Raw genomic sequence first — 230686 nt, forward strand, 5'->3', positions numbered from 1 at the left:
TCGATGCGTGGCAGCCCACCACGGGGACGACGAGCACGACCTACCGCTTCAGCTACGACCTCGACGAGGACGCACCGAACACCGTGCAGTCCTCCGAGTCGGGCACCACCTTCGTGTGGGAAGCGCAGACCGACTGACCTCGTCCACCCGACCGACCCGACCGAACCGAGGAGCAGCCGATGTCCACCGCCACCCACCGACACGTCCGGTGCACCGGCGACGTGCCACGGCTGCTCCTCGCGGTCGCGTCCCGCACGGTCCTGTGGTCCGTGCTGCTGCTCGCCGTCTGGGCCGCACTGCCGGCGAGCCTCGGCTGGCACGTCACGACGGTGGTCTCGGATTCGATGGCCCCGGGCATCCGGACCGGTGACGTCGTCGCCGCCATGCCCGCCGGTCCCGATGCCGTCGATCCCGGTCGCGTGCTGCTCGTCGACGACCCCGATCACGCCGAGCGGCTCCGGCTCCACCGGCTGGAGCGCATCGAGCAGGACGGCCGCCTGCGGCTCCGGGGTGACGCGAACCCGACCGCGGACCGGACGGCGGTCATGCCCGAGGCCGTCCTCGGCGTCGGCGTGCTGCGCTTCCCCGGCATGGGGCTCCCGACCGTGTGGTCACGGCAGCAGTCCTGGGTGCCGATCGGCATCGCCGTCGTGGCGGCGCTCGCGCTCGTGCGGGCGGCACGGGCCGATCGCGACATCACCGCTGGCCGACCCTGTCGACGGTGTGGGACGCCGCGTTGGGACCTCGGCACGGCAGCCCTGACGCCCGGCACCGGAGCGCGGGGCACCGGCGCTCCGGACGTCGCGGCGGGCCTGTCGCTGTCCGTCGTCGCCGCGGTCACCGTCCTGACCATCGCACTCGCCGCCGGCTCGGCAGGGGCGGGGTTCAGCGGCAGCACGGCGACCGCCACGACCCTCGGCACCGGCACGTTCCCGTGCTTCCACGAGCCCGCTCCCGCCGGGAGTCTGCTGGCGTGGGACTTCGCCGAGAAACAGGGCGACATCGTGCAGGACAGCAGCGGACACGGCGCGGACGGACGGTTCGTCGGCGACGCGTCACGTGTCGACGGAAGCTGCGCGGCGAACCCGTGGAGCACCTACCCGGGCGCGGGCACCGACGACTACGCCGTCACCGACCGGCCCACCACCGGACCGCAGGTCTTCTCACTCGAGGTGTGGTTCCGGTCCGCCGATCCCGCGGGCGGCCGCGTGTTCGGCTTCACGTCCGACACCGCCCCCGCATCGACCTACCGCGACCGGCACCTGTACATCGACTCCGGCGGCGGCCTGCGCTTCGGCGTGCAGGGCGCCGGCAACCTCTTCAACTTCACGGTCGGCGGCGGTGACGTCGCGGACGGCGAGTGGCACCACGCCGTGGCGACGTTCGAGTCACGATCGATGACCCTCTACGTCGACGGCCAGCGCAAGGAGCGACGAACCGATGCCGTCGCCGCTCGGCAGTACGACGGACACTGGCGCACCGGCCGCGGAACCCTGGTCGGCTGGCCGGACTCGGGGAACTTCGGGTTCACGGGCGACATCGACTCGGCAACCGTCTACGACCGTGTCCTCGACGCCGAGACCGTCGCAGCCCGGTTCGCCGCCGGCCGCTGACACCGTTCAGTGCGTGGCCTGGGTCAGTGCGTGGCCTGCTCCACCCGGATGCGCGCGAGGATCTCGCTGCGCAGCTGGTCGGGAGCGGTCTCCTTGCAGGCACGGCGGACGGTCTCCATGAGCACGACGCCGACGCGGTGCTCGGTCTGGCAGTCCTCGCAGCCGTCCATGTGCTCGCGGATGTCCGCGGCGTCCTCATGGCGGAGCTCGTCGTGCAGGAACTCCTCGAGCTCGGCCTTCGCCTTCGAGCAGTCGCAGCCGCTCATCGTGCGTCCTTCCGTCCGGTGCGGCCCGTGGCCGCGGTTGCCTTCGTCGTCTGTGCCGCGCCTCGTCCCCGTCCACGCATCGTCGCCGTCGACGCTGCGTCCGGGACGATGCCGGTCTCACGGGCGTGGTCCGCCAGGAGCCCACGGAGGAGCCGGCGGCCACGGTGGAGGCGGCTCATGACCGTCCCCACGGGGGTCTTCATGATGTCGGCGATCTCCTGGTACGAGAAGCCTTCGACATCGGCGAAGTACACGGCCATCCGGAAGTCCTCCGGGATGGCCTGCAGAGCGTCCTTCACGGCGGAGGACGGCAGGTGGTCGATCGCGTCGGCCTCGGCGGACCGGGCGGAGATCGACTGGGTGACGCTCTCCGCGCCGCCGAGCTGCCAGTCCTCGAGCTCGTCGATGGTGCCCTGGTACGGGTTCCGCTGGTTCTTGCGGTACGTGTTGATGAACGTGTTCGTGAGGATCCGGTACAGCCAGGCCTTCAGGTTCGTGCCCTGCTTGAACTGGCGGAACGCGGCGAAGGCCTTGACGAACGTCTCCTGCACCAGGTCCGACGCGTCGGCCGGGTTGCGGGTCATCCGCATCGCCGCACCGTAGAGCTGGTCCATGAAGGGCAGCGCCTGGTCCTCGAACAGGGACCGCAGCTCACCCTCGGAGACGGTCTTCGCGTCCACCGGCTCGTCTGCGGCGTCGTCGAGGGCTTCGTGCTCCTCTTCGACGGCGTCGAGCTGCACCTCGGTCTCGTCGACCAGGTGGTGCGGAGCTGCCTGCGGTTCGTCGGTCGTCATCGCCGCCAAGTCTAGGCCGAGCGTGCCGAGCGTCGTCGGCACCGCGGTCAGCACGGTTGCCGTGCCGGTCCGCTCTCGTTCGAGTGTTGCTGTCGCCACTGATCCTCCCGGTGCGTTCAGTACCCTGGTGAACCGATGGCAGACACGACGCATTCCCACAGCGGGGCCCAGCCCGCCGACCCCTGGATCGCCCCGGTCGCAGGGGGTCCGCTGCGCGGCGACGTCGCGCTGCCCGGGTCGAAGTCGCTGACGAACCGGGGGCTCGTGCTCGCGGCCCTCGCGGACGGCCCCTCGACGATCCGGCTCCCGCTGCACTCCCGTGACTCGGCGCTGATGATCGCGGGCCTCCGTGCGCTCGGCGTCGGCATCGAGGAGCTCGAGCCGGCGGCCGGCACCGCCCCGAACCCCTACGGCCCGGACCTCCGGATCACGCCCGCCCCGATGCACGGCGACGTCCGCCTGGACTGCGGGCTGGCCGGCACCGTGATGCGCTTCCTGCCGCCGCTCGCCGCCCTGGCCGTCGGGCCCGTCATGGTCGACGGCGACCCCTACGCCCGTAAGCGGCCGATGCACGCCATCGTGCAGGGACTCGTGGACCTCGGTGTCGACGTCACGGACGACGGCGGCGGGTCGATGCCGTTCTCGTTCACCGGCACCGGCTCGGTCCGCGGTGGGGCCCTGACGATCGACGCGTCGGCGTCCTCGCAGTTCGTCTCCGGGCTGCTGCTGTCGGCGCCCCGCTTCGACGAGGGCCTGCACCTCACCCACGTGGGCGAACGCCTGCCGAGCATGCCGCACATTGAGATGACCGTCGCGGCGCTCCGAGCCCGCGGCGTCCGCGTCGACGAGCCGTCGGTCGGCGAGTGGGTCGTGCACCCGGGCCCGATCGGCGCGCGTGACGTCACGATCGAGCCCGACCTGTCGAACGCGGCGCCGTTCGCCGTCGCCGCGCTCGTCGCCGGCGGCATGGTCCGCATCCGCACCTGGCCCACCGAGACGACGCAGGTCGGTGCCGACCTCGAGACGCTCCTGCCCCTGTGGGGGGCGCGCGTGGCCCGTGACGGTGACGACCTGGTCGTCGACGGCGGCGTCGGGATCCGGGGTGGGGCCTCCTTGCCGGGTCTCGAACTCGACCTGAGCCGCGGCGGCGAACTCGCCCCGGCGCTCGTCGCGCTGGCCGCGCTGGCGGACGGCCCGAGCGAGATCACCGGCATCGGTCACCTGCGGGGGCACGAGACGGACCGCCTGGCCGCGCTGGCGGCGGACCTCAACCGGTCTGGAGGCGCGGTGCACGAACTCGACGACGGCCTGCGGATCGAGCCGGCGCCGCTCCACGGCAGCGCCTGGGGCGCGTACGACGACCACCGGATGGCGACCGCGGGGGCGATCGTGGGCCTCGTCGTCGACGGCGTCGCCGTCGACGACATCGGGTCGACCGCGAAGACGCTGCCGCAGTTCCCGGAGCTGTGGGCCGCGCTCGTGGCGTCCTCGGTGGCCGCTGCACCGGTGAGTGGGGACTGACGCATGAGCTGGTGGGACGACGCCGACGGTGACGACTCCGACGCGGACGAGCCGTACGGGCAGTACGACGAGTCGAGCGTCCGGGTGCGTCCGAACCCGAAGGGCAACCGACCGCGCACGAAGACCCGGCCGACGTACGACGACGCCCCCGTCGGCTGGGTGACGAACGTCGACCGCGGACGGTTCGGCGTGCTGATCGACGACCACGTCATCACCGCGACGAAGGCCCGCGAGCTCGGCAAGAAGTCCGTCGTCACGGGCGACCACGTGTCGCTCGTCGGGGACGTCTCCGGTGATCCCGGCTCGCTGGCACGCATCGTGAAGGTCGCCGAGCGCACCACCCTGCTGCGACGGAGTGCCGACGACTCGGACGAGGTCGAGCGTGTCATCGTGGCGAACGCCGACCAGATGCTCATCGTGGTGGCCGCCGCCGACCCCGAGCCACGCACCCGCCTGATCGACCGGTACCTGGTGGCCGCGTTCGACGCCGGCCTCGACCCGATCCTCTGCATCACGAAGACCGACCTCGCCGACCCGGCTGCGTTCCTGGCGCACTTCGCGTGCCTGGATCTTCGGATCGTGACGAGCCGATCGGACGACGTCCCGTTCGAGGCGCTGCACGAGCTGCTCGACGACAAGGTGACCGTGACCGTCGGGCACTCCGGCGTCGGCAAGTCGACGCTGGTGAACGCCCTGACCGGCTCGACGCGGGCGATCGGGGTCGTGAACTCCGTGACCGGTCGGGGGCGGCACACGTCGTCGTCGTCGATCGCGCTGCAGGTCCGTGACGGCGGGTGGATCATCGACACGCCGGGTGTGCGGTCGTTCGGCCTGGGGCACGTCGACCCCGCGAACGTGTTCCGGGCGTTCGCGTCGCACGCCGTGCCGGTGCGGCCCGCGCGGGACGGCATCCCGCTGGCGCAGGCGCACGACTGGGAGATCGTCGACCGGGTGCAGGACGGGGAGCTCGGGCCGACCGGCGTCGAGCGGCTCGACTCGTTCCGGGCGCTGCTGACCGGCATGGGCGCGTCCGACCCCGGTTCCGAGTAACGCGCCGGGGTGGTGCCGGTCGGCGGCTCGGCGGTCGGCGGCTGGTCACAACACCCCGCGGTGTGTGCGCCGAGCGGTCACGAACTGTCGACTGGCGACGCGGCATCCGACAGTTCGTGACCACTCGAGCGCCGGCGCGCGGTGAGTCGTGACCGCTCCGGTTCCCGCGCCCCCTCGCACCGTGCAGACCTCGCACGGTGCGAGGGGCGCACGAACGGTGCGAGGTCGTGCACTCCGTGCGGGCTCGCGGGCCTCGCACGGAGTGGGCAACCTCGCACGGGACGATGCCTCGGCACCGGGCCGGCGTCGACAAGCGCGCATCGGGGTTGTACAGTTGCGGTCGTGTCTGAAGTTGCAAAGTACAACTTTGCGCCGACCCCCGCTGTCGACGCCCCGTCCCCGAGCACGACGACGACGTCGCACGCGCACCACTCCCCCACCCACAAGTCCCCACGAGCCCCGAAGCCGCAGCGGTCCGACAGCGTCCTGCGCCCCGCCGGCCTCGGTCGCGTGCTGCGGACGTTCGCCTCGCACATCCTCGTGCCGCTGTTCCTGGCCGCCGGCATGGGCCTGGCGTACCTCGGCGCCTTCCACGCCCCGGCACCGCAGGAACTGCCCGTCGGCATCGTCGGCCAGGGTGCGGCCACCCAGGTGTTCGCCCAGACCGTGACCGACCAGTCCGACGGGGCCCTCGTGGCCCGCGTGGTCGCCTCGACGAAGGCGGCCGAGCAGCAGGTCCGCGACCGCGACCTCGCCGCCGTGTACGCGCCGACGGCGACGGGTGCCACGCTCTACGTCTCGACCGCCGCGTCGGAGACGACCGCGAGCGCCGCGCAGAAGGTGTTCCTGCCGATCGCCTACGACCAGCACGTGCCGTTCCGGGTCGTCGACGTCGTGCCCACGGGCGACCAGGACACCACCGGCCAGGGGCTGTTCTTCCTGCTCGTGGCCCTGAGCGTCGGCGGGTACGCGTCAGCGATCGCCGTGGCCTCGGTCGCGACGAAGCTCCGCGCTGTGTGGACCGCGGTCATCGGGCTCGCCACCGCGGGGGTCGTCGCCGGCATCGGTGTGATCGTCGCCGGACCGATCTACGGCGTCATCACCACCCACCACTGGCAGGTGTTCCTGTTCGCCTGGCTCTACGACGCGATCATCGTCGCGCTCGGCGTCGGGCTGCACCCCGTGCTCGGACGGTGGACCACCCCGATCCTCACGATGCTCTTCGTGATGCTGAACTTCACGTCGTCCGGCGGGATCTTCCAGCCGGCGTTCCAGCCCGGGTTCTTCGCCGCCCTGCACACCTTCTGGAGCGGTGCCGCGTGGCTGCAGGCCGCTCAGGACCTGCAGTACTTCCCGGACGCGTCGCTCGGCCGGTCGTCGCTGGTGCTCGCCCTCTGGCTGGCCGCCGCGCTCCTGCTCTGCGGCGTCGTGCACGGGCTCGTCGCCCGCCGGACCCGCATCGCCCGGGAGCGCGAGGTCACCCGGCTCGAGGAAGAGGAGGTCGTCGCCGCGTAGCGACGGTAGGTTGGGCGACGTGGACCTCAGCGCCGACCTGGACTTCGCCCGCTCCCTCGCCGACACCGCCGACGCGATCAGCCTCGAGCGCTTCCGTGCCGCCGACCTGCACGTGACGAAGAAGGCCGACAGTACGCACGTCACCGACGCCGACCAGGCCGTCGAACGCGCCCTGCGCGAGCGACTCGCCGCCGAGCGACCGGACGACGCGTTCCTCGGTGAGGAGACGACGGCGGACACCGGGGCCGAGGCCGTCAGCGAAGGACACCGCCAGTGGGTGGTCGACCCGATCGACGGCACCGCCAACTACCTGCGCGGCGTGCCGGTGTGGGCGACCCTCATCGCGCTCGCGGTCGACGGCCGCCCGGTGCTCGGCGTCGTGAGCGCTCCCGCCCTCGGCAAGCGCTGGTGGGCGGCCGAGGGCTCCGGCGCGTTCTCGCTGGACGGACCGCTCCGGGTCTCCGGGGTGTCCGAGCTCGCCGACGTGAGCCTGAGCTACAACAGCATCCAGCAGTGGGACGACGACGACCGCCTCGAGCCGCTCGTCGACCTGTCGCGCCGGGTCTGGCGGACCCGGGCCTACGGCGACATGTGGTCGTACATGATGGTGGCCGAGGGTGTCCTCGACGTCGCCGGCGAACCGGACCTGAAGCCGTGGGACATCGCGGCCCTCGTCCCGATCGTCGAAGAGGCTGGCGGCCGCTTCACCTCGCTCGACGGCGATCCCGGGCCGTGGCACGGCAGCGCGCTCGCCTCGAACGGCCTGGTGCACGACGCCGTCGTCGAGGTCATCCGCCGCGACTCCTAGGCACGCTCGGCGGGCAGGTCAGCCCCGCTCGGTGGACCCCGGCGCCTCGGTCCGCTCGGCGGATCCGTTCGCCCCGGTGCGCTCGGACCCCGCGGCCGCGCCAGCGTGCTCGGAGTCCCCGTCCGACCGCCGCGCCGCCCGACGACGCGCCACCAGGTCCGCACCGGCCAGCACGAGCGCCAGCGCCATCAGCGACACCGTGAACGTCGTGCCGCTGCGGAACGCGTCGTGGTACGCGTCGAGACGAGCGCCGGAGCCACCGGAACCCGAGCCCGCCGCCTCGCTCCGCACGATCCCGTAGAAGATGCTCGTCGCGACCGCGGTGCCGATCGCGGTACCAACACGCTGCCCGAGCTGCTGCATCGACCCCGCCACCCCGGACTGCTCGACGGGGATCTCGGCCAGGGTCAGGGTCTGGTTCGGCGACACCACGAACCCGCCACCGAGTCCGCCCACCAGGAACGCGCCCGCCATCGCCCACGGGGTGACCTCCGGCGGGGTGGCGACGGCGGCGACCATGAGCAGCAGGAAGCCGACGACGACCATCCCGAGCCCGGCGACGACCAGCGCCCGCCCGACCCGGTCGACGATCCGTCCGCCGATGTACGAGCCGACGGCACTCGTCGCGGCGAAGGGGATGCTCACCATGCCCGCGAACAGGGGCGAGAGCCCGAGGCCCTCCTGCAGGTACAGCGTCACCATGAGGAACGACGCCGGCAGCGCCGCGAAGTAGACCGCCACGATCGACAGACCGTTGCGGTACGACGACAGCCGGAAGAGCTCGAAGTGCACCACGGGCGACTTGCCCTGCCGCTTGAACCGCTGCTCCCAGAGCACGAACAGCGCGAGGAACACCGCGAAGCCGACGAGCCAGAACCAGCGGGTGGCGGAACCACCGCCGCCGCTGGTCAGCACGAACGGCAGCATCAGGGTGATGATCGCCGCACCGAGCAGCAGGATGCCGACGACGTCCAGTTCACGGTCCTGCGCTTTCCCCTGGGCACCCTTCGGCAGCAGGCGGACGGCGAAGAGCAGTGCGGCGATCCCGAGGGGCACGTTCATCCAGAACAGCAGCCGCCAGCCGGACTCCTCGCCGCCGATCGCGATGAGGCCACCGCCGATGGTCGGCCCGAGGGCGGTGGAGATGCCGATCATCGCCCCGAACAGCCCGAACGCGCGACCCCGCTCCGGTCCGCGGAACAGCTGCTGCACCAGTCCGATGACCTGGGGCATCTGGATCCCGGCGGCGAAGCCCTGCAGGATCCGCGTGACGATCAGGACCTCGATGTTCGGTGCGACGGCGCACAGCAGGCTCGATCCGGTGAACGCACTGAGCCCCACGATGAACATGACGCGCCGGCTCTTCAGGTCCCCGAGCCGACCCGCGGGCACCAGGGCGAGGCCGAACGCCAGCGCGTACCCCGCCACGATGAGCTGGAGCGACGAGCTGGTGGCTCCGAGGGACTGCTCGATCGAGGGCAGCCCGACGTTCACCTTGGACAGGTCGAGGATCGTCAGGGCCGCCACCGCGACGCACACGGCGAAGGCGCGCCACCGGGTGCGGTCATCGAGGCGGGCGTCGGTCGGTTCAGCGTTGGACATCCCGTCCTGGCTACACCTGCGACGACGAACGAGGTCCGGACAGAGCTGTACCCCGGTTCCGTCAGACGGACCCGGATCGGGGTGCAGAGGGCGGGTGCCACACCCCCCTCGTGGCCCCCCGTACTGGGGGCACCGTTCTGGACATCTGCGAGCCGGAGTCCGCTCGGCGGGCCGGTACCTGAGTTATCGTGCTCCAGACGGCAGGTCACGTGACGCTCTCGGATTCCCTAGATCCGGACGGCGGAACAGACCGGTCGTGTTCGTCCGAAGACCCTAACCCGAGGGGTGATACAGACGATGACATCATCGTTCCCGAGCGGAACCGAGTGCACCCACACTCGTCGACCGCATCCAATCCACGACAGTTCCGGCGCGCGCTCAGTCGCCGCCGCTCGTCCGCACTCCGTCACGGTCACCCGCCGTGCAGCAGTCCGGTCCGCCTCCGTGCGCCCCGTCGCAGCGACCCCCGTGTTCGCCGACGCCCTCCTCGCAGCATCCGCCTCCGGACCCGGAGGCCGGTGAGTCATGGCACTCACCGGTCGACGTCTCGAGGTCGACCGGATCGCGACCCTCGCAGTGCTCCCACGGGAGTCCGCGATGGTCGTGGTCGGCGACCCTGGTTCCGGACGCAGCAGCGTCCTCGACGCGGTCTCGAACCGCGTTTCCCTCCCCGTCGTCCGGGTCGGTGTCAACGGGAGTGAATCCCGCTGGCCTCTGGCCGGGGTGACCTCCCTGTTCACCGCGCTCGACGACCCTCGAGCGACCGCACACATCGCCCACCTGCTGCAGGCCGGCGGGACCGCGGCCGCCGTGACGGCCGGGCTGGCGGCGGCGCACGACTTCCTCGACGCCGTGCACGCCCTGACCCTTCCGCCGACGCTCGTCCTCATCGACGACCTCGATCGGATGGACTCGGAGAGCCAGGAACTCATCGCGTTCCTCGCCGGACGACTCGCGGGCACCGCCCTGCGTGTCGTGGCGACGGTCCGCTCGGTGCCGTCGGACGGTCCGCTCGCGGCCCTGCCGACCCTGCGCATCGAACCACTGCCCTCGGACGAGGCCCTGGTCCTCGCCCGGGCCATGGCACCGGCCGAGGCGAACGACGGCGTCCTCGCCGTCCTCGCCGAGGAGACCGGTGGCAACCCCGGCGCGCTCCGCGAACAGCTCGCGGTGCTCACCCGGGAGCAGCTCACCGGCGCGGAGCCGATCGTGCTCCCGCTCCGACCCACTCCGACGACCGAGGCCATCGCGGCACTCGCACTCGGGCCCGCCGCGGGACGCGATCTGGACGTCCTCGCGAAGCTCGCCCTGGTGCCCGTCGCGAAGACCACGGCGTGGGACCGGGACGAGCTGGACGACCTGGTCGGGGCCGGTCTCGCGACCGTCCGCGGGCAGAGCGTCACCGTCCGGCACCCGCTCGTGCGTTCCGCGCTCTACTGGCGGATGCCCGCCCGTGACCGTCGCGCGGCACACGCCGAGCTGGCCACGGCGAGCGCGGAGAACGACCCGCGGTCGGCCGCGTGGCACCGGAGCTTCGTCGACGACGTCCCCGACGTGGTCGCGCTGCTCCGGGCCGCACGGTCGTACGTCGTGGACGGCAACGTGCACGCCGCGATCGCACTGACCGAACGTGCCCTGCACATCGGTGGCGGGACCGAGGACGAGCACGTCGCGCTCCTCGGGGTCGCGGAGGCCATGCTCGGCAAGCGCCTGCTCGGCTTCGCCGCGCGGTACCTCGCGGCGCTCCGTCCGTTCCGGACGACGCCGAACGAGGTCCGCCGGCTCCGGCTGCAGTACTCGGCCGAGTACCTCAGCGGTGACGCCGTGCACGCGGACGAGCTGCTCGTCCCCGTCGACGCGACCGACCCGGCCGAGGTGGACGCCGTCGCCGGGCTGATGGCCATGGTGGCCTGCTTCCGTGCCGAGGCGTGGGAGCTCGACCAGGCCAAGGACCTGCTGCACCGGATCGAACCGCTCGAGGGGTCGGCGTCCGCGCACACCCTCGAGATCGCGACGACCGCGCGGGAGCTCATCGCCGCCGTGGACGGCGTGCTGCCGCCCGACACCGAGCTGCACGACGGGCTCGCGACGTCGGAGCTCGTGGCGATGTCCGACCCGGCCCTGCTGCTCCTCGCCCACGCGCTGAGCATCGGCGAGCGCTACCGGAGCGCGCGACGGGTGTTCGCACTCGTGCTCGCCCGGGGGCAGGAGACCGCGGCGGTGTGGACCGAGGCGGCCCGCTACCTGACGTCCGAGAACGAGGTGCGCTCCGGCAACTTCCGGCAGGCGCTCCGCGCGATCGACGTGTGGGAGTCCGGTTCGTCCGTCGCCGAGCGGTTGCGTGAGCCCTCCCGGGCGATCGCCGTCGCGTGGCGGCACTTCGCCGAGGGCCGTTCCGCCGAGGCGCTCGACGTCGTGGACCGGTGCCTCGAGCACCGTTCGACGAGTCGGCTCTGGGGTGCGACGGCGAAGCTGCACGCGCTCCGCGGCAAGGTCCTGCTGCTCGACGGTCGACTCGACGAGGCAGCCACCGCGCTCGAGGCCGCCGACGCCATCGGTCGGTCGCTCCGGAACCCCGCGGTGCTCCGGCACCTCGGCGACCTGGTCGAGGCGTACGTGCGCCTCGGACGGATCGACGACGCGCGGACGATCACGGCCCGCCTGGCGGCGGACCACCACGCCCGTCCGGGGCGCTGGGGTGCCCTGGTGCTGGCGCGGAGCCTCGCGCTCGTCGCCGACGACACCACCCGCGAGCCGGCCCGGCGCCGTGCGCTGGAACTGTTCCAGCCGCACGACTCGCAGTACGAGCGGGCTCGCACGTTCGCGGCGCTGGCCGCGGTCGGCAACCCGGCGGAGCGTCCGCGCCTCGGTGCGGCGGCCGCAGCGGCGTACGAGGCGGCCGGCCTGCGTCGACCGCTGGTGACGCCGGCGCCGGCTGCGGCGATGCCGCAGTTCGGCACGGGCTCGTCGTCGGTCCGGTCTGCACCGGTGCTCTCGCCGGCGTTCCCCGGGACGCCGCGCAGCGCCCCCGACGCGTCGGCGGTGCTCACGTCACTGACCGCCGAGGAGCGTGCGGTGGTGCAGAAGGTCACCGAGGGCTACCGCAACCGCGAGATCGCCTCGTCGCTGTTCATGTCGCAGCGCACGGTGGAGCTGCGGCTCACGCAGATCTACCGCAAGGTCGGCGCGCGGTCGCGATCGCACCTGGTCGCGCTCCTCACGTAGGAGACGCACCACAGGACGGACGGGAGGCCCGGTACCAGCTGGTACCGGGCCTCCCGTCTGCGCGCGCTTGCGGGAGTCCGCACGCGACCGCAGCGCGGTGTGCCCCCGCACGCGGGGAACCGCAAGAGCGTCCGACGGGTGTTGCCGTGTGGTCGGCGGCGGGTGAGGCTTCTCCTGCACCGACCGCCGTGCCCCTCCCCCGGGGGCCAGCCCGCGGTACCTGAGTCCGGTACCCGAACCCCTCGGCCCAACGACACCGACGTCCGTCCTCGCCTGATCCGAGGACGGGCGTCGGTTCCCGGGCCGGGAGGCCCCGGACGCGCGGCAGACCCGACGGCGGTCGGTGCCGCACCAGTCCCACCTCCCCGTTCCACCCACCCTCGTTCCCCCGAAGGGACAGCCGATGTGCGGCATCATCGCGGCCCGCGTGTCTGACGACGCGACCCCCTACCTGCTCGACGGACTCGAACGACTCGAGTACCGCGGGTACGACTCCGCCGGCATCGCCGTCCGGACGGCCGTCGGCCGCACCGAGACGATCCGCTCGGTCTCCCGCGTCGGCGACCTGCGCACGCTCGTCGCTGCACGCTCCGGTGACGCGTTCACCGGTGTCGGCATCGGCCACACCCGCTGGGCCACGCACGGTGCCGTGCGCGAGGCGAACGCGCACCCGCACGCCGACTGCACCGGCCGGATCTCGATCGTGCACAACGGCATCGTCGAGAACGCGGACCGGCTGCGGCAGACGCTCGAGGCGCAGGGCCACCGCTTCCGGTCGGACGTCGACTCCGAGGTCATCGCGCACCTGGTCGAGCGGGCCCTGGCGGTCGACCCGGACCTGATGCTCGCGGTGCAGATCGCGACGGCGCAGCTCGAGGGCTCGTGGGCGATCGTGGTCCTGGACGCCCGGGACGGCCGGATGGTCGTGGCGGCCGACCGTTCGCCGCTCGTCGTCGCCCGCTCCGGCCGCGGTGACTTCGTGGCGAGCGACATCGGCGCGATCGCCGAGTGGTGCGAGACGTTCGTGGCGCTGCGCGACGGCGACGTCGTCGAGCTCGGTGAGGCCTGGACCTGGTCGTCCGACGGCATCACGGTGCCCGTGCCGTTCCCCACGCCGTCCCCGTTCGCCGCCGCCGCACTCGACCTCGGGGACCACACCGACCACATGGCGAAGGAGATCGACGAGCAGGCCGGCGTCGTCGCGACGATCCTGGACCGGGTGGCCCGCCGCACCGCCGACGGCAGCATGTGGGTGGGCCTCGGCCTGGCCGGCTTCCACCGGCTGGCGATCGTCGCCTGCGGCACGTCGCTGAACGCGGGTCAGGTGATCGCGACCGCACTGCGCGGCATCGGCGGGGTGCCGACCGACATCGTCGTCGCGAGCGAGGCCGACCAGGCCGTGCTCGGTCCGGGCACCCTGGTCGTCGCGATCAGCCAGTCCGGTGAGACGGCTGACGTGCTCCGGGCCCTGGACCGGTTCGAGGACCGTCACCCGGTGCTCGCGCTGACGAACAACATGCACTCCTCGCTCGCCCGACGGGCCGACGCCGTGCTCGACTGCCACGCCGGCCCGGAGATCGGGGTCGCCGCCACGAAGACGTTCACGGCGCAGGTCGTCGTCGGGGTCGCGGCGATGATCTCCGCGATGGTCGCCTCCGGCCGCATCGAACCGTCCCGCGCGCAGGTGCTCGTCGACGAACTGCTCGACCTGCCGGCACGGATCGAGCACGCCGCGCGGGTGTCCGCCGAGCGGATGCCGCTGCTGGTGTCGAGCGTCAAGGAGGCGACCGGCTTCCTGTTCCTCGGCCGCGGTGCCGGACTGCCGTACGCCGCCGAGGGCGCCCTGAAGCTCAAGGAGCTCAGCTACCGCTGGGCCGAGGCCTACCCCGCCGGCGAACTCAAGCACGGGCCGCTCGCGCTGGTGGACGACGGCACCCCGGTGGTCGTCATCGACCACGGTGAGCCGAAGATCCAGTCGGCGATCGCCGAGGTCCGCGCACGCGGTGGCTTCGTCATCACGATCGGCGGCGAGTCGGCGGACATCCCCGCGCTCGGCCGCCGTGGCACCGGCGACCTGGCCTGGGGCGCGATGACCGCGCCGTGGGGTCCGCTCGAGGCCGTCGTGCCGCTGCAGATGCTGGCCCGCGAACTCGCCCTGCAGCTCGGGTGCGACGTCGACAAACCCCGGAACCTGGCGAAGTCGGTGACGGTCGAATAGCCGGGCGCCGACGCGTGAACCGCCTGACGGTCTTCCTCGCCGTCCTCACCGCCCTGGCGATCGCCGGCACCGTGGTCCTGGTCACGGTGGTGCTGACGATGCCCGGGCTCTCCTGACGCCGATCCCGCAGGGTCTTCCTGGGCGGGGCTGCGATGCTGGTCACTTGACCACCGCAGCCCCGCCCCTCGTCTTCGTCGCGCTCCTCGTCGGCGCCGTCCTGCCGTTCGTGCCGTTCGTCGGCCGCGTGGCCCGCATCGCCGCGACCATCGCGCACGAGGTCGGGCACGCGATCGTCGTCGTGCCGTTCGGCGGGCGGATCCAGCGGATCGAGCTGCACCCGGACGGGTCCGGCGAGGCCTGGGTCCAGCTCGGCCGGGTGCCCGGAGGCATCCGGTGGCTCGTCCGGATCCTGAACCTGTACGCCGGGTACAGCGCACCCCTGTGGGCGGGCGTGCTCCTGGTGACGGGGGTGCTGCACGGCTCCCGCTGGCTGCCCGTGGTGGTGCTCGCGGTCATCGGGCTCGTCGCGCTGGCGTTCGTCCGGAACTGGTTCGGCCTGCTCGTCGTGCTCGGCTTCGACGCGCTCGCCCTGTGGGTGGCCGTCCGCCCGTCCGAGGCGACCGTCCTGGTGGTCGCCGCCGTCGGGGCGTTCTTCGTCGTCGACGGCCTGCGCTCGGTGGTGCAGGTCGGTCGCTGGATCGTCACCGGCGCCCGGGTGCAGACCGACTTCCACATCGCCGCGGCCGAGATGCGGGTGCCGGCGTCCCTGTGGTTCGTGCTGTTCGTCGCCGTGAACGCCGTCGCCGTGTGGCTGGCGCGCGAGCCGCTGCTCCAGGTCTGGGACACCGTCGTCGCCGGGGTCCGCGCGCTCGTCTGAGGCTGTGCGCGCGTAACCGGGGGCCGCAATCGCCTGTCCGCGCCGAGCGGCTGCGAGGCTACCGCCAGACGACCCCCGGAGGTGTCCCATGGCGACCGACGACCACGGCTTCGCGACCGAGCAGGTACACGGCGGCTTCGTGCCCGACGCCGGGCACGGCGCCCGGGTCCCCGCGATCCACATGTCCTCCGGGTTCCTGTTCGACGACTTCGACCAGGCCCGCGACCGCTTCGCCGACACCGACGACGGCTACACCTACACGCGCCTCGGCAACCCCACGAACGCCGACGTCGAGCGTCGCGTGGCGCTGCTCGAACGCGGTGTCCAGGCGATCCTGGTCGGCAGCGGTCAGGCGGCGGCGACCGTGGCGTTCCTCGGCCTGCTGCAGGCCGGCGACCACGTCGTCAGCGCCCGGAGCATCTACGAGGGCACGCGCGGGCTGCTGCTGCAGAACCTCGGCCGGCTCGGCATCGAGGTCGACTTCGTCACCGATGCCCGCGACCTCGACGCCTGGGCCGCCGCGGTCCGACCGAACACGAAGGCGTTCTTCGCCGAGACGATCCCGAACCCGAAGAACGACGTCCTCGACATCACCGGCGTCGCCGAGACCGCACACCGCGCCGGCGTCCCGCTGATCGTCGACAACACCCTCGCCACGCCGTACCTGGTGCGCCCGGTCGAGCACGGTGCGGACATCGTCGTGCACTCGGCGTCGAAGTTCCTCTCCGGGCACGGAGCCGGACTCGGCGGCGTGGTCGTCGACGGCGGCCGCTTCGACTGGTCCGCCGCCCCCGAGCGCTGGACCCACCTGACCAGCCCCGAGCGGTCCCTCGGCGGCGAGAGCTACGTCGACCGGTACGGCAACCGGGCCTTCGCCGTGTTCGCCCGCGACGTCGTCGCCGCACGCATCGGCCCGGCGCCGTCCCCGTTCAACGCGTTCCTGCTCCGCCAGGGCATCGAGACGCTGTCACTGCGGGTGGAACGCCACTGCGCGAACGCGCTGGCCGTCGCGTCCTGGCTGGACCAGCAGCCGGAGGTGACGAGCGTCGACCACGCGGGCCTGGCCTCCAGTCCGTTCCACGACCTCGCCCAGCGCTACCTGCCCCGCGGGGCCGGGTCCGTCTTCGCCTTCACGCTCGCCGGTGGCGAAGCCGCCGCGCGGGCGTTCATCGACGCCGTGCAGCTGTTCAGCCGGATGACCCACCTGGGCGACGTCCGCTCGCTGATCCTGCACCCGGCGACCACCACGCACGCCGGCCGCACGCCGGAGGAGCGAGCCGAGCAGGGCATCGACGACGGCCTGATCCGGCTGTCGGTCGGCATCGAGGACGTCGCGGACCTGCTCCGCGACCTGGAACGCGGGCTCGCGGCGGTCCGGTCCGCAGATGCCGCCGCCGGCCTGGAGGCACGTGGAGCGTCCGACGCGCAGCGCACGGCCGCCGGTGGGCCGTCCCTCGACCGGCAGGAGCACTGAATGGCCGAGCTGCAGCACTTCGGGTACTTCTTCTCACGCGGCTTCGGCCCGCAGGCGTGGGGACGGTCCGACTGGGACTGGGGCCACGACTGGACGAAGCCGGAGCTGTACCAGCAGTCCGTCCGGACGCTCGAGCAGGCCGGCATGGACCTGGTCATCGCCGAGGACGCCGTCTCGCTCGGCTCCCCCGCCACCCTCGACCTGCGCATCCGGCAGGCGTACGGCGGCCCGAAGCACGACCCGCTGCTGCTCGCCCCGTACCTGTTCGCCGCGACCTCGCACATCGGCATCGCGCCGACCGTCAACGCGGGCATCACCCCGCCGTACCTGGCGGCACGGCAGTTCGCGACCCTGGCGCACCTGTCCTCGGACCGTCTCGGCATCAACGTCGTCACCGACGTCGGCAGCGCACGCCACGCCGGCCTGCCGCCGCTGCCGCACGACCAGGCGTACGACCGCGCCGAGGAGTGGATCACGCTGCTCCGCCGGCTCTGGCACTCGTGGGGCGACGCGTACGTCGGCGCACCGGACTCGTGGCACTTCGCGGACGGCGACGCGCTCGACGCGTTCCACCACGAGGGCGCCCACTTCACCGCCGACGGTCCGCTCAACGCGCTGCCGCTGGCGTCGGACCCCGTGGTCGTCTCACCCGGTGGCTCGGGCCGAGGGCTCGCGTTCGCCGGCACCCACTCGGACGTGCAGCTCGCACTCGCGCCGCTGTCCGCCGTCGCGGTGACGGAGTACCGAGCCCGGGTGATCGCGGCAGCCGAGGCCGCAGGGCGGTCCACCGCGGACCTGCGGATCCTGTTCGTGCTGAAGCCCGTGATCGTGTCCTCACCGGAAGAGGCCGACCGCATCGTCGCGGCGTCCGAGCACCCCTCCGACGACGCGCTGCGTGCGGCGGCGATCGCGTGGTCGAGCGACTCCGAGACCGACCTGCTCGCGCTCGACCTGGATGCCCCGGTGCCCGACGGGACCTTCGGTGAGCACGTCTCGGCCGGCACGATCCGCGGGCTGCTCGGGGACACCCCGGACGCACCGCTGCGGGAGCTGCTCACCCGCAAGGCGCGGCAGGGGCGGATCGCGTCACGCTCGGGGTTCGTGGGGACCGCCGACGAGTTCGCGGACTTCATCGAGGAGCTCGGCAGCGACGCCGACAACGACGGGATCATCTTCTCGGGCGACCTGCACCCGGCGCAGATCCACCGGATGTTCGGCGACCTGGTGCCCGTGCTCCGGCGCCGTGGGCTCCTGCGACGGGAGTACGGCGCCGGAGGGATCCGGGCGAACCTGTTCGACTTCTAGCGGGAGCGGCTGCGAGCTACTTCTTCTTCTTGGACTTCTTCTTCGCGTCGTCGTCCTTCTTCGACTTCTTCTTGCCGTCGTCGTCCTTCTTCGACTTCTTCTTCGCGTCGTCGTCCTTCTTGGACTTCTTCTTCGCGTCGTCGTCCTTCTTCGACTTCTTCTTGCCGTCGTCGTCCTTCTTGGACTTCTTCTTGCCGTCGTCCTTCTTCGACTTCGCCTTGCTCGCACCCGTCGGCAGCGGCAGGACGGCCGACACGGCCTCCGGCTCCGCCTGCGAGGCGTCGGCGTCGTCGGACGCGGCCTCGGTCTCCGGCGACTCCACCCCGTCGATCGGCTCGACGACCACGGCCGAGCCGGTGTCCAGCTCGACGTCGACCGCGTGCTCCTCGAGCACCGGTGCCAGGGCGTCGGCGACCCGCTCCACCGTCAGGACCGCGTCCGCCTCGGCGAGTCGGAGCAGCGCCTGCGCGGTCCGGACCCGGGTGGTCGTCTTGCGCTCGAGGACGTCGGACCGTGCCCCCTCGAGGAACGTGCGCAGGGCGCGTTCCACGGCGGAGCGTCCGCGCGGGGCAGCGCGGTCGAGCCGATCGAGTTCCCCGGCGACCCCGGAGACGTCGTCGGCGACGTGCTCGTGCCGGACCGACTCGATGAGCGCGGCGATGGCTGCGGCGGCACGTTCGACCCCGGCGGAGCGCTGGTCGAGCACGACGAGCATCTCGACCACCGAGCCGTAGGTGACGGTCTCGAGGCGAACCGGCTCCGCGCCGCGGCCGCGAACGACCAGGCGGGTGTCGGGGTTCGGCAGCCATGCGGCGAGGGCGGCGACCGTGGCGACGGAGCCCACGATCCGCTCGTACTCGCTGAGCACCACTCGTTCCTGCTCCCGCAGACGGACACGGATCGCGATCTCCTGCACCACGTGCTGACCTCTCGTTCGGGTTCGACGCGAGCGTGTTCTGCGCGCCTGCTCCGGAGCGTAGTCCTCGGACGTGGCGGAACAGCGAACGCCCCGGCACTGTCCAGGGGACGGTGCCGGGGCGTTCGGGTGGCGCAGCGTGACAGCGGTCGTCGTTCGGCGAATGGTGGAGATGGGGGGAATCGAACCCCCGTCCATCGCTGCAATTCGACGTCTTCTACGGGCGTATCCGGATAGTTCGTTCTGCTCGGCCCCGTCCTTTGCTACCGGCTTCTAGGACGACGGGCCCAGTCTCAGTGCAAGTCCCGCACGGCCCTGAGGCGCAACCGTGCAGCAAGTCCTCTGGATGACGTCGGGATCAGGTTAGAAGACGGTCACCTGGCCGACGGACTTCATGTGCTGGGCTGCTTACGCAGCGAGAGCGAAGTCAGTGCGCTTGGAATTGGCACTTGTTGTTTTCCACGGATCGTTTACGAGATAACCGTGGGTCCTCGGCCCGCTTCCCGTCGGCACACAGGCAATGTCGAAACCGATCATCCCCATGCGGGCCGGACGTGCGAGCCGCTGTCACGCTGTTGAGTTGCCAATGCCCCTGTCGGAGCAGTCCCTCAGTCTAGCCGAGGAGGTGCGTCGGCGCTACTCTCCGACGCGGTTCCGGGTGCGCATGGCCCGCTCGGCCTCACGCTTGTCGGTCTTCTCGCGCAGGGCCTGGCGCTTGTCGAACTCGCGCTTGCCCTTCGCGACGGCGATCTCGATCTTGGCCCGACCGTCGTGGAAGTAGATCTGCAGCGGCACGAGGGTGTAGCCGCCCTGCGCCGTCTTGTGCGAGATCTTCACGATCTGCTGCTTGTGCAGGAGCAGCTTGCGCTTCCGCCGCGGCGAGTGGTTGTTCCAGGTGCCCTCGGTGTACTCCGGGATGTGCACGGCGTCGATCCACGCTTCGCCACCGTCGATGTAGGCGTACCCGTCGACCAGGGACGCGCGCCCCATCCGCAGGGACTTCACCTCGGTGCCGGACAGGACCATGCCCGCTTCGTACGTGTCCTCGATGAGGTAGTCGTGCCGGGCGCGACGGTTCGTCGCGACGATCTTCTCCCCGCGTTCCTTCGCCATGACGACTCCTCTCGATGGTGACCGGTGCAGTGCGCTGCTCGGGTGGCTCCGCGCAGCCCTACAGACTACTCAACACGAAGCGGGCGGCGCACCTTCCCGGCGCGCCGCCCGCTCGCGGATGCTGTGTACGTCAGACCTTCAGGTACCGGCGGATGGCGATCGACGCCGACGCCGCGGCGAGGAGCACCCCGATCACGATCACCGCGGGGACCACGATGGCAGCGTCCCCCATGCCGATGAACGCCGTGCCGGTGAAGCGCTCCGCCAGGAAGTTCCGGACAAAGAACCAGACCACGGCGGTGATCGCGCCACCGGCCAGGACGGCTCCGATGGCAGCGGCGATCACCCCCTCGAGCACGAACGGTGTCTGGATGAACCGGTTCGACGCACCGACGAGCCGCATGATGCCGAGCTCTCGCCGTCGACTGAACGCCGACAGACGGATCGTCGTCGCGATGAGCAGCACCGCCGCCACGAGCATGAGCGCCGCGATGCCGATCGCCGTGTACGACGAGGCGTTGAGCAGGTTGAAGATCGGCTGCAGGTACCCGCGTTGATCGACGACGCTCTGCACGCCGGCGACCTTCGACAGGCTCTCGACCAGGACGTCTGCCTGCGACGGGTTCTTCAGGTTCACCCAGAAGGTCTCGTTCAGGTACTCCGGCTTGACGAACTCCGTCGCGGCCGAGTCCTTGAACTGCTCCTTGAACCGGGTGAAGGCCTGGTCCTGGTTCTCGTAGTAGGTCTTCTCGATGTACGGCTTGAGCGTCGACGAGTCGAGCTGCGCCTGGACCTGCTCGCGCTGGTCCGCGGTGGCCTTCGCGCCGGTGCAGTTGCCCGTGGTGTCGGTGTCGGTGCACAGGTAGACGGCGACCTGCGCCCGGTCGTACCAGTACCCCTTCATCTGGTTGATCTGCATCTGGAGCAGGATCGCCGTGCCGACGAAGGTCAGGGAGATGAAGGTCACGAGGACGACGGAGACGACCATCGACGCATTGCGCCGCAGGCCCGAGCCGACCTCGGACATGACGAGCCCGAGCCTCATCGGATGAGCCCCGGGATCGTCTGGATGCCGGTGGTGTTGGACACGGTGCCTCGCTGGATCGGGACGGCCTGGGTCTGGTAGCCGCCGGACTGTTCGTCGCGCAGGACGGTGCCGTTCGAGAGCTCGATGACCCGACGCTGCATCTGGTTCACGATGCTGGCGTCGTGCGTCGCCATCAGCACGGTGGTGCCTCCCTGGTTGATGCGTTCGAGGAGCGCCATGATGCCGGCGGACGTCGTGGGGTCCAGGTTTCCGGTGGGCTCGTCGGCCAGCAGGATCGCCGGCTTGTTCACGACGGCGCGGGCGATGGCCACACGCTGCTGCTCACCACCGGAGAGTTCGTGCGGCATGCGAGTGGCCTTGCCGGCGAGCCCGACGAGCTTCAGCACGTCGGTCACGGCCTCGCTGATGAAGCCCTTGCTCTTGCCGATGACCTGCAGCGAGAACGCGACGTTGTCGAACACGTTCTTGTTCGGGAGCAGACGGAAGTCCTGGAAGACCACGCCGAGGTTGCGGCGGAAGTACGGGACCTTCCGCGATGCCAGGGACCCGAGGCGCTGCCCGAGCACGTGGATCTGCCCGCTGGTGGGCTTCTCCTCCTTGAGCACGAGGCGCAGGAAGCTGGACTTGCCGGAACCGGACGCGCCCACGAGGAACACGAACTCGCCCTTGAGGATCTCGAGGGTGAGGTTGTCGAGCGCCGGACTCGGGTTGCCCGAGTAGACCTTGGTGACCTGGTCGAATTTGATCATGACCGGATCAGGGTAGGTCGCCCCGCTTGGAAAGCAAGCGAGGCGCGCGGCTCAGGAACCCCTACTCGGCAGCGGATTGCTTGCGCCAGCGGATGCCCGCGTTGATGAAGCCGTCCAGATCGCCGTCGAAAACGGCTGAGGGGTTGTTCACCTCGTGCTCCGTCCGGAGGTCCTTGACCATCTGGTACGGCGCCAGGACGTAGGAGCGGATCTGGTCGCCCCAGCTCGCCGTGATGTTGCCGGCGAGTTCCTTCTTCTTCGCGTTCTCCTCTTCCTTCTTCAGGAGGAGCAGGCGCGACTGCAGCACGCGCATGGCGGCCGCACGGTTCTGGATCTGCGACTTCTCGTTCTGCATCGAGACGACGGTGCCGGTCGGGATGTGCGTCAGGCGCACCGCGGAGTCGGTCGTGTTGACGGACTGGCCGCCGGGGCCCGACGAGCGGAACACGTCGACGCGGATGTCGTTCTCGGGGATGTCGATGACGGCGGTCTCCGGCATGAGCGGGATGACCTCGACCGCGGCGAAGGAGGTCTGGCGCTTGCCGGCGGCACCGAACGGCGACATCCGCACCAGGCGGTGGGTGCCGGCCTCGACCGACAGTGTGCCGAACGCGTGCGGGGCGTCGATCTCGAACGTCGCGGACTTGATGCCCGCTTCTTCGGCGTACGAGGTGTCCATCACGGTGGTCTTGTAGTTGTGCTGCTCGGCGTACCGGAGGTACATGCGGAGGAGCATCTCGGCGAAGTCCGCCGCGTCGACGCCACCCGCACCGGCGCGGATCGTGATGACCGCCGGACGGTCGTCGTACTCGCCGTCGAGGAGCGTCTGCACCTCGAAGTCGCCGATCATCTTCTGGATCGCCTTGAGCTCGGCGAGGGCTTCGTCGGCGGACTCCTGGTCGTCGCCCTCGTTCGCCATCTCGACCAGCACCTCGAGGTCGTCGATGCGCTGCTCGGTGTCGGTGATCTTCTTCAGCTCCGACTGGCGGTGCGAGAGCGCGCTCGTCACCTGCTGCGCGTGGTCGACGTCGTCCCAGAGGTCCTGGGCCCCGGCCTGCTCGCTGAGGTCGGCGATCTCACGCTGCAGGCGGTCGACGTCGACCACCGAGCGGATGTTGCCGAAGGTCTCGCGAAGGGCGGAGAGCTGCTCGGTGAAGTCCAGTTCGACCATGGTCATCGATCCTACCGGCGCGAGTCCGACTCGGCCGACCGGGAGGCCCGGTGCGGGTCCGCCTCGCTGGTCGCGGCCGTCCTCCGAACGCCTCGCACCCCCGCCCCGGCCCCGTCATCCGGGCCTCCGGTGCGATCTGGCGATCGCGTACCGTCGCAGCCGCACGCCACCGCGGCGCTCGGTCGACAGCAGGACGGCGTCGTAGTGCTCCAGCACCCCGATGGAGCCGTCGTTGTCGTCATGGCAGACGGCGATCACCGGGTCGATCCCGACGCGCGACGCGTGCGCGAGCACCTGGCCCAGCGCCCAGGTCGCCACGCCTCGGCCCCTCGCCGACGGGCGGATCCCGTACCCGACGTGGCCGAACCGCTGCACGCCGGCCGCGTCTCCCGGCGCCCGGAGTGCGATCCCGCCCAGGACGCGGCCGTCCTCGACGATCCACCAGAGGGCCCCGGGTCTGGCGTGCAGTCGGCCGACCCAGGTGCGGAACCCGTCCTCGTCGCCGACGTCGTCGTGCGCGGTGATCCCGAAACCGTCCTCGTGCACACCCGGCCCCCACTCGGCATGCGCTTCGACCCACGCCTCGTACAACGCCGTCTGCGGTCTCACCAACTCGAGCATGTCCAAGTATCACAACGAAGCGGGTCGGTGGCGATCCCCTCCTGCGGATCCGACGCCAGTCGCTTCCGGGGTCGCGCGCGCGACCCGCACCGACCGTGACCCGTAGAGTCGAGAGACTCTCGACGTCAGGACCCGAACGATGACCAGCCCCGCAACCGACCCAGCCGGAGCCGAGCGTTGGGCAGCCGCCGCCCGGCTCGCCGACGGCCAGAGTGACGACGGGCTCCGCCGTCGCCGGACGCGCGTCTTCGTGTGGGCGGGGGCACTCGTCCTGGTGTCGTGGGCGGTCGGGGTGGTCCTGGCACTGGTGCTGGTGCCGGCCACCGGGAGCAACCACGCGAGTGGCCGCGATGGCGTGCAGCTGCTCGTCCAGCTCCTGCTGTTGCTGCTCGGGCTGGTCGTCGGCATCGTCGGTTTCGTGTGGGCCTTCCGCTCCGGTCACTACGTCACTCGCTGGCGATCGGTGAGCAGCCCGCTCTCCCGCGCGGAGCAGCGGTCGGTGCGGCGTCAGATCGCCGGCAAGGAGCCGATCGACGACGAGCACGCGGACATCGTCGTCGCGGTGGCCGTGCAGAACCGTCGAGCCACGCTCGGGATCCTGCCGATCGTCGGCGCCGTGATGCTGTTCGCCGCCTCGACGGCGGTGAGCACGGACAGTCTGCCCATCAAGCTGATCGAGCTCGTCGCGTCGTTCGCGGTGGTGCTCGGGCTCGTGCAACTGGCCGTGCAGTACCGACGAGCCGGGCGGTTCCTCTCGGAGCGCCCCGTCAGCTGACGTCGTCCGGCTGGCCGTCCGCACCGCTCGACCGTCGGCGGCGTCGGCTCCTCAGGACCAGCAGGAGACCGACCAAGGACGCGACGCTCCCGAGGAACACCCCCGCACCGACCCACGTCGTGACGGACGTGCCGTGCCCGAAGAGCGCGTTGATGAGCATGCCGAGTCCGACGGCCACGCCGGTGAGCAACACCGCGCAGGTCGGTTCGAGCCACGGAGGCGACAGGAGCGACCGTCGGTCGACCGGGAGGCCGCGGTCCAGCCGAGCACGCGCAGCTCGCTCGCGGTCCTGGATCGCGATCCCGATCATCGGCCCCCAGAACGCCACCGTGGCCTGGCTGCCGCCGGGATCGACCACGATCAGGATCGCCATCGTCGCAACCGCACCGCCGAGGTACCACCAGGGGAAGACCCGACGGATCGGGACGGCCCAGCGGCTTTCCCGCCGGGTGCCGTTCCGCGGGTGGTGCTCACCGCTGGTCGTGGCCATGGTCAGCGCTCCCGGCGCAGGTCGGCGCTGCCCTGCGGTTTCGGAGAGGTCACGAGCTCAGGCTACTGGCGGACGTCCGTCCACCTCGCCGCTCCCGGTGAGCACGTCCGAAGTACCGTCACCTGCTCGAGACCGCGCAACCGCCAGTGCCTGCTCAGCCGACGCGAGGAGCACCGGATCACTGGCCCGTCTGAGCGCGACGGCGAGTGTGAAGTCCTCGACGGCACGGTCGACGCTCCCGGCTGCGAGGAGCGCCTTGCCCCGGTGTTGCCGCATCGTGGCCTCGCGAGTCGTACCGATGCACTCGGCGACGAGGAGGTCGTACTCGCGCACAGCGGTGCGGGTGTCGCCGAGGTCACGGTGGCAGTCGGCCCGCAGTGCTCGGACACGCTGCGTCGAGGCGACCCGTTCGAGACGACGAAGCGCATCGCCCGCCTTGCCGGTCCACAGCAACTCGATCTCCTCACGGAGTGGGTCGTCGGCCGATCCTGCGCGGAACGCAGCGAGGTCGGTGATCACCGGACGGAGATCGGCGGACCGGATTCGCCAACCGGGGCCACCCTCGACGTCGATCGTGGTGGCCGTCCCCCGGGTGTGCGGCGTTCGAGGTTCCGGGATGCACGCCGTCACGGTCGTCCCTTGCGGAACGGAAACCGGAACGACCGTCGCCGAACCGCCACGGGCCGAAGCCCTTCTGCCAATCGCGTCAGCTCCACACGCAGGTCCGCATCAACGGTCGGCACCCCGACACCCGGGTGCCGAGGGAACGGGTTGCCCTCGATCCCGAGCACGGTCAGTGCGGCGTGGGCGTGCCCGGATGCCGATTCCGGGTCTCCGAGCCGGCTCGCGACGCGGGCGCGCGCAGTCAGGTACCGGACGACGCGGTCGCGGAAGAACGCCGTCCTCCGGATCGAGTCCTCGGCGCCGGCGAGCAGTGCGTCCGCCTCGGCGAGCGACGAGGGATCGCCGAGCTGCAGGAGCACCTCGGCCAGGAGGACCTCCGACATGCCGGTGGTGAACGAGTCGGAGCTGCACTCGGCGATGCGCCGGAGGACGCTCCAGTACTCGTCAGCGGCGTCACGCAGACGTCCCGACAACGCCAGCGACATCGCGAGCACCTCCCCGCCGTCGTTCACGCGCGCCTGCGACCCGCCGACGGCCTCGATCTCCGCCATGAACCGGACGAGCAGCCCCCGACCGACCTCGCGGACGCCCTCGTCTGCGGCGCCCTGCAGGGCGAGGGTCACCCCCTGGATGCGGATGTACTCGAGCCTGGACGATCTCGCACGTGCGAGCTTCGCTTCGAACGCCGCAGCGATCTCGTCGTCCCACTCGGTCGAGCGGTACAAGTTGTCGTCCCGCGGCGGTCGGACTCGCGCTGGACGGCGGACGTCCCCTGCGTCGTGTACGTCGTCCGGCCTCGGCACCACGAGCAGCAGTATGCCCTGGAAGGGGACCGGCGTCAGCGTCGCAGCCGAGATCGCCGGTGTCCCACCCAAGCACTGACCAGGACGACGACCGCGCAGATGAAGGTGACGAACCCGAAGGGCCGGGATCCCGGGTGGGTGAACAGCGCGACCGAGACCCCGAAGAACACGATGCCGAGCAGGGCGAAGACGACCCACTCGGCGGACGATCGAAGCATGCCCGGAGTCAACCACTACCGCCCGAGCAGCGGCTCCCGCGACGCCATCCCAGCTGCACCGGCCCGAGCGACCGCATCGGGCAGCGCCGTCAGGAACGCGTCGACGTCGGCATCGGTCGTCGTGTGGCCGAGCGTGATCCGGAGCGCACCACGGGCGTCCTGCTCCGACAGTCCCATCGCGAGCAGCACGTGCGACGCCTCGGGCACGCCGGCCTGGCACGCCGACCCGGTCGACACCGCGACCCCGGCGGCGTCGAGCAGGAACAGGAGCGAATCGCCCTCGCACCCGGGGAACGTGAAGTGGGCGTTGCCCGGCAGCCGGTCGACCGGGTCCCCCATCAGCACCGCAGACGGCACGGCCGCACGGACCCCGGCGACCAGGCGGTCCCGCAGGGCGACGAGCGACGGGTGCGGCATCGGCTCGGCGACGACCGCGCTGGCCGCGACGCCGAAGGCCGCAGCCGCCGGGGCGTCCTGCGTGCCGCTCCGCACCTGCCGCTGCTGCCCCCCGCCGTGGATGAGGGGTTCGACGGTGGCCTTCCGTCCGAGCACGAGTGCACCGATGCCGACGGGCCCGCCGATCTTGTGCGCGGAGACGCTGAGGGCGTCGAGGCCGGACCCGGCGAACGACACCGGCACCTGCCCGTAGGCGGCGACCGCGTCGCTGTGCACCGGCACGCCTGCGGCGTGCGCGAGCTCGACGATCCGTGACACGGGCTGGATGGTGCCCACCTCGTTGTTCGCCCACAGGAACGTGACCAGGGCGACGTCCGAGGCGTCGGCGAGCCGCGCCTCCAGTCCGGCGAGGTCGACGCGACCCTGCGCGTCCAACGGGACCACGTCGATGACGGCGCCCTCGTGCGTCTCCAGCCAGGTCAGGGTGTCGACGGTGGCGTGGTGCTCGCCGCCCGGGACGACGATGCGGGGCCGCTGGCGGTCGCGCTGGCGAGCCCAGAACAGGCCCTTCACGGCGAGGTTGATGCTCTCGGTGCCGCCGGAGGTGAACACGACCTCCACCGGGTCGGCGTCGAGCGAGCGGGCGACGGCGGCGCGGCCGTCCTCGAGCAGCATCTTGGCGCGCTGACCGGCGCTGTGGATGGACGACGGGTTGCCGACGGTGCCCAGGGCATCGGTGAAGGCGGCGAGCGCCTCCGGCAGGATCGGCGTCGTCGCGGCGTGGTCGAGGTAGACCGACAAATGCACCCCCTGGATCGAGCAGTGTCCAGGATACGCGCCGGTCCTCGTACCCTTGTCGCGTGCACGAGACAGCGATCGACCTGACGCCGGGGTTCTCCCTGGGCGGGACCGTCCCCCGGTTCACCCTGCGGTCCGCGACGGCGACGGACGTCGTCCTGGTCGTGGCGAGCGCGGGGAGCGCCGACGGAGCCGACCCCTCCGACGTGCGGCCGACGCGCTACCCGCTCGAGCGCGTGCCGGACACGGACGTGTGGACCGGCGAGGTCCCCGGGGTCGTGCCCGGCGACCGCTACCACCTGCTCGTGGACGGGCCGGTCGGGCCGCGGCACGAGTTCGACCCGACGCGTCCGCTGCTCGACCCGTACGCGCGGGGCATCCTGCCGACCGGCGACGACGAGGCGTCCGGCCCCCGCTGGACCAGCGTGGTCGTCGACGACGCGTTCGACTGGGGCGGCGTCGTGAAGCCGCAGGTCCCGCTCGACCGTGCCGTCGTCTACGAGGCGAACGTCCGCACCCTGACGGCCGCGAACCCGCACCTGCCGGAGCACCTGCGCGGCACGTACGCCGGGGTCGCCCACGAGAGCACGATCGCGCACCTGCACCGCATCGGCGTCACCACGCTCGAGCTGCTGCCCGTGCAGGCGTTCGACACCGAGCGGTGGCTCCGCGACGCCGGCCGGCAGAACGCCTGGGGCTACAACACACTCGGGTTCTTCGCCCCGCACGCCGCGCACGCCTCGGCACCGGCGCAGCAGGAGGGCGCCGACGCCGTCCTGCGCGAGTTCAAGGGCATGGTCCGGCTGCTGCACGAGGCCGGCATCCAGGTCGTCCTCGACGTCGTCTACAACCACACCGCGGAAGAGGGCCTGGGTGGTCCGACGACGAGCCTGCGTGGCATCGACGGTGCGAACCGCTACCGCTGGGCGCAGACCGACCCACCGCGTCGGGACACCTACTACGACACCACCGGGTGCGGGAACACGCTCGACACCTCGGTCGAGGCGACGGCGGACCTCATCGTCGACAGCCTGGTGTACTGGGCGCGCGAGGTGCAGGTCGACGGGTTCCGCTTCGACCTGATGGCCGCCCTGGCCCGCGACGGCGAGCACCGGTTCGACCCGTCGCACCCGCTGCTCGAGCGCATCCGGAACCACCCCGACCTGCAGGACACCCTGGTGATCGCCGAGCCGTGGGACGTCGGCCCGGACGGCTGGAAGACCGGGGAGTTCGGCGCGGCCGGGCACCGCACGAGCGAGTGGAACGACGGGTTCCGCAACACGGTCCGCCAGTTCTGGCTCACCGACATCGCCGAGGAGCGCCGCACCGGCCTGCCGCAGACCGGGATCGGTGCGCTCGCCGGAGCCCTGACCGGGTCGCGTCACGTCTTCGGCGCCGATCGCGGCCCGCTGGCGAGCGTCAACTTCGTCACCGCGCACGACGGCTTCACCCTGCTCGACCTGGTGTCGTACGACGGCAAGCACAACGAGGCCAACGGCGAGGACAACCGCGACGGCTCGAACGACAACCGCTCGTTCAACCACGGCATCGAGGGTGACACCGCCGACCGCGGGGTCCGCGCCGCGCGCGGCCGGTCGATGCGCAACCTGGTGGCGACCCTGATGCTCTCCGCCGGGGTGCCGATGCTCACCGCCGGCGACGAGCGAAGCCGCACGCAGCACGGCAACAACAACGCCTACGTGGTGTCCGACGACCTGACCCCGGTGGACTGGTCCGACGACGAGGACGCCGAGACGATGACCGAGGCCGTCGCCGCGCTGGCCCGGTTCCGGCAGGCGCACCCGTCGCTCCGCCCCACCCGCTTCGGCGTCGAGGGGCAGGAGACCCCCGGGGCCTCGCGGATGTCCTGGTACGGGCCGGACGGGCACCCGATGACGATCGAGGGCTGGGACCAGCCCGTGCACCGCGCCCTGCAGTACTTCGTCGAGTCGACGCCGGAGCACGAGCCCTTCGACCGCGTACTGGTGGTCGTGCACGGCAGCGGCCGCACCCGCGACCTGACCCTGCCGGTGCGCGAGGACGTCCTCGGGTACCGCCTGGCCTGGTCGAGCGAGAAGCACCGCGACCACGAGCGCCTCCGTCCCGCCGGGCAGGTCTTCACCGCCTACGGCCCCGGCATCCACCTGTTCGAGGTGGCGTAGCGCCGAGCAGGCGGGTGCGGCCCGGCGTCGTGACCGGGTGGCGGACGGGAGGCCCGTGGCGGCCCCGCCGCGGGCCTCCCGTCCGGTCCTCAACAGGCTCCACGGCGCGCCCGGCCCTCCACAGCGGGCCGATTCCGGGGAACGCGGAGCCGCTCGCCGGGTAGCGTCGCTTCCGTGGCCACCGCAGACCGACCCCGCCGCCCGAAGATCGGGCGCATCCCGATCACCGAGCTCGCCCCGAGGACGCCGAACGGCTTCCCCGGCAAGGCATTCGACGGCGAGGTGATCACGTTCGGTGCAACCGTCTTCCGAGAAGGACACGGCATCATCGGCGCCGACCTCGTCCTCGAACGCCCAGACGGTGGAACCCGCACCGTCCCCATGACCCTCGGTGCCCCCGGCACCGACCGCTACGAAGCCACCGTGCAGGTCGACCACGTCGGCGTCTGGACCTGGCACGTCGAGTCGTACTCCGACGACTGGGCGAGCTGGCTGCACGGCGCACGCCTGAAGATCGCGGCCGGCGTCGACACCGAGGCGACCCTGCTCGACGGTGCCGTGCTGCTCGACCGGCTGGCCGAGGAGACCGACTCCCCCGCCGCCACCCGTGCCGCCGCACGCGTCCGCGACACCGACCTCGACCCGGCCGAGCGCCTGGCCGCCGTCGACGACCCGCGGATCGTCGCCGAGGTCGAGGAAGCCCCGCTCACCTCGCTTCGGACCCACTCCGCCACCCAGCTGCTCGACGTCGAACGCACCCGCGCCGGCGTCGGCGCCTGGTACGAGTTCTTCCCCCGCTCCGAAGGCGCGAAGAAGAACCCGGACGGCTCCTGGAAGAGCGGCGACTTCCGCACCGCGGCCCGCCGGCTGCCCGCCGTCGCCCGGATGGGCTTCGACGTCATCTACCTGCCGCCGATCCACCCCATCGGCACCACCGCCCGCAAGGGGCCGAACAACACGCTCACGCCCGGGCCGAACGACCCCGGCAGCCCCTGGGCGATCGGCTCCCCCGAGGGCGGGCACGACGCGATCCACCCCGACCTCGGCACCGAGGACGACTTCCGCGACTTCGTCGAGACGGCGAAGAACACCGGCATGGAGGTCGCGCTCGACTTCGCGCTGCAGTGCTCCCCCGACCACCCCTGGGTCACCCAGCACCCGGAGTGGTTCACGCAGCGTGCCGATGGCTCCATCGCGACCGCCGAGAACCCGCCGAAGCGCTACCAGGACATCTACCCGATCCAGTTCGACACCGACCCCGAGGGCCTGGTCACCGAGGTCGAGCGTGTCCTGCGGCACTGGATCGCCTTCGGCATCCGCATCTTCCGCGTCGACAACCCGCACACGAAGCCGCTCTGGTTCTGGGAACGCGTCATCCGTGAGATCCGCGACGAGCACCCCGACACCGTGTTCCTCGCCGAGGCGTTCACGCGCCCGGCGATGATGCGCGCGCTCGCCGAGGCCGGGTTCCAGCAGTCGTACTCGTACTTCACCTGGCGCAACACGAAGGACGAGATCGAGGACTACTTCACGGAGCTCTCGCACGAGACGAGCGACTACCTGCGTCCGAACCTCTTCGTCAACACGCCCGACATCCTCACCGAGTACCTGCAGTTCGGCGGCCGTGCCGGCTACAAGGTGCGCGCGGCACTCGCCGCCACCGGTGCGCCGACGTGGGGCATGTACGCCGGGTACGAGCTGTTCGAGGACGTCGCCCGTCCGGGCTCGGAAGAGAACATCGACAACGAGAAGTACGAGTACAAGCCGCGCGACTTCGCCCTGGCCGAGGCCGAGGGTGCGTCGCTCGCGCCGTACGTGACGATGCTCAACCGCCTCCGGGCGGCGCACCCCGCGCTGCGACAGCTGCGGAACCTGCAGGTGCACGCCGCCGACGACCCGGCGATCGTCGTCTACTCGAAGCACCTGTCGGGCGACTACATCCGGTCAGGGCGCCCCGACACCGTGATCGTGGTCGCCAACGTCGACCCGCACTCCGCCCGTGAGACCACCGTGCACCTGGACCTCGCCGCACTCGGTCTGCCGACCGAGGGCCTGTTCGACGTCCGTGACGTCGTGACCGGTCAGCGCTGGACCTGGGGCGCGTCGAACTACGTCCGCCTGGACGCGTTCCAGGAGCCCGTGCACCTGCTCGTCGTGGAAGGACCCCACCGATGACCCCCGAACCGACCGACCCCACGAAGCGCGGACCGGCCGTCCCGCCGGTGCCGCCTCCGCCGCCGGCCGTGCCGCGGTACGAGCCGAAGGTGTCCGCGCCCGACGAGGACCTGCCCGGCGCTCCGCCGGCGCAGCGCGAGGCGCCCGACCGCGGCGTGGCGGAGTCCGCCACGCTCGCCGGGCACCCCGCCGACCCGACGCACCCGCGGCAGCCGTCCGTGGCTGCCGCGGCATCGTCGGACGCCCCGACGGCCCCGACCGGCGGCGCTGCGCCCGTGGTCCGCCCGGCCTCCGTCGACGCGCCCGTCGCCCCCAGCGCCGCTGCTCCGGCGCCGACTGCTGCCTCGGCTCCGGCCGCCACCGGTGCGGCCACGGATCCGCGGCCGGCTCCGATCGAGGACTGGCTGCGTCTGCAGGTGGCCGAGGGCCGCTGGTCCCAGCCGCACGACGTGCTCGGCCCGCACCCGGTCGACGGCGGCACCAGCGTCCGCGTCGTCCGGCACCTGGCCCGCGCGGTGCGCCTCGTGCGCCCCGACGGCGACGACATCGAACTCACGCACGAGGGCGACGGGCTCTGGGCCGGTGCCACTGCCGAGAACCTCGGTCGCTACCGCGTCGAGTCGGAGTACGACTACGACGAGTCCACGGACGAGGACGACGCCACCTGGACCACCGACGACGCATACCGGTTCGCCCCGACGCTCGGCGAGCTCGACCTGCACCTGTTCGGCGAGGGCCGTGACGAGCAGCTCTGGCACCACCTCGGCGCACACGCCCGCACGGTCGACGGTGTCGACGGTGTCGCGTTCGCCGTCTGGGCACCCCGGGCCACCGCCGTCCGCGTGATCGGCGACTTCGAGGGCTGGGAAGGCCGCACCACCGCGATGCGCCGTCTGAGCGACCTCGGCGTCTGGGAGCTGTTCTGGCCCGGCGCCGTCGTCGGGCAGCGCTACAAGTTCCAGATCCTCACCGACTCCGGCTGGGTGGAGCGGGCCGACCCGTTCGCCCGCGAGGCCGAGATCGCGCCCGCGACGGCCTCCGTCGTCACCGAGTCCACGTACACGTGGTCCGAGGGCGACGCCGCGTGGATGGAGCGCCGCGCACAGACCACCACGCACGACGCCCCGATGAGCGTCTACGAGGTGCACCTCGGCTCGTGGCGCCCCGGCCTGTCGTACCGCGAGGTCGCCGACCAGCTCATCGGGCACATGGAGTACACCGGCTTCACCCACGTGGAGTTCCTGCCGCTCGCCGAGCACCCGTTCGGCGGCTCGTGGGGCTACCAGGTCACCGGGTACTACGCGCCGACCGCACGCTTCGGTTCGCCGGACGACCTGCGCTACCTGATCGACCGCCTGCACTCCGCCGGCATCGGCGTGATCATGGACTGGGTCCCCGGGCACTTCCCGAAGGACGAGTGGGCCCTCGGCCGCTTCGACGGCTACGCGCTGTTCGAGCACCCGGACCCCCGCCGCGGCGAGCAGCTCGACTGGGGCACCTACGTGTTCGACTTCGGGCAGCCGCAGGTGCGCAACTTCCTGGTCGCGAACGCGCTGTACTGGTTCGAGGAGTTCCACATCGACGGCCTGCGGGTCGACGCGGTGGCTTCGATGCTGTACCTCGACTACTCCCGCACCGACTGGCTGCCGAACATCCACGGCGGCCGCGAGAACCTCGACGCGATCTCGTTCCTGCAGGAGACGAACGCGACGGCGTACAAGCGCTACCCCGGCATCGTGATGATCGCTGAGGAGAGCACCTCGTGGCCGGGCGTGACCCAGCCGACGAGCGCTGGCGGACTCGGCTTCGGGCAGAAGTGGAACATGGGGTGGATGCACGACTCGCTCGAGTACGTGCAGCGCGACCCCGCGTACCGCAGCTACCACCACGACGAGATCACGTTCTCGTTCGTCTACGCGTTCAGCGAGCAGTTCACCCTGCCGATCAGCCACGACGAGGTCGTGCACGGCAAGGGCTCCCTGTACGGCAAGATGCCCGGCGACGAGTGGCAGAAGCTCGCCAACGTGCGTGCGTACCTGGCGTTCATGTGGGCGCACCCCGGCAAGCAGCTGCTCTTCATGGGCCAGGAGTTCGCGCAGCCCGCCGAGTGGTCCGAGGCGAAGGGCCTCGACTGGTGGCTCCTCGACCAGCCCGGCCACCGCGGTGTGCAGGACCTCGTCGCGGAGCTCAACCGCGTGTACAAGGACTCCCCTGCGCTCTGGACGCACGACTCGACGGCCGACGGCTTCGAGTGGCTCGAGGGTGGCGACGCAGCGCACTCGACCCTCGGGTTCCTGCGGAAGGACGGCGACGACCGGGTCGCAGTGTTCGTGAACTTCTCCGGCGTGCCGGTGGAGCGTCGCTTCGGGCTGCCGACCGCCGGCGAGTGGCACGAGGTGCTCAACACCGATGCTGCCGAGTACGGCGGCTCCGGAGTCGGCAACCTCGGCGTCGTCACCGCAGAGGACACCCCGTGGGCGGGCCGCCCCGCCTCGGCGCACCTCGTGGTGCCGCCGCTCGGTGCCGTCTGGCTGAAGCTGGCCCAGTAGCCCGGCCAGCGTCCGCGACGCGACCGACAGACAGACGGGAGGCCCGGTGCCAGCTGGCACCGGGCCTCCCGTCTGTCTCGTCCCGGGCGAGCGGTTGTGCTCGGGACGCCGTCGTGTCCTCGAGACGCCCCCGAGACGCCGAGACGCCGCCGGATTCGGCGGCGTCTCGGTGTGACGACGGCGTCTTCTTCGCCGTCCGGACCCCGCGGGTCTAGTACAGCGCGTTCGCCAGGCGGCGACGCGCCGCGACGACGCGCGGGTCCTCGCTGCCGATGAGCTCGAAGTACTCGACGAGCCGGACGCGCAGGGCCTCACGGTCGTCGCCGAACACCGTCGGCACCAGGTCGAGCAGTCGCCCGAAGGCGTCGTCGACGTGCCCACCGGAGATGTCGAGGTCGGCGACCGCGAGCTGCGCCTGGACGTCCTGGGGGCCCGCTGCTGCTGCCGCACGGATCTCGTCGGCCGTCCGGCCGTTCAGCCGGTCGAGCAGCGACACCTGTGCGAGCCCGGCCACGGCCATCTGGTCGTGCGGGTCCTGCAGGATCGCGGTCTTGTACTCCTCGATCGCGGTGGCGTAGTCGCCCTGCTCGATCGCGTCGTACGCGGCCTGGTGGTGCGGCGGGAGCGGCTCCGGCTCCGGTTCGCCCTGCTCAGCGTCGACCTCGGTCGCAGCGCCGGCGACGGTCACGCGACCGGCCACGCCGTTCTGCTCGGCGGCCTGGAGCACCTGCTCGTAGACGTCGCGGACCTGCGCCTCGGGCAGTGCCCCGACGAAGAGCCCGAGCGGGCGTCCGCCGATGACGGCGGCCACGGTCGGGATCGACTGCGCCTGGAACGCCTGCACGAGCTGCGGGTTCGTGTCGGCGTCCACCTTGGCGAGCACCACGCGGCCGTCGTACTCCGCGGTGAGCTGCTCGAGGATCGGCGAGAGCTGCTTGCACGGCCCGCACCACTCGGCCCAGATGTCCACGATGACCGGGACGACGTTCGACAGCTCCAGGACGTCCTGGAAGGTCGCGTCGGTGACGTCGATCACGAGCGACGGGACGGTCAGGTCGGCACCGTTCACGGCGCCGACCTCGGCGCCGGGAACGGCTCCGCCGGTGGAACCCGCCGGGGCCGGAGCACCGGACGGCTGGGGCGGCCGCTGTGCACGGTCGACGAGGGACGACAGGTCCACGGCTCCGCGGAGCCCGGACGGGGTCGGGGGGATGTTGCTCATTGCACCTCACTCGCTGCGGTCAGGCCCTGTGTGAACCCGAGCAGGACCACTTTGCCATCCGAGGCGACCGGCGGCACGTAGAAGAGCAGCTGGACGCTGTAGGTCGCGCTGATGCCCTTCTTGCTCGTGTCCACGCCGGACAGTGCCTTGACGGCACCCTCGGTGTTCACCTCGGCACCCGAGGCGGTCGGGGTCACCTTCTCGATCTCGTCCAGGTCCGCGGAGACCAGGGCGCCGGCGTCGTCGGTCGCGATCGCGACGGCGGAGTCGGCGGGCACCTCGGACGAGTACTCGATCTTCGCCGTGTCCGGCAGGGCCTTGGCCTTCTTGTCCTTGTACGCCTTGCCGATGGTGGTGCGGAGCGCATCGCCCTCGGTCGCGAACAGGTCGGCGTACTCGCTGGCGGTGTCCTTCGACAGGATGTCGCCGTAGGCGGTCGCGACCTGGTCGGGCTGGATCGTCAGGAGCTTCGACTCCGGCGCGAGCAGTGCGGCACCGATCGTCGTCGGGGCGAGGCTCGGGATCTTCGCGTCGGCCTCGAGCGAGACGTCGTACGCCACCTTGTAGGGATCGCGGGCGGTGTCCTGCACCAGGGTCAGGGCCTGCGGCGCGGACTTGGCGTCACAGTCCTCGGCGACGATCGTGAAGACCGTTCGGGGCCAGGTGTCGGTCTGCTGCGGCAGCGCGACGCACACCTGCGCGGCCGAGATCGCCGGCGGTGCCTTGACGTCCGAGTCCTTGCCGCGGATCGAGTAGTTCGCCAGACGGAGGTCGAGCGCCGCTCCGGAGAACCGGGTCCGGACCAGGTCGCGGTCGCGCGCCCCGTCGGCCTGCTCGGCGACGGCGGCGGTGCGCTGCACGATGCGGGTGATCTGCTGCTTGGTCGCAGCCGTCGGCTCGGTCGTCTCCGCAGCCCCCGTGGCGGTGGCCGTCGGGGTCGGCGTGGCGAGCGACGGGTCGCCGCCCTGCGGCCAGTAGTCCGAGGAACAGCCGGCCAGGGTCAGGGCGCCGACGAGCAGCACCGGGACGCCGATGAGCGCGCGCGTGCCGCGACGACCGCGGCGCGGCACCTGCGCTCCGGCGGCGGCGGCTCGACGGGACGCACGCACCCGCGGCGGGCGGCTGCCACCATTGCGACGGCGGGGACCGCGGCCACGGCGCTGGTGCAGGAAGGCGAGGACGAGCAACACGAGACCTCCGAGGACGAACACGCCGCCGGCCACGAGCAGCGGACCGACCGCCGGCGTCGCGGTGTCCTGCGGCCAGGTGACGGACACGTCGCTCGGTGCTGCGGCCTTGCCGTCGCTCACGACGAGGACCGAGACGTCCTGCGGCAGGCGGACGGTGAACTGCCCGGCACCGTCGTACTCCTGGTACCAGAGGTCACTGCCCTTCGGCGAGGGGACGCTGGTCTCGCTGCCCGAGGTCGACCCGACCAGCGACCCCTTCTCGGCGTCGAAGCGGAGCGTGGTGTGCTCGGCGTCACCGATCCAGGCGTCGACGTCGGCGGTCTTGCCGTAGGCCGCGAAGACCTTGCCGGAGCCGGACACGTTGATGCGCTGGTAGCCGGGGTTGGCGTTGAGCGTCGTCCCCGGGATCACGGTCACCGGGGCGGAACTGGTCGTCGAGCTCTCGGCCACGAGCGAGGACGGCGGCGCGAACACGGTCCGCTGTCCCACCGCCAGCGCCACGAGCAGCAGACCGATGACGAAACTGACGATCGCCAGGACGAATCGCACGAACTCTCTCCCTACCGCGCCGGGGTGGGGATGTCGGCGCGCGAATCAGCGACTCAGGATAGCGAGCAACGCTGGACAGCGCATCAATCCGCGCTGTCGCCGGACTCAGACGACCCGCTCCGGCCGCCACTACAATCGACCGCGGGCCGATCCGGGCCCTCCGCCGAGCACCCAGGAGCGACACGTGGCGAACGACGAGGCCGAGTTCGGGACCGAGCTGCGGGGGTACCGCCGCGACGAGGTGGAGCGTTCGCTGAACGACCTGCGCCGCGAGCTCATCAAGTCGAACAACGACCGCGCCGACGCCGCGAAGGAGATCCGTCTCCTGCAGGCCCGGGTCTCCGAACTGCAGGGCGAGCTCGACGAAGCCGGCACCCCCACGTACAGCGGACTGGGCACCCGCCTCGAGTCCACCCTGCGTGTGGCCGAGGAGCAGTCGACCCGCCTCATCAGCCAGGCGGACATCGACGCCCAGCGCCTCCGTGCCTCGAGCCGTTCCGAAGCCGAGCGCACCGTCCGCGAGGCCCAGGAGGAAGCGCGCGACACCCTCGAGGACGCCCGCACCCGCGCCACCAACGAACTGACCCGCGCCCGCGCCGAGGCAGCCGACACCGTCGAACGTGCCCGGGCCGAGGCCGGTCTGCTCACGCAGGACGCCCGCAACGAAGCCGCCGCGATCCGCGGGGCAGCCGTGACCGAGGCCGCCGAGGTCCGTTCCGTCGCCATCCGCGAGACGAACGCACTGCGCGCTCAGGTCGAGCACGAGGTCGCCGAGCTGCGCGAGATCGCCCAGCGCGAGTCCGCCGACGCCCGCACCGCTGCCGCCGAGCTCGACCGCGAGACCGAGCACCGCCGTTCGGTCTTCGAGGCCGACCACGCCCGCCGCACCGAGGACCTCGACCGCGAGGAGACGACCCGGCGCGAGGCCCTCGAGCGCGAGGTCACCGAGGGCCGCGCCGCCTGGCACCGCGAGCGTGACGAGGAGCAGCAGGCACACGCGCTGGCACTCGAGACCGGTCGCGCCGAACTCGAGTCCGAGGTCACCCGCCGCCGCGCCGAGCTCGACACCGAGGTCGCCGACCGCCGCCGCGAACTCGACGAGGAACTCGCCGCCGCCCGCGCCCAGTGGGACCGCGAACTGGCAGCAGCCCGCACCGCACTCGAGCAGGAGATCGAGGCGGCCCAGGCGCAGCTCCGCGTCGACGAGGAGCAGACCCGCGTCGAGAACGCGCGCCTGGTGCAGGAGACCGCCGACCGGATCGCCCGTGAGCTCGAGGAGCACGACGCCCGGATCGCGCAGGAGCGCGCCGAGGCCGATGCGGCAGTCGAGCGCGCCGTCCGGGAGCACGAGAACGCCATCGCCGCCCGACGCGAGCGCGAGCACGCCGAGGTCGACACCGAGATCGCCGACCGCCGCACCGCCGAGCTCGGGGTGCTCGAGGCCGAGCGCACCGCCCTGCGGCAGGAGATCGACACCGCACGCGCCGCCCTGGTCAAGGAGCGCGACGAGGTCCGTGCCGAGATCGCCCGGGAGCGCGACGAGGCCCGCACGACGCTCGAGTCGGAACTCGCCTCCCGCCGCGACGACGCCGAGCAGGACTACCTGCGGAAGCACCACGAGACGGTCACCGAGACGCAGAAGTACCTGGACGAGGCCAACCTGCAGCTCGCCGAGGCCACGCGCCGCGCGACCGAGGCCCGCGAACGCGCGGAACGCCTGCAGCAGGAGGCCGACGACCTCGAGCGCACCAGCACGGCCGAGGCCCAGGAGCACGCCCGCACCATCGTCGCCGACGCGCAGGACCGGGTGCACCGGATGGTCGCCGACGCCGAGGAGCGCACCGCCGGCGTCATCGCCGAGGCCGAGGACCGCCTGGCGGCGATCCGCACCGAACGCGAAGCCGTCGCGGGCTACCTCGAGAACCTCCGCGGGGTCCTCACGAACGCCACGGGCCTGCTCGGCACGGCACCCGCCGCAGCGTCCGCTGCGGACGCTGACGACGACGTGGACGCGACCGACCGCTGACGGTCCACGGCCTGGAGGCGCGACCCGCGCCTCCAGGCCGTCCCACCTGGTGCAGGTGGCGGGCCGCAGGGCGTCGTACGGACGTGCTCAGACGGGCCAGTGGGTCGGCAGCGGGGCGCTGCCCGGCACGACGAGGTCGGCGATCGCGTCGAGGACGATCCGCACGTACCGCTCCCCCACCCACAGGTGCTTCGCACCGTCGACGGGCACGACCCGGACGTTCGGGGCGAGCGCGAACCGTGCCACCGCGGCCTCGGGCTGCAGGAAGTCGTCGTGCTCGGGGACGAGCGCCACGACCGGGACCCCGACGGCAGCCCAGCGGGCGAGCTCCTCGTCCGAGGTGCGGTGCAGCGGCGGTGACAGCAGGACGACTCCGGCGACCGTGCCGGCCTCGACGTGCTCGAGCGCGTGCTTGAGGATCACCTCGGTGCCGAAGGACCACCCCACCAGCCACGGGGTCGGCAGGCCGCGGTCGACGACCTCGGCGACGGCGGCACGCAGGTCGAAGCCCTCGGACACACCATCGCCGAAGACACCCTCGGACGTGCCGCGCGGAGACGTGACGGACCGGAAGTTGAACCGCAGCACCGCGATGTCGGCGAGGGCGGGCAACCGTGCCGCGGCCTTCTTGAGGACGTGCGAGTCCATGAACCCGTGCGCGGTCGGCAGGGGGTGGAGCGTGACGATGGTCCCGCGAGCCGGGGTGTCGGCCGGCTCGGCGAGTTCACCGACGAGCGTCAGGTGGTCGTCCGTGACGAGCTCGACATCGGTGCGACGGGCCGGCAGCACGGTGGCGGACCGGATCTCGGTGTCGTGCGGCACGTCGTGCTCGGTCATGCGATGCTCCAGCAGTGGTTGTGCCAGTGCCGGCGCGACGCCAGGTCGGCAGCATCGCCGAGCACGCCGTCCGCACGCCAGACCACCACGTGGGCCGTGCCGGGCAGGACGCTTCCGCCGCACCCCGGGCAGATGTACTCCTTCTGCGCCGACGCGGCCGAGATCGGCTGCACCTGGTACTCGCGACCGTGACGGACCTCGGTGCGCTTCCACGAGCTCATCAGCCGGTCGAGGGTGGTCTCCTCGTCAGGCTCGACGTCGCGACCACGGGGACGCCGCGGTCGGTTGCTGCGCGGCACCCGAGCAGCCGATCAGTACCAGTTGTTGGCCTGGCTGTGTCCCCAGGCACCGCAGGGGGTGCCGTAGACGCCGGCGATGTAGTTGAGACCCCAGGTGATCTGCGTCGCCGGGTTGGTCTGCCAGTCGGCGCCGGCCGTGGCCATCTTGCTGCCGGGAAGAGCCTGCGGGATGCCGTACGCACCGCTGGGGTTGTAGGCATTCACCCGCCAGCCGGACTCCTTGTTCCACAGCGAGACCAGGCAGTTGTACTGGTCGGTGCCCCAGCCACGAGCCGTGACCTGCTGCAGGGCGATCGCCTGCGCGCTGCCCGGGTCGGGCGTCGCGGCGGTGGCGGCGAGCGTGTTGGCGGCCGAGACCGGCTGGGTCTCGGTGGCCGCGGCGTCCGCGCTGTCGTCGGTGGTCTCGGCGTCGGCGTCGGCTTCGTCCTCTTCGACGACGGGCTTGACGACCTTCGGGGCCGGGACGGTGACGTCGTAGCCGTCACGGTCGGCAGCGGCCACGGCGTAGGTGCCGTGCGCGGTGTACTGCTGCGGCGCCGGCGGCGTCTTCACGAGCACGGGGGTGTCGACGGCGGCCTGTGCCACGTCGGCCTGCAGCGGGTTGAACAGCGAGCCGCCGACGAACAGGAACACGCCGACGAAGGACATCATCGGGGCGACCGCGCGCTTACGTGCGACGGCGTTCACCGACGACGCGGTGGGCTTGACGAGCTTCGGCGTCGCACGGCGCTGCACCGTCGCGGTGCGCTGCTTCGCGGGACGCTGGTCGGCGTCGACCAGAGCATCGTGGGCGAAGGACGCCACACGCTCGTCGGAGACGCGGTTCGCCGCCACCGACTTCGGCGTGGCGACCGGACCCGTCGCCGCGGGCGCTGCCTGCGGGCTCACCCCGAACGCCGACGTCTCCGTCGTGCGGGTTCGCTGCATTGCCGCGCGGCGCTCACCCGAAGCCTGGAGGCTGAGGTGCTCGCGGGTATCGCGGTCGGAGCTTGAGTCTGCCGTGTGCCTGCCCATGAGTAGGACCAGGGTAACGGAACGATCACGGAAAGCGAAGCACCTGGGGACAGCGCGTCGTCACCGGACAGCGAGCATCACTTCGACGACGGCGTCGAGCAGGGCGTCGACCTGCGCCTCGCGGTACCCGCCGTGCTTCGGGCGGAAGACGATCGAGCGGACCTCGGTGAGGCTGAGCGGCTTGCCCTCGCGGAAGTACCCGGCCAGTCGGGCGGCGAACGCGTCGACGTCCTTCGGGTGGTAGCCGGTGCCGAGCACGCTGACCCGGCTGAACCGCTGCCCGTCGGGCCGCTCGAGCCGCGCCACGACGTCGGAGGCCTTCGTCCGTGCCTCGGCGTACCAGGCCTTCTTGCCGACCTCGCTCATCTCCCGCTCACGCTCGCGGGCCGCGAAGGCGTCCTCGAGTCGCTCGAGTGCGGCGTCGACGTGCGACGTGGAGTAACCGCCCTTGCGCATCGAGAACGCCGTGGCGCGGATCTTCGCGGCCTCGATGCCGGGGGCGCTGTCGTCGGCGGAGTACGCGCGCCGGGCGTCCTCGAGGAAACGCTCGACTTCGTCGACGTCGTAACCGAGGGCGGAACGGGCTGCGGTCGGGAAGGTGGTGGCCACGGCGTCATTCTGCCAGTCCCCGACCGTGGCACAACCTGGACGCGCTGAGTGCGGCGTTCAGCCCGGCCCGACAGCGGTCAGTGGTTGACGATCAGGTACAGCACGTAGGCGACGGCGGCGGACGGCAGGATGCTGTCGATGCGGTCGAGCAGGCCGCCGTGTCCGGGCAGGAACGACGAGATGTCCTTGATGCCGAGGTCGCGCTTGATCATCGACTCGGTCAGGTCGCCGAGCGTGGCCGAACCGGAGATGAGCACACCGAGCAGGACACCGGTCCACCAGGGCAGCCCGAGCATGAACACGGCCACCAGGATGCCGACGACGATGCTCGCTGCCACGGACCCGGCGAAGCCCTCCCACGTCTTCTTGGGGCTGATGCGGGGAGCCATCGGGTGCTTGCCGAGGTTCAGCCCGGTGGCGTACGCACCGGTGTCGACCGCCACGACGACGAGGATGAACCCGATCACCCAGAGGTTGCCGTCCGGCTGGGCGGACAGCAGCACGACGCACGCGCCGAGCAGCGAGATGTAGGCCTGCACGAACAGCCCGTTCGTGAGGTCTCGGGCGACGTTGCCGGCCGGGGGCTTCTGCCGCGCGACGGCGACCTCGAGCAGTCGCCAGACACTGATCAGGACGATGCCGCCGAGCAGGGTGAACAGCGCCGCGACCTGGCCGAGCAGGAACGCCGCCGGCACGATCGCGATCGCGACGGCGACGCTCGGGATCCGCGGGACGTCGCGGCCGGCGAACCGCATCGCGCTCGTGAGTTCGTAGACGCCGACGCCCAGCAGGAACGCCGCGACGACCATGAAGGACGGCGGCCAGAGGAGCAGCGTGCCGAGCATCACGACCGCGAACGCGAGCGCGATGCCGATCGCCGCCGGCAGGTTGCGCCCGGTCCGCGCGGTCAGCGCTTCGTTGCGCGCGCCGAAGTCGGCCTTGCGCTGGCGGAGCTGCGCCTCGAAGTCGGTGCGCGCCGCTCGTGCGCGCGCATCGAAGTCCTGACGGAGCCCCTTCTTCACGGGCCCGCTCGACGCGGGCCCGTGCTCTGCTGTGGGGCGGTCATCGCCCTGGTCGGAGCGACGCATCAGACCTCGAGGAGTTCGGCTTCCTTCTTCTTCAGCGACTCGTCGATCTGGTCGACGTGCTTCTTCGTCAGGGCCTCGAGGTCCTTGTCGCCGCGCGAGATCTCGTCGTCGGAGATCTCACCCTTGAGTGCGTCGAGGTCGTCCTTGGCCTTGCGGCGGATGTTCCGGACGACGACCTTGTGGTCTTCGCCCTTCGTCCGGACGAGCTTGACGAACTCCTTGCGGCGGTCCTTCGTGAGCTCCGGGATCGTCACGCGGACGATGTCGCCGTCGTTCGTCGGGCTGGCGCCGAGGTTCGGGAACGTCGCGATCGCGCGCTCGATCTCCTTGAGCGCCGTCTTGTCGTACGGCGTCACGATGAGCGTGCGGGCCTCGGGCGTCTGCAGCGACGCAAGCTGCGCGAGCGGCGTCGGCGTGCCGTAGTACTCGACCGGGATCTTCTGGAAGAGTGCCGCGTTGATGCGGCCGGTGCGGACGGTCGAGAAGTCGTCCTTGGCGACCTCGACAGCCTTCGCCATCTTCTCGGTGGCTTCGGTCAGGACATCACTGATCACGGTGTTACTCCTTCGGTACTGGCGTCGAGTCTAGTCAGCGCCGGGGGTCAGTTGCTGACGACGGTGCCGATGCGCTCGCCACGGATCGCGGCCTGGACGTTGCCGTCGCCCTCCATGCCGAAGACGTGCATCGGCATGCCGTTGTCCATGCAGAGCGAGAACGCGGTGGCATCGACGACCTTGAGGCCCTTGAGCAGCGCGTCCTGGTAGGTCACGTGGTGCAGCTTCTCGGCGGTGGCGTCCTTCTTCGGGTCGGCGGTGTACACGCCGTCGACGCCGTTCTTGGCGACGAGGACCTCGTCCGCCTTGATCTCGAGCGCACGCTGCGCCGCCACCGTGTCGGTGGAGAAGTACGGCAGTCCGGCACCGGCGCCGAAGATGACGACCCGGCCCTTCTCGAGGTGCCGCTCGGCGCGCCGCGGGATGTACGGCTCCGCGACCTGGGTCATCGCGATCGCGGACTGCACGCGGGTCGCAGCGCCCGCCTGCTCGAGGAAGTCCTGCAGCGCGAGTGCGTTCATCACCGTGCCGAGCATGCCCATGTAGTCGGCGCGCCCGCGGTCCATGCCGCGCTGCGAGAGCTCGGCTCCGCGGAAGAAGTTGCCCCCGCCGACGACGATCGCGATCTCGACCTCGCGCGCGGCGACGGCGATCTCCTTGGCGATGGTGCCGATCACGTCGGGGTTCACCCCGAGGGAGCCAGCGCCGAACGCCTCTCCCGACAGCTTCAGCAGAACGCGGCGTCGTCCGGTCTTCTCGTCGGTCATCTGGTCCGCACCCTTCGTCGTGGTCTCGTGGAAATGTACTCGCGGATGTGTCGCGCGCGTGTCGTGCCGGCGCGCGCGAAAAACGGGGCCAGGAACCTGGTTGGTTCCTGACCCCGTCACGGGTTCGTTACGCGCCGACCTTGACGCGGGCGAAGCCCTGGATCGTGATGCCGGCGTTCTCGGCGGCCTTCGCGACGGAGATCTTGTTGTCCTTCGCGTAGTCCTGGTCGAGGAGCGACACCTGCTTGATGTAGGCGTTCACCCGGCCCTCGACGATCTTCGGGAGCGCAGCCTCGGGCTTGCCCTCTTCGCGCGTGATCGCCTCGACGGTCGCACGCTCCTTCTCGATGGCCTCGGCCGGGACCTCGTCGCGGGTCAGGTACGTCGGGTTCGCGAACGCGACGTGCTGGGCGATCGAACGTGCCTCGGCGGCGTTGTCACCCTCGTACGCGATGACGACGGCGATCTGCGGCGGCAGGTCCTGGCTGGTCTTGTGCAGGTAGATCTCGAAGGCCGAGCCCTCGACACGGCGGACCGTGCGGACCTCGAGCTTCTCGCCCAGCGCGGCAGCCGACTCGTTGACGACCTCGAGGACGGTCTTGCCGTCCAGCGGTGCGGCGTTGGCGGCAGCGACGTCGGCGGCACCGGCAGCGGCGACCGCGCCCAGCACCTTGTCGGCGAGGGTCGTGAACTTCTCGTTCTTCGCGACGAAGTCGGTCTCGCTCGCGAGCTCGACGACCGTGGCGGCGCCGTTCTCGGAGGTCGCGACGACGACACCCTCGGAGGTGGCACGGTCGTCGCGCTTGGCGACGGCCTTGGCACCCTTGATGCGGAGCAGCTCGACGGCCTTGTCGTAGTCGCCGTCGGCCTCGACGAGCGCGTTCTTCGCGTCCATCATGCCGGCGCCGAGGTCCTCGCGGAGCTTCTTCACGTCAGCAGCGGTGAAGTTTGCCATTGACTGGAGTCCTTTCTGGACTGTACGTGTGTGGAGAGTGGAGTGCAGTCGGGGCGCCGGACCCGGTGGGGTCCGGCGCCCCGGCGACTCACTCGGCGGGGGTGGTCTCCGCGGCTGCCTCGGCCTCGGCCGTCGGCTCCGCGTTCTTCGCCTCGTCGGCGATCGGCTCGCCGATCTCCTTCGCGGCGACCTGCGCGTCAGCGTCGTTCTCCTCGACGGGGGCGGCGGGCGCCTCGGTCGTGGCGGCGGTCTCGCCACCGAGGAGCTCCTGCTCCCACTCGGCGAGGGGCTCGCTGGCCTCGTCCTCGTCGCCACCGTTGTGGCGGGTCTTCAGGCCCTCGGCCGCGGCGTCGGCGACGATGCGGGTCAGGAGGCCGACGGAGCGGATCGCGTCGTCGTTGCCCGGGATCGGGTACGTGATCTCGTCGGGGTCGCAGTTGGTGTCGAGGATGCCGATGATCGGGATACCGAGCTTCTGCGCCTCGTCGACGGCGAGGTGCTCCTTCTTGGTGTCGACGATCCAGAGCGCGCTCGGGGTCCGCGTGAGGTTGCGGATACCACCGAGGGTCTTGTGGAGCTTGTCCAGCTCGCGCTTCTTGATGAGGAGCTCCTTCTTGGTGAAGCCCTTCGTCGTGTCGTCGAAGTCGATCTCCTCGAGCTCCTTCATGCGCGCGAGGCGCTTGGAAACCGTCTGGAAGTTCGTGAGCAGACCGCCGAGCCAACGCTGGTTGACGTACGGCTGGCCGACGCGGGTCGCCTGCTCGGCGATGGAGCCCTGCGCCTGCTTCTTGGTGCCCACGAAGAGGATCGTGCCACCGTGCGCGACCGTCTCCTTGACGAAGTCGTACGCGCGGTCGATGAAGGCCAGCGACTGCTGCAGGTCGATGATGTGGATGCCCGAGCGCTCGGCGAGGATGAAGCGCTTCACCTTCGGGTTCCACCGACGGGTCTGGTGTCCGAAGTGGACGCCGCTGTCGAGCAGCTGGCGGATGGTGACGACGGCCATGTGCCGTCCTCCTTCTGCGTTCTCGGCGCGCAGCCGTGCTCTCGCACGTCGCTGCGGACCTGTTGCGGTTGTGTCGATCACGACCGTCGGTCGTGGTCCCTGGTGTCCTGGCACGCGACCGCCCGCTCGTGAGAGCGGGACCGGTGGTCGGGTACCGAGCCCGTGAGGGCCTGGTGGACACGCGAAGTCAGCGCGCATCAGCACGCTGCTGGATAGATGCTAACAGAAGGGAGGCCCGGATCACGCGCGCCTCGCGGCTGACGTGATCCGGGCCTCCTGTCCGGCGATCCGTGCGGAACGGACGCGGTACGCGACCGGCCGATCAGGCCTTGGCGTCCACCGTGTCGCCGTCGGCGGAGATGCCCATCTCCTCGAGCGAGCGGCCCTTGGTCTCCGGGATCTTGGCGATGACGAAGAACAGCGACAGCAGCGCGAACAGCGCGTAGATGCCGTAGGTGACCGTCAGGTTGAAGCCGGACAGCACCGGGAACGAGATCGTCACGATGAAGTTCGCGATCCAGTTGGCGGCCGAGCCGATGCCGAGCGCCGTGGCACGGATGCGGTTCGGGAACATCTCGCCGAGCAGGACCCACATGAGCGGACCCCACGTGGCGCCGAAGGACACCACGAAGAGGTTCGCGAAGATCAGCGCGATGACGCCCCACGAGCCGGGGAGGCTCGGGCTGCCGTCGACGATCGTCGCCTGCGAGAACGCGATGGCGACCATGGTGAGCGAGACGAACATGCCCGCGGAACCGGCGACGAGCAGCGGCTTGCGGCCGACCTTGTCGACCAGGAAGATCGCCACGAAGGTGACGGCGACGTTGACCACCGAGGTGATCGTGGAGATGAGGAACGAGTCCTCCTCCTTGAAGCCGACGGCCTGCCAGAGCGTCGTCGAGTAGTAGAAGATCACGTTGATGCCGACGAACTGCTGCAGCACGGCCAGGATGATGCCCACCCAGACGATCGGCTGGAGCCCGAAGCGGTTGCCCCGGATGGAGCCCTTCTTCTCGTTGGCTTCCTTCTTGATGCCGTCCTGGATCTCCTCCAGGCTCGTGTTCACGGTGTCGCGCGGGACGATCTTGCCCATCACGACGCGCGCATCGTCAGCACGGCCCTTGGTGAGCAGGTAGCGCGGGGACTCCGGCAGCGTGATCGCCAGGACGCCGTAGACGACCGAGGGGATCACCCCGACCAGGAACATCCAGCGCCAGGCGGCCAGGCCCCAGACCTCGGCCGAGGCGCTGCCCGCGGTGACGGCGAAGAGCTGATCGGACAGGAGCGCGGCGAAGATACCGAGCGTGATCGCCAGCTGCTGGAACGAGGCCAGCCGCCCGCGGATCGCCTTCGGGGAGACCTCGGAGATGTACGCCGGTGCGATGACCGAGGCGGTACCGATGCCGAGACCGCCGACGAGACGCCAGATCACGAGGTCCCACGTCGCGAACGCGAACGCCGAACCGATCGACGAGACGAAGAACAGCACGGCGGCCCAGAACATGATCCGGGTGCGGCCGTAACGGTCGGCGAGGCGGCCGGCGAAGTAGGCGCCGAACGCGCAACCGATCAGGGCCGATGCGACCGCGAAGCCGCTGGCCGCGTCGGAGAGGTTGAACTCGCCCTTGATCGCGTCGACGGCGCCGTTGATGACGGACGAGTCGAAGCCGAACAGGAAGCCACCGACCGCCGCCGCGATGGCGAACAGGGTGACCTTCCCCTTGAACGCACGGTCTTCGCCGTGCCCGGTGGTCGTGGTGGACACGATGCTCCTGGGTTCTGCCGCCGTGCAGTTGTGCAGCACGGTGCCCCGGCGGTCGGCTGGTTCGCCGTCCGAGCGGCGTTGCGTGTTCCGGAGCGGCCCCGACTGTACTCCTCGCTCGGGATCTGGTCATAACCGGGGCGTGATCGGGACGGCGCGGGGCTTGCGCGCCGACGCGGAACGACACTGTCGCCGTCGTACGACGTCGGTTCTGTCGTTTCCGTCCTCGGCACGTTCCTCCCCAAGCCTGGAGGCGCGACTCCCCCTCCACGGATCGCCCACGCCCGCCCCGGGGCCGGATTCCACCGCCCAGGCTGGGGACATGCGATCGAACGCACGTCCCGTCCTGCTGTCCGTGGTGTGCGCGGCGGTGCTGAGCGTGACCGTGCTGAGCGGGACGGTGCTGGGCGGGACGGCGGTGTTCGGTGCCGTGCCGTCGACGGGAGCCGGGGCGTCGGTGCGCACTGCGATCGACTCGGGCCGGGTCGAGGCTCGCTGGGTCTGGCCCACCGGATCGCGGGTGGTCGAGCGCGCGTGGGAAGCACCGTCCTCGGACTACGCCTCCGGCCACCGGGGCCTCGACGTCTCGGCAGCCCTCGGCAGCACTGCCTCGGCGGTGGACGACGGCACCGTGGCGTTCGCCGGCCCGGTCGGCGGCCGCACCGTCGTGACGATCGACCACGGCGACGGGCTGGTCAGCACGCTCGACTCGGTGACACCCCTGGTCGCCGCCGGGGACGAGGTCGTGCAGGGCGCGCCGGTCGGGCGCGTCTCGGTCGGGCACTGTCCGGCGTCGGCACCGTGCCTGCACCTCGGTGCTCGCGTCGACGGTCGCTACGTCGACCCGATGGCGTACCTGCCACCAGCCGAGTGGCCGGTCCTCCTGCCCGAGTCGGCCTGGCCCGGATGAGCGAAGCCCCCCCCCCCCGGAGGCCGACCGAAACTGACCGGAAACTGACCGGGCACCGACCGGGACGCACGTCGGCCAGCCGTCAGGCGCGCGGGTGCGCCGTCCGGTAGACCTCGCGCAGCCGGGCCGACGACACGTGCGTGTAGATCTGCGTCGTGCCGAGGCTGGCGTGACCGAGGAGCTCCTGCACCGCGCGCAGGTCCGCTCCCCCGTCGAGCAGGTGCGTCGCCGCGGTGTGCCGGAAGGTGTGCGGCCCGCTCGGGCCCTCGCCCGGCAGGTCACCGAGCAACCGCGCCACCACGCGGTAGGCACTGCGGACGCCGAGTCGGGCGCCACGGTCGCCGAGGAACAGCGCCGTGCCTGCCGGTCCCTCCGCCCGTGCTGCGAGGGCGGGCCGTCCGCGCTCGAGCCACGCCTCGAGTGCGTCCCGTGCCGGCACCCCGAACGGCACCACGCGTTCCTTTCCGCCCTTGCCGAGCACCCGCACGGTCAGGCGTCCGCGATCGACGTCGGTCACGTCGATCCCGACGAGTTCGCTGACCCGGATGGCCGCGGCGTACAGGAGCTCGACCAGGGCCAGGTCCCGCAGCGCCGCCGGGTCGTCCGTCGCCGCTCGGGCACCGAGCCCGTCGAGCAGGGCGCGCACCTGGTCGGCCGACACGACGCGGGGAAGGTGCGCCCCGCCCTTCGGTGCACGGAGCCGGACCCCGGCGTCGGTCGTCGTCACCCCGGTCTCGCTCGCCCAACGCGTGAACGCCCGCACGGACGAGGACCGCCGAGCGATCGTCGACCGGGCGAGCCCCCGGTGGTCGGCGTCCCACAGCCAGTCACGGAGGAGCTCGAGCTCGACGTCGGCGACGCGGTCGACCCCTCGGGTGTCCGCGAAGGCCACGAGCTGCTCGAGGTCGTTGGCGTACGCGCGCAGGGTCTGCTCGCTGAGGCCCCGCGCGTGCCGGGCATGCCCGAGGAAGGCGTCCACCGCCATCACCAGTCGACCGTCCGTCCGCGCAACCACGACGTCAGCGTACGGCTGTCGACCGTCATGCCCGCCCCCACCCGCCGCCGCTCGCGACGACGAGTCCCTGCAGCTGCGCCAGGGCGAGCGCGTCGGCGACGTCGGCCGTCGACATGCCTGCCCGACGGGCGATCTCGGCTTCGGGCAGAGCGCGACGACCGAGCGCGTCGAGCACCCGGAGCACCTCGGGGTCCTGCCGACCGGACAGGAGCGGTTCGTCCGGCACCGCTCCCCCGCTCGTCCCGGTCGCCGGTCTCGCCGCCGCGACCGGATCGCCGGGGTGCACGACGATCTGCGCCCGCCCCTGCGCGATGAGCCGGTGGCACCCGACCGATGCCGAGGACGCGAACGCTCCCGGGACCGCGAACACCGGCCGGCCGAGCTGCGCTGCGTGGTGGGCCGTGTTGAGCGCCCCGGACCGGGCACCCGCTTCGACCACGACCGTGACGTCGGCCAGCGCGGCGATCAGCCGGTTCCGGGCGAGGAAACGCCACCGCGTCGGTCGCGTCCCCGGTGCCGACTCAGCGAGCAGCGCCCCCTGCCGCGCCACGTTGTGGAGCAGCTGCGCGTTGCCCACCGGGTAGAGCTGGTCGATGCCACCCGCCAGGACGGCGACCGTGGGCGTCCCGGCGGCGACGGCGACACGGTGCGCCACCGCGTCGATGCCGTAGGCACCCCCGCTCACGATGAGGAATCCCGCGTCCGCAGACGTCGAGGTGATCTCCGCCGCGGCCTCGGCACCGGCCACCGTGTTCGCCCGGGACCCCACGACGCCCAGCGCCGGCGTCCCGTCGCCGAGGCGCGCACCCGTGCTGCGCGTCCAGAGGACCACCGGGGCGTGCGGCCCGAGGTCGTCCATCGCGGGCGGCCACCCGTCGCTCTCGGGGACCAGCAGTCCGGCTCCGACCGCACCGGCCGCCGCGAGCACGTCGCCCACCTCGACAGCGGCCAATCGGGGCCGCCAGCGTTCCACCGCGGTCTGCAGCACGCCGAGCAGCACCGCTGGGTCCTCCGCACCCGGCACCTCGGCGTCGACGCAACATCCCAGCAGCGAATCGAAGTCTCCGTCCGCGGCGAGCAGCACCGCACCGAGCGCACGTTCCGGTCCGAGGCCGGTGAGGAGCTCTCCGGCGACGGAGTCCCCCGGTTCGACGATGGCCGACCAGGCGACCCGTGCCGCGGCCTGCACCGGATCCACCGCGGCACCGCTCCGTCCCAGCAGGCGCGCCACCGTGTCGAGGAGCTCCGTGCCCGCCAGCATCACAGCGCGCTCCGCAGGGCCAAGGCGCCGCGGACGTGCGCACCCGTGGGCCGCTCCACCGCGTCGAGGTCGGCGAGCGTCCACGCCAGTCGCATCACACGGTCCCACCCGCGCATCGTCAGGGTCCCGAGGTCGAGTGCGCGGTCGAGGTCCGCCGTCGACCCGGGTTCGATTCGCCCCTCGGCTCGGAGCCACGTCCCGGTGACCTCGGCGTTGCGCGTCCATCCTGTGCCGTGCAGTCGCTCCGCCATCCGGGCTCGTGCTGCCGCGACCGCCGCACGCGCCAGCGCCGTCGTCGGGGTGCTGCCGTCCGCCTCCCGCATCCGACCCGTCGTCACCCGGGGCACCAGCACCCGGATGTCCATCCGGTCGAGCAGCGGCCCGGACATGCGGCCGAGGTACCGGCGGACGGTGCTCGGTGAGCACTCGCACGGCTGCCCGTGCGCACCACCGGCGTTGCCGCACGGGCAGGGGTTCGCCGCCAGGACGACCTGGCAGCGTGCGGGGAACTCGGCCGCTCCCGCCGCACGGTGGATCGTGATCCGCCCGGACTCGAGCGGTTGCCGGAGCGCGTCGAGCACGGCCCGCGGGAACTCCGGCGCCTCGTCGAGGAACAGGATGCCCCCGGTGGCGCGCGACACCGCTCCGGGGCGCAGGACCCCGGACCCACCGCCGATGAGCGACACCGCCGACGCGGAGTGGTGCGGGGCTTCCCACGGTGGCTTCGTGCTCCACGACGCGGGGCCCAGCCCAGCGACGGACCGGACTGCGGCGACCTCGAGCGCGGTCTCGTCGTCGAGGTCGGGCAGCAACCCGGGCAGCCGTTCGGCGAGCATGGTCTTGCCGGCGCCCGGCGGCCCGAGCAGCAGGGCATGGTGTCCACCGGCCGCCGCGGCGATGAGTGCTCGGACGCCGACCGGGTTCCCCACGACGTCCGACAGCTCGGCTACGGGACGCGGCACAGCCGTGACCGGGACCGGCAGCACCGGGTCGACCTCGACCGTCGGTAGGAGCGCCCCGGCGTCGATCGCCGCCGCCCGCAACGAGTCCACGCCCCGGATCCGGACCCCGCCGACCACACGGGCCTCGGTCAGGTTGCCGACGGGCAGCACGACGCGGTCCACACCGGCGTCGCGCGCGGCGATCAACATCGGGATCACGCCGGGGACCGGACGCACCCGCCCGTCGAGGCCGAGCTCGCCGATGTAGACGATGCGCTCCGAGACGTCCGGCGCGAGACCGGCACCGGCGAGCACGGCCATCGCGATGGCGAGGTCGAACCCCGAACCGCGTTTCGGGATCGCCGCCGGGGTCAGGTTCACGGTGATCCGGCGGGCGGGCAGCGGGCACCCCGCGTTCTCCGCCGCGGATCGCACACGTTCCCGTGCCTCACCCAACGAGGTGTCGGGCAGACCGATGATGCTGAACGCCGGGAGCTGACTGGTCAGGTGCGCTTCGACCTCGATCCGCCGACCGGTGACCCCGAGCAGCGCGACCGCGGCAGCGCGCCCGATGCCCGTCACAGGACACCAGCCAGGTGCTCGACGACCGTGCGGGGCCCGTCGACGTGGACCGCGACGACGTCCACCCGGACCGCGCGCGCCGAGACCCCGGGATGCGCGTCGAACCACTCGGGCACGAGTCGCCGCATCCGGGTGAGCTTCGCCGCCGTGATCGCCTCGAACGGGTGACCGGTGGCGGCACCGGAACGGGTCTTCACCTCGATGAAGGCGAGCGTGCAGGAATCCCACGCGACGATGTCGATCTCACCGCGCGCACATCGCCAGTTCCGCTCGAGCACGCGGAATCCCCGGGCTTCGAGCCAGGCCACCGCTCGCTCTTCACCGAATCGTCCGAGTCGGCCGTTCCGGAGCGACCGCCCCGGTGCTCGTTGCACGTCTTGTTCCATGTCGTTGCCTCCACGACAACGATCTCCGGAACGCACACACCGTTCGGCGAACTCGGAGAGTCTGTGGAATCAGTGCGGACGAATTGCCCCTGTGGAGGAAAGAAGAAGGACCCGGGCGATCGAGATCACCCGGGTCCCGCTGCGACGAGCGTCAGTGCGCTGCTGCGTAGGCTTCCTGCACCTGCGTCGAGATGCGCCCGCGGGAGGAGACCTCGTACCCGTTCTCCTTGGCCCACTCGCGGATCTTGCCGAGTTCTTCGGAGTTGCCGCGCTTCGGGGCGGACTTCGGCGCGGACCCGCCGCCGGTGCGACGACCGGAGACCTTGCGCGCTGCGGCGATGTAGTCGGAGATCGCCTCGCGGAACTTGTCGACGTTGTCGTTCGACAGGTCGATCTCGTACGACGAGCCGTCGAACGCGAATTCGACCGTCCGGCCTTCACCGGTGGTGATGGGGGAATCGTCGAGGTCGTCGACGAGCTGGACGGTGACCTTCTGTGCCATGGGGTGCTCCTGTTCGTGGGGCGGTTATTTCCCCATCAGAATAGCGCGCACATTTCCCTGGCGGTCCGGATCAGCGGCGATTCACCGAGAAAGAAGCAGGAGAAAGGAAATTGACGATCACTCGTCGAGTGCGAGTTCCTTCGGCAGTTCGAGTTCCCGCGTCGTGAGTTCCTCGACATTCACGTCCTTGAACGTGAGTACCCGGACACCCTTGACGAACCGGTCGGAACGGTAGACGTCCCAGACCCAGACGTCGTTCATCGTCAGTTCGAAGTAGAAGTCGTGCTCCGTGTCACGGCGCACGAGTTCGACCTCGTTCGCCAGGTAGAAACGGCGCTCCGTCTCGACCACGTAACGGAACTGCGACACCACGTCGCGGTACTCGCGGTACAGGGCCAGCTCGACCTCGCGGTCGTAGTCGTCGAATTCGTCCTCATCCATTGCGCCCACAGTCTACGGCGACGGAGGCCCGTGCGGACGACGGGCTCAACCGGCGAGGGCGTCGAGTTCGTCGAACCCGTCCAGCGCGACGCTCGAGGCCTGGTGCAGCCACGACTTCCGGTGCAGCGCGTGCGCCCCGATCGCCCGGATCGCGTCGTAGTGCGCCGTCGACCCGTAGCCCTTGTTCGACACCCACCCGTAGTGCGGAGCCTCGTCGTGCGCGGAGATCATGAGCGCGTCACGAGCGACCTTGGCCACCACGGACGCCGCGGCCACCGAGGCGCAGTCGCGGTCGGCCTTGACCCGGACGACGACCTCGAGCGGGTCGGCGGCCGGACGGAGCGACGCGGGCAGCGCACGGCTCAACCAGTCGAACGAGCCGTCGAGCACCACCACCGCGCCGTCGAGGGACACCCCGTCGGCGACCAGGGAGCCGAGCGCCTGCGCACCGGCTGCACCGAGAGCGGGCACGATGCCCTGCTGGTCGACGAAGTCCGCCGAGGCCATGCCGACCGCCGTGCGCGCCCAGCGCTGCACGACGGGCACGAGGTCGGTCCGGCGCGCCTCCGACAGCAGCTTCGAGTCCGCGAGCCCCTGGGGCACACGACCGATGTCGAGCGTCACCGCGGCCACACCGACGCCGACCGGACCGGCGATGGCGCCACGGCCGACCTCGTCCATGCCGATGACCGTCACGCGGCCCTCGGCGAGCAGACGTTTCTCGAGCCGGAGCGACGGACGGACGGCGGTCACTCGTCGCGCTCCTCCACGCCGGCGAACACCTCGGGGTGGTCGTCGAGCCACGTCCAGCGGCTCGCCGGCCACGAGATGACGAACGCGCGACCCGTGACGTCGGACATCGGGACGAAGCCCTTCGACGGGGTGTCGCCGTTGTACCGGGAGTCCTTCGAGTCGTTCCGGTTGTCGCCCATCACCCAGATGGTGCCCTTCGGCACGGTGACCGAGAAGTCGGTCGCCGAGGCCGGGGCGCCGGCGGGGAGCTTCAGGTACGGCTCCTTGATCGGCACACCGTTCACCGACATCTGCCCGAGGTCGTTGCAGCAGGACACCTTGTCACCGGGCAGACCGATGACGCGCTTGATCAGGTGGTCGTCGCTGTCACCGGTGCCGAGACCGACCTGGGTCAGTGCCCAGTCGATGGCCTTCGCGGGCTGGGTGTCCGGCGTGACGCTCGGCACCTCGGACCCGGTGAGCCAACCGCCCGGGTCCTTGAAGACGACGACGTCTCCCCGCTTCAGTGCCACGGCGCCGGGGACGAGCTCGTTCACGATGACGCGGTCGTTGATCTGGAGCGTGTTCTCCATCGACGCCGACGGGATGTAGAACGACCGGATCAGGAACGTCTTCACCAGGAACGACACGAGCAGTGCCGCGATGAAGATGATGACGAGGTCGCGGAGGAATGTGAGGACACCGTTCCGTTGCTTCTCGGCACGTGGCCTGCGCCCGGAATCCTCTGTCGTGTCCGTCATTTCCGCTCTCGTTCGAACCACTGACTCCCCGCAAATGGGGAGAGCCCCCCGTCGATGCACAACCGTACATGGACGAGGGGCTCGCAGCGGCGTCCGGCTCGCGGACGTTCACTGTGAAGGCGATCAGGCGTCGCGCTTCTCCTTGATCTTGCGGCGGGCCGCCTTGCCGCGGAGCTCGCGCAGGTAGTAGAGCTTCGCACGACGGACGTCACCCTTGGTGACGATCTCGATGTGGTCGATGATCGGCGAGTGCACCGGGAACCAGCGCTCGACGCCGACCTGGAAGCTCACCTTGCGGACCTTGAAGGTCTCGCCGATGCCGTGGCCCTGACGGCCGATGACGACTCCCTGGAAGACCTGGATACGCGAGCGCGTGCCTTCGATGATGTTGACGTGCACCTTGATGGTGTCGCCGGGACGGAAGTCCGGGACGTCGGTACGCAGCGATGCTGCGTCGACGTTGTCGAGGAGCTGGCTCATGGTGGGTTTCACTCTCTGCGGACGCGCACGGGTCGCCGCGGATCGAAGGTTCGGAAAGTGGTGGTGCGTGCCCGGTGTCGGCGACTCCCCCGTGGCAGAGTCCAGCCAGGGCACAGCGTTCAATACTGCCACAGAGAGCGCTGGAGACAAAACGACGAGGATGGACCCATGATCGAACTCCGCACCCCCGCCGAGCTGGACGGACTGCGCGTCGCCGGCCGGTTCGTGGCCGACGTCCTGGACGAGCTGCTCGAGACCGTCGACGTCGGCGTCAACCTGCTCGACCTCGACCGCGTCGCGGCCCGGATGATCGCCGAACGCGGGGCGGAGAGCTGCTACGTCGACTACCACCCGTCGTTCGGCATGTCGCCGTTCGGCAAGAACCTCTGCACCTCGGTCAACGACGCCGCCCTGCACGGCCTGCCGCACGACCGTACCCTGCAGGACGGCGACCTGGTGAGCCTGGACTTCGCCGCGAGCGTGGACGGCTGGGTCGCGGACTCCGCCGTCAGCGTCCAGGTCGGCACCCCGCGCGACGAGGACCAGGCACTGATCGCCACGGTCGAACGGGCACTGGCCGCCGGCATCGCCCAGGCGGCTCCCGGCAACAAGCTCGGCGACGTCTCGCACGCCATCGGTCACGTGGCGCACCAGGCCGGTCACGACGTGAACCTGCAGTTCGGCGGGCACGGCGTCGGTCGCACGATGCACGGGGACCCGCACGTGCCGAACGACGGCCGTCCGGGTCGCGGCCTGAAGCTCCGGCCGGGTCTGGTCGTCGCGATCGAGCCGTGGCTCATGCAGACCACCGACGAGCTCTACCAGGACGACGACGGCTGGACGCTGCGCAGTGTCGACGGATCGCGTGCCGCGCACGTCGAGCACACGGTCGCGGTCACCGAGGCCGGCCCCGAGGTCCTGACCCTGCGTCGCGCCCAGCGCGACCAGTAGCGAGCCTGGAGGCGCGGCACCAGCTGGCACCGCACCTCCAGTCCGTCACGCGTCGCCCCCACCCCACGGAAGCGTCAGATCTCGCGGCCCGCGGACCGTCACAACAGCGAAAGCGACAGATCTCCGCGGATGTTCCGCGGAGATCTGTCGCTTTCGCGAGACGGGTGACTCTACGCGTCGGGCAGCAGGTCCGGACGGACGCGCCGCGTCCGCTCCAGCTGCTGCTCGTGCCGCCAGGCACCGACGCGGGCGTGGTGCCCGCTGAGCAGGACGTCGGGGACGTCGAGGCCGCGCCACGACGCGGGCTTGGTGTACGAGGGGTACTCGAGCAGGCCGTCCTCGTGGGACTCCTCGACCAGCGACTCGGGGTTGCCGACGACGCCGGGGACGAGTCGACCGACGGCCTCGATCATCGCCATCGCGGCGACCTCGCCGCCGTTCAGCACGTAGTCGCCGAGCGAGAGCTCGACGACGGTGGCGCGCGACGACGCCCACTCGAAGACGCGGGCGTCGATGCCCTCGTACCGCCCGCAGGCGAACACGAGGTGCTCCGACGTCGACGCGAGGGACCGCGCGATCGACTGTGTGAAGGGCGTGCCGGCCGGCGTCGGGACCACCAGGGTCGACGAGCCGTCGGGGCGGAAGAGCGCCTCGAGCGCCTGCGCCCACGGCTCCGGCTTCATCACCATGCCGGCGCCACCGCCGTACGGGGTGTCGTCGACGGTGCGGTGCCGGTCGGTGGTCCACGATCGCAGGTCGTGCACGTGCAGGTCGAGCAGCCCGCCGGAGCGGGCCTTGCCGAGCAGGGACACGTCCAGCACGGAGAAGAACTCCGGGAAGATCGTGACGATGTCGATCCGCACGGGGACTAGTCCGTGACCGTCTCGGGGCGCGAGGTGTCCTCGGGATCCTCGAACAGGCCCTGCGGCGGCGTGACCGTGACGGTGCCGGCCGCGATGTCGACCGCGGGCACGATGGCCGAGACGAACGGCACGAGGACCTCGCCGCGGGACGGCGTGTCGATCGCGAGCAGGTCCTGGGCGGGCATGTGGTCCACACGGGCGACGGTGCCGACCTCGACGCCGTCACGCAGGACCTTCAGCCCGACGAGCTGGTGGTCGTACCAGGCGTCGTCCTCGCCGGTCTCGGCGTCGGCGTCCTGCTCGACCCAGAGGATGATGCGGGCCAGGGACTCGGCCGCGGTGCGGTCGTCGATCCCGGCGAAGAACGCGACGGGGTGACCGTTGTACCAGCGGAGTTCGTCGAGCTCGAGGGTCTTGCCCGACCACGGTGAGTCGTCGGGGACCTGGAGCGTGAAGGTGGCGCCCGGGGTGAACCGACGATCCGGGTCGTCGGTGTAGAGCTCGAGCTTGATGCCGCCCTTGAGCCCGTGCGCCTTCGTGATTCGACCCACCCGGAGCTGGGTCGTCTCCCTAGGAATCGGTGTCCACCACGTCGACCCGCACGCGCTTGCCGTCGGCCAGGGCCGTGACGAGCGTGCGGAGCGCCTTGGCGGTGCGCCCGGCGCGACCGATCACGCGGCCGAGGTCCTCGGGGTGCACGCGCACCTCGAGGACCTCGCCGCGTGGGGAGGTGGAGCTGGCGACGCGCACGTCGTCAGGGTGATCGACGATCCCCTTGACGAGGTGCGTCAGCGCGGATTCGAGCAAGGACTACGCCTCGGTCGTCTCGTCGGCGGTCTCGGCGTCGTCGGCCTTGGCGGCGGGAGCCGTCTTCTCCGACTTCGGCTTGAGCACGGCCTTCTTCGAGGAGTCGACCTGGAAGGCCGGCTTCGGCTCGGCGACCTTGACCTTGGACTCGGTGTCCTTCTCGCCCTTGAACTTGGCCCAGTCGCCGGTCAGCTTGAGGAGGGCCGCGACCTGCTCGGTCGGCTGCGCGCCGACGCCGAGCCAGTAGAGCGCACGCTCGGACTCGATCTTGATGACCGAGGGCTCCTCGGTCGGGTGGTACTGACCGATCTCCTCGAGGACACGACCATCGCGCTTGGTGCGCGAGTCGGCGACGACGATGCGGTAGTAGGGCGCACGGATCTTACCGAGACGCTTCAGACGGATCTTGACAGCCACAATTGCTCCTGTTTGCTTTCGTTGTGGTTGAACTGGAACCGCGGGCGTGGGGGCACACACGGCGAAAGCTCGAGAGAGATCGCTCACAGCTGGATAGAGGGTCGAGCTGCGGCGATTCGACCGTTCATTCTTGCAGATTCCCGGCCGTGATGCGAGCCGACTCGCTACGGCGCGAGCCGCCGCACCGCTTCGAGGGCCTCGGACGTCGCCCGGACCGCGTCCACGCTCCGTGCGTCACGCGCACCGCCGACGACGGCGTACGGCACGCCGGCGGCCTGGAGGCCCGTCACGAGTCCGTCAGGCGCGTCGCCCTCGGCATCGGTCGCGCGCTCCTGCCCGGCGCAGACCACGACGGTGTCCGCCGGGACGCCGACCTCGTCCCCGTGCTCGTCGCGGATCCAGAGCACCCCGGGTTCGATGCGCAGGTACTCCTGCACGCCGCCGACCATCCGCACCCCGGCGTCCCGCAGCCGACCGATCGCGACCCAGCGCGAGGTGATGCCGATCCCCTGGCCGAACTTGCCCGAACGCCGGAGCACCGTCACCTGGGACCCCGGTCGGGTGGTGCGCCGTGCCGCGGGGAGGCGCTGCGGCACGTCGCCGACGAGCTCCTCGGACACGTCGAGGTCCCACCGGGCCGCGAACTCGGCGGCCCGGACGACCTCGTCGGGCGACTCGGTCAGGAACGCCGCGGTGTCCACGCCGATGCCGCCGCCGCCGATGATCGCGACGGTGCCCTCGGGTACGCCGTTCCGCAGGGCCTGCTCGTAGGACAGCACGTGCGGCAGGTCGCTGCCGGGGACGTCGATGCTCCGCGGGACGACCCCGGCCGCGAGCACGACGGCGTCGCTGTCGACGAGGTCCCGAGCCGTCGCCGGGCGTCCGAGGTGGATCGTGGCACCCCGCTCCGCGAGCTCGGCGCGGGCGGACCGCACCGTGGCGGCGTAGTCCTCCTTCCCCGGGACGAGCGCGGCGAGGCCGAACTGGCCGCCGAGGCGGTCGGAGGCCTCCCAGACGGTGACGTCGTGGCCCCGGCGTGCGGCGTCCACCGCGGCGGCGAGCCCGGCCGGTCCGCCACCGACGACGTCGACGCGCTTCGGGTCGGTGGTCGGGCGGGCGGGGAAGGCCACCTCGCGGGCGGCACGGGGGTTCACGAGGCAGGACACCGGTGCGCCGATGATCGAGCGGTCGAGGCACGCCTGGTTGCAGCCGATGCAGGTGTTCACCAGGGCGAACCCGCCCGCGAGCGAGCGCGACACGATGGCGGGGTCGGCGAGGAACGGCCGGGCGAGCGCGACGGCGTCGATCAGGCCGTCACTGAGCACAGCCTCGCAGTCGCGCAGGTCCGTCATCCGGTTCGAGGCGATCACGCGGACGTCCGGGTACGGGGACGCGCGCACCACCGCGGCGATCCGTGTCGCGTACGCCAGCCAGGCCCCGTGCGGCACCGAGGCCTGCACGGTCGGGGTCCGGGACTCGTGCCAGCCGATGCCGACCGAGATGCCGTCGAGCCCGAGCGGCAGCAGGTCGTGCACGAGCGCGTCGACCTCGTCCTCGGTCGACGAGCCGGGCATCAGGTCCGCGCCGGACAGCCGGATCGTCACGGCGAGCTCGGGCACCGCGGCGCGCACGGCCCGGACGACCTCGATCGCGAAGCGCCGACGCCGTTCCGCGTCACCGCCCCACTCGTCGTCGCGCAGGTTCGTCAGCGGTGACTGGAACTGGTTGATCAGGTACCCCTCGGACGCCATGATCTCGACGCCGTCGAACCCGATCGTGCGGGCGGTGCGGGCCGCGGCGGCGAAGTCCTCGATGGTCCGCTCGACCTCGGCCGACGTCAGCTCGGTCGGCACCACACCGCGGGCGGCCGCCCACGGCAGGGCCGAGGGCGCCACGACGCGCTGCGGGTCGCCGTGCCGGTCGACCATGCCCGACGCGAGCGCGTACCGCCCGGCGTGGAACAGCTGCGCCAGGATGGTCCCGCCCTCGTCGTGCACGGCGTCGACCGCCACCCGGAACCGCTCGTCGGCTCCCCCGACGCCGAACACCGCGAAGTCCGGACCTCCGCGGGCCTCGTCGTTCACCGCGATGCCGCCGGTGATGATGCACGCCGCTCCGCCGGCCGCCCGTTCACGGTAGAAGGCGGCCATGCCGGCTCCACCGTCGTCGTGTACCTCGAGCCCGGTGTGCATCGACCCCATCACCACCCGGTTCGCCAGGTGCAGGGGGCCGAGGGTCCAGGGTGACGCGACGGTCCGGAGGGACTCCGGCACGACGGGGGCGGAAGCGACGCTGCTCATGCGCCTATTCTGCGGTGTCCGCGGCCGGAGCGTCGGCCGGCAGCACCGCGTCGCGGAGGGGCGACGTCGTGTCCGACCAGTACGGCGGTGCGATGACCGTCAGCCCGCCGTCGACCGAGAGCACCTGCCCGGTGATGTACCCGGCCTTGTCCGACAGCAGGAAGTCGACGGCGTCGGCCATGTCATCGGCCGTCCCAGGGCGCTGCAGCGGGAGCTTCTCGAGGACGGTGTCCATCGGCGCCTGCCCGGGGACCTTCGTGTAGAAGTACTCGAGCGAGTCGGTGTCGATGAGGCCGCCGTTCACCGCGTTGACCGTGATCTGACGCGGACCGAACTCCACCGCCATGTACTTCATGTACGCCTCGCTCATCGCCTTCGCGGCACCGAGTGCGGCGTAGGTCGGGAATGCCCGGAGTGATCCGTACGAGGTCACGACGACGATGCGGCCACCCCGGTCCATGAGCTCCGCGGCGCGCTGGGCGCCGAGCACGAACGAGCGGGCGTTCGTGGCGTAGCTGCGGTCGAGGTGGTGCAGCTTGAGGTCGGCGACAGGCTTGAACGCGCTGGCGGCGGCGTTCGCGACGAACATGTCGAGGCGTCCGTAGGTGTCGCGCACCAGGTCGAACAGGGCGTCGATCGACTCCGGCTGCTCGATGTCGACCTGCGCCGTGATGCCGTCGCCGCCTGCCGCCCTGACGTCGGCCAGGGACTCCTCGGCCAGGTCGGCGTTGCCCTTGTACGTCACCACGACGGTGACGCCGCGCTGGCCGAGCTTCTGCGCGATCAGGCGGCCGATGCCGCGCGAAGCGCCGGTGATCAGTGCGATGGGCGGGCTGAGCGCGATGGGTGCGTTGGTGCTGTCGGTCACTGCGGTCCTTTGCGTGCGTGGGGACGGACGGGAGGCGCGGGGCGGGCCCGCCACGGGCCTCCAGTCCGGTGGTTGGTTGCGGTCTAGAACCCGGCCTTGCCGGTCACGACGGCGCGGCCGACGACCAGCTTCTGGATCTCGTTGGTGCCCTCTTCGAAGCGCTGCGCGCGTGCGTCGCGGTAGACGCGCTCGATGGCGTTGCGCTTCCAGTAGCCCTGCCCGCCGTGCACCTGCAGGGCCTTGTCGGTGACGCGCGCGAGCATGTCGACGGCGACCATCTTCGAGGCACTGGACAGGGTGCCGGCGTCGGGACGGTCTTCCTCGTAGGCGCGAGCGGCCTCGAGCACCAGGGCGCGTGCTGCGGCGATGTCGGCGTAGTTCTCGGCCAGGTAGAACTGGATCGCCTGGCGGCTGGAGAGCTGCTTGCCGAACGTCTCACGCTTGTTCGCGTACTCGACGGCGAGCTCGTTCGCCCGCTCCGCGAGCCCGACGGCGCTCATCGCGACGGACACCCGGCTCGGCAGCAGGAAGCCGCCGAGCGCGACCTCGAGACCCTGGCCCTCGGCACCGAGCAGTGCACTCGCCGGCACGGGCACGTCGGTGAAGCGCAGGATCGCGTGGTCGGTGCCGCGGATGCCCATGGTGTCGGAGTCGTCGATCACCTCGGCACCCGGCAGCCCGTTGTTCGGCATGAGGAACGCGACCGTGCCGTCCTGGCCGCTCGTCCCCTCGAGGCGGGCGGCGATGAGCCAGTAGTCGGCCTTGACGCCGAAGGTGATGAGGTGCTTCTCGCCGTTCATCACGTAGGTGTCGCCCTCGCGCCGGACGGTCGTGCGGATGTCCGCTCCGGTGCCCGCGGTGGCCTCGGTCAGGGTGAACGCGACGAGCTTGTCGCCGGCGACGCTCGGCTTGACGACCTGCTCGATCTGCTCCGGCGTCGCGTAGGGGGCCATCGCGCGCCAGGTGCCGTTGATGACGTGCACGAGCATGCGGATGGAGGCGTGCGAGCGGGAGACGACCTCCATGATCTCGAGGTAGCGCGAGAACGGGATGGCCCGTCCGCCGAGCTCGGTCGGGGCAGCGAGGCTGAGCCACCCCTTGTCCTTGAGCTCCTGGAACAGCTCGGGAGCGACCCGGCCGGTGCGCTCGATCTCGTCCGCCCACTCCTCACCGGGGCCGCGGACCCACTCGGTGACCTCGGCCTTGAGCTGCTGGAAGGCGGCTTCGTCGAAGCCCGTGCTCGTCTGCTCGACGATCGTCATCGTGTCTCGTTCTCCTTCGTCGCGACGAGCGCGGCCGCCTGCTCGCGCAGGATGTTCTTCTGGACCTTGCCGACCGCGTTGCGCGGCAGCTCGGTGGTGTACTCGAGTCGCTCCGGCCAGTAGTACTTGCTCACGCCGGCCGTGTCGAGGTACTGCTGCATCCCGGCGAAGTCGAGCGGCTCCTCCGCGCGGGCGTTCACGACCCAGGCGCAGGCACGCTCACCGAGCCGCTCGTCCGGCATCGCGACGATCGCGACGTCCGTGACCAGCGGGTGCTGGTACAGCAGGTTCTCGATCTCGACGACGGGGATCTTCTCGCCGCCGCGGTTGATGACGTCCTTCACGCGCCCGGTGATCGACAGGAAGCCCTTCTCGTCGACCTTCGCCAGGTCGCCGGTCCGGTACCAGCCGTCCGCGGTGAACACGTCGTCGGTCAGGTCCGGGCGGTCGAGGTAGCCCGCGAACATCGTCGGCGAGTGCAGCTCGAAGTTGCCCTCGGTCCCGGCGGGCAGCTCGATCCCCGCGTCGTCGACGATGCGGATCGCGATGCCCGGCAGCGCCCGGCCGTCGTGACCGTACGCGTCGGCGGGGTCGTCGCTCGGGCTGGACAGGGCCCCGAGACACGTCTCGCTCGTCCCGAAGGCGCCCAGGATGGCACTGCCGAGCACCGTGCTCGCCCGCTGAGCCAGTGCACGGGGCACCGCGGCGCCCGTCGGCACGAAGATCCGGAGCGACTCGGGCTGCGGAGCACCGGCCTCGACCAGGTCGACGAGGTCGGTCAGGAACGGCGTCGCGCACTGCACGAAGGACGCCCGTGCGACGCCGAACGCCTGCTCGAGTGCGACGCGGCCGTCCCACACCGGCTGGATGACCTGCGCCGCACCGAGCCGGAACGCCAGCAGCATGCCGTACAGGAACCCGGTCTGGTGCGCGAGCGGCGACGGGATGTAGATGCGGTCGGCGCTGGTCAGCCCGGACTGCGCCACGTGCATGGCGGTCGCGAGCCCGAGCGTGCGGTGCGGGTGCTGCACGCCCTTCGGCTCCCCCGTGGTGCCGGAAGTGAAGAGCAGCTGGCACACGTCATCCGGGCCGGGAGCGTGCGACGCGATCTCGTCGACGTCGACGTGCACGGCGGCGAGGGCGTTCTCGAAGTAGCGCCAGTGCCAGTCGCTCGCCACGACCCGTTCCAGGGCGTCGGCGGGCAGCGGCGGCTGGTTCGTCGGGGTGTCCCCCTGCCCGCGGGCCTCGGCGCGGAGCACGATGACGTGCTCGAGCGACAGGCGGCGGTCCTGCGCGGCGGCCTCGTCGATGACGTCGAGGAGTTCGAGCGCGGGACGGCGCTTCCGGAACACGTTCGGCAGGAAGACCACGCGGGCCTTCGAACGCGCCAGCGTCATCGTGGTCTCGCGGGGGCCGAACACCGGCATGATCGGGGTCGCGACGGCGCCGATCTGGATGGCACCGAGGGTGATCGACACGAACTCGCGCCAGTTCGGCAGCTGCATCGCGACGGATTCACCCGTGCGCACGCCGAGTTCGAGCAGCAGGGCGGAGACCCGGTCGGCCTCGTCCTGCAGCTCCTTCCACGTGGTGTTCGCGGGGGTCGCACCGCCGACCTCGATCACGGCCAGGCCGTCGGGGTCGGTCTGGGACAGCGCACGGACCCGCTCGCTCAGGACGAGCGGGTCGGCGTCGACGCCGGCGAGCTCGGGCACGGCGACGGCGGGCTGTGCTGCGGGCTGCGGGGCGGTGGGCTGCGCGGTGGGCTGCGCAAGCGGCTGCTCTGTTGGCTCGGGCGCCGCAGACGTCTCGAGGGGCGTGCCCAGGTGCGTGCGGACCCCGTCGGCCTCGGCGGCGTCGATCCGGTCGTCCCGCGCCGCCTGGGCCGCGAGCCGGTCGCCGACGGACATGTCGAGCCCGACGGAGCTCATCGCCTCAAGGAACGTCGGGTAGGAGATCCGGTAGGCACGCGGGTAGGTCAGGCCGGACACCCCGTCGGCGCCCGACGCCGCGACCGCGAGCGACATCAGGACGCGGTGGTCGTTGAACGAGGACATCGGCGCTCCGTGCAACCCGGCCGCGCCGACGCCGGTGACCCGCAGCTCGTCCGCGCCCTGCTCGGCGCGGCCGCCCATCCGGTTCAGCTGGAGCATCGCGGCGACCCGGTCGGACTCCTTCAGTCGGATGTGGGCCACGTTCCACAGTCGGCTGGTGCCCTCGGCGAAGGTGGCCATCGTCGACAGCACGGGCAGCAGGTCCGGGATCGGACGGCAGTCGACGTCGAGCGGCCGGAGCGGGGACCCGTCGTGCTCGATCCGGACGAAGCCGGTCTCCTCGTCGATCCGCATCGGGACACCCATCGCGGTCGCGAGGTCCAGGAACTCGCTCTCCGGGTGGTCGGTCTCGGCCGTCGTCGTGGCCGTCATGCCCCGCAGCAGCACGTTCGACTCGCGGGTGCCGGCCGCCGCGATGCCGAACGCTGCGGAGCCGATGTCGGGCGGGATGACGTAGTCGTGCGGGGTGGCCTGCTGGCCCGCCGGGATCCGGTACTCGAGCCAGTCGTCGGAGACCTCCACCGTCAGGCCGAACTGCCGCATCATCCGCACGGTGAGCTCGACGTAGGGCTGCTCGTTGAGCCGCCCGCCGGTGATGTGGATCCGGGTCTCGTGCTCGGCGAACGGCGCCACGAGCAGCAGCCCGGACACCCACTGCGACAGGGTGCCGGCGATCGTCACGTCACCGCCGCGCGGACGCTTCGGCTGCACGATGACGGGCGGGCAGTCGTTCGTCGCCTCGAGCTCCACCCCCATCTGCATCAGCGAGGTGAGCAGCGCCTTGATCGGCCGGCGCTGGAAGTACTTCATGCCCGACAGGGTCATCGGGCGGTCGGCCAGCGAGGCGAGCCCGGTCATGAAGTAGAGCGTGGTGCCCGAGGACCCCATGTTGAGCAGTCCGTCGGCACCGCGCGAGCCGTGGTCCACGACGTCGGTCGCCTGGTACCGGCCGCCCAGCCCGGTCACGTGGTACGCGTTCCCGCGACGCTTGACGTCGACGCCGAGGGCGCGGAGCGTGCCCACGGTCCACTCCACCTGTCGCGTCGCGCTCACCCCGGAGACGACACTCGTCCCCTTCGCGAGCGACGCGAGCACCAGCGCGCGGTGCGCGTGGTACTTCGAGACCGGGATGTCGAGTTCTCCGACGAGCGGGGCGTTCGTCCCGCGCACCACCAACTGCATGCGTACCTCTTCCCTGTAGGAACATTTCAACGGTACGCCCACAGTGGAACTAGTTGCAGGACGATCCGCACGATCGGGACAACGCTTCGTTGTGCGTGTCCGACAAGGACCCGGGCAGGATGGACCGCATGGACATCCGCTTCACCGAGTCCCGCCCGTCGACCATCGGCGTCGAGTGGGAACTCCCCCTGGTCGACCGGTCGACCGGCGACCTCGCTCCCCGCGCCCCCGCCGTCATCGCCGCCGTGCACGAGCGGCTCGGCGACCACGACCGCGTCACCGAGGAGCTGCTGACCAACACGGTCGAGGTCGTCTCGAGCGTCCACGACCGCGTGGGGGCTGCGACGAGCGAGCTGTCCGGCATCATCGGCGAGGTCATCGACGCCGCCGAACCGCTCGACGCCCAGGTGATGTGCTCGGGCACGCACCCGTTCGCGGTGTGGGACCAGCAGGAGATCACCCCGGACAGCGAGCACTACACGACCCTGATCGACCGCACCCGCTGGTGGGGACGCCAGATGCTCATCTGGGGCGTGCACGTGCACGTCGGCATCGACGACCGCGACAAGGCCGTCCCGATCATGAACGCGATGCTCGCCTACGTCCCGCACCTGCAGGCGTTCACCGCGTCGAGCCCGTTCTGGGGCGGCACCGACACCGGGTACGCCTCGAACCGCGCCCTCATGTTCCAGCAGCTCCCGACCGGCGGGCTCCCGCCGCAGCTCGGCGCCTGGGCGAACTTCGAAGAGGTCGTCGGCGACCTCACGCACACCGGCGTCATCGACGGCGTGAAGGACCTGCGCTGGGACATCCGCCCCTCGCCGGGCTGGGGCACCCTCGAGAACCGGGTGTCCGACGGCATCTCGACCCTGCACGAGGTCGGCGCCGTCACCGCGCTCGTCCAGTGCCTGGTCACCGCCTGCTCGGACCGGCTCGACGCCGGTGAGACCCTGCCCACCATGCAGCCGTGGTTCATCCGCGAGAACAAGTGGCGTGCCGCCCGCTACGGCATGGAGGCCGAGATCATCACGAACGTCGCCGGCGACGAGCGGCTCGTGACCGACGAGGTGCACGACCTGGTGCAGCGGCTCGACCCGATCGCCGAACGGCTCGGCTGCCAGGACGAACTGCACCACCTCGACACGATGATCGAGCGCGGTGCCTCGTACCAGCGGCAGCTGCAGGTCGCGCAGGAGAACGGCGGCGACCTGCGCGAGGTCGTCCGCCACCTCGTGACGGAGTTCCGCGAAGCGCTCTAGCCGCGACCGAACCGAATCGGGCGTACCTGGTCGAATCGGGCGTACCTGGTCGTTCCTCCCGACCAGGGACGCCCGATTCCACTTTCCATCGCGCGTGCGATGGGAAGGAACGTCGCGGCGCGACCACGAACGGACGGGAGGCCCGGTGCCAGCTGGCACCGGGCCTCCCGTCCGTCAGGTGGTCGCGATCGCGAGCCGCGTCAGCGACCCAGGAACTTCTGCAGCGACGCGAGCTCTTCCTCGGTCGGCGCCTTGCCGCCCTTGGCGCCGCCGAGGCCGAGGCCGGACCCCTGCGGGGCCTGCTGCGGCGCAGCCGCCGCGCCGGCCGCGAGGGCTGCGCGCTTGGCGGGGTTGCCCACCTTCGACTTCTTCTTGCCGCCCTGCTGCTGCTTCTTGCCGCCGTGCATGCCCGGGATCGGACCCATGCCCGGCATCTGCGGCACGCCACCGCGGGCGACGGTCTTCATCATCTTGGCGGCCTGCTCGAAGCGGTTGACCAGTGCGTTGACCTCGGTGACCGTCGATCCGGCACCGCGCGCGATGCGCAGACGACGCGAACCGTTCAGGAGCTTCGGGAGCTCGCGCTCCTGGGGCGTCATCGACTGGATGATCGCCTCGGTGCGGACGATCTCGCGCTCGTCGAAGTTGTCGAGCGCCTCGCGCATGCCCTTCGCTCCCGGGAGCATGCCGAGCATGCCCTTGATGGAGCCGGCCTTGCGGAGCTGCTGCATCTGCTGCAGGAAGTCGTTCAGCGTGAAGTTGTCGGTTGCGATCTTGTCCGCGACCTTGCGCGCCTCTTCCTCGTCGAAGGCGCCCTGCGCCTGCTCGATGAGGGACAGGATGTCGCCGAGGTCGAGGATGCGGCTCGCCATGCGGTCCGGGTGGAACGGCTCGAAGTCGTCGAGCGACTCACCCGTCGACGCGAACATGATCGGGCGGCCGGTCACGCTGGCCACCGACAGGGCAGCACCACCACGGGCGTCACCGTCGAGCTTGGAGAGCACGACACCGGTGAAGTCGACGCCTTCCTGGAAGGCACGGGCCGTGTTGACGGCGTCCTGACCGATCATCGCGTCGATGACGAACAGGACCTCGTCCGGGTCGACGGCCTTGCGGATGTTCGCGGCCTGCTTCATCAGCTCGGCATCGACACCGAGTCGACCGGCGGTGTCGACGATGACGGTGTCGTACTGCTGGTCGATCGCGGCCTTGATGGCGTTCTTGGCGACCTTGACCGGGTCGCCGACACCGTTGCCGGGCTCGGGCGCGAACACGTGCACGCCGGCCTGCTCGCCGACGACCTGCAGCTGCTGCACGGCGTTCGGACGCTGGAGGTCCGCCGCGACGAGCATCGGGGTGTGGCCGTCCTTCTTGAGCCACTTGCCGAGCTTGCCCGCGAGGGTGGTCTTACCGGCACCCTGCAGACCCGCGAGCATGATGACCGTCGGCGGCTTCTTCGCGAACTCGAGCCGTCGCTGCTGCCCGCCCAGGATGCCGACGAGTTCCTCGTTGACGATCTGGACGACCTGCTGCGCCGGGTTGAGCGCGCGGTTGACCTCGTCGGAGAGGGCACGCTCGCGCACCGATGCGGTGAACGCCTTGACGACCTCGAGCGCGACGTCGGCGTCGAGGAGCGCCCGCCGGATCTCGCGGACGGTGCCGTCGACGTCGGACGGAGTCAGCCGACCCTTGCTCCGCAGATTGCGGAAGGTCTCGGTCAGCCGATCGGAGAGTGAACCGAATTGCGCCATGATCCGTCGATTCTACAAGGCTCCCGCCGACGACACCGGCCCGTTCACCGCAGGAGGACACCCTCGGTCAGCTCGAGCGGCGCCCCGAGCCCCACGTCGATGACCACCGGCGCGCTCGACGGGCTCCGGTCACCGGTCGGGAACCAGCGTCGGTCGGGCGACACCAGGATCACGAGACCGTCCACGTCGCCCACCGCCGCGAACGACTCCCCCGGCGGGTTGGCGTACGGCTCGAGACCGGCGCGTCGCAGGGCCGAGGCTGCGCCGAGGACGTCGGGCACGGGGACGCCGACCTCGCTGACCGAGACGAGCGGGACGCCGGCGTCGGAGTCGCTGCCGGTGCCGGTGCCGGTACCGTCGCCGGTGCCGACGCGCCGGGCGCCCGACTCCAGGTCCCGCCGCTCGATGAGCTCGAGGAGCTGCTGGTCGGGCCCCTCGAAGTAGACCGACCGCGAGTTCCAGTTCGGCGGCCCCTCGAACTCGTCCTGGTCATCCGTACCGAGCACCGTCGTCAGCCCGGCGATCCAGGCCTTGGCCGCGTCGAAGGCCCCCGTGGGGATCGTGATCGCCAGGTGCAGGGCTCCGGTCATCTCCGGCAGTTCGCGGAACACGAGGAGCGTCGACCCCACCATGATGCGCGCCGTGGCGTCGACGATCTCGACCGAGCACCCCAGTCGTTCGTAGAACCGGGCGGTGTCGGCGAGCGATCGGGTGGCGAGCTGTACCTGTCGGATGTCCATGTCCTCATCGGACCATCTCAACCATTGTTAAGGTCAAGCCCCCGGTTGTTGGACGCCGTCCAGAAACTGTCGTACGCTCGCCGCATGCCGGAACTCGAGATCGTCCGCCACCACGGCTTGCTCGACTACGCGGACGGCCTCGCCCTGCAGCGGGACCTGCACGCCGACGTCGTCGCCGGCCGCTCCCCCGGGGCCCTCGTCCTCTGCGAGCACCCGTCCGTGTACACCGCCGGACGCCGCACCGAACCGTCCGACCTGCCGACGAACGGCGCCCCGGTCGTCGACACCGACCGTGGCGGACGCATCACCTGGCACGGGCCGGGGCAACTGGTCGCCTACCCGATCGTCCGGCTCGCCGAACCCCTCGACGTCGTCGCCTGGGTGCGCGACCTGGAGCAGGTCGTCATCGACGCCGCGGCTGCCGTCGGAGTGCACGCCGAACGGGTCGCGGGTCGCAGCGGCGCCTGGGTGCCGGGCACGGACGGGTCCCCCGCCGCCAAGGTCGGCGCGATCGGCCTGCACGTCGCCGAGGGCGTGGCGAGCCACGGCATCGCGATCAACTGCGACAACGCCCTCGACGCCTACGCCGCGATCGTCCCGTGCGGCATCGCGGACGCCGGGGTCACGACGCTGAGCGCCGCGGCGGCGCACGTGGGGCGTGCCGACGTGACCGTCGACGACCTCGCACCCCTGGTAGCGCACGGCGTCCAACAGGCCGTCGACGGCATGCACAGCGGCCGCCGGATCAGCACGACGGCCCCCAGCACCAGCACGAGCACGAGCACCGCGCCCGCCCGACAGGAGACCCTCGTATGACCCTCGCCCCCGAAGGCCGCCGCATGCTCCGGGTCGAGGCCCGGAACGCCGAGACCCCGATCGAGACGAAGCCCGCGTGGATCAAGACCCGTGCCACCCAGGGTCCGGAGTTCCGCGAGCTGTCGAGCCTGGTGCGCGACAAGCAGCTGCACACCGTCTGCCAGGAGGCCGGCTGCCCGAACATCTTCGAGTGCTGGGAAGACCGCGAGGCCACCTTCCTGATCGGCGGCTCGCAGTGCACCCGTCGCTGCGACTTCTGCCAGATCGACACCGGCAAGCCGGAACCGCTCGACCGCGACGAGCCCCGCCGGGTCGCGGACTCCGTCGCGGAGATGGGCCTGCGGTACGCGACCGTGACCGGCGTCGCACGCGACGACCTGCCCGACGGCGGCTCCTGGCTCTACGCCGAGACCATCCGGGCGATCCACGAACACTCCCCCGGCACCGGCGTCGAGATCCTGGTGCCGGACTTCAACGGGCGACCGGACCAGCTCGGCCCGGTGTTCGACGCCCGCCCCGAGGTCTTCGCCCACAACGTCGAGACCGTCCCGCGGATCTTCAAGCGGATCCGGCCGGCGTTCACGTTCGAACGTTCCCTCGACGTCATCACCCAGGGCCGCGACGCCGGACTCGTCACGAAGTCGAACCTGATCCTCGGCATGGGCGAAGAGCGCATCGAGATCGAGGACGCCCTGCAGCGCCTCTACGACGCGGGCACGGACATCATCACGCTGACGCAGTACCTCCGCCCGTCGCCCCGGCACCTGCCGGTCGCCCGCTGGGTCAGCCCTGCGGAGTTCGTCGAGCTCCGCCAGGTCGCCGAGCAGATGGGCTTCGCCGGAGTGCTCGCCGGACCGCTGGTCCGGTCGTCGTACCGGGCGGGTCGGCTGTGGGCACGGGCGACGGTGGCCCGCGGCGGCTCGGTTCCCGAGCACCTGGCCCACCTGCTCGACGCGACCCCTGGTCGCCAGGCCGTCTGACGCTCCGGCCGACACACGGACGGACAGGAGGCGCGGTGCCAGCTGGCACCGCGCCTCCGGTCCGTCAGGTGGTGACGACTACTTCGCGTCGGCCTCGACCGACTCCTTCGGCTGGCCGGTCGGGGTGAGCCCGCGCTCCTGGCGGCGCTTCGAGACCACCAGCGACGCGGTCGTGGCGACCGCGATCGTCAGCGCGATGAAGCCCAGCGAGAACCAGATCGGGATCTCCGGCGCCCACTCGATGTGCTCACCGCCGTTGATGAAGGGCAGCTCGTTGACGTGCATGGCGTGGAAGACGAGCTTCACACCGATGAACGCGAGGATGACGGCCAGGCCCTGACCCAGGTAGATGAGGCGCTCGAGCAGCCCGGCGATCAGGAAGTACAGCTGCCGGAGACCGAGCAGCGAGAACGCGTTCGCCGTGAACACGATGAAGGCGTCCTGCGTCAGCCCGAAGATCGCGGGGATCGAGTCGAGCGCGAACAGCACGTCGGTCAGGCCGATGGCGACCATGACGAGCAGCATCGGGGTGAACAGCCGCTTGCCGTCGACACGGGTGGTCAGACGGTCGCCGTCGTAGTGGTCCGAGGTCGGGATGATGCGCTTGAGGATCCGGATGAGCCGGGATTCGCCCTCGCTGCCGTGGTCGTTGCCGCTGCGGGCCTGCGACCAGGCGAGCCAGAACAGCAGCGCACCGAACAGGTAGAAGACCCACGAGAAGTTCTCGATGATCGTGACGCCGAGGGCGATGAAGACGCCACGGGCGACGAGCGCGATCGCGACGCCGACCAGCAGGACCTTCTGCTGGAACTCCTTCGGCACGGCGAAGCTCGACATGATGATGAGGAAGACGAAGAGGTTGTCGACCGACAACGCCTTCTCGGTCAGCCAGCCGGCGAAGTACTCACCACCGGCCTGCCCGCCGCCGAACACCAGGATGCCGATGCCGAACAGGATCGCCAGCCCGATGTAGAAGGCCGACCAGAACGCGGATTCGCGGATGTGGGGCACGTGCGGCGTGCGGACGTGCGAGTAGAAGTCGAACACCAGCAGCGCGAGGATGCCGGCGATCGTGATGAGCCAGACGAAGAGTGGGACGTCCACGGTTTCCTTCAGGTAGGGCGCGCCGCTGATGTGCGGGTACGCCGAGGCCTGAAGGTCTCTTCCGTCGCCCGGCACCGGAACCGGTGCCGCACGACCGGCGCCCCGGGGCCGGATCGTTCCGGACCGTACTGACGGGGTCACCGAGAGGGAATACTCCCCTTCGTGTTCCCGAGCATACCGGGCACAGCGGACATGTGCCGCGCTCTAAGCTGGGAGCATGGCGAGTTCCTGGTCACTGTCCTCACGGCTGCGCGGCCTCTTCCAGCGCAAGACGATCGACGAGACCACGTGGGAGGACCTCGAGACCGCCCTCATCGGCGCCGACTTCGGGCCCGACATCTCCGAGGAGATCATCGAGGACCTGCACGCCCGCGTCGACCGGTACGGCACGACCGACCCCGCCGACCTGCAGCGCATGCTCCGCGAAGTCCTCGAGGAACGGCTCTCCAAGCTCGACACCACCCTGAAGCTCAGCGCGCGGCCCGCCGTGGTGCTCGTCGTCGGGGTGAACGGCGTCGGCAAGACCACGACGATCGGCAAGTTCGCCAAGTTCCTGAAGACGTACGACCGCACGGTGCTCGTCGGGGCGGCGGACACGTTCCGCGCCGCGGCGGTCGAGCAGGTCGCCACCTGGGCCCAGCGCGCCGGCGTCGACGTCGTCCGTCCGTCGCAGCCCGGGCAGGACCCGGCGTCGGTGGCGTACCAGACCGTCGAGAAGGCGATCCGCGACCAGACCGAGATCGTCGTCATCGACACCGCCGGGCGGCTGCACACCAAGGCCGGCCTGATGGACGAGCTCACGAAGATCAAGCGCGTGGTCGAGAAGCAGACCGAGATCAGCGAGGTCCTGCTCGTCCTCGACGCGACGACCGGCCAGAACGGACTCGCCCAGGCCCAGGCCTTCATCGAGGGCGCCGGTGTGACCGGCCTCGTCATCACGAAGCTCGACGGCTCGGCCAAGGCCGGGTTCGTGCTGAGCGTGCAGGAGAAGACCGGCATCCCGATCAAGCTCATCGGGCAGGGCGAGGGCATCAACGACCTGACGGGCTTCACGCCGCACGTGTTCGTGCAGAACCTCGTCGGCTGAGCGAACGCGTCGGCACGCCGAGGAGTAGCGTCCCTGTCGGCCCGGGCATCTGCTCGGTCTCGTTCCAGGGATAGGAGACCCTCATGCCCGCACTGCTGATCATCGCGATCATCGTCGGCCTCGTCCTGCTCTTCAGCGGCATCTTCGTCGGTGCGCTGAAGCTCCTGCTCTGGGTGGGCATCGTGCTCATCCTGCTCGGGATCATCGGCTGGCTGCTCCGGACGATCCGCGGTCGCGCGTAGCGACCCGGCGTCCTGTCCGGACGCACCTGACAGAACGGGAGGCGCGGTGCCAGCTGGCACCGCGCCTCCCGTCTGTCGTGGTCGCGACCAGGACGCCTACGCGACCGCGTCCGCCGGCTCGCGCTTCTGCACCCGCTGGCCGACGACGGCCGAGACGCCGTCCTGCCGCATCGACACCCCGTACAGGGCGTCCGCGATCTCCATCGTCCGCTTCTGGTGCGTGATGACGATGAGCTGGGACGACTCGCGCAGGCGCTCGAACACGGTCAGCAGGCGGCCCAGGTTGGCGTCGTCGAGTGCCGCCTCGACCTCGTCCATGATGTAGAACGGCGACGGCCGCGCGGTGAAGATCGCGACGAGGAGCGCCACCGCCGCCAGGGACCGCTCGCCGCCGGACAGCAGGGTCAGGCGGTCGATCTTCTTGCCGGCGGGCTTCACCTGCACGTCGATCCCGGTGCCGAGCAGGTCGGTCGGGTCGGTCAGGTTGATGGACCCCGAGCCGCCCGGGAACAGGATCGGGAAGATGACGTCGAATGCTTCCTTCGTGTCGTTGAACGCGGACTCGAAGATCGTCTGCATCTTCGTGTCGAGCTCGTCGATGATCGTCAGCAGGTCTGTCCGGGTCTTCTGCAGGTCCTCGAGCTGCTCGGCGAGGAACGCGTGCCGCTGCTCGAGCGCCTGGAACTCCTCGAGCGCGAGCGGGTTCACCTTGCCGAGCTGCCCGAGGTCGCGCTCGGCGGCCTTGAGTCGGCGCTCCTGCTCGGCACGGACGTAGGGCACCGTCTCGACGTCGGCGGGGTCGACCTCGTCGGTGGTGTCGAACTCGGGCAGCGCGGGGCCGCCGGGCAGGGTGGACTCGGCGTCGACGAGGGCCACGTCGTCGGTTTCGGGGCCCGCGTCTGCCGCAGCTTCCTCCGGCTCGGTCACGCCCGCGGCCTCGGCGGCTGCAGCCGCCGCCGCGCGCTCCGCCTCGCGGTGCTTCCGCGCGCGCACCCGCGGGTCCACGAGCACGTCGACCGGCACCGGCACGTGCGGCCCGTACTCGGCCACCAGCACGGCCTCGGTCAGCCCGAGCTCGCTCTGCGCCCGGTCGAGGACGCCGGACACGTGCAGCTTCTTCTCGTAGATCTCCATCTCGAGCGAGTGCACGCCGTCGGTGATGGTCTGCAGGCGGTCCCGGAGTTCGCGCTCCTCGTTGCGGATGGTCTGCAGCTCGGTGTTGCGCTTCGACCGCTCGGCTTCCTCGGTCGCCAGCTGCACCCGGGCCTCGGCCAGCGAACGGTCGACCGCACCGAGCACCCCGGGCAGGTCGGCGAGCACGGCTTCCGCGGTCCGGATCTGGCCGCGTCGGATGACGGCGAGCCGGGCGGCCTCCTCGGCGGCGGCGCGCTCCGCCTCGAGCTGGCGTTCGAGCTGGTCGGCGCGGTTCCGTTCGGCGCGCACCCGCTCGCGCACGGTCTCGACCTGGATCCGCTGCTCGACCTCGGCCGCACGTGCGGCTTCGAGCGCGTCCTGCAGCGCGGGACGCTCAGACGCGTCGACCACGGGACGCTCCTGCTCGGTGAAGGCCCGGTGCGCCGACTCGGCCTCGGCCAGCACCGCCTCGGCGGTCTCGACGGCGCCGTCGGTCTCGGCCAGCGCGGCACGCAGCCGTTCGACCTCGGCCGCGGCGTTCTCCGCCTTCGCCCGCGTCGACGCACTCGTGCGGTCGTACTCGGCCTTCGCCCGCGTGTACGCGCGGGATGCTGCGTCGGCCTCGTCCGCACGGCGGCGTGCGTCCTCGACGGCACTGCGTGCGGCCTGGAGGCCCGTGGCCGCGTCCTCGGCGTCGGTCGCGATCGCGTCGCGGCGCGTCACGGCGTCGTCGCGCTCCGCGACGAGCTCGATGCGCGAGGTCACGCGCTCCCCGCCGCCGGTCACGCGGACCGCGCGGACGAGGTCGCCGGACCGCGTGACCACCGTGGCGTGCGGGGCGGCCGTGAGCACCACCTCCAGGTCGAGGTCGTCGGTCTCCGCGACCAGCGTGTCCCGCAGGATCGACGCGAGCGCCGGCGGTCCCTGCACCAGGTCTGTGGCACGGCGGACGCCGGCCGGCAGGGTCTCGGGCAGGGCGGTGGTGACGGACGCGGCGTCCGCGACGACGACGTCGATCCGGCCGAGGTCAGCAGCGCGGGCGTGGTCGACGGCGTCGAGCGCTGCACCGCGGTCGTCCGCGAGGACGGCGTCGGCGAGTCCCTCGAGCGCGGTGGCGATCGCGGCCTCGAACCCGGGCGAGACCGCCAGGCTGTCGGCCAGGCGACCGACGATGCCCGCGCGACCGGCGTCGATCAGGGCCTGCGAACCGTCGCGGACCTCGATCGACATGCCGAGCGCGGTGACCCGGGCGTCGAGGGCGTCCCGCTCGCGTTCGAGGGCGTGGAGGCGGTCGCGCTGCTCGTCGCGCGTGGTCTGGGCCCGTTCGAGCTCGGCGCGCGCCTGCTCCAGGGTCTGCGCGAGCGCGGTCTCGTCGACGCCCTCGGACGGGTCGACACCGAGTTCGGCGAGGGCCGCCGCGGCACGCTCGGCACGCTCCCCGGCCTCGGCCAGAGCCCGCTCCCGCCGCTCGCGGTCGGCGACGGCGGAACCGCGCTTCGACCGGGCGACGTCGACGGCGCTGGCGAGCCGCTGCGCCTCGAGGTCGTGCTGCGAGACCCGGGCTGCCTGGGCGGCGATGCGTTCGTCCAGGGCGTCCAGCGCGGCGCGTGCGTCCTGCACCGCGCGGGCGGTCGTCGCCGAGCCGCCCAGCATCTCGTCGGCGCGTGCGGCGAGGCGGTCGGCCTCGGCACGGACCCCGGCGACCTGCTCCTGGGTGACGGTCGGGCCCTGCTGTGGCGCGTCGGCCTGCTGCGCGAGGAACATCAGGCGCTGGTTCGCCAGGCTCGACAGGCCACGGAGACGCTCCTGCACGCTCTCGAGCCGGTGCACGACGGTGCGGGCGCGGTCGACGTCGTCGCCGACCATGCTCTGCTCGACGTGCTGCTGGCGCACCCGGGTCTGGTCGAGCCGCTCGGTCAGGACGATGCGCTCGGACTTGCGGCCCGCCTCGACCTCCTGGTGGTCGTGCAGCTCGCGGCGCAGGCGCACCACGTCGTCGGCCAGGATTCGGGCCTTGGCGTCGCGGAAGACCGCGGCCACCGACTGGGCCTTCCGTGCCACCTCGGCCTGCCGCCCGAGGGGCTTCAGCTGCCGCCGGATCTCACCGGCCAGGTCGGACAGGCGGGTCAGGTTCGTCTGCATCGCGTCGAGCTTGCGGAGGGTCTTCTCCTTGCGGCGACGGTGCTTCAGGATCCCGGCGGCCTCCTCGATGAAGCCGCGGCGGTCCTCCGGGGTGGCGTGCAGCACCTTGTCGAGCTGCCCCTGCCCGACGATCACGTGCATCTCACGGCCGAGACCGGTGTCGCTCAGCAGTTCCTGCACGTCGAGCAGCCGGCAGTTCTCGCCGTTGATGGCGTACTCACTGCCGCCGTTGCGGAACAGCGTGCGCGCAATCGTCACCTCGGAGTACTCGATCGGCAGCAGGCCGTCGCTGTTGTCGATGGTCAGCAGCACCTGGGCCCGACCGAGCGGACCGCGGGTCGAGGTGCCGGCGAAGATGACGTCCTCCATCTTGCCGCCGCGCAGGGTCTTCGCGCCCTGCTCCCCCATCACCCAGGCCAGGGCGTCCACCACGTTCGACTTGCCGGAGCCGTTCGGGCCGACGATGCACGTCACGCCCGGCTCGAACGCGAACGTCGTCGGCTGCGCGAAGGACTTGAACCCCTTGATGGTCAGGCTCTTCAAGTACATGCGGTCTCCGGATGCTCTGGTTGGCGTCAGGCTAACGCGTGCGGGCGCGGGGACGGGGTTGGCACACGGGGCAGATGTGGCTCGACCGGTTCATGAAGGCCTCGCGCACGATCGTCGTGCCGCAGCGTGGACACGGCTTCCCCTGCTGCCCGTAGACGTTCAGGCGCTGCGAGAAGTACCCGGACTGCCCGTTGACGTTGACGTACTGGGCGTCGAAGCTCGTGCCGCCGTCCTCGAGCGCCCGGCGCAAGATGGCGCGGACCTCGTCGAGCAGTCGTCGCAGGTCGGCACGGGTGAGGCGGTCGGCGGCGCGGTCGTAGTGCAGCTTCGCGGCCCAGAGCGACTCGTCGGCGTAGATGTTGCCGATGCCGCTCACGACGCCCTGGTCGAGCAGCACCCGCTTGATGCCGCTCGAACGCTTCCGGGCCATCGCGGTGAACCGGTCGTCGTCGAACGCGGGGTCGAGCGGGTCACGGGCGATGTGCGACACCTGCCCGGGCACCCAGCGGCGCCACACGGCATCGGGGTCGATCGCGTCGACCTGCCCGCCGAACCCGGCCGGAGCACCGTCGATCGTCGGCACCATCGCGTCGATCGCCATCGAGCCGAACGTGCGCTGGTCGACGAACTCGAGTTCCACGGGGGGCTCCGCAGCACCCGAGCGGTCGGTGCCCGCGGGCTGCACGTCGATGAGGATCCGCCGGTGCTTGGCTGCCGGTCGCCCACGACCGAGCAGGATCTGCCCGCTCATGCCGAGGTGGGCGACGAGTGCCTCGGGGCGGGCCCCGTCGTGCTCGGGCTGCAGCGGCATCCAGAGGAACTTGCCCCGGCGGACGGCCGCGGCGATCGTGCGACCGGTCAGTCGGTCGACGAAGTCCTCGGCGGGGCCGTCGTGCCGGGTGAGGGCACGGTCGTCGACCACGTCGACGTGCAGGACCCGCGCACCGCTGACGGCGGGTTCGAGGCCGGCGCGGACGACCTCGACCTCGGGGAGTTCGGGCACGCGGTCAGGCCGCTCGGCCGGACAGCCGGGTCCAGGCGTCGAGCGCGGCGGCCATCTCGGCGGCCTTCTTGCTCGACCCGGTGCCGGTGGCGATGTCCTCGCCCTGGAGGACGACCGTCGCCATGAAGGTCTTGTCGTGGTCCGGGCCGGTCTCGGTGACGCGGTACGCCGGGTTGCCGAGCGAGCGGCTCGAGGCGAGCTCCTGCAGGCTCGTCTTCGGGTCCATCGCGGCGCCGAAGCGGTCCGGGTCGATCATGAGCGGTTCGACCAGACGGAGCACGAGCTCGGTCGCCGGGTCGGGACCGGCCGACAGGTACGTCGCGCCGATGACGGCTTCGACGGTGTCGGCCAGGATCGACGACTTGTCTCGGCCGCCGGTCTGTTCCTCGCCCTTGCCGAGGCGCAGGTAGCGGCCGAGCCCGATCATCCGGGCGATCTCGGCCAGCGCCACGGTCGACACCAGGCTCGCTCGACGCTTGGCGAGGTCACCCTCGTCGAGGTCGGGGAACGACCGGTAGAGCTTCACGGTCACGGCCTGGCCGAGGATCGAGTCCCCGAGGAACTCGAGGCGCTCATTGTGCTTGATGCCCCCGTGCTCGTAGGCGTAGGAGCGGTGCGTCAGGGCGAGCTGGAGCAGCTCGAGGTCGATGTCGGCCCCGAGGATGCCCTGCAGACGAACGACGTCCGGCCCCGCGGGGCGAGACCCCGCAGCGCCGGACGTTGTCGTCATGCGTTCGGTCCGATCAGACGTCGGCGACCTTGCGGCCCTTGTACTCCATGTACAGGGGCGTGCCGGCCGAGTCCTCGACGACCTTCGCGCGGTGCGGGAGGCTGTAGGTGACCTGACCGTTCTCGATCGTCTTCACGAGCTGGATCGGCGTGGCCTTCCACTGCGAACGACGGGCGTGCGTGTTCGCACGGGACTGCTTGCGCTTGGGAACGGCCATGGTGAATCTCTTTCGGTTGGTCGGTGGTCGGTACGGGGGCTGGCGGTGTCGGGACCTACTCGGTCTCGGCCCGCTCCTCGCCCTCGGTGGTCTTCGGTGCGGTGGTGTCACCGTCGGTGCTGTCGTCGAGCTCGATCGCGCTGAGCGCTGCCCAGCGGGGATCCAGCACCTGACGAGCGGGCTGCTCGCCGAGGTCGGCCAGACGCTCGCCCGTCACCGGGTCGAGTCCTGGGCAGTCCGGTCGGCAGACCGGCTGGAACGGCAGCGACAGCACCACCGCATCTCGAACGACCTGTTCGGTGTCCACGTGGTCATCGCGAACGAAGAAGTCGAAATCCTCCGAGGCATCATACGCGAACAGCTCGGCGAAATCGACCTCGATCGGTTCGCTGATGTCGATGAGGCAGCGCGAGCACTCCCCCGTGGCGTCGGCCGAAGCGTGTCCGGACACGAGGACGCCCTCGTGCAGGCCTTCGAGTTTGACGTCGATGTGCAGTTCGGCACCCTGTCGGACGCCGATCAGACCGGCCCCCATCGCGTCGGGCACCTCGATGTCGAGCGAGTGCTCGCGCATCTCACCCGGCCGGTGCGCGAGGTCGCGCACGCGCAGGGCGTAGGGGCTGTTCACGGGGGAAGACACGATCGACAAGCCTAGCGCGATCGGGGCCGAGAGTCGAGGTGGCGACAGGCGTGTCCGGACGCGGTGGGCGCAGTGCGGGTGCTTGTCGGACTGGGCGGACTGGCTGGGCGCGTACAGCGGGCGTGCTCAGCGAGCGTGCTCAGCGGGCCGCGAGCGCGTCGGCGACCGTCTTCGGCACGTAGGGCGTGACGTCACCGCCGAGGGACGACACCTGGCGGATCAGCGAGCTCGACACGTGCGCCCGCGACGCCTCGGGCAGCAGGAACACCGTCTCGACGTCGGCCAGGTGGCGGTTCATGATGGCCATCGGGGTCTCGTACGCGACGTCCTCGCCGGACCGCACGCCCTTCACCAGGACCTTCGCCCCGACCTGCCGGCAGTAGTCGACCAGCAGCCCGGACGTCCACTCGCCGACCGTGACCGTCTCCGGCGCGCCGACCTCGACCAGCGAGTCCTTGATGAGCCGCACCCGGTCGACGGCCTCGAACATCGCCGGCTTCTTGTCGGGGTTGTGCACCACGAGGACGTGCACCTCGTCGAAGAGCCCGGCCGCGCGGCCGATGACGTCGAGGTGCCCGAGGGTGACGGGGTCGAAGGAACCGGGGACCACCGCGATCTGCGCCATGGCAGCGACGATACCGCGCGGGCCGTCGGGCTCCGGGTCAGTTCTTGCCGAGGAACGCCGCGTCGGACTCGTCGAGACGCCGGGCGAGGGCGTCGCGGAGGGCCGGGGACCCCTCGAGCTCGGGATCGGGTTCGAGCACGCGCTCCGCTTCTCCGCGCGCGTCGACGATGAGGTCGGCGTGCTCGACCACCCGGAGCAGGTTGAGCGAGGACCGCCCACCGGACTGCCGTTCACCCAGGACGTCGCCCTCGCGCCGGAGCTCGAGGTCGACCCGGGCGAGCTCGAACCCGTCGTCCGAGGCGGCCACGGCGTCCACGCGCTCGCGCGAGGTCGTCTCGAGCTCGGCCGTGGTGACGAGCAGGCAGACACCGGCCCACTGCCCACGACCGATGCGGCCGCGGAGCTGGTGGAGCTGCGAGACCCCGAACCGGTCGGCGTCGAGGACGGCCATCATCGCCGCGTTCGGCACGTCGACCCCGACCTCGATCACGGTCGTCGCGACGACCACGTCGAGGTCGCCGGCGGCGAAGGACGTCATCACGCGGTCCTTCTCGTCGGCGGTCATCCGGCCGTGCAGGACCGCGATCGAGCGCCCTTCGAGCACCGGCATGGTGCGCATCCGCTCGGCGGTCGCGAGCACGGTCGCCGGGGCGCGCTTCGGGGTGTCGTCCTCGCCCTCGGCCGGCTCCGGCTCGCCGTCGTCCTCGGTGTGGGCGTCGTCGATGGCGGGGCAGACGACGAACGCCTGGCGGCCCTTGGCGAGTTCCTCGGCCATGCGGGACCAGATCCGGGGTTCCCACCCGGGGTGCTCCGCCAGCGGGACCGTGAAGGTCTCAACGCCGGCGCGCCCCGACGGCATGCCCGTGATGGTCGAGACGTCGAGGTCGCCGAACACCGTCATCGCGACGGTGCGCGGGATCGGCGTCGCGGTGAGCACGAGCACGTGCGGCGGGGTCGTGCCCTTGGTGCGGAGGGCCTCGCGCTGCTCGACGCCGAAGCGGTGCTGCTCGTCGACCACCACGAGCCCCAGCTCGGCGAAGTCCACCCGGTCGCCCAGGAGCGCGTGGGTGCCGACGACCAGCCGTGAGCTGCCCGACACCGCCGCGAGCAGGGCCCTTCGACGTTCGTCAGTGGACTGCGACCCGGTCAGGATCACCGGTCGGAGCTCGGCGGCCAGGTCCGGCCCGAGGAACTTCACGATGGAGCGCAGGTGCTGGGCCGCCAGCACCTCGGTCGGGGCGATGAGCGCGGACTGGCCGCCGGACTCGGCCACCGTGAGCATCGCCCGGATCGCCACGAGGGTCTTGCCCGAACCGACCTCGCCCTGGATCAGCCGGTGCATGGGCCAGGTGCGGGCGAGGTCCTGGTCGATGTCGGCACCGACGGCCCGCTGGTCGTCCGTCAACGTGAAGGGCAGGGTGGCGTCGAAGCGCTCGAGGATGCCACCGGGGGCGGCCACGCGCGGGGTGGCCGCGGTGCGACGGGCCGCGATCCGGCGCTGCACCAGGGCGGTCTGCAGCACGAACGCCTCGCGGTAGCGCAGGGCGTCCTGCGCGCGCTTGAAGTCCGCGACCTTCTCGGGGCGGTGCAGCAGCTCGAGGGCACGGCGGAACGGCACGAGATCGAGCCGGGACCGCGCGGACGCCGGCACCGGGTCGGGCAGGTCCGGCAGGGTGTCGAGGACGATCCCGATGGACTTCGCGATCTGCCAGGACGTGAGCGAGGCCGTCGCCGGGTAGATCGGGATCGGCTGGCGCGACCACCGGATCGCTTCGTCGGAACCGGGCTCCGCCGTGGCGCGGGGGTCGTCGGGGTCGAACAGCTCGTAGTCCGGGTGGGCGAGCTGCCGGGCACCCCGGTAGTCGCTGACCTTGCCGGAGAAGATGCCCCGGGCGCCGGGGACGAGGTCCTTCGTGCGCCACCCCTGGTTGAAGAACGTGAGGGTGAGCAGGCCCTTGCCGTCGCCGATCTTCGCTTCGAGGATCGAGCCGCGGCGCGCGCGCATGGTGCGTTCACGGACGTCGACCACCTCGGCCACGATGGTGACCGGTTCGCCGATCGCGAGCGAGTCGAGGGCGGTCAGTGCACCACGCTCGGCGTAGCGGCGGGGCGCGTGCTCGAGGAACTCCCCCACCGTGCGGTAGCCGAAGGCCTTCTCGATCGCGGTCGCCGTCCGACCGCCGAGCACGTTCGCGAGCCGCGCGTCGAGCGGCGCCGGACCGAGGTCGGGCGCGGCCGGCGCAGCGGGGGTTCCGGAGGTGACCACGCTCCAACGGTACCGGGCACGACCGACCCCACCCGTGCCTCCCGAGCGGCCTGTGGAGAACGCCGGACCGGACCCGCCGGGCCGATACGGTGGCTGCATGACCCGCATCATCGCCGGCGCCGCCGGCTCCCTGACGCTCCGGGTGCCGAAGTCCGGCACCCGCCCGACGAGCGACCGCGTGCGCGAGGCGCTGTTCTCGTCGCTCGAGGCACGGGGGCTCGTCGAGGCCACGTCGGTGGCCGACCTGTACGCGGGGACGGGCGCGCTCGGGCTCGAGGCGGCCTCGCGCGGTGCGGCCGAGGTCGTCCTGGTCGACCGGGCGTCCGCCGCCGCGCAGGCCTGCCGGGCGAACGCGAAGGCCGTGCAGCAGCGGGTGCCGGGCGTCCGGATCGACGTGCAGCCGCAGCCGGTGCTCGGGTACCTGCGCGGGACCGTCCGCACCTTCGACCTGGTGTTCATCGACCCGCCCTACGACGTCACCGAGCACGAGCTCGCCGAGGTGCTCGAGGCCCTGTCGCCGAAGCTGACGCCGGATGCCGTCGTCGTGGTCGAGCGGAGCAAGCGCTCCCCCGAGCCCACCTGGCCGGCGGGGCTCGCGCCGTTCAGCAAGCGCAGCTACGGCGAGACCGTCGCGTGGGAGGCCGTCGCCGCCGGCTGAGGCAGCCGGTCAGCGCCGTCAGCCGGCGGCACCGTCCCAGTCGGCGTAGGGGTCCCAGCCGGTCGTCGGCACCGCGGCACCGGCGCGCAGCAGGTCCGCGTCGCCGCGCTCCCGCACGACACCGATGCGCCGGAAGCCCCCGGGAAGGACCGCGTCGGCCGGGAACGTGGCGAGCAGTCCGTGGTCCTCGCCACCGTGCAGCGCGACCTCGTCCAGGTCGGTGGCGGCATCGAGTTCGAGCGTCACCCGGCTGGCACGGGCGAGCCGACCGGCGTCGATCGCCAGGCCGTCGGACAGGTCGAGCATCGCGGTGGCCCCGGCCCCGGCCGCGAGCGGCCCGTCGGCGATCGGGGGCACCGGGCGGCGCTGGCGTCCCACGTCGGGGTCGACGTCCGCGCCGCTCGCGACCGTCGCGGCACGGTCCGGCTCGCCCCGGCCGTCGACGCCCTCGCGGAACAGCCGGGACAGCCCACGGGCGGCACGTCCGAGCTCGCCGGACACCGCGAGCACGTCGCCGACGGTCGCACCCGACCGGAGCACGGGCGCGCGGCCCAGCAGGTCACCGAAGGCGGTGACGGCCACCGTGAACGTCGCCGAGGTGGAGAGGTCTCCCCCGACGACCCCGCACCCCGGCGCGAGTGCGTCGACGGCGAGCCGGAAGCCGTCGGCGATGCCCTCGAGGACGGCCACGGGGGTGCCCTGCGGTGCAGCGAGAGCGATCACGAGGCCGCTCGGTACAGCCCCCATCGCGGCGACGTCGGAGAGGTTCGTGGCGGCCGCCTTCCAGCCGATGTCCGTCGGCGACGACCACGCCCACCGGAAGTCCGGACCGTGCACCATCATGTCCGTCGTGACGACGAACCGGCCGTCCGGAGCGGCGACGACGGCGCAGTCGTCACCGGGGCCGAGGATCGGCGTGCCCGCGGGCAGACGGCTCGTGATCCGGTCGAGGACGACGAGTTCGCCGAGCTCCCCCACCGTCGGTCCGGCCCAGGCGTCGTCCGTCGCATCCACACGAGAACGGTAGCCTGGACGGCGATGGACACCGCGCGCCGCACCCCTCGCACCCTCGCGATCGTCGGGGCCGTGATCACCCTCGCCGCCGGACTGACCGGGTGCACGAACGCCGTGTCGATGTCCGCAGCCCCCTCGGCGAACACAGCGGCGTGCGCTGCCGTGCAGGTCCGACTGCCCGCGACCGTGGACTCGAAGTTCGACCTGCGGAACACGAACGCGCAGGCCACGGCAGCCTGGGGCGACCCCGAGGTGGCGATCTACCACTGCGGTGTCGCCGTCCCCACCGTGTCCGACCTGCCGTGCTTCTCGCAGGGCGGCGTCGACTGGATCCGCGACGACCGCGGCGACCAGGTCGTCTACACGACGTTCGGTCGGTCACCGGCTGTGCAGGTCGTGGTCGACTCGACGAAGACCACGTCGGTGGTGCAGGAGCTGTCCGACGCCGTGTCGTCACTGCCGAAGGACGGACACGAGTGCCTCGACCCCGCCGACGTGCAGGGCTGACGCCCGGCTGGCGCTCGCGCGCCGACCGAGCCAGCACGGCCTGGTCAGCACGGCCTGGTCAGCACGGCCTGGTCAGCGAGGCCTGGTCAGCACGGCCTGGTCAGCGGACGGCGGCTCGACCCAGCTCGATGAGCTCGGTGATCAGCTCGCCGTAGGACACCCCCGACGCCGCCCAGCAGCGCGGGTACATCGACAGCGGCGTGAAGCCCGGCATCGTGTTGACCTCGTTCACGACGAAGCCGTCGTCGGTCAGGAAGCAGTCGACACGGGCGAGCCCGGAACCACCGATTGCCTCGAACGCGCGGGCACCGATGGAGCGGATCTCGTCGGTCTGGTCGTCGGTCAGCGGTGCCGGGCAGAGCAGCGACTCGTCGCCGCCCAGGTACTTCGAGGCGAAGTCGTAGAAGCCGTCCTCGGCCACGACGATCTCGCCCGGCAGGCTCGTGCGCGGCACACCGTCACGACCCTCGAGCACGGCGACCTCGACCTCGCGGCCGATCACACGGGGCTCGACGATCACCTTGGAGTCGTGCTCGAAGGCCAGGTCCATGGCGGCACCCAGCTGCGAGGGCTCGTCGACACGTGAGACACCCATGCTCGACCCGGCGCGGGCCGGCTTGACGAACAGCGGCCAGCCGTGCGCGGCGATCGTCTCGGCGACGTCCACCGGGTCGGCCGCCCACTGCCGGCGGAGCACCGTGGTCCACGGTGCGACCCGCAGCCCGGCGTGCTCGAGCACGGCCTTGGCGACGTGCTTGTCCATCGCCAGGGCGCTCGCGAGCACGCCGTCGCCGACGTACGGCAGCCCGGCGATCTCGAGGAGGCCCTGGATCGTGCCGTCCTCACCGAAGGGGCCGTGCAGGATCGGGAACACCACGTCGACCGGGATCGCTGTGACCGTGCCGTCGGGATGGGAGACGACGAGTTCATTGGTGGCCGGCGACGTGGGGAACGCGATCCGCGTGCCGTTGTCGGGCACGGTGGGCAGCGCACCGTCGCGGATGGTCCACTGCGCCGGGTCGTCCGACTGCAGCGTGAAGGCACCGTCCTGGGTGATCCCGATCGGCACGAGGTCGTACTCGGCCCGGTCGACGACGTCCATGATGCCGCCGGCGGTCACGCAGCTGATCTCGTGCTCGCTCGAGCGACCGCCGAAGAGCACGGCGACGGTGGTCCTGGGCATGGGGGTTCCCTCGGGGATCGTGGGCACGGGAGTCCCTTCGTGACTCGGTGCGGGACCGGTCACTCGCCCTGCGGCTCGTCGGTCTCGGTGAGGTGCGGCGCGATGTTGCGCGGATCGAGCCTACCGGCGAGGACCTCGCCGACCTGGCTGACGATGGGCATGTCGACGCCGTTCGCCGCGGCCAGCTCGAGGATCGGGGCGACCGAGGCCAGCCCCTCCGCCGTCTGGTTCATCTGGCGGACGACCTCGTCGAACCGGTAGCCCTGGCCGAGCAACCGCCCGGCGGTGTTGTTCCGCGACAGCGGCGACTGGCACGTGGCGATGAGGTCGCCGAGGCCCGCGAGCCCGGACAGCGTGGACGACTGCGCGCCGAGCGACACCGCGAAGTCGGTCATCTCGGCGAGGCCGCGCGTGATGATCGAGGCCTTGGTGTTCTCGCCGTAGCCGACCCCGTCGACGATGCCGATCGCGACGGCGATGAGGTTCTTCAGCACGCCGCCGAACTCGGTGCCGATGACGTCGGTGTTGATGAACGACCGGAAGTACGGGTTCGTCGCGACGGCGGCGACGTCGGTGGCGGTCTCCAGCGACGACGACGACACCACGGCGGCGGTCGGCTGCCGACGGGCGATCTCGAGCGCCAGGTTCGGGCCGCTGGCCACGGCGATGCGGTCCTGGTCGATGCCGAGGCCCTGCAGCAGGACCTCGCTCATCCGCAGCCCCGTGCTCTTCTCGACGCCCTTCATCAGGCTGACGACCGGCACGTCGGCCGGCAGCAGCTCGCGGATCGCGGCGAGGTTGGAGCGCAGGGTCTGCGAGGGCACCGAGACGTACACCTGCGAGGCGCCCTCGAGCACGCGCTCGAGCGACGTCGAGGCGGTCAAGGTGCGGGGCAGGTTGATGCCGGGCAGGTAGTCCGAGTTGCGCTTGGTCTCGGTGATCTCGCGGGCGACCTCGGGGCGTCGGGCCCACACCACGGTGGAGGCACCGCCCTCGGCCAGCACCTTCGCGAACGTGGTCCCCCAGCTGCCGGCACCGATCACGGCCACCCGGGGCTTGTCGGTCGACTGCATGACCACCCGGATCGCGGCGGTGTCGAAGGCCCCCGGAGCCGCGGCGGCGGGGTCGGGTCGGTCGTCGTGGGGTCGGAGGTCACTCAAACCGGCCGGTCTCCTTCTGGTTGTTCGCCGCCGGGTCCCAGCGGGTCGCGGGTGCCCGTTCGCCACGGAGCACCTCGAGCAGCGCGGTGATCTCGCGCATGACGAGTTCGGTGGCCTCGCCGAGCATCTGCTGGTCGATCTGCCGACCGCGGTACGCCGACAGGTCGACCGGGTCACCGATGATCACATCGACGCGGGACGGCGGGAACAGCCGGAGCTTCTTGCCGTACCTGGCCATGATGTTCTGCGTGCCCCAGTGGGCCATCGGGATGAGCGGCACGTCGTTCTCGAGCGCGATCCGCACCGCGCCCGTCTTGCCGCGCATCGGCCACAGGTCGGGGTCGCGGGTGAGCGTGCCCTCGGGGTAGACGATGATCGCCCCACCCTGCTCGACCAGGGACCGTCCGCCCCCGAGCGGGTCGCTCAGGCGCGTCCGGCCGGAGCGTTCGACCGGGATCTGTCCCATGCCGGACATGAGCTTGCCGACCACCGGCACCTTGAACAGCGACGCCTTCGCGAGGAACCGCGGCGCCCGCTTCGAGATGTACACGGCGGTGCCGACGACCAGGGGGTCGATGTTCGTGAAGTGGTTCGGTGCGAGCACGAACGCGCCCTCCGCCGGCAGGCGGTTCGGGCCGTGCCAGTGGTAGCGCGCCGAGAACCGGAACGTCGGGATGACGATCGAGGCGACGATGCGGAACGCGGTGTTCAGCTCACCGCGGCGCCACCGGCGCCCACGCACGGGGAGGCCGGTCGCGACCTGCGCGTCGGAGCCGCCACGGGCCTCCAGACCGTCGCCTTTTCCTTCTGCCGGCACTGTGCCTACCCAGCGAAGTCGAAGTCGGCGCCGAGCTTGCGCAGCTTCGGGATGAAGTGCTCGTAGCCGCGGCTGATGATGCCGACGTTGGTGATGTGCGACTCGCCGTCGGCGGTCAGCGCCGCGATGAGGTGGCTGAACCCGCCGCGCAGGTCGGGGACGCGGACGTTCGCGGCGTGCAGCTTCGTCGGACCGGTGATGACGGCGGCCTGCTCGAACGGGCGGCGGGCGACACGGCGGTCGTGGCCGGGCAGCCCCTCCTTGTGCACGACGATGTCGGCACCCATCTCGTTCAGGGCGTCGGTGAAGCCGAAGCGGTTCTCGTAGACGGTCTCGTGCACGATGCTCTGGCCGTCGGCCTGGGTCAGGGCGACGATGAGCGGCTGCTGCCAGTCCGTCATGAAGCCGGGGTGCACGTCGGTCTCGATGACGACGGGCTTCAGGGTGTCCAGCTCGCGGTAGAACCGGATGCCGTCCTCCTGGATGTCGAACCCGCCGCCGACCTTGCGGAAGACGTTGAGGAACGTCATGAGCTCCTGCTGGTTCGCGCCCTCGACGAAGATGTCGCCGTTGGTGGCGAGCGCGGCGGAGGCCCAGCTCGCGGCCTCGTTGCGGTCGTTGATCGCACGGTGCGTGTAGCCGCGGAGCGACTCGACGCCCTCGATGAAGATGACGCGGTTCGGCTCGACCGAGACGATGGCGCCCATCTTCTGCAGGATCGCGATGAGGTCCATGATCTCGGGCTCGATCGCGGCGTTCCGCAGCTCCGTGACGCCCTTGGCGAGGGTCGCGGAGAGCAGGACCTGCTCGGTGGCGCCGACGCTCGGGTACGGCAGCTCGATCGAGGCGCCCTTCAGGCCGTCCGGGGCCGTCAGGTGGATGCCGTTGACCTGCTTGTCGACGACCGCACCCATGGCGCGGAGGGCGTCGAGGTGGAAGTCGATCGGACGGTCGCCGATGCGGCAGCCGCCGAGGTCGGGGATGAACGCCTCGCCGAGCTTGTGCAGCAGCGGACCGCAGAACAGGATCGGGATGCGGCTCGAACCGGCGTGCGCGTCGATCTCGGCGAAGTGCGCCGACTCGACCCGCGACGGGTCGAGGATGAGTTCGCCTCGTGCAGGATCGGTGATGCGCACGCCGTGCACCTCGAGCAGCCCGCGGACCACCTTGACGTCGGAGATGTCCGGCACGTCACGGAGGATCGACGGGGTGTCACCGAGCAGCGACGCCACCATGGCCTTGGTCGCGAGGTTCTTCGCCCCACGGACCTCGATGCGCCCCACGAGCGGCTTGCCCCCGCGGATGACGATCTCGTCCGACTTGAGGCCCACGCGCGCCCCTGCGGCCGCTGCGTCCTGTACGAGAGAGTTCACTACTTCACCGGCAATGTCTTCGGCCGCCAACTGGAGCGGCGGGATTCGAACTCCGTGATCGAGGTCTCGTCACGGAGGGTGAGCCCGATGTCGTCGAGCCCTTCCATCAACCGCCAACGAGTGTAAGCGTCGATCTCGAAGGGGACGTCCACATCCCCCAGCGACACGCGCTGCGTCACGAGGTCGACGGTCGCCTCGATGCCCGGGTTCGCCTCGATGGCGGCCCACAGGCGCTCGACTTCCGGTTCGGTCACGATCGCGGTGACCAGGCCCTGCTTGCCGGCGTTGCCCCGGAAGATGTCCGCGAACCGGGGCGAGATCACGACCGAGAAGCCGAAGTCACGGAGCGCCCAGACGGCGTGCTCGCGGGACGACCCGGTGCCGAAGTCGGGGCCGGCGATCAGGACGCGGGCGCCCTGGTAGCGCTCCTGGTTCAGGACGAAGTCGGGGTCCTGACGCCACCCGGAGAACAGGGCGTCCTCGAAGCCGGTCTTGGTGACGCGCTTCAGGTAGACCGCGGGGATGATCTGGTCGGTGTCGACGTTCGACCGCTTGAGCGGGGCCGCGATGCCGGTGACGGTGGTGATCTTGTCCATCAGAAGGTCCCCTCGGTGGTGGCGGTCTCGTGGTTCGTCACCGACGCCAGCGCGTCGTCGGTCTGCAGGTCCCACGGGCTGGACAGCGTGCCTCGGATCGCGGTGGCCGCGGCGACCAGCGGCGACACCAGGTGCGTGCGCCCGCCCTTGCCCTGCCGACCCTCGAAGTTGCGGTTCGAGGTGCTCGCGCAGCGCTCCCCCGGTGCCAACTGGTCGGGGTTCATGCCGAGGCACATCGAGCAGCCGGCGAACCGCCACTCGGCACCGAACTCGGTGATGATCTTGTCCAGTCCCTCGGCCTCGGCCTCGAGCCGGACGCGGGCGGAACCCGGGACGACCATCACCCGCACGCCGGGCGCCTTCTGCCGGCCCTGGATGATCGAGGCGAACGCCCGCAGGTCCTCGATGCGCGAGTTCGTGCAGGACCCCATGAAGACCGCGTCGACGGCGATGTCCTTCATCGGGGTGCCGGCGGTGATGTCCATGTACTCCAGGGCGCGGCGTGCGGCGGCCTGGTCGTTGGGGTCGCTGTAGGCGGCCGGGTCCGGCACGCTCTCGGACAGCGAGACGCCCTGGCCGGGGTTCGTGCCCCAGGTGACGAAGGGCTCGAGCTCGTCGGCGTCGATGAACACCTCGGCGTCGAACACGGCGTCGTCGTCGGTGGCGAGGGTCTCCCAGTAGGCGACGGCGTCGTCCCAGTCCTGACCGGTGGGCGCGTGGTCGCGGCCCTGCACGTAGTCGTAGGTGGTCTGGTCGGGGGCGACCATGCCGGCGCGGGCACCGGCCTCGATCGACATGTTGCAGATCGTCATGCGGCCCTCCATCGAGAGCGCACGGATGGCGGAACCGCGGTACTCGAGCACGTAGCCCTGACCGCCGCCGGTGCCGATCTTCGCGATGACGGCCAGGATGATGTCCTTCGCCGTCACCCCCGGACGCAGCGTGCCCTCGACCGTGATCGCCATCGTCTTGAACGGCTTGAGCGGCAGGGTCTGCGTGGCGAGGACGTGCTCGACCTCGGACGTGCCGATGCCGAACGCCATCGCGCCGAAGGCCCCGTGGGTGCTGGTGTGCGAGTCGCCGCAGACCACGGTGATGCCGGGCATGGTCAGGCCGAGCTGCGGGCCGACCACGTGGACGATGCCCTGCTCCTTGTCGCCCAGGGAGTGCAGCCGGACGCCGAACTCCTCGCAGTTGCGACGGAGCGTCTCGATCTGGATCCGGCTCGTCGGGTCCGCGATGGGACGGTCGATGGCCAGCGTCGGGGTGTTGTGGTCCTCGGTCGCGATCGTCAGGTCGAGGCGACGCACCGGTCGCCCGGCCTGCCGCAGGCCGTCGAACGCCTGCGGACTCGTCACCTCGTGCACGAGGTGGAGGTCGATGTAGAGGAGGTCGGGGTTGCCGTCCTCGCCCTTGACCACGACGTGGTCGTCCCACACCTTCTCGGCGAGCGTCTTTCCCATGAGCTCAGCCCTCCTCGTCCTCGTCGTTGCGCCGCGACCGCGGCGCGATCAGGCGACTCTACCATTGGTATACCAACGCGCGGCACCCCGCCCGCCGCGGGCCCGTCACCCCGCCGTCGCACGCCCATCACCCCGTGACGGCACTGCCTGGAGGCCCGTGGCGACTCCCCGACACCCGTCGCGGTGGGAAGATGGTGACGACATGACGACACCTGCGCACTCGACCCGGACCATCAACCTCGAGGGCGCGGCACGCGCCGCGATCGCCGGTGGCGCACCGCTCGCGCTGCTCATCGCCCTCGGCATGCCGGCGTACGCCGCCTTCGCCATGTTCGCCGGGTTCACCGCCATCTTCGGTGCGACCGAGCCCTACCGGCAGCGTGCCGTCACCACCGGCGTCGCGGGTGCGCTGCAGGCACTCTGCATGTTCGCCGGCATCGGGGTCGGGCTCGTCGGGTCGCCGCTCTGGCTGCAGGCCGTGGGTCTCGTCGTCGTCCTGGTGGTCGCGGTCTGCACCCTCTCCACGCTCCGGGCGATCCCCGCGCAGCCGATCTTCCCGGTGTTCGCGTTCGTCGTGTCCGCACTCGTGCCGATGCGCCCGGCCGACGTCCCGCTCGTCACGACGATCATCGTCTGCTCGGTGGTCTGGGCCTGGCTCGTCGCGATGTCCGGTGCGGTGCTCCGTCGGGTGCTCCACCCGCACGCCCCGCACCGGTTCCGCCCGCTGGCCGACCGCAAGCACCGGTCGCTCGCGGTCCTGGGGACACCGGCGCTGTGGGAGACCGTCGGGCTCAACGTCGTCGGGTCACTCGTCGCCGGTGCGGTCGCGGAGTCGATCCCCTGGCTCGGGCACCCGTACTGGGCCGTCATCGCGGTGGTGTCGACCCTGCCGGCGATCCGCCAGCGGCACACCGTGGTCCGCGCCGGGCAGCGTGTGGTCGGCACGATCGGCGGCACCGTGATCGCGGTCGGCATCCTGCTGCTCGAGCCGTCGGCGTGGTGGATCGTCGTGCTGGCCGTCGTCGGGCAGTTCTTCGCCGAGATCTTCGTCGCCCGGAACTACGCCGTGTGCCTGCTGTTCCTCACCCCGCTCGCCCTGGCGGTGTCGTGGCTGAGCCTGCCCGAGGCGCCGCAGCTGCTGGCGCTCGACCGCATCGCGCAGACCGTGCTCGGTGCTGCGGTCAGCGTGGGGCTACTGCTCGTCGGGCGCGCGATCGAGCGCCGGCGTGGCCGTGCCCTCGGTGCGACGAGCGCGATCCGCACCGTCTGACGCGCCTGGTCGTTCCGGGCGTCCCTGGTCGAACCGGGCGTACCGGGCGTACCTGGTCGAACCGGGCGTACCTCGTCGAACCGGGCGTACCTCGTCGAACCGGGCGTACCTCGTCGAACTGGGCATGCCTGGTCGAACCGGGCGTGCCTGGTCGAACCGGGCGTCCCTGGTCGTTCCTTTCGACCAGGTACGCCCGAATCCGCCTGCCATCGCGCGTGACAGGGGAAGCAACGTGCGCGGACGGCGGACGCGACCACTGCGTCCTGCGAAAGCGACAGATCGCTGCGGGACAACCGCGGGGATCTGTCGCTTTCGCGGACGGGACGGCACCGCGTGCCGCGGGTCTGTCGCTTTCGCGAGCCCGTCCACCCCACCAGCGCGTCAGTCGCGCGGCTGGATGTTCCAGGCGTCGATGACGGGGCGGCCGTGTTCGTAGCCGAGGATGCTGACCGAGGCGGTGCCGAGCTTCAGCACGGCGCCGTCCTGCGGCGCGAGTCGGATCCACGCGGCACCGAGCGCCCGCAGCACGTGGCCGTGGGCGATGAACACCGCGTCGTGGCCCTCGGCGAGCACCGGACGGGCGCGGTTCAGGATGCGCTCGACGCGCACCCGGACCTCGGCGGCGTTCTCACCGGGGGTGTCGCCGGCGGGGACGCCGTCTGTCCAGAGGTCCCACGGACCGTGGCGCAGCACCTTGATCTGCGGGGTGGTGAGGCCCTCGTACGCGCCGTAGTCCCACTCGTACAGGTCCTCGTCGAGCTCCGGCTCGACGCCGATCAGGTGCGCGGTGTCGCGGGCGCGCTGCAGCGGGCTCGACAGCGCCAGCGCGAACGACCGGTCCCCGAGGTACCGGCCCGCGCGCTTCGCCTGCTCGACACCGTTGTCGGTGAGCGGGATGTCGGTGCGGCCGGTGTGCTGCCCGCTCTTCGACCACTCCGTCTCTCCGTGACGGACGAGGACGAGTTCGCCGGGGCGTTCCGAGGTCATGAGTTCCTTCCGATCCAGAGGCCGAGCGCAGCTGCGCCGACCGAGACGACGAGCATCCCGAGGCCGTTCAGGACGGCGAGCCGGGTCTTGCCGGATCGGAGGAGCTGTACGGTCTCGACGCTCGCCGTCGAGAACGTCGTGTACCCACCCATCATGCCCGTCCCGAGCACAGCGACCGTCGAGGCGGGGATGGTGCCGGCCTGCCCGAGGCCCGTCAGGACCCCGAGCACGAGCGATCCGGACACGTTGATGAGCAGGGTCCCGACCGGGAACCCGGCGAACCGGGAACCGGCGATGCGGCCCTTGACGACGCCGTCGAGCACGAAGCGCAGGGCGGCACCGGCTCCTCCGCCGACGGCGACCAGGATCAGTTCGACCGGGCTCATCGGGCGTCCGGCAGCGGCTCAGGGCGGGTGCGGGGCCGGGTGGCCGCGGCGACCCACAGACCGAGGACGACCGCAACGAGTCCGAGCACGATCGACAGCAGCGCGTACCCGGTGCCCGCCGTCCAGCGGCCGAGGTCGAGCAGCTGCGCGGTGTCGTCCGCGAGCGTGCTGTAGGTCGTGAAACCGCCGAGCACGCCGGTGCCGACGAACAGCCGGACCGCGCGACGACGACCGACGTCGGGGCCGCGGCGCACGAGCGCGTCGAGCAGGAACCCGAGGCAGAACGCCCCGACGACGTTGATCACGAGGATGGTCCAGCTGATCCCGTCGTGCGCGGGGAACGCCGCTGCGAGGAGTGCGCGGACGGCCGTCCCGATCGCGCCGCCGAGGGCGACGAGGGCGACGAGCCTCCAGTGCAGGTGCGGTGGGCGTTCGGCGTGCATCGTGCTCCCGTCGCGAGGCGGTCGTTCCCCGGACGACGGGGACGATCCAGGCTAGCCGAGACGACGAAACCCCCGCCGAGCCGGAGCTGGACGGGGGTTTGCGTGCTGGTGACCCCAGCGGGATTCGAACCCGCGTTACCGCCGTGAGAGGGCAGCGTACTAGGCCGCTATACGATGGGGCCGCGGCTGTTGTCGGACTCGGAGCATGTCACCTGTGGTGACCCCAGCGGGATTCGAACCCGCGTTACCGCCGTGAGAGGGCAGCGTACTAGGCCGCTATACGATGGGGCCGTTCCGACAACTCGACAAGTATTGCACAAGGCTCGCATCCGCACCAAAACGGGGCGTGTCGCCCGGGTGTGCCGCCATGTCGGAGCAGGCATACGGTGGATCGATGACGGCCGACCACGACGCGATCGCCCGGGCCAGACACGTGAGCGGCTGCCCGTCGGCCGCGGTGCGGATCGGCCTGTCCGGGTGGCAGTACGACGGCTGGCGCGGGGACTTCTACCCCGAGGGACTCGCGAAGCGGCGGTGGCTCGAGCACGTGGCGTCGCGGTTCCCGACGGTGGAGCTGAACGGATCCTTCTACTCGCTGCAGCGCCCGGCGCGCTACCGGGCGTGGCGTGCGGCCTCGGGCGGGCAGCCGTTCCGGTTCGCGGTCAAGGGCGGCCGGTACGTCACGCACATGCTGCGGCTGCGGAATGTCGACACCGCGCTGGCGAACTTCTTCGCCTCGGGTCCGCTGGAGCTCGGGGACACCCTCGGGCCCGTGCTCTGGCAGCTGCCCGAGCGCCTGCTGCCGACGCCGGAGGTGCTCGACGCGTTCCTCGGGCTGCTCCCCCCGACGCACGGTGCCGCCGCTGAGCTCGCACGCCACCACGACGACAAGGTCCCCGCCGAACCGGACGGTCTCGCGGTGCCCGAGGAACCGGCGTGGTCGATCCACCACGCGCTCGAGGTCCGGGCAGCCGGCTTCGGCGACGAGCACCTCGACGTGCTCGGCCGGCACCGCGTCGCCCTCGTCGACTCGCACGCCGGCGACTTCCCCCGCTTCCGGGCGGACACCGGGGCGCCGCTCGCGTACCTCCGGTTGCACGGCGCGCCCCGGACCTACCACGACGGGTACTCGCCCCAGGCGCTCGGCGGGTGGGCGACGACGGTCCTCGAGCACGCCGAGGCCGGCCGGGACGTCTACGTGTACTTCGACAACGACGCCGAGCGGCACGCTCCGTGGGACGCCCTGACGCTCGACCGCCTGGTCGCGGCGCGACTGCGCCGCGCTTCGTGAGCAGGAATGGTCGCCTCGGGCGGACGGACCCGACCGTTCCTGCACACGATGCGGACAGGAGGCGCGTGGCGGCGCCGCCACGGGCCTCCAGGCCGCGCAGCGCAGCGCAGCGCAGCGCCGCGCCGCGCAGCCCTAGAGCGTCAGCGACTCCCCCGGACGCAGCACGACGAGCGACCCGGCGGGCTCGACGGCCTCGCGGAGCCGGCCCGTGTGCATGCCGAGGCCGACCTCGGACAGGGTGGCCTCGTGGATCGGGTACGCCCGGGACGGCGCGATCGCGGCGACGTAGTCCATCATCTCGGCGACCTTGAGCCACGGCGCCCCGACGGGTGCAGCGAGGACCTCGACCGGGACGCCCGGGTCCGTGTAGGAGTCGCCCGGGTGGAACAGCCGGCCGTTCACGAGCACGCCGGTGTTGTCGACGATCGGCACCGAGGCGTGGATCAGCTGGTGCCGCGTGCCGTGGAAGGTGAGCGTGAAGGGGCCGACCGTCCGGTGGTCGCCGTCCGTGACGACGTCCACCGTGACACCCGCCTCGGCGAGCGCCGCGCGCACGCCCTCCGGTCCGATGACGACCGCACGGGGGTTGGCGTCGAGGATGCGCCGGACCTGCTCGGGGGTGACGTGGTCCGGGTGCTCGTGCGTGACGACGACGGCGACGACCCCGGTCACGTCGACCGGTCGGGTGAGGTTCCCCGGGTCGAGGACCAGGCGGGCGTCCCCCTCGGTGATGACCTGGCAGGCGTGTTCGAGTTTGGTGACCTCCATGCGGGCGACCCTACGCGGGACCGTGCGGGCCGGGACCCGTGGTCGCGCGGACGACCAGGTGCGCTGGTGCCGCCGCGATCGGGCCGGCGACACCGCCGTCGACCTCGGCGAGCACGGCCCGTGCGGCGGTGCGTCCCTGCGCCACCGGGTCCTGCGCGACGGTGGTGAGTCCGACGGTCGAGCCGTACTCGTGGCCGTCGATCCCCATCACCGACACGTCCTCGGGGACCGCGAGGCCGGCTCGGCGTGCGGCCAGCAGGACACCGAGGGCCATCTCGTCCGACGCGCAGAGCACCGCCGTCGGTCGCTCCGACGCGGGCTCGGCGAACAGCACGGCCCCGGCAGCGGTCCCGCCGGCGAACGAGAACCGGCCGTCGAGGGACCACCGTTCCGGCACCGCCTGTCCCGACGACCGCACGGCGTCGAGGAACCCGTCTCGTCGCAGGTGCGGCACGGCGACGTTCATGCCGGCCTCGTCCTGCCCGCCGACGTAGGCGATGCGTCGGTGGCCGAGGCCGTGCAGGTGTTCGACCGCTATCCGGGTGACCTCGCGGTCGTCGACGCCCACGTTCCGCAGGCCCGGTGCCGGGCCGCCGATGACGACCATGGGGTGCCGGCTGAGTTCGAGCTCGGCCCGTTCGGTGGCGTCGAGCACCAGGGAGAGCAGGACGAGGCCGTCGACGCGGTGGCGCAGCATCGAGCGCCGGAACGCCCGGTCACGGTCGCCGCCCGGGCCGCCGAGGTTGTAGAGGACCAGGTCGTACCCGGCCTGGCGGAGCTCCGCGTCGACACCGCCGAGCGCCTTCACGTAGAACCAGCGGTCGATGACGGGCACGACCACCCCGACGGCGCGCTGACGCCCGGTGGCGAGGCCGGCCGCCGCCGAGCTCGGGACGTACCCGAGTTCGTCGGCGACCCGCTGCACCTGCTCGATCGTGGTGTCGGCCACGTTCGACATGCCGCGGAGCGCCCGCGAGACGGTGGACTTCGACAGCCCCGTGACGGTCGCGATCTCCTGGATCCCCATCGGTGCGACCCGGGAGGCCCGTCAGCCGTCCGTGCCGTGCGTCACGTCCGCCGGTGCGTCGGGTCCACCCCGTCGGGCCGCCACCGCGGGCACACCGCGGTCCGCCCGGCGTTGCGGCACCCGGGCGGAGCGCGCCGGCCGTCGTGCACCCGGTGCGACCTCGTCCCAGCCGGCGTGCTGGTGCACCCGTCCGTCCGCGCCGGGTCGGGGTCGGCGACCGGTGGGGTCGGTGACCGACGTGTGCACCGGGGCGACCGCGGGCGCAGCACCGACGCCCCGGGGCACGGACGCACCCGTGCCGTCCTGCGGTGCGGTCCGGCGGAGGACGGCGACCCGCCACCGGTCCAGGGCGACGACGCCGAGCACGCACACGAGCAGGGTGAGCGCCCAGCCGAGCGCCGGTCGCCCGGTGAGCTCGCAGAACACCGTGACGCCGAGGAACAGGACGCCGAACATCCCGACGAAGCCGATGGCCTCCTCGATGTGGGCGGTGGGACGGGTGGGTCCGCGCTGGGCCATGGTCGTCAGCCCTTCACGCCGCCGGCGGTGAGCCCCGCCACGATGCGCCGCTGGAAGATCAGCACGAGGATGACCAGCGGGATCGTGACGATCGTGCCGGCGGCCATCACCGCCGTGTAGGGCTCCTGGTGCGGCTGCGACCCGGCGAACGAGGCGATCGCCACGGTCACCGGCTGGGTCGCGTCACTCGACAGCTGCGACGAGATGAGGTACTCGTTCCAGCTCGAGATGAACGCCAGGATCGCCGTGGTGAACACCGCGGGCGCCGCGAGCGGCAGGATGATCCGCCGGAACGCCTGCACCCGGGTGCACCCGTCGATGCGGGCTGCCTCTTCGAGGTCCCACGGCATCTCGCGGAAGAACGACGCGAGCGTGTACACGGTCAGCGGCAGCACGAACGAGATGCTCGGCAGGATGAGCGCCTGGTACGACCCCATCCACCCGATGTCGGTGAACAGCTGGAACAGCGGCGAGATGAGGGCGACGCCGGGGAACATCGACGCGGCCAGGATCGCGCCGGCGATGAGCGACTTGCCGCGGAACTCGAGCCGGGCGAGGGCGTACGCCGCCGTGGTGCCGACGAGCAGGGCGATGACGGTCACCGCGACCCCGATGAACACGCTGTTCAGGAGCGCTCGGCCGAGGTGGTTGCCCAGCGCGGTCGAGAACGCGGTCGCGTAGTTGTCGAGGGTCACGTGGGTGAACCACGGGGTGGCGTCGAACGTGTACCCGACCTCGCGGAAGCTCGTGACGACCATCCAGTAGAACGGCAGGAGGCACCACACGGCGATGACGACGGCCTGCACGGCGGTCCGGAGCTTCGGGCCCGTCTCGCGCCGGACCCGCACGTCGGGACGGTCCGTCGCCCGGTCGCGGGTCGCGGCGGTGCGGCGGGGACGATCTGCTGCGAGGGTCACTTGAGTTCACCCTTCTGCTGGGCTGCCTGCGTCTGCACGACGTTCGCGCCGAGGAACCGGACGAAGACGAACGCGACGATGAAGACGATGAGGAACGTGATGGTGGACAGGGCCGATGCGGCGTTGAACCCCTGCCGGATCTGGTCGACGACCAGCACCGACAGCGACACGGTCGCGTTCCCGGAACCACCACCACCGCCGGTCATGATCGCGATGAGGTCGTAGATGCGCAGGGCATCGAGGACACGGAACAGGATGGCGACCATCAGGGCCGGCCGGACGAGCGGGAGCGTGATGAGGAAGAAGCGCTGGAGGGTCGAGGCGCCGTCCATCTTCCCCGCCTCGTAGACGTCCTCGGGGATGAGCTGCAGGCCGGCCAGGATGAGCAGCGCCATGAACGGCGTGGTCTTCCAGGTGTCGGCGATGACGATCGCGAACCGTGACGCCCATTCGTCGGAGAACCAGAGGACCTGGTGCCCGATCACGTGGTTGAGCACACCGTTCGCGTCGAAGATGAAGTACCAGAGCTTCGCGGTGACGGCGGTCGGGATCGCCCACGGCACCAGGATCGCGGCACGGACGAGGGCGCGGCCCTTGAAGTTGCGGTTCATGATGATGGCCATCCACAGACCGATGACGGTCTCGAGGATCACGGTCACGAACGTGAAGAAGAACGTGTTCCCGAAGGCGACCCAGAACTGGGAACCGAGGTTGCCGGGCGGGCACGCGACGTCCCCGCACCGCTGGCCGAGCCAGTGCACGTAGTTCGTGACGCCGGCGAAGCCGCCCTCGACGAACAGACCGGTCGCCTTGTCGAGGCCCTGGTCGAGCTGGAACGACTGGATGACCGCGCTGACCACGGGGTACCCGATGACGACCGCCAGGAGCACGATCGTCGGGCCGATGAGGTACACGGCCCACCGGCCGTGCTCGGCGTTGAGTCCGCCCTTGCGCCGTCGGCGCTTCGGTTCCGTGCCCGTCGGATTGGGGATGGCTGCGGGGATCTCGGTTGCTGCTGACACGTGTCGGCCTCCTTGCCGGGGGTGTCGGAACGCAAGTATGGGGCGGACGGGAGGCCCGTGGCGGACCCGCCACGGGCCTCCCGTCCATCAAGCGGCGTGCGCCGCTAGCTGCTGGTCGCCGACTTGAGGGCGTCCTGCATGTCCTTCATGGCTTCGTCGACCGACTTCGATCCCTTGAGCGCGGCGTAGGTGTTGTCCTGGATCGCCTTCGTGACGGCCGGGTAGAACGGCGTGACCGGGCGCGGCTCCGCCGACTCGATCGACTTGAGCAGCGTCGGCAGGTAGGGCAGCTGCTTCGTCAGCTCGGGGTCGGTGTACAGGTCACCGACGACCGGGGCGAGCGAGCCCTGGGTCGCGAAGAACTTCTGCGTCTCGTCCGAGGTCAGGAACTCGAGGAAGTCGTGCGCCGTGGCCTTGTGCTTCGAGTACACGCTGATGGCCGCGTTGTGGCCGCCGAGCGTGGAGGCACCGACGCCGTCGGCACCGGGGATCGGCGCGATGCCGAAGGTGTCCTTGACCTTCGACGAGCCGTCGGTCTTGGCGAGGCTGTAGACGTACGGCCAGTTGCGCAGGAACAGCAGCTTGCCGGCTTCGAACGCGGTGCGGCCCTGCTCCTCCTGGTAGGTGATCGCCTCGGCCGGGATGTTCCCGTCCTCGAACGCGTCCACCAGGTTCTGCAGGCCGGCCTTCGCCTTGTCGGTGTCGACGTCGGGCGCACCGTCGCTGCCGAGCACCGAACCGCCGGAGCCGTTGATCGCCTCGGAGGCGTTCACCGTCAGGCCCTCGTACTTCGCGAACTGCCCCGCGTAGCAACCGATGCCGGCGTCCTTCGCGATCTTGCAGTCGTCCATCATCTCCTTCCACGTGGTGGGAGGCGTCTTGACGAGGTCCTTGCGGTAGTAGAGCAGTGCGCCGTCCGAGGTCTGCGGAGCGGCGTAGAGGGTGTCGTTGTAGGTGGCGGTCTTCACCGTCGACGGCAGGAGCTTCGAGGTGTCGAGCTCCATGTCGCCGGTCAGCGGCGTCAGCCAGCTCTTGGCGGCGAACTCGGCGGTCCAGACGACGTCCACGTCGACGACGTCGTAGTTCTCGTCCTTCGCCTGGAAGTGCTGCACGAGGTCGTCGTGCTGCTGGTCGGCCTGGTCGGACTGTTCCTTGAAGGTGACCTTCTCGTCCGGGTGGGCCTTGTTCCACTTCGCGATGAGCGGGCGGACGACGTTCGAGTTGTCCTTGCCCTGCACGTAGGTGATGGGGCCGCGGCTGTCCTGGCCGCTCTTGGCGTCGTCCGATCCGGCGCCGGAGCTCCCGCTCGAGCAGCCGGTGAGCACGAGGCCGATGACGGCGACCCCGGCAACGGATGCGAACCGCACCCTGGAGCGTGTTGTCTTCACAGCGTTGTCTCCTCATTGAGATCACCAGGGGGCATCGACCGGGTTCGACGACACTGCCCTGGAGCAGGCGCCGCTGCCTGCTGGTGGAGGAAGCTACGCCCGGTCCGGCGGGAGCGCAACCGGTTGCATCGGTTCCGTGACCTGAGCGTGACCCATGAGGTTCCCGTGGCTTCCTGGGTGAGCGCTCACCCCCGTCGGGGGCACACGCACCGCGCTGCGGAACCCCGCACGAACCCCGCCACTGCTGGTCCGGTCCGTTGTCCGGACACCGCGGGCGGTCGTAGCGTCCCGACCATGACCCTGCACTCCTCCGTCACCGTGCCCGGCCCCCGTCGGGTCGTCAGCGTCGACCTCGACGCTCCGCTGCCGCGCCTGGTCGCCGACGAGTCGGGTTCCTCCGCGCTCGTCGTCGGCTACCGCGACGGCTTCCCCGTCACCACCCTCGACGTGCTGCTCACCGCGGACCCGGCCGACGCCGCCCGCGCGATGGCGCCCCTGGTCGACGGCCTCGCACGGACCTCCGGTGCGACGGAGACCCCGATCCCCGACCTCGAGCTCCCGCTCATCTCGATCGTCGTGTCGACCATCGTCACCCGGGTCGAGGACATCCGGAAGCTGCTCGACTTCCTCGAGCACCTCGACTACCCGCGGTACGAGGTCATCCTCGTCGACAACCGCGTGAAGCTGCCCGAGGTCGACGCCCTGCCCGGGCTGCTCGAGGGCCGCGACGTCCGGCTGGTCACCGAGCGCCGTCCGGGCTGCTCCGCCGGTCGCAACGCCGGGGTCGCAGCGGCGCACGGCGAGATCATCGCGTTCACCGACGACGACGTCCGGGTGGACGCACAGTGGCTCCGGTCCATCGGCACGCGCTTCGTCCGCGAGCCCGAGGTCGCCGCGGTCACCGGGATGATCCTGCCCGTCGAGCTCGAGACCCCCGCGCAGATCTGGTACGAGGCGTACTACGGCGGCTTCAGCGGCGAGCGCACCTTCCAGCCGGTGACGATCGTGCCGGACGACGTCCCCGGGGTCATGCGGCACGCGCAGGCCCGGGCCGTCCGACCCGACGGCTCGGTGCAGAAGCACTTCGCCGTGTACGGCATCGGCGGCTACGGCGCCGGCGCGAACTGGGCGGTCCGACGGTCGGCGTTCGACGCCGTCGGCGGGTTCGACCCCGTGCTCGGTGCCGGTGTGCCGGCCCGCGGCGGCGAGGACCTGGCGATCTTCATCGACATCCTGTGGAGCGGTGGCCGGATCGGCTTCGAACCCCGTGCGGTCGTCCACCACCGGCACCGGCAGGACCTCGCCGGGCTGCACGGGCAGCTCCACTCGAACGGCGTCGGGTTCACGGCGCTGATGTGCGAGCTCATCGCGAAGGACCGCCGGCACGCGCTCGTGCTCGCGCGGCTGATGCCCCGCGCCGGCAAGATCAAGCTGAAGCAGCTCGTGTCACGGCTGGCCGGCCGGCGTGACGCCGCGGCGGAGAGCATCACCGAGGCCTCCACGACCCGGATCCCGCGCTCGCTGGCGTACCACGAGTTCCGCGGCTTCCCGGCGGGTCCGGCGGCGTACTTCCGCAGCCGTCGGTTCTGGCGCGAGGTCGAGGAGGGCCGCTTCCGCCCGTAGGCGGCGTGCAGGAGACGTCCGCACCGGACGGACGGGAGGCCCGTGGCAGCGTCGCCACGGGCCTCCCGTCCGTCCGGTGCGTGCGTGCGGTGCACGCGGTGCCTGCCGTGCGCACCGCGCACGCGGAGCGCGGTCGCCCGCGCCGCGGTCACCCGCGCCGCGACCGCCCGACGACGTACCGCCACGGGCCACCGAGCGCCGCAACGAGCTCGACGCGCTTGAGGCCGGCCGTCGCCTCGCGGAACGCGTCGTCAACGGGCCACCCGCCCACGGCGTCCACCGCGGCGGACACCTGGTCGGTGTCGGCACCGGTGCCCTGTCCGAGCGCGCCGAGCTGCCGCAGCGCCCCGACCGCCCGACGCAGCACGGCCAGTGCGGTGCGCGGTCGCAGCATGAGCTTCGCGACCCACGCGCCGAGGCCGGTGCCGTAGCCGAGCGCCTGCGAGCGCAGCGCCGCACGGTCCGGCCGGTGCTTGTGCCAGACGACGGCCGTGGGCTCCACGGCGAGCGCGCCGCCGGAGAACAGCACCCGGGTGAACAGGTCGGGGTCCTCGCCGGCGCGGGCCAGGGTGCCCGGGCCGAGTGCGACGTCGAACCCGCCCAGGGCGAGCGCGGCCGAGCGGCGGAGCGACATGTTGGCACCGGTGCCGAACGCGCCCACGGAGAACGGGAACAGCGGGAGGTCCGCCGGCGGCGCCGACGTGCGGAACACCCGGCGGTCGGTGTTGCGCGCCCAGGTGACGCGCTCGTCGAAGTACCGCTGCGTGGGAGTCCGGAGTTCGCCGCTGGGCACGAGGCCGGTCACGCAGACGACGTCCGCGTCGCGGGCGTACGCGTCGGCGAGCGCTGCGAGCCAGTGCCGGTCGACGACCACGTCGTCGTCGACGAAGGCGACGACGGCCCCGGACGCGAGGGCGAGTCCGGCGTTCCGTGCGCGCGAGACGCCGGGTCGGGCCTCCAGGACGTACCGCAGGCGCGGGTCCGCGAGCGACGTGACCACGTCGCGGGTCGCGGTGGTGGTGGGCGCGTTGTCGACGACCAGGACCTCGAAGTCGTCGTGCTCGGACGCGAGCACCGAGCGCACGCAGCGGCGCAGGTCGTCCGGCCGGTCGCGGGTACCGATGACGACGGAGATGCGCCCGACCGGCGTCCCCGCGGGGGCGGCCGGGAGGCCCGTGGTGCGCAGCGCGCGCAGGGCCGGTCCCAGCTCGGCCGGGTCCACGCCGCCGTCCGCGTCGACGCTGACGTCGACGAACCCGGCGATCTCGCGTCCGTCACGGACGAGCAGGCGGGCGCGGCGGAAGCCGGTGGCACCGGCGAGTTCGACGGCGGACGCGGCGAGCGCCTCCTGCCGGTCGACGGCGCCGACCCAGGCCGCGCCGGCCCAGGCGGGCACGTCCGGGGACGGCATCGCGGGCGTGAGCGTGAGCACGCGGGTGGTGGTGGCCTGCTGGTCGGTCATGGTCCGATGCTCCGGTGGGGCTGCTGCGGGGTCAACGGCGGCCGCCCGCGGTTGCGGCGACGGTCGTCCGACTTGCGGTTTGCCGCCAGTGCACACCCCCGGACGGTAGGATCGTGAGGACGACTCGGCGGCAGCACGCCGGGCACGAGGAGGACGCATGTCGATGGGCCCCACCGACGAGCTCGGCGCCGTGCTCCACTCGGAACAGAGCGTCTTCGTGGTCGACGCCGTGACCTGCGTCTGCGGCCACGTGCAGGACGCCCACGAGCACTACCGTCCGGGCACGGACTGCGCACTCTGCGACTGCCAGAAGTTCCGCAAGAAGCGCTGATCAGGCGCTTTCGAGCACTGACCGATCGGGGGCGGTGCGGGAAACCGCCGCTTCCCCGCAGACGGGCACGGGTCGCCTTGTCGGCCCCGGAACGGCGCGGTTAGCGTCGCGTCCATGGCCATCTCCCCCGCGGTCCCCGCGTGCATCGTCCTCGCCCACGAGGACCCGGCACACGTGCGCCGACTCGTCGAGGCGCTCGACCCGTTCCCGGTGTTCCTGCACTGCGACGCGCGCACGCCCGAGACGGTGTTCCGCGCCATGACCGACGGACTGCCGGACCGCGTCCGGCTGCTCCCCCGCATCCGGACGGGCTGGGCCCGCTGGGAGAACGTCGCCGCCGAGGTGTCCGGCTACCGGGCCGCCCTGGCCGAGACCGACGCCTCGCACGTGGCCGTCCTGACCGGCAGCGACTACCCGCTCGCGAACCCCGCCGAGATCACGACCCTGCTCGAGTCCCACCGCGAGGAGTCGTTCATCTCGGTCAACCCGCTGCCGTTCGCACCGTGGGGCCGTGACGGCGGCATCTCCCGCATCCGGTTCCGGCACTGGGCGTGGCGGAAGCACATGCTCCGGCTGCCGGTCCCCCGCCGCGTGCCGGCGAAGGTCTCCTTCGCCGGGGGCTCACAGCTCAAGGTCCTCGCCCGCCGGCACGCCGCCGCGGTCGTGGACACCGTGGACCAGCGCCCCGACCTGGTCCGGTTCTGGCAGCGCACCTGGGTCGCCGACGAGACCTTCGTGCCGTCGGTGCTCAACTCGCCGTCGCTGACACCGGGGTTCGCCGACGAGCACGTCTCCCAGCCGCTCTGGTGGATCGGGTGGGACGGCACCGCGCGGAAGAGCCCGCCGTGGTTGACCGTCGCCGACGCGGGGCAGCTGCTCGAGCGTCGGGCGGACGCGGACGTCGAGGTGCAGCACCTGTTCGCGCGGAAGTTCTCGACCGACCGGAGCGGTGACCTGCTCGACGTCGTTGACGCTGCCTTCGGGCTGCGCCAGGGTGCGGGCGCGGTGTCGGGGTCGGCGTCGGCGTCGGCGCGGCAGGACGCGGCAGCGGTGGTCGCGCCGTGAGCTTCCCCCCGCAGACCCGCCGCGAGGCCCGCGCAGCGCGCGAGGCACCCGTCCCCGTCGCCGCCGTGCCCGAGTCGCTCGACACGGGGTCGGTCGCGGTGCGGAAGGGCGCCTCCGTCCTGTTCGGCCGCGGCCTGCTGTACGTCGTCGTCTGGTCGATGCAGCTCGTCGTCTCGTCGCTCATCTCCCCGGTGCTCGCGCACCTCATGCCGCCGGCCGAGTTCGGCGTCCTCGCCTCGGCCATCGCCCTGTACCAGGCGCTCGTCGTCCTGGCAGTCCTCGGCATCGACCAGGCGTCGGTGCTGCAGCGCGCCGAGGACGGCGACGACCGCCGGGCGCGTGGCCTGCTCGCCGTCGGCATGGTCACCGCGATCGTCGTCACCGTCGCCGCGCTCACCACGATCCCGGTCTGGGCCGACGCAGCCGGCTTCGTCGGCAACCACCCGCTGCTCCTCGTCGCGGTGCTCTGGACCGGCCCGGCCGCCATCGTGCAGATCTCCCTCGCGCTGCTCGTCGCCCAGGACCGCATCCGGGTCTTCGCGGTCACGAGCCTGCTGTCCTCGATCGGCGGCTCGGTCATCGGCCTCGGGCTCCTCACCTGGGTGCAGGCCGACGCGACCACCTACGCGTGGGGCGGTGTCGTCGCCCAGGGCGTGGCGATGGTCATCGGCATCGCGGCGACCCGCCCGCGTCTCGCCGGCCTGTTCGACCGCAGGACCACCGCCCGGGCGTTCCGCCTCGGCGTGCCGATCGCCCTCGGCAACCTGTCGTACTTCGTGCTGAACGCCGGCGACCGGATCGTCGTCCAGCGGCTGCTCGGCCCGGACGAGGTGGCCCGATACCAGATCGCCTACGTCGTCGGCTCGGCCGTCATCCTGCTCCTGACCTTCACGAACCAAGCCTGGGCGCCGCACTTCGCCGCCCTCCGCGACCCGGTCGCCCGCCGGCAGCTCGCCATGCACTCCCGCGACGAGCTGTACAAGATGCTCGGACCGGTCCTGCTCGCCGTGACCCTGGTGTCACCGGTCGCGCTGCCGATCCTCGCCCCGGCGTCGTACCGCGTGCAGGAGCTCTCGGTCGTCGTCTTCGTCGTCGCGATCACCGCGTTCCCCGTGGTCGCCAGCGGTGCGACCGGACGCCTGCTGCTGGTCGAACGCCGCGGTGTCGCCGTCGGGGTGATCGCCGCGATCGCCGGCGCCGTGAACATCGGCGCGAACCTCGTGCTCGTGCCCGTGCTCGGCATCGCCGGCGCGGGCCTCGCCACCGTCGTCGCCTACGCGATCCTGGCCGCCATGCAGCTGCTGGCCCTGCCCGACCGCCGCGAGTGGCGCGGACCGGGAGCCCGGATCGTCCTGACGACCCTCGCCGCGCTCGTCGTGGCCGCCGCGTCCCTGCTCCTGCCGCAGGACGTGCTCTGGAACTGGGTCCGCATCGCCGGGGTGGTCGCCTGCCTCCCCTGGTTCCTCCGCCGACTGAAGACCGCAAGGGGTGGTGTCTCGTGAGACCGCGACAGACTGCAACCGACGGCACCCGCCGACTCCGCGTCGGCGTGCTGGTGACCGGACTCGCCATCACCGGCGGACTCGAACGCTGCGTGCTCGAGGACACCCGCGAGCTCGTCGCCGCCGGCCACGAGGTCGAGGTCTGGCACCGGAACGCCCAGTCCCCGCGCGCCGCCGAGGGCCCGCCGCCCTACGAGGCGATGGGCGTGCGCCTGGTGGAGGCCACCGACTACCGGTTCGGCATCACCACGGCACTCCGCGACGCCTGGCGCTTCGCCCGCGAGGGACTGCGGATCCGACGATCACACCTCGACGTCCTCTGGCTGAACCGCCCCGAGTACCTGCCGTTCGGCCGGGTCGCGTCGCTCGTCTCCGGAGTCCCGCTCGCGGTGCACCTGCACCACGCGCCGAACTACCGGCGGCTCGGACCGATCGCCGGCGGCCGCACCCGCTACTTCGCCGTCTCGCACGCGATGGCGCGCGCCTGGGCGGCGTCCGGCGTGCCGACGGACCGCATCACGATCGTGCCGAACGGCGTCGACACCGACGCGTTCCCGGCCGCCACCCCGGCGTCGGTGCACGACGCCCGCGCGGCACTCGGCATCGCCGAGGACACCCCGACGGTGCTCTACTACGGTCGGCTCACCCGGTCGAAGGGCGTGCTCGCCCTCCTGGAGGCGTGGGGTCGCGTCCGCACGACCGCCGCGGCACGCGTGCCGGTCACCACTCCCCCCGTGGCCGGTCACACGGCGCCCGCGCCGCTCCTCGTGCTGGCCGGTGCCCTCTACCCGGAGGAAGCCGACGCCGTGCACGCCGCGATCGACGCGCTCCCCGCCGGTTCCGTGCTCGTGCTCCCCGAGCGGGACGACGTCGTCCCGCTCCTGCACGCCGCCGACGTCGTGGTGGCGCCGTCCATCGAGCCCGAGGGCTTCGGCCGGGTCGTGGTCGAGGCGATGTCCACCGGCCGTCCCGTCGTCGCGGCCGCATCGGGCGGCACCGGGGAGATCCTGTCGGGTGACTGGGCGCGGTACACCGTCGACCCGGCCGACCCCGACGCACTGGCGGAGAAGCTGCTCGACACCCTCGACGACGCCGAGCGCGACCCGTCCCTCGCCGCACGGTGCCGCGCGTGGGTGCGTGACCGCTACGGGCGCGAGCCGCACGTGCGCGCGCTGCTGCAGGCGCTGCTGGCACACGCCCGGCGCTGACCGGGCCGGGCCCGGCGTCGTCTGCGTGCACCGGGCGGCGGCGTCGGTCTGCGCCGGGCTCGGCGCCGTCAGCCGGCGGTGGGTTCCGTGGACGGCAGCGTGGCCCGGGGGCTCTCGCCGTCCGCGGGCACGTCGATCGTCATCCAGTCGACCAGCAACGACCCGGCGGCGTCCCGGGGCGGCAGGCCCTCGAGCGATCCCGTCTGCACGACCAGGTGCATGCGCTCCACGGGGATGTCCTGTGTGGTGCTCCCGACGACCTCGTCGTCGACCAGGAACGACATCCGCGACGGCGTCCACTCGATCGTGTACGTGTGCCAGTCGGCCAGCGACGCGTCGGTCTCGTGGTGGATGCACTTCTCGGCCGGGTCGACCAGGCAGTGCACGTTGAGCCAGGCGGGCGCACCGAGAGCCCCCTCGGGGAAGTCGATCTCACCGTGCGCCCAGACGTTCTCGTCACTCCAGAGCAGCACCGCCACCCCGTAGCCGTCGACCTCGTCGCTCTTCATCCGGATGCTGTACCGGCCGGAGGTCTGTCCGCCCCATCGTCCGTCGACGAGCGGCACGACCCCGCCGGCGAGCGGGGTGCCCGCCTTCGTCGTGCGCAGGTGCATGTCGAGCATCCCGTCGTGGGCGCTCAGCGTGGACGCCTGGTACCGACCGGTCCCCGCGGTGTCCGCGAAGCCGTGGTAGACGGTGAACCGGTCGTCGTACGCTGCCTCAAACCCGCCCGACGGGGTGGTGTCGTCGAAGTCCTCGGAGAACACCCGCTTCCAGCCGTCCCCGTCGCCGGTCGGCATCGCGACCCCGCTGGGTCCGGGGCCGACGGACGTCGTGCCGGTGGTCGCCGCGGCGACGGCACCGACCGCGACCACCAGGGCGGTGGCCACGATCGCGACCCGTCGTCCCCGTGTCCGGAGCGGGGTGCGGTGACGGGAGGCGCCGAGGCCGTGCGCGGGTGGGGCACCGTGCGCGGCGGCCGACTGCTCGGCGACGGGGCGGGGGCCGTCCTCGTCCGGGGTCATCCAGCTGTCCATGCGCGGATCTCCGAGAGACCGACGTTGATCGTGCTGTTCGACACCCCGGTGGTGGTGAACCGCACCCAGGTGACGTTGCGGGCGGTGAAGTCCACCGTGCGGGCACTGCCGTCGTTCGGGAGCTCGCCCACGGCGACCTGGCTGCCGTCCGAGAACGTCAGCGTGCCGCTCGTGATCTGGTCGTCGCTGTTCGGACGGTCGTGCAGGACGATGCGCTGGAGCGCGACCGGGGCGGCCCAGTCGAGCTGGATCCAGATGCCGGTCCGTCCCCAGGGCACGGTCCACTCGGCGGTGTGGTCGACCGGGTGGCCGGACACGACGCCGTCGACGGCCTTCGCGACGGTCTGGCCGTCGGCCGGGTTGTCGGCGATCGCCGTCGGGGTCGCCGAGCCGGTGACGTCCCGCAGGCCCGGAGTGGGCGTCGGCGTGGGCGTCGGGGTCGGCGTGGGCGTCGGGGTCGGCGTGGGCGTCGGCGTCGGCGTGGGCGTCGGCGTCGGCGTCGGCGTCGGCGTCGGCGTCGGCGTCGTACCGCCGCTGCTCGCCGGGGAGAACGCGCGGATCTCGGCGAGCCCGACGTTCTGCGTCCCGCCACTGACCGCCGTCACCGTGAACCGCACCCACCTGACACTGCGCGCCGCGAACGTGATCCGCTGCACCGCACCGCCGTTGTTCAACGCCGGCACCGTCACACTCGAACCGTCCGAGAACGTCAACGTCCCACCCAGCACCTGGTCCACCGCGTTCGGACGATCAGCGAGCTCGACCGCGTCCAACACCGTCGCCCCCGCCCACCCGAGCTGGATCCACGTCCCCGCACGACCAGACGGCGCAACCCACTCCGCCGTCGGCGCATCCGGGTACCCGCTCACCACACCATCGACCGCCTTCACGGCCGTCTGACCATCAGCCGGGTTCTCCGCACTCGCCGTCACCGACGCCGAACCCGTCACGTCCTTGTGTGCGGGGGTCGGGTCCGTGGGGTCGGTGGGGTCCGTCGGCACGGGTGAGCCGGCGGTGTACTGCCGGCTGAGCCACGAGGTCTCGGGTCGAGCCGAGCAGGCCTCGTACGAGGCGCAGGTCTCGCTGTCGTGCGCGGCGTAGGTGAAGAACGCGTCGGCCTTCGCCTGGGTCTCGGCCGTCGTCAGGTTCGCCGGACGGTCGGCGATCGGGTACCCCATGTACCCGGTGAAGCCGTGCGCGCCGGTGTACTGCTGCTGCACCTGGTCGGTCAGGTACGCGACCGTGTGGTGGTCGCTGTGGTCCCCGTCGCCGTACTCGCCCTCGTGGTCGAGGGTGTGGATGTCCGTCGGCGCGAAGTCCTGCACGATCCCCTGCAGCGTCGCCCGGAGCTGCGCGAGCGTGTACGTGGCGGCGTGCGGGGCATCGGCGACGGTGTGCAGCGTGTCCATGTCGCCCGTGTACAGGCGCTGGAGGCTCTCGTAGCCGTTCGCCCAGAAGCCGTTGCCCTCGACGTTGCCGTCCGGCAGGTCCATGAAGACCAGGCTGATCCGCGGGTCGGCGGTCAGGGTCTCGGTGAGCAGGGTCCGTCCGGCGACCGTCGTGGAGCCGGTCGTCGACGCCGGGTCGACGCCGGCCATGCTCGCGTAGGCGGCCATCAGCCCGACCTGGCGTTCCTGCCAGTACCAGTCGGGCTTGCCGGCGTCACCGGCGGTGACGATCACCGAGCGGACGCAGCGCCCCGCGTCGATGTCCTTCCGCAGGTCCGTGCCCTGGAAGAGCAGGTCGTCGTCGGGGTGGGCGACGACGTTGAGCACCCGCCCGGCGCTGCAGTCCGCAGCCGCAGCGGCGGCCGGCTGGACGGCGAGGTTCGGCGCGATCAGCACGGCGAGCACGGTGGCGAGCACGCCCGCGACGGACGCGACGGTGGCCCGTCGCGTCCGTCGCGGTCTGTCGGAGGTCGGTTCAGTCGGTTGCATGGCGCAGGCCCTCCGTCGTCAGTTCGTACATCGCGGTCGTCCCCGACGACCAGACCCGCTTCCAGTAGGGCGAGGACGCCATGGCGGCGGCGAGCTCCTGGTAGTCGGCGTCGCTCTGGTAGCCGTACCGCTCGTCGTAGGCGCCGAAGGGCTCGGCGACCAGGGCGTAGTAGCCGGTGGACGACCAGTTCACGACGAGCTCCCGCGTCACGTTCGACAGGTCCGCCTCGGCGTCGTAGCCGCCGGTCGGGTCCGGGTACGGGCCGAGTGCTTCGCGGGACAGGTAGCCCACGTCGAAGTACCGTGCTCCGGTGTTGCTCGGGACGGCGTTGGCCGACCCGGTGAGCAGCATCACGGAGCCCGCGGGTGCCGTGCGGTCGTAGTACTGCGTCGCCGCGGACTGGCTCCGGGTCATGACGCGGTTCCAGTCGAGCGAGGTCTGCCCGAACGCACCGATCGCGACGAGCGCCGCCACCGCTGCTCCGGCGACCGCGAACCGCACCGCGGACGGACGCATTCCCCGCTGCAGGACCGCCCCGACCGGGGCGAACCGACCGGCGGGCATCGGGAGCGCCGCCGCCAGGATCGCGATCCACGGCGTCGCGAAGAGCACGACGCGGAAGACGCCCTCCTGGCCGTAGTTCGTGGCGACGAGCAGCGAGATCGGGCTCGCGGCGGTGGCGAGGAGCGCCCAGTGCGTCCGGTCGCGCCGCATCAGGACGGTCACCACGGCGATGAGCCCGAGCACCACGAGCGCGGCTGCGGGGATGTCGAACGCCAGACGCGTGACGAGCGGCTTCGGCAGGACCGTCATGTCGTGCGCGGGCGGCTGCACGTTGTCGAGCACGCGTCCGACCGCCGCGAGCGACAGGAACCGTCCGAGGATGTCGCCGTTCAGCGCGGCGAAGACCACCGCCGGCACGAGCACGACGGCGGGCAGCCACCAGGGGCGGAGCATCCGGAACACGATGAGCGTGACGAGTGCGGCGACCGTCAGGTACGGCGAGATCTGGTGGGTCACGGCGAGCACGATGCCGATGAGGGTGATCGCGACGATCCGCGAGAGCCCCACGCGCCGTGCCCGCGGCTTGGCGGCGACGGAGCCGTCGGCGGTGGTGACGGCGGCATCGCGCAGCGGTCCGGTGGCGAGCACGAGGATCACGATCGACATCAGGATGCCGGTCGACTGCGGCGAGAAGTACGTGGTGTTGAGCGAACCGGTCATCGCGGTCAGCAGCGCTGCGATCCACGGCCGACGGGCGCCGGGCAGCCAGTGCGCCGCCAGGACGCCGACGGCGATGGTCGTGCTGAAGGCGAGCAGGACGGGCACCCACGCGGCGATGAGGATCGTGTTGACGATGCCCCCGACGTCGGCGACCCAGGCGGCGCCGGCGAACAGGCCGGACCAGGTCTGGAAGATGTCGGCCGACGGGTTGGTCCCACCGAACTGGCGGATGTACTCGACGACACCGATGTGCCGCGCGGCGGCGGTCACCGTGGGCACGCCGTACGTGATCGCCTGGGCGAGCTGCACGACACCGCCGAGCACGACGACGGGCACGGCGAGCGCGCGGCCGCGGACCAGGGCGATGACCGCCGCGGCGACGACGAGCACGAGGCCGACGACCAGGCCGGGGCCGAGCGAGCCGAACAGGCCTGCGGGCACCGGGTCGCCCATGTGGGTGAGCGCGGCGACGACCACCACGACGAGCCCGCCGAGCGAGAGCGCCGTCACGGTGGCGGTCGTGCTCCACCGGGGCCGGGCGGTCTCGCGGCGCACGAGGCCGGCGCGACGGAGCTCCCCCACGTCACGGGGTACCGAGACGGCGAGCGCCGCCGCGGTGAGCACGACGACACCGACGAAGGGGACCGTCGGCGCCCAGATGTGGAAGGTCGCCATGGTGTACCCGATGCCGATCGTGCCGACGAGCGACCCGGTGACGGCGAGGACGGCGAACCGGGCGAGGGACATCGGACGGACGAGCAGCATCGGGGCGACCCCGAGCAGTGCGAACAGGAAGACCGCGACGGCGCTCGCCCGCAGGGTGGGCAACTCGACGACGCTGCCGACGGCGGCCACCACGAGCGTCAGCACGACGATCGCGGCGGCGCCGAGTCGGGCCGCCGGGCCCATCGCGCCACCCGGAATCGGTCGTGCTGGACCCGCGGTGTCGAGGCCGCGCTGCAGCTCGTGGCGACCGTGCGCCGTCCGGTCGATCGTCCCCGCGCCGCCCATGCGTTCGCGGAGCGCCAGGACCGGTGCGGTGAGCACGGATCGCCGCTCGACGCGACGCAACCGGCGCTTCGTCGCCGCGAACTCCGCGTCGACGGCGTCGACGGTGTCCGCGTCACGCGCGGCGCCCGTCCCGTGGCCGTTCGCCGGAGCAGCGTCGGCAGCGTCGTCGCCCTGCTCGAGGCCGAGGCGTGCGAAGGCGCTGATGGCCTCCGGCGCCGCGTCCACCGAAGCGGTCAGCGTGTCGCGGTCGAGTGCGTTCTTGGTCATCCAGGCTCCGAGTCCGTGGCCGTGCGCGGCAGCGGCGGCGCGGAGCGACGCGACGTCGTCCGCCGATCGCTGCCACGCGATCGCGGCCGGTTCGACGGCGATCGCGGATCCGGCGAACAGCAGTCGTGTGAAGAGGTCGAGGTCGTCGCCACCGCCGACGCGGGTGCCGGGACCGAAGGCGGTGTCGAACCCGCCGATCCGGAGCGCGGTCGCGCGGTGCACGGCGAGGTTCGCGCCGGTGCCGTAGGCCGAGGCGGCGAAGGGGTGCAGCGGGAGGTCGTCGACCGGGTCGTCGAGCCGGAAGACCCGCCGGCGGACGGTCCGCCCACCGGGGGTGCGGTCGTCGTGCCAGCGCTGCGCCGGCGTCCGGAGCTCGGCACTCGGCACGAGCCCGGTGACGCAGGCCACGTCGGGGTCGGTCGCGAAGGCACGGGCGATGGCGGCGATCCAGTCGCCGTCCACGACGGCACCCTCGTCCACGAACGCGACGACGTCGCCGATCGCGACGAGCAGGCCGGCGTTCCGCGCGGCGGCGAGGCCGCCCTCGGGCGCGGGGATGGTGGTGACGCGGCGTCCGCTGATGTCGACCGTCGCCACGCCGCCGTCGTCGGCGCCGTGCGAGACGACGACGACGTCGAAGTCGGCGTGCCCGTTGGCGAGCACCGACCGCATGGTCGTGCCGGCGGCGCCGTCCGTGCAGAGCACCACGGTGACGGACGGCAGCACCAGACCTGCTGCCGGCCGACGCTCGGGTGCCGGCATGGGCCGGATCGCGCGCTGGAGCGCACGGACGTCGATGGTGCCGCCGATGCGACGGCGTTCGGTGATCTCGGCCTCGACGAAGCCGAGCGGCTCGCCGTGGTCGCGGACGAGCAGGCGGGCACGCCCGTACCCGGCGGATCCCTGCAGGGCGATGACGTCCCGGTGGCTCGACGCGTGCACGTCGGCACGGTCGACCTCGCCGACCCAGAGCGCGCCGTCCCAGGTGGGGACGAGCGGCCCGGTCACGACCGGCGAGAGGACCATCGCCAGGGTCGCGCGGGTCACGGTGTGCCCACCGGCTGCGGGAGCGGGGCGGGTGCGGGCGGGGTCCGCACGACGACGGTGCCGAGGACCCGGCCGACGGCGTAGCCCGCGACCGTCGAGACGACGGAGAGCGCGATGGCGTACGCCCGCAGGCCTCCGCCACGACCGACGTGGCGCAGTTCGCGCAACACGGCGCCCGGGATCACCCGGGTCAGGTAGGTCGACTCGCTGGCGAGCGAGTCGCCGGTGCCGACCCGACGGCTCAGCACGGCCTTCGAGATGCCCTCGTAGTAGCTGCGGCGGCGCAGGTAGCGCATCGTCACGCGGTCCGGCGAGACCCGGTGCGAGACGTTCGAGCGCGGTTCGTGCCGGATCCGCGCGCCGGGACGGGCCTGGGCGATGCGGATGCAGAGTTCGGTCTCCTCGCAGCCGAGCGGCTGGTTGCCGACGCGGCCGATGCCGGAGCGGAAGCCGCCGGCGAGCAGGATCGCGTCGCGGCGGAACGCCATGCTCGACCCGATGACGTTGCGGACGTCGCCCGGGGTCTCGGGCAGCCCGCGGTACGAGCACCCGACGATCCAGAGCAGTTCGTCGGCGTACGGGCCGGGGCCGGTCGCGGTCGGCCAGGACGGCGTGGCACGACCGCCGACACCGACGACGTCGGGGTCCTCGAGCGCGGTGAGCATGTGCCCGAGCCAGTCGGGGTCCGCGGTGGCGTCGTCGTCCAGGAACGCGACGACGTCGGCGTCGGTCAGGGCGACACCGGTGTTCCGGGCCCCGGAGAGTCCGCGGTCCTCGGTGTTCGGGACGACCCGGAGTTCCGGCCAGCGCGCGGCGGCGCGGGCCAGGAGCTCGGGCTCGTGGTCGATGACGACGACGACCTCGGGGCCCTCGGGCTGGCGCTTGGCCGACTCGACGCTGTCCTGCAGGTCACCCCAGCGCTGCTGGGTGTAGGCGCAGATGACGACCGCGACGGTCGTCACGCGACGTCCTCCTCGAGGGCGACGACGGACGCGACGACGGCAGCCCCGGCGACGGACGCCCCGGCGACGGCGGACGCAGCGACAGGGGTCGCGACGGACGCAGCGACCGGCGCCGCAGCGACGGGAGCAGCAGCAACCGGCGCAGCAGCCGGCGCGGCGAGCTGCTCGGCCGGCGGCACGACGCTCATCGCCGCGCGACGGACCTCGGCACGGCCGATCGCGGCACGACGACGCTCGTGCATGATCGACTTCAGCACGCGGATGCCGTCGGTCACGGCGTTGAGGTTGCTCGAACCGTGCACGCGGAGCTTCTCGTGGCTCGGCACCTCGGTGATCGCGAGCTCGGCGGCCGACCAGCGGCAGGTCAGGACGGTCTCGATCTCGAACCCGTCGCCCCACAGCATCGAACCGTCGGCCGGCTTCGGCAGCTCGGACGACAGCAGACCGATCTCCGGCAGGACGTCCGCCCAGAAGGCGTTGTAGCCGTAGCAGAGGTCGCTGTAGCGGGTGCCGAGGATGATGTTGCAGAGCATGTTCAGGCCGCGGTTGCCCATGTTCCGGACGATCGTGATGTCGTCGCTGCCACCGCCGAGCGAGTACCGGGTGCCCTTCGCGACGTCGGCGCCGTCGACGAGTGCCTGCACGAACCGCGGGATCTCGTCGGGGTCCGCGGAGCAGTCGGCGTCGAACATGACGACGATGTCGCCGGTGACGGCCTCGAAGCCGCAGGCCAGGGCGTTGCCCTTGCCCTTGCGGGTCTGGTGCACGACGCGGATGTCGGGCATCACGCGCTGGGCGGCGGCGATGGTGTCGTCGACGGAGTTGCCGTCGACCAGGATCACCTCGTACACGGGCGGGAGCTTCGGGAGGATGATCTCGAGGTTGCGGGCCTCGTTCCGTGCCGGGATGACGACGGAGACCCTCGGGTCTGCAGGGCGAACGGTACGTGCGGGCATGGCGCGGTCCTGTCGGGTCAGGGTTGCTGTCGGGTGGTGGCTCGTCGAGACGAGCGGCGCGTCCTCGGATGACGCATCGACGACGGTGACCGTCGTCGGTCGAGCAGCGGGACGCGGGTACGACGCCGCCTGCTTGCCGCGGGTGAGTGGGTACTCTCCCCCGCGGTTCCAACCATCGCCGTGGCCAGCGGGAGGGTCAATGCGCGGTGCGGTCCCTTGCGGACACCCGGGTGCGGATACGGAAACCCGCAACGGTCGTGCAGGTTGGCGGTCCGGCGCGGCGGCCGGCGGGTGGTGGACGCAGGACGAGCGGACGGGAGGCGCGGTGCCAGCCGGCACCGCGCCTCCCGTCCGGTCGTGGGCCGGTCTCAGACCTGCGGCACGTCCGCCGTCTCGAAGGCGGCCCGCAGCGCGACCGCCAGCTCGGCGACGTGCGGTTCCCGCAGCAGCGACGTGTGCTCGCTCGCGATCCGCACCATCTCGGTGGGCCCGCGCAGCAGGGCGGACCACCCGGCGGCGTCGGGGTTGGCGTCGGCGAGGACGTAGGTGGCGCGCCCGTGGAACGGCGTCGGGTGGTGGCGCCTGGTGACGATCTCGGCCTGGTCGAAGAAGGCGTCGAAGTCCTTCTGCCCACCGTGCCGCAGCACGCCGGCGGTGTAGGCACGGAGCCGCTTGGCGAACAGTGCCCCGTACGGCACACCCGCGGGCAGCACCCGCCTGACGGCGCGGTCGAGCCCCCGCTGCACGGCCCGGACGGCGGTGTTCGGCTGGTCGCGCGACTCCATCCGGCCGAAGTGCAGGCGGGCCTGTTCGGACTTCGTGCGGGGCAGGTAGGTGTCGAGCAGGACGACGTGCTCCACCTGCTCGCCGCTCTCGGTCAGGAGCCGGGCGATCTCGAGCGCGACGAGTCCGCCGAGCGAGTGCCCGACGAGCAGGTACGGGCCGCGGGGCTGCACGATGCGCATCAGGGCGAGGTAGCGGCGGGCGCTCCGCTCGATGTTCCAGTCCGGCATCCCACGGCGCTCGAGGGCGTGCTGCTGGAACGCGTACAGGTCGTGCGCGGGCAGGTGCCGCGAGAGCGGCAGGAACGTCAGCGCCAGGGCACCGCCACCGGCGAAGCAGAACACCGGCGGACGGCCGCCCTCGCGCGCCTCGGACACCTTCACGACGTCGGGGTGGCTCGGCAGCGCGCTCGTCCCGCTCCGCACCCGTCGGGCGAAGGCGCGGAGCGTCGGGTGCTCGAGCACGTCCGAGGAGCGCAGGTCGACCCCGAGCCGGTCCTGCACGACGGCGAGCATCTCCTCGGCGGACAGCGAGTCGCCGCCGAGGGCGGAGAAGTCCTCGTCCAGGTGCACGCCCCGCAGGCCGAGCACCTCGGCCCAGATCTGCCCCACGACGAGCTCCCACTGGTCGTACTCGCCCTCGACCATCTCGGTCTCGACGCTCGGTGCCCCGGGGAGTTCGGCCCGGTCGACCTTGCCGCGCTCGTTCCGCGGCAGTTCGGTCATCGGCACGATCGACGCCGGCACCATGTACTCGGGCAGCCGCTCACGGAGCGCCCGTCGGAGCGCACCCGGTGCCGGGGTGCGGTGCCCCGGGCGACCGACCACGTAGGCGACGAGCCGGGTGACGGAACCGGGGTCGACCTGTGCCGTCACGACCGCATCGTGCACCTCGGGGACCGCGCGGAGCGCCGCCTCGACCTCACTCGGCTCGACCAGGTAGCCGCGGACCTTCACGGCGTCGTCGGACCGGCCGAGCAGCACGAGCCGCCCGTCGGGGTCGACGCGTGCCAGGTCGCCCTGCCGCCAGCTCGGGGTCCCGACGGGGATGCCGACGACGGCCTCGGCCTCGCCGGTGCGTCCGGCCCGTTCGGCGGTCTTCTCCGGCGCGCCCCAGTAGCCCGCGGTCAGGGCGTCGGAGACGACGACGAGCTCACCAGTCTCCCCCGGGTCGGCGGGGCTGCCGTCCTCACGGAGCACGAGGACCGTCTTGCCGGGCAACGGCCACCCGGCGGGCACGACGCCCTCGGGCACCGGCTCGCCCGGGGCCACCGGGCAGTACGCGACGCACGCGGTCTCGCTCGAGCCGAAGGCGTTCAGGAGCAGCGTGTCCGGGTCCAGGTGGGGTCGAGCCGCGGCGAGGTCGGCGCCGGTGACGGACTCGCCCGTGGTCATCAGGAAACGCAGCCCGCCGAGCACCGGCGCGGTCCCGGCGGCGGTCCCGTGCGACCCGGGGGCATTCTGCGACCCGATGATCGAGCGCAGCAGGTGCGGGGTGCAGACGAGCACGTTCACGTCGTCGTCCCGGAACCGCCCGAGCAGCCGCTCGACACCGAGTTCACGCGGCTCGAGCAGCACGATGGTGCCGCCGCAGAGCAACGTGTCGAACGAGAACAGGAGCCCGGCGGCGAACGACAGCGGCAGGACGACACCGAGCCGGTCACCCGGGCCGAGGCCGAGCGCGACCGCGTCCTGCTCGGCGTCGGCGATCTGCTGCCGGTGCGTCAGGACGACGCCCTTCGGCATGCCGGTCGAGCCGGAGGTGAAGACGATGGCGAAGGGGTCCCGCCCGCCGGGGCGCACGCCGACGGTGTCCGCCGACGGGGCCGCGCCGGGACCGCCCGCGTCCAGCGGTTCGCCCGCGTCCAGCAGCTCGCCGAGGGCGTGCACCCGGCCGTCCCGTTCCGCGACCACGTCGGCGGCCAGCGCTGCACGCTCGGTGTCGGCGACGATCTCGTCGACGCCGGCGAGCCGGGCCACGTGTGCCAGCCGTGCTGCGGGCAGGTGGTCGTCGAGCACCACCACGGTCCGTCCGGCACGCACCAGCGCGAGGATGCCGATCACGGCCTCGGTCGACTGCCCCGCCATCAGCCCGACCGGCTTCGACGCCCCGCCCGGGGTGTCGCCGACACCGGCGCCGCTGCGGTCGTCGGGTCGGAGCGTCACGGCCAGGGCTGCGGCCAGCGCGCGCGAGGCCCGGTCCGCTTCGGCGTAGGTGTAGGGACGGCCGTCCCCCGCGAGCGCGGCGGCGTCGCCCCGGAGCGCCACCACGCGGTCCCAGCGGTCCAGTACGGAGTGGTCGGCCGCCGCGGGCACGGCTGCGGGGTGGTTCCAGGGATCGACGGTCGTCAGCGGGTCGACGGAGGTCACGATGACACCTCGGGTGCTCAGCAGCGGACCGCCACGACTCCCGCGACGGTCTTCCGACCGTAGGTCCGCGCTCCCCCGACCCGCGAGCAGGCTCCGGCCCGGTGCGGGGAACCGCAACCGGCCTGGAGGCGCGGCCTGCGCCCGCCACGGACGGTACGACTCCGGAACGACCGGTCCACTGCCGTGGGCGCCGTCCGCACGGCGGCTCGCCCGGCTCGGGGATCGTGCGGTTCCGCGCAACCTCCGGATGAGCCGTGGCGTGACCGTGGATGCGCCGTGCATCGCCGATGAGGACGCTCGGAACGAGAAGGTCCCGGAAACGAGAACAGCCCCCGGGATGTCCCGGGGGCTGTTCGTCGAGTGCTGGGGTACCTGGACTCGAACCAAGAACGACGGTACCAGAAACCGCTGTGTTGCCAATTACACCATACCCCAAAAGGCCTGTCGGCCTTCTGGCCCGGTCACCCGGGGCACGATCAACTACTGTACAGCATCCCGGAGGTCCGCAAGACCACCCACCAGGTCTCGGTGCACGGCGGCGGCGGTCGCGGCTCCGTGTCCGGCGGCGACGATGAGCTGCTCCGGCCCGGGAGGTGTGACGTCTCCCACGGCGTAGAGCCCGGGGACGGACGTCCGGCCCACCCGGTCGACCACGAGGAGTCCCTGCGTGTCGCGCTGGAGCCCGTCGAGCGCTCCGGGCGTGTCGCCGTTCGCGGCCGTGTTCCCGCTCGTTGCGCTCGGACTCGTGGTGGCGCCGGTGCCCAGCCAGTCGAGGTCGGCGTGCCACACCGGTCGGACGAACCCACCGGTCCGTGGCTCGACGTGGCCGTCGGCGAGTCGGACGCCGGTCATCCCGGTGCGATCGCCCTCGAGGTCCTCGACGACCCGCTCGTCCACGACGACCCCCGCGGCCGACAGTCGAGCGCGGCCGGCGTCGTCGAGCGGTGCCACCCCGTTCGTGTAGACGATCAGGTCGTCGGTCCATGCGGCGATGAGCAGCGCCCGGTCGACCACGTCGTCGGTCTCGCAGATGAAGGCGAGCGGCTGCCCGGCCTTGTCGTACGCATCACACTCGACACAGCTGTGCACCGCGGTGCCGTAGAACGCGCGGAGCATCGGCAGCGCCGGGAACTCCTCACGCAACCCCGTCGCCACGACGACCGTCCGGGCGCGGGCCTCGAGCTCGGTGCCGCGCCACGAGCCGTGCACCTGCCAGGTGTCGGTGTCGGGGTCCGGGGCCACCAGGTCGACGACGGACTGGACGACCGTCGCTTCCGGGTACCCCTCGACCTCGGTCCGCCCGAGCTTGCGGAGTTCGAGCGGCGAGATGCCGTCCCGCGTCAGGAACCCGTGCGACCGCAGCGTCGCGGCGTTCCGGGGGCGGTTGGCGTCGACGAGCAGCACGGTGCGCTTCGCCCGGACCAGGTTGAGCGCAGCGCTCAGCCCGGCCGGCCCGGCGCCGATGACCGCGACGTCGTGCACGACCTGGTCGGCGTGCTCCGTACTGCTCACGGTCGGTCAGCGCGCCGCGAGGGCGCGGAGCCGGGTCAGGGTGGACTCCTTGCCCAGGATCTCCATCGACTCGAACAGCGGCGGGCTGATCCGGCGTCCGGACACCGCCACGCGCAGCGGGCCGAAGGCGACGCGGGGCTTCAGGCCGAGCTCGTCGATGAGGGCCGCACGGAGCGCACCCTCGATGGCCTCGGTGGTCCAGTCCTGGACGCCCTCGAGCGCGGCGGTGCTCGCGGTCAGGACCGTCGCCGTGTCGCCCTTGAGCGAGGCCAGTGCGTCGTCCTCGACCACCAGGTCGGCGTCGGAGGTGAACAGGAAGCCGAGCATCGCCGGCGCCTCGCCGAGCAGCTGCATGCGCTCCTGCACGAGCGGGGCGGCCTTGGTCAGGACCTCGAGCTGCTCCGGGGTCGCCGGGTCGCTGATGAACTCCGACAGGTACGCCAGCAGACGCGACCGGAAGTCTTCGGGAGCGAGCAGACGGATGTGGTCCCCGTTGATCGCCTCGGCCTTCTTGTGGTCGAAACGGGCCGGGTTCGGGTTCACGTCGGTGACGTCGAACGCCGCCACCATCTCGTCGATCGAGAACACGTCGCGGTCGGGGCCGATCGACCAGCCGAGGAGCGCCAGGTAGTTGACGAGCCCCTCCGGGATCATGCCGGCGGCGCGGTGGTGGAACAGGTTCGACTCGGGGTCACGCTTCGAGAGCTTCTTGTTGCCCTCCCCCATCACGTACGGCAGGTGTCCGAACACGGGGATGGAGGGCGCGAGGCCGATCTCGTACAGCGCCTCGTACAGGGCGATCTGGCGCGGGGTCGACGACAGCAGGTCCTCGCCCCGGAGCACGTGGGTGATGCCCATCAGGGCGTCGTCGACCGGGTTGGTGAACGTGTACAGCGGCTTGCCGTTCGGGCGGACCACCACGAAGTCGGGGAACGTGCCCTGCTTGAAGGTGATCTCCCCGCGCACCAGGTCGTCGAAGCTCAGGTCACGGTCGGGGACGCGCAGGCGGAGCGCCGGCTCGCGGCCCTCGTCGCGGAACGCCTGGCGCTCGGCATCGGTCAGGTCACGCTCGTGATTGTCGTAGCCCTGCTTGGGGTCACGACCGGCCGCCTTGTTCCGGGCTTCCATCTCGTCCGGCATGACGAAGGACTCGTAGATGTGACCCGACTCCTTGAGCTTCGCGATCACGTCGTCGTAGATCGCGGTGCGCTCGGACTGCCGGTACGGTCCGTGCTCGCCGCCGGCGTCCACGCCCTCGTCCCAGTCGAGCCGCAGCCAGCGGAGCGCGTCGAGGATCTGCGCGTACGACTCCTCGCTGTCGCGGGCGGCGTCGGTGTCCTCGATGCGGAACACGAGCTTGCCGCCGGTGTGACGGGCGTAGGCCCAGTTGAAGAGCGCGGTGCGGATGAGCCCCACGTGCGGGGTCCCCGTCGGGCTCGGGCAGAAGCGGACGCGGATGTCGGAGCCGGAGGCAGTGGTGAATGGCGCAGTCATGACCCGACAACCCTACCGCGGCGTCCGTCTCTCCAACCTGCCCTGTTGACGGTCCGCAAACGCAGAAAACCCCTGACCACGAATGGTCAGGGGTTCCCTGGTTCTTCTCCGTTAAGTCCGGCGGCGTCCTACTCTCCCACAAGGTCCCCCTTGCAGTACCATCGGCGCTGAGAGGCTTAGCTTCCGGGTTCGGAATGTGACCGGGCGTTTCCCTCTCGCTATGACCACCGGAACACCTTCGACCATGATCTGGTCTCAAAGCTGTCCCAGCTGCTGCCCTCCGTGAAGAGGGCAGAGCGGTGTATTCAGTTTCGATTCCCGATCGTCTGTCGGGAACCACAAAGTGGACGCGAGCCCGTGCAACAAGTGCACGGAAATCAGTGTGTTATCAAGTCTTCGGCTTATTAGTACCGGTCAGCTCCACGGGTCGTTAGTCCCCGCTTCCACATCCGGCCTATCAACCCAGTAGTCTGCTGGGAGCCTCTCACACTCAAGGTGCATGGAAATCTCATCTCGAAGACGGCTTCCCGCTTAGATGCTTTCAGCGGTTATCCGGTCCGAACGTAGCTAATCAGCGGTGCCCTTGGCAGAACAACTGACACACCAGAGGTTCGTCCATCCCGGTCCTCTCGTACTAGGGATAGATCTTCTCAAATTTCCAACGCGCGCAGCGGATAGGGACCGAACTGTCTCACGACGTTCTAAACCCAGCTCGCGTACCGCTTTAATGGGCGAACAGCCCAACCCTTGGGACCTACTCCAGCCCCAGGATGCGACGAGCCGACATCGAGGTGCCAAACCATGCCGTCGATATGGACTCTTGGGCAAGATCAGCCTGTTATCCCCGAGGTACCTTTTATCCGTTGAGCGACAGCGCTTCCACAAGCCACTGCCGGATCACTAGTCCCGACTTTCGTCCCTGCTCGACCTGTCAGTCTCACAGTCAAGCTCCCTTGTGCACTTACACTCGCCACCTGATTGCCAACCAGGTTGAGGGAACCTTTGGGCGCCTCCGTTACTCTTTGGGAGGCAACCGCCCCAGTTAAACTACCCATCAGGCACTGTCCATGAACCCGATCAGGGTCCTACGTTAGACATCCAAAGTGACCAGAGTGGTATTTCAACAATGACTCCACGAACACTAGCGTGCCCGCTTCACAGTCTCCCACCTATCCTACACAAGCCACTCCGAACACCAATACCAAACTGTAGTAAAGGTCACGGGGTCTTTCCGTCCTGCTGCGCGTAACGAGCATCTTTACTCGTAGTGCAATTTCGCCGAGTTCGCGGTTGAGACAGCTGGGAAGTCGTTACGCCATTCGTGCAGGTCGGAACTTACCCGACAAGGAATTTCGCTACCTTAGGATGGTTATAGTTACCACCGCCGTTTACTGGGGCTTAAATTCAGAGCTTCGCCCAAAGGCTAACCCTTCCTCTTAACCTTCCAGCACCGGGCAGGCGTCAGTCCGTATACATCGTCTTGCGACTTCGCACGGACCTGTGTTTTTAGTAAACAGTCGCTTCCCACTGGTCTCTGCGGCCTTCAACGCTCACGGAGTAAATCCGGTCACGTGTCCGGCCCCCCTTCTCCCGAAGTTACGGGGGCATTTTGCCGAGTTCCTTAACCACGATTCTCTCGATCTCCTTGGTATTCTCTACCTGACCACCTGAGTCGGTTTCGGGTACGGGCGGCTGCAACCTCGCGTCGATGCTTTTCTCGGCAGCATAGGATCACTGATTTCCCCTTACGGGTACGCGTCGGATCTCAGGCATACAGACGACGGATTTGCCTATCGTCAGCCCTACATCCTTACACCAGGTTCACCTTACGGATACCATCGCCTGGCTCAGCTACCTTCCTGCGTCACACCTGTTCATACGCTAACCGCACCAGCATGGGGTCGAGCGTTAGACCGGCCACCATCACCCCGAAGGGATCCGGTTGTACCGGGTTAGGACTCTTAGCACCACTGGATTAGCTTGGGCGGTTGTTCGCCGGTACGGGAATATCAACCCGTTGTCCATCGACTACGCCTGTCGGCCTCGCCTTAGGTCCCGACTTACCCAGGGCGGATTAACCTGGCCCTGGAACCCTTGGTCTTTCGGAGGACGGGTTTCTCACCCGTCTTTCGCTACTCATGCCTGCATTCTCACTCGTGTAGCGTCCACGGCTGGATCACTCCGCCGCTTCACTCGCCACACGACGCTCTCCTACCACTCCGCACGACTGAACCACGAAGGCTTGTCTATAGTGCGAAATCTACAACTTCGGTGGTGTGCTTGAGCCCCGTTACATTGTCGGCGCGGAATCACTTGACCAGTGAGCTATTACGCACTCTTTCAAGGGTGGCTGCTTCTAAGCCAACCTCCTGGTTGTCTGTGCAACTCCACATCCTTTCCCACTTAGCACACGCTTAGGGACCTTAGTTGGTAGTCTGGGTTGTTTCCCTCTCGACGATGAAGCTTATCCCCCACCGTCTCACTGCTGCGCTCTCACTCACCGGCATTCGGAGTTTGGCTGACGTCAGTAACCTGTTGAGGCCCATCGGCCATCCAGTAGCTCTACCTCCGGCGAGAAACACGCAACGCTGCACCTAAATGCATTTCGGAGAGAACCAGCTATCACGAAGTTTGATTGGCCTTTCACCCCTATCCACAGCTCATCCCCTCCATTTTCAACTGAAGTGGGTTCGGTCCTCCACGACGTCTTACCGTCGCTTCAACCTGGCCATGGATAGATCACTTCGCTTCGGGTCTAGAACATGCGACTCAAACGCCCTATTCAGACTCGCTTTCGCTACGGCTGCCCCTCACGGGTTAACCTCGCCACATATCACTAACTCGCAGGCTCATTCTTCAAAAGGCACGCCGTCACCCCTACTAAGGAGGCTCCGACGGTTTGTAAGCAAACGGTTTCAGGTACTATTTCACTCCCCTCCCGGGGTACTTTTCACCTTTCCCTCACGGTACTTGTCCGCTATCGGTCATCTGGGAGTATTTAGGCTTATCAGGTGGTCCTGACAGATTCACACGGGATTTCTCGGGCCCCGTGCTACTTGGGATACACATCCGGCCATAACACCATTTCGTCTACGGGGCTGGCACCCACTACGGCCCGGCTTTCAAACCGGTTCGACTATGATGCGCTGTAACCGTCCCAGTCCGGCAGAACTGAGTGACGTGTCCCACAACCCCGACCATGCAACGCCCGCCGGCTATCACACATGATCGGTTTAGCCTCATCCGCTTTCGCTCGCCACTACTCACGGAATCACATGTTGTTTTCTCTTCCTGTGGGTACTGAGATGTTTCACTTCCCCACGTTCCCTCTACCCGCCCTATATATTCAGGCGGGAGTCACCAGGTCGCAAAAGCGCCTGGCGGGGTTTCCCCATTCGGAAATCCTCGGATCACAGCTCGATTATCAGCTCCCCGAGGCTTATCGCAGATTTCTACGTCCTTCATCGGCTCCAGATGCCAAGGCATCCACCGTTTGCTCTTAGAAACTTGACCACAAAGATTAAAATTGCGATCCAACGTCACACCACACCAACCCGAAGGCGGATCATGGATGACGCGAATCAAAGATGCTCGCGTCCACTGTGTAGTTCTCAACATACGATCGGCACCAGCACTCCCCCACCACAACGGTAGGTTCACCCTGGCCCGACGAAGGACCCGTAGGCCCAACCCCCACCACCACTCACGTGACAGTAGGAAGCCTGGTCCCTCAGGACCCAACAACGTGCACCAGCCGGCAGCTCCACCCACGACCCGTCCCAACCCTGCAAGCAGAGCGTACTGAGGTCGGAAGCATCACTCCCAACTGCACTGTCAATGTTCCACCCATGAGCTACCCGTCGGACACGTTCGGTCCGAAACAGGCGCCTGGACCAGCAACCAACCACCCATGATGGGCGACCAGCACTGACCAGATGCTCCTTAGAAAGGAGGTGATCCAGCCGCACCTTCCGGTACGGCTACCTTGTTACGACTTAGTCCTAATCACCGATCCCACCTTCGACGGCTCCTTCCACAAGGGTTAGGCCACCGGCTTCGGGTGTTACCGACTTTCATGACTTGACGGGCGGTGTGTACAAGGCCCGGGAACGTATTCACCGCAGCGTTGCTGATCTGCGATTACTAGCGACTCCGACTTCATGAGGTCGAGTTGCAGACCTCAATCCGAACTGAGACCGGCTTTTTGGGATTCGCTCCACCTTACGGTATCGCAGCCCTTTGTACCGGCCATTGTAGCATGCGTGAAGCCCAAGACATAAGGGGCATGATGATTTGACGTCATCCCCACCTTCCTCCGAGTTGACCCCGGCAGTCTCCTATGAGTCCCCGGCATAACCCGCTGGCAACATAGAACGAGGGTTGCGCTCGTTGCGGGACTTAACCCAACATCTCACGACACGAGCTGACGACAACCATGCACCACCTGTACACCGACCACAAGGGGGCGACCATCTCTGGCCGTTTCCGGTGTATGTCAAGCCTTGGTAAGGTTCTTCGCGTTGCATCGAATTAATCCGCATGCTCCGCCGCTTGTGCGGGCCCCCGTCAATTCCTTTGAGTTTTAGCCTTGCGGCCGTACTCCCCAGGCGGGGCGCTTAATGCGTTAGCTACGACACAGAAACCGTGGAAAGGTCCCTACATCTAGCGCCCAACGTTTACGGCATGGACTACCAGGGTATCTAATCCTGTTCGCTCCCCATGCTTTCGCTCCTCAGCGTCAGTTACGGCCCAGAGATCTGCCTTCGCCATCGGTGTTCCTCCTGATATCTGCGCATTCCACCGCTACACCAGGAATTCCAATCTCCCCTACCGCACTCTAGTCTGCCCGTACCCACTGCAAGCCCGAGGTTGAGCCTCGGGATTTCACAGCAGACGCGACAAACCGCCTACGAGCTCTTTACGCCCAATAATTCCGGACAACGCTTGCACCCTACGTATTACCGCGGCTGCTGGCACGTAGTTAGCCGGTGCTTTTTCTGCAGGTACCGTCACTTTCGCTTCTTCCCTACTAAAAGAGGTTTACAACCCGAAGGCCGTCATCCCTCACGCGGCGTTGCTGCATCAGGCTTTCGCCCATTGTGCAATATTCCCCACTGCTGCCTCCCGTAGGAGTCTGGGCCGTGTCTCAGTCCCAGTGTGGCCGGTCACCCTCTCAGGCCGGCTACCCGTCGTCGCCTTGGTGAGCCATTACCTCACCAACAAGCTGATAGGCCGCGAGTCCATCCCCAACCAAAAAATCTTTCCACCACCAGACCATGCGGCCAGTGATCATATCCAGTATTAGACGTCGTTTCCAACGCTTATCCCAGAGTCAGGGGCAGGTTACTCACGTGTTACTCACCCGTTCGCCACTAATCCACCCAGCAAGCTGGGCATCATCGTTCGACTTGCATGTGTTAAGCACGCCGCCAGCGTTCGTCCTGAGCCAGGATCAAACTCTCCGTAAAAAAATACAGACCCAACACCCGAAGGCATCAGACCGAGTTGATTCTGACTGTTGACTGTCTACTGACAATCTTCAATCCAAAAGGAATTGCTTCATGACCCAGTCAGCAAGCCGACCAGGCACGAGGTCAATCAATAAATTGGCATTGACAATGTGCACGCTGTTGAGTTCTCAAGGACCAGACGCACTCCCCGCTCGACCCACGAAAGGTTCCGCCAGAGAGGCATTCGTCTTGTACAACTCCCTGGGCGCACAACCAGAGGTCGTGTTTCCGAGGAGTTGGTTGCCTGAGCGGGACCCCGTCCGGACTGCATCTCCAGGTGTTCAACCCGGTGATCGTCTCGGCCGTTCCGTTCTCCGCCTCAGCGGCAACGAGTGATTACTTTACGCAGAGGTGAACGGCAGCGCCAAGCCGGCCCACATCCCGGGCGTGTCGCCCTCTGCGCCGGGGTTGGGTACTCCCCGGCAACGACGAACGGCCCGCTCCCCACCTGGGGGAACGGGCCGTTCGGGAGCGCTGTCAGTGCCGCGCGATGACCGGGTTCTTGAGCGAACCGATGCCGGAGATGGTGACCTCGACGATCTCGCCGTCGCGGATCTGCCCGACACCGGCCGGAGTCCCGGTCAGGATGACGTCACCGGGCAGGAGGGTCCAGATGGAGGACACGAACTCGACGAGCGACGGGATGTCGTGCACCATCTCGTTCGTCGAGGCCGCCTGCCGGAGGTCACCGTCGACGCGGGTCTCGATGCGGATGTCCGACGGGTCGATCTCGGTCTCGATCACGGGGCCGAGCGGGCAGAACGTGTCGAAGCCCTTCGCCCGGGTCCACTGACCGTCGCGCGCCTGCAGGTCACGGGCGGTCACGTCGTTGGCGATCGTGTAGCCGAGGATGACGCTCGCGAAGTCTTCACGTCGGACGTTCTTCGCGAGTGAGCCGATCACGATGGCGAGTTCGCCCTCGTGGTCGACGCGTCCGATGTCGGCGGGGAGGCGGATGGGCTCGTCCGGACCGATCACCGAGGTGTTCGGCTTGAGGAACACCACCGGGTCGTCGCCGGCACGCTCGTCCATCTCGGAGGCGTGCTCCGAGTAGTTGAGCCCGACGCCGATGACCTTCGACCGCGGGATGACGGGTGCGAGGAGCTTGGCGTCGGCCAGTGCCACGCGCTCCCCCGTGGTCTCGAACCCCTGGTACATCGGGTCTCCCGCGAGCACCACCAGAGCGCGCTCGTCGAGGATGCCGTACCGGGGGTCTTCACCCTTGCTGCTGAACCGTGCGATCTTCACCGTTCGACCCTACCCACGCCCGCCGGTCGATCAGGACGCGTCGGTCAGCTTGGTCATCCACCCGTGCGGGTCGGGACGACGACCGTACTGGATGTCGGTGAGTTCGTCGCGCAGGGACATCGTGAGTTCCCCCGCCCCGACGGTCGGCGAACCGATCGTGAAGCCGTCACCCCGGAGTTCGGCAATCGGGGTCACGACGGCGGCGGTCCCGCACGCGAACGCCTCGGTGATCGAGCCGTCGGCGACGCCGTCACGCCACTCGTCGAGGGTCACGCGGCGCTTCTCGACGGTCAGGCCGCGGTCCTCGGCCAACTGCAGGATCGAGTCACGCGTGATCCCCTCGAGGATGGAGTCGGAGTCGGGCGTGACGAGGGTGCCGTCGGACTTGACCAGGACGACGTTCATCCCGCCGAGCTCTTCGAGGTACTTGCCCTCCACCGAGTCGAGGAACATCACCTGCTGGCAGCCGTGCTCGTAGGCCTCTTGCTGGGGCAGCAGCGACGAGGCGTAGTTGCCGCCGGTCTTCGCCGCACCGGTCCCGCCCTTGCCGGCGCGCGCGTACTGCGTCGACAGCCAGATCGACACCGGCTTCGGGCCCGAGGTGAAGTACGCACCGGCGGGGCTCGCGATGCAGTGGTACGCGACGGCCTGTGCCGCGCGGACCCCGAGGAACGACTCCGTCGCGATCATGAACGGCCGCAGGTACAGGCTCGTCTCGGGCGCCGAGGGCACCCAGTCGACGTCGGTCTGCACGAGCTGCCGGATCGACTCGACGAACGCCTCGACCGGGAGCTCCGGGAGCGCCAGGCGTCGGGCGGACCGCTGGAAGCGTCGGGCGTTGGCGTCCGGTCGGAACGACCACACCGAGCCGTCGGCGTGCCGGTAGGCCTTGAGCCCCTCGAAGATCTCCTGGGCGTAGTGCAGGACGCTCGCGCTCGGGTCGAGGGACAGCGGCCCGTACGGGTGGATCGACGCACTGTGCCAGCCGTCGTCGAGCGTCCACTCGACCGTCGCCATGTGGTCGGTGAAGTGCTTGCCGAAGCCCGGGTCGGCGAGGATCTGCTCACGCTCGGCAGCCGCGCGGCGGTCGGCGGACGGGGTGCTGGCGAACTCGAGTCCGAAGGCGGTGTCGGTGCTCATGGGGAGGACTCCTTCTCAGGCGGTGGTGGTGCGTGCCGTGGCCGCGGCGGCGATCGCGTCGCCGATCTCGGCCGTGCGACGCGGCGTGGTGCCCCGGTCGGCGAGGTCGGACTCCACCGCAGCCGTCACCGCGGCCGCCAGGTCACCGCGACCGAGGTGGTCGAGCAACAGGGCGACGGAACGGATCGCGGCGGTGGGGTCGGCCAGCTGCCGACCTGCGATGTCCGGCGCGGAACCGTGGACCGGCTCGAACATGCTGGGGAAGGTGCCGTCCGGGTTGATGTTGCCCGAGGCCGCCAGACCGATGCCGCCGCTGATCGCGCCGGCCAGGTCGGTGATGATGTCGCCGAACAGGTTGTCGGTGACGATGACGTCGAACCGTGCGGGGTCGCGGACCATGTGGATGGTGACCGCGTCCACGTGCTGGTAGTCGACCGTGACGTCCGGGTACTCGGCGCCGACGGCCGCGACGGTGCGCTGCCAGAGGGCTCCGGCGTGCACCAGGACGTTGCTCTTGTGCACGAGGGTCAGGTGGCGACGCGGGCGTCGGTCGGCCAGCGCGAAGGCGTACCGCACGACCCGTTCGACACCGAAGGCGGTGTTCAACGAGACCTCGGTCGCGATCTCGTGCGGGGTACCGGTCCGGATGGCGCCGCCGTTGCCGACGTAGGGCCCCTCGGTGCCTTCGCGGACGACCACGAAGTCGACCTCGCCGGGGTCGGCGAGCGGCGTCGGGACGGCCGGGTGCACCGTCGTCGGCCGGAGGTTCACGTAGTGGTCGAACGCGAAGCGGAGCTTGAGGAGCAGCCCGCGCTCGATGATGCCGCCGGCGAGCCGCGGGTCACGCGGGTCACCGCCGACCGCTCCGAGCAGGATCGCGTCGTGCTGCGCGATCGCTGCCATGTCGTCGTCGGTCAGGACGTCGCCGGTCTCCAGGTACCGTGCGGCACCGAGGGAGAACGGGGTCTCCTGCACCACGAGGTCGTCCGGCAGGACCGCGTGCAGGACCTTCAGGGCCTCGTCGACGACCTCGGGGCCGATTCCGTCACCACGGATGACCGCGAGTCGGATCGTCTGCGCGCTGCTCATGTCCGCCACTCCCCTAGAGCGTGATGTCGATCTCGCGGAGCGAGGACGCGTCGATCGCCGAGCGGACGTGCTCGAGGATCTCGGCCGGCACCGGCGAGTCGACGGTCAGGACGCTCAGCGCCTGGCCTCCGGCGGCTTCGCGCGAGATCTGCATCGCGGCGATGTTGATGCCGGCCTGGCCGAACTCCTTGCCGTAGACCGCGACGATGCCCGGTCGGTCGGTGTACTCCATCACGACGTGGTGCCGGTCGAGCGGCACCTCGACGTCGTGCCCGTTGATCTCGACGAGCTTCTCGACCTGCTTCGGGCCGGTGAGCGTGCCGGACACGCTGATGGCCGGGCCGTCCGACTGGGCACCGCGGATCGTCAGCACGTTGCGGTACTCGGGGCTGTCGGTCTCGGTGATGAGGCGGACGGTGACCCCGCGCTGCTCGGCGATGAGCGGGGCGTTGACGTAGGAGACCTGGTCGCTCACGACGTCGGTGAAGACGCCCTTGAGCGCCGCGAGCTTCAGCACGCTGACGTCGTACTCGGCGAGCTCGCCGTGCACCTCGACGTCGATGCTCGTGACCGGCGAGGTCGCGAGGGCGGTGAAGACCTGGCCGAGCTTCTCGACGAGCGGGATGCCGGGGCGCACGTACGGGTCGATGACCCCGCCCGCGACGTTGACCGCGTCGGGCACGAGCTCGCCGCCGAGGGCGAGACGGACCGACTTGGCGACCGAGACGCCTGCCTTCTCTTGCGCTTCGTCGGTGGAGGCGCCGAGGTGCGGCGTCACGACGACGTTCGGGAGTGCCAGGAGCGGCGAGTCCTTCGGGGGCTCGGCGACGAAGACGTCGAGGCCGGCGCCGGCGATGGTGTTCGACGTGAGGGCCCGGTGCAGGGCGTCCTCGTCGATCAGGCCACCGCGGGCCACGTTCACGACGAACGCGGTCGGCTTCATCAGGGCGAACTGGGCGTCCGAGATCATGCCGAGGGTCTCCGGTGTCCTCGGCATGTGGATCGTGGTGAAGTCCGCCCGACGCAGCAGGTCCTCGAGGGAGACGAGCTCGACCCCGAGCTGCTGCGCACGTGCCGTGGTGACGTACGGGTCGTACGCGATGACCGTCACGCCGAAGGCCTGCAGCCGCTGGGTGATGAGCGCGCCGATGCGGCCGAGGCCGATGATGCCGACGGTCTTCTCGTAGAGCTCGACACCGGTGTACGACGAGCGCTTCCACGCACCGGCGGCCAGCGAGGCGTGGGCGGCCGGGATGTGCCGTGCGAGCGACAGGATGTGCCCCACCGTGAGCTCCGCCGCCGAGATGATGTTCGAGGTCGGGGCGTTCACCACCATCACGCCGGCGGTCGTCGCGGCCTTGATGTCGACGTTGTCGAGGCCGACGCCGGCACGGGCGACGACCTTGAGGACCGATGCCGCGGCGATCGCCTCGGCGTCGATCTTGGTGGCGGACCGCACGAGGACGGCGTGCGCGTCGGACAGCGCCGCCAGGAGCGCCGGACGGTCGGTGCCGTCCACGTTCCGGATCTCGAAGTCGGGCCCGAGGGCGTCGACCGTTGCGGGCGAGAGTTCTTCGGCGATCAGGACGACCGGCTTCGACACAGCAGCTGTTTCCTCACTCGAGACGGTTGGTATCCCACCATGCTATCGACGCGGGCCGGTGGTTACGACCGCGGGAGCGGTCCTGTGGAGAACCACACGAGGGCAGGAGGCGCGGGGCGGGGCCGCACCGTGCCTCCTGGCCGTCGACGGGTCGCGTCAGAAGTCCAGCAGCGTCGGGACGAACAGCTGGAGGTCGAGCCAGAGGGCGCCGGCGCCCGCGAAGGCGACCACGAACACCGCGATCGTGACGGGCAGGCTCGAACGCCGGGTGATGACGATCGCCGCGACGAACGCGACCGGCGCGATGAGGATGTCGAGCACGAGCCACAGCCACGGGGTGCTGGTCTGCAGCGAGTCGCCGCCCGAGGTCGTCTGGAGGAACGCGTTGAAGGCGTCCACCCGCTGGTTGATCTGCGTCAGGTTGCCGACGGCCTGCACCGTCATGTACGCGAACAGCGCCGCGAACACGACCCAGACCACGATCTTCGCGACCACGGGGGCGCTGTTCCGGCGGGTCGTCGCCGGCACTGCCCCGGTCACCCGAAGCTCCGCGTCAGGAGGAACGGCCAGGGGAAGAGCACGACGGCGCCGAGGAGCATCCAGAGCAGGCGGGTTCGCGTGCGGCTGCTGCGCGCCGCCCAGAGCACCACCGTGAACCAGAGTGCCGGCGCGAGGATCGCGAGGAAGCGGAGCACCTCGACGAAGAGCGTGAGGACCGTGTCGACGCCGGAGACGTACGCGGTCGACGCGGTGAGGAGCCAGGCCACCGTGTAGAGGAGGTAGAGGCCCCCGAAGACGCCGAACCCGACGAGCGCGCCGGAGGTCTCGGGCGCCTCGGGGTCCCGCTCGCCGCGCTCGCGCACCGCCACCGGGTTGTGCGCCGCGTCGACGTGGGTGGCGTCGTCGGCGTCACCCCAGCTGAGGGCGGCGTCGTCGGTGTCGACGGCGTTCGGCACGTCCGGGTCGATCGACCCGTCTGGTGGGGATGCTGCCGTGGTCATGCCCCGATTCTACGAGGGACACGACACCGGGAGGACCAGCGACGGCCGGGAGGCCGACGTCAGACGTCGGCCGGCTGCGTCGCGAGGACCTCGGCGACGACGTCGCGGACGGCCGGGAAGAGCGGGTGGCTCTCCATCAGGCCCGTGAGGATCTCGGTCAGCGCGTGCGCGGTCGCCCCGGAACGCAGGAGTGCGTGCAGCTCGATCGACTCCGGGTCGTTCTCGTCGTCGAAGGCGAGCGCCACGCGGACGGCACCCAGAAGGTGCTCGACGGGCAGGCCGCGCTCGGCGAGCTGCGACGCCGGGCCGACGAAGCGTTCACGACGGCCGAGCTTGCGGAGCGGGTTGCGTCCGACGCGCGCGGTGGAGTCCGGCAGGTGCGGGTTCGCGATGCGGGAGAGGTTCGCGGCGACGTAGCGCGCGTGGTCCTCGGGGTCGAAGCCGTGCTTCGCGATCAGCAGCGCGGTGGTCTCGGCGAGCACCCCGTCGACCTCGGCGCGGACGGCGTCGTCCTCGAGTGCTTCGCGGATGAGCCGGATGCCCCGCACGTAGCCGTGGTAGGCGGCGGTGGCGTGCGCCGTGTTGACCGTGTAGAGCTTGCGCTCGACGAACGGCTGCAGGTCGTCGACCCAGGTGACGCCCTCGATCGTCGGCGGTTCGGCGTCGGAGCCCAGGAACGGGGTGCGCTCGATGACCCACTCGTAGAACGGTTCGAGCACGACGTCGAGGCCGCCGGACTGACCGAGCACACCGGACTGGTCCGGGACGATGCGGTCGATCGCGCAGTTCGCGAAGACGGCGGCGATGTCGCGGTCTTCGAGGATGGGGGCTCGGCGGATGCTGGCGTGCAGCGAGTCGGTCGCGTTGAACGCGTTCTCGCAGGCGACGATCGTGACGTCACCGCGCTCGAGCGGGCGTGCCGCGAGGCCTTCGGCGATGAGCGGCGCGACGAGCGGGAGCGTGCGTGCGCCCACGGCGGTGGTCACCACGTCGGCCTCGGCGATGGCCTGCACCACACGCTCGCGGTCGGTCTTGCTGCTGAGCGCCCGGAACCCGTAGACGAGGTGCTCGACCGGCATCTCGCCGACCTCGTGCACCACGAACCGGCCGGCTTCGTTCAGGGCCGAGACCACGCGTTCGTCGACGTCGACGAAAGTGAGCTCGTAGCCGCTCGCCACGAGGAACTGGCCCACGAACCCACGCCCGATCTTGCCGGCGCCGATGTGGACCGCTCGCTTCGTCACCGCCATCGAACGATCATCCCATGCTGGTCGGGGCGGTCCTGACCGCGGGTGCGCAGCACGGCCGACGGGTGTCGGGAATCGTCCGCGCGCACGGCGGAGGGACGCCGGTCCGCGGCGTCGGGGCTGGAGAAGAGCTGCTGCATAACGTTCGGGTCACATCGCGAGGCGGCGGTGCAGGTGCACCGCCGCCTCGCAGGTCGAGTGGTTCTCGGAAGACTACCGCGCGGCCGAGCCGTCCACGTAGTCGCCGTCGTTCTGCTTCCACGCGAAGAGCGCGCGGAGCTCGCGGCCGGTGGCCTCGATCGGGTGGCCCTCGCCCTTGGCACGGAGCGCCCTGAACTCCGGTGCGCCGGCGTCCTGGTCCTCGATGAAGCGCTTCGCGAAGGCACCGTCCTGGATGTCCGCGAGCACCGCCTTCATGTTCTCCTTGACGTCCGGCGAGATCACGCGCGGGCCGGAGACGTAGTCACCGAACTCGGCCGTGTCGGAGATCGACCAGCGCTGCTTGGTGAGGCCGCCCTCCCAGATGAGGTCGACGATGAGCTTGAGCTCGTGCAGGACCTCGAAGTAGGCGATCTGCGGCTGGTAGCCCGCCTCGACCAGGGTCTCGAAGCCGTACTGGATGAGCTGCGAGGTGCCACCGCAGAGGACGGCCTGCTCGCCGAACAGGTCGGTCTCGGTCTCCTCGGTGAAGGTCGTCTTGATGCCGCCGGAGCGGAGGCCACCGATCGCCTTGGAGTACGACCACGCGAGGTCCCAGGCGGAACCGGACGCGTCGACCTCGACGGCGACGATCACGGGGACGCCACGGCCGGCTTCGTACTCGCGACGGACGGTGTGACCCGGGCCCTTCGGCGCGACGAGCGACACGTCGACACCCTCGGGCGCCTCGATGTAGCCGAAGCGGATGTTGAAGCCGTGGCCGAAGACGAGCGTCGCGCCCGGCTTGAGGTTCGGGCGGATGTCCTCGGCGTAGACGATGCGCTGGACCTGGTCCGGCGCGAGGATGACGACGACGTCGGCCCAGGCGGTGGCGTCGCCCGGCGTGTGGACCTCGAAGCCCGCCTCTTCGGCCTTCTGCCGGCTCTTCGAGCCCTCCTGCAGGCCGATCTTCACCTCGACACCCGAGTCACGGAGGTTGAGGGCGTGGGCGTGGCCCTGCGAGCCGTAGCCGATGACGGCGACCTTCTTGCCCTGGATGAGCGTCAGGTCGGCGTCGGCGTCGTACACGATGTCAGTCACGAGGGTGTGTCTCCTTGGTTCTGTGGTCGGTGCCGGGCACCATCGGCGCCCGGGGAAGGGTGTGACGGGCGCTCAGCGCACCCGGTCGGTGATGCTCTTCGGTCCGCGGCCCATGCCGAGGAGGCCCGCGCGGGCGAGCTCCTTGACGCCGTAGGGCTCGAGCACGCGGAGGATCGCCTGGATCTTGCCGGGGTCGCCGGTCACCTCGACGATCAGGGAGTCGGTCGCCACGTCGACGACCTGGGCACGGAACAGGTTCACTGCTTCGAGCACCGCCGAGCGCGTCTGGTTGTCGACGCGCACCTTCACGAGCATGTGCTCGCGCTGGACCGACTGCGAGAAGTCCAGTTCGACGATCTTGATGACGTTCACCAGCTTGTTGAGCTGCTTCGTCACCTGTTCCAGCGGGAGGTCCTCGACGTCGACGACGACCGTGATCCGGCTGAGGCCGTCCACCTCGGTGTTGCCGACGGCGAGCGACTCGATGTTGAACCCGCGGCGGGCGAAGAGTCCGGCGACACGGGTCAGCAGACCGGGCTTGTCCTCCACGAGGAGGGAGAGGACGTGGCTCATGCGGTTTCTCCCGTCATGTCGGCGTCCTCGTCGTCCCAGGTGGGCGCGAGTGCCTGGGCGTACTCGATGGACGAGTTGCTGACGCCCTGCGGGACCATCGGCCACACCATCGAGTCACGGCTCACGACGAAGTCGATCACCACCGGGCGGTCGTTGGTCGCGAGGGCGAGCTCGATCGCGGCGTCGACCTCGTCGGCCTTCTCGACCCGGATGCCGAGGGCACCGTAGGCGTCGGCCAGCTTCACGAAGTCCGGCACACGGCGCGAGGCGTGCCCCGTCTCGAGGTCGGTGAAGGAGTGCCGGCCGTCGTAGAACAGCGTCTGCCACTGCCGGACCATGCCGAGCGACGAGTTGTTGATGATCGCGACCTTGATCGGGATGTCGTTGATGACGCAGGTCGCGAGTTCCTGGTTCGTCATCTGGAAGCAGCCGTCGCCGTCGATCGCCCAGACCACGCGGTCCGGCTGTGCGACCTTCGCACCCATCGCCGCGGGGACGGAGTAGCCCATCGTTCCGGCACCACCGGAGTTGAGCCAGGCGTTGGGCCGCTCGTACTTGATGAACTGCGCGGACCACATCTGGTGCTGGCCGACACCGGAGGCGTAGACGGCCTCGGGACCGGAGAGCTCACCGATGCGCTTGATGATGCCCTGCGGCGCGAGGAGCCCGTCGGTCGGCTCGGCGTACCCGAGCGGGAAGTCGGTCTTGAGCTGGTGGAGCTTCGCCCACCACTCGTCGGTCGACGCGCGGTCCTCGACGGCGATGCCGCCCCAGGCGTCGAGCAGGTCGACCAGGACCTCGCGGGCGTCACCGACGATCGGGACGTCGGCGAAGCGGATCTTCGAGATCTCGGCCGGGTCGATGTCGACGTGCACGACCTTGGCGTCCGGCGCGAACTCGTCTGCCTTGCCCGTCACGCGGTCGTCGAAGCGGGCACCGAGGGCGACGATGAGGTCGCTGTCCTGCAGGCCGAGCACCGCGGGCACCGTGCCGTGCATGCCGGGCATGCCGAGGTGCTGCGGGTGCGAGTCCGGGAACGCGCCGCGCGCCATCAGGGTCGTGACCACCGGCGCACCGGTCGCCTCGGCGAAGCGGAGGAGCTCGGCGGTCGCGCGGGAGCGGATGACCCCGCCGCCGACGTAGAGCACCGGGCGCTTCGACTCGGACAGCAGCTGCGCGGCCGCGGTGATCTGCTTGCCGTGCGCCTTGGTCACCGGGCGGTAGCCGGGCAGGTCGATCTTGGGCGGCCACACGTAGGGCGCCGACTTCTGCTGGGCGTCCTTCGTGATGTCGACCAGCACGGGGCCGGGCCGACCGGTCGTCGCGATGAGGTGCGCCGCGGCGAGGGTCGCCGGCACGTCGGCCGGGTCGGTGACCAGGAACGAGTGCTTCGTGATGGGCATCGTGATGCCGACGATGTCGGCTTCCTGGAACGCGTCGGTGCCCATCAGCGTCGAGAACACCTGACCGGTGATCGCGATGAACGGCACCGAGTCCATGTAGGCGTCGGCGATGGCCGTGACGAGGTTCGTCGCACCGGGGCCGGACGTCGCGATGGCGACGCCGACCTTGCCGGACGACGAGGCGTAGCCCTCGGCGGCGTGGCCGGCGCCCTGCTCGTGACGGACGAGGATGTGGCGGATCGTGGTCGACGCCATCAGCTCGTCGTAGAACGGGATGATCGCGCCGCCGGGCAGGCCGAAGACGTCGGTGATCCCGAGGTGCTCGAGCGTCCGGAGGACGGCTCCCGAGCCGGTGAGGATCTCCGGCGACCGGCGTGCACCGGCGGCCGCGGACAACGGAGTTGCTTCCGTGGGCATGAGTGGTCCTTGCCTGAGTGGTGGCGGTGGTGCGGGTGTCGGACGCTAGCCCGTGACCGCGCCCTGGGCGGCGGACTTCACGAGCTTGGCGTACTTCGCGAGGACTCCGCGGGTGTAGCGCGGGGGCAGCGGGGCCCAGCCGTCACGGCGGGCCTCCAGCTCGGCCGGGTCGACCAGTAGGTCGAGCGAGCGAGCCGCGATGTCGACACGGATGCGGTCGCCATCACGAACGAAAGCGACTGGACCTGCGTCCACTGCTTCCGGTGCGATGTGGCCGATGCACAGGCCGGTTGTGCCGCCTGAGAATCGACCGTCGGTCAAGAGTAGTACATCCTTGCCGAGGCCCGCGCCCTTGATGGCCGCGGTGATGGCGAGCATCTCGCGCATGCCCGGGCCGCCCTTGGGGCCCTCGTAGCGGATGACGACGACGTCGCCCTTCTCGATCTTGCCCTCGGTCAGGGCGTCCATCGCCGCACGTTCGCGGTCGAACACGCGGGCGGGGCCCTCGAAGACGGAGGCGTCGAAGCCCGCCGTCTTCACCACGGCACCCTCGGGGGCGAAGGAGCCCTGCAGGACGGTCAGGCCACCGGTCTCGTGGATCGGGTTGTCGAGCGTGCGGAAGACCTCGCCGTCGAGTGCCGGCGGGTCGATCTCGGCCAGGTTCTCGGCGACGGTCTTGCCGGTCACGGTCATGCAGTCGCCGTGCAGCAGGCCCGCGTCGAGCAGCGCCTTCATGATCACGGGGATGCCGCCGTTGCGGTCGACGTCGACCATGACGTACTTGCCGAAGGGCTTCATGTCGGCCAGGTGCGGGACCTTGGAACCGATGCGGTTGAAGTCGTCCAGCGACAGCTCGACCTCGGCCTCGTAGGCGATCGCGAGCAGGTGCAGGATGACGTTGGTCGAACCGCCGAGCGCCATCGCGACGGCGATCGCGTTCTCGAAGGCTTCCTTCGTGAGGATCTGGCGTGCGGTGATGCCGTGCTCGAGCATGTTCACCACGGCCTCACCGGAGCGGTGCGCGTAGTAGTCGCGGCGACGGTCGGCGCTCGGCGGAGCGGCGGAGCCCGGCAGCGACATACCGAGGGCTTCGGCAACCGAAGCCATCGTGTTCGCCGTGTACATGCCACCGCAGGCGCCCTCGCCGGGGACGATGGCGCACTCGATCTTCTTGAGCTCTTCCTCGCTCATGGTGCCGGCCTTGCAGGCACCGACGCCCTCGAAGGAGTCGATGATCGTGACTTCCTTCATCGTGCCGTCGGCCTGCTTCACGTAGCCCGGCATGACCGAACCCGCGTACAGGAACACGCTCGCCAGGTCGAGGCGCGCGGCGGCCATCAGCATGCCGGGCAGCGACTTGTCGCAGCCGGCGAGCAGGACGGTGCCGTCGAGGCGTTCGGCGTTGACGACGGTCTCGACGCTGTCCGCGATGACCTCACGCGAGACGAGGGAGAAGTGCATGCCCTCGTGTCCCATCGAGATGCCGTCCGAGACGGAGATGGTGCCGAACTGCAGCGGGTAGCCGCCACCGGAGTGCACGCCCTCCTTCGCACCCTGCGCGAGGCGGTCGAGCGACAGGTTGCACGGCGTGATCTCGTTCCACGAGGACGCGATGCCGATCTGCGGCTTGCTCCAGTCCTCGTCTCCCATACCGACGGCCCGCAGCATGCCACGCGAGGTGGTTGCTTCGATCCCGTCGGTGACGACCCGGCTGCGCGGCTTGACGTCGATATCAGGCATGGGATGAGTCTAGGACGCTTTGGGATACCAGCCGTGCACCCCCGTGCATTCTCATGCTCGGGGGCCGCGATCAGCGGGTGGCGCGGAGCCTCGCCAGCTGCTTCAGGACCCCGGTCAGGGCCGCCGGGTCGGCGAGGCGGTACCCGGCCCGGGTCTGGCCCGGCCCGACCTTCACCCCGACGTCGCCGTCGCCGAGCACGCGGAAGGCGTCCTCGTCGGTGACGTCGTCGCCGGCGAAGAACACCGCGTCGGCACCGTGCAGCTCGCGGAGCCGGGCGATCGCGTCGCCCTTCGTGACGTGTCGCACCGCGAACTCGACGATGTCCTTGCCACCGCGCTCGAGCACCTCGGGGTCGGCCTCGTGCGCCGCGCGGCTCGCCGCCGCGTTCGCCTCGGCCGCGACCTCGGCGGAGACACGGCGTGTGTGCACCCCGTGCCCGGCGGGCTTGTGCTCGATGACGACGCCCGGGAACCGTTCGCCGACCGCGTCGAGCGCCGCACCGATCCGTGCCACGCGCTCCACCTCGTCGTCACTGAGCGCGGCCTCGTCGTGGCCGTCCACGCGCCACTCGACGCCGTGCGAGCCGACGAGCGCCATGTCCTCCGGCGCGTGGGTCACCGCGGCCAGGCTGCCGAGGGGACGCCCCGACACGAGCACCACCTCGGTGTCCTTCGCACGGTGCAGGGTCAGGACCGCGGCCCACGACCCGGGCAGCGCCCCGACCTGCGAGGGGTCGTCGGCGAAGGGGGCCAGCGTGCCGTCGAAGTCGAGGGCGACGATCAGTCGCGGCGCAGCCGCGAGCGTCTCGAGGGCCGCGTCGATGGCGGACTGGTCGGTGGTGGTCTCAGTCATCACGTGCCTCCCGGGTGTCCTCGGCAGCCCTGGCGGACTGGGCGTCCTGGTCGAAGATCGACATGTTGTCGGTCTGCGCCTCGCGGTGCTGTTCGCGCGGGTCGGCGGCGGACGGGTCGATCTGGGCGTTCCGCGGCGCGTGCCGGTCGAGCGCCTCGAGGAACGAGCGCGACCAGCGCGCCACGTCGTTGTCGCGGACGCGCTTGCGGAGCGCGCGCATGCGCGTCGACCGCTCGCGACGCGGCATCTGGATGGCGCGCTCGATCGAGTCCTTGAGCGCCCCGATGTCGTGCGGGTTGACGATCACGGCCTGCTTGAGCTCGTCGGCGGCGCCGGCGAACTCGGACAGGATGAGCACCCCGTCGTTGTCGAAGCGGGCGGCGACGTACTCCTTCGCGACGAGGTTCATGCCGTCGCGCAGTGCGGTGACGAGCATGATGTCGGCGGCCAGGTAGAGCGCCACCATCTCCTCGCGCGGGTAGCCGTGGTGCAGGTACGAGATCGGCTGGTGGCCGATGACGCCGAGGTCGCCGTTGATGCGGCCGACGCTCAGCTCGATCTCGTCGCGGAGCGCCGCGTACGAGTCGACACGCTCGCGGCTCGGGCTCGCGACCTGGATCAGGGTGGCGTCCTCGACCGCGATGCGGCCGTCCTCCACCAGCTCGCCGAAGGCCTTGATGCGGTGGCGGATGCCCTTGGTGTAGTCGAGCCGGTCGACGCCGAGCAGCACCGTCTTCGGGTTGCCGAGGCTCTCGCGGATCTCACGCGCACGCTCCTGCACCTCGGGCTTGCGGGCGATCGCCTCGAAGCTCTCGGCGTCGATCGAGATCGGGAAGTGCCTGGCCTCGACGTGGCGGACCGTGATGCCCTTGCGGCTGCGCGGGGCTGCCGGGTCGTCCACCGGGACGTCGATCGTGGTGCCCTTAGTCGTGTAGCCCTTGATGTGCCGGACTGCGCGCAGGAAGTCGCTGGCGTCGTCGTGGCGCTGGAAGCCGATGACGTCGGCGCCGAGCAGCCCGTCGAGGATCTGCGCACGCCACGGCAGCTGCGCGTAGATGCCGACCGGCGGGAACGGGATGTGGTTGAAGAAGCCGATCGTCAGGTCGGGGCGCTTGGCGCGGAGCAGGGCCGGCACGAGCTGCAGCTGGTAGTCCTGCACCCAGACGATGCCGTCCTGCTCGACGATCTCGGCGATCTGCGCGGCGAAGCGCTCGTTCACGCGCTTGTACGCGTTCCACCAGTCACGGTGGTAGCTCGGGTGCTCGATGACGTCGTGGTACAGCGGCCAGAGCGTGTCGTTGCTGAAGCCCTCGTAGTACTCCTCGACGTCGTCGTCGGAGAGCGGGACGGGGACGATGTGGATGCCCTCGTTGTCGAACGGTGCAACCTCGACCTCGGCCTGCCCCACCCAGCCGACCCAGGCTCCGTCGTTCGCGCGCATCACGGGTTCGAGGGCGGTCACGAGGCCACCCGGCGAGTGCCGCCAGCCCTCGTTGCCGTCCTGGTCGACGACGCGGTCCACCGGGAGTCGGTTGGAGGCGACGACGAACGAGTAGCGGGTCTGTTCGGTGCGGTCTGCAGGCATGGGGTGGTGTGATCTCCGTTCCGCCCGGCCGGGGCCGGGTGCGTCGGGTGCGACGGTGCGTCGGGTGCGACGGCCGGCGCGGTGCGCCGGGTGGTCCGGCGTGCTGCGCCGGGTGCGCTGCCGAAGTTACCAGCGTGGGGACAGCGCATTCACGGCGGATCGGCGGTTCCGCTACGCTGCAGGCACGTGTCGGGGGGACACGGGTGCTGGAGTGCGGCGCCGGCCTCCCGGTCGGAGAGGACCCCCAGCCGTGAGCGAGAACCCGCCCAACCAGCCCGTCCCGCCGTCGCAGCCCGGTCCGGGCCAGCCCGGTGCCGGCCAGCCCGGATCGGGCCAGCCCACTTCGGGCCAGCCCGGTGCCGGCCAGCCCGCCTGGAACGGCCAGCCCGCCTGGCAGCAGCAGCCTGGAGGCCCGCAGCAGTGGTCGGGTCAGCCCGCCCCCGCCGCGCAGCCGTCCGATGCGTTCGGTCGCTTCCTGCGGTCCGTGTCCGGCCGCGACTGGCTGGCGGCCGTGCTCGCCGCCGTCGGCGGCTGGGTCGCGGCGTACGTCGTCGCCGGGCTCTCGCTGCTCATCACCGTCGGACTGCTCGCGTCGGGCGGCAGCGGGTCGGCCGCTCCGTCCGCCGGGTCCGGCACCGACCTCGGCGCGGGCTCGGCCCCCGACGTGGAGTCGCTGCTCTCCGGCGTGAGCGTCCTGCTCGGTGCGCCGGCGCAGCTCGTGGCCCTCGCCGACCTCGGCCGACTGCACCTGTCCGGGTCGATCGGGTTCCTCGGTTCCGGCTCGGGCTCGCTCGCCGTGGTGCCCGCGCTGGTGCTCGCCGCGCAGGTCGTCCTGGCCGTCGTGCTCACCCGCCGGATCCGCACGCGTGGCCTCGGCCGCACGCAGGTGCTCGTCACCGCGGTGGTCTCCGGCCTCGTCACCACCGTGCTCACGAACGTCGCCGCTGGCCTCTTCGCGATCCGGTTCCCGTCGGTGTCCGGCGCGGTCATCGAGCCGGTGCACGCCGTCGGTCTCGGCAGCATCATCGGTGCGTTCGTCATCGGGGCCCTGGCGGCACTCCTCGCCCGGCCCTCCGTCCTCGCCGGGCGCAACGTCTTCACCGCCCGCCTGCTCGGCACGCTCCGGGTCGCCGCGTCGCAGCTCACGGTCCTCGTCGTGCTGGTCACCCTCGTCGTCATCGTCGTCGCCCTGATCGCCCAGCCGTCCTACGGCTCCGCGTTGCCGCTGCTGCTCGGCAACGTCGCGATCGGACTTACCGCGCTCGGGTTCTTCGGTGGTGTGGGGACGTCCGGCTTCGGGTCCGCCAGCGACACCGCCTCGGTGTTCGGCGGAGCCGGCGGCTGGACCTGGCTCGTCGTGCTGTTCGTCGTCGTCACCTCGGTCGCGGCCGGGCTCGCCCTCGCCGTCCGTCGCAACGACCGGATCCGCACCACGCTCGACTGGGTCGTCACGCCGCTGGTGTGGTTCGCATTCGGTCTGCTCTTCTTCGTCCTCGGCACCGGCGTCGTCTCGTACCAGGTGAGCAGCACGAGCTCCGTGGACGGCTCGGGGTCGATCGGCATCGCGCCGTGGACGCCGATCGTCTTCGCCCTGTGGGGCGGCGCGATCGAGGTCGTCGCCCGGTACCTCGCCCCGGTGCTCCTGCCCCGCCTCGGCGGAGCCGTGGTGCTCCGGACGTCCCGCCTGGTCGGAGCGGACCCCCGCCCCGTCCTGCCGCCGGCGTTCCCGGCCGGGCCCGCAGCCGGCCAGGCCGGGCCCGCCGCGGCCCAGGGTGCGCCCGTCGCGCCCACCGCGACCGTCGACCCGGCCGCGCCCGGCGCTCCCGTTGCGCCCGGTGCGCCTGTCGCCGCCGACGCGCCGGCTGCCGCCGCGTGGAACACTCCCCCGGCCGCTGACCAGCACGTGCCGTACCCGCCGGCCGGGCCTGCCCAGGAGCCCGCGTACGGCGTGCAGTCGATCTCCGGCGCGCAGCCGGCGGCCGGGTCGCAGCCGCCCTACGGCACGCAGCCCCCGTACGGCGCACAACCGGCCGACGGGTCGCAGCCGTTCATCGGCGGTGGTGCCCCCGCTGCGGCACCGATGTCCCCGCGGGCCAAGAAGATCCTGGTCCGTTCGCTCATCGCCGGTGGCGCCGTCATCGTCGTCGTCATCGCCGGTGCGGTCACGACGAGCGTCCTCCGCGCCAACGTCTGGGGTCCGGCCCCGACCGTGAAGTCCTACGTGCAGGCCATCGCCAGCGGCGACGCCGACACCGCCGCCGACCTGAGCGAGATCCCCGACGACGCGGCGATGCTCGACTCGAAGGTCCTCGGGAGCGCGAAGGACCGCCCGTCGGACATCCGCGTCGGCCGGGTCGCCCGGACCGGTGACACCGCCATCGCCACCCTGAGCTACACCCAGGACGGCAAGAACCGCTCCGGCCAGGTGTCGCTGCGGCGCACGGGCACCTCGTTCCTGGTGAAGGACGAGTGGCGTGTCACGCAGCCGCTGGCCCAGCAGGTGACCCTGACGGCCTCCGACGTCCTCGAGGGCGCTCCGGTGACCGTCGGCGGCAAGGAGATCGGGAAGATCAGCGACGGCAAGTTCACGTCCCTCGCCTACCCCGGCACCTACCAGGTCTCGGTCGGCGGGACGAAGTACTTCACCGGCGGCACCGAGAAGGTCGCCGTGGGCGCGGTCACGTCGGGCTACGTCGACTTCGCGCCGAAGGCGACCAAGGCACTCGAGCAGGACGCCGAGCAGTACGTGACCGACCTCATCGACGACTGCGCCGAGAAGACCGAGCTCCGGGCCCTGAGCGGCTGCCCCTGGTACGGGCCCTACGACGCCGACGGCGGCGTGCAGTACGACGTCACGTCGATGCCCGAGCTGGAGGTCGAGGCGTCGCGCGCCGGCACCGTGATGGTGACGAGCACGAAGGACGGGAGCGTCTCGTACGGCTACACCTCGTACCTGGGTGACAAGAAGCGCGGCGAGGACTCGTTCAGTGTGAACCAGTACCTGAAGGTGGAGGACGGCAAGCTCGTCTCCGCCTACTGAGCAGGAGCCGACCGAGCAGCTCAGCAGCACCACGACGGCCGACCCGGGATCTCCCGGGTCGGCCGTCTCAGTAGGCTGGCGAGCATGGTCAGGACACGGGCGTGGTGCAGGGGCGACACGGTCGAGCGGGACTTCCCCGTCGACCGGATCTCCGACCTCGTCGCCGACCCGGACACCTTCGTCTGGATCGACTACACCGACCCGACGTCGGCCGACCTCGAGCAGATCGAGGAGGAGCTCGGCATCCACGCGCTCGCCGTCGAGGACGCCGTCGAGCACGGTCAGCGCCCGAAGCTCGACCGGTACCGGGACAGCCTGTTCCTGGTCGTCTACGACGTGGGCGGCACGGACGACGAGGGTGACCTGATCACGCACGAGGTCAAGGCCTTCGTCACCGAACGGGCGCTCGTCACCATCCACGGGTCCGACGTCGACACCGCCCCGATGGAACACCGGCTCACGGCGAACTCCGACATCGCCGAACACGGCGTGCCCTGGCTCGTCTGGGCGCTGCTCGACGCCGTCGTCGACCGGGCCACGGACACCGTCGAGGACCTCGAGCGGCAGATCGATGCGCTCGAGGACGACCTGTTCGAACCGGGCGACCCCCGCGAGCAGCAGATCCAGCGGCGGTCGTTCCGGCTCCGCAAGACCCTCGGGGTGCTCCGGCGCCTGGTCGTCCCGACGCGGGACAGCGTCGCCTCGTTGCTGCACGGTGACGCGGAGACGATCTCGAACGGCATCCGGCCCTACTTCCGCGACGTCGAGGACCACCTGGTCTCGATCGCTGACTCCGTCGAACAGCTCCGTGACGCCGTGTCGAGCGTGCTCGACACGACCCTGAACCTGGCGTCGAACCGGCAGAACACCGTCATGAAGAAGGTCACGAGCTGGGCGGCGATCATCGCGATCCCGACCGGTGTGACGAGCTTCTACGGGCAGAACGTGAAGTTCCCGGGCGAGGGCGCCTGGAGTGGTCTCTGGGCCTCGCTCGCGATCATCACCGCGTCGTCGCTCGTGCTCTACCGCGTCTTCAAGACCCGCGACTGGCTCTGACCGCGCACGGCACCGGCACCGGCTCGGGACCGGCTCGGCACCGGGCTCCGCCGGCGTCAGAGCGCGAGCGCCAGGACCCCGGCGACGACGGTGAGCGGCGCGACGACGCACCCGAGCGCCATGTACCGGCCCCAGGACAGGTGCACGCCCTCGGCCGACAGCCGTGCGTGCCACAGCAGCGTCGCGAGCGAGGCCCACGGCGTGATGAGGCAGCCGGCGTTGACGCCGATGAGCAGCGCCGCGTACCGGACGGCCTCGTGCCCGGCGGCCGGTTCGAGCACCAGGTACGCCGGCAGGTTGTCGATGCCGTTCGCGGCGACAGCGCCCGCACCGCCGAGCAGCAGCAGCGGTCCGGTCCCGGTGCCGCCCTGCAGCGCGTGCACGATCGGGTCGGTGATGCCCGTCGTGTGCAGCGCCTCGACCACCACGAAGAGCCCGGCGGCGAACAGCAGGGTCGACCACGGCACGCGGGACACCCGGAGTTCGGACGGCGACCGGAACGCCGCGACCACGACGAGCACCACGGCGGCCAGGACCGCAGCGATCCACACGGTCACCCCGGCCGTCAGGGCGACGACGAGCGCGACGAGCACCGCGGAGGCCGCCCAGAAGAACACCGGGTCCTTCGGCGTGCGGACGGACACCGGCGAGTAGCGGCCGAACAGCTTGCCGCGGAACACCACGAGCAGGACGACGCACGGCACGACCACCCCGGCGACCGCGGGCCAGGCCATCAGCCCGGCGAACGGCAGCGGGCCCCCGAGCCCCATCCGGTCGACGGCGAGCAGGTTCGTCAGGTTCGACACCGGCAGCAGCAGCGAGGCCGTGTTCGCGAGCCAGACCGTGGTCAGGGCGAACGGCATCGGGGGCAGCCCCACGCGCCGTGCGAGCGAGATGACGATGGGGGTGAGGAGCACCGCGGTGGTGTCGATCGACAGGAAGACGGTGCAGAGCACGGCGAGCACGACGACCGCGCCCCAGAGGCCGATGGTGCGCCCGCCACCGACCCGGGCGGCCACGTCGGCGAGGCGGTCGAACACCCCCGCGTCCGCGGCGAGCTCGGCGACGACGGTCAGCCCGAGCACGAACCCGAGGACCGGCAGGACCCGGTCGGCGAGGACGGCGAGGTCGTCGAGGGGCAGCAGCCCGAACACGACGCAGACCGCGCCGACCACGAGCAGGGCCGCTCCGATGACCGCTTGACGCACGAACACTCCTCCGGCAGACACCGCGGCAGGGTGACCGGCGGCGCTCCAATGTACGGGCCGGTAGCGTTGTCAGCACGACGACAGGAGGCCTCTGTGCGCAAGTTCATGTTCAACGGTGCGGTGTGGAGTTCGCTCATCAGCGGCTACAGCGTGCTCCAGACCACCCGCCAGGGACCGCGTGACTGGCGGCTCGCGCTGACCTGGGTCGCGTGGATCGCCACGACGATCGTGGCGATCGGCACGGTCGTCGAGGACGACCGCGCGGTCAAGGCGCGCCAGTAGGTCGAGGCGCGGCAGGCGGTCGTGGACGCGACCGCGTGACGGACGGGAGGCCCGGTGCAAGTCGGCACCGGGCCTCCCGTCCGTCGTCCGTGTCGTCCACCGCAGCCGTCCCCGGGGCCGGCTGGCCCCGGAAGCGGGTCAGCGCTCGGACTCCGGGATGCCGGAGGTCTGGATCGGTCCGGTGAAGAGCGCGCCGCGCTCGTCGTCGCCGAACAGCTGTGAGTCCCCCTCCGCAGTTCGTCCGCGGCGGCGCGGCGCCGACGCGGTCGGCTCGGAGAGCTGCACGCGCTGGACCGGCAGGGCGTCCGGGTGGGTGCGCTGGATCCACTCGACCATCTCCTCACGCACGTAGCAGCGGAGGTCGAACAAGCCGCCGGCATCGGGCGCGGTCACGAGGATGCGGACCCGGACCAGTCCCCCGACGGCATCGGTGACCTGCAGCACCTTGACGCGGCGGTCCCAGATCGTCGAGGTGTCGAGGATCCGGTCGAGCTCCGCCCGCATGTCGGCCGGGCTCACCCGCCAGTCGAGGTCGAACTCGACGGCACCGAGCAGTTCGCTGCCGGTCCGGGTCCAGTTCTCGAACGGCGTGCTCGTGAAGTACGTCGACGGCAGCACGAACCGACGGTCGTCCCACAGGTGCACGACGACGTAGGTCAGCGTGATCTCCTCGATCCGTCCCCACTGCTGCTCGACCACGACGACGTCGTCGACGCGGATCGACCCGGAGAACGCCAGCTGCATGCCGGCGAACACGTTGCCGAGCGTGGACTGCGCGGCGAGGCCCGCGACCACGGAGATGAGGCCGGCACTGGCGAGCACGCTCGCGCCCGCCGCCTCGACCCCGTCGAAGGTCAACAGGATCGCCCCGACCGCGATGATGACGAGCACGGCGACGGTGAGCCGCCGGATGATGAGCACCTGGGTGCGGATCCGACGCGCCTGCCGGTTGTCGGGCACGTCGATGCGGAAGCGGTGCAGCCCGAGATCCTCGAGGAAGATCGCGACCTGGCACGCGAGCCAGCAACCGACCGCGATCGTGACGATCAGGAAGGCGTGCGCGACCTCGTCCCGCCAGGGGTAGGCGTCGGCGTTCCGCGGGATGCTCGACGTGAAGGCGATCCAGAGCAGGACCACCAGCAGCACCGTGCGGAAGGGGTGCCTCGTCCGGCGCGAGAGCACGCCGGCCCACCGTTCCCGGCGTGCGATCGCCCGGAGGACCAGGTGCAGGACGAGGGCGACGACGGCGGTGACGAGCAGGGCGAACCCGATCGCGACGAGGAGTCGGAGGAGGATGTCCATCCCTCCATGCAAGCAACGGACGACGGTCGTCGTTCAGGATCGGGCCGCCGTCGGCTGTGCGGACGTTCAGCAGCTGCGGTTCGCCCGAACCGGGGTTTGCGTGACGGCCCGGTCCGGTGCGCATGTAGGTTCTCTCGCATGACAGCGCAGAACGACACGGGTGGCAACCGAGCGCCGGCGACCGACTTCTCGCACGAGCAGGAGGGCTACCAGCACGGTCTGAAGCCCCGGCAACTGCAGATGATCGCGATCGGCGGCGCGATCGGCACCGGTCTCTTCCTCGGTGCCGGTGGACGCCTGCACACCGCGGGTCCCGCGCTGGCGGTCACCTACCTGGTCGCCGGCGTCTTCGCCTTCTTCATCCTGCGGGCGCTCGGCGAGCTCGTCCTCCACCGCCCCTCGTCCGGGTCCTTCATCTCGTACGCCCGCGAGTTCTACGGCGAGAAGTTCGCGTACGCCGCCGGGTGGATGTACTTCCTGAACTGGGCGATGACCTCGATCGTCGACACCACGGCGGTCGCGATCTACCTGCAGTACTGGTCCGCGTTCACCGCGGCACCGCAGTGGTTGCTGGCACTCATCGCACTCGTCGTCGTCCTGGCCGCGAACATGGTCGCGGTGAAGGTCTTCGGCGAGCTCGAGTTCTGGTTCGCACTCATCAAGGTCGCCGCCCTCGTGTCGTTCCTGGTCGTGGCGATCATCTGGCTCGTCTTCGCGTTCCCGGTCGAGGCCGGCGGCGAGGCGGTCCGGACCGGCTTCTCGATCTGGGGTGACAACGGCGGGCTGTTCCCGAACGGGCTGCTCCCCGCGGTCATCGTGATCCAGGGCGTCGTGTTCGCGTACGCCGCGATCGAGCTCGTCGGCACCGCGTCGGGCGAGACGCAGAACGCCGAGAAGGTCATCCCGCGCGCGATCAACTCCGTCGTGTTCCGGATCGCGGTGTTCTACGTCGGGTCGATCGTCCTGCTCTCCCTGCTGCTGCCGTACACGGCCTACAAGGAGGGCCAGAGCCCGTTCGTCACGTTCTTCTCATCACTCGGCAACCCGCACGTCGGCGCGATCGTCGGCGGCATCATGAACTTCGTCGTGCTCACCGCGGCACTGTCGTCGCTGAACGCCGGCCTCTACTCGACCGGTCGCGCGCTCCACTCGATGGGCATGAACGGTTCCGCGCCGAAGTGGACCACGAAGATGTCGAAGGGTGGCGTGCCGTACGCCGGCATCCTGCTCACCGCCGCGTTCACCGTCGCGGGCGTCGTGCTGAACTACTTCGTGCCGAAGCAGGCGTTCGAGATCGCCCTGAACATCGCCAGCCTCGGCATCATCACCGCGTGGGGCACGATCATCCTGTGCCAGATGCGGCTGCGCCAGTGGGCCAAGCAGGGGCTCGCGAAGGAACCCTCGTTCAAGCTCCCCGGGGCGCCGGTGACGGCGTGGCTGACCCTGGCGTTCCTCGCCTCGGTCATCGTGCTGATGGCGATCGACTACCCCGTCGGCACGTACACGATCGCGTCGCTCGTCATCATCATCCCGCTGCTCGTCGTCGGCTGGTTCCTGCAGCGTGACCGCATCCTGCGCATCGCCGCCCTGCGCGAGGGTGTCACGGGCCCGTACCCGATCGGCGTCCGCAACCCCGCCGCGTCGGTGCGGCGCGACGGCGACGGGAGCTAGCGCTCCGCTTGTCCCCGGAACGCAAGGCCCCCAACGCGAACACGAGCGGTCCGGCACCCGTCGCTACCATCAGCGGGTGCCGGACCGCTCTCCTTCTCCCACCCTCGACCTGCAACTCAGCTGGCGAGGTGCCTACGGACGCCTCCGGGTGTTCGCGGATCGTCTCGAGGCCGAGACCGACTACCAGCGCGAGACGCGCACGGTGGTGCCGATGGACGCGGTGCAGGGGTGGCGCCTCGGACCGTGCGACGAGGACGCCGTCTGTGTCGAGTTCCTCGCCGGGCAGGACACCTACCGGGTGCTGCTCGACACCCCGGACGAGCAGCTCGCTGCGCTGGCGATCCGGAAGGTGCTCGGCCCGCCGCTGGAGTCCTGAGGACGCCGGTGCCGGGGCCCGCTGCCCCGCTGCCCCGTTGCCCGGGTGCCCGGGTGCCCGGGTCAGTCGTCGGTGTCGACGCGGTCGGTGACGACGTCACCGGAGCCGGCGTCGATGCGCACGCTGTGCTTGGTGCCGGAGGAGTCGAGCACGTCGCCCTCCCAGACGACCGTCCCGACGTGGTCGTCGAGTCCGAGTTCGGTCACGGTCCCCGCGTGCAGGTCCTGCAGGGCGTCGACGGCCTGCTTGACACTCAGGTCGGCGGCGGCGACGAAGCGCTCGTGCTCGGCCTTGTCGTCTGCGTCGGCGGCTTCGGTCTGCGGGGTGCCGGCGACCGAGGTGCCGTCGGCGTTCGTGTGCACCTCGTGCTCGGTGCCGTCCTTCGTGACGACCAGGACCTCGTAGGCGGAGGCGCCCTGCTCCTGCTCGACCGAGATGACGGTGCCCGAGCCGACCTCGCCGCGTGCGGTGGCGACGGCGGCGAGCAGGGCCTTGTTCGAGCCGGCGGACGCGGCGCCGGACGCACCGGTGCCGGTGCCGGCCGAGTCCGTCGCCGACGAGCCGACCGAGCCGGAGCCGGCCGAGCGGGTGTCGTCGTCGGAGTCGTCGCTGGCGCACCCGGTGAGTGCGAGCGCCGCGACGATCGGCAGGGCGGCGAACGCGGCGATGCGGCGGACGGAGGGCTTCTGGTGCTGGGTACGGGAGTTCATGTGGACGAGCATCGCGTCGGGGTGCTGAAGCAGCCCTGAAGCCGCCTGTTCAGCCGCCGAGTGCGATGCGGACGACGAACCGTGCGCCACCGAGCGGGGACGCGACCACGGTCGTGTCGCCGCCGTGCGCCCGCACGGCATCGCGGACGATGGCGAGGCCGAGCCCCGCACCGCCGGCGTCCCGGCTGCGGGCCTCGTCGAGACGGACGAACCGCTCGAAGACGCGCTCGCGCTCGTCCTCGGGGACGCCGGTGCCGTCATCGTCGACCGTGAGCACCGCGGACCCGTCGTGCTCGGTGAGCGAGACGGCGACGCGTGTGCTCGCGTGCCGGACGGCGTTGTCCACGAGGTTCCGGACCACCCCCGCCAACACGCGCTCGTCGCCGAGGACCCGCGCTGCCGAGATCGCCGAGCCGTCCACCCGCACCACCGGGGCGTCGCCGTGCCGCTGGGGCGCGACACCGTCCGTCGACCGTGCTCGCGCGCGGGCCACTGCGTCGAGCGCCAGGTCGTCGAGGTCGACGGGGCGCCGCGTGCGGACCCCGCCCTCGTCGAGGCGGGAGAGCTCGAGCAGCCCGGTCACCAGGTCCTGCAGGCGCACCGCCTCGGACCGGACGATGTCGGCGAGGTCGGCCACCTCGGTCCGCTCCGGGTGCGCGACGGCGACCTCGGCGTGCTGCCGGATCGACGCGATCGGCGACCGGAGTTCGTGGGAGGCGTCGGACACGAAGCGCCGCTGGCTCTCGGCGGACCGTTCGAGGCGGTCGAGCATGGCGTTCATGGTGCTCGCGAGCCGGGCGACCTCGTCGCCGGTGTCCGGCACCTCGACCCGGGCGTCGGGACGGGCCGCCCGGATCGTCTCGACCTCGGTGCGCATCCGCTCCACGGGCCGCAGCGAGCGCCCGGTGACGACCCAGGTGACCGCGACCAGCAGGAGCACCAGCACGGGCACCCCGACGGCGAGGAGCACGACGGCGGTGCGGACCGCGGTGTCGGCCTGGTCGAGCGTGGCGCCGTAGACGAGCGTCGCCTCGCCGCCGCCGGGCAGATCCACGTCGTCCGCCACGAGCAGCCAGCGTTCGCCGTCGTGCGTCCAGCGGGACTCGTCGGCGGTCGGGAGGGCGTCCCCGTCGGCGTCCTCGCCGTGCGCCAGGACCGCCCCGCCGTCGCCGATCACCTGCACCAGGACGTCCTCGTAGCCGGTCACCGCGGACGCACCGTCCGCCTCGACCCGGGAGGACACCTGCTCGAGACCCGCCTCGGCCGAGGTCCGCACGCCGTCGAGCAGCACGAGCCGCAGCACGACGACGAAGGCGACGGCACCGATCACCAGCGCAGCGAGGACGACGACCCCGGCGCCGAGCGTGGTGCGGGCCCGGACCGACCGGGCGCGCCGTGGCCTGGACGGCGCGACTCCGCTCGCACCGGGCTTCGGCCGCTCAGCCACCGTCCGCCGCCAAGCGGTACCCGGCGCCCCGGACCGTCTCGATCGCGGCACGCCCGAACGGTCGGTCGAGCTTCCGGCGGAGGTGCCCGACGTACACCTCGACGATGTTCGGGTCGCCCTCGAAGTCGACGTCCCAGACGTTCTCGATGACGTCGCGCTTCGACCGGACCTGTCCCGGGTGCCGTGCGAGGTACTCGAGCACGGCGAACTCGCGGCTGGTCAGTTCGACGGGGGTCTCGCCGCGGGCCACGGTGCGCGCCGCGGGGTCGACCACCAGGTCGCCGAGGGTCAGCACGGTCGGGCGCTCGCGGGCACCCCGTCGGACGAGCGCCCGCAACCGTGCGACGAGTACCGGGTGCGAGAACGGCTTGGTGACGTAGTCGTCGGCCCCCGCGTCGAGCGCCTCGACCTGGTCCCACTCGCCGTCCTTGGCCGTCAGCATGAGCACGGGGGTCCAGTCGCCGTCGGCGCGGAGCTGCGCGCACACGGCCCAGCCGCTCAGGCCGGGCATCATCAGGTCGAGCACGATCGCGTCGTAGCGGAACTCACGCGCGTGCCACAGACCGTCCACGCCGTCGTTCGCGACGTCGACCGCCCACCCCTCGGCCTCGAGGCCGCGGCGCACGCCGTCGGCGAGCCGGACCTCGTCGTCGACCACCAGCACACGCATGGGGTCGATCCTGCCGTGCCCCGCTGAAGCAGGGCTGAAGCGGCCCGCCAGCGCGGCTCGCGACGGTGACCGGGGCGGACGGGAGGCCCGTGGCGGCGGCGCCACGGGCCTCCCGTCCGGCGGTGGTCCGGACCAGGGCCGCGCCGACCCGGCGTGCTCAGACCAGCAGCAGGATCCCGGCGATCACGGACGCGACGGCGATGGCGAGCGCGATGAGCAGGAGCACGAGGTGCACCGTGTAGAACGTCGTCGGCTTGCCGGCTGCGTCGCGGGCACGGGAGTCCTTCGCGACGCGCTGGAAGAAGCGCGGCCAGGTGACGACGTTGAAGACGGCGCCGATGAACAGGACGACTGCGGCGAAGACGAGCACGGGACGATCCTAGTGAACGTTCGCGGCGACGATGCCGGTACGGCGACGCCGGGCGGGTGGTGCTCGGCCGCCCCCAACGCGGCCGAGTCCCGACCCAGCAGGCCACAGGATCTGTAGCACTTGCTACAGACTGTACACGGCCTGTTCGGCAGCGTCGAGGGACTACACGGTCTCGAGCGCGGCCTCGGCGTCGGCGAGGGCGGCACGCTCGGCGTCGGTCAGGGACGCCCGTGCACCCCGGACGCCGTCGTTGATCTCGACGATGCGGCGGCTGAGCCGGGTCGCGGGGTCGTCGGTCGGCGGGTAGGCGTTGTCCACGCCGATCCGTTCGTGCAGCGGTGCCAGGCGGCGGAGCGCATCGTCCACACGGCGGGCACGGCGGCGGCGGGAGATCCGGTGCCCGAAGACGAGCAGGAGCATGCCGGACGCCACGCACAGCACGGCTCCCGGCGTGGTGACGTCGTAGGGCAGCGAGAGCGCGTGCGTGACGTCCAGGTCGCCGGCGACGTGGGCGACGTCCATCACGACGACCACGACCATGCGGACGACCCCGAGCACCCCGCCGAGGACCAGGACCCACAGCCCCACCAGGTCGGTGGTCGTCCGGGCCTCGCGCAGCCGGAGCACGCAGATGAGCCCCGTCGCGCCGAGGGCCACTCCGAGGTACACGGTCTGCGCGATCGAGTAGACGGTGGCAGCCGGGTGCGAGCCGGCGTCGAGCATGAAGGTCGTCGTCGTCGCCGGCTTGTCGAGCACGGTGAACGCGACGACGACCACCACGACGACCACGGCGAACGACACCACGACCGCGTTCCGGAGCCAGGGCCGCGCCGCGCCGACCGCCTTCGCCACGCCCCACAGCAGCGTGCTCGTGCCGGCCACCATGAGGCAGTCGCTGATGACGGTGACGACGTTGAACCCGCCGAGCAGCGGGTCGAGCCACCGGTACAGCGGGTCGACGTTCGTCACGATGGTGGCGGCGAAGAGCAGGAACGTGAACGCCAGGGTGCGGTCCTGCCCGCGTTGCAGGACCAACAGCAGGATCGTCCCGACGATGAGCAGCACCGCCTGGACGACGGCGATGATCACCCGAAGACCCCGCGGAAGGCGCTCGGGCGGCCGCGGTGCTGGCGGATCACGGTGGCCAGGCGGTCGGCGAAGACCTCGGCCTCGTGCTCGTAGGTGTTCGAGAACATCCCCCGGGCCAGCGCACGCTCGACCTTGTACTCGGGCAGGTCGGGGATGACGTCACGGATGTAGGCGCTCTGCGGGGCGTGCTCCTGGTGCCGGTGCAGGACGTGCCCGAGCTCGTGCCCGATCACGAACGAGCGGAACGTCGGCGAGGTCGTCGGCGAGATCATCACCAGGTGCGCGTGCTCGAGGGTGGCCACGAAGCCACACACCGGTTCGGCGGCCAGGAACGACTCCTCGCGCACCACGATCGGCTTGCCGACGACGTCAGCGGCGGCGGCGACGGCCTGGTCGACGTCCGACCACCCCTCGGCGGCACCACGAGCCCAGAACGCCTCGACGAGGGCGTCGGTCATGCGACGCTCCCCCGCTGTGATTCCTCCTCGAGCACCTCGGCGATGCGCCGCAGCGCGTCGGGTGAGAGTTCACCGGGGAAGGTCCGGGCCGCGAAGCCGCTCACGCGGGCGGACCGCAGGGACCGGACGAGGGCGAGCTGGGCACCGATCCGTTCCGGTACCTCGCTGTCCTCGAGCAGGAAGCGTTCGTCGACCTCGAAGTACCCGGCCAGCAGGCGCAGGAGCTCGGTGTCGCGGTTGCGGCGGCCGTCGCCGGAGAGCATGTAGGTCCACTTCGCCCGCGACAGCGAACCGCCGTGCGCCGCGACGTACTCCTCGATCGAGGAGAACGGCACCGGGGCGCCACGCTGCGACTCCTCGAAGTCGAGGAGCAGGTTGAGGCGGCGCGCGAGCTCGGCGGCGTCGAGCGCCCCGCCCTTCAGATCACCCGTGTCCATCTCGGACTCCTCCCCAGCCGTGTCCGCGCGACCTGTGGGTCCGGCGCGTGGACGCCATGCTAGCGCGGGTGCCCGGCACGCGCGCCGCTACCCTCGTGGGCATGCCCCGCCGCTTCCCCGCCACCGTCGCGGCACCGGTCGAGCACGAGATCGTCATCACGAAGTCGCGGTTCATCACGACCGTCGCGCCGGTGTCCGGGGTCGAGGACGCCGACCGCGTGATCGCCGAGGTCCGCCGTCGGTACTGGGACGCCCGGCACAACTGCACGGCGATGGTCACCGGCGTGCTCGGCGACCAGGCCCGTTCCTCGGACGACGGCGAGCCCTCCGGCACCGCGGGCGTCCCGATGCTCGAGGTCCTGCGACGCCGCGGGCTGACCGACGTCGTCGCGGTCGTCACGCGGTACTTCGGCGGGGTGAAGCTCGGTGCCGGCGGACTGGTCCGGGCCTACTCGACCTCGGTGTCCGAGGCGCTCGACACGGCGGTCCTCGTCCGTCGCGAGGCATTGACGCAGGTGCGCTTCGACGTCGACCACGCCGACGCCGGGCGGCTCGACAACGTGCTGCGCGACTGGGTCCGGCACCACCACGCGACGCTCGGCCCAACCGAGTACGGGCAGGCGGCGACCTTCGAGGTGTGGGTCCCCCACGAGGCGCTCGGAGCCCTGACCGCCGACCTCGCCGCCGCGTCGGGCGGTTCGCTCGAACCCGTCATCGGCGAGGAGCGGATCGTCGACGTCCGCGCCGGCTGACGTCCGCGCCGGCTGACGTCCCCGCGGACGCAATTCGCAGTTCCTGCACACCTCGGGCGTGTCTCGGCATCGGCGTGGAAACCTGCCCGGAACGCACGAACGCCCCGACTCGATGAGCCGGGGCGTTCGTCCTGCGGTGCACCCCCTCGGACTTGAACCGAGAACCCACTGATTAAGAGTCAGTTGCTCTGCCAATTGAGCTAGAGGTGCATGTTCCGGCTTCCGTGCCGCAACGGGAATCAACAATAGCATGGGTTTCGCGCGCCCACGACCACTCGCGGGCGCACGACGCGAACAGGAGCACCATGACCGACCGTCTCGTCCCCGGCGACACCGCCCCCGACTTCACGCTGCCCGACCAGGACGGCGTCGAGCACTCCCTCGCTGCCCTCCGCGGCAAGAAGGTCATCGTGTACTTCTACCCGGCGGCGTCCACCCCGGGCTGCACCACCGAGGCCTGCGACTTCCGCGACAACATGTCCTCGCTGCAGGCCGCCGGCTACGAGGTCCTCGGCGTCTCGAAGGACGAGCAGGCGAAGCTCAAGACGTTCCAGCACGAGCAGGCGCTGACCTTCCCGCTGCTGAGCGACCCCGACCTCGCCGTGCACAAGGCCTACGCGGCCTGGGGCGAGAAGAACAACTACGGCAAGATCGTCACCGGCACGATCCGGTCCACGATCGTGGTCGACGAGGACGGCACCGTCCAGCTGCCGCTCTACAACGTCAAGGCCACCGGGCACGTGGCGAGCCTGCGGAAGAAGCTCGGCCTGGTCTGAGGGCCGGCCACGCACTGGAGGCCCGGTGCCGGTTCCGAGAACCGGCACCGGGCCTCCAGTGCGTGGCGGACCAGACCGTCTACTCGGCCGGACGCGCGAGCGCGGCCGTCACCGACCGCGACAGCACCAGCGTGATGCCGAGCAGGGCCGGGACGAGCAGTACCCAGCCGACCGCGGCGACGCGGAAGACGCCCTGGAACGCCCCGATCGCGATGGCGCCCTGCAGGACCTGCCAGACGATGATCCCGGAGCGCACCCACGGCCGGCCCTGCCACAGGCCGTTCAGCAGCGCACCGAGCCAGAGCGCAGCGATGGCGACGAGGACGGTGAGGGCGATGCCTGAGGCGATGCTCGTGGCCGGGGCGACGAGCAGTTCGACGACCAGGACGACGGTCACGACCACCAGCGCGAGGAACTCGAGGCCGACCACGGCGAGCAGCCCCAGCATCGCCGGCGACCGGCGCGCGACGGGCGTGGAGGGTTCGGTGTCGTTCGGGGTGTCGTCGTGCACAGTGATCCTCCAGCATCGGAACCCTTGATTTGGCCCTACCAGTATGGAACGATATTGGAGGTCGTTTGGACGGCACGATGTGGTGTGCGTCTCCCGTGGTTCATCGCTCCTCCCCCGAGCGTCTCGCGGGCGTCAGACACGCTTCCTGCGGACTCCTCCCCACAGTTGTCCCCTCCATGCCGCATGCATGGTCAGCGGTCCGATCCCCCGAACCACGGCCCCGGCCTGCCGTTCGAGCATCGACATCAAGGAGCACCACACATGGACTGGCGTGACAAGGCTGCCTGCCTCACCGCAGACCCCGAGCTCTTCTTCCCCGTCGGGAACACCGGGCCCGCCGTCGATCAGATCGAGAAGGCCAAGTCGGTCTGTGCGCGTTGCACGGTCACCGAGATGTGCCTGCAGTACGCACTCGAGAACAACCAGGACTCGGGTGTCTGGGGTGGTCTCAGCGAGGACGAGCGTCGTGCGCTGAAGCGTCGCGCCGCCCGCGCTCGCCGCGCGTCCTGACCCCGGTCGTCTGACACCACGACGCCCGTCGTCCCCTCGGGGGCGGCGGGCGTCGTCGTGCGTGCGGGGCGGCGGTCCTGCAAGACACCGGTGTTCACGCATCGAACACCGGAACTCGGGTGTGCGACCGGTGAACACCGGTGTTTTGCGATCTCGAACCGCCGGGCGGCGTCAGGCGGCGGGGGCGGTCAACCAGCGGAACGGGATGGTGATCGTCACCTCGGTGCCGCTGCCCGTCAGGGTGTGCCAGTCGATGGTGCCGCCGAGCTCGCCCTGGATGAGCGTGCGGACGATCTGCGTGCCGAGGCCCGAGCCGACCTTCCCCTCGGGGAGCCCCACGCCGTTGTCGCGGACCTCGATCTCCAGGTGGTCGTCGAAGCGGCGGGCGACGATCTCGACCTCGCCGTCGCGGCCGTCCAGCCCGTGCTCGACGGCGTTCGTCACGAGCTCGGTGAGGCCGAGGGCGAGCGGTGTCGCGGCCTCGGAGGGCAGCACCCCGAACTCGCCGGTCTTCTTCGGGTGCACGGTGGTGTTGTGCGACGCGGCGACCTCGGTCACGAGCTTGAGCACCGAGTCGAACACCTCGTCGAAGTCCACGGTCTGGCTGAGCCCGCTCGACAGGGTGTCGTGCACGACGGCGATGGCGGCGACGCGGCGCATGGCGTTCTGCAGCGAGGTCCGCGCTTCGTCCGAGTGCGTACGACGGGCCTGGATCCGCAGCAGGGACGCCACGGTCTGCAGGTTGTTCTTCACACGGTGGTGGATCTCGCGGATCGTGGCGTCCTTGGTGATGAGCTCGCGCTCCTGGTGCCGCAGCTCGGACACGTCGCGGCAGAGCACGATGGCACCGATGCGCTCACCGTGGTCGCGGAGCGGGATCGAGCGGAGCGACACCGTGACGCCCTTCGACTCGATGTCCGCCCGCCACGGTGCACGGCCGGTGACGACGAGCGGCAGGGACTCGTCGACGTCGAGCTGGGCCCCGATGAGCTCGGTGGTGACCTCGGCGAGGGACTTCCGCTCGAGCTCGCCCTCGAAGCCCATGCGGTTGAACGCGCTCAGACCGTTCGGGCTCGCGAACGTGACGATGCCGGCGGTGTCGAGCCGCAGCAGGCCGTCGCTGGCACGGGGCGCACCACGACGGGGGCCAGCCGGTGCACCGAGGTCGGGGAAGTCACCGGTGGCGATCATGCCGAACAGGTCGTTCGCGCTCGCGGTGAAGTTGAGTTCCTGACGGCTCGGGGTCCGCATCTCGTCCTGGTTGGAGTGCCGGGTGACGACGGCGATCGGTCGCTCGGTGGTCTCGGCGCTCTTCGCGCTCAGGCGGCGGAGCACCGGGATCGCGCGGACACGGGTCGGGGTGTCCTCGTACCAGTCCGGCTCGGCGGAGTCGACGACCCGTGACCCGGCGAAGCTCTCGGTCACCTGGCCGCGCCACTCCTCGCGGATCTCCTGCCCGACGATGTCGCGGTAGAACAGCGTCGCCGCGGAGCTCGGCCGGGCGTGTGCGACGGCCACGAACGAGCCGTCCTCGGCGGTCGGGACCCAGAGCACCATGTCGGCGAAGGACAGGTCGGCGAGGAGCTGCCAGTCCCCCACGAGCAGGTGGAGCCACTCCACGTCTGCTTCCGAGGAACGGCCTTGCGCGAGGACGAGGTCACTGAGGGTCGACACCCAGCCAGTCTAGGTCCGCTGCCTTGTGGAGAACGTCGCCCTCTCCACAGGGCAGACCAGTGTGTATTTCGTATGTCGCACGCCCCATACGCTCGCTCCAACGACGGAAGGGGCAGGGGTGGCAGAGCAGGCACGCCGCATCGATCACGAGACGACGACGGCGCACCCACCGCCGCTGCGGATCGTCGAACCGGCGCCGGAGCCCGCCACGGTGACCGGTCCCCCGGACCCGGCGACGACCGCACGGGCGCTCGGACTCTGCGTCGCCGAGGTGCTCACCGGCGCGCGGGAGGTCGACAGCATCGCCCGCTGGATCAGCGACGACGTGCAGCGGCACCTGCAGCAGCGGGCGGCGGTGGCAGCGCACGCCCGGGGCTCCGGTCGGCGGGCACGCGGGCGCCCGGTGCTCCGGGTCGGCAGCGTGCTCGTCTGCCGCCCCGCGGCGGGCGTCGCCGAGGCGACGGTGGTCGTGCACGCACGCAGTCACGCCCGGGCGGTCGCCATGCGGCTCGAAGAGCGACACGGACGGTGGCAGGCGACCGCGATCGGGGTCCTGTAGCCGAGTGGCGGACGGACGGGAGGCCCGGTGCCAGCTGGCACCGGGCCTCCCGTCCGTCGTCGGTCACGCTCGGTGAGCAGGAATGGTCGGGTCCCGACGTGGGACCCGACCACTCCTGCTCACGATGCGCTCGCGCGCGGTCGCTAGTTCTTCTTGGCCGCCTGGCGACGCTCGGCGCGGTTGCTCGCCGCGGCCTGACCGGAGGCGGTGGCCGCGTTGCCGAACGCGGAGCCCTGCTCCGGCTCGGCGACCGCTTCGGCCTCAGCCTCGGCCTGGGCGCGCTGCGCACGAGCGGTCGCGGCCTGCTCGAGGCGACCCTTCTCGTCGCGGACCTCGACCTCGCCGTCGATCGACGGTGCCGAGTACTCGAGGCCGGAGACCTCGTCCTCGCCGAGGCCCTTGGCCTCGATGACCGCGTTCTCGCCGTCGGACTGCACCTGGACCTCGAGGTTGAAGAGGTAGCCCACGGACTCCTCGCGGATCTGCCCCATCATCGTCTGGAACAGGGCGTAGCCCTCGCGCTGGTACTCGACCAGCGGGTCGCGCTGCGCCATCGCGCGGAGGCCGATGCCGTCCTTGAGGTAGTCCATCTCGTACAGGTGGTCGCGCCAGCGGCGGTCGATCACCGAGAGCACCACACGACGCTCGAGCTCACGCATCGCCTCGTCGCCGAGGAGTTCCTCGCGCTGCTGGTAGGCCAGCTTGGCGTCGGAGAGGATCTCGCGGGCCAGGAAGTCACGCGATGCCTTGCCCTTCGAGCCGGCCTCGGTGATGACCTCGTCGATGGAGATCGAGATCGGGTAGAGCGTGCCGAGCTCGGTCCACATGGCGTCGAGGTCCCAGTCGTCCGGGGAGCCTTCGCCGGTGTGGCTGTCGATCACGTCGTCGATGACGGCCTTGAGGAACGACTGCGCGCGGTCGTGCAGGTCGTCGCCCTCGAGGATGTGGCGGCGGTCGCTGTAGATCGCTTCGCGCTGGCGGTTCAGGACGTCGTCGTACTTCAGCACGTTCTTGCGGATCTCGGCGTTGCGGCCCTCGACCTGCGCCTGGGCGGACCGGATCGCACGGCCGACGAGCTTGTTCTCGATCGCCAGGTCGTCCGGCACGTTCGAGCGGCCCATCAGGCTCTCGGCGGCACCGGAGTTGAACAGGCGCATCAGGTCGTCGGTGAGCGACAGGTAGAAGCGGCTCTCGCCCGGGTCACCCTGACGGCCGGAACGACCACGCAGCTGGTTGTCGATGCGGCGCGACTCGTGGCGCTCGGTGCCGAGCACGTACAGGCCGCCGACGGCGCGGACCTTGTCGCCCTCTTCCTCGACCTCGGCCTTGACGCGGGCGAACACGTCGTCCCACTCGGCCTCGTACTCGTCGGGGGTCTCGGTCGGCGACAGGCCCTTGGCGTGCATCTCCTGCACGGCGAGGAACTCCGCGTTGCCACCGAGCATGATGTCGGTACCACGACCGGCCATGTTCGTCGCGACGGTCACGGCGCCGAAGCGACCGGCCTGGGCGACGATCGCGGCTTCACGTGCGTGGTTCTTCGCGTTGAGGACCTCGTGCTTGACGCCCTGCTTGGCGAGGAGCTTCGACAGGTACTCGGACTTCTCGACGCTCGTGGTGCCGACGAGGACGGGCTGGCCCTTCTCGTGGCGCTCCGCGATGTCCTCGGCGACCTGCTCGAACTTCGCCTTCTCGTTCTTGTAGACGAGGTCGGTCTGGTCGATGCGCTGCATCGGCTTGTTCGTCGGGATGGGCACGACGCCGAGCTTGTAGGTCGACATGAACTCGGCCGCCTCGGTCTCGGCGGTACCGGTCATGCCGGAGAGCTTCTGGTAGAGGCGGAAGTAGTTCTGCAGCGTGACGGTGGCGAGGGTCTGGTTCTCGGCCTTGACCTCGACACCTTCCTTCGCCTCGATCGCCTGGTGGATGCCCTCGTTGTAGCGGCGGCCCATCAGGATGCGGCCGGTGTGCTCGTCGACGATGAGCACCTCGCCGTTCATCACGACGTAGTCCTTGTCCTTCTTGAACAGGGCGACGGCCTTGATGGAGTTGTTCAGGAACGAGATGAGCGGGGTGTTCGCCGACTCGTACAGGTTCTCGATGCCGAGGTAGTCCTCGACCTTCTCGATCCCGGGCTCGAGGACACCGACGGTGCGCTTCTTCTCGTCGACCTCGTAGTCCTCGCCCGGGGTGAGGCGCTTGGCGATCGAGGCGAACTCGGTGAACCAGCGGTTGGCCTCGCCCGAGGACGGACCGGAGATGATGAGCGGCGTGCGGGCCTCGTCGATGAGGATCGAGTCGACCTCGTCCACGACGGCGAAGAAGTGACCGCGCTGCACCATGTCGGACGCCTGCCACGCCATGTTGTCGCGCAGGTAGTCGAAGCCGAACTCGTTGTTGGTGCCGTACGTGATGTCGGCGGCGTACTGCTCGCGGCGCTCGGCCGGGGTCTGGTTCGCGATGATGCAGCCGGTGGTCATGCCCAGCGCGCGGAAGACGCGGCCCATGATCTCGGACTGGTACGACGCCAGGTAGTCGTTGACCGTGATGACGTGCACGCCGCGCGACGGGATCGCGTTGAGGTACGCGGCGGTCGTCGCGACGAGGGTCTTGCCCTCACCGGTCTTCATCTCGGCGATGTTGCCGAGGTGCAGTGCCGCGCCACCCATGAGCTGCACGTCGAAGTGCCGCATGCCCAGGGTCCGCTTCGCGGCTTCACGCACGGCGGCGAACGCCTCGGGCAGGAGGTCGTCGAGGGTCTCGCCGTTGGCGTACCGCTCGCGCAGCTCCTTGGTCTCGTCGTGGAGTTCCTCGTCGGTGAGGCTCGAGAAGTCGTCCTCGAGGTCGTTGATGGCCGAGGCGTACGCCTTCAGCCGGCGGAGGGTTCGTCCTTCGCCGATGCGGAGGACCTTCTCCAGCACGTTTGCCACGTGAACTCCTTACGAGGTCGTCGCGCGCGACCTGCACGCCCGATCGACCAGTCATGCTAGCAACCCGCGAACCCACGGCGCTGTGAGCGGCGCGGCTGTCGCGGACACGGGTGTGCGCGGCCCGCGAACGGACCGCGCACACGGTGCGGGACCGGAGGCCCCGAGTCGGATCAGGCGATCGCGGCTGCGCGCTCCGTGTCGGTGTCGACCGCGGCCGGCGCCTGGCCGGCGGGCACCTCGTCGATGCCGATCACACCGTAGTCCCAGCCCTTGCGTCGGTACACGACACTCGGACGGCGGGTCTCGGCGTCGAGGAACAGGTAGAAGTCGTGCCCGACGAGTTCCATGTAGTACAGGGCGTCGTCGACCGTCATCGGGGCGGCCTCGAAGACCTTGTGCCGGATGACGACCGGGCTGTAGACCTCGTTCTCGTCCTCGGCGGCCTCTTGATCGACGACCGGGACGGCACCGGTCGCGACGTCCTCGATGAGCTTGCCGTCGGCCGGGACGACGCCCATGCCGTCGAACCCGCTGCCGGCGGCCTCGGCGACCGAGGTGGGGCGGTGCCGGCCGTGGTGCACCTTGCGGCGGTCACGCGCCCGACGGAGGCGTTCCATGATCCGCGCGAAGGCGAGGTCGAAGGCGGCGTACTTGTCCGACGCCGCGGACTCGGCCCGTACGAGCGGCCCCGGTCCGATCAGCGTGAGCTCCACGCGGTCCTCGCCCTGGCTGCCGCTCGACTTCTCGTGGTGGCGGCTGATGCGCACCTCGAAGGCGAGGGCGCGGTCGGCGAGCACGTCGATCTTCTCGGACTTCTGTTCGACGTAGGTGCGGAAACGGTCGGTGACCCCGACGTTCCGGCCCGTGATCGTCACGTCCATGTGGCGGCTCCCATCCAGTGTCGGCGCGTCGCCTCCGTCCGGCGACCCGAACGCCTTGTCGCGAGGCTAGACCCGGCGCACCCTCGGCGTCACGGGGAGGCGGCGAGTCCGCCGGACACTCACCGGACACACAGCGGCCACCGGGTGTTCACCGATCATCAGTCGTCGACGCTCGCCACGGCGACGCAGCGCACCACCCGACCGCCCGCCGCCCGCACCGCGCGGACGCCCTCGGCCATCGTGACGCCCGTCGTCACGACGTCGTCGACGAGCACGACCTCGCGGCCGTCGACACCGGTCGCCCGCAGGGTCCCGACGGTCGCGGCGACGCGTTCCACCGCCGACCGCTCCTTCTGCCCCGGTCCGGATCGCCGTCGTCCGGCAGGGGTCCGGCCGAGGCGCCCCGTGTGCCGGACACCACCACGGGCGAGCAGCAGCACCACCGGGTCGAACCCGCGGCGTCGGGCACCCGCGCGGGACGGCGGCACCCGGAGCACCACGGTGCCGTCCGGGGCCGCGGCGAGCGCCGCGCGGACGAGGGCACCGAAGCGGACGCCGAGCGGACGGGCGACGTCGACCCGGCCCCGGAGCTTGAGTTCGAGCACCAGGGTGCGGACCAGCCCCTCGTACTCGAAGGCCGCGTCGAGCCGGACGCCGGCGACCAGCCGGACCCGCCGGGGCCGTGCGTCGAGCGCCGCGCGGCACGGTGGGCAGAGCGCGCGGTCCGGGCGGCCGCAGCCCAGGCAGGCGACGGGCAGGAAGAGCCCGAGCACGGCGAGCAGGGCGTCACGCCACGGGGTGGGGGCGTCGTCAGGGGGCATGCCCACGACTGTGGTGGTGATCGGACGACGGCGGTGGGCCGGCGTGCCGGACGGTGGACGGGCCTCCAGGCAGGGCGGGGTGTGGAGGACGGTGGCGTCAGCGCTGGACGCCGAGCACGTCGGCGGTGACGCCCGTCGAGTCCCAGCCGCCCCCGGTGGACTGCAGGACGTCGCCGCTCGACATCCGGAGCAGCAGCGCGCCACCGCTGCCGCCGCTGATCGCGGTGGCGCGACCGTCGGGCTTCGGCAGGGTGCTCGACTTGCCGCCGATGGTGGTGCGGACGATGTTCGGACCGGTCGGCGTCTGCCCGACCGAGGCGACGTCGGTGTCGTTCACCCACGTGGCGTCGACCGCGGTGCCGCTGGCGGCCTGCACCCGGACCGGGGCGCCGAACGAGGTCGGTGACCGGTCGGACCCGCGGATGATCGCCATCACGTACAGGCCGGGGCCGTCCGCGGTCTCGATGAGTGCGAGGGCCCTGGTGGAGTCGCGGGACACCTGGAACGACACGAGGTCGCCGCGCGGCAACGTGGTGCGCACCTGGTGGGGGTCGCCGCCGAGGCCGTACGCGGTGACGTGACGGGTGTCGGACTGCTGCCCCACCCAGACGAAGCCGAGGTCGTCGACGGCGGGGGCGACGAGGTCCTCGCGGGCGTCGACGCGCAGGCGGTCCTTGCCGCGCACGACGACGACGCCGTCCCGGTTGCCGACGGCTGCGGTGGTGCCGGACGCCGACAGGGCGATCGAGGTCGGGTCGAGGCCGGCGATCGCGGCCCCGACGCCGCTGCCGAGCTCGGCGACCTTGCCGGTGCCCGAGGCGGCGTAGCCGACGACGCCGTCCTCGTCGACCAGGGGGCGGGGGTCGACGTCGGGGTTCTGCTGGGCGTCCGCTCCCCCGGAGTCCGGCACCGACAGCGTCGCTCCCTCGATCGTCATCGAGACCGACGAGATGGTGGCGACCGAGGCGAGGGACTTGCTGAGCTGTTCGCGCATCCGGACCTTGTCGACCGTGCTCGCACGCAGGGCGTCGCTCGACAGGTCGACCAGCGCGGTGCCGCTGTCGATCGTCACCGCGTTGAGGGACAGCTGGGTGCCCTCCGGGAACGACGAGACGACGGCGCCCTTCAGCCAGTCGGCGGGGCCGGCGAGCAGGGCGCTGGCGATGCGGGTGCTGGTGGAGGACCGTGCGAGGAACCACCGCTGGTCGGGCACCAGGAAGCGGTAGGTCGGGTCGTAGAAGTACAGCGCGTGCGACTGGAACACCGACTCGAAGCTGACCGGCGACAGGATGATGCCGTCCGGGGCGTAGGCGATGCGCCACTCGCCGTCCTCGCGGACGAACTGGAACGTCAGCGTCGACGAGGTGGGGCGGACGGCCTGGGTGTACTCCCCGTCGGAGTCGACCGTGGCGCTGGCCGTCATCGTGTAGGTGAGCTCGCGGTCGTCGGCGCGCTCGACGGTGCCGCTGCCGTCCCGGATCGTGACGCCCTGCCGGGGGTTCCACCGCTGGGCGAAGTCGGCGGCCAGGAACTGCCGGGCGATCGCGTAGTTGTCCTGGGCGCCGGTGGCGGCGGCGATGAACCCGCGGAGGATCGCCGTCTGGTCGGACCCGGTGATCGGCTTGTCCGGCCGGAAGTCGACGCCGGAGAGCGACTCGTCCTTGATCGTCTGCCCGGTGCGCACGGCACCGTCGGTCGGGATGGCCGCGCACGCGGTGACCGCGAGCAGGCTGACCGCGGCGAGCGCGACGGCGAGGACGTGGCGGATCCGGTGGCGCATCAGGACTCCTCTCGCACGGCGCGGGGGCCGTCGTACGACTCGTCGAGCTCGGGCAGCGGGATGGCCGAGGTGGCGGTGGTGCCCTGCTCGTTGCGGGGCAGGGTGAGCACGAACGTCGATCCCGCGCCCGGTCGGGACCACACGTCGATGCGCCCGCCGTGGAGCTTCGCGTCGCCGAGGCTGATCGCGAGGCCGAGGCCGGTGCCGCCGATGGTGCGCTTGCGGCTCGGGTCGGCCCGCCAGAAGCGGTCGAACACCCGTGCGGCGTCCTCCGGCGGCATGCCGACACCCTGGTCGCGGACGGCGATGGCGACGGTGCGTGCGTCGCTGTCGACGACGACCTGCACGGGCTTCGCGTCGCCGTGCTCGATGGCGTTGCCGACGAGGTTGCGCAGGATCCGTCGGACCCGCTTGGCGTCGAGCCGCATCGTGGTGTGGCCGCCGGGGGTCGCGAGCTGCAGGTCGATGCCGGCGCGCTCGGCCAGCGGGCGGAACTCCTCGACGATGTCCGCGGCGAGGGAGGCCGGCACGACGGGTGCGGTGTCGAGCTGCACCGCCTGGGCGTCGTACCGGGAGATCTCGAGCAGGTCGGCGAGGAGCATCTCGAAGCGCTCCACCTGGGCGTGCAGGAGCTCGGCGGACCGGCCGACCGACGGTTCGAACGCGTGGCGGGAGTCGTAGAGCATGTCGCCGGCGAGCCGGATCGTGGTGAGCGGGGTACGGAGCTCGTGCGACACGTCGGACACGAACCGCTGCTGCACGCGGGAGAGCTCGGCGAGCTGGGTGATCTGGCGGCTGACCGCCTCGGCCATGCCGTTGAAGCTCCGTGCCAGGGTCGCCAGGTCGTCCTGGCCGCGCACGGGGATGCGTTCGTCGAGGCGGCCCGCGGCGATCTTCCGGCTCGTCTCGGCGGCACCGCGGATCGGCACGACGACGAGCCGGACGACGAGCGAGGTGACCAGGGCGATGAGCACCATCAGCGCCACACCGCCGATGGAGAGGGTCTGGGAGACGAAGTCCAGGGTCTGCTGGGCGTCGGAGAGGTCGTAGACCAGGTACAGCTCGTACTGGCCGGCGCTCGGGATCTGCAGCGTGGACCCGACGGCGAGCCCCGGCACCCGGCGCCCGTCGTCGTCGAGTTCGACCGGCTGCAGGCTGAGCCGACCGGTGTTCTGCGCGACCTCCTTGCGCAGGGCGTCGGTGATCACCGCGTCCGGGAAGTCCTGGCTGGCGATGGTCTGCAGCGTCTGCGGCGTGGACTGGTCCGGGCTCCGCTCGATGGCGATGCTCGTGCCGCCCGGACTCGTCGTGTTCGACAGGATCGCCTGCTGCGCCTCGTTCTGCAGGGTCTCGAGCTCGGACTGGTTGTTGTCCTCGGCCGCCGTCGCCGCGTCGAAGATCCCCTGGGCGACGATGGTGGCCCGTGCGGACTCGGACTCGATCTGGTCGCGGCGCTGCGAGTAGACGTTCGTCGAGATGCTCACCATGACCGCGGTGCCGATGATCCCCACCGCGAGCCCGGTCGTCATCACGGTGATGGCGACCGAGCGGAACATGAGCGAGCGCCGCCACAGGTAGGCGATCGGACGCCAGGCGCGTCGGAGCCAGCGCCGCATCCGGCGACGGCTGCGGTCGACGACGCCGATCGAGACGGTGGTGCTGCCGGCCCCACCGGCACCGCCGGACCCACCGGCGCCGGTGGCCCGGCCGGCGCCGCCGACCCGGCCGGAGCGTGCCGAGCCCGGCGGGCGCGTCGAGGGCGGCACGGTGCTCAGGCTCCTCCGGCGCGGTACCCGACGCCGCGGACCGTGGTGACGGTCTTCGGGTTGTCCGGGTCGTGCTCGATCTTCGCGCGGAGCCGCTGCACGTGCACGTTCACCAGACGGGTGTCCGCCTTGTAGTGGTAGCCCCAGACCTGCTCGAGCAGCATCTCGCGGGTGAACACCTGGTTCGGCTTCTCGGCGAGCGCCCGGAGCAGGTCGAACTCGAGCGGCGTGAGCGCGATCACGGTGTCACCGCGGCGCACCTCGTGCCCGGCGACGTCGACCGTGACGTCGCCGACGTGCAGCACGGTGGCGTCGGACGCGCTCGGCCGCAGGCGGGTCCGGATGCGCGCGACGAGCTCTTTCGGGTTGAAGGGCTTCACGACGTAGTCGTCGGCACCGTTCTCGAGCCCGAGGACGACGTCGGCGGTGTCGCTCTTCGCCGTGAGCATGATGATCGGCGTGCCACTCTCGGCACGGATGCGCTTGCACACCTCGATGCCGTCGATGCCGGGCAGCATGACGTCGAGCAGGACGAGGTCCGGCTTGGTGGCGTGGAACGCGTCGACGGCGTCGTTGCCGTCGGCGCTGAACTCGGGTTCGTACCCCTCGGAGCGGAGCACGATGCCGATCATCTCGGAGAGGGCCTGGTCGTCGTCGACGACGAGGATGCGCGGTGTCATGTGATCTGGACTCCGGGTGGCGTGCGGGTGCCGTGGTCGGCACGTGTCCCCACACGATAGCCGAGGCCCCGCCGCGCCGGGTTTTCCGCCAGGATGGGGGTGGACCGTGCATCGCTGGCTCGGTCCGACACGACGAGGGGGCTGGAGTCATGTCCGATTGGCACACACCGGGCGGTGGGCAGCAGGGTGCGCCGACGCCGCCGGCGTCCGGACCGGCGCAGGGACCAGGACCCCAGCCTGGAGGCCCGCCCCGCTTCTCCGTGCCGCCGCAGCCCGCCCCGGGGCCGGGTCCGGGGCGACCGGGCGGTCCGTCCGGTGGCTCGCGTCCGGTGATCCCGCTGCGCCCGCTCGGTCTCGGGGACATCCTGGCCGGGGCGTTCACGGTCTTCCGCCGGAACGCCCGCGTGCTGCTGCTCTGGAGCGTGCTGCTGAGCGGTGTGCTCGGCCTGCTCTCGACGCTGGCCAGCACCTTCGGGCAGCAGGCGTTGCAGTCGCGGATGTTCTCGGCCCTCGACGGCGGCAGCGGTGCCGACTCGGTGGTCGCTGGCACGCTGACGCTCACGGCACTGCTCTCGGTCGTGCTGCCGTTCCTCGCCTACCTCGGTCGCGGGTTCCTGGTGGCGCCGGTCGCCGCCGACACCGGGCAGCGGGTCCTCGGCCGTCGCGCCACGTTCCGGGGGCTGTGGGCGCTGCTCGCCGGCCGCCGGTGGTCCGTCGTCGCGTGGATGCTCGTGCAGATCGGGGCCGGTGCGGTCCTCGCGATCCTGGCCGGACTCGTGTTCTTCGGGGTGTTCGCGGCCATGGGCGCCGCCGACTCCGGCACCGGGTGGTTCGTGCTGGCGCTGGTGCTGTTCGTGCTCGGCATCGGTGTCGTCGTCGTGTGGCTCGCCACGCGCTTCGTGCTCACCGTCCCGACCATCGCGCTCGAGGGCCGACCGGTCTTCGCCGCAGCCGCACAGTCGTGGCGCCTGACCCGCGGGGCCTTCTGGCGGACCTTCGGCATCCTGCTGCTCGTCCAACTCATGTTCGGGTTCGCGGCGTCCATCGCGTCGATCCCGCTCACCATCGGCGCCGTGCTCGTCGGGGGCACGTTCGACCCGCTCGGGCAGACGGGCGGCACGTCGGGAGCCGGCACCGGTGCGGTCATCGCCATCGTCGTCGGGAGCCTGCTCGCGATCGCGGTGCAGTGCATCACCGACGTGCTGAGCGCCTCGATCACGACGTTCCTCGCCATCGACCGGCGGATCCGCACCGAGGCGCTCGACCAGCGGATCGCGTCGCACCTGGACTCCGGGCAGCCGACCGACCCGTTCGCCCCGTCCGAGCCCGTCGCACGCCCGCCGTGGCCGCCGCAGCAGCAGTGGGGTGGCCAGCAGTGGCAGGCGCAGCAGCAGCCGTGGCCCGGGCAGCAGCAGTGGCAGCCCGGTCAGCAGCAGCAACCCTGGCAGCCCGGTCAGCAGCAGCAACCCTGGCAGCCCGGTCAGCAGCAGCCGTGGCAGCAGGGTCCGGGCCAGGCGCCGCCGAACGGCTCCGCGTGACGGCGGTCGACCCGGACGAAGCGCGTCGCCTGCTCGAGCGCGAACTCGAACGGTCCGCCTACGACGGTGCCCGGCCGACGTGGTGGGACCGTGCCTCGCGCTCCTTCCTCGACTGGCTCGGGTCGCTCCGCGCCGACGGCATCGACTCCCCCGCTGCGGCCCGCACCGCGCTGGTGATCGCGATCGTGGTGCTCGTCGCGGTCGTCGTGCTCGTCGTCGTCGCCCGCGGACTCCCCCGCCGGCGCGCGCGGGCCGGTGACGGTGACACCGGCGGGGTGTTCGACGCCGACGACCTGCGCTCCGCCCGGGAACTCCTCGAAGCGGCCCAGGCCGCCGTCCGTCGCGCCGACTGGTCGGCAGCGGTGCTCGACGGGTTCCGCGCGATCGCCAGGGGCCTCGGCGAGCGCGACCTGGTGCCCGACGTGCCCGGAGCCACCGCGCGGACGATCGCCGCACGGGGCGCCGTGCCGTTCCCCGCGTCGGCCGGTGCACTCGACGCGGCAGCGACCGCCTTCGACGCGGTCCGGTACCTCGGTGCCGAGGCCGACGAAGCCGCGGCCCTGCGCGTGCTCGACACCGAGCGGACCGTCCGGCAGGCCCGGCCCGCCCGGGCCGAGGGACCGGTGGTGCCGGCATGACGACCGACACCGCCACGCGGACGAGCGCCGGACCGAATCCTGCTCGGGTTCCGGCTCCGGCCGAGGGACGCCGGTTCCGCATCGGGTTCTGGGTCGCGATCGTCCTGGTCGGCGTCCTGCTCGCCGCGCTGACCGCCGTCGTGCAGGGCACCGACCCGGACGCACCGCGTGCGCTCGACCCGACCTCGACGACGGCCAGTGGTTCGGCCGCCCTGGTCCGGGTGCTCGAGCAGCGGGGCACCGCGGTCTCCGTCACCGACACCGTCGACGGCGTCGGCGGGATCGACGGCGGCACGGTGTTCATCGACGACGCCGACGGGGCGCTCGACCCCGACGTCGCGGAACGGATCGCCCGCACGGCGCGGCACGTCGTGGTCGTCGGCACGAGCGGCGCCGGACTCGAGGCACTGCTCGGGTTCCCGGTCGACCCGGCCGTCCAGGTCGACGGCGACGCCACCGTCTCGACGGCCTCGTGCGGGATCCCGGCGGCGGCCTCGGCTGCCCGGGTCACCACCGCCGGCTCCGGGTACACCGTGCAGGACGCGACCGCCGAACGGTGTGCGCCGACCGGCGAGGGCGGCTCCCGGGTCTGGGGCCTCGTGCGCACCACGACCCAGGGCGGCGACGTCACACTGCTCGGCACGACCTCGGCGTTCCGGAACGACACGATCGCCACCGCCGGGAACGCCGCACTCGCCCTCGGGCTGCTCGGCGCCGACGAGCGACTCGTCTGGTACACCCCGGCCGTCGGCACCCCCGACGCCGCACCGACCCTCGGCGAGCTCGCCCCGCCGTGGGTCCCGAGCGCCCTCGCACTGCTCGCCCTCGTCGCCGTGGCGGCCGGCGTCTGGCGGGGCCGACGGCTCGGCCCGCTCGTCGTCGAGCGGTTGCCCGTCGTCGTCCGTGCCGCGGAGACCACCGAGGGTCGCGCCCGCATGTACGCCCGCACCCATGACCGCACCCACGCCCTCGACACCCTGCGCGTCGCCGCCGTCCGCCGCATCGGCCGGATGCTCGGTCTGCCCCGATCGGCCCACGTCGACGAGGTCGTCCGGACCGCGGCCCAGGCCACCGGCATCCCGCACACCCGTGTCGGCGCCGTGCTCGTCGGCGGGACCACCGACGACGACCGTGCACTCGTCGACGGCACCGCCGCGCTCGACGACCTCGAACGCGCCGTCCGCCGGGCGACCTCCGGTGACCGACCGACCTCCGACCCCGACCGACCAGGAGCACGACCGTGACCGACCTGCCCCCTGCCACCACCGAGCACACCGCACCGGAGCACGACCCCACGACCGCGGCCGGCACCGACCTGCGCGACGCGTTCGGCCGGGTCCGCACCGAGGTCGCCAAGGCCGTCGTCGGCCAGGAGGGCGCGGTCTCCGGCATGATCGTCGGACTCCTCGCACAGGGGCACGTGCTGCTCGAGGGTGTCCCCGGTGTCGCGAAGACCCTGCTCGTCCGCAGCCTCGCCGCCGCGATGACGCTCGACACGAAGCGCATCCAGTTCACGCCGGACCTGATGCCCGGCGACGTCACCGGGTCGCTCGTCTACGACGCCTCGACCGGCACGTTCCCGTTCCGCGAGGGCCCCGTCTTCACGAACGTCCTGCTCGCCGACGAGGTCAACCGCACGCCGCCGAAGACCCAGTCGGCGCTGCTCGAGGCGATGGAGGAACGCCAGGTGAGCGTCGACGGTGACGCTCGGGCGCTGCCGGACCCCTTCTTCGTCGCCGCGACGATGAACCCGATCGAGTTCGAGGGCACGTACACGCTGCCCGAGGCGCAGCTCGACAGGTTCCTGATGAAGCTGACGCTCGACATCCCGCCGCGCGACGTCGAGTGGCAGGTGCTCCGGCGCCACGCCGACGGGTTCGTCCCGCGCGACGTCCGGTCCGCCGGTATCACCCCGGTGGTCGGCGTCGACGAGGTCGTCCGTGCGCAGCGTGCCGTCCGCGGCGTCGGGGCCCGCGACGACGTGCTCGCGTACATCGTCGACCTCGCCCGGGCCACCCGGCAGGCACCGTCCGTCCGCGTCGGGGTGAGCCCCCGCGGAGCGACGGCACTGCTCGCGGCCGCCAAGGCCTGGGCCTGGCTCACCGGCTACGACGCGATCACCCCGGACCACGTGCAGGCCATGGCCCTGCCGGTCTGGCGGCACCGCCTGCGGGTCGCCGCCGACGCCGAGCTCGAGGGCGTCGGTGCCGACGGCGTGCTCCAGCAGGTGCTCGAGCAGGTGCGGGTGCCGATCTAGTGGCGGTCTCCGGCCGGTTCGTCGCGCTCCTCGCCGTCGCCCTCGTGCCCACCGTGCTGCTCGGCAGCGGGTGGGCCGGTCTGGCGTGGGTCGGGGTGGTGCTGCTCGCCGCGGCGCTCGACGTCGTGCTCGCCGCCGACCTGCGACGGGTCCGCGTGGAGCGGCGGATGCCCCGGCTCGCTCGACGCGACAGCACCGCGGACGGCACCCTCGTGCTCGCCAACGACGGCTCCCGGACGGTCCGCGGTGTGGTCCGTGACATGTGGGAGCCGTCGGCCGGCCACCGTCCCCGTCGGATCCGGATGACGGTCCCCGCCGGGGAACGACGGACGGCCCGGATGCGCTTCACCCCGTTCCGTCGTGGTCGACGCCGCACCACCGGGGTCGCCGTGCGGTCCTTCGGTCCCCTGGGCCTCGCCGCACGGCAGCGGGTCGTCGCAGCACCGGGCGAACTCGTCGTGACGCCGCCGTTCCGCTCCCGGCGGCACCTGCCGTCACGGTTGGCACGGCTCCGCGAGCTCGACGGCGAGACCACGCTGCAGCTCCGCGGGCACGGCACCGAGTTCGACTCACTGCGCGACTACGTGCGCGGTGACGACGTGCGGTCCATCGACTGGCGCGCCACCGCGCGGCGGCAGGACCTCGTCGTCCGCACCTGGCGTCCGGAACGCGACCGACGCGTGGTCGTCGTGGTCGACGCGGGCCGGGCGGGCGCCGGCCGCGTCGCCGACGAACCCCGACTCGACACCTTCATCGAGTCGGCGCTGCTCCTCGGTGCCCTCGCGGCAGCCGCCGGTGACCGCGTCGACCTGGTGGTCCTCGACGACACGGCACACGACCGCGTGCACGGCGCCACCCGCACCGACGTCGTGCAGCGCTTCGGCGAGGCCCTCGCGATGGCCGAACCCGGGCTCGCCGCGACCGACTGGGCATCCGTCCCCGCGCTCGTCGACTCGATCACGACCTCGCGCGCCATGGTCGTCCTCGCCTCGAGCCTCGACTCCGTCGGCGCCTCGGGCGACCTGCTCGCCGTGCTCCCCCGGCTGTCACGACGGCACGCGGTCCTCGTGACGAGCATCGAGGACCCGGCCGTCCAGCGGATGGCGCGCGGCGGGGTGGACCCGGCCACGGCGATCCGCACCGCGCGGGGCGGACGGGTGCCGGGCCTCCCCACCGGCGCGGAGCGCGACGTCTACCGACGTGCGGCCGCCGAACGCACCCTGCTCGACGCGGACGGTGCGGCCGACGTCGCACGGCGCTCCGGCGCCGAGGTCGTGCGCGGCGCACCGGCGGACGTCCCGCCGCTCGTCGCCGACGCCTACATCCGGGCGAAGGCCACCGGCCGGCTCTGAACCGGGACGGACGTCAGCCGGCCACCAGGGCGGTGGAGCCGCGCTCGAACTCCTCGAGGTCGCCGCGCTCCCCCGCTCGGTACGCGCGGCCGCCGAGCACCCACTGGTAGGCGAGCACCGCGACCAGGGCGAGGGTGCCGATGCCGATCTTGATCGGCCACGGCCAGTCCTGCCGCGTCACCACGCCCTCGACGATGCCGGACAGCAGCAGGGTCAGGGTCAGGCCGACCGCGATGGTGATGAGTGCGCGGCCGTCCTCGGCGAGGGCCTGGGCGCGCGTCCGTCCGGGCCCCGGTGCCACCCACGACCAGAAGATCATCAGCCCCGCACCGCCGGCCAGGAAGACCGAGTAGAGCTCGAGCTGCCCGTGCGGGGAGATGTAGAGGAAGAAGTCGGCAAGGCGGCCCTGGGAGTGCATGATCGCCGCGGAGACCCCGAGGCTGACGGCGTTCTGCATGATCGAGAACGGCACGAAGACCCCGGTGATGCCGAACGCCACCATCGTCGCGGCGATGTAGGCGTTGTTCGTCCAGACCTGCGCGGTGAAGGCCCCCAGGCCACGGTCGGAGTAGTAGTCGACGAAGTCCTGCGTGGCGTACCGGCGCAGGGCCTCGTCACTGCCGAACGTCGCCGTCGCACCCGGGGTGGTGGTGATCCAGACCGCGACGATCGCCCCGATCGCCACCGTCGCGAGCGCGACCCAGATGGTCACCCAGCGGATCCGGTAGAGCGCCGCGGGCAGCTGCCGCGTGAAGAACAGAGCGACGGCGGTCAACGGGTCGACGGGCGTGCCGGTGAAGCGCAGACGGGCGCGGAACAGCGTGAGCGAGAGCCGGTCGCCGGTCACGGTGCGCGGTGCGGCGCCCCGGATGCGGGCGAGGTCGGTCGCGGCCTCCTGGTAGCCGGCGACGAGCCGGTCGACGTCCGCGCCGGACCGGTGCCGGGCACGCGCCAGACGGTCGAGCTCCTGCCACCGGTCACGGTGCACCTCGGTGTAGGCATCCAGGTCCACGTGTTCCCCCTCAGGTCGCGCGATCTCCGACAGAATGATCCCATGCCGAAGCCCCGCACGCCGCGTGACCTCGCCGACGCCCGGTTCTCGCGCGACCTCGACGAGACCGCCGACGAGCTGGTGGTGGGCGAGGGTGTCGCGCTCGACGTCCAGCCCGCCGGACTCGTGCTGCGACTCGCGGCCGCGCTGCTGGACGGCCTGTGCGTCCTCGTCCTGTTCGTGCTCGCGCTCTTCGGCGTCTGGCGGCTCTGGCCGAGGGGGCTCGAGCCGGCCTGGGGTGCTGCGCTCAACATCGTGCTGCTCGTCGTCGTGCTCGTGCTGGTCCCCGCGGCGGTCGAGACCGTGACGAAGGGGCGGAGCGTCGGACGGTTCGCCACCGGCACCCGGGTCGTCCGGCTCGACGGCGGCGCGATCGGCTTCCGGCACGCCTTCACGCGGTCGCTCGTCGGCCTGTTCGAGCTCTGGATGACGTTCGGCTCGGTCGCCCTGCTCGTCGCGCTGTTCGGCAGTCGGCCGCGGCGCCTCGGCGACCTGCTGGCGGGGACGATCGTGCAGCACGAGCGCCTGCCGAAGCAGCGGGACCCCGAGGTGCTGCTGCCCCCGGAGCTGACGGCCTGGGCCGGTGTCGCGGACGTCTCGGCGCTGCCGCAGCGGTTGGAGAACCGCCTCGGTGCGTTCTTCCGCGGGGCCGCACTGATGCGACCCGAACTGCGCGAGGCGGCGGCGCAGGCCCTGGCGGCCGAGGTGTCCGCGTTCGCACACCCGGTGCCGCCGGTCCCGCCGGAGGTCTTCCTGGCCGGGGTCGTCGTGCTGCGGCGTCGTCGGGACGTCCGGGCGCTGGGTGCCCGCGCCGAGCTGCTGACCGCCGCGGGGGCGACCGCGGCGGCGCCCCCGCCGGGCTTCCCGCGCTGACGCGGAGCGCGGCGCTGACGCGCGGCGCGCCACCGGGCTGCTCGCAAGACACCGGTGTTCGCACTCCGAACACCCGCGTGCGGGGGTTCAACATGCGAACACCGGTGTTCAGCGGAAGCGGGCCGCCCCGCCGCGCTCAGTAGCGGTAGTGGTCCGGCTTGAAGGGACCCTCGACCGGCACACCGATGTACGCCGCCTGCTCCGGACGCAGCGACGTCAGCTGTACCCCGAGGGCGTCGAGGTGCAGCCGCGCGACCTTCTCGTCCAGGTGCTTCGGCAACACGTACACGCCGGTCGGGTACTCCTCGCGCCGCGTGTGCAGCTCGATCTGCGCGAGCACCTGGTTCGTGAACGAGTTGCTCATCACGAACGACGGGTGCCCGGTCGCGTTGCCGAGGTTCATGAGCCGGCCCTCGGACAGCACCAGGATCGACCGCCCGGTCGGCAGCCGCCACTCGTGCACCTGCGGCTTGATCTCGACCTTCGAGACGCCGGGCAGCGCTTCGAGCCCCGCCATGTCGATCTCGTTGTCGAAGTGCCCTACGTTCGCCACGATCGCCAGGTGCTTCAGCCCGAGCATCTCGTCGACCCCGACGACGCCCAGGTTGCCGGTGCACGTGATGACCATGTCGACGGTGTCGACGACGTCCGCCAGGCGCGCGACCTGGTAGCCGTCCATCGCCGCCTGCAGCGCGCAGATCGGGTCGACCTCGCTGACGATGACGCGGGCGCCCTGCCCGCGGAGCGCCTCGGCCGCACCCTTGCCGACGTCGCCGTAGCCGACGACGAAGGCGACCTTGCCGCCGATGAGCACGTCGGTGGCCCGGTTCAGGCCGTCGGGCAGCGAGTGCCGGATGCCGTACTTGTTGTCGAACTTCGACTTCGTCACCGAGTCGTTGACGTTGATCGCCGGGAACTTCAGCTCGCCGTTCCGGAACAGCTCGTACAGACGGTGGACGCCCGTGGTGGTCTCCTCGGTGACGCCCTGGATGTCGGCCGCGATGCGGGTCCAGCGGTCGGACGAGGTCTCGAGCGACCGCGCGACGGTGTCGAGCACGATCTTCCACTCGGTGCTCGCGTCCGGCTCGGCGACCGGGGCGGCACCGGCCGCCTCGGCGTCGGCACCGGTGTGCACGAGCATCGTGGCGTCGCCGCCGTCGTCGAGGATCAGGTTCGGCCCGGTCCAGTCGGCACCCGCCGCGGCGGCCTCGTCGCTCCAGTCGAAGATGCGGCTGGTGCACCACCAGTACTCCTCGAGCGTCTCGCCCTTCCACGCGAACACCGGGACGCCGGCGGGGGCGTCCGGAGTGCCGGTCGGCCCGACGGCGACGGCCGCCGCCGCCTCGTCCTGGGTGGAGAAGATGTTGCAGCTGGCCCAGCGCACCTGCGCGCCGAGGGCGACGAGCGTCTCGATGAGCACCGCGGTCTGCACCGTCATGTGCAGGGACCCGGCGATGCGCGCGCCGGCGAGCGGCTGCGCCGCGGCGAACTCGTCACGCAGGGACATCAGGCCCGGCATCTCGTTCTCGGCGAGGCGGATCTGGTGCCGGCCGGCCTCGGCGAGGGACAGGTCGGCGACGCGGAACGCAGCAGCGGTGCGGGTTTCGGTGGGCATGCCCACCAGTCTTCCATGCCGGGAGGCGCGGATCACCAGCCGATCCCGGTCACGTTCCCCGGGCCTCCAGACCGACCCCCGCACCCACGTCGCGGACGCGAGCCGTCAGTCGACGTCGCGCGGCAGCGGCTCGCGCCGCACCACCTGCCAGCCGCGCGGGACGCGCAGGGAGGCAGCGTGCCGGGCGCAGAGGTCGTAGCCGTGCGGCTCGACCCGGGTCGACAGCGGACCGACGACCACCATGGAGTCGCCGTAGTCGTACGTCAGGGTCGACGAAGCGCTGTTGGCACACGCCACCTTGCTGCAGATCCGCACGTCCATCTCGACAGGGAGCCTAGCGGAGCGTCCGGCGCGCACCCGTCCCCGCGTACGATGTGGGGATGCGTCGGAAGCCTCGCCTCGTCACCCCGGTCGACCGCGGTCGGGGGCGCTCCCGGCACGGCCGCGGTGGGCGCTCGAGCGTCACCGGGCCCGAGCTCGCGCCGATCATCACCCGCGCCGAGGCGTTCGACCGGATCGTCGGCGACAGCGCGCACTACCTGCTCGGACTCTGGCCCGAGGAGCTCTCCGGCGTCGTGTTCCAGGTGGCGGACATGCCGAGCGACACGACCCTGCCGGACGAGATGCCGCGCTGGCGGATCGACCGCGACACCCGCCGCGTGACCGTCTTCCGGATCCCCGTCGAGCGGGTGAACCGGAGCCCCGAGAAGGACGACTCCGACCGCCGCATCATCATCGAGACCGCGGTGTTCCGCGCGGTCGGCGAGCTGATCGGCAAGGACCCCTGGGACCTGGCGCCGGACCGCTACCGGCACTGGTGAGCCGGGCGGACCGCGCCGGACTTGCCGCACCCGGTGAGCCGGGCGGACCGCGCCGGACTTGCCGCACCCGGCGAGCCGGGCGGACCGCGCCGGACTTGCCGCACCCGGCGAGCCGGGCGGACCGCGCCGGACTTGCCGCACCCGGCGAGCCGGGCGGACCGCGCCGGGCCGTCGTGCCGGGCTGATCGAGCCGCCCGTCAGGGGTAGACGCGGACCGGGGTGGAGACGTCGGTCGCCGGACGCACCGGGAACCCGGCGATGCCGTCGGCCCCACGGTAGGTCACGCCCGCGACGATGCCCTCCGTCCCGGTCAGCGTGAGCTGCTTCGCGGTCTGCACCGGGAGCGTCACGGTCGCACCGGACAGGATCTTCAGCGTGCGCCGCTCGTCGCCCGACCGCACCGTGACGGAGCGGTCCTGGCGGGTGGGGTTCACGAAGTTCAGCCGCACGCCCTCGCCCGGGGCGATGGCGGTGATCGTCCGGTCCCCCAGCGGCTCGGCCGAGGCGAACCACCCGAGGTCGGTGCCGCTGCTGGCACCGTCGGTCGGCGTCGTGGTGCGTGCACCGGTGACGACAGGCTCGGTCGAGGTCACGGTGAACGAGTACCGGCCGTCCGGGAAGTCGTCGAGCGCGACGTCGGTGACGACCCCGGGCTCTGCGGTGGCGTTGACGGTCGTGCCGCCGCCGTCGGCCGTGCTGATGCCGAGGGTGACGCGCGCCGACTTCGTGCCGGGGACGAACAGCCGGACGATCGGCGCCGCGTCGGCCGTGTCGTCGCCGCGCTGGGCGGCCTGCGCGTCGGCGAGGGCGACGGCGGGGATGACCTGCGAGCGGGACGGCGCGGCCCCACCGGAGACGATGTCGTAGCCGCCCGGGGTGAGGGTGCGGACGACGGACTCCTGCATGTGCGCGACGATCTGGCCGCCGGACGACGTGACGTGCACGACGGTCGAGACGGCGTCGGACACGAAGCCCGACAGCGGGACGACCTTCTGCGTGTTCGGCGCGACGACGATGCCGGTGGTCCCGGGTGCGCTGACCGTCCCCGAGCCGTCGAAGATCGTCAGGTCGACCGTGGCGTTCACGTCAGTCGGGTTCGAGAGCGTGACGAGGCTCGTCCGACCGGTCTCCGTCGAGCCGCCGACGAGCCACGTGGACTGGGTCGGGTCGTCGCACGAGGCAGCGCCCGCGCCCACCAGGTCGCCGCTCGAGACACTCTGGAAGCTGCTGCCCGCGACCTGCGGCGTCGTCTCGCCGGCGGGGGCCGTCAGGAGTCTGGGGTCGCTGCCGCCGGTGGTCGAGGAGTCGAGCGAGGACCGCTCGACCGTCGAACCGGTCGTCGCCGTCGCGACGGTCGCGGTGCCGACGGTGCTCGCCTGCGTCGCGTCGTTGCCGGCGTCGTCGGACAGGCGCAGCGCACTGCCGGCGCAGACACGCTCGGCGGCGGCGGGGACCGGCGTGACGGTGCGCCCGGCCGGTCGGCCCGGTTCGGACTCGGTGCCGATGGCGTGCGCCGCGGTGACGGCACCCGCGGCCACGACGACGGCGACGGCCGTGGCGGTGCCGCGGACGATCCAGCGCCGGACCGAGGAGGGGTTGGTGCTCATTCGTCGCGCTCCTCGTCGAAGGTGGTGGCGGGTTCCTCGGCCTCGATGACGTTCGAGGTGGCACGGCGGCGGCGCGGGGCGGTCGGGACCGCGAGGAGTGCTGCGGCGCCGAAGACCACGCCGAGCACGACGAGGTACAGCACGTGGGTGGCCTGGGTCGCCGCGGAGCCGGAGCGGGTGCGGTCGACCTCGCCCTCGTAGTGGAACAGCTGGCCGTTCGTGGTCTCGCCGATGCTCGTGAAGAGCGCGTTCTGACCGATCGCACCGGCGGCCCGGTCGTGCACCGTCTGCGCCTCGGGGTCGTCACCGGCGTCGTCGATGAGCACGAAGCTCACGCCGAGCTCGCGGAGCGCGGGCCGGGGGTCGTACCCGCTGCGGCTCGCCAGGTTGCCGGCGAGCGTCGTCAGCCGTGCGCCGGACTCGCTCAGCCGGAGTGCGGTGGCGTCGAGCGTCGACTGGTCGTCGAGGGTGGAGCCCTGCCCGCGCTCGAGCGTGACGGCGAGCGAACCGTCGTCCTGCGGGACGACCACGAGCGTGCCGACGTCCGGGTTCGCCTGGGCCTCGGCGTTCACGTACGCGCTGAGCACCCGGCCGGTGGTCGGCTCGATCGTGGCGGTGCCGAGGTAGAACGCCGCGAAGGCCGGAGCCACGGCCACACCGGCGAGCACGGTCGCGACCAGCCCGGTGACCGGAGCGGCCTTCGGCAGCACGTCGATGCCGATGCAGGCCGCGACCACGAGGGCGAGCCAGTACACGGACAGACCGCTGCCGGGCCAGACGATGGTGGTGGTCGACCCGACACCGGTGACCGTGACGTGGGTGGCGGCGAAGGCCGTGGCGAAGCCGAGGAGCGCGATGACGAGCGCCGAGCCCGCGACCGCCCAGCGGTGGCCGAGCATCGCCCCGATCGCGGCGGCGGCCACGGGGAGCGCGAGGACGGCCATCACGATCGGCAGGACCGTGGCGACCAGCGCGAGTCCGGACGTCGCGGGGAGCCAGCCGCTCCAGTCGGGCAGGGGCTGTCCGATGGCCAGCTGGAGCGCGGACGGCGCCCGGGTCGCGGACGGCGCACCCGGGTCCGCGAACACGGCGAGCAGGTTGCCGCGTGCCGCCTGCGCCAGGATCAGCGGCAGGAAGAGCACCGCGGTCGGCACCGGGATGAACAGGCGACGGTGGGCCCGGCGCCAGCCGACCAGGAGCGCCACGAGCCAGCCGACCAGCAGGACCGGCAGCAGCGACGGTGCCGAGGCGGCGACGACGGCGAACAGGAGCGACGCTCCCGAGGCCCAGGCCCACGAGCGGTGTGCCTCGAGCACGGCGACGAACAGCCACGGCAGCACCAGGTGCGCGATCACGGCGCCGAGGTGTCCGGTCGTCACCGCGCCGACGAGCGACGGGGCGATCGCGTAGAGCGACGCACCGATGACCGGCACCCAGGTGCGGGTCGTGACCTTGCGGACCGCGAACCAGGCCCCCAGTGCGGACAGCGGGAACGCGACGAGCATGACCAGCACGACCGCGGTGGACGGCGACCAGAAGACGATCGAGCCGAGCACGGCGAGCACCGCGGCGAAGGGGTCGGACGGGCCGGTGAAGCCCGTGCCGAGCGAGTGGAAGCCGTACCCGACGTTCTGCCAGAGCTGTCCCGGCGTCGCGGAGAGCGGCAGGAGTCCCCCGCCGGTCAGGGCCGGCGACCCGAGCAGCGGGTAGAGCGTCACGACGCTGAGGACCGCGGCGGCCAGGACCACCCAGATGCCGCCGTCGCTCAGGAACGACGCCCGGGCGATCGGGGCGTCCTCGGCCCGGGCGAGTTCGACGTCCCGCGAGGTGGTGCGGTGCTCGTGCACCCGACGCCAGCTCACACGGAGCGGTTCGACGGCGGCCCAGCCGAGCTTCTTCGTGCGGGCGAGGTTCTTGCGCGCACGCCCCGTGCCGCCGCCGAACGCGACGGCGAACGCGGCGGAGAGCTCGGGGACCACGGCGGCGGGGTGCTTCGCGACCAGGTGACCGAGCGCGCGGCCGATCGCGAACGGCACGAGCGTGAGCCAGTGCAGCCAGACCAGCGCGGCGGGCGCGTAGGTCATCCGGCGGTGCAGCTGCGCCTGCCGGTGCATCCGGACGCGCCGCGCCTCGGACACGCGCTTGCGGCCGAACTCCTCGATCGGTCCGGCGCTGGTGACCTTGGCCTCCGGCACGAGGGCGACGCGGTGTCCGGCGAGGCGGACCCGCACCGCGAAGTCGAGGGCCGCGTCGACGTCCGGCAGTGCCGGGTCGAAGCCGCCGAGTTCGTTCCAGACCGACCGGCGCACGAGCATGCCGCCCGCGGCGACACCGAGCACGTCGGTGTTGCGGTCGTGCTGGCCCTGGTCGAGCTCGTCCTGCACCAGCACGATCGACCGGCCGAAGCGGGTCATGCTCTCGCCGAAGGCGCGGATGAGCGAGGGGTCGTCGTCGGCGACGAGCTTGGGACCGGCGACGACGACCGACGGCGCGATCTCGACGGCGGACAGCAGGTCGGCGAGCGCGGTCGGCGCCGGCGCGTTGTCGTGGCCGAGGACCCACAGCCACTCGTCGACCGGCTCGTCGGTCGCCGCGGGCGGCGCGCTGCGCTCGCCCTGGCGGACGGCGTCACCGAACGCGGTGCCGGCGGGTAGCCGGACGAGCTGCGCGGACCCGCCGAAGGACAGTTCGGCGGTCGATCCGTCGGTCGTGCCGACGTCGACGACCACCAGGTTCTCGGGGTGGCGGGTCTGGGCGGCGAGCGCGTCCAGGGTCCGGTCGAGGTGGGCCGCCCCGTTGGCGGCGACGAGGATCGCGGTGACTCTGGGCTGCATGACGGGCGTCACTCTACGGTCTGGAGGCGCGGTGTCGGCTGCGGACGGCGGCGCGCCGTGAACCTTTGGATGCGCTCACTGCGCGGTGCGGGACGGGCGGAGGTGGTCGCCTTCCGGCGCCTTCGTCGCAGGCTCCTCAGGGGCGCAGTCGCACGGCGCTGGCGCGCCGTGAACGCTCCTACGCCCTTTTCCGCAACTTGCGGCGTTCACGCTCGGAGAGGCCACCCCAGATGCCGAAGCGTTCGTCGTTCTCGAGCGCGTACTCGAGGCACTGTGCCCGGACCTCGCACGAGGTGCAGATCTTCTTCGCCTCGCGCGTGGAGCCGCCCTTCTCGGGGAAGAACGCCTCGGGGTCGGTCTGCGCGCAGAGCGAGTCGACCTGCCAGGCGAGCGGGTTCTCCTCGTCGTCGGTCTCCGGACGTCGGACACCCGGGACGCCGAGCGCCACGGGATCGACGTGCCAGTCCTCCGGAACTCCGGCGTGGAACTCGGAACCGTTCACCCTGATCACCCCTGCCGCCTCGACAACGAACCCCAACTCTTGCGGCCGTTGCCTGTAATTACAGCGGTGTCATTCGCCTGAGTCAAGTCGCGGATCATAGAAGGCACTGACCGCTCCAGCGTGTCATGTCCCCCGTTTGGGCGTGTCGCACCGCTCGGGTGGGCCTTCCGGGGGACAACTGACTCGTCCTCAGGCGCTCAGGAGGCGCTGCGACGGGCCTCCCAGGCGCTGGACACCATCTCGTCCAGGGAGTGCCGCATGGCCCACTCGAGGTCACGGGCGGCGGCTTCGCCGGTCGCGACGATGCGGGCCGGGTCGCCGGGTCGCCGCGGTGCGATCTCGGGGTCGAAGGCGATCCCGGTGCCCGCCGCCATCGCGTCCATGATCTGCCGGACGCTCACGCCGTCGCCGCTGCCGAGGTTGTAGGCACGCTCGAGCGGCTCCCCCGCCTCGAGCTTCCGCGCGGCCACCGCGTGCGAGTGCGCCAGGTCGGCCACGTGCACGTAGTCGCGGACGCAGGTGCCGTCCGGGGTGGCGTAGTCGTCGCCGTTGATCCGCGGGGTCCGGCCGGCGAGCAGCGCGTCGAAGACCAGCGGGAACAGGTTGTGCGGGCTGGCGTCGTACAGGTCGGGCTCCCCGGAACCGACGACGTTGAAGTACCGGAGCGACGTGGTGGTGAAGCCCGCGGCGACCTCCATGTCGCGCAGCAGCCACTCGCCGATGAGCTTCGACTCGCCGTACGGCGACTCCGGGTTCTTCGGGGTGGACTCGACCACGGTCTCGACGTCCGGCGTGCCGTAGACCGCCGCGCTGGACGAGAAGACCGCCTTGGTGACGCCGGTCTCGGCCATCGCGCGCAGCAGGGTCGCCATGCCGGTGACGTTCTGCTCGTAGGTGTGCAGCGGGCGCTCGACCGAGACGCCGGCGTACTTGAACCCCGCGACGTGGACCACGCCGGTGACCTCGTGCTCGCGCAGCGTGCGTGCGACGAGCTCGCCGTCGAGGATCGTGCCCTCGACGAACGGCACGTCGTCCGGGACGAACGCGCGGAAGCCGCTCGACAGATCGTCGAACGCGACCGTGTCGATGCCGGCCGAGCGCAGTGCTCGGACGACGTGGGACCCGATGTACCCGGCACCGCCGGTGACCAGCCAACTCATGGTCGCCACGCTAGCGGACGTCGGCGACGCCCCGGTGGCGGTGTGCGGGTCCACGCCACGGCGTGCGGCCCCGCGCCGGTCCCGGTGCGGGTCCGCGCCCCTAGGCGCCGGTGGCGATGAACACGGTCGACGTGATGCCGTCGGAGGAGTCCGCCTCGACTGTCACGTCGCCCTCGTCCGGGGTGATGAAGCACGACTCGCCCTTGCGGAGCAGGGTCGCCGACTGCGCGCCGACGAGCGTGACGACGCCCTCGGTGCAGATCGCGATCGACGGCCCCACGAGCGGGGCGACCCCGCCGGTGCTCAGTCCCACCGGGCGACCGTCGCCGTCCACCCGCAGCAGCGCGAAGCCGACGCCGTCCGGCGCGAACCGGTCGACGCCCGGGGCGAGGCGCTCGGGCTCGAGGACCGGTGCCGGGTACGCGGTGAAGTCGAGCACCCGCAGGAGCTCGGGCACGTCGACGTGCTTCGGCGTGAGCCCGCCGCGCAGCACGTTGTCCGACGGCGCCATCAGCTCGATGCCGAGTCCGTCGAGGTACGCGTGGATGTTGCCGGCGGGCAGGTACATGGCCTGCCCCGCGGTGAGCGTCACCCGGTGCATGAGCAGGGAGACGACGATGCCGGGGTCGCCGGGCCAGCTGGTCGCCAGGTCGCGGACGGTCGCGGTGTTCGGGGTGAGCAGGTCGTCGTCGAGCGAGACGGCCAGGTCGCTCGCGGCCTGCACCACGGCGAGCGCGGACTCGTCGGCGGTCTCGAGCCAGCGGACGGTGTCCTCGAGCCCGTGCAGCAGGTGCACTTCGAGCGGACCGAGGCGGCCGGTACCGGCGTCGAGCACGCGGACCTCGGCCAGGGTCTCCTCGACCGGGCGGAAGCCGCTCAGCGCCTCGAACCGCTCGCTCAGCGCGACGACGAGCTCGGGCTTCGGGAACGGGTCCTTGTAGTTGCGGGCCGGGTCGTCGAGCGGGATCCCCTCGCGCTCCTCGCGGGCGAAGCCTTCTTCTGCCTGCTCCGGGGTCGGGTGCGCCTGCAGCGAGAGCGGTGCCGCAGCGGCGAGCACCTTGAGCAGGAAGGGCAGGCCGGTGCGGTCCGGACCGAGTGCGGTCTCCGGCTCGTCGGCGATCCAGTCGCGGAGCGTGTCGGCCCCGCCGACCATGGCCGGGTTGACCACGACACTGGGGCTGCCGGCGTGGGCGCCGAGCCAGAGCTCCGCCTGCGGGGCACCCGTGACGGTGCGGCCGAGGAGCTCCGGGATCGCGGTGACCGAGCCCCAGGCGTAGTCGCGGGGGGTGTTCGTGATGCCGAGGAACATGGGCCAGAGCCTACCGGCGCTGCCGGTGGAGTCCTGCGGACGGCGACCGGCCGGTAGCCTGGCGTCGTGACGAACACCTGGCCACTGGCGCGCGGGACCGTACCGGAGCGCGAGGCGTTCGCCTTCGGAGCGACGACCCTGTTCGTGCTGTTCGCGGGCGACGCCGTGCCGAACACCCTGACCTGGGTCGGGGCCGGCGTCCTCTGGGCCCTCGTCGCGGCGTGGGGCATCACGATCCTGGTCCGGGCGAGGCCACCGCTCGTCCGCACTCCCTGGGCGCTCTGGGCGTTCCTCGGCTGGTGCCTGGTGACCCTGGTGTGGTCGCACTGGCGCTTCGCGACGATCTCGAGCCTGACCGTGCAGGTGATCTGCGCGGCCGTCGCGTTCACGATCGCCTCGACCCTGACGTGGCGCCGGATCACCGACGCCCTGAGCCTCGCGCTCCGCTGGGTCCTCATGCTCTCGCTCCTGTTCGAGGCCGCCGTCGCGGTGTTCGTCCGGCACCCGATCGCCCCGATCTGGACGGACTACGGCGACCGCGACGTCCCCGACGCCTTCTACTTCTCGCGCGCCGAGCTCTTCACCGGGGGCCGGATCCAGGGGCTGCCCGGCAACGCCAACCTGCTCGCGATGGTGGCCCTGCTGGTCGCGATCGTGGTCGCTGTGCAGTTCGCCGAGGGTCGGATCCGCCGGAACCAGGCGATCGGCTGGCTCGTCGTCGCGGCACTCGGTTTCGTCCTCACCCGCTCGTCGACGGTCATCGCCGCCGCACTCGTGGTCGCCGTGGTCGCACTCGCCGCCGTCTGGATGCGCCGTGTCCCGACCGAGCGCCGCACCCCGCGCTACCTGTTGCTGGCCGTGGGTGCCGTCGTCGTCGCCGTCGCCGCGTTCGTGCTGCGCGGCCCGGTGTCCGAGCTGCTCGGCAAGGGCTCGGACGCCACCGGACGCGGGGAGATCTGGGCCAAGGTGCTCGGCCTGATCGACCAGCACCCCGTGGGCGGCTGGGGCTGGATCGGGTACTGGTGGCCGGGCATCCCGACGCTCGCCGACCTGGCGCAGCGCAAGGGCGTCACGTACCTGCAGGCCCACGACGCCTACCTGGACGTCTGGATGCAGACCGGCATCATCGGCCTGGTGCTCTTCGCGATCTACGTGGTCACGACGCTGTCCCGCTCGTGGGCCTGCGCGACCCGCATCGGGTACGACGCCGCGCTGCGTCCGCGGTCGTTCGACCCGGTGTCGCTCCTGCCGCTCCTGGTCGTCGTCGCCCTGCTCGTGCAGTCCGTCGCCGAGTCCCGCCTGCTCTACCAGGGGAACTGGGTGCTCTTCGCCCTGCTCGCCATCAAGACGCGCATCGTGCTGACCGGCGAGGAACCGGTGTCCACCGGCGACGGTCCGCGCACGCCGCCCGCCAAGCGCGAGTTCCGCTGGGCCGGCACGCGCTGACCCGCACGCTCCCTCAGCGCGACAGCCACGAGCACGACACCGGGGACGACCACGGGTTCGACTTCACCCGGGCGACCTCGAGCGTCGGGTCCGCGTCGCACGCCGCCACCGCCGCCGGCAGTTGCCCCGCCCACACCGGCCCGCCGCTCCGCCGCGTGTCCGTCGGCGCGACGTGCAGGACCGCCGACGCGACGACGGCGGTGACCACGCACCAACCGGCCAGCGCGCCGACGAGGCGACCAGGGCCTCCCGTCCGTCCGGCAGCACGCGACCAGCTGCGGGCGTCCACGAGCGTGGCGGCGGCGACCACCGCGGCGCTCACCAGCAGCAGGCCGGCGGCCGCGGCGTAGCGCTGCGGCGGCACGGCGGCCATCGCGGCGACCGGCGCCGACCAGCGGAGACCGTCACCGCCGTTGGCGAGCAGGGCCACCCACCACACCGCGACGGAGCCGACGGCGAGGGCTGTGACCATCCACCGGGTGCGGGCCGGCCCGACCACGACGGCCGCCACCAGGACGACGAGCAGCAGGGCCGCCGGCACCACGACGACCGCCCAGCCGTGCTCGACCACCGCCGTCAGGACCGCGCCGAGGTCCGGGTCCCAGGCACCCGCCACGGGACGCAGCAGGTACCCCGCGAGCACGTCGCGCACCGCCGGCGACCCCGTGGCGAGGGCACGCGGACTCGTCAGGGTCGTGATGCCCTGCACCGCCAGGGCGACGACCACGACGAGCGTGACCGGCAGCGCGGTCCACCGGCCGGCCGGTCCGGGCGCACGTCCACGCGGCGTCCAGGCGAGGAGCAGCAGGGGCGCGAACAGCGCGGTGAGCGGTTCGGTGAGCACGGCCGCACCCGCGACCACGGCGAGCGCCCCGGCCGCCCACCACGACCGAGCACGCCACGCGAAGACCCACGGCACCAGGACGAGCAGGAACCAGTGCAGGTTCGCCGCGTTGCCGCTGATCTCGTACGGGGCGAGCGGCAGGACGACGGGGACGGCGGCGAGCACCAGCCGCAACGGCCACGGGCGGACGACGTCGCGGGACAGCACGAACACCAGGGCGCAGACCCCGCCGACGACCGAGCACGCAGCGAGCGCCACCACCTGCGCGTACCGCTCGGGCGGCAGCGCGTACCCGAGGTCGACGATGAGGCGCGGCAGCAGGTGCACGTACCCGGCGTAGGGGTGCAGCAGGGTGTCGACGGGACCGATCGCGATCCGTTCGCGCAGGAACACGCCGCCGTCCTCGGCCCAGACGGTGTTCCGCGGCACCGGGCCGAGCCGGTACCAGGCCAGGGCGGTCGTGAGCAGGCCGACGACGACCGCGACGAGGGGGACGCCGGCGACCCTGCGCGCGAGGTCCATCCGGTGAGGATAGTTCGGTCATCGCGCATCGTCGATACAGCCACACCGCGATGCGGTGTGCTCGTCACAAGGTCGTGCGCCAAGATGGACGCGTGACGGACGGCCGGGTGAGCAGACAGGTGCTCGGGCGCCGGTACCTCTCCGCCTGGATCGGCTTCTCGGCCGGTGGACGGTTCAGCCAGGCGCTCGCGACGGTCATCGTGCTGTTCGGGTTCGGCCAGCCCACCGTCGAGGCCCTCGTCGGCCGGGCGGGGACCTGGGCGGTGCTCGTGACGCTGTTCGTGCTCGCGGGGCTGAGCCTGCTCGGCCAGCGCTACCGGATCGAGTGGCACGGGGTCCTCCCCCTCTCGCTGCTGGCCTTCGTCGGCTACTGCGCGTTGAGCGTGCTCTGGAGCGAGTACTCCTGGGTGGCGCTCCGCGGACTGGTGCAGACCGTGTGCTTCATCGGCCTCGGGCTGTACCTGGCCCTCGGCCGCGACCTGGTGCAGGTGATCCGGGCCTCGGGTGACGCCTTCCGGATCCTGCTCGTGACGGCCCTCGGACTCGAGGTCCTGTCCGGCCTGGTCCTCGACGTCCCGTTCCCGGCGTTCGGCATCCGCGGCGACATCGCGTACGGCGGCCCGATCCAGGGCATCGGCGGGACCCGCAACTTCATGGGCTTCATCGCCGCGATGGCCCTGGTCACCTTCGTGGTCGAGTTCCTCACCCGGTCGGTCACGGTCTGGCGCGCGATCGCCTCGACCTCGCTCGCCGTCATCGCCCTGATGCTCGTGCAGTCCCCCATCACCGGGCTCGCGATGATCGCGCTCGCCGTCACCGCACTGGCGCTCTGGTCACTCCGGCACGCACGACCGGCGACCAGACCGGTGGTCAACGGCGTCCTCGGCGCGGTCGTCCTGCTGACGCTGGCCGTCGGGGTGCTCGCCCGGCACCGCCTGCTCGCCGAGATCGGGGCGGCCGGCGGCACCGCCACCCGGACGGACCTGTGGTCGCAGATCCGGGTCCTGGTGGAGCGCTACCCGATCCAGGGCTGGGGCTGGGTGGGCACGTGGCCGACCGAGCCCGTCGTGCCCTACGTGACGCTCATCGACCCCTCCGGCGTCCGGTTCACCTCGGGCCTGAACGCCTTCGTGGACGCCTGGCTGCAGATCGGCTTCGCGGGCACGCTCATCCTCGGCATCACCGCGTTGCTCGCCTTCGCGCGCGCCTGGGTGACGGCGACGACGTTCCCCGGGGTGGCGTACGTGTGGCCGGCCGCCGTGCTCGTGCTGCTCGCCGTCACCAGCACGGCGGAGAGCTACCTGCTGCACGGCGCGGGCCTGATGTTCTTCGTGACGGTCCTCGTGATCGCCGCGCGGCGCCGCTCGTGGCGCCGGCACCTGCCGCGCGTCTAGCGCGGGCGCTGCGCGCCGAGGCGCTTCGTGAGCAGGAATGGTCGCCTCTGCGGAGGCGACCCGACCGTTGCTGCTCACGAAGCGGCGGTGCGGCGCGACCCACCGCCGGACGGGAGGCCCGTTGCGGCCCCGCACCGCGCCTCCAGGCCGTCACGCCCAGCGTTCCGGGCCCGCGCATCGTGAGCAGGAAAGGTCGCTTCTGCGGAGGCGACCCGACCGTTCCTGCTCACGAAGCGAGCGCGCGAGCGCCCTACGGGCGCGTGCGGCGACCGAGGCGGCGCTGCACGCCCCACTGGGTGACGCGGAGCATCGCCTCGAGGACGATGGACCGGCTCATCTTGGAGACGCCGTGCACGCGGTCCCGGAAGCGGATGGGCACCTCGACGATGCGTCCGCCGAGGGCGTCCACGCGCAGCGTCATGTCGACCTGGAAGCAGTACCCCTTCGAGTCCACCGACCCGAGGTCCATCCGCGCGATCGCCGACGAGCGGTACACGCGGTAGCCGGCGGTGATGTCCCGCACGTCGAGCCCGAGCACCAGCCGGGCGTAGGTGTTGGCCCCGCGGCTGAGCGCCTGGCGACGGAGCGGCCAGTCGACGACCGACCCACCGGGGACCCAGCGGGACCCGATGGCGAGCAGGACGTCGTCGGACGCGGTCACGGCGTCGACCAGGGCCGGCAACCGGTCGGCCGGGTGCGAGCCGTCGGCGTCCATCTCGACCAGCAGCGGGTACCCGCGTTCCAGACCCCACCGGAACCCCGCGACGTACGCCGTGCCGAGCCCGAGCTTGCCGGAGCGCTGCAGCAGGTGCACGCGGTCGTCCGCGGCCGCCAGGGACCGCACGATGTCCCCGGTGCCGTCCGGGCTGCCGTCGTCGACGACGAGCAGGTGGGCACCGGGCACCGCCGCCAGCACGGCGGCGGTGATCGCACGGATGTTCTCGGCCTCGTCGTACGTCGGGACGATGACGAGGGCGGTGGTCTCCCCCGGGGTCACCGGTTCAGGCGCCGCTTCACCTTGCCGGCGACGCTGCGCGGACCCTCGGTGCGCAGGTAGTGCACGGCACGGCCGAGGTCGTAGCGGACGCCGGAGAGCTTCTTGCGCTCCGGGACGCGGACGCGCATCTTGTGCGGCTCGATCGACGACGCGGTGTCGCGCACCGACTTGTCCGCAGCGCGGATCGGGTTCCGGCAGAACTCGACGAGCGGGGCCAGGACGTTCTCCCACGTGAACTGCTCGCGCACGCGGTCGACGTTGCCGATGAACTCGGTGCGGGCCTTCTTGTCGAAGAGCGCCGTCTCGAGCGCGGTGGCCAGACCGTCGATGTCCTGCTCGTGCACCGCGATGCCGAGCTTCTCTTCTGCGACGAGGTCACCGAACGAGTCGCCGGCCGTCGTGACGATCGGCAGGCGTGCCCACAGGTAGTCGAGGATGCGGGTCCGGAACGAGAAGGTGGTCTCGAGGTGCTCGTAGTGCGTCGAGACGCCGGCGTCGGCCTCGAGCAGGTAGGCGCCGCGCTCCTCGTACGGGATCCACTGGTCGTTGAAGAACACGTGCTTGCCGGTGAGCCCGAGGGCGTCGGCCTCGGCGCGGACCTTCGCGACGATGTCCATCTCGGGGACGTCGGGGTTCGGGTGCTGCACGCCCATGAAGAAGAGCTTCACCGACGGGCGGCGCTCGGCGAGCTGGGCGATCGAGCGGACCAGGGTGATCGGGTCGAACCAGTCGTAGATCCCACCGCCCCAGACGACGAGCTTGTCGTTCTTGCCGATGCCCGGCACGACGCCCTTGACACGCTGCTGGTCGTGGACCGGCGGCGTCGAGGACAGGCCGAACGGCACGACGCCGATGAGCGAGCGCAGGTCGGCGTCGCGCGAGTACGTGCGGGCGTTCACACGGCCGGAGCCGGCGAGCTGCCCGAGCCAGAACATCCGCTGGCGCTCGGAGGCGCAGATGAAGTAGTCGCCGAGCTCGAGCTGGTGGTTCAGCGTGTCCGAGGCGTCGAGGATCTGGCGGTTCCACTTGTCGACGTCGTCGCTGCGGCCCTGTTCGAGCTGCTCGAGGTGCAGCGGGTCGTAGACGTCGACGACCAGGATCTTGCTGGTCGACTCGAGCACCGGGAACAGCCGGAGCGCGTGGCCCTGCACGATGATGACGTCGGCCCAGCCCTCGTGCTCGACCATCTGGCGCGGGTGACGGTGCGGGACCGTGACGACCTCGTACGACGGGTCGATCGGCGACGAGCGGGTCAGGCTGACCACGCGGACGTCGTGCTCGGACGCCAGCTGCTTGGCCATCTGGGTGGCACGGATCGCCGGACCGGCCATCTTCGCGCCGATCGAGTCGCCCGTGATGATGAGGACGCGGCGACGGGTACCGACCTCGAGCACGCCGAGGGAGTGCACGATCTTGTCGTAGCCGGCCAGGTAGTTCTCGATCGGGTACGCGGGCTCGTCGCGGTTGCCGAACAGGCGGAGGAGCTCGCGGTCGGACCGGACGCGGGTCGCCTGGATCTGGCGGCGGGACTCGGTCATCGACGGCAGCTGCTCGACGAACTGGTCGACACCGTAGATGCCCGCCATGCTCGTCTTCGGCACCGGGATGGTCGGGACGCTGTCGTCGCCGGGGTTGCGCAGGTCGAGCTCGGTGGAGTCGAGCTCCCCGCGGCCCACCGCACGGCGGACGGCGAGTGCCAGGGAACCGGGCAGCGCCGCGGCGAGCTGCTCGTCACCGAGGTTCTTGTAGAGCGTGAACAGTGCGTTCCGCTCGAGCAGGTAGGTCTCGCGGAAGTCGCCGAACTTGTTCATCGACGCGTGGTGCTTGTGGAACGCGACCGACTTCGGCTGGTACCGGAAGCGCCAGCCGAGCAGGTTGAGCCGCCAGCCGAGGTCGACGTCCTCGTAGAACATGAAGTAGCGGTCGTCGAAGCCGTCGAGCTGCTCGAAGAGCTCCGCGCGGATGAACATCGCGGCGCCGGTGCCGAACAGGACGTCGGTCTCGCTCTCCCACCGGCCGGTGTCCGGCGACCCGGCGAAGGGCTTGTAGCCCATGCCGTACCAGGTCATCGCGGCCTCGGTGAAGTCGACGTTGACGCCTTCCCAGTCGAGGACCTTCGAGGCGACGGCGCCGATGTCGGCACCGGAGGCGAAGGTGGCCATCGCCTCGCGCACCCAGCCGGTGTCCGGGCGGGCGTCGTTGTTGAGGAACGCCACGACCTCGCCGGAGGACTTCTCGACGCCGAGGTTGCACCCCCCGGTGAACCCGAGGTTCGCACCCGCGTCGATCAGGGTGAAGTCGAGGCTCGAGGCCTTCAGCCGCCCGAGGTGCTCGGGGCCCGAACCGTTCTCGACGACGATCACCTCGAGCTTGTCCTGCGGCCAGTCCTGCTTGCGGAGTTCCGCGATGCTCGTCAGGGTGTCGTCCGTGCCCTTGTAGTTCACGAGGATGACGGACACGACTCCCGGCTTGCGCTCTGTCACGCGAGTTCCTCCAGCAGCTGCCGCGCACCGGGCGCGGGTCGATGGGTCGGCCGACGGGGTGCCGCGGGCCGATGACACCCTACAAGGCGCGCCCAGGGACTCCCTGCCGCCGCTGCGGATTCGTGCAGAATGGCGTGCGTGACCGCAGTGATCCCGAGCACCCCCATGTCCTCTCCCCTCCGCGAGGACTACGCGGCCCTCGCGGCCGACGAGCACGCCGAGGGCCCCCGCGGCACGATCCGCTTCGCGGTGTCGACCGCCGACCCGGCCGAGGGCAAGGGCGACCTGTTCGTCGCGCTCGGGCTGGCACGGGCGCTCCGGGCCGAGGGCTGGGGCGTCGCGATGTGGCCGCTCGAGCGCTGGGGCGAGGAGCTCCCCGCCGACACCGCCGTCGTGGTCAGCATGATCGAGTCCTTCGTGCCCGGGTACGTCCCAGCCGGCACCGCCCTGGTGGCGTGGGTGCGGAACTGGACCGCCAAGTGGGCAGCCCTGCCGTACCTCGACGAGTTCGACGCGGTCTGGACGTCGTCCGGGATCGCCCGCGACGCGATCGCGGCGGCGTACTCCGGCCCCGTCGAGGTGGTGCCGATCGGCGTCGACACCGAGCTGTTCACGACCGACGCCCCCGCACCGCGCGAGCGCACGGACCGCGCCGTGACCACCGTCAACTTCTGGGGCGTCCGCCGCCGGGTGCAGGACGTCCTGGCCGAGGTCGCCCCGGCCGAACCGATCGTCTGGTTCGCCGCGAACGTCGACCACGTCGAGGCCTCCGCGGGCGTCGAACTCCGCCCCGCCGTGCCCTACTTCGCCCTGCCCGAGGTCTACCGCGCCGCCGGTTTCGTCGTCGACGACGTCATCGAGCCGGCCGCCGAGTACGGCACCCTGAACTCCCGCCTGTACGAGTCGCTCGCGTCCGGTGCGCTGCCCGTCACCGACTGCGCGCTCGGGCTCGACGAGCTCGGCCTGTCCGACGTGCCGGTGTTCGACGACGCCGCCTCGCTCGAGCGCGTGCTCGCGATGCCCCGCGACGAGCGCACCGCCCTGGTCGCCCGGCTCCGCGCCGTCGTGGTCGAGCGGCACTCGTTCCGCAGCCGAGCCGAGCAGGTCGGTCCGTCGCTCGACGCCGCCGTCGCCGCCGCCTCGGGCCGGAGCGGCGAGCGTGGCGCGTTCCTGCGGTGGGCCACCGCCCAGCGCGAGACGCTCCGGCAGACCGAGCACGACCGCGACGTCCACCTGGCCGGCGTGCACGACATCAACGCGCGCCTGGTCGAGTCGGAGCAGAAGGTCGGCGCGTACGACACCGCCCGCCGCCTGGCCGAGGCGGAGCGCGACCAGATCGCGGCCCGCTTCGAGGGCCTCACGCGCTCCCCCGAGTACCGGCTGCTGCACGGCGTGGGCCTGATGGCGCGGCGCGTGCGGCGCTGACGGCGGTCGACGCGACCGGAGACGGACGGGAGGCCCGGTACCAGCTGGTACCGTCCCTCCAGGCACGGCCGTCACCCCGCTGGCGCGGTGCGCCGGTACCGGCTGGCGGGGCCCACCTCCCGTCCGTCGTGTGGCGACCGTCTACTGCACGGTGACCGTCTACTGCACGGTGACGGTCTTCGTGCCGAAGCTCTTGTAGGTGCCGCTCGGCAGGTCCTGGAAGTAGACGCGCACGGTGTGCGTGCCCTTCTTCACCCCGGTGAACTTCCGCGACAGCCCGACGTCCGAACCCCAGTCCGGGTGCACGGCCTGCACGTCGGTGCGGGTCGCGTTGACGGTGCCCGGCGAGACGGCGACGCCGTCCAGGTGGATCTTGTACTTGACCGGGTCCCAGACGTCCGGGTCGATCGCCCAGCCGGCCACGGTGATGGTGCCCGTGCCGCCGGTGACGGACTCGTACAGGCCCTTGACCGAGCCGGTCTTGCCCGTCTTGCCGGTGGTCGGCGGGTCGGTGACCGTCACGCTCTTCGTGCCGAAGCTCTTGTAGGTGCCGCTGGGCAGCTCCCGGAAGTACACGCGCACGGTGTGCGTGCCGGCGGTCAGCCCGGGGATCTTCAGCGAGAGGCCGACGTCGGAGCCCCACGCGGGGTGCACGGCCTCGACGTCGGTCCGCTTCGCGTTCGCGGTCCCGGGGGCGATGGCGACACCGTCGACGTGGATCTTGTAGGCGACGGGGTCCCAGACGTCGGGGTCGATCGCCCAGCCGCGCACCGTGGCGCTGTTCACGCCACCGACCACGGACTCGAACGCACCCTTGACCGAGCCGGTCTTGCCCGTCTTGCCGGTCGTCCCCGACGCGTCGGGTTCGGCGGTCGACGCGGCGGTCACGGTCACGGACTTGGTGCCGAAGCTGACGTACTTGCCGCCCTGCAGGTCCTGGAAGTAGACGCGCACGGTGTGCTTGCCCGCCTTCAGGCCGGTGAGCCGGAGCGTCAGACCGACGTCGGAGCCCCACGTCGGGTGCGTCGCCTCGACGTCGGTGCGGGTGGCGTCCGCGACCCCGCTGTTCGTGCTCACGCCGTCGACGTGGATCTTGTACTTGACCGGGTCCCACACGTCCGGGTCGATCGCCCAGCCGCGCACGGTGGCCGTGCCGACGCCGCCGGTGACGGAGTCGTACGAGCCGCGCACGGCACCGGTCTTGCCGGTCTTGCCGGTGGTCGGGGCGTCCACGACGACCGACTTCGACGCGACCTTCACGTACTTCGTGCCGGGCTTGTCCATCACGTACAGCGTCACGGCGCGCGTGCCCGCGCTGATGCCGCCGATCGTCTTCGAGAAGCCGAGGGTGCTCCCGACGCCCGGGTAGACCTTCGCGACATCGGTGCGGGTCTTGTCCGCCGTGCCCGTCGCCTTGCTCACGCCGTCGACGAGGATCTTCCACGAGCCGGGCTTGGACGAGTCGGGGTCGAGGACCCAGCCGGTGGCCGAGATCGTGCCGACGCCGCCGGTCACCGAGTCGAGGACGCCCTTGGGCGCCGCGCTCGTGATGGTGCGGGTGTAGCAGCCGAGCAGGGTGTTCGCCCCGCGGCCCTGGTTGATGGCGTAGCTGCAGACGGAGTGCTTGCCGAGGCTCAGCCCGGTCAGTTCGGCCGAGAACCCGTGCCGGGTGTTGTTCGCGCCGAGGGTGCCGGCCAGGTCGCTCCGGGTCGTGTCCGCCGTGACGGTCTTCGCGCCGGTGCCGTCGACGTAGAACGCGACGCGCAGGGCGTTGGTGGTGTCCGGGTCGGCCGCCCAGCCGGTGACCGTGATCGACGAGGTGGAGGTCGCGGTCACGGAGTCGACGTCGCCGTAGGGGTTGCCGCCGCCGGCCGCAGCACCGAACCAGTCGGTGTACATGCGCCAGAAGTTGCGGTTGCCGTAGGCGGAGCAGCTGTCACCGGAACCGTAGAGGTTCGACATGGCCGCGGCGTTCGGGGTGTACGGGGTGTAGATGTACAGGCTCGCGGTGGCCTGGTTCTGGATGTAGACGGACTTCCGACCGCAGGCCGCGTTCGGGTTGAGCAGGATCGAGTTCGTCCGGCCCGCCTGGTACGCCCACGAGGTCGGCGACGCCTGGTACCGCTTGAACTGCAGGGCCGCGGCGTAGACCTGCTGGCCGAAGCCGAAGTAGGCCGGGTCGCACGGGGCGGTGTCCGGGCACGCGAAGCCGGTGGCGTGCAGGTACATGTAGGACGTCGGCGAGGACGTCGTGACGATGCCCTGCTCCTTCTGCAGGAGCACGAGGAGCACCTTCTGGCTGATGCCGCACGCGGCACCGACCTGGGCGATCATCGTCGCGGCCGACTTGGTGCCGCCCGCGATGGCCGCGCACCGGCCGGAGACGGCGCCGATCGAGCTCATCTTCTGCGAGAAGTCCTTCAGGCAGGCGGGGCCGCTCGACGACTTCCGGCAGTTCGGCGCGACGCTCGTCAGGAACGACTGCACGGCGGCGGCGTTCATCGCCGAGCCGTTGTAGAAGTTCGCGTCGCTGATGATGTTGCCCGGGTCGAAGTCCGAGGCGACCGCGGCCGACGCCGACTGGGTCGTGGTCTGCTCCGCGAGCACCGTGCCGAAGGTCAGGCCGCTCACCGCGACGGCGAAGGCCGCCACCAGGGCGAGGGAGCTCCGGAGGGAACGACGGGAGCGGGCTCCTCGGGGGGAACGGGGGGAACGGGGGGTGCGGGGGGTGCGGGGGGTGCGGGGGGTGCGGGGGGTGCGCATCACGGGACCTCGGCGGTCAGGGGGTCGGACGTCGTCGACGCGGAGCCGACGGCGTAGGTCAGGGTGACGGACCAGGTGCCGCTCGACACCTTCGCCGCGGGGAACGACACCTGCGCGCAGTTCACCGACGAGGCACTCGCCTGTGCGGTGCTCGTGGCGGTGCGCGTGACGCCGTCCTTCGTCGCGGTGAAGGTGCACTTCCCGCTCGTGTCGGTCGTACCGGAGACCAGGCCACCGGCCTGGAGGGTCTTCGAGCCGGTGTCCCAGCCGGCGAACGTGACGACGGACGTGGCCGGGTACTCCGACGGGTCGGTGTCCGGCTGGTTCGTCGCGCCGCTGCCCGGGAACGCACCGGGGGTGTCGTCGTCGGAGGCGCCGGCGTCGTCGCCGTCACCGTCGTCGGACCCACCGTCGGTCGGCGTCGAGGCCGCGTCGGTGGGGACCGAGGTCGCCGAGTCGTCGTCCGTCGGGGTCGCACTCGGGGTGCGCGAGACGGACGCGGACGGCGACGGGGTGGCGTCGTCGCCACCACCGGAACAACCGGCCAAGAGGAGACTGAGTGCACCGACCACCGCGAACGCAGCGATCGGCCTGGATGCGAGGAGCATGCTGACGGGCCGTCCTGTGGATGTTGACAAGGGTCCGGGTTGCAACAACGGTAACTCGAAAGTGAAGGTTGAGGGTTGGATCGGCCGGAATCACCCCCACTCGGGGTGCACGACGACCGTCGCCCAACCCCGTCCCGCGGGCCCGGTGAGTATGCTGTTCCGGTCCTGCCCCCACGAACGAAGAGACGTATGGTCGACCAAGCCCGCATGACCGCGCTCGCGAAGGAACCCCTCGTCGTGATCGGCGCTCCGACGAGCGCCTTCCGCGGGACCTTCCGTGAGCTGCGCGACGTCTTCCGGCAGCGCGAGATGCTCGGCATGCTCGTCCGGCGTGACCTGAAGGCCCGCTACAAGGACTCGGCACTCGGGTTCGTGTGGACGCTCGTGCGCCCGCTGACCCAGCTGCTCATCTACTACTTCGTCATCGGCAAGGTCCTCGGCGCCGCCAACGGCATCGACAACTTCGCGATCTACGTCTTCACCGGCCTGACCGCCTACACGCTCTTCAGCGAGATCGTCGCCGGGTCGACCGGGTCGATCGTCGGCAACTCGGGGCTGATCAAGAAGGTCTACGTCCCGCGCGAGGTCTTCCCGCTCGCCAGTGTGGGCGCGGCCCTGGTGAACTTCACCATCCAGTTCGCGATCCTCCTGGCGGCGACCGTCGTCATCGGCGTCTTCCCGTGGCACGAGGGTCTGGTCTACCTGATCCCCTCGCTCGCGGTGATCCTGGTCTACGGCGCGGCCATCGGCCTGGTGCTGTCCGCGCTCAACGTGTACCTGCGCGACGTGCAGTTCGTCATCGACGTCGGCCTGATGGTCCTGCTCTGGGCCTCACCGATCGTCTACTCGTACTCGCGGGTGGTCGCCACCGTGAACGCCGACTGGCTCCTCACCCTCTACACGAACAACCCGCTGACCCTGTCGGTGCTCGGCCTGCAGAACGCGATCTGGCTGCACGACCCCGCCGACGTCACGTACCCGGACCACCTGATGCTCCGGCTGGGGATCGCGTTCGTGATCGGCATCCTCTGCCTCATCGGTGCGCAGCGGATCTTCTCCCGCCTGCAGGGCAACTTCGCGCAGGAGCTCTAGACCATGGCCATCAGCACCCCCGTCGCCCCGACGACCGCCGGCGAGACCGCCGAGCGTCCCGACGTCATCGTCATCGACCACGTCCGCAAGCGCTTCACGGTCCGCAAGGACAACACCTTGCGCGAGCGCATCGTCACGCTCGGCCGCGCCGGGCGGAAGCACCGCCAGGACTTCTGGGCCCTCGACGACGTCACGGTGTCGATCCAGGCCGGCTCGACCGTCGGGCTCATCGGCCAGAACGGCTCCGGCAAGTCGACCCTGCTCAAGGCCATCGGCGGCATCATCCAGCCGACCTCCGGCACGGTGTCGCGCCGCGGTCGCCTCGCCGCGCTGCTCGAGCTCGGCGCCGGGTTCCACCCCGACCTGTCCGGCCGCGAGAACGTCTACCTCAACGCGAGCCTGCTCGGCCTCAGCCGCAAGCAGACCGACGAGAAGTTCGACGACATCCTGGCGTTCTCGGGCATCGGGGACTTCATCGACACCCAGGTGAAGTTCTACTCATCGGGCATGTACGTGCGGCTCGCGTTCGCCGTCGCCGTGCACACCGATCCCGACGTCCTGCTCGTCGACGAGGTCCTGGCCGTCGGTGACGAGGCCTTCCAGCGCAAGTGCCTCGACCGCATCCGCACCTTCCAGGAGGCCGGCAAGACGATCATCATCGTCACGCACTCCCTCAGCCAGGTGCAGGAGATGTGCGACCGCGTCGTCCTGCTCAACAAGGGCAAGGTGCTGCACGACGGTGACCCCGTCCAGGCCGTGAGCATGTTCCGCGAGGTGCTCGAGGAACGCCGGCAGGGCGAGCTCAGCACCGACGTCGCCGTCGGCCGGGGTAAGGTCATCGGCGCGAGCGTGCGCGTCGACGGCAAGGAGCCCCGCGCCGAGGTCATGCCGGGCGACGACCTCGTCGTGGACATGGAGTTCGAGCACCTGGACGGCATCGCCGACTGGGAGGCCGCGGTCCAGATCAACAACGCCGGTGGCCAGGTCGTCTACGGCACCACCACCGGCATCATGGGCCTCGAACTGCAGCCGCTGCACGGTCGCCGGAAGCTCCGCCTGCGGATCGCCGACACCGCGTTCGGCACCGGCAAGTACTTCATCAACGTGTCGATGATGGACTCGGCCGGGCGCCACCTGCACGACATGCCGGAGTGCGACTCGTTCGAGGTCCCCGGGTTCGAGCACGCCGTGGGCACGGTCTACGCCGAACCCTCGATCGAGGAGCTCGACTGACCCCGGACGACGGCGACACCGGGACCAGCGCCGACGGCACGCCCCGTGCCGACTCCGCGCCCCGGACCGACGGCACGCTCCGCACCGCGGTCGTCGTCGTCAACTGGAACCGCGCCGACCTGACCACCGCGGCCGTCCGCGCCGTGCTCGACGAGGGCACGGCCGACGACGTCATCGTCGTCGACAACGGGTCGTCCGACGACTCCGTCGCGGTGCTCCGGCGTGCCCTGCCGGACGCCACCGTCATCGCACGCGACGACAACGGCGGCTTCGCGGCCGGTGCCAACACCGGCATCCGGTACACGGACGCCGACGTCGTCGTGCTCCTCAACAACGACGCCGTGCCCGCACCGGGCTTCGTCGCGGCGCTCCGCGACCACCTGGCGCACGCCGGGCCCGAGGTCGCCGCGGTGACGGGCCGCATCGTGCTCGCCGGACGCTGGACGGGCCTCCCGGCCGGGGTGGAGCCCGCCCCCGGCCAGCGGGTGCTGCGCGACCACGACGGCCGTCGCTGGACGCCGTCGGCGGACGGCGAGGTCCGGCTCAACTCCACCGGCGTCCGTGTCGACCACGACGGCAACGGGATGGACCGCGACTGGTTCGCGCCCGTCGACCGGGTCGCCGACGTCGACGTCTTCGGTTTCTCCGGCGGCGCGTCCGCGCTCCGGCGCACGGCGCTGGACGACGTCGGCCTGCTCGACGAGTCCCTGTTCATGTACTACGAGGACACCGAGCTCGCCTGGCGGCTGCACCGCCGCGGATGGCGCGTCGAGCACGCGGCCGAGGCGGTCGTCGAGCACGACCACTCGGCGTCGTCCGGCGTGCAGAGCGACCTGTTCGTCTTCCGGAACGCGCGCAACCGCATCGTCGTCGCGCTCTGGCACGCTCCGTGGCCGACCGTCGTGCGGGCGAGCGTCCGCACCCTGGTGCGCGGTCTGCGTGGGCTGGCCTCCGGTCGCACCCGCCGGGAGGCGCGGCTCGTCCTGACGGCGTTCGCGGACGTCGCGGGGACCCTGCCGGTCCACCTCGCGCGCCGGCTGCGCGAGACCCGGCGCGCGTCCGTCCCGCGCCGCAGCGTGGACCCGGGCGCATGAGTGCAGCGGGCTATCCTGGACACTCCCCCGTCGACGGCCCCGGCCACGACGTCCCCGCCCGGAAGGAACCACGCGTGCCGCAGCTCACCGTCCTCGTCGACGGGACCGCGGTACCGCAGGCGCTCGGCGGCGTCGGACGCTACGTCGAGGGGGTCGTGTCCCACCTGACCGACCCGTCGCTCGACGTCCACCTGGTCGTCCGCCCCGTGCACGCTCCGCACTTCGCCGCCGTCGCGCCGCACGCGACCGTGCACACCGCACCGGGCTGGACCGACTCGGTGCCGCTCCGGTTCCTGTGGGAGCAGACCGGGCTGCCGGCGCTCGGCCGTCGGCTCGGGGCGCATGTGCTGCACTCCCCGCACTACACGTTCCCGTTCAGCTGGCGCGGCGGGTCCGTCGTCACGCTGCACGACGCCACGTTCTTCTCGAACCCCGAGTGGCACTCGCGCCTGAAGCGCACCTTCTTCACCTGGTGGAGCCGCCGGTCCCTGCGCACCCGACCCGTCGTCATCGTGCCGAGCGCCGCGACCGCGACCGAGGCCGCCCGGGTCGTGCGGGGCATCCGCGCCGACGTCCGGGTCGCACCGCTCGGCGTCGACCGCACGGTGTTCCACGAGCCCGACGTCGCCGCGGTCGAGGACGCCCGGATCGCCGCCACCCTGCCCGAGGGTGCCCCGTGGATCGCGTTCCTCGGCACCATCGAACCGCGGAAGAACGTCACGGCGCTGCTCGACGCGTACGCCTCGGTGCGCGCCGCGCGTGCGGCTGCAGGGTCGGACGGTCACCCGGGTGCGGAGACCCCGTGGCTCGTGCTGTCCGGGGCCCGCGGCTGGGACGAGGCGGCCATCGCGCGGCTCGACGCCCTGCAGCCCACCGACCACGTCATCGAGGCCGGCTACCTGCCGATCGAGGACCTCGCCGGGTTCCTCGGCGGTGCCGAGTTCGTCGTCTACCCGTCCCTCGGTGAGGGCTTCGGGCTGCCCGTGGTCGAGGCGATGGCCTCCGGCGCGTGCGTCCTGACCACCCGGCGGCTGTCGCTGCCCGAGGTCGGCGGTGACGCGGCCGTCTACAGCGAGCCCGACGCGACCGCGCTGGCGTCCGCGATGACGGCGCTGCTGGACGATCCCGCGCTCGTGGCCTCGCACCGTGCGGCGGCGCTGACGCGGGCCTCCGCGTTCACCTGGGACGCCACGGCAGCCGTGCACGTCGAGGCCTACGAGTCCGTCGCCGGGGGTGCGCGGTGATCCGGGTCGCGGTGCTGACGGTCACCTACAACACCGGCGAGACCATCCGGCCGTTCCTGGCGAGCGTCGCCGGTGCCTCGAAGGACCCGGTCGCCGTCGTCATCGCGGACAACGGCTCGGCCGACATCGACGCGCTCCGGGCGATCGGTGAGTCCTACGGCGCCGTCGTGGTGTCCTCCGGTGGCAACCGCGGCTACGGCGGCGGCATCGACGCGGCACTGAGCGCCCTCGACGACGTGCTGCCGGACGTCCGTCCGGAGTTCCTGCTCGTGACGAACCCCGACGTCGTGCTCGGCGAGGGCTCGATCGACGAACTCGTGGCCGCCGCCGACCGGTTGCCGTCCGGTGGGTCGTTCGGGCCCCGGATCCTCGACGACCAGGGCGAGACCTACCCGTCCGCCCGGCAGCTCCCCTCGCTCCGGACCGGCCTCGGCCACGCGGCGTTCTCGCGGTTCTGGCCGGCGAACCCGTGGAGCCAGCGGTACTGGTCCACCACGAAGGTCGTCGAGCGCGAGGCCGGCTGGCTCTCCGGTGCGTGCTTCCTCATCCGGACGTCGCTCTTCCGCGAGCTCGACGGGTTCGACGAGTCGTACTTCATGTACTTCGAGGACGTCGACCTCGGGCAGCGCGTCGGACGGTCGGGTCGAGCGAACGTGTACGTGCCCTCGGCGGTCGTCACCCACACCGGAGCCCACTCGACGTCGTCCAACCGGCGCCGGATGGAGATCGAGCACCACCGGAGCGCCTACCGGTTCCTGTCGCGGAAGTACCGGGCGTGGTGGCTCTGGCCCCTGCGCGTCGTGCTGCACGCCGGCCTGTCGCTCCGCGCCCGCTGGGTCACGCGCAAGTAGCTCCCGCTCGGTCGGGGTCGTTGCGCGCGGGGTCTGCCGTCGCGCCCCCGCACGGGCATCGCGCCCCGACTCCTCGGGGCGCAACGACCGCAGCGGGGCGCGCACATCGGTCGCGGGTTCGGAGGCCCCGGTTCGATCGCGTTCCGCACAACCGAAGTGCACGCGAACCGCGGGATTGCGCGGCTCGAACACACTTTGCTTGTGCGGAGCGTCGCGCGGCGGGGACGCGGGCAGCGGGTGGCGACGGCGTCGGCGGGTCAGGGGTGCAGGCGCGCGCGCGACGCGCGGGCCGCCGCCAGCAGCACGGCAGCGCGGGCGTCGAAGGAGTGCTCGGCTGCGATGCGCTCGGCCACGGCGGCACGCTCGGCAGCCGACGGCCACGAGCGCGCCGGGTCGAGCAGGTCGGCCAGCTCGTCGCGGGAGCCCGCCACCTCGAGGGTCGGGACGTCCAGCACGTCGGACAGCCCGGCCACCGGGTCGGTCACGACGACTCCCCCGGACGCCAGCACGTCGAACACCCGGTTGGACACGAAGCCCCCGGCGGCCATGTCGGGCCAGTGGTCGTTGAGCACCACACGCGCCGAGGCGTAGGCCGCCGCGACCTCGGCCCGGGTCAGCGACGGTTCGCCGAGTGACTCCGCGGGGACGACCTCGTCCCACCCCGGACCGTGCACGCGCAGGTCGGCACCGAGCGCGACCGCGTCGGACACGATGGGTCGCGCGGCACCGCGAGTCGAGCCGACGAACACCGCGTGGTCGGCATCGGGGCTCGTCGCCGTGCGCGCGCCCGGGTGGAACACCGCCGGCTCGGTCGCCTGCAACAGGGTCCGGACCGGCACGCCCGCACGCGCAGCAGCGGCGGCTGCCCACACCGGTCCGGCCGCGAAGGCCGCGTCGAACGACCGCAGTTCGGCGTCGGCGACGTCGTCGGGGTGGCTGATCACCCAGAGCAAGTTCACCGACGCCGGGTTCGGCGGCACCCGGTCGAGGCCCCGGATCACCAGCGTGACGTCGTCCGAGGCATCGTCGGCCCGCACGTGGGCGTCGCGTCGGTCGATCCGGACGCGCTGCCCCAGCCGCTCGAGTGCCCCGGCGAGCTCGGCGGCGAAGTGCACGTCGCCCCAGCCGTCGCCCTCCGGCCCGGCGGGCGCAGCGATCTTGAGCGACCAGGTGAGGTGTTCGGCGTCACCGCCGGTCACGCGCGCGGCCGGGGCCACCGGCCGGGCACCCCAGGGCGGCAGGGGCGGTCCGGTGACGACACCGTCGCCCTCGGACGCGCGGTCGCGCCAGGCGGTGAACGCGTCGACGGTCGCGGCGTCGACGGTCCGACCGGCCTCGACCGAGCGAGTCGCCTCGCCGACGACGCGCACGGCTCCGCCATCGGCATCGGCGACCGCGCGGCTCCAGGCCGTCAGGGTCATGCGTTCGTCCGGGAGGCACGGTGCCGGCACCAGCGCCGCCCCCGGCACCGAGAGCACCGGCTGGTCCGCCGCGAAGACGGTGTCGACGTCGGTCACGGCGTCGACGCGGTCGTCCGACCACGGCAGGGCACCGGGCCGCAGCAGCCGAGCGCCGGAGCGGAAGGTGCCGTCCGGCATCCGGACCCGGGCCTGCGCGACCGAGCCCGCCGCCGCGAGGGCGTGCAGCGCCGGCACGTCGACCGACACCGAGGTGTCGACCACCACGAGCGTCCGGCCCACACCGGCTGCGACCCCGGCGTTGATCGCCGAGCCGAGGCCGTCGACGGGTTCCGGTCGGACCCACGGCAGGCGACGGCCGAACGGGTCGACCGGCGACGCGTCCGCGACGTAGCTCACGGCCCGGACGTCGACCCCACGACCGAAGGCACCACGGGCGACCGACACGAGCCGGCCGACCTCGGCGTGCCGGTCCGAACGGGTCGTGACGAGCACCGTGACGTCCTGGTCGAGCCGCGACAGCGGGTCCGGGAACCCGGTCACGGGAACGACGGACGCCGCCGTCACGGACGCGGGACGGGCCTCCTGGCCGGGGTGGCCGGAGGCCGTCGCATCCGGACGGCGGCGTCGACCGAACCAACCGGGGGCGGGGGTCACGTGCGGAGCTAGACGCCGAGGAGTCGCTGCAGGTAGACGCCGTAGCCGCCCTTGACCAGCGGCGCGGCGAGCTCGGCGAGCTGCGCGTCGTCGATCCAGCCGTTCCGCCAGGCGATCTCCTCGATGCAGCCGATCTTGAAGCCCTGACGGTCCTCGATGACCTTCACGTACTCCGACGCCTGCATCATCGACTCGAACGTGCCGGTGTCGAGCCACGCGGTGCCGCGGTCGAGGACCTGGACGCCGAGCTCGCCGGCCTCGAGGTAGCGCTCGTTGACCGTGGAGATCTCGAGCTCGCCGCGGGCGCTCGGCTCGATCGTCTTCGCGATCTCGATGACCTTGTTGTCGTAGAAGTACAGGCCGGGGACGGCGTAGTTCGACTTCGGCTCGGCCGGCTTCTCCTCGATGGAGACGGCGGTGAAGTCGTCGTCGAACTCCACGACGCCGTACGCCTTCGGGTCGGCCACGTGGTACGCGAAGATCGTCGCGCCCTGGACGTCGGTGTTCTTCCGGAGGTTCGTGCCGAGGCCGGTGCCGTGGAAGATGTTGTCGCCGAGGACGAGGGCGACGCTGTCGTCGCCGATGAACTCCTCGCCGATGACGAAGGCCTGCGCCAGACCGTCCGGGGACGGCTGCACGGCGTACTGGATCTCCATGCCGAGCGCCGAGCCGTCGCCGAGCAGGGCCCGGAACTGGTCGTTGTACTCCGGCGTCGTGATGACCAACACCTGTCGGATGCCCGCCATCATCAAGGTCGACAGGGGGTAGTAGACCATCGGCTTGTCGTAGATCGGCATGAGCTGCTTGCTGATGCCCTTGGTGATCGGCCAGAGGCGCGTGCCGGAACCGCCGGCGAGGATGATGCCCTTCATCGCTTTCCCCTTACTTCTTCGTCCGGAGCGACTCGGTGTACGCGACGCACTCGTCGTACGTCGGCAGCAGGCCCTGTGCCGCGGCTTCCTCGAGGGTGGGGGCGCTGGTGTCCTTCTCGGACAGCACCAGCTCGCCGAGGCCCTCGGGCAGGTCGAGCCCGACCGTCGGGTCGAGGATCGTGATCCCCTTCTCACGCTCGGGGTTGTAGTGCGCGCTGACCAGGTAGTTCACGGTCGACTGGTCCTCGAGCGCGACGATCGCGTGGCCGAGCCCCTCGGACAGGTAGACGGCCTTGCGGTCGACGTCGTCGATCCGGACGGAGTCCCACTGGCCGAACGTCGGGGACCCGACGCGGATGTCGACGATGTAGTCGATGAACGCCCCACGCACCGCGGTGACGTACTTCGCCTGGCTCGGTGCGACGAGGGCGTAGTGGATGCCGCGGGCGACACCGGCCGCGGAGATCGACATGTTCACCTGGCGGAGGTCGAGCGGGTGACCGACGGTCTCCTCGAGCACGTCGGCGCGGTACGCCTCGAGGAATGCTCCTCGTGCGTCGCCGTGCTGGACGGGCGTGAACTCCCACGCGCCAGGGATCTTCAGTTCGCGGATCTGCACCGGGGAAGCCTAGCAAGCCGTGAGTTCGCATAGGCTGTCATGGTTCTGCGCATTGCCGACTCCCGAATCGAGACCAAGCGAGCCCGTGAAGCTATTCGTCCAGATCCCCTGCCTCAACGAGGAGAACACCCTCGCCAGCGTCATCGACTCCATCCCGCGGGAGATCGACGGCATCGACGAGATCGAGATCCTGGTGATCAACGACGGCAGCACCGACCGCACCGTCGAGGTCGCCAAGGAGCACGGCGTCAAGCACTTCGTGCACCACACCACGAACATGGGCCTCGCCCGCTCGTTCCGTGACGGCGTCGACTACGCGCTGCTGCACGGTGCGGACATCGTCGTGAACACCGACGGGGACAACCAGTACCCGCAGGCGCAGATCGCCGAGCTCGTGCAGCCGATCCTCCGGAAGGAAGCCGAAATCGTCATCGGCGACCGGCAGACGCGCACCATCGAGCACTTCTCCGGCTTCAAGAAGGTCATGCAGCGCTTCGGCTCGTGGGTCGCGAGCCGCGCTGCCGGGCTCGACCTGCCCGACGCGGCCAGCGGGTTCCGCGCGTACTCGAAGTACTCGCTCATCCGCCTGAACATCGTGACGCGCTTCAGCTACTGCATGGAGACCATCGTGCAGGCCGGCTACAAGCGCCTGGCGATCGCGTCGGTGCCGATCACGACGAACCCGAAGACCCGCGAGTCACGGCTCTTCAACAACATCTTCCAGCACATGTTCGAGTCCGGCTCGGCGATCGCCCGCGTCTACCTGATGTACCGGCCGATGGCCCTGTTCCTCTGGGTCGCCGCGGTGCTCGGTGCGCTCGGACTCTGGCCGCTCATCCGCTACCTGGTGCTCCTGGCGATGCAGACCGGCGGCAACCACCTGCAGTCGATCATCCTCGGTGTCGTCCTGCTCATCACGGCGCTCCTGTCCATAGTCATCGGCGTCGTGGCCGACCTCACCCGCCTCAACCGCACGCTGGCCGAGGAGCAGCTCGACCTGCAGAAACTGCAGCGGTATGGCGACTGACACGGCCCCGGCCGTGTCGCGCTCCGACGTCCGACCCGCGGTCGGGCGGCGCGAGCGCATCCTCGTGATCGCGTCGACGGTGGCGTTCGCCGCCGTCCTCACGGTCTGGGCCGTCGTCACCACGACGTACAAGGCCCCGGACGAGCCGACCCACGTCGACGCCGTGCTGCACCTGGCGATCGGTGACGGCTGGCCGGCACCCGGTGCGATGCACTACCTCAACGCGGTGCACGACACCCAGATCAGCAACATGCGGCAGTCGACCGACGTGAACCAGACGTGGGGCGAGCTGCTCCGCGAGTTCCCGGGCGTGCACCCGACGAGCATCGACCAGATGTCGCAGCACCCCGCCACGTACTACGCCCTGGCCGCCGGGGTCCTGCAGCTGGTGCACTTCGAGGACCTCCGCTGGGACCTCGCCGTCATGGTGCTGCGACTGTTCGACGCCCTGCTCGTCCTGCCGCTGCCGTTCCTGGCGTGGGCGACCGTGCGTCGGCTGACGCGGTCACCACGGGCCGCCCTGGTCGGCGGTGCGGCGGTGTTCGCCCTGCCCGAGGTCGCCTCGATCGGCACCTCGGTCACGAACGACGCGCTCATGCTGCCGCTGGCCGGCGCGCTCGTGTACTTCGTCGTGCGACTGCTCACGGGCGACCTGCGGGTGCGCACGACCATCTGGATCGGGCTGCTGCTCGGCGCGATGCTGCTCGTCAAGGGCACCGCACTCCCCGCGATCCCGTTCGTGGGCATCGCCGTGATGGCCGCGGGCTGCGCCCGGGCGACCGTCTGGCGGAACGCGCTCCGGACGCTGTGGACCCTGGGGCTCGCCGCCGTCGTCGGTGGCTGGTGGTGGCTGCGCAACATCCTCGTGTACCGCGACATCCAGCCGGACGGCATGGCCGGCGCACGTCCGCCGATGCCGTTCCCGGCCGGCACCGCCGCCAGCCCCGAGGTGTTCCTCCGCGACTACTGGAACGGCGTCACGCGCACCTTCTGGGGCAGCGTCGGCGGTCTCACCCAGTTCCAGCTCGCCCAGGTCCTGATCGACGGGCTGACCATCGCGTCGATCGTCGGCATCGTCGTCTGGGGGTTCCGCCGCGGCCCGTCGCTCCGCCCGGCGATCGTGCTGGCGTCGTTCCCCGTCATCCTCATCGCCCTGCACCTGCAGAGCGGGTGGGGCGGGTACGTCCGGAGCACCATCGTCGCGGGCACCCAGGGGCGCTACTACTACCCCACGCTCATCGCCCTCATCGCCCTGAGCGCCCTCGCCTGGCGCCGGGTCACCGTGACGGCAGCCGGCACCACCCGGCTCGCCGTCGGGATGTCGATCGCGGCGATGGCCATCGCGCTGTACGGCGTCGTCTACGCGCTGCGGGCCTTCGGGCGCGACGCCGCCTTCTGGGTCGACGAGTTCGCGGTCGGCCGGTTCGACCGCTACGGCATGGTCCCCGCCGGCACGAACTTCACCCTCGTCGCCGTCGCCGCGGTCGCACTGACCGTCACCGCCGTGCTGCTCGTCCGGTTCATGCGCCGTCCGGAGGTGCTCGCGTGAGCGCCCGCCGACCGCTCGTCGGCCGGCACGAGTGGGTCCTGCTCGGCACCGTGACGCTGGCCTGGCTCGCCTTCCTGCTGACCTTCGCCCTGGTCACCCCGGCCTTCGGGGCACCCGACGAGCCCGCACACGTCGACGCCGCGTTCCGCCTCGCGCTCGGACTCGGCTGGCCGCACGGCGGCGAGATGCACTACCTCGCCGCCGTGCGCCAGGTCGTCGAGCACCCCGCACCGGCCGTCGACCGCCCCACGGTCGACGCGCTGCTGGCGGCGGTGCCCGGGGACTCCCCCGCGATCGACCCGATGTCCCAGAACCCGCCGACGTACTGGTTGGTGGCCGCCGGGATCCTGCGCGTCATCCGGTTCGGCTCGCACGACTGGGCGACCTCGGTGCTCGTGCTCCGCGTGTTCGACGTGCTGCTCGTCACCGCGCTGCCGGTCCTGGTCTGGGCGACGGTCCGTCGGGTGACCCGCTCGCCCCGCACCGCACTCGTCGCCCCGGTCCTGCTCTTCGCCGTCCCGCAGCTGGCGCAGGTCGCCTCCGGCGTCACGGTGTGGGCACCGGTCGTCCTGCTCGGCGCCGTGCTCGTCTGGCTGAGCGCACGCGTGCTGACCGGCGACCGTTCGTGGTGGACCACCGCCGGGCTCGCCGTCGCCGTCACCGGGCTGGCCGCACTGAACGCGCTGGGGCTCCTGGCGATCCCGTTCGTCGTCCTCGTGTCCGCCCTGGCACCGGGCCGGACGTGGGGTCGCCGGGCCCTGCACGCCGGCGTGGTCGTCCTCGCTGCCGTCGCCGTGTCCGGCTGGTGGTGGGTGCGGACACTGCTCGTGAGCGGGACGCCCCTGCCCGACGCCCTGCGCGCCGTCACGACCGTGCAGCCGTACCCGGCGGGCGGTGCGAACCCCGGGGCGTTCGCCGGGCGCCAGTGGGACGGCCTGACCGCCTCGTTCTTCGGCGCACTCGGTGCGAACCAGTGGCCGTTGCCGGCGATGGTCATCGACACGCTCGCGGTCGTCGGACTGGCCGTCATCGGGTGGTCGTACGCCCGCCGGGTTCCGGGCCGCCGGGTGACCACGATCCTGCTCGTCTGGCCGACGGCCGTCCTCGTCGCCACCCTCGCCTACAACTGGCGGAACTACCTCGGCACGCACCAGGGCAACGGGCTGCAGGGCCGGTTCCTGTTCGTCGCGGTCGTCGCGCTCGTGCTCGCACAGGCGGTCGCCTGGCACGCCCTCGTCGTCCGTCCGGAGCTCCGCCGACGCCTGGCCCGGCTCGCGGTCGTCGGTTCGCTCGCGATCGGCACGTACGGCATCGGCCTGACCTACCGCGGCGGGTGGGAGAACACGCAGTTCCGCATCACGCCCGGCGGGATCTCCGCGATGGCCGGCGGCGCGGTCACCGGGCCGTTCGCGATCCTGCTGGTCGCAATCGTGTTCGCGGCCGCCGCCGTCGCGAGCGTCGTCCTGGTGTGGCGGACCGTCGCCGAGCCGGGAGCACCCGCCACCGCCGCCGAGCCCGCCGACGACGCCGAGCCCGCCGACCCCACCAGCGGCCCGCTAGAATCGCCGCCGACCCACGAACCGACCGTCAGGAAAGAGAACTCGTGAAGATCCTCGTCACCGGAGGAGCCGGCTTCATCGGCTCGAACTTCGTCCGCCGCACGCTGGAGGACGCGTACCCCGGCCTCGAGGGCGCCGAGGTCGTCGTCTACGACGCACTGACCTACTCCGGCAACGAAGCGAACCTCGCCCCGGTCGCCGACTCCCCCCGCTACACCTTCGTGCACGGCGACATCCGCGACGCCGCGAAGCTCGACGAGGTCGTCCCGACCGTCGACGCCATCGTGCACTTCGCCGCCGAGTCCCACGTCGACCGCTCGGTCCGTGACTCCGGCATCTTCGTCGAGACCAACGTCGTGGGCACCCAGCGCCTGCTCGACGCCGCCCTCCGCCACGGCACCGAGCGGTTCGTGCACGTCTCCACCGACGAGGTCTACGGCTCCATCAGCGAGGGCTCGTGGGACGAGGAGCGCCCGCTCGAGCCGAACTCGCCGTACTCGGCGTCGAAGGCCGGCAGCGACCTGCTCGCCCGCAGCTACCACCGCACGCACGGGCTGAACCTCTCGATCACGCGCTGCTCGAACAACTACGGGCCGTACCACTTCCCCGAGAAGGTCATCCCGCTCTTCGTCACCAACCTCATCGACGACGTGCACGTGCCGCTGTACGGCGAGGGCAACAACATCCGCGACTGGCTGCACGTCGACGACCACACCCGTGGCATCGCGATGGTCCTGACCCGTGGCCGCGCCGGCGAGATCTACAACATCGGCGGGGGCACCGAGCTGACCAACAAGGAGCTCACGCAGCTGCTGCTCGACGCGACCGGCAAGGACTGGTCGTACGTCGACCGCGTCGCCGACCGTCTCGGCCACGACCTGCGCTACTCGGTCGACATCTCGAAGATCCAGGCCGAGCTCGGCTACGAGCCGCTCGTGCCGTTCGAGCAGGGCCTGGCCGACGTCGTGCAGTGGTACCGCGACAACCGCGCCTGGTGGGAGCCGCTCAAGCAGCGTGCGGCCCTGAGCTGAACCGGCACACCGTGACCAGGTACCTCATCACCGGCGCCGCCGGCATGCTCGGCCAGGACCTCCAGGCCGCACTCGCCGGCCGCGACGTCACCGCGCTGTCGCGGGCGGACCTCGACATCACCGACCCGGCCGCGGTTGACGCCGCCGTCGCCGGGCACGACGTCGTGATCAACTCGGCCGCCTACACGAAGGTCGACGACGCGGAAGACCACGAGGACGACGCCCACGCGGTCAACGCGACGGGGCCGAAGCTCCTGGCCGAGGCCGCGGTCCGCCACGGCGCGAAGCTCGTCACCGTGTCGACCGACTACGTCTTCGACGGCAACGGCACCGCGCCCTACGCCGAGGACGCCCCGACCGACCCGATCAACGCCTACGGCCGCACCAAGGCCGCCGGCGAGGCGTTCGTGCGCGCGATCGCCCCGGACACCTCGTACGTCGTCCGCACCGCGTGGATCTACGGCGCACACGGGCCGAACTTCGCCGCGACGATGCTCCGGCTCGCGGGGTCGCACGACACCGTCAGCGTCGTCACCGACCAGGTCGGCCAGCCGACGTGGACGGGCGACCTCGCCGCGCGGATCGTCGAACTCGTCGACGGGGACGCCCCCGCGGGCATCTACCACGGCACGAACGCCGGCCAGGGTTCCTGGTTCGACTTCACGCAGGCCATCTACCGCGAACTCGGGCTCGACCCGGAGCGCGTGCTGCCCACCGACAGCGCCGCCTTCGTCCGGCCGGCGCCGCGCCCGGCGTACAGCGTGCTCGGCCACGACGGCTGGTCGCGCGCCGGACTCGCGCCGATGCGCGACTGGCGCGACGCATTGCACGCTGCGGTCGCGGCGGGTGCGCTGACCGCGTAGGCACGGCTCTCGACCGGGAGGCGCGGGTCGGTTTCCGCACACCGCGGACCCGACCCGCGCCTCCTGTCCGACCACCGACCGCGCCCAGGGGGCGCCGGGACCACCCTGGTAGTGTCGGGCAGCCGAGCGCCGGGCCGGCCCTCGGCCCCCTGACCACGGGTCCACGAACCACGACGAGGAGCACAGCACCATGACCACCCTCCACGTCATCGTCGACCAGATCGTCGCGCCCGTGCCGGGCGGCATCGGGCGCTACGCCGAGGAGCTCGCGCGACACCTCGTCGAGCACGCGCCGAGCGGCTGCGAGGTCGCGGGTGTGGTCTCCGCTGTCGGGTCCGACGAGATGGCGCACCTGCGGACGCTCCTGCCCGGACTGTCCGACCTGCAGCGACTGCCGCTGCCGCGTCGTGAGCTGTCGCTCGCCTGGCAGGGCGGGTTCGTGGGCGGCATCGCGAAGGGCATGGTGCACGCGCCGAGCGTGCTCGCACCACTGGTCAAGCACGACCGTTTCCAGGACCCGGGCCGGCAGACCGTGGTGACCGTGCACGACGTGGTGCCGTGGACCAACCCTGAGACCCTCACACCGCGCGGCGTCCACTTCCACAAGGCGATGGTGAAGCGGGCGTGGAAGCACGCCGACGCCGTCGTGGTGCCGACCCACGCCGTGGCGGGTGCGCTGAACGAGATCCACCGGTTCGACGACCGGCTCCGCGTGATCGGCGGCGCCCCGAGCGGACGCCTCCGCCTGCCCGTCGACGCCGACCTGCGCGCCGAGCGCCTCGGCCTGCCCGGCCGCTACGTGCTCGCGGTCGGCACGCTCGAGCCGCGCAAGGCCCTGGCGTCCCTGATCGAGGCGATGGCCCACCCCGACGCCCCCAGCGACGTGCCCCTGGTCATCTCCGGCCCGGACGGCTGGGGCGACGTCGACGTGTACGGCACCGCGGAGCGTGCGGGCCTGTCGCGCGACCGGGTGAAGGTCCTCGGCCGCATCGACGACGCGGACCTCGCGGTGGTCTACGACCGTGCGACGGTGTTCGTGTTCCCCAGCCTCGCCGAGGGCTTCGGCCTGCCCGTGATCGAGGCGATGAGCTTCGGCACCCCGGTGATCCACTCCGACGACCCCGCCGTGGCGGAGGTCGCGTCGGACGCCGGCGTCACCGTCGCCCGGTCACCGCGGGAGTCCTACCCCGCACGGCTCGCACAGGCCGTCTACCAGGTCGTGAACGACCCGCAGCTGTCCAGCCGGCTGGCCGTGGCGGGGCCGGACCGCGCACGCATGTACGACTGGTCCGACTCCGCCGCGGAGACCTGGCAGCTGCACGCCGACCTCTGACGGCCGGAGCGCGTCAGCCCTTGTACGTGTAGGTGCTGACCCAGTCGATGTACAGGTGCCCGGTGTCGCCCCAGTCGCCCACCTGGAACATGTAGCGGTGTGCGGTCTTCGGCACGTCGTAGGTGATCGTCTTGATCACCTTGCCGTCGAGGCGGTACCGCACGGACTTCCCGGGCACCCACTCGATCGAGTACGTGTGCCACGAACGCCACGAGACGCCGGTGCTCATGCTCGTCGCGTTGGCCTCCTGGCCCGCGATCATCGAGTGGTGGTGCAGCATCGGCTGCTGGTCGAAGTTGGCCTCGGGGTAGTCGATCTCCCCGTCGGCCCAGCGGTCGGACGACGGCCAGAGCATGAAGGCCGCGCCGTTGCCGGCACCGCCCGTGGCCTTGGCGCGGACGATGAACTTGCCGCCCTTGTGGCCCCAGGCTCCCGTCGGCGTGCCGAAGGTACCGGCGGCGCCGTGCTTGCCGTCGAGCTTGACGTCCATGTACCCGTTGTGCGAGCTGATCTGCGAGCCCGAGTAGTACATGCCGCCGGTCCCGTCCGGGTACGGCTGCCACGAGTTGGCGTACTTCTTGGCGAAGGCGCCCTTCGCACTGGCCGCGGTGCTGAACTGCTCGCGGAAGGTCTGCTTGAAGTTCCCGACGTCGCCGAGCGGTGCCGAGCTGGCGGTCGCTGCGGTCCCCTGACCGAGCGGTCCGGCGACGAGTGCTGCTCCGAGGAGCACGACGGCGAGTGCGGCCCTCCTGGTGGTGCGCTTCTGCATGAGGTCGGTCACTCCCTGACGTGACTGTTCGCACCCGTTCCCGTGGGTGCCGGGCCATCGGATCTCGACTGCCCGGCGTTCACGGTAGTTGCTGTCCACAATCTGCGCCTGGGGGTTGACACTTCAGCGCACCCCCAGTACACGGGGCTTGCGCGAGGATCAGCCGTCGGGCAAGAAGTCCTGGTCAGTGCGCGTGGCGCGACCGGTCACCCGTCGGATCGACCAGGGAACGTCGTCGTGCCGCCCGATCAGGGGCGGGCGCGACGACGCCGAGCGACGAGCGCGACCACGACGGTGGCCATGACCGCGACGACGGCCACGACCCCTGCGACCTCGGCGACGTGGAGCGCCGCGAACCACGAGTCGAACTGCGACTTCGTCGCCACGACGTCCGGGCCCGCGCCACGGAGCCACACCGCCACGGGGTTCACCGGACCGGCCGCGCCCGCAGCGACCACGCAGACCACCGCGGCGACCACGGCGACCGCGGAGAGGACGAGGACGGGGACGGCGCGGCGCATCCCGCTACCGTAGCGCGGCTCGGACCCCGCAGCGGCGGCCTCAGAGCGAGTCGCGGAGGCGCGCCGCCTTCTCCTCGACCAGGCGCTCGAGCCCGTCGGCGTACTCGGCCAGGCGAGCGGCGACGGCCGGCTCCGAGGAACCGATGATGCGCGCGGCCAGCAGACCGGCGTTGGCGGCACCGTTGATCGCCATCGTCGCGACCGGGATCCCCGCCGGCATCTGCACGATGGAGAGCAGCGAGTCGAGGCCGTCGAGACGCGCGAGCTGCACCGGGACACCGATCACCGGGAGCGTCGTCATCGAGGCCACCATGCCCGGCAGGTGTGCCGCTCCGCCGGCCCCGGCGATGACGACGCGGATGCCACGGTCGGCGGCACCGCGGGCGAAGCGGGTCATCTTGTCCGGCGTGCGGTGCGCCGACACGACGTCCGCCTCGAACGGGATGCCGAGTTCGGTGAGGATGTCCGCCGCGGCCCGCATGGTCGGCCAGTCGGAGTCCGACCCCATGATGATCGAGACGAGCGGCTGTGCGGGTGCGGCGGTGTCGGTCACGCGACGAGCCTAGCCGAGCAGCACGCGTCGCCAGGTGTCGCCGTCACGGCCGATCGTGCGGTCCTCGGCGACCCAGCGGGCCGCTCCCTCGTCCGCCCGGCCACGGTCGACGGCGGTCCGGACGGCGTCCCGCCACGCCTGGACGTCGTCCGGCACGGCCACGGCCCCGTGGGCCCGTGCGACGGCGTAGGACGGACGGTCGGACACCACGGCGGGCAGCCCGAGCGCGGTGTACTCGAGGAACTTCAGGTCGCTCTTCGCGCGGTTGAACTCCTCGTCACGGAGCGGTGCGACGCCCGCCCGCCAGCGCTCCCGGTGCGCCACGAGCCATCGGGAGAACGCCGGGTAGTGCCCGTCGGGGACCTCGACCCGGCGGAACCAGTCGGCACCGCCCTCGTCGGTCACCCCGATGACCTCGAGCCGGATCGGGGTGCCGTCGGCGGTGGTGAGGTCGGCGAAGACGTCACGCAGGAGCTCGAGGTCGGCGGCGTGGGTGAGCGTGCCCATGTACAGCACGCGGTGCTCCCCCGCGGTCCGCTCGTCGTCGTCCGCGGTGGGGCCGGCGGTCCAGATCGTCGGGTCGAGGGCGTTCGGCACGACGACGACGTCCCGCGCCACCGGACGGACCACGTCGGCGAGTTCGGGCGTGCTCACGACGACGGTGTCGGCACCGCGCACCAGGGCGTCGATCGAGGCGAGCCGGTCGGGGTCGTACTCGGCGCGGGCCAGACGTGCTCGTCCGGACTCGGTGAAGAAGTCGTCGTCGACCTCGGCCACGACGCGGATGCCCCGGGAGGCGGCTGCCGCCAGGAAGGGCTGCACGTCGGCACGGGGAAGGATGTCCCGCTGCACCAGGAGTGCGGCGTAGGGCGCCTGGTCGGAGCCGTCGACGAACGCTGCCGGGTCCACCTGGCGCACCTCGGCGGTGCCGCTCGCGGCCAGGTGCTCGGTGCGGCGGACGACACGGACGTGTGCCGAGGCAGGGTGGGCGCCGCCACCGCCCGCGACGACGTACCCGAGGACGGGCAGGGGTGTCGGCTGCGGCGGGGCACCTGCGACGGCGCGACGCAGGCGTGCGGCGGCCCGGCGGACGAGATCACGCGGCATGCGCCCATCCTCTCGCACCTGGCACCTCGCACCGTGCGGCGTCCGCCGCACGGCGGACGCCCCCCTCAGCGCACCGTCACCGTCCGGCACGGCGACGCCCTGCGGTCCGCGCCGCTCCCGGTGTTGTGGACGATCGCGCAGACGGTGTGCTTGCCGGCCGCCGCCCGGACGGTGCCCGCGAAGCCGTGCGACCCACCGGAGCCCCAGGTCGCGTCCACGTCGGCGCGCTTCCGACCGGCGTCCAGCGACGTCACCCGCTTGCCGTCGACGGTGATCGCCACCCGGCTCGCTGAGGCCACCGCGTCGCCGTCGAACGCCCAGCCGCGCACCGCGATGCCCCGGGTCACGGCCTTCGCGGACTCCAGTTCGGCGTACGGGTCGTGCCGGTAGGCGCGGACGGTCGAGCAACCGAGCGGGGTGTCCGACCCCGCGCCGATGTTCACCGCGGTGACGCACACGCGGCGAGCGCCGGCCGCTGTGGGCACCACGACGTCGAAGCCATGGGTCGCGCCGACCCCGGAGCGTGCGTCGACGTCCGGCCGGTCGAGCCCGGCGGTGGTGATGCCTGCAGGGACACCGTCGACGGTGGCGCGGACCCGCACGGGCTGCGTGGGGTCGTCCTCGTCGTAGGCCCACCCGGACACGCGGACGCCGCCGCCGGTGCCGGCGACGGCCTCGAGCGTGCCGCGGGGGGTCAGGTCGGCGGCGGGCACGCCCAGGCGTGCGTTCGCGACGAGGGCCTGTGCGTAGGTCGAGAACCACTTGCCGGCGGCCGGGGCCCCGTTGCAGGTGCCGTCGCTCGCGCCGGGGGTCTTGACCCACAGCAGGGCGTCGAGCGCCGTGCCGTCGGACACCACCCGGGGCGAGGTGCCGAGCCCGGCCCCCGGTCCGTTGCACCAGGTGCCGCGCCAGCCCTGCCCGTTGCGTGAGGTGTCGATCACGTAGTGCGAGCCGCCGGTGGCGGCGGACACCTTCTGTGCGTAGGCCTGCTCCTGCGCGGTCGGGTAGTAGTTCGCCACGTTGGTGAAGAACCCGCGGGCCTGCTGGACGCCCGCGCTGTTCAGCCGCGACGCCATCAGCGCGGGCTGCACCCAGTTCGAGTTGCCGGCGTCCAGGTAGGCGGGGACCCCGGCGGCGGTCAGCCCGGCGACGGTGCGGGACAGGATCCGGTAGCGCTGCTCGTCGAGCGCGGTGCTGCACTTGGCGTTGCTGAGCATCGCGAGCGAGTCCGGTTCGACGATGACGGCTGCGCGGTGTCCCGCCAGCGCCGCGGTGACCTGGTCGACCCAGGCGTCGTAGGACCCCTCGTCGAAGCCGCCGGCGGAGTACCCGCCGCAGTCACGGTCGGGGATCGCGTAGAGCACGAACACGGGGGTGGTGCCGGACTGTTCGGCACCGGTGAGGGCGGTGCTGATCGTCTTGGTCAGCTGCGTCCCCTGGCTCCAGTCGCCGAGCCAGGTCGCGACGGGGTACCCGGCGATGGTCTTCGCCGCAGCGGCCCCGGCCGGGTCGGTGGCGGCCAGGGCGGCCTGCGCCTTCGCTGCCTCGCTCGTCGGCGACCGGTACGGCCCGGCGACGTAGAGCGACGCGGACGTCGCCGAGCGGATGGTCGAGGCCGAGGTCGCCGCGGACGCGGTCGCGGTCGGCAGCAGGCCGGCGACGGCTGCGACGAGGGCGATGGCTGCGCCGCAGACGGCGGCACGGCGCGGACGGCGGCGCATGGGGACTCCCTGGACGGTGGGCACGGACCGTTCCAGGGGAACACGCGCTCCCGGCCCCCGCCAGCCTCCCGACCGGGTGCCACCCGAGGGGGTGTCCGCAGAGCGGCCGACAAGTGTGTCCCGCACCCGTGGCGGACGGGAGGCCCGTGGCGGCGTCGCCACGGGCCTCCCGTCCGTCATCCGGTCACGTCGAGGACGCCACCCGGTGTCGCGGACACCGTCTCAGTCGTCGAAGTGCGCCGCGGCCGCGCGGGCGCGGTAGACGACGTCGTCGACGTCGTCGCCGAGCACCGTGACGTGCCCGATCTTCCGGCCGGGCCGGGGCGCCTTGCCGTAGAAGTGGTACTTCGCCTCGGGGAAGGCCTCGAGCGCTGCGGGGTACCGGGCGGCGAGGTCGCCGTCCGCGGGTCCGCCGAGCACGTTGACCATGACGGACGCGGGGGCGAACGAGCCGGTGGCCCCGAGCGGCAGGTCGAGGACGGCGCGCAGGTGCTGTTCGAACTGGCTCGTGGTGGCGCCGTCGATGGTCCAGTGCCCGGTGTTGTGCGGACGCATCGCGAGTTCGTTGATGAGGATGCGCTCGTCGTCGGTCTGGAACAACTCGACCGCCAGCACACCGGTCACACCGAGTTCCTCCGCGATGCGGACGGCGATCGACTCGGTCAGGTCGGCGATCCGGCCGGCGCTGTCCGGGGCCGGTGCGATGACCTCGGCGCAGACCCCGTCGCGCTGCACGGTCTCGACGAGCGGCCAGGCGACGACCTGCCCGGAGGGACGGCGTGCCACGGACTGCGCGAGCTCGCGGGTGAAGGGGACGAGCTCCTCGACCAGGAGGGCCTGGTCGCCGCCGGCCTCGGCCACGGCGATGAACCAGTCGTCGACGTCGGACGCGTTGGAGACGACCCGGACGCCCTTGCCGTCGTACCCGCCCCGCGGCGTCTTGACGACGGCACGGCCACCGTGGTCCGCCAGGAATGCTCGGAGGTCGTCGGGTCCCTGCACGGCGGCCCAGTCGGGCACCGGCAGTCCGAGTTCGCTCAGCCGGCGACGCATGGTGATCTTGTCCTGGGCGACGGCCAGCGCGTCCGGTCCGGGGTGGACCGACACGCCCGCGTCGACCAGGCTGCGCAGGACGTCCTGCGGCACGTGCTCGTGGTCGAAGGTCACGACGTCGACCTGTCGGGCGAACTCGAGCACCGTGGCGGCGTCGTGGTAGTCGCCCTCGGCGGTGGCGGCGATCGCGGCGGACATGCCCGGCCCCTCGGCGAGCACCCGGATGTCGATCCCCAGTTCGACCGCGGCCGGCACCATCATCCGTGCCAGCTGTCCCCCACCGATGACCCCGACGCGCAACGCCATGCTGTGTGATCCTTCCGGCGCTCCCACCGTGCGGTGGGAACGCGTTGTCTACAATCGCTGTTCGGGTCGCGCTCTGCACGACCGGTCACAACTCTACGGATCCTGGAGGGCTCGTGCGGCGCCTCATCGCCCAGCTGGCACGCTTCGGCGTCGTCGGTGCCGTCGGCTTCGTCGTGGACACCACGGTGTTCAACGTGCTGCGCATCACCGTCCTGAACCCCGAGGACGTCCACTCGGGGCCGTTCTGGGCGAAGGTCATCTCCACCGTCGTGGCGATCTTCGTGAACTGGATGGGCAACCGGTACTGGACGTTCCGCGAGCAGCGTCGCGCCGTGGCCACCCGCGAGGGCATCGAGTTCGTCGTCGTGTCGCTCGGCGGCATGGTCATCGCGCTCGCCTGCCTCGGGGTGTCGCACTACGCGATGGGGCTCACCTCGGTGCTCGCCGACAACGTCGCGAACATCATCGGGCTCGTGCTCGGCACGGTCTTCCGGTTCTGGCTCTACAAGGTCTGGGTCTACCACCCCGAGCGCACGGCCACGCAGCCGGCCGCCGCGGACGAGTCGGTGTCCGACGGCCCGCGGGTCCCCCACGACGTCTGACCTAGGATCGGTGGGGTGACGGCCGAGACGACCACCACCCCCGCCCCACCCCGCACCGCGCGCTGGGAACGTGTCGCGATCGCGGTGATCACGGCGACCTTCGGGCTCTGGCTGGTGGCGTGGGCGTTGCTCGTCCCGGTGTTCGAGGCCCCCGACGAGACCGCGCACATCGACGCCGCCGTGCACGTCGCCCTCGGTGACGCCTGGGCTGCCCCCGGCGAGCTGCACGTCACCAACGCCGTGCAGGCCGCGAAGGTCGAGCAGGCGACGAAGCCGTCCGACGAGTGGTCGACGGTGAGCGAGCTGCTGCAGAACGCACCAGGACCCTCGGCGACGGTCAACCAGATGACCCAGCACCCGCCGACCGCCTACCTGGCCGGAGCCGCCGTGCTCCGGGCCGTCGACTTCGGCGAGCTCCGCTGGGACCACGCGTTCATCGCCCTCCGCCTGGCCGACGTGCTGGCCGTCACCGCGCTCCCCCTGCTCGCCTGGGCGTCGGTGCGCCGGGTGACCCGCAGCCCACGCGCCGCGCTGATCGGGGCCCTCGCCGTGTTCGCGACGCCCGAGCTCGCGTCGATCGGCTCGTCGTTCTCGAACGACGCGCCGGTGCTGCTCGTCGCCGGGATCGTCGTCTGGCTCGCCACCCGTCTGCTCACCGGCGACACCCGCTGGCGCACCACGATCGCACTGGCTGTCGTGCTCGGGGCCCTGGTCTGGATCAAGGGCACCGGGTTGCCGGCGGTGCCGTTCGTCGCGGTGGTGGTGCTGTTCGCCGGCGCCGGGGTGCTGTCCCTGCGGCAACGGATCGTCCGCACGGTCGTCACGATGGCGGTCTCCGGAGGCATCGGTGCCTGGTGGTGGCTGCACAACCTCGTGTCGTACGGCCGGATCCAGCCGAACGGCTACACGGCCATGCGGCCCCCGAAGGACTTCCCGCCGGGCGAGAGCCCCACGCTCGGACACTTCCTCGACGTCAGCTGGGGCACCCTGTCGCGCACGTTCTGGGGCAGCTTCGGCGGTCGGGCCCAGGTGACCATCGGCGACCTGTTCACCGCCGTCCTGACCCTCGTCGCCCTCGTGGTGCTCGTCGGCTGGGCGTTCCGCCGGGGCCCGGACCTGCGGGTGGCCCTGTGCCTCGCGGTGTTCCCGGCGCTCCTGATCGGCATCCAGAACCGCACGAGCGCGCACTCGTACCTCACCACCACCGAGGTCGCCGCCACCCAGGGCCGGTACTACTTCCCCGCGATCGTCTGCCTGATCGTGCTGAGCGCGCTCGCGTGGCGACGACTGGTGCCGGCCGGCCGGGCACGCACCTGGGCCGCGGTGGCGCTGGCCGTCGTGCTGCCCGCGGTGGGCGTGTACGGCTTCGCGGTGGCGTCGGCCTGGTTCTGGAACGCGGCGCTGTTCCCGGTGACCGGCCGCGGGCTGCTGCGGTACTCCGAGATCGGGCCGGTGCCACCCGCGGTGCTCGTCGTCGTCGTGGCCCTGGTCGCGGTGGGGCTCGTCGCGTCGGTCGTGCAGGTCGCGCGCGCCGACCGTCGGACCCTGGCGACGACGGTTCCCGCCCGCTGACACGCCCGGCTGCGGAGCGCCGCGGTGGCACGACGTGCCGCAGGCGGCGCCGAGGGGTCGCGAACTGTCGGCAGGCGAGGCCGCAGACGACACTTCGTGACCCCTCGGCGGACGGCGCGCGGCGTGCGGTGGGCGCACCCACGAGACGGACGGGAGGCCCGGTGCCGGCTGGCACCGGGCCTCCCGTCCGTCGTCACGCACGACCGGTGCCCCACTCCGTGAGCAGGAATGGTCGGGTCCGTCATCCGGACCCGACCATTGCTGCTCACGAAGCGACGCGCGCGACGCGCGTCAGGCGGCGGGGACGCCGCCCTCGACCGCGGAGGGGTCGTCGGTCGGGCGGTTGCGCCGGAACCACGTGGGGGCCGCAGCGCAGAGCAGGAAGAGTCCGTCGACCGCCAGGCTCCAGACACGGGTGACGACGACCACGACCAGTGCGATGGGCGGCGGCATGACGAGCGCCAGCAGGAGGGCCTGCACGCCCTCGCGGACGCCGAGCCCGCCGGGGGCGAAGACGGCCAGCATGCTGATCGCCGAGGCCATGCTCGCGGCACCGATCACGAAGGCCGCGTCGGTGAGCTTCAGCGACGGGTACACGCCGAGGGTGATGAAGTAGTACGCCGTGCCGGACAGCACCGCACCCGCGACGTAGAGCCCGGCTCCGCCGAGGACGGTGCCGAGGTTCGGACGGACGTCGGCCTCGAGCGGCTTGCGACGCAGGACCTTCAGCGCGATCCCGATCAGGAACACGAACACGCGCGGGATCAGGCAGACGACGCAGCCCACGAACGCCGCGATCATCAGGACGATCAGCCACGGGTCGAGGTTGTGCGTCCGCGGGTCGATGAGCAGCAGCACGAGCGCCAGGGCAAGCGTGGCGGCGATCTGCAGGGCGCCCTCGAGCAGCCCGCTCACGCCGAGGCGGGCCTTCGAGACGCCGTGCTTCGAGGCGAAGTAGACCTTGCCGATGATCCAGGTCGCGGCACCGGGGATGTAGCGGCCCATCCAGGACTTCGCGTACACGTAGGTCAGGGTGACGCCGCTGCCCTTGAGCCCGGTCGCGCCGAGCCGTCGCAGCAGGTAGAACCAGATGCCGACGCCCCAGTACCGGAAGCCGAGGCTGATCACCGTCGCGAGGATCACCCACGACCACTGCCAGTCGAGCCCGGCGAGCTGTCCCCAGTCGACGCTCCGGACGTACAGCACGAGGAACACCGCGAGCAGGACGTAGAAGGCGATGGGGATCGCCTTGCCGAGGAACCGTCGTCGCTTCGACGGACGCTTCCCCTCGGGCGCGGGGGTGTCGCTGGTGCTTGCGGACAAACGGGTCTCCTGCTCAGGTCACGGGCTCAGGTCATGGTAGACGCTGGGGCGGGCCGCTCCCTGCGGTGCTGCCGCAGGGAGCGGGTGCCGGGGACGTCACCGGTCGAGCGTCACCGGGCGAGCTTGACGATCTGCACGCGGCAGGGGATCTCCGGGTCGGTGGAGCGGTCCGCGCTGCACGAGATCGTCGCGTTGTACGTGCCGACCAGCTTGCCGGCCACCGAGTAGTCGCGCGCCGGGGCGGTCGCCGGGTCGAACTGCACGAAGTACTGCACGCCCTCGTCGATGAACAGGTTGCGCATCGCGTCCGAGTGGTACGTGTAGCCCTGACCTGAGCGACCGTACACACGCGTGTCGGTCAGGAACGCGAGCGAGGAGAGCGAGCGGTAGTTCGAGCCGATGACGGTGGCGTCCTCGGGCAGCGCGCCGCTCGCCCGGATCTGGTCGGCGAGCCGGACGATCTCCGGCACATCGGTCGGCCCGAAGACGCGCAGCGCCTCGGTGCGGTTGACCGACGGGTAGAACGGCGCCGGGGACCCGAACCAGTTCTGCGTGTACGAGGCGATCGGCACCACGGCGATCGCGACGCACGCCACGATCGTGCGGACCACGCCCCGACGGCGCACCAGCCGCCAGACGGCCGGCAGCATGAGCGCCCCGATCATCGCCGTCAGGTAGAACAGCGGCCAGTAGTACCGGGCGTTGCCACCGCCGCTCGACGACGACGTGATCATGCCGTAGCCGACGAAGTACACCAGGGTCGTCGCCGCGACGATGCAGGTGAACGCGTAGCGGCGGAACCGCACGACACCGATGACGAGTGCCGCCGCGAAGAGCAGGGCGATCGGCGCCGCGAACGGGGCGAAGGTGCTGATCTTCTGCAGGTAGTACGGCAGGGCGAGCATGCGCTCGTGCAGGTAGTACCCGGCACGGGCCGCGA

At 71.3% G+C, this 230686-nt stretch carries 196 protein-coding genes, 4 tRNA genes, 3 rRNA genes and 1 other RNA gene (2 of these 204 running past the window's edge); 64 read left to right on the top strand and 140 right to left on the bottom strand.

The features are described 5' to 3' along the window. Positions 1 to 137 carry the end of a hypothetical protein gene (locus tag DEJ19_RS11045; RefSeq protein ID WP_111233034.1) on the top strand. 445 nt of this gene lie to the left of the window's left edge, so 137 of the gene's 582 nt are visible here — the last part of the coding sequence; its start codon lies beyond the left edge, outside the window; the stop codon is at positions 135 to 137. A gap of 42 nt (positions 138 to 179) precedes the next feature. After that, the gene (locus DEJ19_RS11050) at positions 180 to 1613 is read left to right on the top strand and encodes a LamG-like jellyroll fold domain-containing protein (RefSeq protein ID WP_111233035.1); all 1434 of its coding nucleotides are present in this window, start codon (positions 180 to 182) and stop codon (positions 1611 to 1613) included. A 23-nt stretch (positions 1614 to 1636) separates the two neighbouring features. Here the strand turns inward: DEJ19_RS11050 and DEJ19_RS11055 are convergent, their stop codons facing one another. Together DEJ19_RS11055 and DEJ19_RS11060 are read right to left on the bottom strand one after the other, a co-directional pair. Then, complete coding sequence (locus tag DEJ19_RS11055) at positions 1637 to 1879, bottom strand: zf-HC2 domain-containing protein (protein WP_027465838.1); 243 nt, start codon at positions 1877 to 1879, stop codon at positions 1637 to 1639. Next, positions 1876 to 2727: a sigma-70 family RNA polymerase sigma factor gene (locus tag DEJ19_RS11060; protein WP_110864006.1), complete on the bottom strand. Its 852-nt coding sequence runs from the start codon at positions 2725 to 2727 to the stop codon at positions 1876 to 1878. Before DEJ19_RS11060 ends, DEJ19_RS11055 begins: the two co-directional genes overlap by 4 nt. A gap of 81 nt (positions 2728 to 2808) precedes the next feature. On the opposite strand from DEJ19_RS11060, the gene aroA (DEJ19_RS11065) reads away from it, so the two are divergent. From aroA (DEJ19_RS11065) to DEJ19_RS11080, 4 genes are all read left to right on the top strand, one after another. Further along, positions 2809 to 4194 (top strand): 3-phosphoshikimate 1-carboxyvinyltransferase, encoded by a 1386-nt coding sequence (gene aroA, locus DEJ19_RS11065; protein WP_111233036.1) that lies wholly within the window; start codon positions 2809 to 2811, stop codon positions 4192 to 4194. Between the two features lie 3 nt (positions 4195 to 4197). Beyond that, entirely contained in the window at positions 4198 to 5244 is a 1047-nt protein-coding gene (rsgA, locus tag DEJ19_RS11070) for a ribosome small subunit-dependent GTPase A (RefSeq protein WP_111033366.1), read from the top strand. Positions 5245 to 5586: 342 nt separating this feature from the next. After that, positions 5587 to 6759, top strand: a complete 1173-nt coding sequence (locus DEJ19_RS11075; protein WP_146250644.1) for an ABC-2 transporter permease — start codon at positions 5587 to 5589, stop codon at positions 6757 to 6759. 19 nt (positions 6760 to 6778) lie between these two features. Further along, a complete protein-coding gene (locus DEJ19_RS11080; RefSeq protein ID WP_084741405.1) occupies positions 6779 to 7567 on the top strand; it encodes an inositol monophosphatase family protein in 789 nt (262 codons plus the stop codon). An 18-nt stretch (positions 7568 to 7585) separates the two neighbouring features. Here the strand turns inward: DEJ19_RS11080 and DEJ19_RS11085 are convergent, their stop codons facing one another. Next, a complete protein-coding gene (locus DEJ19_RS11085) occupies positions 7586 to 9169 on the bottom strand; it encodes an MFS transporter (RefSeq protein WP_258377380.1) in 1584 nt (527 codons plus the stop codon). Between the two features lie 525 nt (positions 9170 to 9694). On the opposite strand from DEJ19_RS11085, the gene DEJ19_RS11090 reads away from it, so the two are divergent. The 5 genes from DEJ19_RS11090 (at position 9695) to DEJ19_RS11110 (ending at position 18268) form a co-directional block, all read left to right on the top strand. Continuing rightward, complete coding sequence (locus tag DEJ19_RS11090; RefSeq protein ID WP_111233038.1) at positions 9695 to 12394, top strand: helix-turn-helix transcriptional regulator; 2700 nt, start codon at positions 9695 to 9697, stop codon at positions 12392 to 12394. A 403-nt stretch (positions 12395 to 12797) separates the two neighbouring features. Then, the gene (gene glmS, locus DEJ19_RS11095; RefSeq protein WP_111233039.1) at positions 12798 to 14612 is read left to right on the top strand and encodes a glutamine--fructose-6-phosphate transaminase (isomerizing); all 1815 of its coding nucleotides are present in this window, start codon (positions 12798 to 12800) and stop codon (positions 14610 to 14612) included. A gap of 163 nt (positions 14613 to 14775) precedes the next feature. Continuing rightward, positions 14776 to 15489 (top strand): M50 family metallopeptidase, encoded by a 714-nt coding sequence (locus tag DEJ19_RS11100; RefSeq protein WP_181438148.1) that lies wholly within the window; start codon positions 14776 to 14778, stop codon positions 15487 to 15489. An 88-nt stretch (positions 15490 to 15577) separates the two neighbouring features. Then, on the top strand, positions 15578 to 16963 hold the full coding sequence (locus tag DEJ19_RS11105; protein ID WP_111233041.1) for an O-acetylhomoserine aminocarboxypropyltransferase/cysteine synthase family protein: 1386 nt from the start codon (positions 15578 to 15580) through the stop codon (positions 16961 to 16963). Further along, the gene (locus DEJ19_RS11110) at positions 16964 to 18268 is read left to right on the top strand and encodes an LLM class flavin-dependent oxidoreductase (protein ID WP_111233042.1); all 1305 of its coding nucleotides are present in this window, start codon (positions 16964 to 16966) and stop codon (positions 18266 to 18268) included. A gap of 16 nt (positions 18269 to 18284) precedes the next feature. On the opposite strand, the gene DEJ19_RS11115 is transcribed toward DEJ19_RS11110, so the two are convergent. From DEJ19_RS11115 to DEJ19_RS11145, 7 genes are all read right to left on the bottom strand, one after another. After that, a complete protein-coding gene (locus DEJ19_RS11115; protein ID WP_111233043.1) occupies positions 18285 to 19187 on the bottom strand; it encodes a hypothetical protein in 903 nt (300 codons plus the stop codon). Positions 19188 to 19348: 161 nt separating this feature from the next. Beyond that, positions 19349 to 19725, bottom strand: a transfer-messenger RNA (tmRNA) gene (gene ssrA, locus DEJ19_RS11120). Between the two features lie 95 nt (positions 19726 to 19820). Beyond that, positions 19821 to 20297 carry an SsrA-binding protein SmpB gene (smpB, locus tag DEJ19_RS11125; protein ID WP_027465851.1) on the bottom strand — a complete coding sequence of 159 codons (477 nt, stop codon included), beginning with the start codon at positions 20295 to 20297 and terminating at the stop codon, positions 19821 to 19823. A 130-nt stretch (positions 20298 to 20427) separates the two neighbouring features. Beyond that, positions 20428 to 21342: a permease-like cell division protein FtsX gene (gene ftsX / locus DEJ19_RS11130; RefSeq protein ID WP_027465852.1), complete on the bottom strand. Its 915-nt coding sequence runs from the start codon at positions 21340 to 21342 to the stop codon at positions 20428 to 20430. Further along, complete coding sequence (gene ftsE, locus DEJ19_RS11135; RefSeq protein WP_017888215.1) at positions 21339 to 22094, bottom strand: cell division ATP-binding protein FtsE; 756 nt, start codon at positions 22092 to 22094, stop codon at positions 21339 to 21341. The genes ftsX and ftsE overlap by 4 nt, the downstream gene beginning before the upstream one ends. A 61-nt stretch (positions 22095 to 22155) precedes the next feature. Then, positions 22156 to 23265 carry a peptide chain release factor 2 gene (gene prfB, locus DEJ19_RS11140; RefSeq protein WP_110863996.1) on the bottom strand — a complete coding sequence of 370 codons (1110 nt, stop codon included), beginning with the start codon at positions 23263 to 23265 and terminating at the stop codon, positions 22156 to 22158. A gap of 114 nt (positions 23266 to 23379) precedes the next feature. After that, positions 23380 to 23874: a GNAT family N-acetyltransferase gene (locus tag DEJ19_RS11145; RefSeq protein WP_220035308.1), complete on the bottom strand. Its 495-nt coding sequence runs from the start codon at positions 23872 to 23874 to the stop codon at positions 23380 to 23382. 151 nt (positions 23875 to 24025) lie between these two features. On the opposite strand from DEJ19_RS11145, the gene DEJ19_RS11150 reads away from it, so the two are divergent. Then, complete coding sequence (locus DEJ19_RS11150; RefSeq protein ID WP_111233044.1) at positions 24026 to 24661, top strand: hypothetical protein; 636 nt, start codon at positions 24026 to 24028, stop codon at positions 24659 to 24661. Here DEJ19_RS11150 and DEJ19_RS11155 read toward each other — a convergent pair. From DEJ19_RS11155 to DEJ19_RS11175, 5 genes are all read right to left on the bottom strand, one after another. Beyond that, positions 24654 to 25151: a hypothetical protein gene (locus DEJ19_RS11155; RefSeq protein ID WP_111233045.1), complete on the bottom strand. Its 498-nt coding sequence runs from the start codon at positions 25149 to 25151 to the stop codon at positions 24654 to 24656. The genes DEJ19_RS11150 and DEJ19_RS11155 overlap by 8 nt on opposite strands. A gap of 57 nt (positions 25152 to 25208) precedes the next feature. Continuing rightward, positions 25209 to 25781, bottom strand: coding sequence for a hypothetical protein (locus DEJ19_RS11160; RefSeq protein WP_258377381.1), 573 nt, complete (start codon positions 25779 to 25781; stop codon positions 25209 to 25211). Then, on the bottom strand, positions 25778 to 26500 hold the full coding sequence (locus tag DEJ19_RS11165; protein ID WP_111233046.1) for a hypothetical protein: 723 nt from the start codon (positions 26498 to 26500) through the stop codon (positions 25778 to 25780). Before DEJ19_RS11165 ends, DEJ19_RS11160 begins: the two co-directional genes overlap by 4 nt. Positions 26501 to 26613: 113 nt before the next feature. Next, positions 26614 to 26796 carry a hypothetical protein gene (locus DEJ19_RS11170; RefSeq protein ID WP_111233047.1) on the bottom strand — a complete coding sequence of 61 codons (183 nt, stop codon included), beginning with the start codon at positions 26794 to 26796 and terminating at the stop codon, positions 26614 to 26616. Between the two features lie 15 nt (positions 26797 to 26811). Then, complete coding sequence (locus DEJ19_RS11175; protein WP_111029170.1) at positions 26812 to 27993, bottom strand: cysteine desulfurase family protein; 1182 nt, start codon at positions 27991 to 27993, stop codon at positions 26812 to 26814. 59 nt (positions 27994 to 28052) lie between these two features. Between DEJ19_RS11175 and DEJ19_RS11180 the strand changes: the two genes are divergently transcribed. The 3 genes from DEJ19_RS11180 (at position 28053) to glgB (ending at position 34876) form a co-directional block, all read left to right on the top strand. Further along, positions 28053 to 30152, top strand: coding sequence for a glycogen debranching protein (locus tag DEJ19_RS11180; protein WP_111233048.1), 2100 nt, complete (start codon positions 28053 to 28055; stop codon positions 30150 to 30152). 174 nt (positions 30153 to 30326) lie between these two features. After that, positions 30327 to 32327: an alpha-1,4-glucan--maltose-1-phosphate maltosyltransferase gene (locus DEJ19_RS11185; protein ID WP_181441508.1), complete on the top strand. Its 2001-nt coding sequence runs from the start codon at positions 30327 to 30329 to the stop codon at positions 32325 to 32327. Continuing rightward, positions 32324 to 34876 carry a 1,4-alpha-glucan branching protein GlgB gene (gene glgB, locus DEJ19_RS11190; protein WP_111233049.1) on the top strand — a complete coding sequence of 851 codons (2553 nt, stop codon included), beginning with the start codon at positions 32324 to 32326 and terminating at the stop codon, positions 34874 to 34876. The genes DEJ19_RS11185 and glgB overlap by 4 nt, the downstream gene beginning before the upstream one ends. 211 nt (positions 34877 to 35087) lie before the next feature. Here glgB and DEJ19_RS11195 read toward each other — a convergent pair whose 3' ends face one another. Together DEJ19_RS11195 and DEJ19_RS11200 are read right to left on the bottom strand one after the other, a co-directional pair. Further along, positions 35088 to 36098, bottom strand: a complete 1011-nt coding sequence (locus DEJ19_RS11195) for a tetratricopeptide repeat protein (RefSeq protein ID WP_111233050.1) — start codon at positions 36096 to 36098, stop codon at positions 35088 to 35090. Next, positions 36095 to 37837 carry a DUF8094 domain-containing protein gene (locus DEJ19_RS11200; RefSeq protein ID WP_111233051.1) on the bottom strand — a complete coding sequence of 581 codons (1743 nt, stop codon included), beginning with the start codon at positions 37835 to 37837 and terminating at the stop codon, positions 36095 to 36097. Before DEJ19_RS11200 ends, DEJ19_RS11195 begins: the two co-directional genes overlap by 4 nt. Positions 37838 to 38021: 184 nt before the next feature. Between DEJ19_RS11200 and DEJ19_RS11205 the strand changes: the two genes are divergently transcribed. Next, the gene (locus tag DEJ19_RS11205) at positions 38022 to 39863 is read left to right on the top strand and encodes a coiled-coil domain-containing protein (protein WP_111233052.1); all 1842 of its coding nucleotides are present in this window, start codon (positions 38022 to 38024) and stop codon (positions 39861 to 39863) included. 87 nt (positions 39864 to 39950) lie between these two features. On the opposite strand, the gene DEJ19_RS11210 is transcribed toward DEJ19_RS11205, so the two are convergent. The 10 genes from DEJ19_RS11210 to DEJ19_RS11255 form a co-directional block, all read right to left on the bottom strand. Continuing rightward, positions 39951 to 40700: an alpha/beta hydrolase gene (locus DEJ19_RS11210; RefSeq protein ID WP_111100672.1), complete on the bottom strand. Its 750-nt coding sequence runs from the start codon at positions 40698 to 40700 to the stop codon at positions 39951 to 39953. Beyond that, positions 40697 to 40999, bottom strand: coding sequence for an Rv1322 family protein (locus DEJ19_RS11215; RefSeq protein ID WP_110863985.1), 303 nt, complete (start codon positions 40997 to 40999; stop codon positions 40697 to 40699). The genes DEJ19_RS11210 and DEJ19_RS11215 overlap by 4 nt, the downstream gene beginning before the upstream one ends. Positions 41000 to 41011: 12 nt before the next feature. Next, positions 41012 to 41926: an aggregation-promoting factor C-terminal-like domain-containing protein gene (locus tag DEJ19_RS11220; protein WP_258377382.1), complete on the bottom strand. Its 915-nt coding sequence runs from the start codon at positions 41924 to 41926 to the stop codon at positions 41012 to 41014. 147 nt (positions 41927 to 42073) lie between these two features. After that, positions 42074 to 42622 (bottom strand): DivIVA domain-containing protein, encoded by a 549-nt coding sequence (locus tag DEJ19_RS11225; RefSeq protein ID WP_071406375.1) that lies wholly within the window; start codon positions 42620 to 42622, stop codon positions 42074 to 42076. Positions 42623 to 42699: 77 nt separating this feature from the next. Continuing rightward, positions 42700 to 43710 (bottom strand): phosphatidate cytidylyltransferase, encoded by a 1011-nt coding sequence (locus DEJ19_RS11230; RefSeq protein WP_241660368.1) that lies wholly within the window; start codon positions 43708 to 43710, stop codon positions 42700 to 42702. Beyond that, entirely contained in the window at positions 43710 to 44264 is a 555-nt protein-coding gene (gene frr / locus DEJ19_RS11235; protein WP_027465871.1) for a ribosome recycling factor, read from the bottom strand. The genes DEJ19_RS11230 and frr overlap by 1 nt, the downstream gene beginning before the upstream one ends. Before the next feature lie 47 nt (positions 44265 to 44311). Next, the gene (gene pyrH / locus DEJ19_RS11240) at positions 44312 to 45031 is read right to left on the bottom strand and encodes a UMP kinase (RefSeq protein ID WP_071406376.1); all 720 of its coding nucleotides are present in this window, start codon (positions 45029 to 45031) and stop codon (positions 44312 to 44314) included. Between the two features lie 127 nt (positions 45032 to 45158). After that, positions 45159 to 45986: a translation elongation factor Ts gene (gene tsf / locus DEJ19_RS11245; protein ID WP_027465873.1), complete on the bottom strand. Its 828-nt coding sequence runs from the start codon at positions 45984 to 45986 to the stop codon at positions 45159 to 45161. 88 nt (positions 45987 to 46074) lie between these two features. Further along, positions 46075 to 46992: a 30S ribosomal protein S2 gene (gene rpsB, locus DEJ19_RS11250; RefSeq protein ID WP_027465874.1), complete on the bottom strand. Its 918-nt coding sequence runs from the start codon at positions 46990 to 46992 to the stop codon at positions 46075 to 46077. A gap of 322 nt (positions 46993 to 47314) precedes the next feature. Then, positions 47315 to 48757 (bottom strand): sugar porter family MFS transporter, encoded by a 1443-nt coding sequence (locus DEJ19_RS11255; RefSeq protein ID WP_258367097.1) that lies wholly within the window; start codon positions 48755 to 48757, stop codon positions 47315 to 47317. A gap of 319 nt (positions 48758 to 49076) precedes the next feature. Between DEJ19_RS11255 and DEJ19_RS11260 the strand changes: the two genes are divergently transcribed. Then, entirely contained in the window at positions 49077 to 49664 is a 588-nt protein-coding gene (locus DEJ19_RS11260; protein WP_181441509.1) for a murein hydrolase activator EnvC family protein, read from the top strand. Between the two features lie 82 nt (positions 49665 to 49746). Here DEJ19_RS11260 and DEJ19_RS11265 read toward each other — a convergent pair whose 3' ends face one another. The 9 genes from DEJ19_RS11265 to rplS all read right to left on the bottom strand — a co-directional run bounded on the left by DEJ19_RS11265 (position 49747) and on the right by rplS (position 56765). Next, positions 49747 to 50679: a tyrosine recombinase XerC gene (locus DEJ19_RS11265; RefSeq protein ID WP_375342291.1), complete on the bottom strand. Its 933-nt coding sequence runs from the start codon at positions 50677 to 50679 to the stop codon at positions 49747 to 49749. Positions 50680 to 50704: 25 nt separating this feature from the next. Further along, entirely contained in the window at positions 50705 to 51940 is a 1236-nt protein-coding gene (dprA, locus tag DEJ19_RS11270) for a DNA-processing protein DprA (RefSeq protein WP_146250645.1), read from the bottom strand. After that, entirely contained in the window at positions 51940 to 53463 is a 1524-nt protein-coding gene (locus DEJ19_RS11275) for a YifB family Mg chelatase-like AAA ATPase (protein WP_111233054.1), read from the bottom strand. Before DEJ19_RS11275 ends, dprA begins: the two co-directional genes overlap by 1 nt. After that, positions 53460 to 53837: a YraN family protein gene (locus DEJ19_RS11280; RefSeq protein ID WP_258377383.1), complete on the bottom strand. Its 378-nt coding sequence runs from the start codon at positions 53835 to 53837 to the stop codon at positions 53460 to 53462. The genes DEJ19_RS11275 and DEJ19_RS11280 overlap by 4 nt, the downstream gene beginning before the upstream one ends. A gap of 163 nt (positions 53838 to 54000) precedes the next feature. Beyond that, a complete protein-coding gene (locus DEJ19_RS11285; RefSeq protein ID WP_017888250.1) occupies positions 54001 to 54351 on the bottom strand; it encodes a histone-like nucleoid-structuring protein Lsr2 in 351 nt (116 codons plus the stop codon). A 117-nt stretch (positions 54352 to 54468) separates the two neighbouring features. Continuing rightward, positions 54469 to 54792 carry a DUF2469 family protein gene (locus DEJ19_RS11290; RefSeq protein WP_017888251.1) on the bottom strand — a complete coding sequence of 108 codons (324 nt, stop codon included), beginning with the start codon at positions 54790 to 54792 and terminating at the stop codon, positions 54469 to 54471. Positions 54793 to 54837: 45 nt separating this feature from the next. After that, positions 54838 to 55545, bottom strand: a complete 708-nt coding sequence (rnhB, locus tag DEJ19_RS11295) for a ribonuclease HII (RefSeq protein WP_110863977.1) — start codon at positions 55543 to 55545, stop codon at positions 54838 to 54840. Beyond that, positions 55542 to 56285, bottom strand: coding sequence for a signal peptidase I (gene lepB, locus DEJ19_RS11300; RefSeq protein ID WP_027465880.1), 744 nt, complete (start codon positions 56283 to 56285; stop codon positions 55542 to 55544). The genes rnhB and lepB overlap by 4 nt, the downstream gene beginning before the upstream one ends. 123 nt (positions 56286 to 56408) lie before the next feature. Then, positions 56409 to 56765, bottom strand: a complete 357-nt coding sequence (gene rplS, locus DEJ19_RS11305; protein ID WP_017888254.1) for a 50S ribosomal protein L19 — start codon at positions 56763 to 56765, stop codon at positions 56409 to 56411. Positions 56766 to 56933: 168 nt separating this feature from the next. Between rplS and map the strand changes: the two genes are divergently transcribed. Continuing rightward, the gene (map, locus tag DEJ19_RS11310; RefSeq protein ID WP_110863976.1) at positions 56934 to 57716 is read left to right on the top strand and encodes a type I methionyl aminopeptidase; all 783 of its coding nucleotides are present in this window, start codon (positions 56934 to 56936) and stop codon (positions 57714 to 57716) included. 170 nt (positions 57717 to 57886) lie between these two features. On the opposite strand, the gene trmD is transcribed toward map, so the two are convergent. From trmD to aroA (DEJ19_RS11350), 8 genes are all read right to left on the bottom strand, one after another. After that, the gene (gene trmD, locus DEJ19_RS11315; RefSeq protein ID WP_110863975.1) at positions 57887 to 58579 is read right to left on the bottom strand and encodes a tRNA (guanosine(37)-N1)-methyltransferase TrmD; all 693 of its coding nucleotides are present in this window, start codon (positions 58577 to 58579) and stop codon (positions 57887 to 57889) included. A 5-nt stretch (positions 58580 to 58584) separates the two neighbouring features. After that, positions 58585 to 59130 carry a ribosome maturation factor RimM gene (gene rimM / locus DEJ19_RS11320; protein ID WP_171907871.1) on the bottom strand — a complete coding sequence of 182 codons (546 nt, stop codon included), beginning with the start codon at positions 59128 to 59130 and terminating at the stop codon, positions 58585 to 58587. A gap of 19 nt (positions 59131 to 59149) precedes the next feature. Next, complete coding sequence (locus tag DEJ19_RS11325) at positions 59150 to 59386, bottom strand: RNA-binding protein (RefSeq protein WP_017888258.1); 237 nt, start codon at positions 59384 to 59386, stop codon at positions 59150 to 59152. A gap of 3 nt (positions 59387 to 59389) precedes the next feature. Then, positions 59390 to 59803, bottom strand: a complete 414-nt coding sequence (rpsP, locus tag DEJ19_RS11330; RefSeq protein WP_027465884.1) for a 30S ribosomal protein S16 — start codon at positions 59801 to 59803, stop codon at positions 59390 to 59392. A gap of 164 nt (positions 59804 to 59967) precedes the next feature. After that, positions 59968 to 62103 carry an oxidoreductase gene (locus DEJ19_RS11335; protein WP_111233055.1) on the bottom strand — a complete coding sequence of 712 codons (2136 nt, stop codon included), beginning with the start codon at positions 62101 to 62103 and terminating at the stop codon, positions 59968 to 59970. Positions 62104 to 62107: 4 nt separating this feature from the next. Further along, on the bottom strand, positions 62108 to 62971 hold the full coding sequence (locus DEJ19_RS11340; protein ID WP_111233056.1) for an SDR family oxidoreductase: 864 nt from the start codon (positions 62969 to 62971) through the stop codon (positions 62108 to 62110). An 83-nt stretch (positions 62972 to 63054) separates the two neighbouring features. Further along, on the bottom strand, positions 63055 to 64233 hold the full coding sequence (locus DEJ19_RS11345) for an acyl-CoA dehydrogenase family protein (RefSeq protein WP_111233057.1): 1179 nt from the start codon (positions 64231 to 64233) through the stop codon (positions 63055 to 63057). After that, complete coding sequence (gene aroA / locus DEJ19_RS11350) at positions 64230 to 67469, bottom strand: 3-phosphoshikimate 1-carboxyvinyltransferase (protein ID WP_111233058.1); 3240 nt, start codon at positions 67467 to 67469, stop codon at positions 64230 to 64232. Before aroA (DEJ19_RS11350) ends, DEJ19_RS11345 begins: the two co-directional genes overlap by 4 nt. Positions 67470 to 67588: 119 nt before the next feature. Here aroA (DEJ19_RS11350) and DEJ19_RS11355 point away from each other — a divergent pair, with 119 nt between their 5' ends. Then, positions 67589 to 68728, top strand: coding sequence for a glutamate--cysteine ligase (locus DEJ19_RS11355; protein WP_181441514.1), 1140 nt, complete (start codon positions 67589 to 67591; stop codon positions 68726 to 68728). A 200-nt stretch (positions 68729 to 68928) separates the two neighbouring features. Here DEJ19_RS11355 and ffh read toward each other — a convergent pair whose 3' ends face one another. Beyond that, positions 68929 to 70479: a signal recognition particle protein gene (ffh, locus tag DEJ19_RS11360; protein ID WP_027465889.1), complete on the bottom strand. Its 1551-nt coding sequence runs from the start codon at positions 70477 to 70479 to the stop codon at positions 68929 to 68931. 44 nt (positions 70480 to 70523) lie between these two features. Further along, the gene (locus DEJ19_RS11365) at positions 70524 to 71219 is read right to left on the bottom strand and encodes a VOC family protein (RefSeq protein ID WP_111233059.1); all 696 of its coding nucleotides are present in this window, start codon (positions 71217 to 71219) and stop codon (positions 70524 to 70526) included. A gap of 84 nt (positions 71220 to 71303) precedes the next feature. On the opposite strand from DEJ19_RS11365, the gene lipB reads away from it, so the two are divergent. Both lipB and lipA read left to right on the top strand, forming a co-directional pair. Then, a complete protein-coding gene (gene lipB / locus DEJ19_RS11370) occupies positions 71304 to 72035 on the top strand; it encodes a lipoyl(octanoyl) transferase LipB (protein WP_111233089.1) in 732 nt (243 codons plus the stop codon). After that, complete coding sequence (gene lipA / locus DEJ19_RS11375) at positions 72032 to 73015, top strand: lipoyl synthase (RefSeq protein WP_111233060.1); 984 nt, start codon at positions 72032 to 72034, stop codon at positions 73013 to 73015. Before lipB ends, lipA begins: the two co-directional genes overlap by 4 nt. Before the next feature lie 78 nt (positions 73016 to 73093). Here lipA and DEJ19_RS11380 read toward each other — a convergent pair whose 3' ends face one another. After that, complete coding sequence (locus DEJ19_RS11380; protein ID WP_110859106.1) at positions 73094 to 74119, bottom strand: TerC family protein; 1026 nt, start codon at positions 74117 to 74119, stop codon at positions 73094 to 73096. A 217-nt stretch (positions 74120 to 74336) separates the two neighbouring features. Here DEJ19_RS11380 and ftsY point away from each other — a divergent pair, with 217 nt between their 5' ends. Together ftsY and DEJ19_RS11390 are read left to right on the top strand one after the other, a co-directional pair. Beyond that, the gene (gene ftsY, locus DEJ19_RS11385; protein ID WP_027465892.1) at positions 74337 to 75206 is read left to right on the top strand and encodes a signal recognition particle-docking protein FtsY; all 870 of its coding nucleotides are present in this window, start codon (positions 74337 to 74339) and stop codon (positions 75204 to 75206) included. A gap of 83 nt (positions 75207 to 75289) precedes the next feature. Continuing rightward, on the top strand, positions 75290 to 75448 hold the full coding sequence (locus DEJ19_RS11390; protein ID WP_017888269.1) for a hypothetical protein: 159 nt from the start codon (positions 75290 to 75292) through the stop codon (positions 75446 to 75448). Positions 75449 to 75544: 96 nt separating this feature from the next. On the opposite strand, the gene DEJ19_RS11395 is transcribed toward DEJ19_RS11390, so the two are convergent. From DEJ19_RS11395 to DEJ19_RS11425, 7 genes are all read right to left on the bottom strand, one after another. Then, complete coding sequence (locus tag DEJ19_RS11395) at positions 75545 to 79273, bottom strand: AAA family ATPase (protein ID WP_111233061.1); 3729 nt, start codon at positions 79271 to 79273, stop codon at positions 75545 to 75547. 31 nt (positions 79274 to 79304) lie between these two features. Further along, the gene (gene mutM / locus DEJ19_RS11400; RefSeq protein ID WP_111233062.1) at positions 79305 to 80276 is read right to left on the bottom strand and encodes a bifunctional DNA-formamidopyrimidine glycosylase/DNA-(apurinic or apyrimidinic site) lyase; all 972 of its coding nucleotides are present in this window, start codon (positions 80274 to 80276) and stop codon (positions 79305 to 79307) included. 4 nt (positions 80277 to 80280) lie between these two features. After that, positions 80281 to 81006, bottom strand: coding sequence for a ribonuclease III (rnc, locus tag DEJ19_RS11405; protein WP_173034235.1), 726 nt, complete (start codon positions 81004 to 81006; stop codon positions 80281 to 80283). A gap of 13 nt (positions 81007 to 81019) precedes the next feature. Beyond that, positions 81020 to 81223 (bottom strand): 50S ribosomal protein L32, encoded by a 204-nt coding sequence (rpmF, locus tag DEJ19_RS11410; RefSeq protein ID WP_017888273.1) that lies wholly within the window; start codon positions 81221 to 81223, stop codon positions 81020 to 81022. Positions 81224 to 81278: 55 nt separating this feature from the next. Beyond that, positions 81279 to 81851 (bottom strand): YceD family protein, encoded by a 573-nt coding sequence (locus DEJ19_RS11415; RefSeq protein WP_071405664.1) that lies wholly within the window; start codon positions 81849 to 81851, stop codon positions 81279 to 81281. A 151-nt stretch (positions 81852 to 82002) separates the two neighbouring features. After that, the gene (gene coaD, locus DEJ19_RS11420; RefSeq protein WP_110863963.1) at positions 82003 to 82488 is read right to left on the bottom strand and encodes a pantetheine-phosphate adenylyltransferase; all 486 of its coding nucleotides are present in this window, start codon (positions 82486 to 82488) and stop codon (positions 82003 to 82005) included. Positions 82489 to 82525: 37 nt separating this feature from the next. Further along, entirely contained in the window at positions 82526 to 84754 is a 2229-nt protein-coding gene (locus DEJ19_RS11425) for an ATP-dependent DNA helicase RecG (protein ID WP_258377384.1), read from the bottom strand. Between the two features lie 97 nt (positions 84755 to 84851). Here DEJ19_RS11425 and DEJ19_RS11430 point away from each other — a divergent pair, with 97 nt between their 5' ends. Next, the gene (locus tag DEJ19_RS11430; protein ID WP_110863961.1) at positions 84852 to 85412 is read left to right on the top strand and encodes an RsmD family RNA methyltransferase; all 561 of its coding nucleotides are present in this window, start codon (positions 84852 to 84854) and stop codon (positions 85410 to 85412) included. A gap of 18 nt (positions 85413 to 85430) precedes the next feature. On the opposite strand, the gene thiL is transcribed toward DEJ19_RS11430, so the two are convergent. Then, positions 85431 to 86426: a thiamine-phosphate kinase gene (gene thiL / locus DEJ19_RS11435; protein WP_111233063.1), complete on the bottom strand. Its 996-nt coding sequence runs from the start codon at positions 86424 to 86426 to the stop codon at positions 85431 to 85433. Positions 86427 to 86450: 24 nt separating this feature from the next. Here thiL and DEJ19_RS11440 point away from each other — a divergent pair, with 24 nt between their 5' ends. Continuing rightward, complete coding sequence (locus tag DEJ19_RS11440) at positions 86451 to 86933, top strand: DUF3515 family protein (protein ID WP_111233064.1); 483 nt, start codon at positions 86451 to 86453, stop codon at positions 86931 to 86933. A 100-nt stretch (positions 86934 to 87033) separates the two neighbouring features. On the opposite strand, the gene DEJ19_RS11445 is transcribed toward DEJ19_RS11440, so the two are convergent. From DEJ19_RS11445 to leuC, 6 genes are all read right to left on the bottom strand, one after another. Then, the gene (locus DEJ19_RS11445) at positions 87034 to 88116 is read right to left on the bottom strand and encodes a D-alanine--D-alanine ligase family protein (RefSeq protein ID WP_111029139.1); all 1083 of its coding nucleotides are present in this window, start codon (positions 88114 to 88116) and stop codon (positions 87034 to 87036) included. Between the two features lie 59 nt (positions 88117 to 88175). Beyond that, positions 88176 to 89189, bottom strand: coding sequence for an NAD(P)H-dependent glycerol-3-phosphate dehydrogenase (locus DEJ19_RS11450; RefSeq protein WP_110864055.1), 1014 nt, complete (start codon positions 89187 to 89189; stop codon positions 88176 to 88178). Between the two features lie 79 nt (positions 89190 to 89268). Continuing rightward, entirely contained in the window at positions 89269 to 90093 is an 825-nt protein-coding gene (locus tag DEJ19_RS11455; RefSeq protein WP_084741194.1) for a lysophospholipid acyltransferase family protein, read from the bottom strand. A 5-nt stretch (positions 90094 to 90098) separates the two neighbouring features. After that, the gene (gene murA, locus DEJ19_RS11460; RefSeq protein ID WP_111023958.1) at positions 90099 to 91466 is read right to left on the bottom strand and encodes a UDP-N-acetylglucosamine 1-carboxyvinyltransferase; all 1368 of its coding nucleotides are present in this window, start codon (positions 91464 to 91466) and stop codon (positions 90099 to 90101) included. After that, complete coding sequence (gene leuD / locus DEJ19_RS11465; protein ID WP_111023957.1) at positions 91466 to 92062, bottom strand: 3-isopropylmalate dehydratase small subunit; 597 nt, start codon at positions 92060 to 92062, stop codon at positions 91466 to 91468. The genes murA and leuD overlap by 1 nt, the downstream gene beginning before the upstream one ends. Beyond that, positions 92062 to 93525 carry a 3-isopropylmalate dehydratase large subunit gene (gene leuC, locus DEJ19_RS11470; RefSeq protein ID WP_110863956.1) on the bottom strand — a complete coding sequence of 488 codons (1464 nt, stop codon included), beginning with the start codon at positions 93523 to 93525 and terminating at the stop codon, positions 92062 to 92064. The genes leuD and leuC overlap by 1 nt, the downstream gene beginning before the upstream one ends. Before the next feature lie 202 nt (positions 93526 to 93727). On the opposite strand from leuC, the gene DEJ19_RS11475 reads away from it, so the two are divergent. Beyond that, the gene (locus DEJ19_RS11475) at positions 93728 to 94795 is read left to right on the top strand and encodes an FUSC family protein (RefSeq protein WP_181441510.1); all 1068 of its coding nucleotides are present in this window, start codon (positions 93728 to 93730) and stop codon (positions 94793 to 94795) included. Between the two features lie 381 nt (positions 94796 to 95176). On the opposite strand, the gene DEJ19_RS11480 is transcribed toward DEJ19_RS11475, so the two are convergent. From DEJ19_RS11480 to DEJ19_RS11500, 5 genes are all read right to left on the bottom strand, one after another. Then, on the bottom strand, positions 95177 to 95782 hold the full coding sequence (locus DEJ19_RS11480) for a histidine phosphatase family protein (protein WP_027465908.1): 606 nt from the start codon (positions 95780 to 95782) through the stop codon (positions 95177 to 95179). After that, on the bottom strand, positions 95779 to 96168 hold the full coding sequence (crcB, locus tag DEJ19_RS11485) for a fluoride efflux transporter CrcB (RefSeq protein WP_111233066.1): 390 nt from the start codon (positions 96166 to 96168) through the stop codon (positions 95779 to 95781). The genes DEJ19_RS11480 and crcB overlap by 4 nt, the downstream gene beginning before the upstream one ends. After that, entirely contained in the window at positions 96165 to 96611 is a 447-nt protein-coding gene (locus DEJ19_RS11490) for a fluoride efflux transporter FluC (RefSeq protein WP_111233067.1), read from the bottom strand. The genes crcB and DEJ19_RS11490 overlap by 4 nt, the downstream gene beginning before the upstream one ends. A 106-nt stretch (positions 96612 to 96717) precedes the next feature. Then, positions 96718 to 96793 (bottom strand) — tRNA-Glu (locus tag DEJ19_RS11495). Between the two features lie 33 nt (positions 96794 to 96826). Further along, positions 96827 to 96902 (bottom strand) — tRNA-Glu (locus DEJ19_RS11500). Between the two features lie 103 nt (positions 96903 to 97005). Here DEJ19_RS11500 and DEJ19_RS11505 point away from each other — a divergent pair. Continuing rightward, on the top strand, positions 97006 to 97902 hold the full coding sequence (locus DEJ19_RS11505; protein ID WP_111233068.1) for a DUF72 domain-containing protein: 897 nt from the start codon (positions 97006 to 97008) through the stop codon (positions 97900 to 97902). Positions 97903 to 98034: 132 nt separating this feature from the next. On the opposite strand, the gene DEJ19_RS11510 is transcribed toward DEJ19_RS11505, so the two are convergent. From DEJ19_RS11510 to DEJ19_RS11535, 6 genes are all read right to left on the bottom strand, one after another. Continuing rightward, entirely contained in the window at positions 98035 to 98670 is a 636-nt protein-coding gene (locus DEJ19_RS11510) for an MBL fold metallo-hydrolase (protein WP_071405679.1), read from the bottom strand. Between the two features lie 10 nt (positions 98671 to 98680). After that, complete coding sequence (locus tag DEJ19_RS11515) at positions 98681 to 99697, bottom strand: LacI family DNA-binding transcriptional regulator (RefSeq protein ID WP_111233069.1); 1017 nt, start codon at positions 99695 to 99697, stop codon at positions 98681 to 98683. 21 nt (positions 99698 to 99718) lie between these two features. Further along, on the bottom strand, positions 99719 to 100216 hold the full coding sequence (locus DEJ19_RS11520) for a hypothetical protein (RefSeq protein WP_111233070.1): 498 nt from the start codon (positions 100214 to 100216) through the stop codon (positions 99719 to 99721). Positions 100217 to 100221: 5 nt separating this feature from the next. Beyond that, positions 100222 to 101064, bottom strand: a complete 843-nt coding sequence (locus DEJ19_RS11525) for a carbohydrate ABC transporter permease (RefSeq protein ID WP_071405697.1) — start codon at positions 101062 to 101064, stop codon at positions 100222 to 100224. A 65-nt stretch (positions 101065 to 101129) separates the two neighbouring features. Then, positions 101130 to 102155, bottom strand: coding sequence for a carbohydrate ABC transporter permease (locus DEJ19_RS11530; RefSeq protein ID WP_111233071.1), 1026 nt, complete (start codon positions 102153 to 102155; stop codon positions 101130 to 101132). 104 nt (positions 102156 to 102259) lie between these two features. Further along, the gene (locus tag DEJ19_RS11535; RefSeq protein ID WP_111233072.1) at positions 102260 to 103543 is read right to left on the bottom strand and encodes an ABC transporter substrate-binding protein; all 1284 of its coding nucleotides are present in this window, start codon (positions 103541 to 103543) and stop codon (positions 102260 to 102262) included. Positions 103544 to 103837: 294 nt separating this feature from the next. Here DEJ19_RS11535 and DEJ19_RS11540 point away from each other — a divergent pair, with 294 nt between their 5' ends. Further along, complete coding sequence (locus DEJ19_RS11540; protein ID WP_071405684.1) at positions 103838 to 105166, top strand: glycosyltransferase; 1329 nt, start codon at positions 103838 to 103840, stop codon at positions 105164 to 105166. Between the two features lie 148 nt (positions 105167 to 105314). Here the strand turns inward: DEJ19_RS11540 and DEJ19_RS11545 are convergent, their stop codons facing one another. Further along, positions 105315 to 106628, bottom strand: a complete 1314-nt coding sequence (locus DEJ19_RS11545; protein WP_111233073.1) for a glycosyltransferase family 2 protein — start codon at positions 106626 to 106628, stop codon at positions 105315 to 105317. A 157-nt stretch (positions 106629 to 106785) separates the two neighbouring features. On the opposite strand from DEJ19_RS11545, the gene DEJ19_RS11550 reads away from it, so the two are divergent. The 4 genes from DEJ19_RS11550 (at position 106786) to DEJ19_RS11565 (ending at position 110734) form a co-directional block, all read left to right on the top strand. Further along, positions 106786 to 106959, top strand: a complete 174-nt coding sequence (locus DEJ19_RS11550) for a hypothetical protein (RefSeq protein ID WP_181438005.1) — start codon at positions 106786 to 106788, stop codon at positions 106957 to 106959. 114 nt (positions 106960 to 107073) lie between these two features. Next, positions 107074 to 108024, top strand: coding sequence for a beta-1,6-N-acetylglucosaminyltransferase (locus DEJ19_RS11555; RefSeq protein WP_111233074.1), 951 nt, complete (start codon positions 107074 to 107076; stop codon positions 108022 to 108024). Beyond that, positions 108021 to 109526, top strand: a complete 1506-nt coding sequence (locus DEJ19_RS11560; protein WP_111233075.1) for a lipopolysaccharide biosynthesis protein — start codon at positions 108021 to 108023, stop codon at positions 109524 to 109526. Before DEJ19_RS11555 ends, DEJ19_RS11560 begins: the two co-directional genes overlap by 4 nt. Then, entirely contained in the window at positions 109523 to 110734 is a 1212-nt protein-coding gene (locus tag DEJ19_RS11565) for a glycosyltransferase family 4 protein (protein ID WP_181441511.1), read from the top strand. The genes DEJ19_RS11560 and DEJ19_RS11565 overlap by 4 nt, the downstream gene beginning before the upstream one ends. 68 nt (positions 110735 to 110802) lie before the next feature. Here DEJ19_RS11565 and DEJ19_RS11570 read toward each other — a convergent pair whose 3' ends face one another. From DEJ19_RS11570 to otsA, 25 genes are all read right to left on the bottom strand, one after another. Then, on the bottom strand, positions 110803 to 111771 hold the full coding sequence (locus DEJ19_RS11570) for a glycoside hydrolase family 16 protein (protein WP_111233077.1): 969 nt from the start codon (positions 111769 to 111771) through the stop codon (positions 110803 to 110805). Beyond that, positions 111756 to 113708: a DUF7402 domain-containing protein gene (locus DEJ19_RS11575; RefSeq protein ID WP_284176448.1), complete on the bottom strand. Its 1953-nt coding sequence runs from the start codon at positions 113706 to 113708 to the stop codon at positions 111756 to 111758. Before DEJ19_RS11575 ends, DEJ19_RS11570 begins: the two co-directional genes overlap by 16 nt. Further along, on the bottom strand, positions 113695 to 117258 hold the full coding sequence (locus DEJ19_RS11580; protein WP_111233079.1) for a glycosyltransferase: 3564 nt from the start codon (positions 117256 to 117258) through the stop codon (positions 113695 to 113697). Before DEJ19_RS11580 ends, DEJ19_RS11575 begins: the two co-directional genes overlap by 14 nt. After that, positions 117255 to 118220: a glycosyltransferase family 2 protein gene (locus DEJ19_RS11585; RefSeq protein ID WP_071246821.1), complete on the bottom strand. Its 966-nt coding sequence runs from the start codon at positions 118218 to 118220 to the stop codon at positions 117255 to 117257. The genes DEJ19_RS11580 and DEJ19_RS11585 overlap by 4 nt, the downstream gene beginning before the upstream one ends. After that, on the bottom strand, positions 118217 to 119176 hold the full coding sequence (locus DEJ19_RS11590; RefSeq protein ID WP_111047116.1) for a glycosyltransferase family 2 protein: 960 nt from the start codon (positions 119174 to 119176) through the stop codon (positions 118217 to 118219). Before DEJ19_RS11590 ends, DEJ19_RS11585 begins: the two co-directional genes overlap by 4 nt. Positions 119177 to 119544: 368 nt before the next feature. Beyond that, positions 119545 to 122328: a non-ribosomal peptide synthetase gene (locus DEJ19_RS11595; RefSeq protein WP_181441512.1), complete on the bottom strand. Its 2784-nt coding sequence runs from the start codon at positions 122326 to 122328 to the stop codon at positions 119545 to 119547. A gap of 363 nt (positions 122329 to 122691) precedes the next feature. Continuing rightward, positions 122692 to 122763 (bottom strand) — tRNA-Gln (locus DEJ19_RS11600). Positions 122764 to 122808: 45 nt separating this feature from the next. Next, positions 122809 to 123840 (bottom strand): NAD(P)/FAD-dependent oxidoreductase, encoded by a 1032-nt coding sequence (locus DEJ19_RS11605; RefSeq protein WP_111096106.1) that lies wholly within the window; start codon positions 123838 to 123840, stop codon positions 122809 to 122811. Between the two features lie 6 nt (positions 123841 to 123846). Beyond that, positions 123847 to 125334 (bottom strand): glutamate--tRNA ligase, encoded by a 1488-nt coding sequence (gene gltX / locus DEJ19_RS11610; RefSeq protein ID WP_111233081.1) that lies wholly within the window; start codon positions 125332 to 125334, stop codon positions 123847 to 123849. A gap of 115 nt (positions 125335 to 125449) precedes the next feature. After that, positions 125450 to 125566 (bottom strand): 5S ribosomal RNA (gene rrf / locus DEJ19_RS11615). Positions 125567 to 125718: 152 nt separating this feature from the next. After that, a 23S ribosomal RNA gene (locus DEJ19_RS11620) occupies positions 125719 to 128847 on the bottom strand. Positions 128848 to 129280: 433 nt separating this feature from the next. Further along, positions 129281 to 130802, bottom strand: a 16S ribosomal RNA gene (locus DEJ19_RS11625). Together the 16S, 23S and 5S rRNA genes form the textbook arrangement of a ribosomal RNA operon. Positions 130803 to 131321: 519 nt before the next feature. Further along, the gene (locus DEJ19_RS11630) at positions 131322 to 132092 is read right to left on the bottom strand and encodes a fumarylacetoacetate hydrolase family protein (RefSeq protein WP_027466538.1); all 771 of its coding nucleotides are present in this window, start codon (positions 132090 to 132092) and stop codon (positions 131322 to 131324) included. A 30-nt stretch (positions 132093 to 132122) separates the two neighbouring features. Beyond that, positions 132123 to 133232: a branched-chain amino acid aminotransferase gene (locus DEJ19_RS11635; RefSeq protein ID WP_027466537.1), complete on the bottom strand. Its 1110-nt coding sequence runs from the start codon at positions 133230 to 133232 to the stop codon at positions 132123 to 132125. 15 nt (positions 133233 to 133247) lie between these two features. Beyond that, positions 133248 to 134321, bottom strand: a complete 1074-nt coding sequence (locus tag DEJ19_RS11640; protein ID WP_111233812.1) for a 3-isopropylmalate dehydrogenase — start codon at positions 134319 to 134321, stop codon at positions 133248 to 133250. Between the two features lie 13 nt (positions 134322 to 134334). Further along, complete coding sequence (serA, locus tag DEJ19_RS11645; RefSeq protein WP_111233809.1) at positions 134335 to 135924, bottom strand: phosphoglycerate dehydrogenase; 1590 nt, start codon at positions 135922 to 135924, stop codon at positions 134335 to 134337. Between the two features lie 156 nt (positions 135925 to 136080). Beyond that, on the bottom strand, positions 136081 to 136464 hold the full coding sequence (locus DEJ19_RS11650; RefSeq protein WP_111055293.1) for a hypothetical protein: 384 nt from the start codon (positions 136462 to 136464) through the stop codon (positions 136081 to 136083). Beyond that, a complete protein-coding gene (locus DEJ19_RS11655; RefSeq protein WP_111047588.1) occupies positions 136461 to 136925 on the bottom strand; it encodes a hypothetical protein in 465 nt (154 codons plus the stop codon). The genes DEJ19_RS11650 and DEJ19_RS11655 overlap by 4 nt, the downstream gene beginning before the upstream one ends. A 59-nt stretch (positions 136926 to 136984) precedes the next feature. Further along, a complete protein-coding gene (locus DEJ19_RS11660; protein WP_071405813.1) occupies positions 136985 to 138175 on the bottom strand; it encodes a mannitol-1-phosphate 5-dehydrogenase in 1191 nt (396 codons plus the stop codon). Between the two features lie 210 nt (positions 138176 to 138385). Further along, positions 138386 to 139411, bottom strand: a complete 1026-nt coding sequence (gene ilvC / locus DEJ19_RS11665) for a ketol-acid reductoisomerase (protein WP_111233808.1) — start codon at positions 139409 to 139411, stop codon at positions 138386 to 138388. Positions 139412 to 139483: 72 nt separating this feature from the next. Next, positions 139484 to 139984 (bottom strand): acetolactate synthase small subunit, encoded by a 501-nt coding sequence (ilvN, locus tag DEJ19_RS11670; protein ID WP_017888842.1) that lies wholly within the window; start codon positions 139982 to 139984, stop codon positions 139484 to 139486. Next, on the bottom strand, positions 139981 to 141804 hold the full coding sequence (locus tag DEJ19_RS11675) for an acetolactate synthase large subunit (protein ID WP_027466529.1): 1824 nt from the start codon (positions 141802 to 141804) through the stop codon (positions 139981 to 139983). Before DEJ19_RS11675 ends, ilvN begins: the two co-directional genes overlap by 4 nt. Before the next feature lie 45 nt (positions 141805 to 141849). Continuing rightward, positions 141850 to 143544, bottom strand: a complete 1695-nt coding sequence (gene ilvD, locus DEJ19_RS11680) for a dihydroxy-acid dehydratase (RefSeq protein WP_071405815.1) — start codon at positions 143542 to 143544, stop codon at positions 141850 to 141852. 70 nt (positions 143545 to 143614) lie between these two features. Next, the gene (otsB, locus tag DEJ19_RS11685) at positions 143615 to 144397 is read right to left on the bottom strand and encodes a trehalose-phosphatase (protein WP_111233807.1); all 783 of its coding nucleotides are present in this window, start codon (positions 144395 to 144397) and stop codon (positions 143615 to 143617) included. Then, the gene (gene otsA, locus DEJ19_RS11690) at positions 144390 to 145982 is read right to left on the bottom strand and encodes an alpha,alpha-trehalose-phosphate synthase (UDP-forming) (protein WP_071405817.1); all 1593 of its coding nucleotides are present in this window, start codon (positions 145980 to 145982) and stop codon (positions 144390 to 144392) included. Before otsA ends, otsB begins: the two co-directional genes overlap by 8 nt. A 250-nt stretch (positions 145983 to 146232) precedes the next feature. Between otsA and DEJ19_RS11695 the strand changes: the two genes are divergently transcribed. Both DEJ19_RS11695 and DEJ19_RS11700 read left to right on the top strand, forming a co-directional pair. Beyond that, entirely contained in the window at positions 146233 to 149022 is a 2790-nt protein-coding gene (locus DEJ19_RS11695; protein ID WP_111233806.1) for a hypothetical protein, read from the top strand. Between the two features lie 84 nt (positions 149023 to 149106). Further along, positions 149107 to 150078: a magnesium transporter CorA family protein gene (locus DEJ19_RS11700; protein WP_111233805.1), complete on the top strand. Its 972-nt coding sequence runs from the start codon at positions 149107 to 149109 to the stop codon at positions 150076 to 150078. Between the two features lie 56 nt (positions 150079 to 150134). Here the strand turns inward: DEJ19_RS11700 and DEJ19_RS11705 are convergent, their stop codons facing one another. Next, positions 150135 to 151286 carry an SLC13 family permease gene (locus DEJ19_RS11705; protein WP_111233811.1) on the bottom strand — a complete coding sequence of 384 codons (1152 nt, stop codon included), beginning with the start codon at positions 151284 to 151286 and terminating at the stop codon, positions 150135 to 150137. 93 nt (positions 151287 to 151379) lie between these two features. On the opposite strand from DEJ19_RS11705, the gene DEJ19_RS11710 reads away from it, so the two are divergent. Continuing rightward, positions 151380 to 151568, top strand: a complete 189-nt coding sequence (locus DEJ19_RS11710; RefSeq protein WP_042538771.1) for a hypothetical protein — start codon at positions 151380 to 151382, stop codon at positions 151566 to 151568. A 138-nt stretch (positions 151569 to 151706) separates the two neighbouring features. On the opposite strand, the gene DEJ19_RS11715 is transcribed toward DEJ19_RS11710, so the two are convergent. Next, the gene (locus DEJ19_RS11715) at positions 151707 to 152870 is read right to left on the bottom strand and encodes a mechanosensitive ion channel family protein (protein ID WP_111233804.1); all 1164 of its coding nucleotides are present in this window, start codon (positions 152868 to 152870) and stop codon (positions 151707 to 151709) included. Positions 152871 to 153008: 138 nt separating this feature from the next. On the opposite strand from DEJ19_RS11715, the gene DEJ19_RS11720 reads away from it, so the two are divergent. Together DEJ19_RS11720 and DEJ19_RS11725 are read left to right on the top strand one after the other, a co-directional pair. Continuing rightward, positions 153009 to 154541 (top strand): amino acid permease, encoded by a 1533-nt coding sequence (locus DEJ19_RS11720; protein ID WP_111233803.1) that lies wholly within the window; start codon positions 153009 to 153011, stop codon positions 154539 to 154541. Positions 154542 to 154617: 76 nt separating this feature from the next. Further along, the gene (locus DEJ19_RS11725; protein ID WP_146237762.1) at positions 154618 to 154917 is read left to right on the top strand and encodes a hypothetical protein; all 300 of its coding nucleotides are present in this window, start codon (positions 154618 to 154620) and stop codon (positions 154915 to 154917) included. Between the two features lie 62 nt (positions 154918 to 154979). Here the strand turns inward: DEJ19_RS11725 and DEJ19_RS11730 are convergent, their stop codons facing one another. From DEJ19_RS11730 to DEJ19_RS11760, 7 genes are all read right to left on the bottom strand, one after another. Continuing rightward, entirely contained in the window at positions 154980 to 155627 is a 648-nt protein-coding gene (locus DEJ19_RS11730; protein ID WP_181441587.1) for a PepSY domain-containing protein, read from the bottom strand. 49 nt (positions 155628 to 155676) lie between these two features. Continuing rightward, positions 155677 to 157074, bottom strand: coding sequence for a sensor histidine kinase (locus tag DEJ19_RS11735; protein WP_111233801.1), 1398 nt, complete (start codon positions 157072 to 157074; stop codon positions 155677 to 155679). Next, positions 157067 to 157744: a response regulator transcription factor gene (locus DEJ19_RS11740; RefSeq protein ID WP_110865386.1), complete on the bottom strand. Its 678-nt coding sequence runs from the start codon at positions 157742 to 157744 to the stop codon at positions 157067 to 157069. The genes DEJ19_RS11735 and DEJ19_RS11740 overlap by 8 nt, the downstream gene beginning before the upstream one ends. A gap of 157 nt (positions 157745 to 157901) precedes the next feature. Further along, positions 157902 to 158114, bottom strand: coding sequence for an SCO4848 family membrane protein (locus DEJ19_RS11745; protein WP_027466517.1), 213 nt, complete (start codon positions 158112 to 158114; stop codon positions 157902 to 157904). Between the two features lie 162 nt (positions 158115 to 158276). After that, the gene (locus tag DEJ19_RS11750) at positions 158277 to 159203 is read right to left on the bottom strand and encodes a hypothetical protein (protein WP_111233800.1); all 927 of its coding nucleotides are present in this window, start codon (positions 159201 to 159203) and stop codon (positions 158277 to 158279) included. Next, positions 159200 to 159661 (bottom strand): ImmA/IrrE family metallo-endopeptidase, encoded by a 462-nt coding sequence (locus tag DEJ19_RS11755; RefSeq protein ID WP_071405780.1) that lies wholly within the window; start codon positions 159659 to 159661, stop codon positions 159200 to 159202. The genes DEJ19_RS11750 and DEJ19_RS11755 overlap by 4 nt, the downstream gene beginning before the upstream one ends. Then, on the bottom strand, positions 159658 to 160098 hold the full coding sequence (locus DEJ19_RS11760) for a hypothetical protein (protein ID WP_051596928.1): 441 nt from the start codon (positions 160096 to 160098) through the stop codon (positions 159658 to 159660). Before DEJ19_RS11760 ends, DEJ19_RS11755 begins: the two co-directional genes overlap by 4 nt. A gap of 101 nt (positions 160099 to 160199) precedes the next feature. Here DEJ19_RS11760 and DEJ19_RS11765 point away from each other — a divergent pair, with 101 nt between their 5' ends. Next, a complete protein-coding gene (locus DEJ19_RS11765) occupies positions 160200 to 160850 on the top strand; it encodes a YigZ family protein (RefSeq protein ID WP_246521493.1) in 651 nt (216 codons plus the stop codon). A 137-nt stretch (positions 160851 to 160987) separates the two neighbouring features. Here DEJ19_RS11765 and DEJ19_RS11770 read toward each other — a convergent pair. After that, a tRNA-Lys gene (locus DEJ19_RS11770) sits at positions 160988 to 161060 on the bottom strand. 95 nt (positions 161061 to 161155) lie between these two features. Here DEJ19_RS11770 and bcp point away from each other — a divergent pair. After that, positions 161156 to 161626, top strand: a complete 471-nt coding sequence (gene bcp / locus DEJ19_RS11775; RefSeq protein ID WP_027466512.1) for a thioredoxin-dependent thiol peroxidase — start codon at positions 161156 to 161158, stop codon at positions 161624 to 161626. 79 nt (positions 161627 to 161705) lie between these two features. On the opposite strand, the gene DEJ19_RS11780 is transcribed toward bcp, so the two are convergent. Next, complete coding sequence (locus DEJ19_RS11780; RefSeq protein WP_110865383.1) at positions 161706 to 162137, bottom strand: hypothetical protein; 432 nt, start codon at positions 162135 to 162137, stop codon at positions 161706 to 161708. Positions 162138 to 162398: 261 nt separating this feature from the next. Between DEJ19_RS11780 and DEJ19_RS11785 the strand changes: the two genes are divergently transcribed. Then, positions 162399 to 162647 (top strand): WhiB family transcriptional regulator, encoded by a 249-nt coding sequence (locus DEJ19_RS11785; protein ID WP_017888820.1) that lies wholly within the window; start codon positions 162399 to 162401, stop codon positions 162645 to 162647. 171 nt (positions 162648 to 162818) lie between these two features. Here DEJ19_RS11785 and DEJ19_RS11790 read toward each other — a convergent pair whose 3' ends face one another. Next, positions 162819 to 164321, bottom strand: a complete 1503-nt coding sequence (locus DEJ19_RS11790) for a sensor histidine kinase (protein ID WP_110865382.1) — start codon at positions 164319 to 164321, stop codon at positions 162819 to 162821. Between the two features lie 118 nt (positions 164322 to 164439). On the opposite strand from DEJ19_RS11790, the gene DEJ19_RS11795 reads away from it, so the two are divergent. Continuing rightward, on the top strand, positions 164440 to 164880 hold the full coding sequence (locus DEJ19_RS11795; protein ID WP_110865381.1) for an Rv3235 family protein: 441 nt from the start codon (positions 164440 to 164442) through the stop codon (positions 164878 to 164880). Between the two features lie 143 nt (positions 164881 to 165023). Here the strand turns inward: DEJ19_RS11795 and secA are convergent, their stop codons facing one another. From secA to mtrA, 6 genes are all read right to left on the bottom strand, one after another. Further along, positions 165024 to 167810 (bottom strand): preprotein translocase subunit SecA, encoded by a 2787-nt coding sequence (gene secA, locus DEJ19_RS11800; protein WP_110865380.1) that lies wholly within the window; start codon positions 167808 to 167810, stop codon positions 165024 to 165026. Positions 167811 to 167980: 170 nt separating this feature from the next. Then, positions 167981 to 168691 carry a ribosome hibernation-promoting factor, HPF/YfiA family gene (gene hpf / locus DEJ19_RS11805; protein WP_111233799.1) on the bottom strand — a complete coding sequence of 237 codons (711 nt, stop codon included), beginning with the start codon at positions 168689 to 168691 and terminating at the stop codon, positions 167981 to 167983. 158 nt (positions 168692 to 168849) lie between these two features. Then, positions 168850 to 169512, bottom strand: a complete 663-nt coding sequence (locus DEJ19_RS11810; RefSeq protein ID WP_146250699.1) for a ComF family protein — start codon at positions 169510 to 169512, stop codon at positions 168850 to 168852. 97 nt (positions 169513 to 169609) lie between these two features. Continuing rightward, the gene (locus DEJ19_RS11815) at positions 169610 to 171292 is read right to left on the bottom strand and encodes an LpqB family beta-propeller domain-containing protein (protein WP_111233797.1); all 1683 of its coding nucleotides are present in this window, start codon (positions 171290 to 171292) and stop codon (positions 169610 to 169612) included. Beyond that, entirely contained in the window at positions 171292 to 173058 is a 1767-nt protein-coding gene (gene mtrB / locus DEJ19_RS11820) for an MtrAB system histidine kinase MtrB (protein WP_253183753.1), read from the bottom strand. Before mtrB ends, DEJ19_RS11815 begins: the two co-directional genes overlap by 1 nt. Positions 173059 to 173063: 5 nt before the next feature. After that, on the bottom strand, positions 173064 to 173738 hold the full coding sequence (mtrA, locus tag DEJ19_RS11825) for an MtrAB system response regulator MtrA (protein ID WP_017888813.1): 675 nt from the start codon (positions 173736 to 173738) through the stop codon (positions 173064 to 173066). Positions 173739 to 174067: 329 nt separating this feature from the next. Between mtrA and DEJ19_RS11830 the strand changes: the two genes are divergently transcribed. The 5 genes from DEJ19_RS11830 to DEJ19_RS11850 are packed head-to-tail and all read left to right on the top strand — an operon-like array spanning position 174068 to position 179523. Continuing rightward, a complete protein-coding gene (locus tag DEJ19_RS11830) occupies positions 174068 to 175276 on the top strand; it encodes a glycerophosphoryl diester phosphodiesterase membrane domain-containing protein (protein ID WP_110865377.1) in 1209 nt (402 codons plus the stop codon). Further along, the gene (locus DEJ19_RS11835; protein WP_111233796.1) at positions 175231 to 175914 is read left to right on the top strand and encodes a DUF4129 domain-containing protein; all 684 of its coding nucleotides are present in this window, start codon (positions 175231 to 175233) and stop codon (positions 175912 to 175914) included. Before DEJ19_RS11830 ends, DEJ19_RS11835 begins: the two co-directional genes overlap by 46 nt. Then, on the top strand, positions 175911 to 177158 hold the full coding sequence (locus DEJ19_RS11840) for a DUF4350 domain-containing protein (RefSeq protein WP_111233795.1): 1248 nt from the start codon (positions 175911 to 175913) through the stop codon (positions 177156 to 177158). The genes DEJ19_RS11835 and DEJ19_RS11840 overlap by 4 nt, the downstream gene beginning before the upstream one ends. Positions 177159 to 177163: 5 nt before the next feature. Continuing rightward, positions 177164 to 178171, top strand: a complete 1008-nt coding sequence (locus tag DEJ19_RS11845; RefSeq protein ID WP_502869790.1) for an AAA family ATPase — start codon at positions 177164 to 177166, stop codon at positions 178169 to 178171. Then, entirely contained in the window at positions 178171 to 179523 is a 1353-nt protein-coding gene (locus tag DEJ19_RS11850; protein ID WP_111233794.1) for a DUF58 domain-containing protein, read from the top strand. Before DEJ19_RS11845 ends, DEJ19_RS11850 begins: the two co-directional genes overlap by 1 nt. A 13-nt stretch (positions 179524 to 179536) precedes the next feature. Here the strand turns inward: DEJ19_RS11850 and DEJ19_RS11855 are convergent, their stop codons facing one another. Further along, positions 179537 to 180535 carry a stage II sporulation protein M gene (locus DEJ19_RS11855; RefSeq protein WP_111233793.1) on the bottom strand — a complete coding sequence of 333 codons (999 nt, stop codon included), beginning with the start codon at positions 180533 to 180535 and terminating at the stop codon, positions 179537 to 179539. Between the two features lie 42 nt (positions 180536 to 180577). Between DEJ19_RS11855 and DEJ19_RS11860 the strand changes: the two genes are divergently transcribed. Then, a complete protein-coding gene (locus tag DEJ19_RS11860) occupies positions 180578 to 181447 on the top strand; it encodes an RDD family protein (RefSeq protein WP_111233792.1) in 870 nt (289 codons plus the stop codon). A gap of 136 nt (positions 181448 to 181583) precedes the next feature. On the opposite strand, the gene ahcY is transcribed toward DEJ19_RS11860, so the two are convergent. Beyond that, complete coding sequence (gene ahcY, locus DEJ19_RS11865) at positions 181584 to 183062, bottom strand: adenosylhomocysteinase (protein ID WP_111029518.1); 1479 nt, start codon at positions 183060 to 183062, stop codon at positions 181584 to 181586. 105 nt (positions 183063 to 183167) lie between these two features. Then, positions 183168 to 183383, bottom strand: coding sequence for a DUF3499 family protein (locus tag DEJ19_RS11870; RefSeq protein WP_111029483.1), 216 nt, complete (start codon positions 183381 to 183383; stop codon positions 183168 to 183170). Positions 183384 to 183442: 59 nt separating this feature from the next. Between DEJ19_RS11870 and DEJ19_RS11875 the strand changes: the two genes are divergently transcribed. Further along, entirely contained in the window at positions 183443 to 183883 is a 441-nt protein-coding gene (locus DEJ19_RS11875; protein ID WP_071405768.1) for a metallopeptidase family protein, read from the top strand. Between the two features lie 197 nt (positions 183884 to 184080). Here DEJ19_RS11875 and DEJ19_RS11880 read toward each other — a convergent pair whose 3' ends face one another. The 5 genes from DEJ19_RS11880 to manA all read right to left on the bottom strand — a co-directional run bounded on the left by DEJ19_RS11880 (position 184081) and on the right by manA (position 191295). Beyond that, on the bottom strand, positions 184081 to 185490 hold the full coding sequence (locus DEJ19_RS11880; protein ID WP_111233791.1) for a DUF5719 family protein: 1410 nt from the start codon (positions 185488 to 185490) through the stop codon (positions 184081 to 184083). After that, positions 185487 to 188324 carry a glycosyltransferase gene (locus tag DEJ19_RS11885; RefSeq protein ID WP_111233790.1) on the bottom strand — a complete coding sequence of 946 codons (2838 nt, stop codon included), beginning with the start codon at positions 188322 to 188324 and terminating at the stop codon, positions 185487 to 185489. Before DEJ19_RS11885 ends, DEJ19_RS11880 begins: the two co-directional genes overlap by 4 nt. Before the next feature lie 178 nt (positions 188325 to 188502). After that, on the bottom strand, positions 188503 to 188835 hold the full coding sequence (locus DEJ19_RS11890; protein ID WP_081827389.1) for a WhiB family transcriptional regulator: 333 nt from the start codon (positions 188833 to 188835) through the stop codon (positions 188503 to 188505). 188 nt (positions 188836 to 189023) lie between these two features. After that, positions 189024 to 189986 carry a UDP-glucose 4-epimerase GalE gene (gene galE, locus DEJ19_RS11895; RefSeq protein ID WP_110861386.1) on the bottom strand — a complete coding sequence of 321 codons (963 nt, stop codon included), beginning with the start codon at positions 189984 to 189986 and terminating at the stop codon, positions 189024 to 189026. 100 nt (positions 189987 to 190086) lie between these two features. Beyond that, positions 190087 to 191295 (bottom strand): mannose-6-phosphate isomerase, class I, encoded by a 1209-nt coding sequence (gene manA, locus DEJ19_RS11900; protein ID WP_111233789.1) that lies wholly within the window; start codon positions 191293 to 191295, stop codon positions 190087 to 190089. Positions 191296 to 191361: 66 nt separating this feature from the next. On the opposite strand from manA, the gene DEJ19_RS11905 reads away from it, so the two are divergent. Beyond that, the gene (locus DEJ19_RS11905) at positions 191362 to 192741 is read left to right on the top strand and encodes an O-antigen ligase family protein (RefSeq protein ID WP_111047608.1); all 1380 of its coding nucleotides are present in this window, start codon (positions 191362 to 191364) and stop codon (positions 192739 to 192741) included. A gap of 13 nt (positions 192742 to 192754) precedes the next feature. Here the strand turns inward: DEJ19_RS11905 and DEJ19_RS11910 are convergent, their stop codons facing one another. Then, positions 192755 to 194107: a hypothetical protein gene (locus DEJ19_RS11910; protein ID WP_111233788.1), complete on the bottom strand. Its 1353-nt coding sequence runs from the start codon at positions 194105 to 194107 to the stop codon at positions 192755 to 192757. Between the two features lie 92 nt (positions 194108 to 194199). On the opposite strand from DEJ19_RS11910, the gene DEJ19_RS11915 reads away from it, so the two are divergent. Continuing rightward, positions 194200 to 195501 carry an O-antigen ligase family protein gene (locus DEJ19_RS11915; RefSeq protein ID WP_111233787.1) on the top strand — a complete coding sequence of 434 codons (1302 nt, stop codon included), beginning with the start codon at positions 194200 to 194202 and terminating at the stop codon, positions 195499 to 195501. A 250-nt stretch (positions 195502 to 195751) separates the two neighbouring features. Here DEJ19_RS11915 and DEJ19_RS11920 read toward each other — a convergent pair whose 3' ends face one another. Together DEJ19_RS11920 and DEJ19_RS11925 are read right to left on the bottom strand one after the other, a co-directional pair. Beyond that, positions 195752 to 196498: a polyprenol monophosphomannose synthase gene (locus DEJ19_RS11920; RefSeq protein WP_111029478.1), complete on the bottom strand. Its 747-nt coding sequence runs from the start codon at positions 196496 to 196498 to the stop codon at positions 195752 to 195754. Further along, positions 196495 to 198981 carry a glycosyltransferase gene (locus DEJ19_RS11925; RefSeq protein ID WP_071405761.1) on the bottom strand — a complete coding sequence of 829 codons (2487 nt, stop codon included), beginning with the start codon at positions 198979 to 198981 and terminating at the stop codon, positions 196495 to 196497. Before DEJ19_RS11925 ends, DEJ19_RS11920 begins: the two co-directional genes overlap by 4 nt. Before the next feature lie 138 nt (positions 198982 to 199119). Between DEJ19_RS11925 and DEJ19_RS11930 the strand changes: the two genes are divergently transcribed. After that, the gene (locus DEJ19_RS11930) at positions 199120 to 200406 is read left to right on the top strand and encodes a glycosyltransferase family protein (protein ID WP_181441586.1); all 1287 of its coding nucleotides are present in this window, start codon (positions 199120 to 199122) and stop codon (positions 200404 to 200406) included. A gap of 159 nt (positions 200407 to 200565) precedes the next feature. On the opposite strand, the gene DEJ19_RS11935 is transcribed toward DEJ19_RS11930, so the two are convergent. Then, positions 200566 to 203058 carry a hypothetical protein gene (locus DEJ19_RS11935; protein WP_111233785.1) on the bottom strand — a complete coding sequence of 831 codons (2493 nt, stop codon included), beginning with the start codon at positions 203056 to 203058 and terminating at the stop codon, positions 200566 to 200568. 110 nt (positions 203059 to 203168) lie between these two features. Next, entirely contained in the window at positions 203169 to 203777 is a 609-nt protein-coding gene (locus DEJ19_RS11940; protein ID WP_111038004.1) for a hypothetical protein, read from the bottom strand. Between the two features lie 189 nt (positions 203778 to 203966). Here DEJ19_RS11940 and DEJ19_RS11945 point away from each other — a divergent pair, with 189 nt between their 5' ends. The 5 genes from DEJ19_RS11945 to DEJ19_RS11965 all read left to right on the top strand — a co-directional run bounded on the left by DEJ19_RS11945 (position 203967) and on the right by DEJ19_RS11965 (position 209291). After that, positions 203967 to 204869: an ABC transporter permease gene (locus DEJ19_RS11945; RefSeq protein ID WP_111093330.1), complete on the top strand. Its 903-nt coding sequence runs from the start codon at positions 203967 to 203969 to the stop codon at positions 204867 to 204869. Positions 204870 to 204872: 3 nt separating this feature from the next. Continuing rightward, a complete protein-coding gene (locus DEJ19_RS11950; RefSeq protein ID WP_111022340.1) occupies positions 204873 to 206102 on the top strand; it encodes an ABC transporter ATP-binding protein in 1230 nt (409 codons plus the stop codon). Beyond that, positions 206021 to 207196 carry a glycosyltransferase family 2 protein gene (locus DEJ19_RS11955; protein WP_220035317.1) on the top strand — a complete coding sequence of 392 codons (1176 nt, stop codon included), beginning with the start codon at positions 206021 to 206023 and terminating at the stop codon, positions 207194 to 207196. Before DEJ19_RS11950 ends, DEJ19_RS11955 begins: the two co-directional genes overlap by 82 nt. A gap of 74 nt (positions 207197 to 207270) precedes the next feature. Next, the gene (locus tag DEJ19_RS11960) at positions 207271 to 208440 is read left to right on the top strand and encodes a glycosyltransferase family 4 protein (RefSeq protein WP_220035318.1); all 1170 of its coding nucleotides are present in this window, start codon (positions 207271 to 207273) and stop codon (positions 208438 to 208440) included. Beyond that, positions 208437 to 209291, top strand: a complete 855-nt coding sequence (locus DEJ19_RS11965) for a glycosyltransferase family 2 protein (RefSeq protein WP_071406439.1) — start codon at positions 208437 to 208439, stop codon at positions 209289 to 209291. The genes DEJ19_RS11960 and DEJ19_RS11965 overlap by 4 nt, the downstream gene beginning before the upstream one ends. 257 nt (positions 209292 to 209548) lie before the next feature. Here the strand turns inward: DEJ19_RS11965 and DEJ19_RS11970 are convergent, their stop codons facing one another. The 3 genes from DEJ19_RS11970 to DEJ19_RS11980 are packed head-to-tail and all read right to left on the bottom strand — an operon-like array spanning position 209549 to position 212857. After that, complete coding sequence (locus tag DEJ19_RS11970; protein ID WP_146250667.1) at positions 209549 to 211366, bottom strand: glycosyltransferase; 1818 nt, start codon at positions 211364 to 211366, stop codon at positions 209549 to 209551. 8 nt (positions 211367 to 211374) lie between these two features. Then, positions 211375 to 212238: a glucose-1-phosphate thymidylyltransferase RfbA gene (gene rfbA, locus DEJ19_RS11975; protein ID WP_111233373.1), complete on the bottom strand. Its 864-nt coding sequence runs from the start codon at positions 212236 to 212238 to the stop codon at positions 211375 to 211377. A gap of 10 nt (positions 212239 to 212248) precedes the next feature. Then, a complete protein-coding gene (locus DEJ19_RS11980; protein ID WP_111095390.1) occupies positions 212249 to 212857 on the bottom strand; it encodes a dTDP-4-dehydrorhamnose 3,5-epimerase family protein in 609 nt (202 codons plus the stop codon). An 85-nt stretch (positions 212858 to 212942) separates the two neighbouring features. Between DEJ19_RS11980 and DEJ19_RS11985 the strand changes: the two genes are divergently transcribed. From DEJ19_RS11985 to DEJ19_RS12010, 6 genes are all read left to right on the top strand, one after another. Beyond that, positions 212943 to 213884, top strand: a complete 942-nt coding sequence (locus tag DEJ19_RS11985) for a glycosyltransferase family 2 protein (protein ID WP_071406435.1) — start codon at positions 212943 to 212945, stop codon at positions 213882 to 213884. After that, complete coding sequence (locus DEJ19_RS11990; protein WP_111233374.1) at positions 213874 to 215433, top strand: glycosyltransferase family protein; 1560 nt, start codon at positions 213874 to 213876, stop codon at positions 215431 to 215433. Before DEJ19_RS11985 ends, DEJ19_RS11990 begins: the two co-directional genes overlap by 11 nt. After that, positions 215430 to 217040, top strand: a complete 1611-nt coding sequence (locus DEJ19_RS11995; RefSeq protein ID WP_111233375.1) for a glycosyltransferase family 39 protein — start codon at positions 215430 to 215432, stop codon at positions 217038 to 217040. Before DEJ19_RS11990 ends, DEJ19_RS11995 begins: the two co-directional genes overlap by 4 nt. Further along, positions 217037 to 218023: a dTDP-glucose 4,6-dehydratase gene (gene rfbB, locus DEJ19_RS12000; RefSeq protein WP_071406432.1), complete on the top strand. Its 987-nt coding sequence runs from the start codon at positions 217037 to 217039 to the stop codon at positions 218021 to 218023. The genes DEJ19_RS11995 and rfbB overlap by 4 nt, the downstream gene beginning before the upstream one ends. An 11-nt stretch (positions 218024 to 218034) precedes the next feature. After that, positions 218035 to 218886, top strand: coding sequence for a dTDP-4-dehydrorhamnose reductase (gene rfbD / locus DEJ19_RS12005; protein ID WP_111088169.1), 852 nt, complete (start codon positions 218035 to 218037; stop codon positions 218884 to 218886). A gap of 190 nt (positions 218887 to 219076) precedes the next feature. Further along, the gene (locus tag DEJ19_RS12010; protein WP_111233376.1) at positions 219077 to 220219 is read left to right on the top strand and encodes a glycosyltransferase family 4 protein; all 1143 of its coding nucleotides are present in this window, start codon (positions 219077 to 219079) and stop codon (positions 220217 to 220219) included. Between the two features lie 13 nt (positions 220220 to 220232). Here DEJ19_RS12010 and DEJ19_RS12015 read toward each other — a convergent pair whose 3' ends face one another. The 6 genes from DEJ19_RS12015 to DEJ19_RS12040 all read right to left on the bottom strand — a co-directional run bounded on the left by DEJ19_RS12015 (position 220233) and on the right by DEJ19_RS12040 (position 226249). Continuing rightward, entirely contained in the window at positions 220233 to 221000 is a 768-nt protein-coding gene (locus DEJ19_RS12015; protein WP_111233377.1) for a glycoside hydrolase family 16 protein, read from the bottom strand. 236 nt (positions 221001 to 221236) lie between these two features. After that, positions 221237 to 221509 carry a hypothetical protein gene (locus DEJ19_RS12020; RefSeq protein ID WP_111233378.1) on the bottom strand — a complete coding sequence of 91 codons (273 nt, stop codon included), beginning with the start codon at positions 221507 to 221509 and terminating at the stop codon, positions 221237 to 221239. A gap of 40 nt (positions 221510 to 221549) precedes the next feature. Then, positions 221550 to 222017: a 5-(carboxyamino)imidazole ribonucleotide mutase gene (gene purE, locus DEJ19_RS12025; RefSeq protein ID WP_111093363.1), complete on the bottom strand. Its 468-nt coding sequence runs from the start codon at positions 222015 to 222017 to the stop codon at positions 221550 to 221552. A 54-nt stretch (positions 222018 to 222071) separates the two neighbouring features. Then, positions 222072 to 223169, bottom strand: a complete 1098-nt coding sequence (locus tag DEJ19_RS12030) for a glycosyltransferase (protein WP_111233379.1) — start codon at positions 223167 to 223169, stop codon at positions 222072 to 222074. Between the two features lie 65 nt (positions 223170 to 223234). Next, a complete protein-coding gene (locus DEJ19_RS12035) occupies positions 223235 to 224890 on the bottom strand; it encodes a glycoside hydrolase family 6 protein (protein ID WP_111233380.1) in 1656 nt (551 codons plus the stop codon). 222 nt (positions 224891 to 225112) lie between these two features. Continuing rightward, positions 225113 to 226249, bottom strand: coding sequence for a 5-(carboxyamino)imidazole ribonucleotide synthase (locus tag DEJ19_RS12040; RefSeq protein WP_111233381.1), 1137 nt, complete (start codon positions 226247 to 226249; stop codon positions 225113 to 225115). 113 nt (positions 226250 to 226362) lie between these two features. On the opposite strand from DEJ19_RS12040, the gene DEJ19_RS12045 reads away from it, so the two are divergent. Both DEJ19_RS12045 and DEJ19_RS12050 read left to right on the top strand, forming a co-directional pair. After that, positions 226363 to 226851: a GtrA family protein gene (locus DEJ19_RS12045; protein WP_071406423.1), complete on the top strand. Its 489-nt coding sequence runs from the start codon at positions 226363 to 226365 to the stop codon at positions 226849 to 226851. Positions 226852 to 226866: 15 nt separating this feature from the next. Continuing rightward, positions 226867 to 228423: a DUF2142 domain-containing protein gene (locus DEJ19_RS12050; protein ID WP_111233382.1), complete on the top strand. Its 1557-nt coding sequence runs from the start codon at positions 226867 to 226869 to the stop codon at positions 228421 to 228423. Between the two features lie 291 nt (positions 228424 to 228714). Here the strand turns inward: DEJ19_RS12050 and DEJ19_RS12055 are convergent, their stop codons facing one another. Further along, positions 228715 to 229746, bottom strand: coding sequence for a lysylphosphatidylglycerol synthase domain-containing protein (locus DEJ19_RS12055; RefSeq protein WP_110863321.1), 1032 nt, complete (start codon positions 229744 to 229746; stop codon positions 228715 to 228717). A 110-nt stretch (positions 229747 to 229856) separates the two neighbouring features. Next, positions 229857 to 230686, bottom strand: partial view of an ArnT family glycosyltransferase gene (locus DEJ19_RS12060; protein WP_111233383.1) — the 3' end only. The gene runs 1042 nt beyond the window's last position; the window shows 830 of its 1872 coding nt (coding positions 1043-1872); its start codon lies off the right edge, out of view; its stop codon occupies positions 229857 to 229859.

The organism is Curtobacterium sp. MCSS17_016 (genome assembly GCF_003234255.2).
GTDB classification, from domain to species: domain Bacteria; phylum Actinomycetota; class Actinomycetes; order Actinomycetales; family Microbacteriaceae; genus Curtobacterium; species Curtobacterium flaccumfaciens.

Coding starts and splice junctions, on each gene's coding strand:
- DEJ19_RS11050 (WP_111233035.1), top strand. CDS start 180: ATGTCCACCGCCACCCACCGACACGTCCGGTGCACCGGCGACGTGCCA.
- DEJ19_RS11055 (WP_027465838.1), bottom strand. CDS start 1,879: ATGAGCGGCTGCGACTGCTCGAAGGCGAAGGCCGAGCTCGAGGAGTTC.
- aroA (WP_111233036.1), top strand. CDS start 2,809: ATGGCAGACACGACGCATTCCCACAGCGGGGCCCAGCCCGCCGACCCC.
- rsgA (WP_111033366.1), top strand. CDS start 4,198: ATGAGCTGGTGGGACGACGCCGACGGTGACGACTCCGACGCGGACGAG.
- DEJ19_RS11085 (WP_258377380.1), bottom strand. CDS start 9,169: ATGTCCAACGCTGAACCGACCGACGCCCGCCTCGATGACCGCACCCGG.
- DEJ19_RS11090 (WP_111233038.1), top strand. CDS start 9,695: ATGGCACTCACCGGTCGACGTCTCGAGGTCGACCGGATCGCGACCCTC.
- glmS (WP_111233039.1), top strand. CDS start 12,798: ATGTGCGGCATCATCGCGGCCCGCGTGTCTGACGACGCGACCCCCTAC.
- DEJ19_RS11105 (WP_111233041.1), top strand. CDS start 15,578: ATGGCGACCGACGACCACGGCTTCGCGACCGAGCAGGTACACGGCGGC.
- DEJ19_RS11110 (WP_111233042.1), top strand. CDS start 16,964: ATGGCCGAGCTGCAGCACTTCGGGTACTTCTTCTCACGCGGCTTCGGC.
- smpB (WP_027465851.1), bottom strand. CDS start 20,297: ATGGCGAAGGAACGCGGGGAGAAGATCGTCGCGACGAACCGTCGCGCC.
- ftsX (WP_027465852.1), bottom strand. CDS start 21,342: ATGAGGCTCGGGCTCGTCATGTCCGAGGTCGGCTCGGGCCTGCGGCGC.
- ftsE (WP_017888215.1), bottom strand. CDS start 22,094: ATGATCAAATTCGACCAGGTCACCAAGGTCTACTCGGGCAACCCGAGT.
- prfB (WP_110863996.1), bottom strand. CDS start 23,265: ATGGTCGAACTGGACTTCACCGAGCAGCTCTCCGCCCTTCGCGAGACC.
- DEJ19_RS11150 (WP_111233044.1), top strand. CDS start 24,026: ATGACCAGCCCCGCAACCGACCCAGCCGGAGCCGAGCGTTGGGCAGCC.
- DEJ19_RS11155 (WP_111233045.1), bottom strand. CDS start 25,151: ATGGCCACGACCAGCGGTGAGCACCACCCGCGGAACGGCACCCGGCGG.
- DEJ19_RS11170 (WP_111233047.1), bottom strand. CDS start 26,796: ATGCTTCGATCGTCCGCCGAGTGGGTCGTCTTCGCCCTGCTCGGCATC.
- glgB (WP_111233049.1), top strand. CDS start 32,324: ATGACCCCCGAACCGACCGACCCCACGAAGCGCGGACCGGCCGTCCCG.
- DEJ19_RS11195 (WP_111233050.1), bottom strand. CDS start 36,098: ATGAGCAACATCCCCCCGACCCCGTCCGGGCTCCGCGGAGCCGTGGAC.
- DEJ19_RS11210 (WP_111100672.1), bottom strand. CDS start 40,700: ATGACCGAGCACGACGTGCCGCACGACACCGAGATCCGGTCCGCCACC.
- DEJ19_RS11220 (WP_258377382.1), bottom strand. CDS start 41,926: ATGCAGCGAACCCGCACGACGGAGACGTCGGCGTTCGGGGTGAGCCCG.
- DEJ19_RS11230 (WP_241660368.1), bottom strand. CDS start 43,710: ATGCGTCGCTCCGACCAGGGCGATGACCGCCCCACAGCAGAGCACGGG.
- pyrH (WP_071406376.1), bottom strand. CDS start 45,031: ATGACCGACGAGAAGACCGGACGACGCCGCGTTCTGCTGAAGCTGTCG.
- tsf (WP_027465873.1), bottom strand. CDS start 45,986: ATGGCAAACTTCACCGCTGCTGACGTGAAGAAGCTCCGCGAGGACCTC.
- rpsB (WP_027465874.1), bottom strand. CDS start 46,992: ATGGCCGTCGTCACCATCCGCCAGCTGCTCGACAGCGGCGTCCACTTC.
- DEJ19_RS11260 (WP_181441509.1), top strand. CDS start 49,077: ATGCGATCGAACGCACGTCCCGTCCTGCTGTCCGTGGTGTGCGCGGCG.
- dprA (WP_146250645.1), bottom strand. CDS start 51,940: ATGCTGGCGGGCACGGAGCTCCTCGACACGGTGGCGCGCCTGCTGGGA.
- DEJ19_RS11285 (WP_017888250.1), bottom strand. CDS start 54,351: ATGGCACAGAAGGTCACCGTCCAGCTCGTCGACGACCTCGACGATTCC.
- DEJ19_RS11290 (WP_017888251.1), bottom strand. CDS start 54,792: ATGGATGAGGACGAATTCGACGACTACGACCGCGAGGTCGAGCTGGCC.
- lepB (WP_027465880.1), bottom strand. CDS start 56,285: ATGACGGACACGACAGAGGATTCCGGGCGCAGGCCACGTGCCGAGAAG.
- rplS (WP_017888254.1), bottom strand. CDS start 56,765: ATGAGCCAGCTCCTCGACAACGTCGACGCAGCATCGCTGCGTACCGAC.
- map (WP_110863976.1), top strand. CDS start 56,934: ATGATCGAACTCCGCACCCCCGCCGAGCTGGACGGACTGCGCGTCGCC.
- DEJ19_RS11335 (WP_111233055.1), bottom strand. CDS start 62,103: ATGAGCAGCGTCGCTTCCGCCCCCGTCGTGCCGGAGTCCCTCCGGACC.
- DEJ19_RS11345 (WP_111233057.1), bottom strand. CDS start 64,233: ATGACGATCGTCGAGCAGACGAGCACGGGCTTCGACGAAGCCGCCTTC.
- aroA (WP_111233058.1), bottom strand. CDS start 67,469: ATGCAGTTGGTGGTGCGCGGGACGAACGCCCCGCTCGTCGGAGAACTC.
- DEJ19_RS11355 (WP_181441514.1), top strand. CDS start 67,589: ATGGACCGCATGGACATCCGCTTCACCGAGTCCCGCCCGTCGACCATC.
- ffh (WP_027465889.1), bottom strand. CDS start 70,479: ATGGCGCAATTCGGTTCACTCTCCGATCGGCTGACCGAGACCTTCCGC.
- DEJ19_RS11365 (WP_111233059.1), bottom strand. CDS start 71,219: ATGGACATCCGACAGGTACAGCTCGCCACCCGATCGCTCGCCGACACC.
- lipB (WP_111233089.1), top strand. CDS start 71,304: ATGCCGGAACTCGAGATCGTCCGCCACCACGGCTTGCTCGACTACGCG.
- lipA (WP_111233060.1), top strand. CDS start 72,032: ATGACCCTCGCCCCCGAAGGCCGCCGCATGCTCCGGGTCGAGGCCCGG.
- ftsY (WP_027465892.1), top strand. CDS start 74,337: ATGGCGAGTTCCTGGTCACTGTCCTCACGGCTGCGCGGCCTCTTCCAG.
- DEJ19_RS11390 (WP_017888269.1), top strand. CDS start 75,290: ATGCCCGCACTGCTGATCATCGCGATCATCGTCGGCCTCGTCCTGCTC.
- DEJ19_RS11395 (WP_111233061.1), bottom strand. CDS start 79,273: ATGTACTTGAAGAGCCTGACCATCAAGGGGTTCAAGTCCTTCGCGCAG.
- rnc (WP_173034235.1), bottom strand. CDS start 81,006: ATGACGACAACGTCCGGCGCTGCGGGGTCTCGCCCCGCGGGGCCGGAC.
- rpmF (WP_017888273.1), bottom strand. CDS start 81,223: ATGGCCGTTCCCAAGCGCAAGCAGTCCCGTGCGAACACGCACGCCCGT.
- coaD (WP_110863963.1), bottom strand. CDS start 82,488: ATGGCGCAGATCGCGGTGGTCCCCGGTTCCTTCGACCCCGTCACCCTC.
- DEJ19_RS11430 (WP_110863961.1), top strand. CDS start 84,852: ATGACCCGCATCATCGCCGGCGCCGCCGGCTCCCTGACGCTCCGGGTG.
- DEJ19_RS11440 (WP_111233064.1), top strand. CDS start 86,451: ATGGACACCGCGCGCCGCACCCCTCGCACCCTCGCGATCGTCGGGGCC.
- DEJ19_RS11445 (WP_111029139.1), bottom strand. CDS start 88,116: ATGCCCAGGACCACCGTCGCCGTGCTCTTCGGCGGTCGCTCGAGCGAG.
- DEJ19_RS11450 (WP_110864055.1), bottom strand. CDS start 89,189: ATGCAGTCGACCGACAAGCCCCGGGTGGCCGTGATCGGTGCCGGCAGC.
- leuD (WP_111023957.1), bottom strand. CDS start 92,062: ATGGACAAGATCACCACCGTCACCGGCATCGCGGCCCCGCTCAAGCGG.
- leuC (WP_110863956.1), bottom strand. CDS start 93,525: ATGGGAAAGACGCTCGCCGAGAAGGTGTGGGACGACCACGTCGTGGTC.
- DEJ19_RS11475 (WP_181441510.1), top strand. CDS start 93,728: ATGACGACACCTGCGCACTCGACCCGGACCATCAACCTCGAGGGCGCG.
- DEJ19_RS11480 (WP_027465908.1), bottom strand. CDS start 95,782: ATGACCTCGGAACGCCCCGGCGAACTCGTCCTCGTCCGTCACGGAGAG.
- crcB (WP_111233066.1), bottom strand. CDS start 96,168: ATGAGCCCGGTCGAACTGATCCTGGTCGCCGTCGGCGGAGGAGCCGGT.
- DEJ19_RS11490 (WP_111233067.1), bottom strand. CDS start 96,611: ATGCACGCCGAACGCCCACCGCACCTGCACTGGAGGCTCGTCGCCCTC.
- DEJ19_RS11505 (WP_111233068.1), top strand. CDS start 97,006: ATGACGGCCGACCACGACGCGATCGCCCGGGCCAGACACGTGAGCGGC.
- DEJ19_RS11510 (WP_071405679.1), bottom strand. CDS start 98,670: ATGGAGGTCACCAAACTCGAACACGCCTGCCAGGTCATCACCGAGGGG.
- DEJ19_RS11515 (WP_111233069.1), bottom strand. CDS start 99,697: ATGGGGATCCAGGAGATCGCGACCGTCACGGGGCTGTCGAAGTCCACC.
- DEJ19_RS11520 (WP_111233070.1), bottom strand. CDS start 100,216: ATGGCCCAGCGCGGACCCACCCGTCCCACCGCCCACATCGAGGAGGCC.
- DEJ19_RS11540 (WP_071405684.1), top strand. CDS start 103,838: ATGACCCTGCACTCCTCCGTCACCGTGCCCGGCCCCCGTCGGGTCGTC.
- DEJ19_RS11545 (WP_111233073.1), bottom strand. CDS start 106,628: ATGACCGACCAGCAGGCCACCACCACCCGCGTGCTCACGCTCACGCCC.
- DEJ19_RS11550 (WP_181438005.1), top strand. CDS start 106,786: ATGTCGATGGGCCCCACCGACGAGCTCGGCGCCGTGCTCCACTCGGAA.
- DEJ19_RS11555 (WP_111233074.1), top strand. CDS start 107,074: ATGGCCATCTCCCCCGCGGTCCCCGCGTGCATCGTCCTCGCCCACGAG.
- DEJ19_RS11570 (WP_111233077.1), bottom strand. CDS start 111,771: ATGGACAGCTGGATGACCCCGGACGAGGACGGCCCCCGCCCCGTCGCC.
- DEJ19_RS11575 (WP_284176448.1), bottom strand. CDS start 113,708: ATGCAACCGACTGAACCGACCTCCGACAGACCGCGACGGACGCGACGG.
- DEJ19_RS11590 (WP_111047116.1), bottom strand. CDS start 119,176: ATGCCCGCACGTACCGTTCGCCCTGCAGACCCGAGGGTCTCCGTCGTC.
- gltX (WP_111233081.1), bottom strand. CDS start 125,334: ATGACTGCGCCATTCACCACTGCCTCCGGCTCCGACATCCGCGTCCGC.
- DEJ19_RS11635 (WP_027466537.1), bottom strand. CDS start 133,232: ATGAGCACCGACACCGCCTTCGGACTCGAGTTCGCCAGCACCCCGTCC.
- DEJ19_RS11640 (WP_111233812.1), bottom strand. CDS start 134,321: ATGAGCAGCGCGCAGACGATCCGACTCGCGGTCATCCGTGGTGACGGA.
- DEJ19_RS11655 (WP_111047588.1), bottom strand. CDS start 136,925: ATGACCACGGCAGCATCCCCACCAGACGGGTCGATCGACCCGGACGTG.
- DEJ19_RS11660 (WP_071405813.1), bottom strand. CDS start 138,175: ATGGCGGTGACGAAGCGAGCGGTCCACATCGGCGCCGGCAAGATCGGG.
- ilvN (WP_017888842.1), bottom strand. CDS start 139,984: ATGAGCCACGTCCTCTCCCTCCTCGTGGAGGACAAGCCCGGTCTGCTG.
- DEJ19_RS11675 (WP_027466529.1), bottom strand. CDS start 141,804: ATGCCCACGGAAGCAACTCCGTTGTCCGCGGCCGCCGGTGCACGCCGG.
- ilvD (WP_071405815.1), bottom strand. CDS start 143,544: ATGCCTGATATCGACGTCAAGCCGCGCAGCCGGGTCGTCACCGACGGG.
- otsB (WP_111233807.1), bottom strand. CDS start 144,397: ATGACTGAGACCACCACCGACCAGTCCGCCATCGACGCGGCCCTCGAG.
- otsA (WP_071405817.1), bottom strand. CDS start 145,982: ATGCCTGCAGACCGCACCGAACAGACCCGCTACTCGTTCGTCGTCGCC.
- DEJ19_RS11700 (WP_111233805.1), top strand. CDS start 149,107: ATGGTCAGGACACGGGCGTGGTGCAGGGGCGACACGGTCGAGCGGGAC.
- DEJ19_RS11715 (WP_111233804.1), bottom strand. CDS start 152,870: ATGGACATCCTCCTCCGACTCCTCGTCGCGATCGGGTTCGCCCTGCTC.
- DEJ19_RS11720 (WP_111233803.1), top strand. CDS start 153,009: ATGACAGCGCAGAACGACACGGGTGGCAACCGAGCGCCGGCGACCGAC.
- DEJ19_RS11730 (WP_181441587.1), bottom strand. CDS start 155,627: ATGAACTCCCGTACCCAGCACCAGAAGCCCTCCGTCCGCCGCATCGCC.
- DEJ19_RS11740 (WP_110865386.1), bottom strand. CDS start 157,744: ATGCGTGTGCTGGTGGTCGACGACGAGGTCCGGCTCGCCGACGGCGTG.
- DEJ19_RS11755 (WP_071405780.1), bottom strand. CDS start 159,661: ATGACCGACGCCCTCGTCGAGGCGTTCTGGGCTCGTGGTGCCGCCGAG.
- DEJ19_RS11760 (WP_051596928.1), bottom strand. CDS start 160,098: ATGGACACGGGTGATCTGAAGGGCGGGGCGCTCGACGCCGCCGAGCTC.
- DEJ19_RS11765 (WP_246521493.1), top strand. CDS start 160,200: ATGCCCCGCCGCTTCCCCGCCACCGTCGCGGCACCGGTCGAGCACGAG.
- bcp (WP_027466512.1), top strand. CDS start 161,156: ATGACCGACCGTCTCGTCCCCGGCGACACCGCCCCCGACTTCACGCTG.
- DEJ19_RS11785 (WP_017888820.1), top strand. CDS start 162,399: ATGGACTGGCGTGACAAGGCTGCCTGCCTCACCGCAGACCCCGAGCTC.
- hpf (WP_111233799.1), bottom strand. CDS start 168,691: ATGGACGTGACGATCACGGGCCGGAACGTCGGGGTCACCGACCGTTTC.
- DEJ19_RS11810 (WP_146250699.1), bottom strand. CDS start 169,512: ATGCCCCCTGACGACGCCCCCACCCCGTGGCGTGACGCCCTGCTCGCC.
- DEJ19_RS11815 (WP_111233797.1), bottom strand. CDS start 171,292: ATGCGCCACCGGATCCGCCACGTCCTCGCCGTCGCGCTCGCCGCGGTC.
- mtrA (WP_017888813.1), bottom strand. CDS start 173,738: ATGACACCGCGCATCCTCGTCGTCGACGACGACCAGGCCCTCTCCGAG.
- DEJ19_RS11840 (WP_111233795.1), top strand. CDS start 175,911: ATGACGACCGACACCGCCACGCGGACGAGCGCCGGACCGAATCCTGCT.
- DEJ19_RS11860 (WP_111233792.1), top strand. CDS start 180,578: ATGCCGAAGCCCCGCACGCCGCGTGACCTCGCCGACGCCCGGTTCTCG.
- ahcY (WP_111029518.1), bottom strand. CDS start 183,062: ATGCCCACCGAAACCCGCACCGCTGCTGCGTTCCGCGTCGCCGACCTG.
- DEJ19_RS11870 (WP_111029483.1), bottom strand. CDS start 183,383: ATGGACGTGCGGATCTGCAGCAAGGTGGCGTGTGCCAACAGCGCTTCG.
- DEJ19_RS11875 (WP_071405768.1), top strand. CDS start 183,443: ATGCGTCGGAAGCCTCGCCTCGTCACCCCGGTCGACCGCGGTCGGGGG.
- DEJ19_RS11880 (WP_111233791.1), bottom strand. CDS start 185,490: ATGAGCACCAACCCCTCCTCGGTCCGGCGCTGGATCGTCCGCGGCACC.
- DEJ19_RS11885 (WP_111233790.1), bottom strand. CDS start 188,324: ATGCAGCCCAGAGTCACCGCGATCCTCGTCGCCGCCAACGGGGCGGCC.
- galE (WP_110861386.1), bottom strand. CDS start 189,986: ATGAGTTGGCTGGTCACCGGCGGTGCCGGGTACATCGGGTCCCACGTC.
- manA (WP_111233789.1), bottom strand. CDS start 191,295: ATGTTCCTCGGCATCACGAACACCCCCCGCGACTACGCCTGGGGCTCG.
- DEJ19_RS11910 (WP_111233788.1), bottom strand. CDS start 194,107: ATGGACCTCGCGCGCAGGGTCGCCGGCGTCCCCCTCGTCGCGGTCGTC.
- DEJ19_RS11940 (WP_111038004.1), bottom strand. CDS start 203,777: ATGCTCCTCGCATCCAGGCCGATCGCTGCGTTCGCGGTGGTCGGTGCA.
- DEJ19_RS11945 (WP_111093330.1), top strand. CDS start 203,967: ATGGTCGACCAAGCCCGCATGACCGCGCTCGCGAAGGAACCCCTCGTC.
- DEJ19_RS11950 (WP_111022340.1), top strand. CDS start 204,873: ATGGCCATCAGCACCCCCGTCGCCCCGACGACCGCCGGCGAGACCGCC.
- rfbA (WP_111233373.1), bottom strand. CDS start 212,238: ATGAAGGGCATCATCCTCGCCGGCGGTTCCGGCACGCGCCTCTGGCCG.
- DEJ19_RS11990 (WP_111233374.1), top strand. CDS start 213,874: ATGGCGACTGACACGGCCCCGGCCGTGTCGCGCTCCGACGTCCGACCC.
- DEJ19_RS12010 (WP_111233376.1), top strand. CDS start 219,077: ATGACCACCCTCCACGTCATCGTCGACCAGATCGTCGCGCCCGTGCCG.
- DEJ19_RS12020 (WP_111233378.1), bottom strand. CDS start 221,509: ATGCGCCGCGCCGTCCCCGTCCTCGTCCTCTCCGCGGTCGCCGTGGTC.
- purE (WP_111093363.1), bottom strand. CDS start 222,017: ATGGGGTCGGACTCCGACTGGCCGACCATGCGGGCCGCGGCGGACATC.
- DEJ19_RS12030 (WP_111233379.1), bottom strand. CDS start 223,169: ATGCCGCGTGATCTCGTCCGCCGGGCCGCCGCACGCCTGCGTCGCGCC.
- DEJ19_RS12035 (WP_111233380.1), bottom strand. CDS start 224,890: ATGCGCCGCCGTCCGCGCCGTGCCGCCGTCTGCGGCGCAGCCATCGCC.
- DEJ19_RS12040 (WP_111233381.1), bottom strand. CDS start 226,249: ATGGCGTTGCGCGTCGGGGTCATCGGTGGGGGACAGCTGGCACGGATG.